The sequence below is a fragment of the Brucella tritici genome, assembly GCF_902825325.1.
Lineage (GTDB): Bacteria > Pseudomonadota > Alphaproteobacteria > Rhizobiales > Rhizobiaceae > Brucella.
In genome coordinates this window covers 1-230,686 of sequence record NZ_CADEAR010000002.1, presented here as the reverse complement: position 1 = coordinate 230,686, position 230,686 = coordinate 1, and the positions used below count along the sequence as shown (strand labels likewise).

Genomic DNA, 230,686 nt, shown 5'->3' with positions numbered 1-230,686 from the left:
TTCGCATTCGTCCCAATCGTGCCATCGATAACCGCGAAACGCACGAGATCAATGCAGCCCGCGCGCTCAAATTCTGGCCGGAACTGCGAGTTCAGGACTGGGACACGCCGCAATGAGCCTGGATTTTTGCTTTGAATAAAAGAGGGAACAGCATGTTTCGTTGGGGTATCCTTTCAACAGCCAAGATCGGCGTCACGCAGGTGATTCCAGCGCTTTGCGCATCCGAAAATGGCGTTGTTCATGCCATTGCAAGCCGCGACCTGTCGCGTGCGCGCTCCGTCGCCGACCGCTTCGGCGCGCCGCTGGCATTCGGCTCCTATGAAGAGCTTCTAGCAAGCGATGTCATTGATGGCGTCTATATACCGCTGCCGACCTCGCAGCACATAGAATGGAGCCTTAAGGCGGCTGAAGCGGGCAAGCATGTCTTGTGCGAAAAGCCGATTGCACTCAAGGCCGACGATATCGACCAACTCATTGCCGCACGTGACAAGCATAAGGTCACTATCGCTGAAGCCTTCATGGTCTATTACCATCCGCAGTGGATCAAGCTGCAGGAACTTCTGGCCGAAGGCGCTATCGGCAGGCTCCGCCATGTGCAGGGTGCTTTTTCCTATTTCAATGTCGATCCCGGCAATATGCGCAACCAGCCGGAACTGGGCGGCGGCGCCCTGCCGGATATTGGCGTCTATCCGACCGTGGTAACCCGCATGGTGACCGGTCTGGAGCCAGTATCGGTTCAAGCATCGGTGGAATACGATCCGGCTTTCGGTACCGACCGTTATGCCAATGTTTCGGCCCGCTTCGACGGATTTGACCTGACCTTTTATGTCGCGACTCAGCTTGGCGCTCGGCAGACGATGGTTTTCCATGGCGACAAGGGCTTCATTGAAGTCTACGCGCCATTCAATACCGGCAAATATGGTCATGGCAGCATCTCACTTTTCGACGCCGGCCACACCAAGGCAACGGAATGGTCGTTCGGTGACGCCAATCATTATCAGCTTCAGGCGGAAAGCTTTGTGCGTGCCACTCACGGCAGCAGGGATACACGACTTTTCTCGCTTGAAAACTCGAAGGCGAACCAGAAATTCATCGATGCGATCTACCGTGCGGCAAAAGACGGCTCGGCTATGGTATGATGGTCCGCGCGCACTATCTTGTGCAGCTGCGGCCCCTATTTCGTACGTCGATAGGTCCCTGTCAGTGTTTCCGGGTGCTGAATCTGCCCCAGCTTGGCTGTTGTGACTTGCAGTAAAAAACCGCGTTTCTTATATACGCCTCGCACAGGGCATTGATGTGCGTCTGGAAACCGGTCCGGTTTTTGGACAAGCATCGTGAAAAGCGCATTGTGAAACCGATAGGAACCGCCCACGGAACGCTCGGTAGAGGTCTTGGCGGTTTGCTGAATGGAGAGAAATATGGCTAAAGTTATTGGTATCGATCTGGGAACGACCAACTCCTGCGTATCCGTCATGGACGGCAAAAGCGCGAAGGTCATCGAAAATGCCGAAGGTGCGCGTACAACCCCTTCGATCGTTGCGTTCTCCGATAGTGACGAACGTCTCATCGGTCAGCCTGCAAAGCGTCAGGCCGTCACCAATCCGGAAGGTACCATTTTTGCGGTTAAGCGCCTGATCGGCCGCCGCTTTGACGACCCGATGGTTACCAAGGACAAGGACCTGGTTCCGTACCAGATTGTCAAGGGCGACAATGGCGACGCCTGGGTTGAAGTCCACGGCAAGAAATATTCCCCGTCGCAGGTTTCTGCGATGATCCTTCAGAAGATGAAGGAAACCGCTGAGTCTTACCTCGGCGAAACAGTCACGCAGGCGGTTATCACCGTTCCGGCCTACTTCAACGACGCTCAGCGCCAGGCAACCAAGGATGCCGGCAAGATCGCCGGTCTCGAAGTGCTGCGTATCATCAACGAGCCGACTGCTGCTGCGCTCGCTTACGGTCTGGACAAGAACGATGGCAAGACCATTGCTGTTTATGACCTTGGCGGCGGCACTTTCGACGTCTCGGTTCTCGAAATCGGTGACGGCGTCTTTGAGGTGAAGTCGACCAACGGCGACACCTTCCTCGGCGGTGAAGACTTTGACATGCGTCTGGTCGAATACCTCGTCTCCGAGTTCAAGAAGGAAAGCGGCATCGACCTCAAGAACGACAAGCTCGCTCTGCAGCGCCTCAAGGAAGCTGCCGAAAAGGCCAAGATCGAACTGTCGTCCTCGCAACAGACCGAAGTCAACCTGCCGTTCATCACGGCTGACCAGACCGGTCCGAAGCACCTTGCCATCAAGCTATCGCGTGCCAAGTTCGAAAGCCTGGTCGACGATCTCGTCCAGCGCACCATCGAGCCCTGCAAGGCAGCGCTGAAGGATGCCGGCCTCAAGGCTGGCGAAATCGACGAAGTGATTCTGGTCGGCGGCATGACCCGCATGCCGAAGATTCAGGAAGTCGTGAAAGCCTTCTTCGGCAAGGAGCCGCACAAGGGCGTCAATCCGGATGAAGTCGTCGCCATGGGCGCGGCAATTCAGGCAGGCGTTCTGCAGGGCGACGTCAAGGACGTTCTGCTGCTCGACGTGACCCCGCTTTCGCTGGGTATCGAAACGCTGGGCGGCGTGTTCACGCGTCTGATCGAACGCAACACCACGATCCCGACCAAGAAGTCGCAGACCTTCTCCACCGCCGAAGACAATCAGTCGGCAGTGACGATCCGCGTCTTCCAGGGCGAGCGTGAAATGGCTGCCGACAACAAGATGCTCGGCCAGTTCGACCTCGTCGGCATTCCGCCCGCACCGCGTGGCGTGCCGCAGATCGAAGTGACTTTCGACATCGACGCCAACGGTATCGTCAACGTGACAGCCAAGGACAAGGGCACCGGCAAGGAACACCAGATCCGCATTCAGGCATCCGGTGGTCTGAGCGATGCCGACATCGAAAAAATGGTCAAGGACGCCGAGGCCAACGCCGAAGCCGACAAGAAGCGTCGCGATGCCGTTGAAGCCAAGAACCAGGGCGAAAGCCTCGTTCATTCGACCGAAAAGTCGCTCAGCGAATATGGCGACAAGGTTTCGGCTGATGACAAGAAGGCCATTGAGGATGCTCTTGCAAGCCTCAAGACCTCGCTTGAAGGCGATGATGCCGAGGATATCAAGGCCAAGACGCAGACGCTCGCCGAAGCTTCCATGAAGCTCGGTCAAGCCATGTACGAAGCCGCTCAGGCTGCTGAAACGGGTGCCGCCGGTGCTAGCGAAGAGGCTGCTGCTTCGAACGACGATGTTGTCGACGCCGATTACGAAGAAATCGACGACGACAAGAAGAAGTCGTAATTCTAGGCTCAATACGCTCAAGCCCGGGGCTCTGCCCCGGGCTTTTGCCAATTTTTGAGATGTTCATATTCGCAGGTTTTGTATAAGCCTGCATATTGGCCGGTGTCGGTGGCAAATGCCGAGAAAATCAGCCTCTGTTTGAAAAATCGCTCTGGCCTGCATACATCTTGAAAAGCATGAGACGGTTTCGGGCAAAGTGGGTATTGATGCTGAAACCCGGAGTGCCGCTCTGACGCATGGGTCGGAAGGCGCTTCGATAGATGAACAATTGGAAACGCTGGCCCCTGACAAGTGTTGAACGCTTTGGGGCGTGTCGCACGAATCTGGGGACCGGTTTCGGGATACGATGTCCGTGAAAGCAAAAGGCGCGTTCCTGTCGCCGGGATAACGAACTGATGAAGATCGACTACTACGAAGCTCTGGGTGTTGAAAGAACAGCAGACGACAAGACGCTGAAAACAGCCTTTCGCAAACTCGCCATGGAATATCATCCGGATCGCAATCCGGATAATCCGGAAGCTGAGCGCAAGTTCAAGGAAATCGGCGAGGCTTACGAAACGCTGAAGGACCCGCAGAAGCGCGCCGCCTACGACCGGTTCGGCCACGCAGCCTTTGAAAATGGCGGCATGGGTGGCGGTTTCGGTAACGGCTTTGGCGGTGCCGGTGGTTTCGCCGATATCTTCGAAGACATTTTTGGCGAGATGATGGGCGGCGGTCGGCGCCGCTCCAGTGGCGGACGCGAACGCGGCGCCGATCTTCGCTACAATATGGAAGTGACGCTGGAAGAAGCCTATGCGGGCAAGACCGCGCAAATCCGCGTTCCGACGTCCATCACCTGCGACGAATGCTCCGGCTCCGGCGCAAAGGCCGGTTCTCAGCCGACCACCTGTACCATGTGTTCGGGTTCGGGCCGTGTTCGCGCTGCCCAGGGCTTTTTCTCGGTGGAGCGCACCTGCCCGACCTGTAACGGTCGTGGCCAGATCATCAAGGACCCTTGCGGCAAGTGCCATGGTCAGGGCCGTGTCACGCAGGAGCGTTCGCTGTCGGTCAATATTCCGGCAGGCATCGAGGATGGCACCCGTATCCGTCTCGCCGGTGAAGGCGAAGCCGGTATGCGCGGCGGCCCGGCAGGCGACCTCTACATTTTCCTTTCGGTCAAGCCGCACGAGTTCTTCCAGCGCGACGGCTCCGACCTTTATTGCAAGGTACCGATCTCGATGACGACGGCAGCCCTTGGTGGCCAGTTCGAAGTCTCCACGCTCGATGGCACACAGACACGGGTCAAGGTTCCGGACGGCACGCAGAATGGCAAGCAGTTCCGCCTCAAGGGCAAGGGCATGCCGGTTCTGCGTCAGGCTGCGGTAGGCGATCTTTATATCCAGATCGACATTGAGACACCGCAGAACCTGTCCAAACGCCAGCGTGAACTGCTGGAAGAGTTCGAAAAACTTTCCTCGCAGGAGAATAGCCCGAAATCAGCGGGGTTCTTCTCAAGGATGAAAGAATTCTTCGAAGGTATCGGAGAATAATAAAGGGAGCCGAAAGGCTCCCTTTTTTGTTCTTTTCCTTATTCACGCCTTGCTTAGGGAATTCAAAGCGGCATAAACTTGTCCAATAACGACAATGGGAGCAGCGAGAATGGCAGGACAGCTCGGCAGGAAACTGGCCGCTAAGTTCGATGAGGAGATCCGTTTTTTCAAGGGATGGATAGACGGGCCGAAAGCGGTCGGGGCTATTTTGCCGACGAGTTCTATTACAGCGCGCCGTATGGCCAGCGTCATCGATACCGGCTCCGGCCTTCCCGTTCTTGAACTTGGACCAGGCACGGGCGTCATCACCAAGGCGATCCTGAAACAGGGCGTAAAACCTGCCGACCTCTATTCCATCGAATATTCGCAGGATTTCGTGGATCACCTGAACACGATCTTTCCAGAGGTCAATATTATTCAGGGCGATGCATTCGACCTCGACAGCGCGTTGGGTGAGAAGAAAGACCAGAAATTCGATTGTATCATCTCTGCCGTGCCGATGCTCAATTTCCCGATGGACGGGCGCATCCAGCTCGTGGAAAGCCTGCTTTCCCGCATTCCACGCGGACGGCCTTTGATGCAGATCACCTATGGTCCCTTGCCACCGGTTCCCGCTGGCCGCGGCAACTATACGGTTCAGCACTATGATTTCGTGGTGCGCAATGTGCCGCCAGCGCAGCTTTGGGTTTATCGCAGCCCTTTGGTCTAGTGGTCTGATTCCGACATTTGCGTCCCTCTGATACAGGCGCCGAGCAAATGTCGGAATCGCAAAGACCACTAGTAATTTTATGTATCTAGTGGATTTTTCGAATTTGACGTTTGAAACAGCATCTCATTCAGTCGGGATTCAAACGTCAAATTCAATCCACTAGTTTCGAGCGAGGCTTTTCATGACTGCACGTATTCTCGTCTTCGCGGGTTCGGTTCGTATCGGTGCTTTTTCCGGCCACATGGCGGATGCCGCGGAAAAGGAGTTGCGGGCGCAGGGGGCCGATGTCACGCGCATCACGCTTGCCGACTATCCTTTGCCGATCATGGACCAGAATCTGGAAAACGAGCATGGCGTTCCGGAAAACGCTATGAAGCTTGGTCGCCTGTTCGCCGAACAGGATGGCCTGATGATCTGCTCGCCGGAATATAATGCATCGATCCCGCCGCTTCTGAAAAACACCATCGATTGGGTCAGTCGCATATCAAAGGATGGGGACAAGCCGTTCAGACCCTATGCCGGTCTGACTGTCGGCCTCTGTTCCAGCTCCGACGGCATGTTCGCCGGTATGCGCGGACTTTATCATTTGCGTGCTGTGCTGATGAATGTCGGCGTGCAGATCGTGACCGAGCAATGCTCGGTCGGTCATGCATCGGTAGCGTTCAATGATGATGGAACGCTGAAAGAAGAACGCAGCGCCAGAATGCTCTCCGCCGTCTGCCGCAGCCTCATCGCGCGGGTGGAAGAAGCAAAAAGCTGATTCCGTCTCTTTCGCAACGGGTTCCGTTATGCGAAGAGAGTAAAAATCACCACGGAGACTCTCATGACGACGACAGATTTGCGCGATCAAGCGCCCGGGAAAGCATCTGGGCGCTTGATCGTGGGCCTCGACGTGCCGACCATTGCCGAAGCGGAAAAGGTGGTCGAAGAGCTGGGCGATGCCGTTTCCTTCTACAAGATCGGCTATCAGCTGGTTTTTGCAGGTGGACTCGACTTCGCAAAAAGCCTCGTGGCGGCGAAGAAGAAAGTCTTCCTCGACATGAAGTTGCTCGATATCGACAACACCATCGCAAAGGGTGTCGAGAATGTCGCGAAGATGGGTGTGTCCATGCTCACCCTGCATGCTTATCCGAAAGCGATGCGGGCAGCGGTGGAAGCTGCCAGAGGATCGGACCTCTGCCTTCTGGGCGTAACGGTTCTGACCTCAATGGACAATGCCGACCTGCAGGAAGCCGGTTATTCCGACGATGCGGAAACGCTGGTGCTGAAACGCGCCCGGCAGGCGCGCGAGGCCGGCATGGGCGGCATTGTGGCTTCCGCCGTCGAAGCGGCAGCCATCCGTCAGGCAGTGGGTCCGGATATGGCCATTGTCACACCAGGCATTCGCCCCGCCGGTTCGGAAAAGGGCGACCAGAAACGGGTCATGACCCCTGCGGATGCCTTGGAGGCCGGAGCCAGCCATCTGGTCGTCGCCCGCCCGATTGTCGGCGCAGTTGATCGTAAGGCAGCAGCCCTTGCCATTCTCGATGAAATGCGTTCCGTTCTATCAAATAGCTAGTGGAGGAAACAGCATGACCAAAGCCTACTGGATTGCCCGCGTGGATGTTCGTGATCCCGAGCGATACAAGGATTATGTTTCGACCGCAAAACCGGCGTTCGAGCGTTATGGTGCAAATTTCATTGCGCGTGGCGGTAAGACAGACGCAGTCGAGGGACAGGGTCGTGCCCGCAACGTAATCATTGAGTTCGAAACCATGCAGCACGCGCTCGATTGCTACAATTCACCCGAATATCAGGCCGCGAAGGCAATCCGCCAGACGGTTGCGGATGGTGAAATAGTCATCGTTGAAGGTATCTAAAATCAAAGGGCCCACAAGGGCCCTTTTAAAATTTTACCCTAAAGCCGAACGGGTGGATCATGCCGTCCGGCAAGCGTCAAATCGAGCAGCAGCACCTTTCCAGCGTGAGCATCAGAACGACGGGCCTCTTCGTCTAGGCCCTCATAGGCGCTGGTCACGATCATCACGGTTGCATCCGGCCCGACGAAAGCGGGACATGATGGCTGGCGGACCGGCAGCGAAATCGAGCGGATCAGGCGGCCTTGCGGGGAATAGGCATTGATCGAGCTGCCCCCCCAGCAGGCATTCCACAGCGTACCTTCCGCATCGACAACCGAGCCATCGACACCGCCATCTTCGACGCGGTGATGGAATACGCTTTTGTCGGATATCGGCAATCCGGTTTCTGGATCAGTGTCGACCCGCCAGATGATATTGCGATCCGTATCGGCGAAATAGGCGATTTTTCCGTCGGGAGAAAAGCAGATCGAATTGGTGATCGTAATGCCGGAGAAAAGCTTTTTCACCTGGCCTTCGCGATACCACCAGATCGAACCTGCATCGGTTTCGGCTTTTTTGCCCATCGTGCCGATCCAGAACGATCCCGAAGGATGCACGCGCGCATCATTGGAACGGGTGACTTCATTCTCGGCTTCAAGCGGATGATGAAGGGTCAATCGCCCATTTGCCCGCTCGCGAATGAACAGCCCATGTTCGCTGACGATCAACTGCCGATCACGATCGATAACGGCCAGGGCGCTGGCCTTCATGCCGAGTGCATGAACATGTATCTCGCCGTTTTCCCAGTTTTTCTCGATCAGTTTTTGGCCGAGAATATCGAACCACCAGACATTTCCGCTCAGAGGATCGTAGCCGGGGCCCTCGCCCAGTTGCGCTATATGATCAGCAAACAAAGTGGTTTTAACGACGGTCACTTTTTCCCTCCCGAAACGGCCGAACCGATTACAACCAGCATAGACAACCGATGAAAGCCGATCCAGTTTAACTTTGCACATTGGAATAGCGTACCGAGCCGGATTGAGAGAAAGGGCTATGTTGCCTGATCATTCCGTTTTAGATTTCCCGCAACTTCGAATCGCGAGGAAATCATGGCTCTCAAAGTCGCGGTCCAGATGGACCATATCAGCACGGTGAACATTGCAGGCGATACCACATTCGCCCTTTCGCTCGAGGCGCAGAAGCGCGGTCATGAGCTTTACCATTATACGCCGGACCGGCTTTCGATGCGTGACGGCGTCGTTTCCGCCCGCTTGGAAAAAATGGAAGTGCGCGACGTCAAGGGCGATCACTATTCGCTGGGCGAGCCGACCCGCCGTGACCTTTCGGAAATGGATGTGGTGCTTCTGCGTCAGGACCCGCCCTTCGACATGAACTACATTACCACAACCCATCTTCTGGAGCGGATTCACCCGAAGACACTGGTGGTCAATGATCCGGCCTGGGTGCGCAATAGTCCCGAAAAAATCTTCGTGACAGAGTTTCCTGACCTGATGCCGGAAACACTCATCACCAAGGACCCGCAGGAAGTCATGGATTTCCGTCGCGAGTTCGGCGACATTATTTTGAAGCCGCTTTACGGCAATGGCGGTGCGGGCGTCTTCCATCTGGCCGATGGTGACCGCAACCTGACCTCGCTTCTGGAAATGTTCGGCCAGCTCTTCACGGAGCCGTTCATCGCGCAGCGCTATCTGAAAGACGTGCGCGCTGGTGACAAGCGCATCATTCTGATCGACGGCGAACCCGTCGGCGCGATTAATCGTGTGCCGTCGGAAACCGATGCCCGTTCCAACATGCATGTTGGTGGGCGTGCGGAACAGAGCAAGCTGACGCCGCGGGAACGCGAGATTTGCGAACGCATTGGACCATCGTTGAGGGAGCGTGGCTTCATCCTGGTTGGCATCGATGTGATCGGCGATTACATGACCGAAATCAACGTTACCTCTCCAACTGGTATCCGCGAAATCCAGCGTTTCGACGGGACCAACATTGCGGCCCTGTTCTGGGATGCGGTCGAAGCCAGGCGGTAGGAGCCGACCCAAATTTGTTCTCTTAACGTTCTTGAACTTGCCGCTCGTCCGTGCTTAACTCTCTAAGTTGTATTTGAGTTTTTACTCACTTAAGAGATGTATTGCGTGGCGAGCGGGGGCACATGGTCGCGCGGGTTGGAACAGTTGCTTTTCAAGGCATAGAAGCTGTGCCTGTCGACGTGCAGGTGATGGTTGCACCGGGCAAGATGGGCATGTCCATTGTCGGCTTGCCGGACAAGGCCGTGGCAGAAAGCCGGGAGCGGGTGCAGGCGGCGTTGCACGCCTCTGGCCTTTCCATGCCAACCAAACGGGTGACAGTCAATCTGGCACCTGCCGATCTGCCGAAAGAAGGGTCGCATTATGATTTGCCCATTGCTGTCGGGCTTATGGCGGCAATCGGCGCCATTCCAGCGGATGCGATCCAGTCCTATCTCGTTCTGGGTGAACTATCGCTCGATGGTTCGATAACACCAGTGGCAGGCGTCCTGCCTGCTGCAATCGGTGCGAACCGGGACGAGAAGGGGCTCATCTGCCCTTATGCTTGTGGGCCGGAGGCAGCCTGGGCGGGTGCCGACATCGATATCCTTGCTCCGCGCAGTCTGATCGCCCTTGCCAATCATTTTCGCGGCACACAGGTTCTGACCCGGCCGGAACCATCTATGCGGATTTCTGGTGAAACGGAACTCGATCTTGCCGACATAAAGGGACAGGAAACCGCCAAGCGTGCGCTTGAGATCGCCGCTGCAGGCAATCACAATCTGCTGCTCGTCGGACCGCCGGGATCAGGCAAATCCATGCTTGCTCAGCGATTGCCGTCCATTCTGCCTCGCCTTTCTCCGCGCGAGTTACTGGACGTATCGATGATTGCCTCGATTGCGGGTGAGCTTTCGGGTGGAAAACTGTCAGATCGCCGTCCGTTCCGGGCGCCGCATCATTCAGCCTCAATGGCGGCAATGGTTGGCGGCGGGCTGCGTGCAAAGCCCGGCGAGGTATCGCTTGCGCATAACGGCGTACTGTTTCTGGACGAGTTTCCGGAATTCTCACCACAGGTACTGGATTCTCTGCGCCAGCCGCTCGAAACCGGCGAATGTCTCATTGCGCGCGTCAATCACCGAACCAGCTATCCGGCGCGCTTTCAGTTGATTGCTGCCATGAATCCTTGCCGTTGCGGCATGGCGGGTGAACCCGGCCATGTCTGCGCACGCGGGCCGCGTTGTCAGTCCGACTATCAGGCGCGCATTTCAGGCCCACTTCTCGACCGTATCGATTTGCGTGTGGACATGCCTGCTGTCTCCGCCTTCGATCTCATCAAGCCATCCCGATCGGAATCGAGCGAGACGGTCGCGCAACGCGTCGCCCGTGCCCGCGCAATCCAAACCGCGCGCTATTCCGCGCGTGGTCTGGAACCGTCCATGACCAACGCTTATTGTTCGGCGAAGCTGATAGAGGAAGTCGCCCAGCCGGATGCAGCCGGTCTCAAGCTTTTGCGCGACGCAAGCGAGCAGATGCGTTTTTCCGCCCGCGCCTATCATCGCATTCTGAAGGTCGCCCGCACGCTTGCCGATCTGGACGCCAGCGACAAGGTCGGTCGCATACATCTGGCCAGCGCCATATCCTATCGCATGGGCGCAGAAAGGCTGGTTTCCGCAGCATAAGCTACCGCGCAAGCCATTAACGCGGTGCTATCGGCTTCCAGTGATAGAGGACAGCATCGGCGTCGCTTGAGTAGCACCAGTAATGCCCCTGATAGGGCTGATCATACTGGCGGCTGATCGGAAGTCCGGCCAAGAAGCAGAGAAGCAGCGTAGCTGCGCCACCATGGCCGACGATGGCGATATCGCCAGAAGTTCCAAGCCGCTTCACTGCTTCGTAGCCTTCCACAATGCGCTGCTGTACGTCAACGGCCCGCTCCCACCCGCAAATGCTTGTTTCGGGTGCTGAAAAGAATCGATTGGTGACAATCTCGTGTTGTTCGGCGGGCAGAAAGCCGGTGGCGTTTCGGTCGATCTCATTAAAACGGCGATCTGTTGAGGGAACAATTCCCAGAACACCAGCCAGAATTTCAGCAGCTTCCATTGCCTTTGTTTCCGTGCTGGACCAGATCGTCGTGATGGATTGCAGTTCCGGCTGGCTAGCAAAGAAACGCATCCGTTCAATGCCACGCTCTGACAGGTTCCACGACGGAACAGGTTTTGCTGGATCGATCACGACTTCCGGATGGGAGATGAAGTAGATTTTTGTCATGCGGTCCCCAATAGTCGCATCTTTATAAACCACAGGGCGCGAAACGCGCCCTGTGGTCATCTCATCGGGTTCATATTCCGAATGTTACCAAGCCATTCTCGTCGATGGCCCAGGCCGGGTTCCAGGCAATTTCCCAGGCATGATCGTCGGGATCGGCGACATAGCCGCGAAAGCCTCCGTGGACTGGTGCATCAGCAGACCGCAACAGTTTGCCACCGGCTGCAACCAGCCGGTCCATGAGTGGCGCAACATCAACTTTCTGTTCCACATTGTGCGCTAGGGAAAATGCGCCGGGCTGTAGAAGACCGCCGCGATTCATATCGACTTCGAGGGAGGCTTTCAGAAAGGTTCCGAGAATGAAACCGTTCATCTGGTAGAAGATGATTTCTTCATTTTCAAAAACGGGCACCCAGCCGAAACCCTCGGCGTAGAAGCGACGCGAGCGCTCAAGATCGGCGATACCAAGTGTAATGACGGAGATTTGCTGTTTCATGACCAAGACCTTTGTTCTCCAATGCACCATTGCATCGGAGTGGAAGGTCAAGGGACTCGACGCATATACCGAAAAGAAAGCAATTGCGAAGGCCAGGACCCGCTTTGCAACGGGGGTCGGGCTAACCGCACCGACCTCTCCTTTTTAGACCCGGAATGAATAACACATTCCGGGACCATCTTCAAAATCAATCGGGACGTTTCGATATCAGTGCACTGCGCCGACGAGAAGATTGTCCGGGCCTTCGATCGTGACCCAGCGACCGGTATCACTGGCGGCCTGACGTTTCAGATAGGTATAATCCGTCTCGTTCCAGCGCATGACTTCGTCGGTCAGATTGTCGAGAACGAAGTCGCCACGATCCGTGCGAACGGTGAGGACCGCATGGCCTTCGCCGTCCGGCTTGCGAACGACAGTGATCAGAAGATCGGTAATCGGGATGCCCGCCTTCTGCAATTCACGCTGCTTCAGCAATACGTAATCTTCGCAGTCACCAACGGTTGTCGGGTAAGCCCAGTATTCCTCAACGCCGTAGATTTCCATGTCGGTCATCGGCTTGATGCTTTCATTGACCGCAAGATTGATCTCGACGATGCGCTGCCAATTCGAATGGTTGAGCTGCAGTGCGCGGGTGTCACGGCTGGTGATGCCGCATTCCTTGGCTTCGCGCTTGCAGAATTCATAATGTCCGATCGGCTGCGAGGTCAACTTGCCGGTCTGCATGAAGTCGCCGGAGGCGGCTTGTGCACCAAAGCTTGCCATCAGCAGCGAAGCGGCGAAACCGGCGGCTGCCATAATCTTTGTGGTCGAGCGAACAACGCAAAACATACTCAACGCCCTTTGGTTTTCGCCAGTTACTCATTTATTAACGAAACGTTAATGGCTGAAATACTCCGGAGTCAATTCAGTTCGCCTCGGGGTCGCTCGACTTCTTAATTAATGGTTAATGAGGGTATTCTTAAAAAATGCAATTAGTGATTGAATTTGTAAGCTTTTCGAAGCGGATCGGGCGGTGAAAATCACTCATAATTTTGCCACGGTCCGGGCGCTTGTCTTTTGCCTCGAATAAGCCAATTGTTGTTGTTCGACCGGATCATAACGATCCATTTGCAAAGGCCAAAAGATGACAGGCGCAACGACGCGCAAGGCCACGGCAGACGACATAGATGCGCTCATGCGCATCGAAGAGCGCTGTTTCGAGACAGACCGAATTTCCCGCCGTTCATTTCGCGCCCTCATCGCGCGACCGACCGCAGAAACCATCGTTGCAACAATGGAAGGGACCGTCATCGGCTATGCGATGATCCTGTTTCGTCATGGCACTGCACTTGCACGGCTTTACTCGATTGCTGTCGACCCGGAGGCCAAGGTCAAAGGCATCGGCTCTCTCCTGTTGCAGGCGGCGGAAACGGCAGCTTACGACCACGACCGTCCGTTGCTGCGGCTGGAGGTGCGCGAGGACAACGAACGCGCCATCGCACTCTACAAGCGGCACGGTTATCGCCCCATCGGACGCTATCTCGACTATTATGCTGATCATTCGGATGCGCTACGTTTCGAAAAGACGGTTCGCGGGGAGATTTCACCGGTCACAGCTTTCCCTTACTACGAGCAGACGACCGATTTTACCTGCGGTGCGGCTTGCCTGATGATGGTGCTTGCCCGACACAATTGGGAGACGCGGCTCGATCCCGTGCTGGAAGTCCGCCTTTGGCGCGATGCGACGACGATCTATATGATGTCGGGGCCGGGCGGCTGCGAGCCTTTCGGACTTGCGGTCGCTGCGCATGAGCGCGGTCTGAAAGCGTCGATCATCGTATCCATTGAGGACATGCTTTTCCTGCAATCGGTGCGCTCGGAAGAAAAGCGCAAGGTAATGCAACTGGCGCAAACCGATTTTCGCCAGCGCACGGAAGCCTATGCCATTCCGGTGGACTATCGTGGTTTCACCCTGCACGACATTCTGGCTGCCTTGCGCCGTGGGGCGGCTGTGATCGTCTTGGTCAGCGGTTATCATATGTTCGGCAAGAAAGTGCCGCACTGGGTGCTGGCCCATGGTGAAGACGGGCGGCACATTCTCATTCACGACCCCTGGGTGGAGGAAGAGCTTGGCGAAACCATCGCCGATGCTGCAAACGTCCCTGTTCCCTTCCATATTTTCGACCGCATCGCACGGTTCGGCAGTGATGGGCTCAGGGCAGCCGTTATTCTGGAAAAAAGGACGGACTGATGACGATCTGCGTCATTCTGGTAGGGCGCCTCTCGGATATCGATAACGGGGCGACGCCACACAAGGTCATGACCACGCGCGACTATCTCGCGCATCCCGCGCTCTTCAACGGACAGTTGCGCCCGCGCATCATCAACTTGTCGCGCTCCTACGCATATCAAAGCCGTGGATATTACGCTTCGCTTCTGGCTGAAGCGCGGGGGCATCGCATCATCCCCTCCGTGGAAACGATGATCGACCTGTCGGAACGGCGACTTTATGAAAACGCCATTCCCGAGCTGGAAGACATGCTGAACAAGGCGCTCGGCAAGCATCCGGAAAAAGCACCGGAAACGATCCATGTGCATTTTGGCCTTGCCGATAATCCCGAGTTTGAGCGGTTTGGACGGTTGCTCTTCGACTGGTTTCGCGCGCCGTCGCTGGAAGTCACGGTCAAATCCGGTGAATGGGCGCGGATCCAGAAGATCGGCTTTGCGAATATCACCAAGTTTACCAAAACGCAGAAGGAACGCTTCGAGGACGCACTTGATCGCTATACCCAGCGTGAGTGGCGCGCAGCACGCCCAAAGGTTCCAGCCCGCTACTCCTTCGCAACTCTGTGCGATCCGAAGGAGGCTATGCCGCCGTCTACCGTCTCGACGCTGAAGCACTGGGCGAGGATAGCGGCCCGGCTCGGGGTGGAAGTCGAGCCTATCGGCAAGCGCGATCTGCCGCGGCTTGCCAATTTTGACGCACTATTCATCCGCGAGACGACGTCGATCTCCAATCATACTTACCGGTTTGCCCGGCGGGCGCAGCAGGAAAACATGCCGGTGATCGATGATCCGATTTCCATGATCCGCTGCACGAACAAGGTCTATCTGCACGAACTGATGCAGGCGAACGACGTGGCGGTTCCGCCGACGGTGATGATTGCAGGCGAGGAGGATCTGGAGCGCGCTGCCGATGTGCTCAACTTTCCGATGGTGATCAAGATACCGGATTCGTCATTTTCGCGCGGTGTGAAGAAGGTGAAGGATTTTGCCGAATTGAAAGCGCTCGCCACTTTATGGCTGGAGGACAGCGATCTCCTGCTGGCGCAGAAATACATGCCGACGAAGTTCGACTGGCGCGTCGGCGTTCTCGACGGCAAGCCACTTTTCATCTGCCAGTATATGATGGCAAAAAATCACTGGCAGATCGTCAAGCACGATACGGGCGGCAAGCCCCTGGAAGGCGGGTTTCGTTCCTATGCGCTGGGCGATGCGCCGCCGTCGGTTCTGGAAACCGGGCTGCGCGCGGCACGCTGCATCGGTGACGGACTTTATGGCGTCGATCTCAAGGAAACGGACGACGGCGTGGTGGTGATTGAGGTCAACGACAATCCCAATCTTGAACATGGGATCGAGGATGCTGCCGAAAAGGATGAGGTCTGGATCAAGCTGACCCGCTGGTTCACCCACCGGCTGGATCGAAAATAAATCCAGCCGTCGAGCGAAGCTTCGCCGAAATCAAAGCGGCGTAAAGCAGACCTTGGTGTGTCCTGCGCCGATGAAACCGAGCCGACCTGCGGCACCCTTTGACAGGTCCAAAACGCGTCCCTTGATGAATGGGCCGCGATCATTGATGCGAACGACGAGCGACTTGCCGTTTCGTTGATTGGTAACCTTGACCTTGCTGCCAAGCGGCAGGGTGCGGTGCGCTGCGGTCAGACCGGATGGGTTCATACGTTCACCCGAAGCCGTGCGGGAAGTGAGGGCGTACCAGGAGGCACCGCCGCATTGCTGTGCTGAAGCCTCGATTGCGGTGGCCGCGAGAAGACCGGTTGCCGCAACGGCAAGCATAGCCATACGGGTCTTGAAAGTCATGCCAGATCCACTAGTTGTTAACGGGATGTCTCACAGTTGTTGCTGAGAAAGACAATTGCGAACTGGAATCTAAATGTGGCGCTGACGTGGTTCGAATGAGAACATTGTACGATAACTGAATCTATATCGTGTCGGGAAAATCATCCTATACTGAACGTTGTTTACTTAAAGGCATAAACATAACCAAGGAATAATAGGAAAGATTTGGCGTTGTTTCTGTAAAGCTGTTTACGATTCGTTAGGAATCTGCGGCAGGCCTTTGCTATGCCTTGTTTTCGCGTGCCGATTGCAAGAAAATCTGCTTGCCCGGTTCCCGATGGGACGAGCCCGGTTTACAATTTTTATTTGTAAGGCAAGTTTTCAGCTTCAGCTGCAAAGTTGATGAAATAAGGCGTTTCGGGGGCAAAATTGCAATTTATGACTGTGTTTCACAATTCCTTACCGACCTCAAAAAGTTATCCACAGGGGCGGAAAGGTCGTGGGATGACGTTTCTTTGACCGGCAAGAGCCTGCACGAGGACGCTAGAATCCTGCTATAAGCATCCGGATCAGACGATGGAAAACCATGCAGGACCACCCAGACAAAGACAGAACCGAGGCCGTGTCGCCAGCAATTTCAGCGAGTAAGCGGATATTCTATCTTTGCCTCGGCTTTCTCATGCTTGGACTTGGCATTATTGGTGCTTTCCTGCCGGTCATGCCGACTACGATCTTCATCATTTTTGCCGCGTGGTTCTTTGCACGGTCATCGCCAAAGCTCGAAGCGCGTTTGCTTGCCAATCAGCGTTTCGGTCCACTTGTCATCAAATGGCGCGAGCGCGGAGCCATCCCGCCGCGCGCGAAGCTTTATGCCTGTATCGGCATGACGGTCGGCTATGGCTTATTCTGGTGGGGGGCGAAACCTAACTGGCTGCTGGCAACGTCAGTAACGATCTTCATGCTCGGTTCCGCAGCTTACGTGCTTTCGCGTCCGAGCGAATAACAGCTTCAACCATGCCAGCGATCACGGTAAGAGTGGCTGATTAGAGCATTTCCAGCAAAAGTGCGAAGCGGTTTTGCGTAGGATAATGCGTAAAAACAAAGAGATAGAGCGGCTCCACGATTCCACTTTAACTGGAACCGCTCTAAAATGGGGAGTCGCCAATGTCCTTGCCTGCCGTCAATCCACTGATCAATCTCCTTTCCGCACCGCCCATCCCGGCGGTTCAGGCCTGGGCGCGGGACTATGACGGGTCGCATGGCGCGCTTATTGACCTCTCGCAGGCAGTTCCCGGTTACCCTCCGCATCCCGATATGCTGCGCTTTCTGGGTGAGGCGGCGGGATCGCTGGCTTCCGCCGGTTACGGTCCGATTGAGGGTGAAAAGGTTTTGCGCGGGGCTTATGCGGCGCATGTCGGTCAGCTTTATCGCGCGCAGATCGATGCCGCCAACGTCCATATCACATCCGGTTGTAATCAGGCCTTCATCGCCGCCATCATGTGTGTGGCGCAAAGTGGCGATACGGTGCTGACCACCGATCCGTTCTATTTCAATCATCGTTCATCGCTGGACATGCTCGGTATCGCTTCTGGCTCAGTGCCCTGCAATGCCCGGAATGGTTTCATCCCTAGCGTGGAGGGCGTTCGCGCTGCGCTTCGTCCGGGTATCACGGCGCTGGCACTTGTTTCCCCGAACAACCCAACCGGGGCGATTTATCCGGCGGGGCTGTTGTCGGAAATCTATGCTTTGTGCCGCGACAATGGGACATGGCTCATTCTGGATGAGACCTATCGAGATTTTCTGGCCGATGCCAACGAACCGCCGCACCGGCTGTTTGACGAGACGGATTGGCCGTCGCATCTGATCCAGCTTTACAGCTTTTCAAAATCGTTCTGCATTCCGGGACACCGGCTTGGTGCAATTGTTGCGGGCCAGGCGATGGTCGAGAACGTCGCAAAAGTCATGGACAATCTGCAGATATGCGCAAGCCGTGCGCCGCAGATTGCTGTCGCACGCGCTATCGAACCTTTGACCGGCTGGCGTGACGATAATCGCGGCGAGATTGCAAGGCGCGCCTCTGCATTGCGGTCAGTCATGGCCAATATCGAAGGCTGGCATGTGGAGGCGGTCGGAGCCTATTTCGCTTTTGTGCGTCATCCTTATTCGGATGTCTCATCGGTTGAGATTGCCGAGCGCCTTGCGAAGTCGCTCGGCATCATCACTTTGCCAGGCCGGTTCTTCGGTGAAGGACAGGAAGCCTTCCTGCGCTTTGCCTTCGCCAATGTCGATGTTTCCGGCATCAAAGCTCTTGGTGCTCGTTTGCCACATTTTTAGAGCCCAAAATATTTGCCGGTTCAAGGCGCGGCAAAACCCCACAAAATCAATGGCAAGCGGCTCTGATACAAACCTGTAACAATAGTGTCATATGAATGTAATATAGAGCGCGTAGAGGGCTAACGACGCCACATCGTCATATGTCTTTTACAACAGGAGCCGCAGCTCATGAACAAGATGATTTCCTCGACCGCAGCGCTTGCCATCGCTGCCGTTATGTCGGTTTCCGCCGCTCAGGCGCGCGATCAGATTCAGGTTGCCGGTTCCTCGACCGTTCTGCCTTATGCAAAAATCGTTGCCGAGACCTTCGGTGAAACCTTTCCGAATTTCAAGACGCCGGTTGTTGAATCGGGCGGCTCGGGCGCAGGCATCAAGGAATTCTGCAAGGGCGTCGGCGAAAACACCATCGACATCGCCAATGCATCGCGCGCCATGAAGGAATCGGAACTGAAATCGTGCATCGACGCTGGCGTCAAGGACGTTCAGGAAGTTCGTTTCGGCTATGACGGCATCGTTTTCGCAACCGACGCAAAGGGTCCGGATTGGAAGCTGAAGCCGGAAGATGTCTACAAGGCTCTGGCCGCCAAGCTGGTCGTAGACGGCAAACTTGTCGACAATCCAAACACCAAGTGGAACCAGGTCAATCCGAACCTTCCAGATTGGGACATCGCTGCGTATATTCCGGGCGAAAAGCACGGTACCCGTGAAGTTTTCGAAGAAAAGGTTCTTGCCGACGGCTGCAAGCACTCCGGCGCTCTGGATGAAATCAAAAAGGCCGGTCTCGATGACAAAGCTGCCGCTTCCGCCTGTATCGCAGTGCGCAAGGACGGCAAGGCTGTCGACATCGACGGCGACTATGCCGAAACTCTGGCCCGCATCGACTCCAACAAGACCGGCGTTGGCATTTTCGGCCTCTACTTCTTCGAAAACAATGCCGACAAGCTGAAGGTCGCCACCGTCAACGACATCACTCCTTCGGCTGCAACCGTCGCCTCGGGCGAGTATCCGGTGTCGCGCCCGCTGTTCTTCTACGTGAAGAAGGCTCACCTCGGCGTTATCCCCGGTCTCAAGGAATATGTTGAGTTCTTCCTGAACGACCAGATGATCGGTCCTGACGGCCCGCTTGCCGAATACGGTCTGGTTCCGGCTCCGGATGCAGAACGTGAAGCGCAGCGTGCTGCCTTCTCCGAAGGCAAGACGATGGCCGCGAAGTAAGTTTTGATCTGTGGAACGCGGGGATGACAAATCTCCGCGTTCTTCTCCTTTCGCGCCTTTGCACTAAGACAGGCGCATTCGCGTGGAACGGCATAAGGGTGGAAGCTGCACCTGCTGGTCCAAATCATCAGGGCAACCGGGGAAATTGAATGTCCTTCTTTCTGGTTCTCGTCAGTATCGTTGCAATCGGGCTGATTGGATTCTTCATAGGCCGGCAGCGTGCCGTTGCACTGGACAAGATCCAGTCTGCTTCCGCGCAAGCCTCGCGGACCGAGAAAATGCATTCCCGCCCGCATTATCATGGCTGGTGGGTTTTCCTCGTTTCTGCGTTGCCTGCAGTTCTGTTCCTCGCTGTTTGGGCCGTTGGAACGTCGGTTTATCTCGATCACAGTGCGACCGCGCGTCTGCCGGACGCCATTGAGGACGGTTCTTTCACCAATCGCAGCCTGCAGCTTGGCATGGTGCGTGGTCTGGCCAACGGTCTTGACCGGCTGACGCCTGCCGAACTGGAAAGCTTTCCATCGAATTATCAGGATGCTCGCACGCTTCTGGCTTCCAAGGGCGTAGCGCTCGCGACCGAAGGCCAGGATTACATGGTGCCGATCGCGCTCTACCTGAAAAAGGCAACCGCGCTGACGCATACCATCGGTTCCGCCGTTTCTCTGGTGATCGCCGTCGCTGGCCTGATCTTCGGCCTTTCCACGATCAGCCGCCGTATGCGCGCGCGCAACAATGTCGAGCGTATCGTTCTCTGGGGGCTGATCGCCGCATCCGGTATAGCCATTCTGACAACGGTCGGCATCATCTGTTCGATGTTGTTCCAGACCATCAGCTTCTTCCAGTCCGTTTCGCCATGGGATTTCTTCTTCGGCACTGTCTGGGACCCGCGCTTTGCCGCAGCCGGCTCGGGTGGTGAAACAGGCCAGTTCGGTCTCATCCCGCTTCTGGCGGGTACGCTCTATATCGCGCTTGTGGCCATGCTGTTCGCCGTTCCGGTGGGGCTGTTCTCGGCCATCTATATGGCTGAATATGCTTCGCCCCGAGTGCGCACGGTTGTAAAACCGGTCCTTGAGCTTCTGGCAGGTATTCCCAGCATCGTTTACGGCTTCTTCGCCCTAGTGACTGTCGGACCTTTCTTGCGCGATCTCTCGATTGCCATTGCAGGCGGGCAGGGTTTCATCATGGCACAGAGCGTTCTGACCGCCGGTCTTGTCATGGGCGTGATGCTCATCCCCTTCGTGTCCTCGCTTTCGGACGACATCATCACTGCCGTGCCGCGGACCTTGCGCGACGGTTCGCTCGGTCTTGGAGCAACCCGTTCTGAAACCATCAAGCGCGTGGTCCTTCCAGCTGCTCTGCCGGGCATCGTCGGGGCGCTTTTGATGACCGCGTCGCGCGCCATCGGCGAAACCATGATCGTGGTTCTGGCAGCAGGTGTTGCGGCACGCATCAATATCAATCCATTCGAGGCGATGACCACCATCACGGTGAAGATCGTCAACCAGCTCACCGGTGACCTTGAATTCAACTCGCCGCAGACGCTGGTGGCCTTTGCACTCGGCATCACGCTTTTCGTCCTGACGCTGATCATGAACATCTTTGCGCTGCACATTGTGCGCAAGTACCGGGAGCAGTACGAATAATGACCGATACGACTTTCAACGCCAGCGGCACGACGGCACAGCCAACACGCCGCGATATCGGGATCAAGCGTCGCTACGCCGCAGAACGTCGCTTCCGCTATTACGGTATTGCCGCGATTGCAATCGGCGTATTCTTCCTGTGCGCGCTCCTGTTTTCGGTCTTTTCCAAGGGCTATACAGCCTTCTGGCAGACGACGCTTTATCTGCCGGTCAAGCTCGAAGAAAAGGTGATCGACCCAAGCAATAAGCGCGCGACTGATCCGAACGTGCTAATCACGGCCAACTATCCGCTGCTGGTGCGCAATGCGCTGGCCGAAAAGCTGGGTGTTGCCACGACAGACCGTTCGGCAATGCGCGATCTTGGCCGCTTCTATTCGGACGGCGTGCGCATTCAGCTGCGCAAGATGGTGTTGGACAATCCATCGCTCATCGGTACGACGCAGACTGTTCCGGTTCTGGCGGGCGCCGACATCGATTCCGCCTTCAAAGGGCAGATCGACCTTTCCGTGCCGGAGACGAGCCGCAAGGTTTCTGACCGTCAGGTTGCCTGGATGAAAACGCTTTCGGAAGAGGGCGTCATGAAGGAGGCCTTCAATACCGGTCTCTTCACCTTCGGCGCTTCCAGCCGCCCGGAAACATCCGGTCTTGGTGTTGCGCTGGTCGGCTCACTCTACATGATGCTGATTGTTCTCGGCCTGTCGCTGCCGATCGGCGTCGCCGCTTCGATCTATCTGGAAGAGTTCGCCAAGAAGAACCGGTTCACCGACATGATTGAGGTGAACATCAATAATCTGGCGGCCGTGCCATCCATTGTGTTCGGTCTGCTCGGGCTTGCAGTCTTCATCAACTTCTTCGGCCTGCCGCGTTCTGCGTCATTGGTCGGCGGTCTGGTGCTGACGCTGATGACGCTTCCCACTATCATCATTGCAACGCGCGCCGCTCTTCGTGCAGTGCCGCCTTCCATCCGCGCCGCAGCTCTTGGTCTCGGCGCATCGAAAACGCAGATGGTGTTTCACCATGTCCTGCCGCTTGCCGCACCCGGCATCCTGACCGGCACGATCATCGGACTCGCCCATGCGCTTGGTGAAACTGCTCCGCTTCTGTTGATTGGCATGGTGGCCTTCGTTGCCGACGTACCGTCGACACCGATGGACCCGTCGACGGCTCTTCCGGTGCAGATCTATATGTGGGCAAATGAAGCAGAGCGCGCCTTTGTGGAACGCACGTCAGGCGCTATCATTGTCCTGCTTCTGTTCCTTGCCGTGATGAATATTGCAGCAATCATTCTGCGCCGCCGCTTCGAGCGCCGCTGGTAAAACGGGAGTCGAAAGCTATGAATCTGATGACTGAACGATCTCTCGAAAAAGCCGTAGGAGAAAAAATGAACGCCAACGCCAATTCCATAAAGATGCGCGGCGATAAGGTCTGCGTATTTTATGGCGAGAAGCAGGCGCTGTTCGACGTCGATCTGGATATCCAGGAAAAGATGGTCACGGCGCTGATCGGACCTTCCGGTTGCGGCAAGTCCACTTTCCTGCGTTCGCTCAATCGCATGAACGACACGATTGAAGGCTGCAAGGTTGGCGGCAAGATCACGCTCGACAATGAAGACATCTACGATCCGAAGATCGATGTCGTCGAACTGCGCGCCCGCGTTGGCATGGTTTTCCAGAAGCCGAATCCGTTTCCGAAGTCGATCTATGAAAATGTCGCCTATGGCCCGCGCATTCATGGTCTCGCCCGTACCAAGGCAGATCTGGAAGAAATCGTTGTGACGAGCCTCCAGAAGGCGAGTTTGTTCGAGGAAGTGAAGGACCGCTTGCACGATGCGGGCACTGGCCTTTCTGGTGGCCAGCAGCAGCGCCTCTGCATTGCACGTGCGATTGCCGTGAGCCCGGAAGTGATCCTCATGGATGAACCGTGCTCGGCACTCGATCCGATTGCAACCGCAAAGGTGGAAGAGCTGATCGACGAACTGCGTCAGAACTATACGATCGTCATCGTTACGCACTCCATGCAGCAGGCCGCCCGCGTTTCGCAGCGTACCGCCATGTTCCACCTCGGCAATCTGGTCGAAGTGGGTGACACGGAAACCATGTTCACCGCGCCGACCGAAAAGCGCACGCAGGACTACATCACCGGACGCTTCGGCTAATCCGGAACTGCGCTCAAACAGATAGACAGTGCGGCTTCCCCGCAATTTATATTACGAGGTCTACTATGCCGTCTCAGCATACCGTTCGCTCCTACGATGAGGAATTGAAGTTTCTCACCCATAAGATCGCCGAAATGGGCGGACATGCGGAACGTATGGTCGAGCAGTCGGTCGCCGCTATCGTCAATGCGGACAATGCGCTTGCACAGCGCGTTATCTCCGACGATCTCATCCTCGATGCCAGTGAGCGCGAGATTGACGACAAGGCCGTGATGATTATCGCCAAGCGTCAGCCTATGGCCGTAGACCTGCGCGAGATCATCGGATCGATCCGCATCTCCGCCGATCTGGAGCGCGTCGGCGATCTGGGCAAGAATATTGCCAAGCGTGTTGCCGCCGTTTCGGAATCGCGTCAGCCGGTAAAGCTCTATCGCGGGCTTGAAACACTGGCCGAGCTGGCGCTAACCCAGCTCAAGGATGTTCTCGACGCCTACGCGTCGCGCTCGGTGCAGCAGATCAATGTCGTTCGCGACCGCGATGACGAGATCGATGCCATGTACACGTCGCTGTTTCGTGAATTGCTGACTTACATGATGGAAGATCCGCGCAACATTTCTGCCTGCACGCATCTTCTGTTCTGCGCGAAGAACATCGAGCGCATTGGCGATCATGCAACCAATATTGCGGAGACCGTCTATTACATTGTGACCGGCCTGCAAATGCCGGCCGAACGACCGAAAGAAGACCTGAGCCACGGTATTGTCGTGGATGAGGCACGTAAACCCTGAACTACAGCCAGCCGGACCTTGCTCCGACGGGTGGGAATGAGTGAATAGCGCGGCGGCACGCGGTCGATTGGGGGGATTTTATCCACCGCCCGCCGAATTTGGATAGGGAAATACTGGATGTCACAGGCACCCAAAATCGCTGTGGTAGAAGACGAAGAGGCGCTGAGCGTGCTGCTTCGCTACAATCTTGAGGCAGAGGGCTATCAGGTCGATACGATGCTGCGCGGCGACGAGGCCGAAATCGCCTTGCGCGAGAACGTGCCGGATCTACTCATCCTGGACTGGATGCTACCGGGCGTATCGGGCATTGAGCTTTGCCGTCGTTTGCGCCAATGGCAGGAAACGGAGCGTCTGCCAATTATCATGCTGACGGCGCGTGGCGAAGAAAGCGAACGCGTGCGCGGCTTAAGCGTCGGTGCGGACGATTATGTCGTGAAGCCATTTTCGACGCCAGAGCTTCTGGCTCGCGTCAAAGCGATGCTGCGCCGGTCTAACCCGAGCATTCTTTCGCACGTGCTGAAAGTGGGCGATCTTGTTCTCGACCGCCAGCAGCATCGTGTCTACCGCAAGGAGAAGGAAGTCCGTCTCGGGCCGACGGAATTCCGCCTGCTCGAGTATTTCATGATGTCGCCCGGGCGCGTGTTCTCGCGCAGCCAGCTTCTGGATGGCGTCTGGGGGCCGGACATCTACGTCGATGATCGCACGGTGGATGTTCATGTCGGGCGGCTGCGCAAGGCGATCAATGTCGGTCGCGCGCTTGATCCTATCCGCACCGTTCGGGGTGCCGGTTATTCTTTCGGATGACCGATGCCGTTATCTGCGGCTTCGAGCACTGAACTTGTCTGACCCGTTACGGTTTCTGTGGCGGGTCGCCTTTTGTTTAAGGGCGAGCTTTGCAAGGTGCGAGATCGTACTCGTCCGATTCGCATTGCAACAACCCAAAACGAGTGTGAGAAGCCTCATCTCACGCGATATTACAAGTGTGTTGCCAAAGTTGACGGATAGCAACGGAACCGGCCTGAAAACAGAAATTCTGCAGAACATTTGAACCACCACGAATGTGTATGCAAAAAATGTACAAGCAAAAGCGAATTAAGGCAGGGGTATGGCGTGTATTGTGAGAATTTGAATCTCGTTAAATCAATATCTTACCTGAATTCCCAGTTCTCGTTAAGAAATTATTAATATATTTAAAGGGCTTGTAGGCACATTCGCGATCTCGATTCGGAATTGTTTTAGGACTTTTCAGCGGTCTCCAGCATTGTTGGGATTTGACCTGTCGCCTTTTTTTGGCCTAAAAATTCCAAAACCTTGAATTCGATTGAGCGACAGTAGGGCGAGTAATTTTGATCTTCGTCCTCTTTGACTTGCACCGCAGTCAGACGTTCGCGCGCATCGTTCCAGATGTGTTCGCCTGAATGGATGACTGGATCAGTTAAGGGTCCTAACATGAGACTGAGCCATTGACGCGCGCCGCGAAGTGGAAATTGCCCGTTCTTATCGGGCTGGTGGTTGCGCCTTTCGTGGTGACCGGTTGCACGACGACCGGAACCTCGGGAAAAGCCAATTCGGAAAAGACGGCGGCAAGCCACGTCAAGTCCGTCAATGGCGTAAAGACCTACACCTACACCGCACGGGACAAGAATTGTCTTGAACGTGCGATGTTCTTCGAATCCAACCGTTCAAGTTCCGACGGTCTTCTGGCTGTCGGCACGGTTGTTATGAATCGACTCGCTTCGGGTCGTTATCCGGATACGATTTGTGGTGTCGTCGGTCAGAAGAACCAGTTTGCACCTGGTGTTCTTTCACGCCAAATGAATTCCAAAGCGCTGCCGGATGTTCAGGCCGCCGCCGCCGCAGTCCTCAAAGGAGAACGGCATCCAAAGTTGAAGAATGCCATGTTCTTCCACACGGCGGGTCTGAAATTCCCTTACAACAACATGCATTACGTGCTCGTAGCCGGTGGAAATTCCTTCTACGAGAAGCGCAATCGAGACGGCTCGCTGCAAAACCCTGTCCCGCAGGAACCATACAATCTCGCAATGGCCTATTCACCGCAATCACCATCCCTTCCGCAGGACCCGTCTTATGACGTGACACTGCCGCAGACGGGCCCGATTCCGGGAACGGAGCCAACCGTTCAGGTGGCGCTCGCGGAAGCTGTGAAGGCTCAAAGTGTAGAGCAGAATGTCGGTGCCGGTCCGCAGGCTCGTGGCGACCGCTTGGCGCGTCATCGCGGCGTAGCGGCACCTCAGCAGGAACCGCATATGCAGGTGGCCTCCTACCAGCCGCAATTCGATACGACGGCTCCGCAACCGACATCGCTCGGCTATGCTCCTGCAAGCCAGAAGCAGGCTGACGCCATCGGCGCACTTCTTCTGTCCCAGGACCGTCCCGAAGCGCCACTATAAGAAACGCTCTTACAGTCGGACAATCTGAAACGCCGGTCTGGTTCAATCCGACCGGCGTTTTGATTTCCTGATTGACTGTTGTCGCTTTCCAGTGAGGGGCTCAGCGGTAGATCGGTCGATAGATCACCATCGGGGTGTCGTAGAAATCGACCTGATTCTGCCAGGCACGCCTGTCAGCTCTGCGATCGAGGTCCAGTCGCATCAGGCAGTTGGCAAAAGCGTCGGTATTGGCCTTGAAGCCATAGCTGCGGCAGGTCTGTTCGTCAGCGGCACGGCGTTGTTCCGGCGTCATGCTCACGCACCCTGCCAGAAGGCCGGTAACGCCCAGCAAGATAAGCACTTTCTTATTCATTACTGTCTGCTTTCTTCTGCACTGACCGCAGATTTACTATAACGCAAAGGCAGGAAAAAAGGTGGTGAAATTATGCCGTCTGATAAACTGCCGGTGATTCCACATCCAAAGAGGTCTTCCACCCATGGCTCATGAACAGTTGAACCCAATCATCGATCCGGTGAAACTCGAACGTCTTGCGGAAGTCGCCGTTCGCGTTGGTCTGCAGTTGCGCGAGGGGCAAGATCTTGTCATTACCGCGCCAGTCGTGGCCTTGCCGCTGGTTCGCCTTATCGCCAAGCACGCCTACAAGGCCGGGGCCGGACTGGTAACGCCGTTCTTCGCGGATGACGAAATGGCGCTTGCTCGTTACGAGAACGCATCCGATGCGAGTTTCGACCGCGCGGCAAGCTGGCTTTATGAGGGTATGGCGAAGGCCTATTCGGATGGCGCTGCGCGTCTCGCCATCGCCGCCGACAATCCGATGCTTCTTTCCAGCCAGGACCCTGCCAAGGTTTCACGCGCCAACCGGGCCAATTCGAAGGCCTATCAGCCGGCTCTCGAGAAGATCGCCGGTTTCGACATCAACTGGAACATCGTCTCCTATCCCAATCCGGCATGGGCAAAGCTCATGTTTCCGAACGAGCCGGCGGACATCGCGACCCGCAAGCTGGCCGATGCGATCTTCGCGGCTTCGCGCGTCGATGTGGACGATCCGATTGGCGCCTGGTCGGTGCACAATGCAGCGCTTCGTACCCGCACCCGTTTCCTGAATGGCAAGGCATATAGTGCCCTGCATTTCAAGGGCCCGAGCACCGATCTGACGGTCGGGCTTGCCGACGGTCATGAATGGCACGGCGGCGCGTCTACGGCGAAGAATGGTATCACCTGCAATCCGAACATTCCGACGGAAGAAGTGTTCACTACACCTCATGCGCTGCGTGTCGAAGGCTATGTGACGAGCACCAAGCCTCTGTCGCATCAAGGCACGTTGATCGAGAATATTGCGGTTCGCTTTGAAGGCGGACGAATTGTCGAGGCGAAGGCAAGCCGCGGTGAAGAAGTGCTCAACAAGGTGCTGGATACGGATGAAGGTGCCCGTCATCTGGGTGAAGTGGCGCTGGTTCCGCATTCATCGCCGATCTCGCAGAGTGGGCTTTTGTTCTACAACACCCTGTTTGACGAGAATGCCGCAAGCCACATTGCACTCGGCCAGTGCTATTCCAAGTGCTTTATCGACGGTGCAAAACTGACGCCGGAACAAATCAAGGCGCAGGGCGGCAATTCGAGCCTTATCCATATCGACTGGATGATCGGCTCTGGCCAGATCGACGTCGATGGCATCAACGCGGACGGAACCCGCGAGCCGGTGATGCGCAGTGGTGAATGGGCCAACTGATTGTCGCGAAATAGAAAAGGCCGAGAATTTCCCGGCTTTTTCATTGCATCTGTAAGGTCAGTTCTTTTCCTGAACATGGGCCTCAAGGAACCACAATGCCTTGTCGAGACTGCGGGACGCGGCTGTAAAAATATCCGCCGTATCGTCGTCACCTGCGTCATCTGCATCCTTGATCGACTTGCGCACAAGATTGGCGACGTCGCCATAACGCTCGATCAGTGCAAGCAGATGATCGTGAACGGCATAGATGTCGGTCGGATAAGGCTTGAGCTTGCTTTCCTTGGCCACGACCTGCGTGGTGCCATAGGCCGTCCCGCCGATCTGTACAGCGCGCTCGGCAATCGTGTCGACATGTTCGTCAAGATCATCGCGGAAACCATCGAGCATTTCATGAACGGCTATGAATTGAGGCCCCTTGAGGTTCCAGTGTGCCTGTTTGGTGATGAGGGCAAGATCGATCGTCGCGGCGAGGTTCTCATTCAGCAGCGCGATCATTGTCGTCTTCGTATTGGAAGGAAGATCGTTGCGGGTTGCATGCATCGACTTCTTGGACATTGTATCCTCATATCCTTTTGTTCGATCCGGCTTGGAGCGACTGGGGGAGTATCGCTCATAGTCACGGGCAGCTATTCCAAACGCAAACGAACCCGCCAGATCCTTATGAGGTTCGATTGCCGGATGGGCCTTTGTCGCCGTCAGGACAACACAAAAATATTCCCGCACCCGATGACGAAATGCATATCGCCGGCTTTTGTTCCACGAGAACGGCTAAAAACGAACACGATCCGGCCTTTGGGCAAGACTTGGCTTGTCGCGACGCAAAATCTGATTTACCCGGTTGCACATGAAGATACTTGCGCTTGATACTGCCGCTTCGTGGTGTTCCGTTGCCGTCTACGATTATGACGGTGATATCATGCTTGCCGATGTAAGCGAAAACATCGGCAAGGGACATGCGGAAGTCTTGATGGACTATATCGAACGTGCTGTGAGAGAGACGAAACTATCGCTTCGCGATATGGATAGAGTGGCGGTCAATATTGGGCCGGGATCGTTTACCGGTGTCCGTATCGGTGTCTCGGCGGCACGTGGTTTTGCACTGGCGCTGGGTGTTCCCGCCATCGGCATTACAGCTTTCGAGGCGCTGGCTGCGGAAACACAGTCTCTGTCGCCGGAAAAGCCAGTTCTGGTTCTTCTCGATGCGCATCGCGGCGAAATTTATGCGCAATCATTCGATGCAAAGGGTTTACCGAACGCGAAGCCGCTGGTTCTGTCACGAGAGGAAGCGGAGACTCTTGCCGATTCCCAGGCAGAAAATACGGTTCTTGCAGGTTCTGCGGCCACTGCGATCAATGAAGTGATCGGCAGTCGTTTCACACTTGGCCCGGTTGAGCCGACCGCGAAAATCGGCATCTATGCGCGTCTGGCAAGCTTGCGCCAGCCTGGCGATGCGCCGAAGCCGCTTTACATGCGTGGGCCGGATGCGAAGCCACAAGTCGGGTTTGCGCTGCCGCGCAAGTCCGCCGGAGAATAGCCGATGATGGGCTTGCCGTTTGGGCGTTTCGGTCGCAGACAAATCTCGGTGGAGCCGCTTGGCGTACAGGACAGTCATGCGATCCAGCGCATTCATGCCGTCGCTTTCCATCACGCTTGGAGTTCCGACGATTTCAGGTCGCTGATTGCGCAGGATACGGTTTTCGGTTTTGTTGCCCGTGCGGAAGGTAAGCCGAACGATGCCTGTGGTTTCGTGCTGGCACGTCTGGTGGCTGGTGAGGCGGAAATCCTGACCATCGCCGTCGCGCGTGATGTACAGCGCCAAGGCGTCGGGCGCGCGCTGATGGATGCCGTGTTGCGCAATCTCTATCAGGAGCGCGCTGAAACGCTTTTTCTGGAAGTGGATGAGGCCAATGTTGCCGCACAGGCACTTTATCGCCGTCTCGGTTTCCAGAAGGTTGGTGACCGTCCCGCTTACTATGAAACCGCGAATGGGCGTTCGGCTGCGCTGATATTGCGTCGCGACTTGAGCCGTGCACCGGCTAGGCCACGATGATCGGAGCAATCCGCATCTTTCTCGTCGTTGCGGCGATGGTCGCATTGAGTCTGTCGCTTATTCCAGTTCAGTATCTGTTGCTTAAGCTGAAGAACAACTGGAAGCGTCGCCTGCCGACCTTTTTCCATCGTATTGCCGCACGCCTGTTCGGCTTTCGCATCAAGATAGTCGGCCAGATGCAGGAGGGTCGGCCTCTGCTACTTGTCGCCAACCATACCTCGTGGAGCGATGTCATCGTTCTGTCGACGGTCGGTCAGGTCTCCTTCATCGCCAAGTCGGAAGTCAGAAAATGGCCTGTTTTCGGCATGTTCGCCGTTTTGCAACGGACCGTTTTCGTGGAACGGGAACGGCGGGGCAAGACGGCTGAACAGACATCGGAAATCGCAAGGCGTCTGGCAACGGACGATGCTATGGTGCTGTTCGCTGAAGGCACGACATCGGATGGCAATCGCGTTCTGCCGTTCAAGACGGCGCTTTTCGGTGCCGCGCACGCTGCGATCAAGGAAGCCAATGTACCCGAAGTCGTGGTTCAACCGGTTGCGATCGCCTATATAGGGGTTCATGGCATGGCAATGGGCCGTTATTTCCGCCCGATTGCCTCCTGGCCGGGCGACGTCGAGCTGATGCCGCACCTGAAAGGTATTTTGCGCGAGGGCGCCATCGATGTCGAGGTGCGTTTCGGTGAACCAGTCGCCGTGACCGCCAAGACCGACCGCAAGGCGCTGGCCCGTACGATGGAAAACCGGGTGCGCGCACTTTTGCAAAGTGCGTTGCTGGGGCGCGAAATTCCGGAAGAGTAACAGCCGCTCGATCAGGCGGTCAGCCGATTGGCTAGAATGTCACCTTTCAAAATGACGACAAAAGCTGTAGATAGCCGCGCATGAGCGACAATATCACCGATCTTGAACCAACGGCAGAGCGCCCCAATGTGCGCAAGGTTTTCGTAAAAACCTATGGCTGCCAGATGAACGTCTACGATAGCCAGCGCATGGCCGACAGCCTTGCAGCGGAAGGCTATGTCGCAACCGATACGCCGGACGATGCCGATCTGGTTCTGCTCAATACTTGCCATATTCGCGAGAAGGCGTCGGAAAAGCTCTATTCCGCGCTTGGTCGACTACGCAAGATGAAGGACGCGCGCGAAGCGAATGGCAAGGAACTGACCATTGGCGTTGCAGGATGCGTGGCGCAGGCCGAAGGACAGGAAATCCTTCGCCGTGCGCCAAATGTCGATCTCGTCATTGGCCCACAGACCTATCATCGCCTACCCAATGCACTGGCGCGGGTTCGCGGTGGCGAAAAGGTGGTCGAGACGGAATATGCTCTCGAAGATAAATTCGAACATTTGCCGTCGCCCAGGCGCGAGGAAACCCGCAAGCGTGGTGTTTCTGCCTTCCTCACCGTGCAGGAAGGCTGCGACAAATTCTGTACCTTCTGCGTGGTTCCCTATACGCGCGGCTCGGAAGTTTCGCGCAGCGTGAAGCAGATCGTGGCAGAGGCCGAGCGCCTCGCCGATAGCGGCGTGCGTGAACTGACCTTGCTAGGACAGAACGTCAATGCCTGGCACGGGGCTGGTGACGATGGTCGCGAATGGGGCTTGGGTGAACTTCTGTTTCGGCTGGCGCGCATTCCGGGCATTGCCCGTCTTCGTTATACGACCAGCCATCCGCGCGACATGGACGACAGCCTGATTGCCGCCCACCGTGACCTGCGCCAGCTTATGCCTTATCTGCATCTGCCGGTACAATCCGGTTCGGACCGTATTCTCAAGGCAATGAACCGTCGTCACAAGGCGGATGAATATGTGCGTCTGATCGAGCGTATTCGCGAAGTGAGGCCCGATCTGGCGCTGTCGGGTGATTTCATCGTTGGCTTTCCCGGTGAGACCGATCAGGACTTCGAAGACACGATGCAGCTGGTACGCACGGTCAATTACGCGCAGGCCTATTCGTTCAAATATTCGCCACGTCCCGGCACACCGGGTGCCGATCTGCCTGATCACGTGGAAGAAGGGGTGAAGGATGAGCGTCTCCAGCGTCTCCAGGCGCTTCTGTCAGAACAGCAATATGCGTTTCAGGATTCCATGATCGGTCGCGAGATGGATGTGCTGCTCGAAAAGCCGGGCCGTATTGCTGGCCAGATGGTTGGCCGCTCGCCTTGGCTCCTGCCTGTCATCATCGATGACAACAATGACCAGGTCGGCGACATCATTCATGTGAAAATCACATCCACAGGGACCAATAGCCTTATTGCGCAAAAACTGGCCTGAAGGCATGATGATGTCGAGGCAGAAAATTTCGGCACTTTGAGTCGCTTGCCGGTAATCCTGTCGAGACTGTGATTGCAATGCGTGAACGGTTTGCGTTCACGCATAATCTGGTCTGAAAAGCCTGCAACTTTTCAGGATTGTGCTTTAAGGAGATACGGTTGAGCGCCACGGAAAAGCTGAAGTCTGCCAAGCCAACCAATCAAACGCAAAAAAGCCCGACGACCGGGGCCTCGGATATGGCCCACATCGTGCTCACCTTCGACAATAACCGTCTTGCCATCGCGCTTTACGGTCAGTTCGATGAAAATCTGGCCCGTATCGAACAGAAGCTTGGCGTGGATGTCCGCTCCAAGGGGAACCAGCTTTCGATCCGGGGTGAACCGACCGCGACCGAGCAGGCGCGGCGTGCGCTGGATCATCTTTATGAAACCTTGCAGAAGGGTCATGAACTGACGACGTCGGATGTCGACGGCGCCTTGCGCATGGCAATCGCGGCCGATGACCAGCTGACGCTACCGACCATGGAAAACAAGGGCAAGCTTTCGGCGGCCCAGATTTCCACGCGCAAGAAGACCATCTTTGCCCGCACACCGACGCAGGATGCCTATATGCGCGCGCTCGACCGGTCGGAACTGGTGTTCGGCGTCGGCCCTGCCGGGACCGGCAAGACCTATCTTGCCGTCGCCCATGCGGCGATGCTGCTGGAACGCGGTCTGGTGGAGCGCATCATCCTGTCGCGTCCGGCTGTCGAGGCGGGCGAACGACTGGGTTTTCTGCCGGGCGATATGAAGGAAAAGGTCGACCCTTATCTACGCCCGCTTTACGATGCGCTTTACGATATGATGCCAGCGGAAAAGGTCGAACGCGCCATTGCGGCAGGCGTGATCGAGATCGCGCCGCTCGCCTTCATGCGCGGACGCACACTGGCGCATTCTGCTGTCATTCTCGATGAGGCGCAGAACACGACATCCATGCAGATGAAGATGTTCCTGACCCGTCTTGGTGAGGGATCACGCATGATTGTGACTGGTGATCCGAGCCAGATCGACCTGCCGCCCGGCCAGAAATCCGGGCTGGTAGAGGCGCTTCGCGTGCTGGACGATGTCGAGGGCGTTATCAAGGTACGCTTTACGGAGAAAGACGTCGTTCGTCATCCGCTGGTAGCGGCAATCGTCGGCGCTTACGACCGCGATGGCAAACAGCACGCGCGTTCGGAATAGAGCGAACAGGCTGAGTGCTCTTGCAATTGCCTGTCGGAATCACGATTTAAAAAATGCTGTCTGCCCTTTGGGTAGGCAGCTTTCTTGTAACTGAAAGGATGATGCGGCTAGCCGGCATGGAGAGCCGCCGCAGAACGTGTCAAATAACGCGATCCATATCGATATCATGGTTGAAGCTGGCAACTGGCCGGATGAGACCGCCCTTGAAGGGCTCGTCAGGAAGTCGGTCGAGGCCGCCTGGGCCAATTTGAACCTTAAGGACGCTGAAAGCGAACTGAGTGTGGTTTTCACCGACGATGCCTCGATCCAGACACTGAATGCGGAATGGCGTGGCAAGGACAAGCCAACCAATGTGCTGTCATTTCCGGCGTTTCCGGTCAAGGCAGGGGCGCAGCCGGGGCCGATGCTGGGCGACATCATCATCGCGCGGGAGACTGTCGAGCGCGAGGCCCGTGAGGAGGACAAGCCGCTCGAAAACCATCTCACGCATCTCGTCGTCCATGGCTTTTTGCACCTTTTGGGTTACGATCACGAAACCGATGCGGAAGCTGATGTGATGGAGGGGCGCGAGCGTGAAATCCTTCATGCTCTTGCCATCCCTGACCCTTATGCTGTATCCGAATAAGACCCTAACAACGATTGACCATGGCTGATCAAACATCGCACCCCCCGTCCGCTGGCGAGAATCGCAGCGAGACTCAAGACGCCGAAGGGCAAAGTACGCAACGGCCCGTAATGGCCGAGAAGCGTTCCCTTTTGTCTAATATTTTCCCGTTCATGCGCTCGCGCCAGTCATCTTCTCTGCGTGAAGATTTGGCCGATGCCCTTTCCAGCACGGCAAGCGAGCAGGATTCCGCATTCTCGCCTGAAGAAAAGGCGATGCTGCACAACATCCTTCGCTTGCGCGAAATCCGCGTCGAAGATGTGATGATCCCGCGCGCCGATGTCGAGGCAGTGGAAGTTTCCACGCCACTCTGGGAGGTGCTGGAGCTTTTCGAAAAGTCTGGCCATTCGCGTATGCCGGTCTATGCCGAAACGCTGGATGATCCGCGCGGCATGATCCATATCCGTGATGTTCTCAATTACATCACCAAGCAGGCCCGCCAGAAAACCACGCGCCGTAGCAGTGCACGCAGCAAGGCGACGGCCGAAGACAAAGCCGCCAAATTCGACATGGGCCGCATTGATCTCACCAAGACGATCGGTGAACTCAATCTCATGCGCAAGGTCCTGTTCGTGCCGCCGTCCATGATGGCGAGCGGCTTGATGGCGCGCATGCAGGCGACCCATATCCAGATGGCGCTGGTCATCGACGAATATGGCGGTACCGACGGTTTGGTTTCGCTGGAAGACATCGTCGAAATGGTTGTCGGCGATATCGAAGATGAGCACGACGACGAAGAAATCATGATCGCCGAAGAGGCCGACGGAGTTTTCGTTGTCGATGCGCGTGCCGATCTGGAAGAACTGGCTGCAAAAATCGGCCCGTCTTTCGAAGTGGGCGAGCATGGCGAGGATGTCGACACGGTTGGCGGTCTCATCTTCTCGGTTCTCGGGCGTATTCCAGTTCGCGGCGAAGTCGTGCAGGCAATTCCGGGCTATGAATTCCATGTGCTGGAAGTCGATCCGCGTCGGGTGAAGAAAGTGCGCATTGTGCCGCTTTCCGCGGCTGATCGCCGCCGCCAGCAGCGTGCTGTCGTGTCTCCTAAGCCGGGAGAACAACCCGCAGAGGTCGAAGCCGCAACTGACGACCCCCAAGAGTCCTGATGATCGAAAAGCTCGCGGGGAAAATCATTCTTTCGAGCGGCTGGCGTCGTGCGCTGGCCGCTTTTCTGAGCGGCGCCTTCGCCACGCTGACCCAGTCGCCATTTGATGTTTTCGTCGCGGGTTTCGTTTCCTTCCCCATTTTGGTCTGGCTGATTGACGGAGCCATTGCGAAAGCGAATGCCGGGCCTGTGCGCCGTCTCCTCCCAGCCGCCATGGTTGGCTGGTGGTTCGGTTTCGGCTATTTCGCTTCCGGACTATGGTGGATCGGCACGGCGCTGTTGGTTGATGCAGACCAGTTTGCATGGGCCCTGCCACTTGCAGTTCTCGGCCTGCCTGCGTTTTTGGCGCTGTTTTATGCACTTGCAACCATGGTTGCACGCATCTTGTGGTCGGATGGTTTGGGGCGCATCTTCGCGCTTGCATTCGGTTTTGCACTGGCAGAATGGCTGCGCCTTTTCCTGTTCACCGGTTTTCCGTGGAACGCCATCGGCTATGCCATTATGCCGACCCCGCTGCTGATGCAATCGGTTGCCGTGCTCGGCCTGATCGGAATGAGCGTATTGGCCGTCTTTGTCTTTGCTGCACCGGCTCTTCTGATCGGTGGGCGGTTTGCGAAGACGGGCATTGTCTTCGCCCTGATGCTTATAGCTGGTCACGTTGGTTTCGGTGCCTGGACGCTTTCAAAGGCACCAGCAATCGGTGAGGAAAAAGGCTCGCTTGCGGTTCGAATCGTGCAGCCTTCTATTGCCCAAACCATGAAATGGGACAATGCCGAACGTCGGTCGATATTCGACAAGCTGGCGGCGTTGACTGGCGAAGCGCCTGCCGAAGGCAAGCCGAAACCCGATGTGGTCATCTGGCCGGAAACAGCGGTTCCTTATATTCTCACATCAACGCCCGAGGCTCTGTTACGTATTGGCGAGGTTTTGCAGGATGGGCAGATGCTGCTCACCGGTGCCGTTCGCGAAGAGAAGGCAGCTGGTGGCGGTGAACCGCGCTACTATAATTCAATTTACACAATTGATGATCGCGGCGTCATTGTTGACGCTGCCGACAAGGTGCACCTCGTTCCCTTCGGCGAATATCTTCCCTATGAGAATTTCCTGCGCAGGCTCGGACTTCAGGAAGTGGTGGAAATGCCGGGCGGATTTACGGCTGGTACCTCACGTCGGGCATTGAACGTGAAAGACGGCCAGACCTTTCTGCCGCTGATCTGCTACGAAGCCATTTTTCCAGATGAGCTTGGATATTCGGGTCAAAGAGCCAGCGCCATCATCAATGTGACAAACGATGCGTGGTATGGTGATACACCCGGCCCATACCAGCATTTCAGACAGGCGCAGGTTCGCGCAGTGGAACAGGGGCTTCCCCTCATTCGTGCAGCTAATAATGGTCTTTCAGCTGTTGTTGATGCTTATGGTCGAATCACTGAGGGCCTTGCGCATGACGCTGTAGGGGTAATCGACGCTTACCTACCGTCATCTCGTGCACCATTTTGGGGCACGGCACCCGGCTCGCGACAATCTCTGGTAGCGCTATTAACCTTACTCGTGTTGAGCGTGGCTTTCCGACTGCCAATCGGCAGGCGTTTTCATTGACAGACTAATATTGTTACGATGTTATGGCGCGGCGGCGACGGTTTTTGCGGAAAAATCGTCAGACTACCTCCCAAAACTTATTGTTATCGCTGTTCAGATGAACAGAGCATGAATGAAAGCTCGCAGCTGCGAGGAGTGACAGTTGTATGATTGAGAATAAAAAGAAGCCCAACCCAATTGACGTGCATGTCGGCAGCCGCATCCGTCTCCGCCGTAACATGCTGGGCCTCAGTCAGGAAAAGCTTGGCGAAAGCCTCGGAATTACATTTCAGCAGATCCAGAAATACGAAAAAGGCACCAACCGCGTCGGAGCAAGCCGCCTTCAGGCGATCTCGGCAATTCTCAGTGTCCCGGTTTCCTTCTTTTTTGAAGATGCACCGGGTTCCTCGAACCAGGCCGGTTTTGCAGAAGATAATGAGGCGACCTATGTGGTCGATTTCCTGAATTCCAATGAAGGTGTTCAACTGACCCGCGCCTTCACGAAAATTTCAGATCCGAAAGTGCGCCGCAAGATCATCGACCTCGTTAAGTCGCTCGCTGCGGACGCTGACTGATTTCATATCCCGGAAAAGCTGCAAGTGCGGGACATGATCGTGTCCCGCCGGATTTTTGCGAATTTCAGCGTTCAAGCCGATAGGAAAAGCCGTCTGGAACGAAATTTCCCGTCGAGGCGCTGTCGCAACAAGAATATGCATTGACGGTTTAATCCTAACTTCGCTAACACATTACCGTGCCCGGAACGCTGGAACCTGTTCCGGGCGCTACTGTGTTTCCATGGCGGAGATATTCTCCGTTGGATTTTCAAGAGGGGTTACCCGTGTCGCGCAGTTCTTATCTCTTCACCAGCGAATCTGTGTCCGAAGGCCATCCGGACAAGGTTTGCGACCGCATCTCCGATGAAATCGTGGACATGATCTACAAGGAAGCGCGCCGTACTGGTGTTGATCCATGGTCTGTCCGTGTTGCCTGCGAAACGCTTGCCACCACCAATCGTGTGGTCATTGCCGGCGAAGTGCGTGTGCCGGATACGTTCCTGAAGAAGAATAAGGACGGCACTGTCGCCCATGATGCTGCCGGGCATCCGCTGATCAATCCTTCGCGTTTCCGTTCGGCGGCCCGCAAGGCAATCCGGGAGATCGGTTACGAACAGAACGGCTTCAACTGGAAGACCGTAAAGATCGACGTTCTTCTGCATCCACAGTCTGCCGATATCGCACAGGGCGTGGACAACGCCGCTGACCGTCAGGGCGAAGAAGGTGCAGGCGATCAGGGTATCATGTTCGGTTATGCCTGCCGCGAAACCCCGGACCTGATGCCGGCGCCGATCTATTATTCGCACAAGATTCTCGAAAAGCTCTCTGAAGCCCGGCACAAGGGCGAGGGTGACGCAGGCAAGCTCGGGCCTGATGCCAAGAGCCAGGTCACGGTGCGCTACGAGAACGGCAAGGCCGCCGAGGTCACGCAGATCGTTCTTTCCACGCAACATCTGGATGCAAGTTGGGATTCGAAAAAGGTTCGTTCGGTTGTCGAACCCTATATCCGGGAAGCGCTCGGCGAGCTGCCGATTGCAGCTACCTGCAACTGGTACATCAACCCGACCGGCAAGTTCGTCATTGGCGGGCCGGACGGCGACGCCGGACTGACTGGCCGTAAAATCATCGTAGACACCTATGGCGGAGCCGCTCCGCACGGTGGTGGCGCATTCTCGGGCAAAGATACGACCAAGGTTGATCGTTCTGCCGCTTATGCAGCGCGCTATCTCGCCAAGAATGTTGTTGCTGCCGGTCTTGCCGACCGTTGTACGATCCAGCTCTCCTACGCCATCGGTGTGGCACAGCCGCTTTCGGTTTATGTCGATCTTCATGGTACGGGCAAGGTAGCCGAATCCGCGGTCGAAGAAGCACTCCGCGAGGTCATGGACCTCTCGCCGACCGGTATCCGCAAGCATCTCGACCTCAACAAGCCGATCTATGCCAAGACCTCGTCTTATGGTCATTTCGGGCGCAAGCCGGGCCGTGACGGCTCCTTCTCCTGGGAGAAAACGGACCTGACCAAGGCGCTGAAGGCCGCAGTGGCGTAACTTTCCTGTCGGAAAGTTGCATCGCAAGCGGCTTGGCGTTATGTCTCCCGCAAATTTCGAAGAGCGCGGTCTTTGATCGCGCTCTTCTGCTATTTGAACTCACTATGATGCCGACGGATAAAATATGACCGAAGAATCTCATCCTCTGCGCGGTGCCGGAAATTTTTTCGGACGTCGCCACGGCAAACCTTTGCGCAACCATCAGAAGAACCTGTTCGAGGATCTTCTGCCGCGCCTGAAGATTGATGTCGAAAAGTCCGCGCCGCAGGATTTGCGCACGCTCTTTGAAGCAAAGGTCGATGCTGTGCGTCTGGAAATCGGTTTTGGCGGCGGTGAGCATCTGCATCATGAGACGGGTCGCTATCCGCAAACGGGTTTCATTGGCGTTGAGCCCTTCGTCAACGGCATGGCCAAGATGCTGGCTGCATTGGATAGCGAACCGCGACAAAATCTGTGTCTCTACGACGAAGATGCAACGGCGGTTTTGGACTGGTTGCCGGACGCCTCCTTGGCGGGTATTGATCTCTTCTATCCCGATCCATGGCACAAGCGTCGCCACTGGAAACGCCGTTTCGTCAGCGATGCCAATCTCGACCGCTTTGCCCGGGTCTTGAAGCCCGGTGCAAAATTCCGGTTTGCTTCTGACATCGAGCATTATGTTAACTGGACACTCCAGCATTGTCGCCGTCATTCTGCATTCGACTGGCAGGCAGAAGGTCCCTCCGACTGGAACGACGCTTATGAAGGCTGGCCGGGCACGCGCTATGAGGCAAAGGCTTTTCGCGAAGGTCGGCGCGCCGCCTATCTGACCTTCATACGCCGTTAAAGTTGCCAGCAGCGACGGCGTGTCATCGAACGTCAGAAGCGGTCTTGAAAAAATCCGCTTCCGCTGGTATATAAGTCTCAAATTCTTGGTCGTTTGAACAAGAGTGGGTCCACCCGGTCCCGCTCTTTTTTGTTACTTGCGGCTAACTTGAAGAGGCTTTCCAGCCTTTTGAAAGGTTTTTAGGTTGACGGAACAGGTTCAGGCAAACGAAGCAGAAACGCTCGCAACAGGCGCGGATGAGCGCATCATTCGCGAGACGGGTATCGATGCGAAAGTGGCTTCCATCATCGAGCCCGTCATCAATACGCTGGGCTTCCGGCTGGTGCGCGTGCGTCTCTCGGGATTGAACGGCCAGACCCTGCAGATCATGGCTGAACGTCCCGATGGCACGATGACCGTCGATGATTGCGAAATCGTCAGCCGCACAGTCGCGCCGGTGCTCGATGTGGAAGATCCGGTTAGCGGAAAATATCATCTGGAGATTTCCTCTCCTGGTATCGATCGCCCACTGGTCCGCAAATCGGATTTTGCCGATTGGGCCGGTCATATCGCGAAGGTGGAAACCTCCATCGTGCACGAAGGTCGCAAGAAATTCCGCGGTCGCATTATTCTGGGCGATACGGAATCCGTTGTGATTGAAAGCGACCAGATTTCCTACGGCAGCGAACCTGTCGTGCGCATTCCATTCGACCTGATTTCGGATGCACGCCTCGTGCTGACCGATGACCTGATCCGTGATGCGTTGCGCAAGGACAAGGCCCTGCGCGAAGGCCGCATTCCCGGTGACGACCTCGGTAGCGAAGAAGCGGGCGAGCCGTCCGGTGAAGCCGCATCGGGCGAAGCTGAAAATAAAGAATAAGTTTCTGGCGTCCGGCATCTAGAGGAGCCGGGTGCGACACCAAGGAGAGTCCAATGGCAGTCAGTGCTAACAGGCTGGAGCTTCTGCAGATCGCCGATGCGGTCGCACGCGAGAAGTCGATCGACCGCGAGATCGTTCTTGCGGCCATGGCCGATGCGATCCAGAAGGCGGCGCGTTCGCGTTACGGCCAGGAAAGCAACATCCGCGCGGACATCAATGCGAAGTCCGGCGAGATCAAGCTGCAGCGCCTGCTCGAAGTCGTCGAGCATGTAGAGGATTACGCGACGCAGATTTCGCTTTTCACCGCGCGCGATCGCAATCCGGATGCACAGGTTGGCGACTTCATCGCCGATCAGCTGCCGCCAATGGATTTCGGCCGTATTGCCGCCCAGTCTGCAAAGCAGGTTATTGTGCAAAAAGTGCGCGAAGCCGAGCGTGATCGCCAGTATGACGAATACAAGGATCGCGTTGGTGAAATCGTCAACGGCACCGTCAAGCGCGTCGAATACGGCAATGTGATTGTCGATCTCGGTCGTGGCGAAGCCATCGTACGCCGCGACGAACTGATCCCGCGTGAAGCATTCCGTTATGGCGACCGTATCCGCGCCTATGTTTACGACGTGCGCCGCGAACAGCGCGGTCCGCAGATTTTCCTCTCGCGCACCCATCCATCCTTCATGGCGAAGCTCTTCACCATGGAAGTGCCGGAAATTTACGACGGCATCATCGAAATCAAATCGGTTGCCCGCGATCCGGGTTCCCGTGCCAAGATTGCGGTCGTGTCACGTGACGCTTCCATCGATCCGGTCGGCGCCTGCGTCGGTATGCGCGGCTCACGCGTTCAGGCCGTTGTCGGCGAACTGCAGGGTGAAAAGATCGATATCATTCCGTGGTCGCCGGACGCCGCTTCCTTCATCGTCAACGCGCTTCAGCCCGCTGAAGTTGCCAAGGTTGTTCTCGATGAAGATGCCGAACGTATTGAAGTTGTCGTCCCGAATGACCAACTATCACTTGCAATCGGTCGTCGCGGTCAGAACGTGCGTCTGGCTTCCCAGCTCACCGGCTGGGATATCGACATCCTGACGGAAGACGAAGAATCCGAACGTCGCCAGAAGGAATTCACCGAGCGTTCGACGCTCTTCATGGATGCCCTTAACGTGGACGAGATGGTTGGTCAGGTTCTGGCCTCCGAAGGTTTCGCATCCGTTGAAGAACTGGCCTATGTCGAGCCGGGAGAAATTGCGTCCATCGATGGTTTCGATGAGGATACGGCTGGCGAAATCCAGGAACGTGCCCGCGAGTATCTGGATCGCATCGAAAGCGAACAGGATGATCGCCGCAAGGAACTGGGCGTCGAAGACGAATTGCGCGAGCTGCCGGGCATCACCACGGCGATGCTGGTGGCAGTCGGGGAGGACGGCGTGAAGACGATCGAGGACTTTGCCGGATATGCCGTTGACGATCTGGTCGGTTGGCGTGAACGCAAGGACGGCGAAACCGTTGCTCATAGCGGTATCTTCTCTTCCTTCGATGTTTCGCGCGTCGATGCGGAACAGATGGTTCTGACTGCTCGTTTGAAGGCAGGATGGATCACGGAAGAAGAACTGGCATCAGCTCAGGAAGAACAAGCCGAAGCAGAAGCCGGTGAAGAGGAAGCTGCTTCTTAAGGAGCTGCTGGAATAAAAAGAGCCGCATGGCTTCTTACGTCTGAGGCAATTCAGGCGTAAGCTGTGCGGCTCTCGCAATTGATCCCGGAAAAATGGTCGTCGTTCATTCGAATTGATTGGCCGGTTCGGGTTTCGAGCGGGTTCCGGCCATCTTACGGGTTGTGGTGGGGCTTTTGCTCTGGTACAGCGCCCGCGTTACGTCCGATGTGCGGGCAGACCGCAATATGGCAAGACTGGAGTTCGCGTGGAGCAGGATATGAATGACAGAACCTGTATCGTCACGCGCGAAAGCGGTTCTGCCGATGATCTGATCCGTTTTGTGGCCGGTCCCGACGGTTCTGTGGTGCCGGACTTGAAAAGGAATCTGCCGGGCAGGGGATGCTGGGTCAAGGCTGAGCGTCGTCTGGTGGATGAAGCGGTCAAGCGCAAGCTTTTTGCGCGGGCGCTGAAAGAAGGTGTGACGCCGCAGGCGGATCTTGGCGCGCTGGTGGACCAGCTGCTGACGAAATCTGCTCTCGGTAGCCTCGCTCTGGCTCGCAAGGCCGGGGCTGTGGTGTCGGGCTCGACCAAGGTGGATCAGGCGATCCGCACTGGGACAGCCGCCATGGTGTTGCACGCAAAGGAAGCCGCCGCCGACGGCGTACGCAAGCTCGATCAGGCTCGCCGTGCTGTGGTGCATCTGGATGGTCCGGAAATCCCTTCTTTCACTCTTTTTACAGGGGAAGAAATGGATTTGGCATTTGGGGGCGGAAATGTGATACATGCAGCCGTACTTGAAGGAAAGGCGGCGGCCGGGTTCGTAAAGCGGGCGCTTATGTTGCATCGCTATCGCGGTGAAAGCGCATCGAACCCGGATTAGAGCGCAAATCTGGAAGGGCTTGGCAGGCCCCGGATTGGATTGCGCGTTGAGGCGGATGACTGGAGCTTTATCCAACCTGACCCAGTCGCGTTGGATAATGCTCGAGTAGAGCGGCCGGAGCCGCGAAGGAAACGGAAACGTAATGAGCGATAAAACGAACGACGACAAGACGCTGAGCGTTAATACGAAGAAGACGCTGACCATGAAGCGGCCAGGCGTCGAGCAGAGCACCGTGCGCCAGAATTTCAGCCACGGCCGCACGAAGGCTGTCGTCGTTGAAACGAAGAAGCGCAAGTTCTCGCGGCCTGACGAAAAGCCGGAAGTCGAGGCAGCGGCCCCAAGGCCAGCAGCTCCGGCACCCGCCGCGCCTACGCCTGCTGCATCTGCCCCTGCCGCACCCGCGCCAGTCGCCGCGCAGCCTGCACAGGCCGCTCCGGTAGTGCGCGCGCCCGCTCCTGCTGCCCCGGCACCGAAGCCAGCAGCACCTGCCGCTCCGGTAACAAGGCCGCATGTTGCACAGCAACGACCGGCACAGCAGCGCCCTGGCGGCCAGCAGGCACAGCGTCCGCGCCCGTCCGACCGTTCCGGCATGGTGCTGAACACGTTGTCGCGTTCCGAAATGGATGCACGTCGCCGCGCGCTCGAAGAAGCTCAGGTTCGTGAAGTTGAAGAACGCGCTCGCGCTGTCGAGGAAGCCAAGCGCCGCGCTGAGGAAGATGCTCGCCGGGCCAAGGAACGTGAAGAATCTGCCCGTCGTCAGGCGGAAGAGGAAGCCCGTCTCAAGGCCGAGGCCGATGCTCGCCGCAAAGCTGAGGAAGAAGCTGCCAAGCGTATGCCGCAGCCGGAAGCCCGTGCCGAGCGGCGCGATGATGCCCGCCCGGCACCGCAGGGCAATCGCCCGCAGCAGGCCGGTCGTCCTCAGGGCAATCGTCCGCCGCAAGGTGGCCGCCCGCAGCAGGGTGGTCCGCGCCCGGCTCCGTCGCTTGCCGAAACCGCGCCGGGACCAGGCAAGCCTCTTCCACAGAGCCAGCTTCGCAAGACTGTGGCATCCGACGATGATGACCGTCGTGGTGGTGGGCAAACCACTGCCCGTCGTGGTGCACCGGCCAAGCCGGAAGTTCGTGCGCCAAAGGTGGTCAAGACGGAAGATGATCGCCGTCGTGGCAAGCTGACGATCTCCAGCAATCTGGAAGACGAAGGCCGTTCGCGTTCGTTGTCGGCGATGCGCCGCCGTCAGGAAAAGTTCAAGCGTTCGCAGATGCAGGAAACCCGCGAAAAGATTTCGCGTGAGGTGACCATTCCTGAAACCATCACTCTTCAGGAACTTGCGCAGCGTATGACCGAACGTTCGGTTGATATCATCAAGTACCTGATGAAGCAGGGCCAGATGATGAAGCCGGGCGACGTGATCGATGCCGATATGGCACAGTTGATCGCTGAAGAGTTCGGCCACACTGTCAAGCGCGTTGCAGAATCGGACGTTGAAGAAGGTATCTTCGGTGTAGCCGATAACGAAGCCGCGCTGGTTTCCCGGCCTCCGGTCGTGACCATCATGGGTCACGTCGATCACGGCAAGACCTCGCTGCTCGATGCGATCCGTCATGCGAATGTCGTGTCGGGCGAAGCCGGCGGCATCACCCAGCATATCGGTGCCTATCAGGTCGAACAGAACGGCCAGAAGATCACCTTCATCGATACGCCAGGCCACGCTGCCTTTACCGCAATGCGTGCCCGTGGTGCGCAGGCGACCGATATTGCCATCCTCGTGGTGGCTGCGGACGACAGCGTCATGCCGCAGACGATTGAATCGATCAATCATGCCAAGGCGGCAGGCGTTCCGATCATCGTGGCGATCAACAAGATCGACAAGCCGGCTGCGGATCCGCAGAAGGTTCGTACTGCCCTGTTGCAGCACGATGTCTTTGTGGAATCGATGGGTGGTGAAGTTCTCGACGTCGAAGTGTCGGCCAAGAACAAGCTCAACCTCGACAAATTGCTTGAGGCAATTCTGTTGCAGGCTGAAATTCTTGATCTCAAGTCAGATCCGACGCGTACGGCTGAAGGCGTTGTCGTCGAAGCCCAGCTTGATCGTGGCCGTGGTTCGGTTGCAACCGTTCTGGTTCAGACCGGTACGTTGCATCCGGGTGACATTCTGGTCGCCGGTAGCGAATGGGGCCGTGTGCGCGCCCTGGTCAACGACCGTGGCGAGCATGTCAAGGAGGCCGGTCCGGCAATGCCGGTCGAAATCCTCGGCCTCCAGGGAACGCCGCAGGCGGGTGACCGTTTCGCAGTGGTTGCCAACGAAGCCAAGGCACGTGAAATCGCCGAATACCGCCAGCGTTTGGCACGCGACAAGGCTGTCGCTCGCCAGTCGGGTGCACGCGGTTCGCTCGAGCAGATGATGAACCAGCTTCAGGTGTCGGGCACGAAGGAATTCCCGCTCGTCATCAAGGGCGACGTGCAGGGCTCTATCGAAGCCATCACCAATGCACTGGACAAGCTTGGCACCGACGAAGTTCGTGCCCGCATCGTTCATTCGGGTGCAGGTGGTATCACGGAAAGCGACGTTTCGCTGGCCGAAGCTTCCAACGCAGCCATCATCGGCTTCAACGTCCGCGCCAACAAGCAGGCACGCGACGCAGCCGATCAGCAGGGCATCGAAATTCGCTACTATAACATCATCTATGATCTGATCGATGACGTTAAGGCAGCGATGTCGGGCCTGTTGTCGCCGGAACGCCGCGAAACCTTCCTCGGCAATGCGGAGATTCTCGAAGTCTTCAACATCACCAAGGTCGGCAAGGTTGCCGGTTGTCGTGTCACCGAAGGCAAGGTCGAGCGCGGCGCAGGCGTTCGCCTCATCCGCGACAACGTGGTTATCCACGAAGGCAAGCTCAAGACGCTCAAGCGCTTCAAGGACGAAGTGTCGGAAGTTCCAGCTGGTCAAGAATGCGGTATGGCGTTCGAAAACTACGACGATATTCGCGCAGGCGATGTCATCGAAGCCTTCCGCGTCGAGCACGTTTCGCGCACGCTTTAATAGCTTTGAGCCGGACCGTCCCGAATTGGGCGGTCCGGCTTTTTATTGCCCGGTTCCGAGGGTCTGACTCCCATCTGAATTGTGGTAAGTTACGCCCATAATTTTCAAGTCATGCGGTCGGACAGCCGAAAGAGCTGAACGCCGTTTTATGGCTGTTTATCGAGGATTTAACTATGGCACGTTCTCCCGACCCCAAGGGCTCAGGTGGTCTTTCCCAGCGCCAGCTTCGCGTCGGCGAGCAGGTGCGTCACGCATTGGCGCAAGTGCTTCAGCGCGGTGAAATTCGCGACGATCTTATCAGTCGCACCGTGATTTCGGTTTCGGAAGTGCGCATGTCTCCTGACCTTAAGATCGCGACCTGCTTCATCACCCCTCTCGGTGATGCCGATACGCAGGCGGTTATCAAGGCGCTGGCTGCAAACGCTAAGTTCATTCGCGGACGCATGGCGCCGAGCCTAAGCCAGATGAAGTACATGCCGGAATTCCGTTTCCGGGCCGATACGAGCTTTGACAATTTTTCCAAGATCGATGCGCTCCTCCGCTCGCCGGAAGTCGCCCGCGATCTTGCGCATGACGATGAAGAAGACCGGGAGGCAGACAAGGCTTCCCGCAATGGAGACGAATAAAGCATGGCAAGACGAGGCAAGAAAAAAGGTCGTCCGATATCCGGCTGGGTTATTTTCGATAAGCCGAAAGGGATGGGATCGACCGAGGCGGTCTCGAAGATCAAGTGGCTGTTCAACGCCGAAAAAGCCGGTCATGCCGGTACACTTGATCCGCTTGCTTCCGGCATGTTGCCCATAGCGCTGGGTGAAGCCACAAAGACCGTGCCTTATGTCATGGATGGAACCAAGATTTATCGTTTCACGGTAAGCTGGGGCGAGGAACGCTCCACGGACGATCTGGAAGGCCAGCCGACCAAGACCTCGGACAAGCGGCCGTCGCGCGCTGATGTCGAGGCATTGCTGCCGAATTATACCGGTGTCATTTCCCAGGTCCCGCCGCAGTTCTCCGCCATCAAGATCGACGGTGAGCGCGCTTACGATCTTGCGCGCGAAGGCGAGACGGTGGAGATTCCATCCCGCGAAGTCGAGATCGACCGCCTGGAGATCGTTGGTATTCCGGATGCCGATCGCACCGAATTCGAGGTCGAGTGTTCCAAGGGCACTTATGTGCGCTCGCTTGCGCGCGATATGGGCCGGGACCTCGGCTGCTACGGCCATATTTCGGAACTACGCCGCATTGAAGTTGCGCCATTTACGGAAGAAGACGCCGTAACCCTGGCTGAACTCGAACAGGCTTGGCCTCCACTTCCGCCGAAGGATGAGGACGGCAATATTGTCGAGCCCGCTCCACGTCGCGACTTTTCGGCAATCGACGCATTGGTCATCGATACGGGGGCAGCACTTGACTGCCTGCCGCAGGTATCGCTTACCGACGATCAGGCGCAACGCGTGCGTCTTGGCAATCCGGTGATCTTGCGCGGACGTGATGCTCCTCTGGAAGCGGACGAAGCCTGTGTCACAGCACGCGGAAAACTGCTTGCCATCGGGTATATCGAGCACGGACAATTCAAACCGAAGCGCGTTTTCACAACGGGCTGACGTTTCGTCAGAAGATCGCGATAAGGCGGCAAATTGAATTGAGACTGGCGTTCCCGCCAATTTTGCACTATATGCCCCTCATCGATCATGCGTAAAAGCATGTCAGATCGTGTAAATGGCCCGCGCTGGACGACATCCCGGCCCGGGCGTCTGGTTTTCCTCTCATCTAGAAAGGGTGTTACGATGTCGATTACTGCTGAGCGCAAGCAAGCACTTATCAAGGAATACGCCACCAAGGAAGGCGATACCGGTTCTCCTGAAGTACAGGTTGCCGTTCTTTCCGAGCGTATTGCCAACCTCACCGAACACTTCAAGGGTCACAAGAATGACAATCATTCGCGTCGCGGCCTCTTGAAGCTGGTTTCGCAGCGTCGTCGCCTTCTTGACTATGTCAAGGGCATTAACGAAGCGCGTTATCAGGCGCTGATCGGCCGTCTCGGCCTGCGCCGTTAAGGTTGAAATCGGGCGACGCCTCAAAACGTCGCCCGTTTGATTTATTCAGTATTTTGTCGTGCGGATAGCCGCTAATAGATAAAATGCGACAGTACCGGGCGAATGCCCGCTGGCATGAAACGGCGCACCGGGTGCATTCCGTCATGTCGATGAAGAGCCACAAGGCTCATGACCTGGACCAGTCATGGGGCAGGATTGCAGGCAGTTCGTGTCAGAGGATGTTCGGGAATGAATATTCTGACACATAACGAACTTCCCGTTGTCTTGCCCGTGGCCCGTCCGCCAACCGGGCGATGCCTTCAGGCGCTTTTGCGCGGCATCACCACATGAGGACAAGATATGTTCAATACCCATAAAGTAGAAATCGAATGGGGCGGCCGTCCGCTTACGCTCGAAACTGGCAAGATCGCCCGTCAGGCTGACGGTGCAGTTCTCGCAACCTACGGCGAAACCGTCGTTCTGGCGACTGTCGTTTCTGCCAAGGAGCCGAAGCCGGGCCAGGATTTCTTCCCGTTGACCGTCAATTATCAGGAAAAGACCTACGCCGCAGGCAAGATACCTGGTGGCTACTTCAAGCGTGAGGGTCGTCCGAGCGAAAACGAAACGCTGGTTTCGCGCCTGATCGACCGTCCGATCCGCCCGCTCTTCGTCGACGGCTACAAGAACGACACGCAGGTTGTCATCACCGTTGTTCAGCATGATCTGGAAAACGATCCGGACGTCCTGTCGATGGTTGCCGCTTCCGCAGCGCTTACCATTTCGGGCGTGCCATTCATGGGCCCGATTGGCGGCGCACGCGTCGGCTACATCAATGGCGAATACGTCCTGAACCCGAATATCGACGAAATGCCGGAATCGAAGCTCGATCTGGTTGTCGCTGGTACGTCGGAAGCCGTGCTGATGGTCGAATCCGAAGCACAGGAACTCTCCGAAGAAGTCATGCTTGGTGCGGTCGTGTTCGGCCAGAAGGGCTTCCAGCCTGTGATCGACGCGATCATCAAGCTTGCTGAAGTTGCCGCCAAGGAACCGCGCGACTTCCAGCCGGAAGACCTGTCGGCCCTCGAAGCCAAGATGCTCGCCGTTGTAGAAAGCGACCTGCGCGACGCCTACAAGATCACCGAAAAGCAAGCTCGTTATGCCGCCGTCGATGCCGCCAAGGCAAAGGCGAAGGAACATTTCTTCCCTGAAGGCGTGGAAGAAACGGAAATGTCGCCGGAACAGTTCGCGACCATTTTCAAGCATCTGCAGGCCAAGATCGTTCGCTGGAACATTCTTGATACCGGCAGCCGCATCGACGGTCGCGATCTTTCGACCGTTCGTCCGATCGTCTCAGAGGTTGGCCTTCTGCCACGCACTCACGGCTCGGCTCTGTTCACCCGCGGCGAAACGCAGGCTATCGTTGTTGCCACGCTCGGCACCGGCGAAGACGAACAGATGATCGACGCGCTGACGGGCACCTACAAGCAGCCTTTCATGCTGCACTACAACTTCCCGCCTTATTCCGTCGGCGAAACCGGCCGCATGGGGTCGCCGGGTCGTCGTGAAATCGGTCATGGCAAGCTCGCATGGCGCGCTATCCATCCGATGCTGCCTGCCGCTGAGCAGTTCCCGTACACGATCCGCGCGGTCTCCGAGATCACGGAATCAAACGGTTCGTCCTCGATGGCTACCGTTTGCGGTACCTCACTCGCTCTCATGGATGCAGGCGTTCCGCTTGCACGTCCGGTCGCGGGTATCGCCATGGGCCTGATCAAGGAAGGCGAGCGTTTCGCCGTTCTCTCCGACATTCTCGGCGATGAAGATCATCTCGGCGACATGGACTTCAAGGTAGCCGGTACTGAAAACGGCATCACCTCGCTGCAAATGGACATCAAGATCGACGGGATCACCGAAGAGATTATGAAGGTCGCTCTGGAGCAGGCCAAGGGTGGTCGCGTTCACATTCTCGGCGAAATGGCGAAGGCCCTCTCGACCTCGCGTGAAGAACTCGGCGAATTCGCTCCGCGCATCGAAGTGATGAACATCCCGACCGACAAGATCCGTGATGTTATCGGTTCTGGCGGCAAGGTCATCCGCGAAATCGTGGAAAAGACCGGCGCCAAGATCAACATCGAAGACGACGGCACGGTGAAGATTGCATCGTCCAACGGCAAGGAAATCGAAGCCGCGAAGAAGTGGATTCACTCGATTGTTGCCGAGCCGGAAGTCGGTGAAATCTATGAAGGTACGGTCGTCAAGACCGCTGACTTCGGCGCTTTCGTGAACTTCTTCGGTCCGCGCGATGGTCTGGTTCACATTTCGCAGCTGGCTAGCGACCGCGTTGCCAAGACCACCGATGTGGTCAAGGAAGGCCAGAAGGTCTGGGTGAAGCTTATGGGCTTCGACGAACGTGGCAAGGTTCGCCTGTCGATGAAGGTCGTCGATCAGGAAACCGGCAAGGAAATTGTTCAGGAAAAGAAAAAGGAAGAAGCTGACGCTGAGTAAGCGTTGATTTCTTCGATTTCAAAGGAAGCGCGCCTTGATGGCGCGCTTTTTTGTTGTTGCATGTGAATCATTGAGGCTTTGCGGACTTTTCGGATGCGATCCCGCAGAGTAAAGAACGGTTATGATTACACCGGCACAACAAACACTCTTTCTTCCCTTCGATCAGGGCATTCTGGATATGCCCGAAGAGGGCCAGTCGTTCCTGGCCTGCGGTCTTTCTGCGGATAGGCATCTTGAAGATGAATGGAAACAGGCGCTGATCTTCCTGCAACCCTGGCGCCCCGACTGGCTGGCGCTGGAAAAGGAAGGCTTCAAGGCAGTTCCGAGATTAGCGTCTGACGTGGGCGAGGAACAGCGTTTTTCCGGCGGGCTACTTCTGCTCGGAAAACATCGCGGACGCAACGAGGCGTGGTTTGCGGAGCTTTTGGCGCGTGTTGAGCCAGGTGGATGGATTGCGGTATCCGGCGACAAGAAGCTCGGCATCGACAGCTTTCGAAAATGGGCCGGCAACATTGCCGAGATTAGCGACCGCATGTCGAAAAACCATGCGGTGGTTTTCTGGCTCAGGCGTCCTGCCGATCTTGCTGATGACTTCATTGCAGCGCTGAAACCGCTTGCGACCGATATTGACGAGGTGTTCCGGACCGAACCCGGCATGTTCTCGCACGGCGTGATCGATAAAGGTTCGGCGCTGCTCGTCCCGCATATGGAGAAGATCGTTTTCGGCAACGTGGCCGATCTTGGCGCTGGCTGGGGCTATCTTGCAGCGCAATGCCTGAAGTTTGCGGATCGCATCAAATCCATCGATCTTTACGAAGCGGATTATGAAGCACTGGAGGCTGCTCGTGGCAATCTGGAGCGGCTTGGAGCGTCGATACCGATCAGCTTCAATTGGTTTGATGTGACGAGTGAAAAGATGGCAGGCATCTACGACACCGTTATCATGAATCCACCGTTCCACGAGGGAAGGGTGACAGATGTGTCGCTTGGTCAGACGTTCATTGCTGCTGCCGCGTCGCGCCTTAAACCGGGCGGGCGTCTGCTAATGGTGGCAAATCGTCAACTGCCTTATGAGACAACGCTCAAAGGGTTGTTCAAGAACGTGACGCTCCTCGAAGAGGCAAATGGCTTCAAGATATTTGATGCAAAGAAGTAAACAAAAAGGCCGCCTTTAGGCGGCCTTATTGTTTATGAGAGGCGAGCTTACTCGCCGCGTTCCGCATCGGAGCTTTTCAGCTCTTCGAGCGTGGGCATGGAGACGATATTATAGCCCGAATCCACATAATGGATTTCACCGGTGACGCCGCTGGAAAGATCGGACAGCAGATAGACCGCTGATTTGCCCACGTCATCAATATCGACGGTGCGGCGTAGCGGCGAGTTGCGACGCTGATAGCTGAAGATCGCGCGCGCATCACCGATGCCGGCGCCGGCCAGCGTGCGCACCGGCCCCGCCGAAATGGCGTTAACGCGGATGCCCTGCGGACCGTAGTCGGCGGCAAGATAACGAACCATGGCTTCAAGCGCAGCTTTGGCAACGCCCATGACGTTGTAGTTCGGAATCGTACGGGTCGAGCCGCCATAGGTCAGCGTCAGGATTGAGCCGCCGTCTTTCATGAGCTTTTCGGCGCGCTGCGCCATTTCCGTGAAGGAGTAGGCGGAAATCACCATGGTGCGGCTGAAATTTTCGCGCGTGGTGACGTCTGCGTAGCGACCCTTCAGTTCGGTCTTGTCGGAGAAGCCGATGGCGTGAACGATGAAATCGAGCTTGCCCCACTTCTTTTCGATTTCGGCAAAGACCGCATCGACCGACTCGATATTTTCCACATCGCAAGGCAGCACGAAATCAGAGCCAACCTGTTCGGCCAGCGGCTTTACGCGCTTGCCGAGCGCATCGCCCTGATAGGTAAAGGCCAGTTCGGCGCCTTGTGCTGCGAGTTGCTTTGAAATTCCCCAAGCGAGTGAGTGATTATTCGCGACCCCCATAATGAGGCCGCGTTTGCCTTTCATCAAACCTTCCATATTTTCCCTCTCCCTCAGCCCTGGTAGCGCTGGAAAACCAGCGTCGCATTGGTGCCGCCAAATCCGAAGGAGTTGGAGAGCACGGTGTTGAGCTGAGCGTTGTCAATGCGCTTGCGAACGATAGGCATATCCGCGAAGGCAGGGTCCAGTTCTTCGATATGAGCGCTTTCGCAAATGAAATTGTTGTGCATCATCAAAAGTGAATAGATCGCTTCCTGCACACCGGTTGCACCGAGCGAGTGACCGGTCAGCGATTTGGTCGCAGCGATCGGCGGGCAGGCGTCGCCCGAGCCGAAAACCTGGCGGATAGCTTCGATTTCCGGCGCATCGCCAGCAGGCGTCGAGGTTGCGTGCGGGTTGATGTAGTCGATCTTGCCCTTGACGGTCGACAGCGCCATCTTCATGCAGCGGATCGCGCCCTCACCGGACGGAGCGACCATGTCGTAGCCGTCGGAGGTTGCGCCATAGCCAACGATTTCGCCGTAAATCTTGGCGCCGCGGGCCAGCGCGGTTTCGAGGTCTTCCAGGACCAGAACGCCTGCACCGCCTGCAATGACGAAGCCGTCGCGGTTCTTGTCATAGGCGCGCGAGGCGGTGGATGGTGTGTCATTATATTTCGACGACATGGCACCCATGGCGTCGAACAGAACCGAAAGCGTCCAGTCGAGATCTTCGCAGCCGCCCGCAAACATGCGGTCCTGCTTGCCATACTGGATCATTTCGAACGCATTGCCGATGCAATGGTTGGACGTCGCACAAGCCGAGGAGATCGAATAGTTGATGCCCTTGATCTTGAAGAAGGTTGCCAGCGTCGCGGAAGCCGTCGAGCTCATGGCTTTTGGCACGGCAAATGGGCCGACGCGCTTCGGGCCTTTTTCGCGGGTGATGTCGGCAGAATCGACAATGGTGCGGGTAGAAGGGCCGCCGGAGCCCATGATGATGCCGGTGCGGTCGTTGGAGACTTCCTCGTCGGAAAGTCCCGCATCCGCAATGGCCTGATCCATCGCAATATGGTTCCAGGCCGTGCCACGTCCATGGAAGCGCATCGCGCGACGATCAACCAGTGCTTCGACGTCGATATTCGGAGCGCCGTGCACCTGACAACGGAAGCCAAGCTCGGCATATTCCTCAGCGCGGGAGATGCCGGACTTAGCTTCACGCAGCGAAGCCGTGACCTCTTCGGTGTTGTTACCAATCGAGGATACGATCCCCATACCCGTTACGACCACACGCCGCATCGCGTTCTCCTTTACACCTGATCCGTGAGCGACGTGTCCGTCATGCGGACTGCCGCCTGTTCGCGGTTACATAGGTGCGATCTTCGCATGTTTTGAGCGCGGCCGCATGAAAACTGTTCACTTTTTTGCAGTCGCGCTCGTGGATGATGATGATTGAGGTGCCTTACTGGCCCTCGCTGTCCTTCGACAGGCCGACGCGCAGGTCAGACGCCCGGTAGATGGTTTCGCCATCGGCTTTCAGCCAGCCGTCAGCCGTGCCGAGCACGAGGCGGCCACGCATGACGCGCTTGAAATCGATGCCATATTCGAGAAGCTTGGTATGCGGACGCACCATGCCCTTGAACTTCACTTCACCGGTGGAGAGAGCCATGCCGCGACCCGGCTCGCCGAGCCAACCGAGAAAGAAACCGGTCAGCTGCCACATGCCGTCGAGGCCGAGGCAGCCCGGCATGATTGGATTGCCCATGAAATGGCACGGAAAATACCAATCGTCGGGGCGCACGTCATACTCGGCGCGGATATAGCCCTTGTCGAACTCGCCGCCGGTTTCGGAAATATCGGTGATGCGATGGACCATCAGCATCGGTGGCAGGGGAAGCTGAGCATTGCCGGGGCCGAACATCTCGCCGCGTGCGCAGGCCAGGAGCTCTTCATACCCATAGCTTGATTTCTGTTCTGCCATTACGCCTCCCTTGAGGTTCATTCTGTATCGACCGGCAATCCGGCCCGGTTGTGGGTTTCACCGGAACATCCCTACCACAGACTGTTTCCGGCAGTAAAATCATGCAATGGGTTTATTCGGGGGTTTATCCGAAAAAGCGGGCAATTCCCAAAGCTATTGATAGTTATTTCGCAACGGCATATATCAATGTCAGTATGCAATGGGCAACAGCCCGTTTGACGATTGATGATTTTGCAACAAGCTTGTGACGGAACCAACGGTGAATATGCAGTCTTCACATACCCACTCGACGGTCTCGATGGAAGAGCAGCTCCGCCGCGCGGGCCTGCGTCCGACGCGGCAGCGCGTTGCGCTTGCGAGCCTGATCTTCGCCCAGGGCGATCGCCATCTGTCTGCGGAAGACCTGCACGAAGAGGCCGTCATGGCCGATGTACCGGTGTCTCTGGCGACGGTTTACAATACGCTCCACCAGTTCACGGAAGCCGGTATGCTGCGTATTATCGCAGTTGAGGGCTCGAAGACCTATTTCGATACGAATATCTCGGACCACCAGCATTTCTTCCTCGAAGGGGAAAATGTTGTGTTCGATATTCCACATGGCGAAAAGGGCCAGCCTACGGTTGCCAACATGCCGGATGCTCCGCATGGCATGGAAATCGTCAATGTGGATATTATCGTTCGCCTGCGCCGTAAGGGCCAATAAAGGTCTCCTTTCAGTCAGGGATAAAAGAGAGCGGCCATGGCCGCTTTTTTTGTTGCCTATTGGACCATATGGGCTGAAAAGCGACGAAGTTCTGCAATCTCGGCTGAATAGCCTCCCAAGCTCAGCTGGACACATTCCAAGGAGATATCATGCGTAAGCTACTCGTCGCCGCGACCATTCTTGCCCTGTTTACCGCTGGCAGCGCCTTTGCAAAAACCATCCGGATCGGAGTAACTCCGGGGCCGCATGCCCAGATCATGGAAAAGGTGAAGGAAGTCGCCGAGAAGAACGGTCTTGAAATCGATATTCAGGAATTCTCGGATTATGTCATCCCGAACATGGCGCTTGCGGATGGCGCACTGGAAGCCAACTCCTTCCAGCACAAGCCCTATCTCGACAATCAGGTCGCCGATCGCGGCTTCGATATTGTGAGCGTTGCGGAGACCGTCAACTTTCCGATGGGGCTGTACTCGAAGAAGCTGAAGAATATTTCGGAGCTGGCCGACGGCGCGACGATTGCGATCCCCAATGATCCGACCAATGGCGGTCGCGCGTTGCTGGTACTTGCCGAAAACGGGATTATTAAAATCGACCCGACCAAGGGGTTGAAGGTCAGCGCGCTGGATATCGTCGAAAATCCGAAGAACCTAAAATTCGTTGAACTCGATGCGGCACAGCTTCCGCGTTCGATGGAAGACGTCGATGCTGCCGTCATCAACACCAATTATGCCATGGAAGCTGGCTTGAACCCTGCGACCGATCCGCTGGTGCGGGAAGGCGAGAAAGCGCCTTACGTTAATATTCTCGTCGTTCGCACCGCCGACAAGGATGCCGATTGGGTGAAAACTCTGATTTCATCCTACCACAGCGACGAAGTGAAGGAGTTCATCGCCACGACGTTCAAGGGATCGGTGGCGCCTGCCTGGTAACATTCCGAAGTAAAAGCGGGGCGATTTTCGCTCCGCTTGGACGAAGTCAGTCGAAGGTTTCGCCCGGATATACGCCCCACAGGTCCGATTGCTTGATCCAGCCTCGGACGCCGCCCATGTCCACCCGACACCATTGGCCGGTACATTCGCGCACCGTTCCAACCACGCCTGGTTCGATCTCGGCGGCAAGCCCGGATGTGTCAGCGGCATCCCGGCGCATATTGACCATCGAACCCTGATTGTTCTTGAGCCAGGGTGCCGTGATTGCGGTTCGCTTGCCGGATAGAAGCGACTGATAAACCCAGCCTTCAGTTCCGTCCGCGTCGCGGATACGGCGCCAGTTGTCATATTCCTGGATGATTTCGACCGGCAGTCCGGCTTTCATGAAAAGCCAGGAAACTGCGTAGTCACGTCCCGGTCCGATGCGCAGATTGACGCGAGCGGGCTTAAGGCTGACGAAACGCGGCACGGGAAGTCCGCTTGCGCCGACAGTGGTACCCGCAGGCTCTGCTGCCTGCGCGCCATGCCTGTGCGAAGCGCCAAGCGGTGCCAGAAAGAAAAAAAATGCCAGAAAGCCAAGCGTGGCTATCAAAAAGCGTTGCGAAAGTACTCTGTACAAACTGCGACCTCTCGCCGTCCTGTCACGACAGAACGGTAGTAGCTTCGGCAGTTTAAGGGGGCTGCGAGGCGACGTTGCCGTCCTGTTTTCAGATCGTGCATCCATTTGTGTACAACAGATGGAGATGCGACTTAATTGTTTGATTTTAAATGCATCTTTTCAGAAAATCGTTGCGGACTTTCCAAGAGGCACCTGAAGTTTCCGGTTTTTCTTTGTCTTTGCCGCTTCGCCTTGATAGAGATGTTCAGCCGAAGCAATATCCCATATTGCACCGCCTTGGTTAAGGAGGTCTCAACATGAAGCTTCGGTTAACGCATTTTCGGGAAAAGTGGGAGTCGGTTTTCCGCTGAAAATGTGCAGGAAATTTCTTGGAGCGTGCCCTGCCATTTGGTTACAACAGGGGCTGTTCCAGGGGCTTTGCTTAACGATGGGGTGGAGATGTCGAACAAGAAGAAACCGCTGGTCGTTCTGACACGAAAATTGCCCGACCCAGTGGAAACCCGAATGCGGGAACTGTTTGATGCGCGTCTGAACATAGATGACCATCGCATGAATCAGCCTGAAATCATCGCTGCGATGAAGGAAGCGGACGTTCTGGTGCCCTGCATCACGGATGTCATCGATGCAGCAGCAATCGAACAGGCTGGCCCCAATCTCAAGCTGATAGCAAATTTCGGCAATGGCGTGGACAACATCGATGTCGCCGCAGCCGCAAAGCGTGGAATCACCGTCACCAATACGCCGAATGTCCTGACCGAGGACACTGCCGATATGACACTGGCGCTGCTGCTGTCGGTGCCAAGACGTCTGGTGGAAGGTGCCAATGTGTTGGGCGAGCGTCATGGGCAATGGCCCGGCTGGTCGCCGACCTGGATGCTCGGGCGGCGCATCTGGGGCAAGCGTCTCGGCATTGTGGGCATGGGACGCATCGGTACGGCTGTCGCCCGCCGCGCCAAGGCTTTCGGACTTTCCATTCACTATCACAACCGCAAGCGCGTCAATCCGCAGGTCGAGGAAGAGCTGGAAGCGACCTATTGGGATAGTCTCGACCAGATGCTGGCCCGGATGGATATCATCTCGGTCAACTGCCCTTCGACGCCTGCCACATTTCATCTGCTGTCCGCGCGCCGCATCGCGCTGATGCAGCCGACCGCCTATATGGTCAACACGGCGCGCGGACAGATCATCGACGAGAATGCGCTGATCGAGCTAATTGAGCAGGGTAAACTTGCCGGGGCAGGGCTGGACGTTTTCGAGAACGAGCCAGCCGTCAACCCACGCCTGCTGGCCCTCGCCGAAAAGGGCAAGATCGTCCTGCTACCGCATATGGGGTCGGCGACGATGGAAGGTCGCATTGATATGGGCGACAAGGTCATCATCAATATCAAGGCATTTGTCGACGGGCATCGCCCGCCCGACCGCGTATTGCCGAACCGGGTTTAAGAGCATTTTCTAGCCAAAAGTGTGAAGCGCCTACGCAGAGAAATCAGTCCACTGGACTGATTTCTGATCCCGCTTCGATGCGTAGGATAATGTGACGAAACAAATAGTTAGAGCGGTTTCAGCGACTCCGTTCTAACTGGAACCGCTCTAGCTTTTCCCGCTCGCGGTCTTCGTTTCTTCGGCGTTCTTGCCGTCGATGAAACGCAGGACCGTATGCGCATAGAGGCGCGGATTTTCGACCGGGACGCCATGCCCGGCATCGGGCAGAATGATCAACTCAGCACCTGGTATCTGGCTGGCGATGAATTCCGTATGTTCGCGCGTGATGGCCGTATCGCGGTCGCCGATGACAATCGCCGTGCGCACCCGGATATTGGACAAGTCCTCGTCGGTATAGTTCGGCTCATTTGCCCAAAGCGCGTGAATTTCCTTGTCGATGCTCTCATAGTGGCGCAGTTCCGGTATCGGCTTTCCTTCGGCTCGGGCCTCGACATAACCGGTATTGCCGTCGGGCGTGACATTGGCCGCCTGCGCAAACAGGCTTTTTAGCCGTTCGGGATAGCGCATGGCGATGTCGAGGCCGATAATGCCGCCATCGCTCCAGCCGACGAGGTCGACCTTGCCGATGTGTAGAAAGTCAAGCAGCGCCACATAATCATCGGCCATCAATCCATAGGTGATTGGATCATCGGTGCGGGTGGAGCGCCCCTGTCCGCGGCTATCGGCAACGATTACCGTGTGGTGGCGCGCAAGGATCGGAAGCTGCGCATCCCACACATGCTGGTCGGACAAGCCGCCGGGAATGAGCAGGATCGGCGGTCCTTTGCCGACAGTCCGGTAGTACATTTCAATGCCGTTGACTTCGGCAAAGGCGGCAGGGGACGCGGGAATGGTCATGCGCGCAATTCTCTCAGTCGAAATGGGGGAAGGAAAAGACAAAGCAAAGCCGACCAACAAAGCGGCTATCGTCAATGTCGTCTTTCCCTTCATAAGTCCCGCTCTCTTTTGGAGCATTCACAAGTCAGGGTCTGCGGATGAGTGTCGGCAGATCATAGAGGTAGGCAATTCGCTTGATGGCATCCTGTAGCGGCTCCAGCGTGACCGTCATCGTATGACCGCTCGCATGGATCAGCATGTCGGGGGAAGCGCAGATGGCGACATGGCCCTTCCAGAAGACGAGATCGCCGCGCTTCAGGTTCGAATAAGTCGCATCGGGCTCGATGATTTCGCCAAGCGTATTCTGCTGCATGTCGGAATCGCGCAGAACCTTGCGGCCTGCTACCCACATGCACAATTGCACGATGCCGGAGCAATCGATGCCGAAGCCTGACGTGCCGCCCCACAGATAGGGCGTGTGAAGAAGGGTTTCTGCGACCGCCACATAGTCCGCAGCATGTTCGCCAATCGGTGCAAGGTGGCTTGCGATCAGCGCCTCGCCGCTTTCCAGAAGTGCATACTTCGTACCGCGCGTCTCGGCCGCGCCGACGATACGCACGCGTGAACCGAGCGATAGCGCCTTGGTATGGGGAAAGCGAAGATCAGCGCCGGGATAAACGAAGGTGCGTGGCACGATGACCAGATGTGTTTCGATTCCAGCGGGCTGTTCCAGCGCGGCAGAGGAGACGTAACCCGTATAGCCGTCGCGTTCTGCCTGCACCCACGACCAACCGTCCATTTCCTCAAAGACGCGGACGTGATCGCCGAAAATCATCTGGGTCTGCGGACCGCTATCCATACGTGGTTCGGCGCGCAGATCGACAACAGATGCGGAAACCTGCATCGGCGTTCCGGCGGTAAAACGCGCCGCTTCCACCTGACCGGATAGCCGTTCATCGGCGAGGTCAGGGCGATAGGCGTTGAGGCGGCGGTCAAGCATGGTCAAAGTGGTAACTCCCTGGCTTTGGCGATCACCAGATCACCCAGTCTTTCAACATAAAGTGCACCGGCGACCGTCCTCTTTACTAGCACATTTCGCCGGTCTTTTTCATCACGATGCCGGGAGACGAACTCAAGCGCACCCATCGTGTCGAGCGCGCGGGTAATGACCGGCTTGGTGACGTTCAGTTTTGCTGCAAGTCCCCGCACAGTATGCGGCGGGGGCTCCAGATAGATGGTGAGGAGAATGGCTGCCTGTCGCGTGGTGAGATCGGGCATCTCGTCACGCACCTGTTCCAGCGACAGGGTTCTCAGCAATGTCAGCGCCTGCAACGGCTTCAGCTCAATCGGCATCCGGTTCCACCAAAACGGGGATTGTTTCGGAACCGTTTTATTCAATCTGCTTTTGACGTTTCAGGCAAGTGGATTCATCGTGCCGGATAACGCTTCTTCAAAAGCTGGTAAAGAGCGCGAATGGCTTGCGCCTCTCCACCGATCGGCGAAGCGGGCTTTTCGACTGGTACCCAGCCGAAAATGTCGAAATGCGCCCAGCTTTGAGCCTTTTCGACAAATTTGCTGAGGAAGAGCGCTGCCGTCACCGAGCCAGCAAAGCCGTCGGTGGTGACATTGTTGATGTCGGCGATCCGTGAGGACAGTTTTTGCGCATAGGGCTTCCAGAGCGGCATGCGCCATAGCGGGTCTGCGGTGGCATCCGCGCTTTGCGCAATCGAAGCGGCAAGTCCGTCATCATGCGTGTAGAATGGTGGCAGGTCGGGGCCGAGCGCGACACGCGCGGCCCCCGTCAGCGTCGCCATATCGATCAGAAGTGCAGGTTCTTCTTCATCGGCAAGTGCAAGCGCGTCGGCAAGAACCAACCGGCCTTCCGCATCGGTATTGCCGATCTCGACGGTCAGCCCCTTGCGGCTTTGCAGCACGTCACCCGGCCGGAAGGCATTACCGGCAATCGAATTCTCCACTGCGGGGATCAGCACGCGCAGCCGCACCGGCAATTGCGCATCCATAATCATGGAGGCGAGACCCAGCACATTGGCGGCTCCGCCCATATCCTTCTTCATCAGGAGCATGCCGCTTGCCGGTTTGATGTCGAGACCGCCGGTGTCGAAGCAGACGCCTTTGCCAACCAGCGTGATTTTCGGGTCGCTTGCCTTGCCCCAACTAAGATCGATCAGGCGTGGCGCAATAGCACCAGCTCGACCGACCGCATGGATCATCGGGAAATTCTTCTCCAGAAGCGCATCGCCTTCGGTGACGGCAATGTCGGCCTTGTATCTCTTCGCCAGTTCGCGAGCGGCATTTTCGAGAGCATCCGGCCCCATATCGTTGGTCGGTGTGTTGATGAGATCGCGCACCAGTGTAACCGCATCGGCGATGCGGCGGATTTCCGCTTCGTCCACGCCATCCGGCAAGGCAAGGCGGATCGCCTTGCCATTCGCCTTGCGATAACGCGTAAAGCTATAGCCACCCATCAAGAAGCCCAGAACTGCAAGCGCTGCGTCATCGATCGCACCGTCAAAATGCCAGTCTCCGTCCGGAAGACCGCGCGCAAGCTTTCCGGCCAAAAGCTGCGACTGGCCACCCTTTTTCTCATCGCCTGTTCCAAAAAACGCACCCGATACCGATCCACTTGCACCCGGAACAACGAGTACGCGACCGGCTTCGCCGTCAAAGCCATTGGCCTTGGCCCAGACAATTGCATCGGCGGGAAGGCGGGAGGTTTCCAGCCCGCCTTTCGACGTAAACCAGATCGGGCGGCTTTGTTCGGATTTTCGGGAAAGAAGTTCGACAGACATGATGCTCTTTCTGACCAGTAAGCGATATCCGGCAAAAGCGCTGGGATTTTGTCGGAAGTTCATAAAAACAAACAGATAGCGCGATTATTGCCGTGCGGAAACAGAAACCGCAATCGCTTTATTAACCAATCATTAGGGTTAACAGATTATTGATTTAGCAGGAATTGGGCTTGAGGGTGACTAAAGCATGTTGGATGGGCGACACGCTTTAGCAGGAGAGGCGGGATGCTGAACATCGTTCGAAAAGACGCTATCGCAACACGTCTCGGCTTTGCCTGCATTCTTTCGGCACTTATACTTTCCGGCTGCACATCGGTTGACCGGACCACCACCGGTTCAGTGCGGCGCGCGGCAACCGTCGCCACTTTCGATCACATGAACGACGCCCAGCTTGCAGCCATGGCCGGACGGCTCGGCGCGCAATATGAACGCAATCCGAAGGATCGCCAGACAGCGCTCAACTATGCCAACGTGCTGGCGCGCCTTGGCCGCAACGATCAGGCGCTGGCTGTGATGCGGGCGCTCGCTATCGTCTATCCGAAGGATCAGACCGTTCTTGCGGCTTACGGCAAGGCGCTTGCCGGTGCTGGCCAATTCGACGGCGCGCTTGATGCCATTCGCCGTGCACAAAATCCGGCCTATCCCGACTGGAAACTGGTTTCTGCAGAAGGTGCCATTCTCGACCAGATGGGCCGGAAGGAAGAAGCCCGCGCGACCTATCAGAAAGCGCTGCAGCTTCAGCCGAATGAACCGTCCATCATCTCCAATATGGGGATGTCTTATCTTCTGGCCGGTGATGCGCGAACAGCGGAAACCTATTTCAAGCAGGCTGCAGCCGCGCCCGGTGCGGACAGTCGTGTGCGTCAGAACCTGGCCCTTTCAGTCGGCCTGCAGGGGCGTTTTCAGGAAGCCGAAGCGATTGCCGCACGCGAGATTTCTCCGCAACAGGCCAAGGCCAATACGGATTATCTTCGCTCCATGCTGGCGCAGCAGAATTCCTGGAACATGCTCAAGGACAAGCCGAAGGGCTGATTTCTTCGATCAGATCGCGCTTAGTTGCCGCCGAACAATCCGCCCTGCGCCGAAATCTGGATGAAGGCCGGGCCGAGGATAACGATAAAGAGCACGGGCAGGAAGAACACGATCATCGGCACGGTGAGTTTCGGCGGCAAGGCCGCAGCCTTCTTTTCGGCTTCCAGCAAACGCAGATCGCGGCTTTCCTGAGAAAGCGTGCGCAGCGCCTGTGCGACCGGTGTGCCGTAACGCTCCGCTTGAATAAGCGCCTGCGTTACGGATTTCACCGGCTCCAGACCCGTGCGATTGGCGAGATTGTCATAAGCCTGACGGCGTTCCGGCAGGAATGAAAGCTCGGCATTGGTCAGCATCAGTTCTTCGGCAAGCTCCACGGACTGAATGCCGATTTCATCGGCCACCCGGCGAAAGGCAGCTTCGGTGGACATGCCCGATTCGACGCAGATCAACATCAGATCGAGCGCATCCGGCCATGCGCGGCGGATGGATTGCTTCCGCTTGGTCGCCCTGTTCGAAACATAGAGATTGGGTGCATAGAAGCCGGCATAGCCTGCGAAAATGCAGACAAGCAGGCGAACGAAGAAGGTTTGATCGGCAAGGACACCGAGCACGAAAATGTAGATGGCGGCGACTATCATCGTGCCGAAAGGCAACACAAAGCGCAGGAACAGAAAGATGTTGAGCGGGTTTTGCCCCCGAAAGCCTGCCTGCCTGAGCGAAGCAATCGTCTTTTCATCGGCAAGAGCACGCTTGAGATCAAGCTTTTCGACGAATTCGCGGATACCCTGCTTCTGCTGATGACGCAGGCTGTTGCGACGGTCGCTCTCCGCTGCAAGCCGGGCGCGTTCGCGCGAGCGAATGGCTTCGCGTTCGGTGGCAACCGATTTCATGCGCGACTTCAGCGCGCTGCCACTGAGAACTGGCATGAGGATCGTTACCACGGTCGCAAAAACCGCAACCGTGATCAAAGCACCGATCAGAAACTGTGGGTCGGTCAGTTTTTGTGTGAGGAGAGAAAACATGTCCGGTGCCTCACATATCGAAGTTGATCATGTTCTTCATAATGAAGATGCCGGTCAGCATCAAAACGGCTGCAATGCCCAGAAGCATATGTCCGGTCGAAGACGTGAAAAGCAGCGTCATATATTGCGGGCTCGTCAGATAGACGAGAATCGTAACGATGAAGGGCAGGGCACCGATGATTGCTGCGGATGCTTTGGCTTCCATGGAAAGAGCGTTGACCTTGGCTTTCATCTTCTTCCGGTCGCGCAGAACCTTCGAAAGATTGTTCAAAGCTTCTGAAAGGTTGCCACCTGCCTGGGCCTGTATCTGAATGACAATGGCAAAGAAGTTGGTTTCCGGGCATGGCATGGAATCGGGCATCTTGCCAACCGCCTCAGGGATCGAAAGCCCGATCTGCTGCGCCTCGACAACCTTCTTGAACTCGCTTTTGACCGGTTCCACAGCTTCGCTCGCAATGAGCCGCAAGCCATCGTTGAGCGGGAGTCCCGCTCGGGTCGCACGTACGATGACATCGAGTGCGTTGGGAAACTCTTCGAGAAATTTCTTCAGTCGCCGCTTGCGCTTTTGCAGCACGAACCAGCGTGGCAGGCCGAAGAAGCTGGCAATCGCGATACCTGGCAGGAAAAGCAACGGTGCGCCGAAGATCAGCGCGATGAATGTTGCGAGAAACGCGGCCACACCGGAATAGATATAGAATTTCCGCAAAGTGAGATTTAGCCCGGCCTGCGTCAGCAGAATGCGTAGAGGTGGATATTTCTGGTTCTTCTCGCGTTGCTTCTGTCGCGCTTCCAGATCCTTGATGTTGTCCTGCAACTGTTTTCGGCGCTTGAGTATGTCGGCATTTCTGTCGCGTTCGCTGCGCGTTATCGCCCGTTCCGAGCCGCTGTTGCGCACAGTTTCAAAACGACGCGCTGCATGATCTTTCTTGCCGAGCTTTTCATAAAAAAGCGCATAGAACAGAGCCGCACAGGCAATCACGGCAAGCACGACGAACATCATGATGCTGGCGCCGGAACCGGTCATGCGTTTGTCCTTTCCATGCTGTCGAGCACGGAAGCAAGGCGGCTGTCCTCATTGTAATAGCGGGCGCGTTCCCAGAAGGCAGGACGTCCGATTCCGGTCGAGCTATGACTGCCGAGAATGCGGCCGGAAGCATCTTCACCCTTGATATCGTAGAGAACGAGATCCTGGGTGGTGATGACGTCGCCTTCAAGCCCCACCACTTCGGTGATGTGGGTGATGCGGCGTGAGCCGTCACGCAAGCGAGCGGCCTGAATGATGATATCGACCGAGCCCACGATAATTTCGCGTACTGTCTTTTGCGGCAGCACGTAGCCGCCCATGGCGATCATGGCTTCCATACGATTGAGGCATTCACGTGGGCTGTTGGCATGGATCGTGCCCATCGAACCGTCGTGACCGGTGTTCATGGCCTGCAGGAGGTCGAAAACCTCCGGGCCGCGCACTTCGCCGACGATGATGCGTTCGGGACGCATGCGCAGGCAGTTTTTCACCAGATCGCGCATGGTGACTTCGCCTTCGCCTTCCAGATTGGGCGGGCGGGTTTCCAGACGCACCACATGCGGCTGCTGCAATTGCAGTTCAGCCGAGTCTTCGCAGGTGATGATGCGTTCGTGCGTGTCGATATAACGTGTCAGGCAGTTGAGAAGCGTCGTCTTGCCTGAACCGGTACCGCCCGAAATGATCACATTGCAGCGCACACGGCTGATGATCTGCAGCAGCTCTGCTCCGGCATTCGATATAGCGCCGAATCGCACCAACTGGTCGAGCGTCAGCTTGTCCTTGCGGAATTTACGGATGGTCAGGGTTGGGCCGTCGAGCGACAGCGGCGGCGCGATGACGTTGACGCGAGAGCCGTCTGGCAGGCGCGCATCGCAGATCGGGCTCGATTCGTCGACACGACGTCCGACCTGACTCACGATACGCTGGCAGATGTTGAGGAGCTGCTGGTTATCGCGGAAACGGATGCCGGTTTCCTGCAACAAACCGTCCACCTCGATATAGGTCCGGCGCGAACCGTTGACCATGATATCGGCGATGTCGTCACGGGAAAGAAGCGGTTCCAGCGGGCCGTAGCCCAATACGTCGTTGCAGATGTCATCAAGCAGCTCTTCCTGCTCGGCAATCGACATGACGAAATTCTTGATGGCGATGATGTCGTTGACGATGTCGCGGATTTCCTCACGCGCGGCGTCCGGTGCCATGCGGGAGAGTTGCGACAGATCGATCGTATCGATCAACGCCGAGAAGACCTGCGATTTGGTGTCGTAGTAACTTTCGGTCTTTTCGCGGCCCTGTGTACCTGGCTGGGCGGGAGATCGGGCCTGTGTCGTCGGGACGGCTGCCTGCATACGGGATGGTTGGACTGCCGACTGGGCCGGAGTGGATATTGCAGCCGAAATGGCAGGTTTCGGCGCAGCCGGTCGTATTCCGCTTTCCGGCTTGTTTCCCGTATCGTTGCCTCTTCTGCCGAACATGATTTCCTGCCGTTATTTGGTCTTGCGTGCAAACTTGCCGAGAAAGCTCGAAATGCCGGTTTTCTTGCGCGGCTGCACATCGGCCCTGCCGGTCACTGCATGCGCAATATGGCTGATGGCTTCGGCAATCGGGCTTTCCGGATTGGTTTCTGCGATCATCCGGCCATTATTGGCTGCATTGCCGAAAAGCTGTGGATCGAAGTCGATGGTTGCGACTGGATCAATGCCGAGCGGCTCGGAAAAATCGGCGAGCGCGATTTCCGGTCGTTTGGGAATGCCCATCTGGTTCAGGACGAGATGTGGCTTCACATCGTTCGGGCGCAGTTGCGCCAGCGTGTCGAGCAGGTTCTTGGTATTGCGGAGGTTGGCAAGATCGGGTGTTGCAACGATCACGACTTCGTCGGCGCGCATCAATGTGGTCCGCGTCCAGCCGCTCCAGCCATGTGCCACATCCAGCACAATCAGCGGAGAATTGCGCTGGGCAACATCAATCAATTCGGCGAAGGCATCTTCACCGAAATCGAACGTGCGCTCGAGGCTAGAGGGAGCGGCGAGGATCGAAAGATGGTCGCCATATTGAACCAGCAATCGATCGAGATAAACCTCATCAATGCGCTCTGGTGAGAAGACGGCATCGGCAATGCCAAGCGTCGGATCCTGATCGAAATTGATATTGGCTGTGCCAAAGGGCAGATCCATATCCGCCAGAACGACGTCGTGCCGGAACAGGTCGGAGATCGACCAGGCGACATTGTGTGCGATTGTTGAAGCACCAACGCCTCCCTTCGCACCGATGAAAGCAATAGATCGACCGAGCGGTTCCGCACCGGGATCGAGAAAAATCGAGGAGACGATGGCCAGAATATCTGCGAGCGAAACAGGCGCGACGATATATTCTGAAACGCCGCGGCGAAGTAGTTCGCGATAAAGCCAGACTTCGTTCGAGTGGCCGATGACCATGACTTTCGAGCCGGGATCACAGACCTCCGACAATTGCTGCAGTTCTCCAAGCAGCACATTGGGCTCGGAGGCTGATTCGACGATGATCAGATTGGGCGTGGAGGCGGTCTGATAGAACTCGATTGCAGCCGCGATACCGCCCATCATGACCTTGAGATGGGTTTTGGCCATACGGCGGTCACCGCCCGCGCGCTCAATCGGAATGGCGACGCTTTCGTTCACACAAAAGGCCTGGATTGAAATGCGTGGAATGGGGCGCACATTTTCAAGCATGATCGGCGCGCGGCCCGTCTCGACGCCCTGTTCTTCTTCCGCCGGTTCGAACGCGAAGTTGCTCATGGCGCCCTCTTAATACTCGGCCTGCTGGCTGCGGGTTTCCTGCCAGTTGTCCGTCTGTGCAGGCGACATTTTCACATAGCCCTGATCGCCGTTGAGGCGCTCCGTCGTGCGGTCCGAATCGATTGGCGACATGACGCGCGGTCCCAGAAGGTCGGCCGGATTGGCGACCTGAGCGGCAAGATTGTTCTGCGACGCGCAGCCAAAATTGGCGTAGTGCTTGTTTTCAGGCGTGCTGGCGAGATCGTCCGGCCAGCGACCGCACGGTGTCGTGCCAGCTGTCATCGCATAATAGCTGATACGGATGGGGGCCGCTGCTTCCGGGTTGTCTACGGGATAGTTTTCGATGGCGATATTGTTCGCCTTGATGCCGCTGCGCCGCAGTGTTGCCGACACCTCTGTGCTCAGCCGATAGGCTGCGGCCTGATTGGATGCACCCGACGGCACCAGAACATAGAGCATGCCGGAACCACTGCGTCGATAATTGGTAATGGCTCCCTGAATGATGCCGCGCTGCATCGGGCTGAGCTTCTGGGAGGCTTGCGCGACCGGAATATCTGTGACCTGTTCCCGCTCGGCAATCGTGATGGGATGGTTTGTGCGGTAATCGTCCGGCAGCGCCCCCACAGTGACATGCTGGCGGTTCGCGCAACCTGCGAGAAGGGCCAGCGACAGGGCGACAAGCGCTGGTCGGGCGGAAATCCTGCAAAAGCCTCTGACTGAATAGGTCATGATCTATCCCCGCTCACTTGTAGATATAACCGACGACGCCGTTGTAGCGACCGGGCGGCAATTTGGTTTCCATCGTGCCGTAAACGCGATTGACCTTGCCAAGAATGTATCCCGCGCCATCGCTGGCCGGGTTGAGATTGTCGTCAGGCCGCGCAAGCTGCTGGCGGGCAACAGGGCGCGCCAGATAAGGCGTCACGATCACCACCAGTTCGGATTCATTGCGGATGAAATCCTTGCTGCGGAACAGCGCGCCGAGGACCGGAATCTTGGTAAGGCCCGGAAAGCCTGAAACCGACTGGCGCACTTCGTCACGGATCAGACCGCCGATCATCATGGAGCCGCCGGATGGAAGCTCGACCGTCGTGTCGGCCACACGCTTGCGCAGCGACAGAATACTTGCGCCGACGCCATCCATCTTGTTGGTCGTGCCTGCGCCTTCCGTCGTCGGTTCGGAGACGGAGGTTCTGATTTTCAGACTGATGCGTCCCGGTCCCAGCACGGTCGGCATGAATTCGAGGCCGATCCCGTAGTTAATCTTGGCCAGTTCATTGGTTCGCTTCCCGTCATCATCATATTTCACGCTGTTGATGACGTTATATTCGCCGCCGACATTGAAAGCCGCTTTTTCGCCTGAGATCGCGGTCAGCGTCGGCTCGGCGAGCGTCTTCATCACGCCAGCCGTTTCCATCGCCCGCAGATAGGCCGAAAAATTGCTCGTCGCGAGGCCGAACCCGGTATCGGACAGGTTGTTGCCTATGGCTCCGGCAATACTCTCGGAAATTCCGCCATAGGAGATACCATTCGAAACACCGCCGCCGCTCATGTTGACGCCAAGCTGCTTCATGACCGAACGGCTGACCTCGGCGACGGTGACTTTCAGCGTCACCTGATCTTCGCCAACGATAGTCAGCATATTGACGATGGCGCTCTCGCGGCGGTTTCGGTCAGGATTGTTGATGGCAACACCGCCGCCATCCGTTGGCGCGGATGCAGTCGTGGTGAACTGGCCGGTTGTAGCCTCGCCACCAGAAACGAAAAGACCGGCAAGTTTTGCGGCCTTCGCGGAATCCTGTGGGGTCTGCACCGTTCCGGTCAGCACCACATTATCGTTGATCAATTCGACGCGAATATCGGAACCAGGAATGAGACGCTTCAGCTGGGACGAAATCCCGCTCACATCGCGCTCGATTTCGACATCGATGGATGCGACCTGCTCGCCATTCGGACCGAAAACGAAAATATTGGTCTGCCCGATCTGTTTGCCGAAAAGATAGATGCGCCGCGACGTGCGCGTCACTGCATCGGCGATTGTCGGGTTGGAGACGAGAACGTCATAGGCATCCTGCGGAAGATCGAGAACGACAGACTTGTTGAGGCCAAGCTTGATCGTCTGCGAACGCTGCTGGCTGCCGACCTTGACGACGCCAGCTGCCGCCATGGCGGACATATCGGTGAGTGGCAGTGAAAAGGCGGCAAGCGCGCTGGCAAAAAGCGCGATCTTTTTGGAGTACGGGCGCACGCGTTTTATCTTTCTCATGAGCGCGGTCCTATTTCTGTAACGCTGCCGGACTTGATGATCTTGACCGTCCCGCTACGGGTCGGCGAGGAAACCAGATAGTCGGCCTGCTTGATATCCTTGTCCTCGACATCCTGTGTCGAGCGCAGTGCCAGCGTCAGGCGATCCGCCATCTGCTGGGCGACGGTGATGATTTCGGCCTGTTCCGGCGTGACTTCGAGCGTGGCTGTCTGGCCGACCATAACCTTGCGGCCCTGCTCGTCTTCCTGAATGGCCTGATCAATGGCCAGAACACGTACGTTCTGCAACACGGTTTCGGTGGTGAAGGGTGTCAGCGATTTATCGCCATTGTCCGGCTTGCGGCGGGTCATGATGACATCGACGAAATCATTGGGGAGAATGAAACCACCGGCCGAGCTTTCGGCATTGATCTGTGTCGCGACGGCGCGCATGCCGGGCGGTAGGATCGACGACATGAAGCTCTGTCCCGGACCGATGAGCTTGGTCTTGCGGATCGGTTCACCCGTGAAGAACTGCAACCGCACGGTCGCGCCGCTCAATTGATTGATGGCATCGGGTTCGCTCGCACGGGTGATATAGCCATCGCTGACTGCTTCCGCGGGCCAGGGCTGCCAACGCATTTGCGATGTCAGTTCTGCGCCGACCCCGAGATTCTCAGTGGCAACCAGCACATCTTCCAATTTCATCTGCGGTGTTTCGGGCGCGACGACGATGGGGGCAGGCGGCGGTGCGGAGAGGTTCATGGCAATATAGCCCGCTCCACCAGCCGCAAGAACGGCCACTCCTAAAATGAGCAGTCGAGCTGATTTCATGATGTGCCCCACGCAAATCCCCACGTCTCGATGACGTGTTCCAAAATTGCACTGGCAATCGTGTAATTATGGTTAATATAATCTTATTCGAATAAAGAAAGATTGGGATTACACGCTGGCGTTGCGCATGAAGGTGCTCAAAAAGCTCCTGCTATATAAGCCATCATCGAAATTCCGACCGGCGACAGTGGAAATGTCCAGAGTCCGGCAGCACCAAGCGCAATCCCGTAGGGAATGCCTATATCCTTACGAGCAAGCGTTCCCATGAAGGCATAGCGATCCGCCAGAAGCGGGCGGGGGATCGTCCTGTAGAGAATGATCGTGAGTGTCAGCACGCCGCCCAGGATCGAAACCATCACAAGATAATCCATGAGGCTGGTGTTGGGGCCGAACCACAGGGCCGTCGCCGCAATGAGCTTGGCGTCACCGCCCCCCATGGCGCGAAGGCAGAAGAGCGAAAAAGTGACAATGAGCGCGATCCCACCGACAGCCAGATGCCAGCCATAATCGGAAAGAGAGATGCCGCAAAGCGGTGCGAGCAGGATGAAACCGAGTGTCAGGCTGATGGAAACGCGGTTGCGAATGGTCATCGACATCAGGTCGGTGATCATGGCCGTCACCATTGCCAGAGCGAAGATTGCCGTCATGGCTGCTGCTGTCATTGCCGATGCCCCCGCGTCGCCTGTCATCCCACCATTTGGCACCGTTTGCACGGAATTACGCTATAGTGATCAGCGGTTCGTCGCTTGTTCGAACTGGGTGGCGGTGTCGTTGAATTTTTCGCCGACATTGCCGGCCACGAGCGCGACGCCGCTGATAATCATTATAGAAACCAGCGTGCCGATCAGCGCATATTCGATTGCTGTCGAACCGGCCCTGTTCTTCATGAAACGCGTCATCAATGTCGGCATCACATGCTCCTCGCTGTTCCGATCGCGCGGGTTTTTGGAATGCGCTTTAAATTCGGATGCGCTCAAGCATAGGAGAGAGGAATTGTGGCCCTCTTAACAATCAGGGTTAATGAAGTGTTTCGGCGCTCTCCGGGGTGCGGCAACCGCGCGATTGGTTAATCTTTGGCGAATTGCGGGCATGGTGTGCAAGGAGGGGTAGCGACTTAATTCTTCCTTCACCAATCCTGTTCATTCTTTGCTCATTATATTGATGGGGCTTCATGAGCTTGGCCATTATATCAGCGGGGGAATGTCGCGTGGCGCGTCGTTTGTTTTCTTTGGGTGGCTTCGCCACAGTGCCCGCCATGGGCGTCGCGTTCATGGCAGTTTTTGTCGCCGCACCGGCGTCTGCGGAAGACTATATTGCCCTTGAAACAAGTCAGGCACGCATCCTGCGGCTGGCGCGTCCTGCCGACAGCGTAGTGATCGGGAACCCGTCGATTGCCGATGCGGTTGTTCAGGATGCGCAGACCATCGTTCTGACCGGCAAGGATTTCGGCGTCACCAATATTGTCGTGATGGATAAGCAGGGCGAACCGATTCTCGACCGAGAACTGGTTGTTTCCCGCAATACACGCGGAACGACGCGGATTTACCGTCAGGCAGAAGTACAAACGCTTTCCTGCACGCCCTATTGCGAAAAAGCCTCGACGAAGAGCGGTTTTGACGACAAATAGCGATAATCACGCATGAGCTACCGCTGCCGTTAATACTCTTTCAGGTTGTCCTGTTGTAACGATACGCCCCATCGAATTCAGAAAGAGTTGGGTGGGGTATGACATTGGGGCTTTTGGCGCGTCACCTTGCGCGAGTGGGTGTAAGCCTGCGCCGTTTCGTCCGTGCGCAAAATGGCGTGGCGGCGGTTGAGTTCGCGCTGCTCATCTTTCCATTCCTGCTCATCGTCTTTGCGACGATCGAGGTCGGCATGAGTTTTGCTGCGCGTCAGGTCATATCTAACGCGACGGAGACGGTGGCGCGTAGATTGCAAACGGGCCAGATCAGAGGGACTGCGATAAGCGAAGAAGCCCTGCGCAAGGAACTCTGCCAGCAGATGCAGTTCATGGTCGCTTCGGGCTGTCCCAATCTTTCACTCAATCTTGGAACCTATGAAGGCTTCGACAAAGTTCCGACTGACAAGATTCTCGATGAGAAAGGCAAGCTCACGCAGACAGGCATTACCGGGACGAGCGGGACATCAACGATCAACCAGCTCAATGTGGTGTATGCTTGGCCGGTGCTGACGAACATCCTCTATATGATGGAAAGCCCTTACAAAGCGGACGGCACGATGCCGCTTTTTGCGACGCTTACCTGGCAGAATGAACCCTTCCCGAACTAGAACAACCGACGTGCACCCCGAAAAGCGTTTCTAACTTTTCGAGATGCACTCCAGAGCGATCGATTGTCATGCGTAACTATCTTCGGAAATTTCTGAGTGACCGGGGCGGCTTGGGAGCGGTTGAGTTCGCCCTGATCGCTCCCGTACTGCTTTTGATTTATCTGGGCTCCGCCGATCTTGCCGACGGGTTCGACACAAACAAGAAAGTGTCGCGATCGGCGAGCAGTCTCGCCGATCTGGTTGCTCGCCAATTGTCGATCACGAAGAATGATCTGGACGACATGTTCAATATCGGCCGCGCTTCGCTTCTGCCCTATGGCCGGAGCGACCCGAAGATAAGGATCACCGCAATCAGGATCGACGGAACCACGAGTGCCAAGAACCTGACGCCGAAGGTGGACTGGTCCTATGCCAATATCGCGAATTTTGCAGCCAAGAAGGGGGGCAACGGCGATCTTCCGGCAGGCCTCGTTGGTGAAGGATCATATTTCATCAAGGTCGATGTCGAACTCGACTACAAGCCGCTCAATGCATGGATTTCTACCAGCATTCCGATGCGCGAAACCTATTATCTGGCGCCGCGCTATACGAACACGATCCCCTGTACCAATTGCTGAGCTCTTGGCATTGCGGACAAAACTGAACATATAAGGGCAAAGCCAATGTAAGGCTCTTGTTCAGGATCAGTTTTCAATGCCCGAATTACCAGAGGTCGAGACGGTTCGCCGTGGTCTGCAGCCCGTCATGGAGGGCGCGACCGTCAGCCAAGTCGAGCAGCGACGCCCGGACCTGCGCTTTCCCTTTCCCGAACGTTTTGTCGAACGGCTTTCCGGCCGGCGCATTTCGGCGCTTGGACGTCGCGCGAAATATCTCACGATCCATCTTGATGATGGCCTTTCCGTCATCAGCCATCTTGGCATGTCGGGTTCGTTTCGCATTGAAACCAATGACGGCGGCGACACGCCGGGCGAATTCCACCATGAGCGCTCCAAGCTGAGCGCACATGACCATGTCGTGTTTCACCTCCTGGGCGCCGACGGCGCTCCTGCCCGCATCGTCTACAACGATCCGCGTCGCTTCGGCTTCATGCTCTTTGCGGAAGAAGGCACGCTCGACAGCCATCCGCTGCTGGCAAGCCTCGGCATAGAACCGACAGGCAATCTGCTCTCGGGCGCCATTCTGGCAGAACTCTTCAAGGGACGTCGAACTCCGCTCAAGGCGGCGCTGCTCGATCAGCGGTTGATAGCCGGTCTCGGTAATATCTATGTTTGCGAGGCGCTCTGGCGCAGTCATCTGTCGCCCATGCGTTCTGCGGGGTCCATTGCAGAGAACGCCGCAATCATGGAGCGGCTCGCTTCCGATATCCGCATGGTGATTGCAGAAGCCATTGTTGCGGGCGGGTCAACTCTCAAGGACTATATTCAGGCAGACGGTGCGCTCGGCTATTTCCAGCATTCATTTTCTGTCTATGGACGCGAGGGGGAACCATGCAGAAATCCCGCTTGCAACGGCATTGTTGAACGGGCGGTACAGTCGGGACGTTCGACTTTTTTCTGTGCTTCCTGCCAGCAATGAGGCCTTGAAAAAGAAGCCCCGCCGGTCCACCTTGCCGGCCAATCAGCGAAAGCGCATCCCGAAAAGTGTGAAACGGTTTTCGGAAAAGATGCGGATTCAAACCAAAAAGATAGAGCATTTTCCGTGATTCAGGAAAAACAGGAAATGCTTGATCTGTCTGAAGGAGGAGTTCAAATCCATGGCCTATGAAACGATCATCGTCGAGACACGTGGCGGCGTCGGCCTCATCCGCCTCAACCGCCCGCAGGCGCTGAATGCGCTGAACCGCAAGATTCTCGACGAATTGACCGAAGCTCTCGGAGCTTTCGATACGGACGGCAAGATCGGCGCTATCGTGTTGACCGGTTCCGAAAAGGCTTTCGCTGCCGGTGCCGACATCAAGGAAATGCAGCCGATTGATTTCGTGGACGCCTATCTTCAGGACATGTTCGCCGACTGGCAGAAAGTGGACCGTGTCCGCAAGCCAATCATCGCGGCGGTGTCAGGCTACGCGCTCGGCGGCGGCTGCGAACTGGCCATGATGTGCGATTTTATCATTGCGGGCAGCAATGCGAAATTCGGCCAGCCGGAGATCACGCTGGGCGTCATGCCCGGCATGGGCGGCTCGCAGCGCCTCACGCGCTATGTCGGCAAGTCCAAGGCAATGGATATGTGCCTGACCGGGCGGATGATGGACGCCGCAGAAGCCGAACGCAGCGGCCTCGTCTCGCGCGTCGTTGCGCCGGAAGAGCTCCTGGAAGAAGCGCTGAAGGCTGCCGAACGTATTGCATCCTTCTCACGTCCTTCCGTGCTGATGGTCAAGGAAGCGGTCAATCGTACTTATGAAATGACGCTGAGCGAGGGGCTTCGCTTTGAGCGGCGTCAGTTCCATTCCCTGTTTGCGACGGAAGACCAGAAGGAAGGCATGGCAGCCTTCATCGACAAGCGGACACCATCGTTCAAGAATCGCTGATTGATCGGCTGGCGGTCCAATGGCCGCCCCGACAACAGCTTGCCGGAAGCCTTCCCGCCACGTTTGAAGGGCTTCCGGGCCGGGTTTGCGGCTTTTTGATCAAGCTTTGGGGCAGAATCCACGTTGACGCCGCGCCAAAGCTGATCTATAAGCCCGCCCACGGATCGGTGGCCCCAGGGAACCTCAAGGGATTTTCTCGGCTGCCCTAGAGGTTTTGTGCCCGGCGGTTTTTGCCCCTGGCTAGCTGACAGAAAAAAGAGAGGCATTTATGGCCAATACTCCTTCGGCCAAGAAGGCAGTGCGCAAGATCGCTGCCCGCACCGAAATCAACAAGTCCCGCCGTTCGCGCGTTCGCACCTTCGTGCGCAAGCTGGAAGACGCTCTGTTGAGCGGCGACAAGCAGGCTGCAGAAGTCGCGTTCAAGGCTGCTGAGCCTGAACTGATGCGCGCAGCGTCCAAGGGCGTAATGCATAAGAATACCGCTTCGCGTAAGGTATCTCGCCTCGCTCAGCGCGTTAAGGCTCTGAACGCCTAATCATTCATCCATTCTTATGGATCGCTTTCGAAACCCGGCTCATTGTTAGCCGGGTTTTCTTTTTTGAACGCTTTTCAGAAAGCCGACGTTCTCTCGCTCCACCTTGAATTGTAGAGATTTTTCAATGCCTAGTTGGAATATTTTGCAGGGCGGCTAATTTCACATCTGGTGATTTAATTAGTATTTTCAAATGGTTGCATATTTTTATCCACTGTTATCCACAGGCTGGTTTAGGGACTCGGAAGGCGTTTTGAGTCAAGGAATATTTTTAAATTTATTTTCAGGCAGAACATATCAGGATCACCTAAAAATTGCTCAGTGAAAACGCATTGAATCCAAAGGTGTTATTTCGCTGGCATTCGATTCCCTACTTTTGTCGAGTCCCTCTGCAAGGGCTTTCAGCAAAAAAATGTGGCTTTCTGAGGCTTGCCCTTTGCAGCAGGGCTTCGCTAAAGTCAGGGCATAAGAGGGGTGGGCCACCGGCCCGGAGTTAGCATCAAATAGTGGATTTGTTGGCGTGGGCATCACAGCCCGCGGGTGTTACATTCTGGTCGTAAGGTCCTGTTCCTCATGGTTGTTTGCTTACCGTTCATTAACCGGAATGCCGTTTTAGGCATGTCCCCGACAATTGAATGGTTGTGGCGGATTTCTTTCCGGGCAATCAGCCTCCGGTAAAGTGTTGTGAGTCGTAAAAAGGTCGCCGGGAAGGAGTATCCGGGTGTGGGTCCTGATGGGACCGTTTGAGTTTGTGTTTGGCCCAGAGCTATAGAGCCGGGCTTTGTGAGTGAGTACCTGCCGCGCCAGACGGATGATAAGTCTGCGGTCCGGACAGGAAAAAATGACAAGCGCCAGAAAACGGCGCGTACGAATGTGAAGGCAGGCGAGACGATGGCAATGATGACCGGTAAATCGACGGCAACGATGGGTGATGATGCACATGCGAACCGTATCCACGGATCTTCTGCTACCGGAAATGACAAGAGCCTGGTCGAGTTGAGCGGCAATGCCGGTGACGAGGTTTTCGAGCGCCTTACGGCAAAGCTGAAAGCCCGCGTCGGCACCGAGATTTATTCCAGCTGGTTCGGTCGTCTGAAGCTCGACGACATCTCCAAGAGCATTGTCCGCCTGTCGGTTCCGACGGCGTTTCTGCGCTCCTGGATCAACAACCATTATTCCGAACTTCTGACCGAGCTGTGGCAGGAAGAGAATCCGCAAATTCTGAAAGTCGAAGTCGTGGTTCGCGGTGTAAGCCGTGTGGTGCGCAGTGCCGCTCCCGTGGAAGCCTGCGAAGCCGCTGAAACCAAGCCCGCCGTCGCTCCGCGCGAAAAGATGGTGTTCCCGCTCGGACAGTCGTTTGGCGGTCAGTCGCTGGGTGATAAGCGCGGTTCCGCAGTGGTCGCAGAATCGGCAGCGGCTTCGGGCTCGGTTTTGGGTTCTCCGCTTGATCCGCGCTATACGTTCGATAGCTTTGTCGACGGCGCATCGAATCGCGTGGCGCTTGCCGCAGCCCGCACCATAGCGGAAGCCGGTTCCAGCGCCGTGCGTTTCAATCCGCTTTTCATCCATGCTTCCGTCGGTCTCGGTAAGACACACCTTTTACAGGCAATTGCTGCTGCCGCGCTCCAGCGTCAGGAAAAGGCCCGTGTTGTCTATCTGACGGCTGAATATTTCATGTGGCGCTTCGCCACTGCTATCCGCGATAACAATGCGCTGTCCTTCAAGGAACAGCTGCGTGATATCGACCTTCTCGTGATCGACGATATGCAGTTCCTGCAGGGTAAATCTATCCAGCACGAATTCTGCCATCTCCTGAACACGCTGCTCGATAGCGCCAAGCAGGTTGTGGTTGCTGCCGACCGTGCGCCTTCCGAACTGGAATCGCTCGATGTGCGCGTTCGTTCGCGTCTTCAAGGCGGTGTTGCGCTCGAAGTTGCGGCTCCTGATTACGACATGCGTGTCGAGATGCTGCGTCGCCGTCTGGCCGTCGCACAGGCAGAAGATTCGAGCCTCAATATTGGCGAAGAAATTCTCTCTCACGTTGCCCGCACGGTTACCGGATCGGGTCGCGAACTGGAAGGCGCTTTCAACCAGCTTCTGTTCCGCCAGTCTTTCGAGCCGAACATCTCCATCGACCGCGTCGATGAGTTGCTCGGTCATCTGACCCGCGTTGGCGAACCGAAGCGTATCCGCATCGAGGAAATCCAGCGCATAGTGGCGCGTCACTATAATGTCTCGAAGCAGGACCTGCTGTCGAACCGCCGCACGCGCACCATCGTCAAGCCGCGTCAGGTGGCAATGTATCTTGCCAAGATGATGACACCACGTTCTCTGCCGGAAATCGGTCGCCGCTTCGGCGGTCGCGATCACACAACGGTTCTTCATGCCGTGCGCAAGATCGAGGATCTGGTTGGAGCCGACACCAAACTGGCGCAGGAACTCGAGCTTCTGAAGCGCCTTATCAACGATCAGGCTGCCTGATCGGTAAACCATCCCCGCTATCAACGGCGGTTATCAACAAAAAGCCCGGGCCCTGTCGCTTTCCGACACGGCGCGGGCTTGCTTTTCTCCTTAAAAATCTGCCACTTTAACGGACCTTCTGGCGCCCCGGCGCCTTATCGACAGGGGCCGCCTGCCTGCCCGTCAGATGCAGTTGCCCTGTCCCAGCGAGCGAGTGCGTTTGAACATGCGTGTTACCCTAGAGCGATCGAACCTTCTCAAATCTCTCAACCACGTCCATCGCGTCGTGGAGCGCCGCAACACGATACCGATTCTGTCGAACGTGCTTTTGCAGGCGGAGGGGGCAAGCCTCGCACTCAAGGCGACCGACCTTGATCTTGAGGTCAACGAAGCGACGGCCGCCATGGTGGAACAGGCAGGCGCCACGACGGTTCCAGCGCATCTTCTCTATGATATTGTCCGCAAGCTGCCTGATGGCGCTGAAGTCATGCTGTCCACCAATCCGGATGGCGGTTCCATGTCGGTCATTTCCGGCAAGTCGTCCTTCCGCCTGCAATGCCTGCCGCAGTCCGATTTTCCGGAATTGACCGCCGGTGCCTTCACTCATTCGTTCCGGATCGAGGCGCAGGCGCTGAAGCGTCTCATCGACCGCACGCAATTTGCGATTTCGACGGAAGAAACCCGTTATTACCTCAATGGCATTTTCTTCCACGCTATCGAAAGCGATGGCGCCTTGAAGCTGCGCGCTGTCGCGACCGACGGTCACCGTCTGGCGCGCGCCGAGCTGGAAGCGCCGTCCGGCACGGAAGGCATGCCGGGTATCATCATCCCGCGGAAGACAGTTGCTGAACTGCAGAAGCTGGTCGATGTGCCGGATGTGGTCGTTACAGTCGAACTGTCGGACGCCAAGATTCGATTCACCGTTGGATCGGTCGTCCTCACCTCGAAGCTGATTGACGGCACCTTCCCGGATTACCAGCGCGTCATTCCGTCTGGCAATGACAAGAAGCTCACCATCGGTCGCCAGGAGTTTGCGGCCTCCGTGGATCGCGTCTCGACCATTTCGAGCGAACGTGGCCGCGCGGTAAAACTTTCGATTGCCGATGGCCAACTGACGCTCACCGTCAACAACCCTGATTCCGGCAGCGCAACCGATGAGCTTGCGGCGGACTATGACGCCGACCCGCTCGATATCGGGTTCAATTCGAAATATCTGCTCGACATTACGAGCCAGCTTTCCGGTTCGGATGCGGTCTTCATGCTCGCCGACGCCGGTTCGCCGACACTGGTGCGCGACACTGGCGATGAAGATGTGTTGTACGTCCTGATGCCGATGCGTGTTTAAAGAACAGAAAAGTGAATACGCCTGAGCCTAATCAAAGCCGCACGGAACGAGTTTCGATCCGGCGGCTCAAGCTTTTGAATTTCCGCAATTATGCGGAACTGTCACTGCCGCTTGGCCCCGGCCATGTCGTGCTGACAGGTGAGAATGGCTCCGGCAAGACCAATCTGATCGAAGCAATTTCCTTCCTGTCACCGGGACGCGGCCTGCGCCGTGCCGCCTATGACGATGTTGCCCGCACCAACTCGCTGGACGGCTTTGCCATTCATGCGGCGCTCGACTGTATGATCTATGGTGAGGCTGAAGTCGGCACCGGAACCGCTGGTGGTGGCGAGGGTGGCCGCAAGGTTCGTATCAACGGTATTGCGGCCTCCGGCGATGATATGCTCGACTATGCGCGCATCCTCTGGGTAGTGCCATCGATGGATGGACTTTTCACCGGAGGCGCTTCTGATCGCCGGCGTTTTCTTGATCGCATGGTGCTTGCCATCGATACTGCCCACGGCAAACGCGTGCTCGATTATGAGAAAGCGATGCGCAGTCGCAATCGCTTGCTGAACGATGGCAACAATGACGATCAATGGCTGGATGCGATTGAAAGCCAGATGGCGGAGCTGGGCACGGCCATTGCCGCTGCGCGCGCCGAAGCCATGCGCCTGATTGCGGCGATGATCGAACGGCTTCCTGCCGAAGGACCGTTTCCAAAGGCCGATTGCTTTCTGGAGGGGGCGCTGGAGCAGCGAATCAATGTCGAGGCAGCGCTCGATCTTGAAGAGGATTTCCGCCGTACCCTACGCGATGGCCGCACGCGGGACCGGGCGGCAGGCCGCACGCTCGATGGCCCGCATCGCACCGATCTGATCGTCCAGCATCGCCCCAAGGCCATGCCCGCCGCGCTCTGTTCCACGGGTGAGCAAAAGGCGCTTTTGATCGGTCTCGTGCTTGCCCATGCACGACTGACGGCAGAGCTTTCCGGTATGGCTCCGATACTCCTGCTCGATGAAATCGCCGCGCATCTCGATACGGGACGCCGCGCCGCGCTCTTCGGCATCCTTGATGAACTGGGTGGGCAGGCTTTCATGACCGGTACGGATCGCGCCCTTTTCGAAGCGCTCGAAGGGGAAGCGCAATTCTTCAACGTCTCTGCCGGTCATCTCACCAGACTGTCCGACGCCTGATCCGAAAACCGGTTCCATTTTGGCATCGTGCCGTGAGGCAAAATATCCGCTGACAGCGCCTTGGGAGAGGCATATGTTTGAGGCATGAATGCACCATCCAGACCATTTTCGTCCGAAGAACTTGAACGCTATGCGCGCCATATCGTGCTGCCGGAAATTGGCGGTCCGGGCCAGCAGAAGCTGAAGGCCGCGCGTGTGCTGATCGTAGGCGCAGGCGGGCTTGGCGCGCCTGTGCTGCAATATCTGGCGGCTGCCGGTGTCGGCACGCTCGGCATTGTCGATGACGACACTGTTTCACTATCGAACCTGCAACGACAGGTCATTCACGATACGGAAAGTGTGGGCCAGCCAAAGGTGGAAAGCGCGCTTGCCACTATTGCCCGCATCAACCCGCATGTGAAGGTGGAAGGACACCAGCTTCGCCTCGATGCGGACAACGTCGAAGCCTTGATCGGCAATTATGACGTCTTGGTGGATGGTTCGGACAATTTCACGACGCGCTATATTCTGGCCGATGCTGCTGCCGGAGTGGGAAGACCGCTCGTGACGGGTGCCATGGGCCGTTTTGATGGCACGGTCACCGTGCTGATGCCCTATACGACCGGGCCGGATGGCACACAGAACCCATCTTATCGCGATCTTTTCCCGGAGGCGCCGCCACCTGGAACGGTGCCAACCTGCGCTGAGGCCGGTGTGCTTGGCGTCCTGCCGGGTGTGATCGGCAGCCTGCAGGCGATGGAAGTCATCAAGCTCATTACTGGCATCGGCGAGCCGCTGGTCGGTCGTCTGCTGCTCTATAATGCCCTGAATGTCCGTTTTGAGACCATTCGTTACAAGGCACGCAAAAAGGCTGAGCATGGCACTGACATTAACCCATGAAGAGCGGTCGACAGCCGCAGGCGATCAGGGAGAAGGCGCTGCGATGGCCATGCGCATCGTGGCCGATACTGCAAGATTGATGGGTGCGCCGCGTCTGATCCCTGTTGCATCCGCTCATATTGACGGCGCGCTTTATCACGGCGACAGCGGAACGCTTTTTGCAGAAAAGCTGGTTGAGGGCGGTGCAAAGGTAAAGGTGCGTTCTACGCTCAATGTCGGCTCTATCGATCTGACAGGCTGTTCGCGTAATCTGTTGCCGGCTCACGAGGCCGATATGGCCAAGCGTATGATGCGAGCTTATATCAAGCTCGGCTGCGAGCCGACCTGGACCTGCGCTCCCTATCAGGCCGGGCACAGGCCTGCAAAGGGCACTGATGTCGCCTGGGGTGAATCCAATGCAGTCGTATTCTGCAATTCGGTCCTCGGCGCGCGCACCAATCGCTACGGCGACTTTCTCGATATTGCGTGCGCGATTGCTGGCCGTGCGCCCGATTATGGTTTGCATCAAAGCCAAAACCGTCGCGCCACGGTGGTGATCGATATTTCGGCACTCGATCCGGCTTTCCTGTCCTCAGAAGTGGCCTGGCCCATTCTCGGCAATCTGTTCGGTCGCAGCGTGGGCACGAATATCGGTGTCGTTGCTGGTCATCCTGTCCATCCCGATGAAGACGATCTAAAGGCTTTTGGCGCGGCATCGGCATCGGTTGGCGCAGTCGGTCTGTTCCATATTGCAGGCGTGACGCCCGAGGCTCCCGATCTTGAAACGGCTTTGCAGCACCAGAAGCCGGAGGGCGTCATCAACGTCACGCGAGAAATGATCGAGGCGACGCACAAGCGGCTTTCGACGGTCGAGCGGGTGGATCATATCGACGCTGTTGCCATTGGCAGTCCGCATCTTTCGATAACCGAATTCGACCGCCTGGAGCGCACGATAGCGGAACGCAAGCTCGCAGTGCCGCTTTATGCCTGCACGGGCCGTCATGCGCTGGTCGAACTGGAGAAAGACGGACGCAGGCAGGCGCTTGAAAAAGCAGGCGTCGTCATTGTCGCCGATACATGCGTGGTCGTTACACCCATTTTGCCGCTCAAGGATGATGCCGTCCTGATGACCAATTCAGGAAAGTTCGCCCATTATGCACCCGGCAATACCGGCTATGGCGTGCTTTACGGCTCGCTGGAAGAATGCGTGGAAAGTGCTGTCGCGGGCAGGCCGGTTTTCGGGAGACAGGCGGCATGAGCACAGGGGAAAGTTCCATACTCGTTGCAGGCAAAGGGGCCGATGCTGAGGCGCTGGTTCTCTCTGCGCCGATCAGTTTCTGGGGCGGTGTCGATCCGAAGAGCGGGCGGATTGCCGACGTGCGCCATCCGGAACATGGGCAGAGCATTGCCGGCCGTGTGTTGTGCCTGCCTGGGACCATCGGGTCTTCATCGGCTGCAGCCGTTCTTCTGGAACTGGTCCATAGCGGTCATGCGCCTGCGGCCATTGTCCTGCACGAACCGGATGCGATCCTGCTCCTTGGCCTCATCGTGGCGCGTGAAATGGGGCATGACGTGCCTATCGCCATTGAACTCGACCGCGAAGCGCAAAAGCAATTCGCCGGCCATCGGGTGACGGTCGGCGAGGATGGGGCAATCGGGATCGCTGCTTAATACTGCGTGTTGCGGTCGACGATGTGTTCCAGCGTTCCGTCGCGCTCAAAAGCTTCGATCTGCCGGATGATCTGCGGCACAAGGGCGGTAGCAGATGAGCTTGCCGCCGCATGCGGTGTGATCGTCACACGCGGATGATCCCAGAGCGGGCTGCTGGTTGGCAACGGTTCCTGCGTGAACACATCAAGCGAAGCTGCCGAAAGAAGCCCGCGATCGAGCGCGGCCAGAATATCCGCCTCATTCTGAAGACCGCCGCGTCCGGCATTGATCAGCACCGGAGCACCGAGCGGCCCGTCGCTCTTCAGTTGCGCAAACATCGACATGGAGAGGATACCCTTTGTGTCAGGCGTCAGCGGCAGCAGGCAGACGAATATGTCGGCCGTCTTGAGGAATTTCCCAAAACCGTCCTTGCCATGATAGGTCTGCACGCCATCGATCTCTTGCTGGCGGCGGCTCCAGCCGGTGACATTGAAGCCGAGCAACTTCAGCTTTTCAGCAGCATCGCGCCCGAGCACACCGAGGCCCATGATGCCGACCGTCACCTCGTGCGCGGCTGGCTGGCGGCGATCCTCGTGCCAGACATGATTCTGCTGCTGCTTGCGATAGCGCTGTCCGAGACGGTGATGGTCCAGCACCTGCCAGACGACATATTCCGTCATGCGCATGGTAAGATCGTCGGAGATGATGCGCACCAGCGGCACATCGGGAATCCGGTCATCGCGGAAGACGTGATCGACGCCTGCGCCCAGCGAGAAGATAACCTTCAGATTGGGCAGGTTCTCAAGCGAGCCGGGCTTCTGCTTCCATACGAGCGCATATTTGATGGAAGGATCGTTTTCCGTGCGATCCGTCACCACCGGGCGGTCCGGCGCGTGATCCCGAAACGTCTTCAGCCAGATTTCCGGGTCCCAGTCGGTGATCGCCAGAAGGATATTGCCCTTATCATTGTTTGTCATTGCTTCGTTCCTCCCTCTGTTGCTTCCATGCGGAAGGCTGCCGCCATCAACGCCTTGGTATAATCGGTCTGCGGGTGGGCGAAGACATCCTTCGCCGCGCCATATTCGACTGCCTTGCCGTTACGCATCACCAGCACGTCATTGGCCAGCGCCCGCACCACTTTCAGGTCGTGGCTTATGAAAAGATAAGCGAGATCATGCTTCTTCTGCAATGCGCGTAACAGATCGACCACCTGTGCCTGCACGCTCATATCGAGCGCGGATGTCGGTTCGTCCAGCATGACGAATTTCGGGTTCAACACCATGGCACGTGCAATGGCGACGCGCTGGCGCTGGCCACCGGAAAATTCGTGCGGATAGCGGAAGCGGGTTTCCGGATCGAGATTGACCTCGTTGAGCGCGGCAACGACACGCGCATCGCGTTCGTCTGCCGACAGTTTAGGCTCATGCACCAGAAGCCCTTCGGCGATGATATCCGCGATGGTCATGCGCGGGGAAAGCGAGCCGAACGGGTCCTGAAACACGATCTGCATCTCGCGGCGAAGCGGGCGCATATCCTTGAAGCTGAACTTGGCAATATCGCGCCCGTCGAACCTGATCTCGCCCCTGGATGAAATCATGCGCGACAATGCGAGGCCAAGCGTCGTCTTGCCGGAACCTGATTCGCCGACGACGCCGAGCGTCTGTCCGGCGCGTAAGTTTACGTCGATCCCGTCCACCGCCTTCACATGGTCGACGGTCTTGCGCATGAAGCCCTTCTTGATCGGGAACCAGACGCGGATATCCTTGCCTTCCATTACCGTTTTTGCTGCCGGATCAGCAGCAGGCGGCTCGCCCTTCGGTTCGGCGGCAAGCAGGTGCTTGGTGTAAGGATGCTGCGGGTTTTCGAAAATCTCCTTGGTCGGCCCGGCCTCGACGATCTTGCCCTTGCTCATCACGCAGACCTTGTCGGCGATCTTGCGCACGATACCGAGGTCGTGGGTGATGAAGAGCATCGACATGCCCTGTGCGGCTTTCAACTCGGCGAGCAGCTTCAAGATTTGCGCCTGCACGGTGACATCGAGTGCCGTGGTCGGCTCGTCGGCAATCAGCAGTTTCGGCTTGTTGGCAAGCGCCATGGCGATCATGACGCGCTGGCGCTGCCCGCCGGAAAGCTGGTGCGGGAAGGCCGACAGGCGCTTTTCCGGTTCGCGAATGCCGACTTCGTTCAGAAGTTCCAGCGTCCGCGCCCGTGCGGCCTGCTCCCCCATGCCTTGATGCATTTTCAGGATTTCACCGATCTGCCGCTCCACACTGTGCAGCGGATTGAGCGAGGTCATCGGCTCCTGAAAGATCATGGTGATGTCGTTGCCGCGCACACGGCGCAGTTCCGGCTCCGAAGCCTTCATCAAATCCTTGCCGTTGAAAAGAATTTCTCCGGAAGGATGGCTGGCAGATGGATAGGGCAGCAGCTTGAGGATCGACAAGGCCGAAACGGATTTGCCTGATCCCGATTCGCCGACAAGGGCTACCGTTTCACCTTCGGTAATGTCGAAGGATACACGATCCACGGAAATGCGTTCCTCGCCATTCTGGCGGAAGGCTACAGATAGATCGCGGACGGACAGCAGGATTTTGTTCCCTGATTCGTTCATTGACCCGCTCATTGGCCCACTCATTGAAATGCCTTTCGCGGATCGAAGGCGTCGCGTGTTGCCTCACCGATGAAGATCAGAAGCGACAGCATCAGCGAGATGACCACAAAGCCTGTAATGCCGAGCCAGGGTGCCTGCAGGTTATTCTTGCCTTGTGCGAGCAGTTCGCCCAGCGAAGCTGAACCGGGCGGCAGGCCGAAACCGAGGAAGTCGAGCGAGGTCAGCGTGGTGATAGAACCGTTCAGAATGAAAGGCAGGAAGGTCAGTGTCGCGACCATGGCGTTGGGCAGGAGATGCCGCCACATGATGGTACCGTTCTTCACGCCGAGCGCACGCGCGGCATTCACATATTCGAAGTTTCGGGCCCGCAAAAATTCCGCGCGCACAACACCGACGAAAGCCACCCATGAGAACAGAAGCATGATGCCCAGAAGCACCCAGAAGCCGGGCGGCAATATCGCCGCGATAATCAGCAACAGGTAGAGAACCGGGATCGAGGACCAGATTTCAATGAAGCGCTGGAACAAAAGATCGACCCAGCCACCGAAATAGCCCTGAACTGCACCAGCCGTCACGCCGATGATGGCGGAGAAGAAGGTGAGAATCAGGCCGAACAACACCGAAATGCGAAAGCCGTAGAGTGCGCGTGCGAAGACATCGCGCGCCTGATCGTCGGTGCCGAGCAGATTGAAATTGCCAAAGCGGCAATTGGGATCGCTCACGCCCTGTGGATAGCGCTGGCAGCGTTCTTCCGCCGAATAGAGCCAGAACGGCTTCGACGGCGCTGCTTCCGGTATCTCGTTGTTCACGGTGTTGTAGGAATAGCGGATCGGCGGCCAGATAGCCCAGCCATTATTGTTGATCTCGTCCTGTATCACCGGGTCGCGATAATCGGTAACGGCATAAAAGCCGCCGAATTTCTCTTCCGGATAATCGACGAAAACCGGCATCAGCAGCTCGCCCTTGTAGGAAACGAGGATAGGCCGGTCATTCGCGATGAACTCGGAACAAAGCGCTGCGATGAGCAGGAACAGGAAAATCCACAGCGACCAGTAACCGCGCTTGTTGGCCTTGAAGTTCTGCCAGCGGCGCTTGTTGAGTGGCGACAGAAACGGACGTTTTACCGGCTTTGTGGTTGGGGTGAGGGTGGTGTCGGTCATCACACGTCCCTCCGGTCAAAGTCGATACGCGGATCGATCCACGTATAGGTGAGGTCGGACAGGAGGCCGACCAGAAGGCCGATCAGCGAGAAGATGAAGAGATTGGCGAAGACCACCGGATAATCGCGGTTGATGACCGACTGGTAGCCCAACAGGCCAAGCCCGTCGAGCGAGAAGATGGTCTCGATCAGAAGCGAACCGGTGAAGAAGGCCGATATGAAGGCGCCCGGAAATCCGGCAATCACGATCAGCATCGCATTGCGGAAGACGTGACGATAGAGAACCTGATTCTCGGTCAGCCCCTTGGCGCGGGCCGTGGTCACATATTGCTTGCGGATTTCTTCCAGAAACGAATTCTTGGTGAGAAGCGTCGTGGTGGCAAAGGCGGAGAGCACGAGTGCGGTTACCGGCAGCACCATATGCCACAGATAGTCGCCGATCTTGCCCCAGAACGACATTTGCGCGAAATCGGGTGAGGTGAGGCCGCGCAGCGGGAACCAGTCGAAGAACGAGCCGCCTGCAAACAGCACGATCAGCAGAATCGCGAACAGGAAGCTTGGAATGGCGTAACCGACGATGATGACGGCGCTGGTCCAGGTGTCGAAGCGCGAACCGTCCTTGATAGCCTTGCGAATGCCGAGCGGTATAGAGATCATGTAGGACAGAAAAGTCAGCCACAGGCCGAGCGAAATCGAAACCGGCATCTTTTCCTTGATGAGGTCGATCACGCTGATATCGCGGAAGTAGCTGCGTCCGAAATCGAAACGCAGATAGTTCCACAGCATTTGGCCGAATCGTTCCAGCGGTGGCTTGTCGAAGCCGAACTGCTTTTCCAGATCGGCGATGAATTGCGGGTCCAACCCTTGCGCGCCGCGATATTTGGAATTGATCGAGCCGCTGTCGACGGCACTTTGCCCGAAATCACCACCACCGCCCGAAAGGCGGTCGAGAGCATCGCCGCCTTGGCCGGAAAGCTGCGCGATCACGCGCTCGACTGGACCACCGGGAGCGAACTGAACCACAGCGAAGGAAATAGCCATGATGCCGAAAATCGTCGGGATCATCAGAAGCAGACGGCGGAGAATGTAAGCGCCCATCAGCTCGGTTTTCTCCGCAGGTTCAGGTTTGTCTTATGGCTTGCCAACAGCTTGTGCCTTTTCATTATCTATCCACCACAGCGTCTCGACAGGAAAGCCGTAATCGGGCTTGGGCTCCTTGAAGCCGAACCGGTCCCAATAGGCCGCGAGATGATTCGCTGTCGTCCAATTTGGAATCCAGTCGCGACGGATACGCAAGTACCGATCAAGCGCCCGCATCGTGGCGACGAGTTCTTCACGGCTCGAAACCTTGCCGATATCCGCAATCAGCGCATCGATCAACGGATCTTCCGTGCCAGGAAGATTGTAGCTGCCCGGCACCTTGGCCGATTCGGAGCCGAACATGCCGGCAAGCGATTCCTGTGTCGGCGTGGGGCTGAACTGCAGCGCTATACCCACCATGTCGAACTGGAAATCCTGCATTCGCGCCTGATACTGGCTTGCATCCACCAGACGCTGGCTCGCATCAATGCCAATGGCCCGCAATTTCTGAATGAACGGATTATAGACACGGGTGAAGCCTTCGGAGTTACTCAGAATCTCCAGCGTGAACTTCGATCCGTCCTTGTCGTGGAACTGGCCGTTCTTGCGTTCGAAACCGACCGCCTCCAGCAGTTTGATGGCCTGCGCAAACTGCGCTCGGTCGCGGCCAGTCCCATCCGATACAGGCATGAGTATAGCCTCGCTGAAGACAGCGTCCGGAAGCTTGCCGCGATAGCGTTCAAGGACTTTCAGCTCATCAGGTGTCGGCAGGCCGCTTGCCTGAAAATCTGATCCGTTGAAGCAGGATTGCGAGCGGGCATAAACTTTGTAGAAAAGATGCTCGTTGGTCCATTCGAAGTCGAAGCAGAGCGCAATTGCTTCACGCACGCGCGGATCGCGGAACCGTTCGCGGCGCTGGTTCAGCGCCCATGCCTGCATCAGCGGGCGCTTTTCTCGCGGAAAGGTGCGCTTGATGACCTTTCCCTGCTGTGTGGCCGGGAAATCATAGCCCGTCGCCCAGTTTTTGGAGACGCTCTCCTCGCGGTAATCGATACTGCCTTTCTTGAAGGCTTCGAATTGCGGCTGGCGGTCACGGAAAAACTCGATACGAATGCGGTCGAAATGGTTGAAGCCCTTCTGTGTCGGAAGGTCTTTCGCCCAATAATCCTCGACGCGGTCATATTCGATGAACTGACCGGCGGCGAAGTTCCCGACCTTGTAAGCGCCGGAGCCGAGCACCGGCTGCATGGTTGTCGCTTCGAAATCGCGGTTCTTGAACCAGCTTTCCGACAGGATCGGCACGGTAACGGCATCGAGAATGGCGTTCGGCCCGCGCCCTTCGACGAAGCGCATGCGCACTTCTCGTCTGCCGGTTGCCTCCACCTTTTCCACTCCAGCCAGCGACTGGCGCAGGATCGGATGGCCCTTCTGCTTGATGGTTGTATAGGTGAACAGCACGTCTTTCGCCTCGATCGGCGAGCCGTCGTGAAAGCGCGCTTCCTTGCGAAGCTTGAAGGTGCAGCTGCGGCGGTCTTTCGAAAGCGTCGCATTTTCCGCGATCAGGCCATAGACAGAATCGGGCTCATCCAGCGCCGAAGCCATCAGCGTATCGAATGTCAGTTCCATGCGCGGCGGCGCATCACCCTTGAAGGTGAAGGTATTCAGCGTGTTGAACGTATCGGTATTCTGGTTCCAGACCCAGCTCGACGGCGCGAAATTGAACGTGCCGCCCTTCGGTGCTTCGGGGCTGGCATAGTCGAAATGCGGAAAATCGGGACCGTATTTCAGGTCACCGAAAGCCGAAAGTCCGTGCAGTGCCTTGCCCGTCGGTATGTCGGCAAAGGCCCTTGGCGGCAGGAGGGCCGCAATGGCTGCAGTTCCCGAAAGCCCCAGAAAATGGCGGCGATTCATGCGAAGGATCGTCATTGTCGTCCGGCCCTCATTCACTGCCGGTCTTGAGCTTGGCTTCCTTCGCAGGGTCTATCCACCAGGAGAACGGGTCAATGCCACTGTAATCGGGCTGCTTTTCAGGCATTCCAAATTTATTCCAGTAAGCCACGTTGATTTTGTCATCATACCATTGCGGGATGACGTAGTAGTTCCACAACAAAGCCCGATCGAGCGCGTGGGTCGAGGCGACAAGCTCGTCCCGGTCCTTGGCATAAATCACACGGTCGATCAGCTTGTCGATGGCCGGGTTCTTGATACCGGCATAGTTGCGACTGCCTTTGAAATCGGCGGCTTTGGAGCCCCACATGTCACGCTGCTCATTGCCGGGCGAACTGCTTTGCTGAATGATGGAGGTCACCACATCATAGTCGAAATCGTTGACACGGGCCTGATACTGCGCCGCATCAACGATGCGTACAGTTGCATTGATGCCGATCTTGCGCAGGCTTGCGGCGAATGGATTGTAAATGCGCTCGTCCGTCGGGTCCTTGCCGAGAAATTCGATGGTGAACGGATTGCCCTTGGCATCGACCAGCTTGTTGCCCTGCAATGTCCAGCCTGCTTCCGAGAAGAGTTTCAGCGAAGTACGCAGGTTTTCGCGGGTGGCCTGCGGCGTGTCATAGACCGGCAGCTTGAATTCCTTGGTCAATGCGTCGGCAGGAAGCGCATACTTCACCGTTTCGAGTATCGCCTGTTCCGCTGGTGTCGGTGGGCCGCTCAGTTCCAGTTCATTGCCTGCGAAATAGCTGTTGATGCGCTTGTACTGGTTGAAGAACAGTAGGCGATTCATCGATTCGAAGTCGAAGGCGTAAGTCAGTGCCTGACGCACTTTCGGATCCTTGAACTTGTCGCGGCGCGTGTTCAGAAAATAGCCCTGCATACGTCCGACGGCGTGATAGGGGAACGAGGCCTTTACGACATCGCCACGCTGCACGGCCGGGAAATTATACTGTTCGGCCCAGCGCTGGGCGCGATTCTCGTTACGGTAATCGTACTGTCCGCCTTTCTTGAAGGCTTCCCAGGTCGCATCCTCATTGAAATAATATTCGTAAGCGATGCGGTCGAAGTTGTTGCGCCCGACATTGACGCCCAGATCCTTGCCCCAATAGTCATCGACGCGCGCCCAGGTGATGGAGCGTCCGGGCGTCATGCTGTCGATCTTGTAGGCGGCAGAGCCGAGCGGGATTTCAAGCGTCGGGCGGGTGATGTCGCGCTGCCTGCCCTGTGCATCCTTGCCTTCCCACCAGTGCTTGGGAAGAACGGCAAGCTGCCCCAGAATCTGCGGCAGTTCGCGGTTGCCCTTTTGGCTAAAGGTGAATTTCACCTCATGTTCGCCAGTCTTTTCCGCCTTCTCCACGTCGCCATAGTATTTGTTGTACATCGGCGACTGCTTCTTCAGCACGTCAAATGACCAGATCACGTCATCGACGGTGATCGGTTGGCCGTCATGCCATTTCGCTTTGGGATTGAGCTTGAATTTCACCCAGGAGAAATCGTCAGGATATTGCAGGGCCTCGGCGATCACAGGATATTGGGTGGAGGGCTGATCGACCGAATCCGTCATCAGCGTGTCGTAGAGCATCCCACCGCCGAAGTCGGACAGGCCAGCGGCAGGAACGCCCTGCACCACGAATGGATTGAGACTGTCGAAGGTGCCGACGGCGACCATGTTCAGCGTGCCGCCTTTCGGCGCATCGGGGTTCACATAGTCATAATGTTTGAAATCGGCTGGATATTTGGGCTCGCCAAGCAGGCTGGAGGAATATCGCCATTGGGGTTGCGCGTCATTTGTGCGCCCCATTGAAACCGTGCTCGCAAGCATGGCCACTGCGAACGCACCCGCCCAAAAAGCTCTCATCCAGCCTCTCCGTTCCTGTTTCGGATATATTGGGATGAAGTCTTATGGGTTTTTGCGGAGGAAGAAAGGCATTGGGGCAAGAAATTTGACGCCGGCAAGAAAAAAGCCCGGAGAACCGGGCTTTGATCGTGTTTCTATCTTGTCGGCTTAATTAGCGGGTGCCGGTTCCGCAGGCTTCTGTTCGCCGCCAGCCGGTGCGCTTGACGGTGCGCCTTCTGCGGGCTTTTCGCCTTCGGCAGGCTTTGCATCGCCACCTTCAGCAGGTGCCGCATCAGCGGTCGGCAGTGGAGCCGGATTGTCGGACAGCGTACGCAGATAAGCGATCAGATCGGCGCGTTCATTGTCCTTCTTGTCGCCGGCAAAGCCCATGGCCGTACCCTTGATGAAGCCTTTCGGCGAGGTCAGGAACTTGTTGAGATGTTCAAAATCCCACTTGTTGCCGCCAGCACCGAATTCCTTCATGGCAGCCGAATAGCCGAAACCTTCAACGGAGGCAGCCGGACGGTTCACGACATCCCACAGATGCGGACCAACCTTGTTGGCGCCACCCTTTTCACCGGTATGGCATGCAGCGCAACGCTTGAAGACGGTTTCACCGCGTGCCGGATCGGCAGACTGCAGCAACGTCGCAATGGAAACTTCTTCCTTGGCCGGCGCAGCGCCCCCTTCACCGGTCGAGGCTTCCGCCGCTTCGATGGCAAAGCCCGGCTTTTCAGGCGCAGGCGAGTGAAACAGCGAATCGGACAGGATGCCTGTCGTCATGACAACGAACACCGTTGCCAGAAAAGCCATGATAAACTTGTTAGTCCGGGTTGAATTCATCGCCGGTCAGCGCTCCCTCTACCAAAACGCTCTCCCCGAGAACGCTCTCCTAGCCGGCATGCAAACCTTTAATAAAGGTCGCAATTCTCTCCCCGGCATCGGGCGGAAACTAGGTCTTTTACCAGGGCGATGCAACACCTATAAGGGTGACTAGACCCGTGACTTTTTGACACTTTTGATGCATTTCCAGCATTGGCAAAGCGGGTTACAAGACGTCCGCGACCTATCGATCTCAAGAGGCGATGATGCTTCAGACATTAAAGACACTCACTCTTATCCCGGCGCGCATGGCGTCTACGCGGCTGCCAAACAAGCCGCTCGCCGATATTTGCGGCAAGCCGATGATCGTTCATGTGGCCGATCGTGCAGCGGCTGCAAAGCTGGGCCGGACCGTGGTCGCAACCGACAGCGAAGAGATTTTCTCAGTTGTTACCGCGCATGGCCACGAAGCCATCATGACGCGTGAGGATCATGAATCCGGCTCCGACCGCATCTATGAAGCATCGATGAAAGTCGATCCGGCGGGCGAGTTTGATGCCGTCGTGAATGTTCAGGGCGATCTGCCGACCATCGATCCCGATATTATCCGCCGCGCGCTTCTGCCGCTCGAAGACGGACCCGCCGACATTGCGACGCTTGGCGTCGAAATCGAGGAGGAATCGGAAAAGACCAATCCGAGCGTGGTAAAGATCGTCGGTTCCCCGCTTGCCGGTAACAGCCGCTTGCGCGCGCTTTATTTCACCCGTGCAACTGCGCCCTATGGCGAAGGCCCGCTTTATCACCATATCGGCCTTTACGCCTATCGCCGCGCAGCACTTGAACACTTCGTCAAGCTCGGTCAGTCACCGTTGGAAAAGCGCGAAAAACTCGAACAGTTGCGGGCGCTCGAAGCCGGAATGCGCATCGATGTGGAACTTGTGAGAACGGTGCCGCTCGGCGTCGACACGCAGGCCGATCTTGACCGGGCCCGTCGTCTTGTAGCACAGGGTATCTAATACCAAAACTCGATGAGTTGACTCATCGAGTTTTGGTTAAGCCTGTGCGGCGATTGAGCATTTTCAGGGCGTGATGCGTTAGCATCCCAGCGCCCTGGTATAACGGCCACAATGAGTGGCATTTAAGAAAGCATGGTACGATGAAAACCAACAGGATTTCCTTTCAGGGTGAAGCGGGCGCAAATTCCGATACGGCGTGCCGCAACATGTTTCCCGATATGGAGCCTTTGCCGTGCCCGACTTTTGAGGATGCCTTCAACGCGGTTGAAACTGGCGCTGCCGATCTCGCCATGATCCCGATCGAGAACACGCTGGCCGGTCGCGTCGCCGATATTCATTATCTGCTGCCGCTCGCCGACATGCACATCATTGGCGAATATTTCTTGCCGATCCATTTCCAGCTGATGGTGCTTCCGGGCGTCAAGCGCGAAGAAATCAAGACCGTTCACAGCCATGTCCATGCACTCGGCCAGTGCCGCAACGTCATTCGCCAGAACGGCTGGAAGGGCGTCATCGCGAGTGATACGGCGGGAGCCGCCCGTCTCGTCGCCGATATGAAGGATCGCTCCATGGCGGCATTGGCGCCAAGCCTTGCTGCCGAGCTCTATGGTCTCGATATTCTGGAAGAAAATGTCGAGGATGCGGAAGACAATGTGACTCGCTTCGTTGTTCTGTCCAAGAGCAAGCAGTGGGCGCCGCGTCCCGAAAATGGCGAACGCATCGTGACGACTTTTGTCTTCCGCGTGCGCAACGTCCCGGCTGCGCTCTACAAGGCGCTGGGCGGCTTTGCCACCAATGGCATCAACATGACGAAGCTCGAAAGCTATCAGATCGGCGGGCGTTTCATCGCCACGCAGTTCTATGCCGATGTCGAAGGACATCCGGAGGACCACAATCTCCAGCTCGCGCTGGAAGAACTGCGCTTCTTCACCAAGGAAGTGCGCATTCTCGGCGTTTATCAGGGCAGCGATATTCGCGGCACGCAGTTGCTCGCTGCAGAGTAATTTAGAGAATATCGGGCGGAATCAGTTTTCCGCCCAGGCCTTTATCAGATGGGTTGCGATGGCACCGGATGGCGGCACCCGCAACCCATTTTCATGTGTGCCTTCCAGCATTGTCCGCACTTCGGCCTTTGAGAACCAGCGACCGTCTTCCAGCTCCGAGCGGTCGATAGTGAAGTCGTCGCTCAAAACCTCGGCATGACAGCCGATCATCAGCGAATAGGGAAACGGCCAGGGCTGGCTCGCATGATAGGCGACGCGACCGATTGCCAGTTTCATTTCCTCAAAGCTTTCGCGGCGCACGGCAGCCTCGATCGTTTCGCCATGCTCGATGAAGCCTGCGAGACAGGAATAGGAGCCGGGCGCGAAATGCGGGCTGCGGGCCAGAATGCATTTTTCGCCACGCACCGGCAGCATGATCGCCACCGGATCGGTTCGCGGGAAATGTTCGGCACCGCAGTTCGGGCATTGCCGCTTGGCACCGCCGGCACGCATGTCGGTTTTCGTGCCACAACGTCCACAGAAACGGTGATTGGCATGCCATGCGGTCAGCGCTGCGGCTTGCGCCAGCGCGCCGAGCAGGTCGGCGGATACCAGCCCTTCCGTATAGATGCTGCGATAATCCTGCAGGCGGAAAGGGGCTTCCATCGTCTCGGGGTCGAGCGGTGTCGTCAACGCGACAAGCGGCACGCCGTCCTGAAGTCCGAGCAGAACGGGTTCATTGAGATCGGGCGCAAACTCCTTCGCCTCACCAAGGCGAAACAAGGCGCGCGGCGCTTTTTCATCGGTATAGTCGAGAAGAAGCCTGTTGCCGCCCAGCAGCATGATTCGCGTTTCGGGAAGTTCCAGAGCCGTAAAGGCAGAATCATCCTGTCGCTTTTCGGATTGGCGGTCGATCCGGTTGCCGGAAAATCCGACAGATCGGCTCGGTTCGATTTCCGGCAGGTCATAGAGACGGAAAGTCATATCGATCTCGGAATTGTTGGGGGATTAAAGCGCATCCCGAAAAGTGTGAAACGGTTTTCGGAAAAGATGCGTGTGAAAATAAACTAAAGCGCCGTGCGAATGTCGGCGATCAGTTGGTGGGCATCTTTTTCGTCATAGGTCTCGCGGGTTCCGAAGCCCCAGACCGGGCCGGGCCAGCCTGCATCGCCCTCGTTGCGGGCGATGACATGCAGATGCAGCTGCCGAACGATATTGCCGAGCACACCCGTATTGATCTTCTCACAGCCCGTCACGGCCTTGAGCGCCTGCGCAACGATACCGGTCTCGAAGGTCAGCATGGTCTGGTCGAGCGGGGTCATATCGTGGATTTCAGCAAGGCCGGGACGGCGCGGCACCAGGATCAGCCATGGCCAGCGCCGGTCGTTCATCAGCCGAAGCTCGCATAGGCCGAGCTTGGCGACAGAAAAAGTGTCGGCTTGAAGCCGTTTATCGAGTTCGAACTGTTCCATAGGCCGACATTTACCAGTTTTTTTCGTCCCGCGCTTGCTTTTTGCGTGGCGCCCACCTTGCTTTTTGCTTCACAATTGACGATATGCAGCGTGGGAGGTTGGTGGTGGACGAGCCACTCGCCAACCGGGTCAGGTCCGGAAGGAAGCAGCCCTAACGAGCCACGGCACGGGTCATCGTGCCAGCCTCCCACCCTTTCTCACGACGCCGACGACTGTTGATGGGTTGCCTCTTTGGTTGACGCCGCTCATGCGTCCGGTCCAAACTGGCGACTGAGAAAAAAGCGGAACAGGAAGAACGGAAGGGTCGCTATGGACACAAAATCCGCCGATGGCGCCTATCGCGTTCTCGCCCGCAAATATCGCCCCCAGAATTTCAACGACCTTATCGGCCAGGAGCCGATGGTTCGCACGCTCAAGAACGCGTTCGAGACGGGCCGCATCGCGCAGGCCTGGATGCTCACCGGCGTTCGCGGGGTCGGCAAGACGACCACGGCGCGCATTCTGGCGCGCGCGCTCAATTACAAGACAGATACGATCGACCAGCCGACTATCGATCTTTCCGCGCAGGGCGAAAACTGCCAGGCGATCATGGAAGGCCGTCATGTCGATGTGATCGAGATGGACGCCGCCTCGCATACGGGCATCGATGACATCCGCGAGATCATCGAGCAGGTGCGCTACCGCCCGGTTTCTGCGCGTTATAAAGTCTATATCATCGACGAAGTGCACATGCTCTCCAATCAGGCTTTCAACGGCCTGTTGAAGACGCTGGAAGAGCCGCCGCCGCACGTCAAATTCATCTTTGCCACCACCGAAATCCGAAAAGTTCCGATCACGGTCCTGTCGCGCTGCCAGCGCTTCGACCTGCGCCGCATCGAATCGGGCACGCTGGCGCAACATCTGCGTCGCATCGCGGAAGCGGAACAGATCGCGGTGGATGACACATCGCTCGCCATGATCGCACGCGCAGGCGAAGGCTCGGCACGCGATTCGCTGTCGATCTTCGATCAGGCCATCGCGCATGGCGCAGGCACTGTTACAGCCGAAGCCGTGCGCTCCATGCTCGGCCTTGCCGATCGTGCCCGTATCATCGACCTCTTCGAGATGCTGATGCGCGGCGATGTGGCTGGCGCACTGACGGAATTTCGCGCGCAATATGATGTCGGTGCCGACCCGTCGGTCGTGCTGACCGATCTTGCCGATTTCAACCATCTCGTGACACGCCTGCGTTTCACGCCGGATGTGGCAGAAGACGTGTCCCTGTCGGAAGATGAGCGCGTGCGCGGTCGGGAATTCGCGCAGAAACTTTCTGTCCGTGTGCTGTCACGCACCTGGCAGATGCTGCTCAAGGGCATTGCGGAAGTCGATACGGCGACGAGACCGGTTCAGGCCGCAGAAATGCTTTTGATCCGGCTAGCTCATGCAGCCGATCTGCCGACACTGGATGAAGCGATTCGCGGCCTCGACAATGGCTCCGTTTCGGCGCCGCGTCCGCAGCCGGGCAATCCGCGGCCGAATGGCGGCGGCGGTCAGCCTGAAGCGCGCTTTGTCACAGATACGGTTGGATCGTCCTCGATGGCTCCCGTCTCCGGTGGACCGGCAACGGCCATGCGTATCGTGGAAACACCACCGCAGCCGGTTCAGCCGTCTGTCGCGCCGCAGCCATTCGTCGAGAATACGCCGCAGCCTTCGGTGCCGGTCAACAGCCTGCATGATGTCGTCGCACTCGCCGACAAGCATCGCGACATGCAGTTCAAGATTCTGGTCAAGAGCTGTGTGCGGCTTGCATCCATTGCACCCGGACGGCTCGAAATCGGCCTGACCGACGATGCGCCGAAATCTTTGCCGAGCGACATTTCGCAACGCCTCCTGAACTGGACCGGCATTCGCTGGGTGGTGACCGTCGCGCGTGATGTGGCGGGGCAGACCATTTCGGAGGCAGAAACCGAGCGACGCGACAATCTGGTGACCGACGCCCGTGCCGATCCCGATGTCGCCGCTATTCTCGCGGCCTTTCCAGGCGCAAAAATCACCGATGTGCGCATTGCCGTACCGGAACAGAATGACGACGAGGACATTGACCTCGATGCCGTGGCGGAAATCCCTGGCGGACCGTCTGAAGACGACTGATTTACGGAATGATGGAGTGAACCCATGCGTGACATGATGGGCATGATGAAGCAGGCGAAGGAATTGCAGGCCAAGATGAAGGCCATGCAGGACGAGATCGCCAATCTTGAAGCCTCGGCCTCTTCGGGCGGCGGGCTGGTGACGATCACGCTTTCCGGCAAGGGCACCTTGTCGGCACTGAAGATCGACCCGTCGCTGATGAAGGAAGAAGAGGTTGAAATCCTCGAAGATCTGATTATCGCGGCGCATAACGACGCCAAGGCCAAGCTCGAAGCGGCCATGGCCGAAAAGACGCAGTCGCTCACCGCCGGTCTGCCGATCCCTCCGGGGTTTAAGTTGCCGTTTTAATTCTCAGGGGAGTAGGGGAATAAGGGAATAGGTGAGTATGTTTGCCTGGCGGTCTGTCGCAACGGTGCAAACTCCCTTGATCCTTTTTCCTACTCCCTTATTCCCCTACTCCCTTACTCCCCTAAGACAATGTCCAAACGAATAGCCGGTCCTGAAATCGAACGTCTCATCCAGCTTCTGGCCCGTGTGCCGGGGCTTGGGCCGCGTTCGGCCCGTCGTGCGGCTCTGCACCTTATCAAGAAGAAGGAAGCGCTTCTGGTGCCGCTTGGCGGCGCCATGCAAGAGGCTGCCGAAAAGGTGCGCATCTGTTCGTGCTGCGGCAATGTCGATACGTCCGATCCATGCACGATCTGCACCGATGAGCGGCGCGATCCCGCCACCCTCATCGTGGTGGAAGATGTTTCCGATCTATGGGCACTGGAACGGGCTGGCACGATGAATGTGCGCTATCACGTTCTCGGCGGTCGCCTGTCGCCGCTCGATGGCATCGGCCCGGACGATCTCAACATCAAGGGACTGGTGGAACGGGTTTCCACCGGTGAGATCAAGGAAGTGATTCTCGCGGTCAACGCCACCGTCGAAGGCCAGACCACGGCGCATTACATCACCGACCAGCTATCGAGCTTCGACATACGCGTCACGAGGCTTGCCCATGGGGTTCCGGTCGGCGGCGAACTCGACTATCTGGATGAAGGCACGCTTGCTGCTGCGTTACGGGCAAGAACAACCCTTTAGGTTTGGAGACATGCATGGCAGCGGGAAATTGGAAGCATAGCCTGAAGATTGGTCTCGCACTGCTTGCCAGTCTTGCCATTTCTCCCGCCGTTGCCGCACCGTCCAAGGCGCAGGTTGAAAGTCAGTATCGCAACTGGCTCGAAAAGGACCTCTGGCCGGAAGCGAAGGCAGCCGGCGTGTCCCGCGCCGTGTTCGATCAGGCTTTTGCCGGTGTCTCGATCAACTGGAAGCTGCCCGATCTCGTCATTCCCGGCGAAAAGCCTTCGACGCCGAAAGAGCAGAAACAGGCGGAATTCGGTGCGCCCGGTAAGTATTTCAATGCAAAGACTATTGCGTCGGTCACAAGCGGCGGCAAGGCGCGCTATGGCCAATATGCCAGTCTCTTGAAACGCATCGAACAGAAATACGGTGTTCCGGGGCCGATCCTGCTTGCCGTATGGGGCCGCGAATCCGGTTTCGGCACGGTGAAGATTCCCTATAATGCCTATGAAGTTCTCGGCACCAAGGCCTTTATGGCCACCCGCAAGGACATGTTTCGCAAGGAACTGATTGCTGCGCTCGAAATCGCTTCCAAGGGCTATATCGACGAAGCCGCGATGAAAAGCTCATGGGCGGGCGCGCTCGGCCAGCCGCAATTCATGCCGACTTCCTATCTGAAACACGCCGTCGATTTCGACGGTGACGGCAAGCGCGATATCTGGAATTCGGTGCCCGATACACTGGCCTCCATCGCCAATTATCTAAAACTGCATGGCTGGCAGAAGGGGCGCGACTGGGGCTTTGAAGTAAACGTTCCGCAGAACGTCTCCTGTTCGCTGGAAGGGCCGGATCAGGGCAAGACGATTGCCGAATGGGCAAAGCTCGGCATAACGCGGGTGAATGGCAAGCCATTTCCGGCCAATGAAATAAAGGCGACAAGCTTTCTGCTCATGCCCGCCGGCTGCTATGGTCCGGCCTTTGTCGTGAGCCCGAATTTCTACGTGCTCAAGGACTATAATATGAGCGATCTCTATGCGCTCTTCATCGGCCATGTCGGCGACCGTATCGCCTATGGTGCGGGCGATTTCAGTCGCGCATGGGGCGACGTCGGCTCCATGTATCGCTCCGATATCGGCGCAATGCAGAAACGCATGCAGGCGCTGGGTTATGATGTCGGCAAGCCCGACGGTCTGCCCGGCTTCAAGACACGCCGCTCGATTGGCCTGTGGCAGGCCAGGAACGGCGCTCCGGAAACTTGTTTTCCGCAGCCGGAATTGTTGCGTCAGATTCGCTGATCCCCGCCGCTCAGCAAACCGGCAAAAGCCTGCAGAGCTTTCGTCCTGTAACGGTCATTGTGCTGCAGCATGAGAAACTGACGTTGCGGGAGAGCGAAGTCCGCCTTCACCAGTGTTCCGGCAGCAAGATGTGGAGCGGCGACAAGTTCCGATATGGCTGTCACATAGTCACCAGAACGCACCGCTGAGCAGATAGCCTCGTTCGAGGGCAGTTCAAGCGCCACATGCAGCCGCGCCGGATTGTAGCCGGAGGCGCGCATGGCATCCTCGAAAACGCTGCGCGTTCCCGATCCCTGCTCGCGCAGTATCCATTTTCCCTCGAAAAGCCGATCCCAGGTGAGCTTGCTGCCCGTACCCCAATCATGATCGGGACGTGCCACCAGAATAAGCTGGTCGCTTGCAACCTTGCTGATCGATAGGGATGGTGCCTGCACGGCGCCTTCCACAAGACCGATATCGGCAACACCTTCCTGTGTCGCCTCGGTAACGCTTTCGGTATTGCCGAGCGTCAACCGCACATCAATCAACGGAAAGTCCGCGTGAAACCGTGCCAGAAAGGATGGCAGCCAATAGCTGGCGATGGTCTGGCTGGCATGAATGGCGAGGATGCCGCGCTTGCCGCCACCAAGTTCCGATAGCATCCGTTCGGCGGAACGGGCGCGTGCAAGTGTGGCGCGCGCCTCGTCCAGAAACATGCGCCCATCACCGGTCAGCTCGATCCGCCGCCCGATACGATTGAAGAGCGTGGCCCCGTAGCGATTTTCCATCGTGCGGATAGCCGAACTGACCGCCGAAGGCGTCAGATGCAGGGCTTCCGAGGCTCGCGTAAGGTGCTCACGCTCGGCGACTTCAATGAAAATTCGCAGCTGTTCCAGTGTCATAGCATCTATCGTTCGATTTTATCGAATGAAATATGCCATATAATGAAATGGAATGAACAGGGAAAATCAGGCATTGGATGAGAAAATAATTCTCATACGAGCATTTCCAGCAAAAGTGTGAAGCGGTTTTGCGTTGGACAATGCGAAAAAGCAAACAGACAGATTTGAAATGCCGACAATGACCTACTCCAAAATCCAGAACATCCTCCCAGGACTTGGCTTGAGCGTTGCCGTCGCAATAGCGGCGATTGGACTTGAAAGAGTCGAGGAACATTATGCAGGGCGCGCCTGGCTCGAAGCGCTGGTGATTGCCATTCTCCTCGGCACGGTCGTGCGGACGTTCATGCGTCCGGGCAAGCAATTCAACAAGGGCATCGGCTTTTCCGCCAAGCTTCTTCTGGAAATTGCAGTGGTGCTGCTCGGCGCATCGATCAGCGCCAGCGCGGTCGTGGCCGCAGGTTCCGGGCTCATCTTCGGCATTGCAGGCGTCGTGGTGGTCGCTATCACGCTCAGTTATGGGATCGGACGCCTGTTGAAACTGCCGCATCGCATGGCGGTGCTGGTGGCCTGCGGTAACTCCATTTGCGGCAATTCCGCCATCGCTGCCACCGCCCCGGTTATCGGCGCGGGAAGCGAGGACGTGGCGGCTTCCATTGCCTTCACTGCTATTCTCGGCGTGGTCGTCGTGCTGCTTCTGCCGTTGCTGGTGCCGCTTCTGGGGCTGTCGCACACGCAATATGGCGTACTGGCGGGCCTGACCGTCTATGCGGTGCCACAGGTTCTGGCAGCCACTGCTCCGGTCGCGACGATCAGTGTCCAGCTTGGCACGCTGGTGAAGCTCGTACGCGTGCTGATGCTCGGACCGGTCATTCTCGCGCTGGCGCTTCTTGCCGGAAACAAGGACGCAAACGCCAAGCCTGGCTTCTTCCAGCTCGTGCCATGGTTCATTCTCGGCTTCCTTGGCATGATGGCGCTGCATTCGCTGCACCTGATACCGGAATCGATCTTGCCCGGCATTCAGTATGCCTCGACCATCCTCACGATCATTTCGATGGCGGCTCTTGGCCTCGGCGTCGATATCCGCTCCGTAGCATCGGCAGGCGGTCGGGTGACGCTGACTGCGGTGCTTTCGCTCGTGGCTCTCGGCACCATCAGCCTTGGCCTGATTCATATGCTCAGCGTTGCATAGAGCATAATCCGACCGGAGTGAAACGAGGATCGATAAGATTAGGCTTAAAATAGGAACAGCTTAGAGCGCCGATCTGATTCAATCAGATCGAAACGCGCTTTAAAGAAGCCGGGATGGTTCACATCCCGGCCTTTATTCTCACAAGCGATGGTCAGCTCTTCTTGGCCGCATCAGTCGGCTTTGCGTCGGCTGGTGCATTGGCTGTGCTGGCGTCCTTCTTGTCATCAACGGACATGTTGGAGCGAATCGTCACCATATGTTCCGCCTTGATGAGGGTCAGGTTGGCATCGTAATATTTGCCGTTGCCGAGCTGTTCCAGTGCCAGATCGACATCCTTGTCGATGGCAGGCAGATTGGCCGTCGTTTCGGTTATCACCAGATCGACATCTGCGAGTTTCAGCTCATCCTGGGCCTCTTTCTTGCGGCCATGCTGGATATTTTCATTGGCCTTTTTCAAGTGGGCAGCCTTTTCAGGCGTCAGCTTGTAATCATCGACTACACCGACTTCCATATCGACCGGTAATGTGCCCGACTGAACTTCGGCGACTTCGTCGGCTGGAGCGCCAGCCGCTTTCATCTTGTCGAGCAGGGATGGAGTGTCTTTCTGCGCCTTGTCCAGATCATCCTTGACCGTCGACAGGATGACCTTGGCCTGGTCGGGTGTTCCCTGAAAAATGGCCAGTCGCGCCAGTGTAACGCCCCGCACCGCTGCGAGGCCATCGCCGGAAATGGCATCCAGCTTCTTGATGGCGTCCTGCTGTGCAGCTTTCGTGCTCTCTGCCGCCGGGGCATTCGGCTTTGCTGCACTTTCGGCGAAGCTTGGCACGGCAAAGGAAGCGCTGAGCAGCGCAGTTGAAAGCAACATTGCGGTCAGGGTGGTCGTTCTGGAAATCATCTTATGCAATCCGTTCAAAAGTAATTTTGTATAGATATTTTGCTATGAATAGGCGGCCTGGAAGCTTTTATCCTCCACGATTAATGCAGAGAAAGCTTTATTAGTTGCTCATCTGCCGAATTGGAAAAGAAGATAATGAAACAATATTGGTCGAGCACGTAAAATTGTGCCGGTTCGTGACCATTTCGTGGCAGAGGAATCACCATAAATTTATTTGATAAAGAAAAAGCCCGCCGAGAGGCGGGCTTTTCCATGTTCAGTCGAAGAGGGAAAGATTAGTTCTTTTCCTGCTTCTTCAGAGCGGCACCGAGGATGTCGCCGAGCGAAGCGCCGGAGTCGGACGAACCGTACTGAGCAACAGCTTCCTTTTCTTCGGCGATTTCGAGCGCCTTGATCGAGACCTGCAGCTTGCGGGTCTTCTTGTCGAAAGCGATGACGCGAGCGTCAACCTTCTGACCGACCGTGAAGCGTTCCGGACGCTGTTCGTCGCGATCACGCGACAGATCCGAGCGCTTGATGAAGCTGTCGAGGTCGTGATCGACCAGACGAACTTCAAGGCCGCCATCGGTTACTGCGGTGACTTCAACCGTTACAACGGCGTTCTTGCGCAGGTCGCCGGAAGCTGCTGCTTCACCGACCTTGTCGCCGGAAAGCTGCTTGATGCCGAGCGAGATGCGTTCCTTCTCGATGTCAACGTCGAGAACGACAGCCTTAACGACTTCACCCTTGTTGTACTCTTCGATGACCTGTTCGCCCGGACGGTTCCAGTCGAGGTCGGAGAGGTGAACCATGCCGTCAACGTCGCCGTCGAGGCCAATGAACAGGCCGAATTCGGTCTTGTTCTTGACTTCGCCTTCAACAACGGTACCGACAGGGTACTTCTGGGCAAAGGTCGTCCACGGATTGTCGAGGGTCTGCTTGAGGCCGAGCGAGATGCGGCGCTTGACCGGATCAACTTCGAGCACAACGACTTCGACTTCCTGCGTGGTGGACAGAATCTTGCCCGGATGGACATTCTTCTTGGTCCACGACATTTCGGAAACGTGGATGAGGCCTTCGATGCCCGGCTCGATTTCGACGAACGCACCGTAGTCGGTGATGTTCGTGACGGTGCCGGTGATCTTTTTGCCGATCGGGTACTTCGCGCCGATGCCATCCCAAGGATCGCTCTCGAGCTGCTTCATGCCGAGCGAGATACGATGGGTTTCCTGGTTGATGCGGATGATCTGCACCTTGACCGTCTGGCCGATGGTGAGGATTTCCGACGGATGGTTGACGCGGCGCCATGCCATGTCGGTCACGTGCAGGAGACCGTCGATGCCGCCGAGGTCAACGAACGCACCGTAATCGGTGATGTTCTTGACGACGCCTTCAACGACCTGACCTTCTTCAAGGTTCTGGACGATTTCCGAACGCTGTTCCGCACGGCTTTCTTCAAGAACGGTACGACGCGAGACAACGATGTTGCCGCGACGCTTGTCCATCTTGAGGATTTCGAACGGTTGCGGGACGTGCATGAGCGGGGTGACGTCGCGGATCGGACGGATGTCGACCTGCGAACGCGGCAGGAAGGCAACAGCGCCGTCGAGGTCGACGGTGAAACCACCCTTGACCTGATTGAAGATGACGCCATCGACGCGCTCGCCATTGGCGAACTTCTGCTCGAGCTTGACCCAGCTTTCTTCACGGCGTGCTTTTTCGCGCGACAGGACAGCTTCGCCCAGAGCGTTTTCGATACGCTCGACGTAAACTTCCACTTCGTCGCCCGGCTTCAGCGTGCCGTCTTTGCCCTTTGCGCCGAATTCCTTCAGCGGCACGCGGCCTTCGACCTTCAGACCGGCGTCGATGATCGCCATGTCCTTTTCAATGGCTACGATGCGGCCCTTGACGACATAACCTTCAGCAAGGTCGTTCGTTGCAAAGGATTCCGCCAGCAGCGACTCGAAGTCTGCGAGGGTTGGATTGAATTCTGACATGAATACTCCTGGTGCATCCGGAAAGTTCATCGGATGCGGCGCCGGGGGTTAGTGTTGCGTTATGCCAGACTTCGGCCCCGTCTTTGCAGACAACCGGCGCGTGGAACGCGAAGTCAGGCTTTTCAGTATGAGTGCAGCCTATATAGGTCCGAACTCACGATAATCCAGCTTTTCGAGGCGTAATGAGATCCGAAAAGCATAAAACTTGCCGGATTCATCCCCGATGCTGCGCCAAAGCGTGATCGATCAGCTTTTTTGCGGCCAGAAATGCCGCTTCTATACTCATTTCGCTCGTATCAAGCAAGTGCGCGTCTTCAGCAGGCTTGAGCGGAGAATCGACGCGGTTCGTGTCGCGTTCGTCGCGCTTCCTGAGGTCAGCGAGGATTTCCGCGAAATCTGCCTTTTCGCCGCGCGCCACGATCTCTTCAAAGCGACGCTCGGCGCGTACTTCCGGCGAAGCGGTGACGAAAAGCTTTATGGCCGCAGCGGGACAGACGACGGTGCCAATATCGCGCCCGTCAAGCACGCTCGAGGGCAGGGCATTGGCGAAATTGCGTTGTGCTTCGACGAGCGCCCGCCGGACCTTCGGCATGACCGCAACCTTCGACGCAGCCTCGCCGATTGCATGAGCGGAAAGCACCGCCTTGTCCATCTCGCGCAGATCGAGGTTCAGCGCGACGTCAGCCGCCACGGCCTCATCGTCGAGCGGCAGTCCCTTGTCGATCAGCGCCTTGGCGACGGCGCGATAGGTCAGCCCTGTATCCAGATGCGGCATGCCGTAGTGAATGGCGATGCGCCGGGCAAGGGTTCCCTTGCCCGAGGCGGCCGGTCCGTCGATGGCGACGATGAATGGCGTCATCGCGCGTCGCTCAGCTCGATCTTCGCGCCCAATCCCGGCATCATGTCCATGAATTCGGGGAAGGACGTGGCGATCATGGTGCTGTCGTCAACCGTCACCGGCTTTTCCGATGCAAGGCCCATGACGAGGAAGCTCATCGCGATGCGGTGATCGAGATGGGTTGCGACCGTACCGCCCCCCAGTCCCTTGCCGTCGGGGCGGCCGCGGACCGTCAGCGACATCTCGCCTTCGGTGCAATCGACGCCATTGGCTTCAAGGCCACGTGCAACGGCTGCCAGACGATCCGATTCCTTGACGCGCAGCTCGTCCAGGCCGTCCATCACGGTTTCGCCTTCCGCAAAGGAGGCGGCAATCGCCAAAACCGGATATTCGTCGATCATCGACGGGGCGCGTTCCGGCGGAACGACAACGCCCTTGAGCTTCGATGCCTTCACGCGAAGATCGGCGACATCCTCGCCGCCAGCAAGACGGGCATTGAGCACTTCGATATCGGCGCCCATTTCCTGTAGCGTCAGGATCAGGCCGGTACGGGTCGGATTCATCAGCACGTTGTGGATGGTAACGTCCGAACCTTCGACCAGAAGGGCGGCGACCAGCGGGAAGGCCGTCGAGGACGGATCCCCCGGCACGTCGATGGTCTGGCCGGTAAGCTTGCCCTGGCCGGTGATGCGGATATGGCGCACGCCATCCTTGTCGGTTTCAACCGAAAGATCGGCGCCAAAGCCCTGCAGCATCTTTTCCGTATGGTCGCGGGTCATGACCGGCTCGATGACGGTGGTGACGCCCGGCGTGTTGAGACCGGCGAGCAGCACGGCGGACTTCACCTGCGCGGACGCCATCGGCACGCGATAGGTGATTGGATTGGCCGTCCTGGGGCCGATCAGCGTCAGCGGCATGCGGTCGCCTTCGGCTGCTTCCACCTGAACGCCCATTTCGCGCAGCGGATTGAGTACGCGGCCCATGGGGCGCGAGGTCAGCGAGGCGTCGCCGATAAAGGAGGTTTTCATGTCATAGGTGCCGACAAGGCCCATGGTGAGGCGCGCACCTGTTCCGGCATTGCCGAAATCGAGCGCTGCTTCGGGCTGCAACAGGCAGCCATTGCCGACGCCATTGATGATCCAGACATCGCCATCCTTGCGGATTTTCGCGCCCATGGCCTGCATGGCGCGACCGGTATTGATGACGTCTTCACCTTCCAGAAGGCCGGTGATGCGGGTTTCACCCGATGCAAGACCGCCGAACATGAAGGAGCGATGCGAGATGGACTTGTCGCCCGGAATGCGGATTTCGCCCGTGAGTGCCTCCGAGCGGCGGGCGGTTGCTGGTTTCGGGGATGCAGAATGGGACATGGATTTTTCACAGTCACATTTTTGGCGCGGACACGCGCCGGGATTGAGAGATAAGCGGGGCTTCCCTAGCATAGTAATATTGCGCGGTCATCCGCGAATACGCGGCGCGGGCGACACCCATAACCAGGAGGGAGAGCCAAGAGTCTGCTTATCCCTTTGCGTTTGGCTTTGACAAACGCGCCAAATTGCGTTTATGCACCGGACAACAATATAAACGCGCTTAAGACTTGCCCCTTGCCATATGGCTCAGTGAACAGCATGGTGATGGGCTATATGCTTCAAAGCAGGCATTCTGGCGCGATTTTATGAATTTGTGTCCCCGTGTAAATTAACGAGGCTAGACGTGGCAAAAGCTGAACTTGGTACCAAGCGTATCGACCCGGAAACGGGCAAGAAATTTTACGATCTCAATCGCGATCCGATCGTTTCGCCTTACACCGGCATTTCCTATCCGCGCTCCTATTTCGATTCCACGCTTGAAAGCCGTGTTGTCGAAGAGGAAACCGAAGAGGAAGAACTGGATACGGCACTCGAAAAGCCGGAATTCGTCTCGCTCGAGGATGCCGACGACGAAACCAAGGGCGGTGGCGACGACCTGCCGGATATGGACGACGACGATGTCGATCTCGGCGACGACGATGAAGACACCTTCCTCGAAGAAGAGGAAGACGAAGACGACGACATGTCGGGCATTCTCGGCGGCGGTGTCGGCGGTGAAGACGAAGAAGGCTGATCTGTTACGCAGATCAAGACCTGATGCTTTTTGCGAGGCGACCTTCGGGTCGCCTCGTTGCGTTTGGAGCGCACCCCAGATGGGACTTCGGTACGATCTGTGAATTATTTTTGGCAGATGTGAAAAGAGTTGCGATTTAGCTCTTGATCTTCTGACGAACGCCATTTAATAAGCCGCCACACCGGGCAGCAAGTCTTGCCTGATGTGCCTCGAAAGAGGTCTGATGGGGCCATAGCTCAGCTGGGAGAGCGCCTGCATGGCATGCAGGAGGTCAGCGGTTCGATCCCGCTTGGCTCCACCAAATTTTCCTTCCCAATAAAGCCTGAATATACAGCACGTCGGTTGGCGCAATAATCGTCGTTGGACAAAGCCTGCATGCGCGCTATGTCGTTTCCCATGACAGAAATGATATTGGCGACATTCGACTGGGTTCCCAAAATGCCGCGCGGCTTCGTCCGCGATCTTCGCGTGCGCTGGGCGCTGGAAGAAGCCGGGCTACCCTATCGCGTCGAAGGTGTGCCGTTCAAGACCCGCGGGCCCGAGCATTTCACCCATCAGCCGTTCGGGCAGGTGCCATGGCTGATCGACGGCGATATGTCGATTTTCGAAAGCGGTGCCATCCTGCTGCATATCGCCGAAAAGAGCGACGTGCTGTTGCCGCCTGATCCGAGGGTGCGAAACGAGGTCATACAATGGCTCTTTGCCGCACTGAATTCGGTAGAAATGGCCGCCTTGCCGCTCGCCCTTTATAAATTCACGGGCGATGAAGAGCAGACACCGGGGCGCCAGCTCATGGACAGTTTTCTGGCCGGTCGGCTGGGGCATATGGAACAGGCGCTATCAGGCCGCGAATGGCTGACGGAGCAATTTTCGGTTGCCGATATTCTGATGGCCGACGTGTTGCGTCTCGTTGATCATTTTGACGGTCTGACCCAGCATCCGGTCTGCCGGGCCTATGTCGAACGCGCCATGGCGCGGCCTGCATTCCAGAAAGCCTATAACGACCAGATGGAACATTTCGCTGCCGCAGACTGATGCAAACATCGGAATTCTCGCGTTCGGCGGACTTCACGCCAAAGTTGCGCTCGACAACTCCCCCAAAATTGATAAATAGAATTTAATCGAAGTAATTTATCAGCGCTATTTTGAATGAACAGGCTGTCTGATTTCGACGGATTACGGTTTTTATTATGTGTAGGAATCGCCGTCTTTCATTTTTCTTTCCGTATTCCGGTGAACAATGAGATACTGAATGATTTTATATTAAGTTTTGCTTATTTTACCGATGTCTTTTTTATTGTCTCAGGATTGTTTCTGGCACGACGACAAAATTATCTCTGGAATTGGCCCCGTTACGCGGCTTTCGTCGGAAAGCGGTTGGCACGGATTTACCCGCTGCACCTGGTGGCCTTCTCTTGTTTTGCGCTCCTGTCGGCGCTGACGGTAGCTGGAGTCCTGCATCCTCTGGTCCCTCCCAGCACAAGTTGGCGCGATGGGCTGACACAATTGCTGCTGGTCCATAACTGGGGGTTGGGCAGCACGGCCTCCTACAATTATGTCAGTTGGTCTCTGAGTGCCCTTTTCGCCATGTACCTGGCTTTTCCGCTGTTCGACATCCTGTGCCGTCGTTTCGGGAGTTGGGTTCTTGTCGGCGTAATCGTCGCTACCATCGGCGGCGAATATTTGGCACAAAAGCTTGGTGTATTGTCGCTTACCCGCATTCAAATATCCAATGTCGGTGTTTTCAGGGTGCTGCCATCCTTTCTCTTCGGCATGTGGCTTGCAAGGCGAACACACCCTGCGATGCCGGCCACTGCAATCAGGATATTGCTTGCCGTTTGCCTGACCGTCTTTCTGTCCTATCATCCGGGAAACGGCCCGGATGAACCCAATACGCTCGAGGGTCCCTGGCGGCTGGCATTCGTCTATGCTGGCATCTATGTGTTCTATCTCGCGTCCAGTCAGGGCATTTATACGCCGCTACAGTGGCGCGCGCTGGCAAAACTTTCCCGTTACAGCTTCGGTATCTTCATTCTTCATCCGCTGGTCGGGATGATGTTTTTCAGAATTGTCCCGGAGCGATGGGGCGAGACGACGACGGGCGCGGTCCTGATCATAGGCGGAGCTGCCCTTGCCAGCGTGGTGACGGCGGTTGCCGCCTATCACCTGTTCGAGAATCCCGTGCACCGCTGGCTGGTGTTGCGGATCGATCTCTGGGCCGGCAGGTTCGAAAGCCCAGGTGAATTTTCTGAGGCTGCGAGAGACAGCCTGCACGTCTCCCGATAGGCAGGTATCCTCACCGGCTTGATCAGGCGGTGCGCGTCGTGCCGCTATCCTGACGCATCAGATAGAGCGATGCACCAACGATCAGGACAACTCCCGGCCAGAAATTGATGCTTGGCGTGGCAGCAAACACGATCCAGCCGAAAATCACGTTGATCGGCAGCCTCAGATCGTCGAACGGCTGCAGGTAGACAGCGTCCGCCACCGCATAGGCTGCCGTCTGGAAATATTGTGCCAGAGCCGTGAAAGCGCCGATGATGACCAATATGGACCAGATTTCGATGGTCGGTGCGGTGATTGCGGACATGCCCAAGCCGGACGCCAGCCAAAGGGCGGCGTTGATGGGCGTGAGAAGCACCAGCATATATGCCGAAATGCTGGCAGGCTTTTCGAAACGGGTCAGATATTTGGTCATCACCGAATATCCCGCCCAAAGTGCCGCGGCGAGGACGGGCAGCAGTGAATAGACCGTATAGGAATCCGACCAGGGTGCGATGATGATCAAGGCTCCGACAAATCCGGTGAATGTGGTCATCAGGCGTGTTGGCGTGACCTTTTCCCGCAGAAACAGTCGTGCACACAGGATGACGAAGAAGGGTGAGGTCATGGACAGGGCGACCACCTGCCAGATCGGCACATGGGTCAGAGCGTAAATCCAGACCTGTACGCCAGCGGCAGCCAGCGCGACGCGAATGACGTGAAGACCGAAATGGCTGGTGCGTAAGGTTCTCGCGCCATCGCGAACGAGCAGGGGCAAGGTCAGCACCAGCGCGATCACATATTGCCAGAAGGCGATGATGACGGATGGAATGCCGGTGCGTGTTCCGGCCCATTGGGTGGCGACATTGACGGCGGCATAGGCCGAACAGGCCGCAACCATCAGTGCTGCTCCGCGCACGGTGGGTTTCAAAGTTGGGGTAGAGGCAAGTTGGCTCAACGGTTTCGTCCCTTTTTTAAGCCTGTTACCTCAGGGTACGGGAAGAAAAACTGCAGGACGAAGACGGCAAGCCGCTCAGCCGAGCATGATTCCAACCTCGTTCTCTCTCATCCGGACTATGACCGTCGGCTTCGGATTTGCACCGAATCTGCTGACCCTGTCACGTTTGCCGTGTCAGGCGCTCGCGGGCTTCGGGTGTTTCACCCCTTACCGCCGGTGGGGAGTTTCGCCCCGCCCTGAGAACTGGATATTTCTTTGCGTCGAGAGGCATCAGGATGCTTCCGGCGCGGGCTGTAGTTAGGTTACGCTTTCCCATAAAGCAAGATGCACAGGAGGTTCAGCCTGTTTGTCCGGCAATCACAATTGGGTGCGGGCAATACGGTTCCTTTGATGGGCCATCCATGGGAAAAGCATGGACGTATCGGAAACTCTCTTTTAGAAACTCGTGACGGAGTTGATCGGGAGAGGGTCTGGCTCCGCATGGTTCTGGGAGGAATGATGAGCACCAACGCAGTCCCCACGCAGTTTTCGCATGACCATCCGCTGTGGCAACCGGATGCGGGACGCATTGCCGCCAGCAATCTGGAACAATTCCGCATTCGTGCAGAACAGCGCACGGGCTTGAGCTTGCCGGATTATGCCGCGCTGCATCGCTGGTCTGTCGAGGATCGCGCCGGGTTCTGGCAGCTGGTATGGGATTTCTGCGAGGTTATCGGTGAGCGTGGCAACGTGGCCCTCATCGATAAAGGCCATATGCGCGAGGCGAAATTCTTCCCCGAGGCGCGGCTCAACTTTGCCGAAAACCTGTTGCGTCATCACGGCGGAGAGGAAGCCATCGTCTTTCGCGGTGAGGACAAGGTCGAGCGCCGCCTGACATGGGACGATCTTCATGCGCTGGTCTCGAAGCTGCAGCAATTCATGCTGGCGGAGGGTGTTCAGCCGGGCGACCGTGTGGCGGGCATGATGCCCAATATGCCCGAGGCGGTGGCCCTGATGCTGGCCGCTTCGTCCATCGGCGCGGTATGGTCTTCCTGTTCGCCGGACTTTGGTGCGCAGGGTGTACTGGATCGTTTCGGCCAGATCGAACCGAAGCTCTTTTTCGCCTGCGATGGCTACTGGTATAATGGCAAGCGCATCGACGTTGCCGACAAGGTTGCTGAAGTGACGGCAAAACTGCCGGGGCTGAAGCGTGCGGTTATCGTTACCTATCTTGGTGAAGCGGAAGCCGTCGCCGACAAGGCGGAAAAGGGCATTGCGCTTTACGCGGCTCTGGAACCGTTCAACGCCAGGGACGTGGAATTCACGCGGCTCCCCTTCGATCATCCGCTTTATATCCTGTTTTCTTCCGGCACGACGGGCATACCGAAATGCATCGTGCACCGGGCTGGCGGCGTGCTGCTGCAGCACCTGAAGGAACACCGTTTGCACGCCGATATTCGCGACGGCGACCGTTTCTTCTATTTCACCACATGCGGCTGGATGATGTGGAACTGGCTTGCGTCGGGCATCGCCTCCGGTGCCACATTGCTGCTTTATGACGGCTCGCCCTTCTATCCTGATGGCAATGTGCTGTTCGATTATGCCGCCGCCGAAGGCATGACCTATTTCGGTACGTCGGCGAAATTCATCGACGCCGTTTTGAAAGCCGGATTGAAACCCGGCGAAACGCATGATCTGTCGGCACTGCGTACCGTCTCCTCGACCGGCTCGCCGCTATCGCCGGAAGGCTTTGCCTTCGTCTATGAGGCGATCAAACCCGATGTGCATCTTGCGTCCATTTCCGGCGGTACGGATATTGTGTCCTGCTTTGTGCTGGGCGTTCCGACCGAACCGGTCTGGCTGGGTGAAATTCAGGGCGCTGGCCTTGGCATGGCCGTCGATGTCTGGAACGACGATGGCAAGCCGGTGCGCCGTGAAAAAGGCGAACTGGTCTGCACCAGGGCATTCCCCTGCATGCCGCTGCAATTCTGGAACGATCCCGAGGGTGCTAAATATCAGGCCGCCTATTTCGAGCGTTTCGACAATATCTGGTGCCACGGCGATTTTGCCGAATGGACCAAGCATGATGGCATCGTCATCCATGGTCGTTCGGATGCGACGCTCAATCCCGGCGGCGTGCGTATCGGTACGGCGGAGATTTATAATCAGGTCGAGCAGATGCCGGAGATCGCCGAGGCGCTCTGCATCGGGCAGGATTGGGACAAGGATGTGCGGGTGGTGCTGTTCGTGCGGCTCGCGGAAGGTGTGGCGCTGGACGACGACCTCAAGGCGCGGATCAAGATCAAAATCCGCACCGGGGCGACACCGCGTCACGTTCCGGCGAAGATCGTTGCGGTTGCGGATATTCCGCGCACCAAATCGGGAAAGATCGTTGAACTTGCTGTGCGCGATATCGTGCACGGGCGCGACGTGAAGAACCGCGAGGCACTGGCCAACCCGGAAGCGCTGGAGCTTTATCGGGATATTGTAGAGCTTCAAGGAGATTGATTTGGTTGCCGGATAACGAGCGCAACAAAATTTCGTTATCCGGTAATAAATAGCCACAGAACGCCACGCAAAGCCATTGCCTATTTGAAATTCACGGGACACTCTGGCCTGAACATAGCCCATCGCGAAAGCGGTGGTTGCCGGGCAGAACTTGTGGAGGACGAGTATGTTTGCATCGGGCATCAATTTCGGTCTTGGCGAGGAGATCGAAGCCCTTCGCGATACGGTGCGCCGTTTTGCGGAAAGCCGCATTGCGCCGCTGGCCGCTGAAACCGATCGCAACAATGCATTTCCCATGCATCTTTGGCGTGAACTGGGTGAGCTTGGCGTACTCGGCATTACGGCGCCCGAAGACTATGGCGGCGCCGGCATGGGCTATCTCGCCCATTGCGTGGCGATGGAAGAAATCAGCCGCGCTTCCGCTTCTATCGGCCTCAGCTATGGCGCCCATTCCAATCTCTGTGTCAACCAGATCAAGCGAAACGGTTCTCCCGAGCAGCGCGCAAAATATCTGCCCAAGCTCATTTCCGGCGAGCATGTCGGCGCGCTCGCCATGTCCGAGCCGGGCGCTGGTTCCGATGTTGTTTCGATGAAACTTGCCGCTGAAAGGCGGGGCGACCGTTACGTTCTCAACGGCAACAAGATGTGGATCACCAACGGCCCGGATGCCGATGTGCTGGTAGTCTATGCCAAGACCGATCCGGCAGCAGGCGCGCGCGGCATCAGCGCCTTCATCGTTGAAAAAGGTTTCAAGGGATTTTCGACGGCGCAGAAGCTCGACAAGCTCGGCATGCGCGGCTCGAACACCTGCGAACTGGTGTTCGAGGATTGTGAAGTGCCAGCGGAAAATCTGCTGGGGGCAGAAGGCAAGGGCGTCAATGTGCTGATGTCCGGTCTTGATTATGAGCGTGTGGTGCTGGCGGGTGGGCCGCTCGGCATCATGGCAGCGTGCCTTGATGTCGTGGTGCCCTATGTGCATGAACGCAAGCAGTTCGACCAGCCGATTGGCGAGTTCCAGTTGATGCAGGGCAAGCTTGCCGATATGTATGTGACCTTCAATGCCTCGCGCGCCTACACTTATGCGGTGGCAGCAGCCTGCGACCGGGGCGAGACATCGCGCAAGGACGCGGCGGGCTGCATTCTTTATACGGCTGAAAATGCCACGCAGATGGCCTTGCAGGCGATACAGGCGCTGGGCGGCAATGGCTATATCAATGATTATCCGACCGGGCGTCTGCTGCGTGACGCAAAGCTTTACGAAATCGGTGCGGGCACTTCGGAAATCCGGCGCATGCTGATCGGACGGGAACTCTTTCAGGAGACCCGCTGATGCCGGTCCTGAAATCTGAAATCTCGACGCGCAGTGCCAGTTTCGAGGCCAACCGCAAGGCGATGCTGGCGGCGATCGACGTGGTGGCGGAAGCCTCGCGCATCGCCATCGATGGCGGCGGCGAGAAAGCGCGCGAACGCCATGTTTCGCGCGGAAAACTGCTCCCGCGCGAGCGCGTGGCGCAATTGCTCGATCCGGGTTCGCCTTTTCTCGAAGTGGGGCTGACGGCAGCGCATGGCATGTATGGCGGCGCGGCTCCCTCGGGCGGGATCATCACCGGCATCGGGCGCGTATCGGGCCGCGACTGCATGATCGTCTGCAACGATGCGACGGTGAAGGGCGGCACCTATTACCCGGTCACGGTAAAGAAGCATCTGCGCGCGCAGGAGATTGCGGGCGAAAACCGTCTGCCCTGCATTTATCTGGTCGATTCCGGCGGCGCGAACCTGCCCAATCAGGACGAGGTTTTCCCGGATCGCGACCATTTCGGACGCATCTTTTACAATCAGGCGCAGATGTCGGCGGCGGGCATTCCGCAGGTCGCCGTGGTCATGGGCTCGTGCACGGCAGGCGGCGCCTATGTTCCGGCCATGAGCGACGAGACGGTCATCGTGCGGGGTCAGGGCACCATTTTTCTGGCCGGTCCGCCGCTGGTGAAGGCCGCGACCGGCGAAGTGGTGACGGCGGAAGACCTTGGCGGCGGCGATGTGCATACAAGGCTGTCCGGCGTGGTCGATCATTTGGCCAATGACGATGCCCATGCCTTGCAGATCGCCCGCGCCATTGCCGCCAATCTCAACAGCGAGAAACGGTCGTTCATTCCAAGGGGCGACGGCGCTGCCCCGCTTTACGATCCGGAGGAAATTCTGGGCGTCGTTTCCGCCGATACGCGCATTCCTTATGACGTGCGCGAAGTGATCGCACGGCTGGTCGACGGTTCGGATTTCGATGAGTTCAAGGCGCGCTACGGCACCACGCTTGTGTGCGGTTTTGCCAGTGTCTACGGCATGCCGGTTGGCGTCATCGCCAATAATGGCGTGCTGTTTTCGGAAGCCGCCACCAAGGGCGCTCATTTCATCGAGCTTTGCTGCCAGCGCAATATTCCGCTGGTGTTTCTGCAGAACATCACCGGCTTCATGGTCGGGCGCAAATATGAGGCCGAAGGCATCGCCAAGCACGGCGCCAAGCTGGTGACGGCGGTGGCGACGGCCAATGTGCCGAAGATCACCATGCTGATCGGTGCCTCCTATGGCGCGGGCAATTACGGCATGGCCGGGCGGGCCTATTCGCCGCGCTTCCTTTGGACCTGGCCGAACAGCCGCATCGCGGTCATGGGCGGGGAGCAGGCGGCTGGCGTGCTGGCAACCGTCAAGCGCGACGGGATCGAGCGAACCGGCGGCACATGGTCGGCGGATGAGGAAGCGGAGTTCAAGCGCCCGACGCTGGAGATGTTTGAGCGCCAGAGCCATCCGCTCTATGCCTCGGCGCGGCTTTGGGACGATGGCATCGTCGATCCGCGCAAGAGCCGCGAAGTGCTGGGACTATCGCTTTCCGCCACGCTGAATGCGCCGGTCGAGCCGACGCGTTTTGGCATCTTCAGAATGTAGGAAGACAATCAGATGTTCAAAAAGATACTGATTGCCAATCGTGGAGAAATTGCCTGCCGGGTCATTCGCACGGCGCGCAAGCTTGGCATTGCCACCGTCGCGATCTATTCCGATGCCGACGCCCAAGCGCTGCATGTGGAGATGGCCGACGAGGCGGTGCGTGTCGGCCCTGCCATTTCTGCGCAAAGCTATCTGAACGTCGAGGCTATCATCAAGGCTGCGAAGGAAACCGGCGCGGAGGCAATCCATCCGGGCTATGGGTTTCTCTCCGAAAATGCCGGTTTCGTGGATGCGGTCGTAGCCGCCGGGCTTGTCTTCATAGGCCCATCGGCCAAGGCCATTCGCGCCATGGGGCTGAAGGATGCCGCCAAGGCGCTGATGGAAAAGGCGAGCGTGCCTGTCGTTCCGGGGTATCACGGCGATAATCAGGATGGAGCATTCCTTAAAAGCGAGGCCGACCGAATCACCTATCCCGTGCTCATCAAGGCGCGGGCGGGTGGCGGCGGCAAGGGCATGCGCCGCGTCGATCAGGCAGCGGATTTCTCAGCGGCGCTGGACAGTGCGCGCCGCGAGGCGGAAGCCTCTTTTGGTGATAGCGCCGTTCTGGTGGAAAAATACATGGCCAAGCCGCGCCATATCGAGGTGCAGGTTTTTGGCGATAATCACGGCAATGCGGTGCATCTTTTCGAGCGCGATTGCTCGCTGCAACGCCGCCACCAGAAGGTTATCGAGGAAGCGCCTGCGCCCGGCATGACGCCGGATATGCGTGCGGCCATGGGGGAGGCTGCGGTGAAGGCGGCATTGGCCATTGGCTATTCCGGCGCTGGCACGGTGGAGTTCATCGCCGATGTTTCGGAAGGGCTGCGGCCTGACCGCTTCTTCTTCATGGAAATGAATACGCGGCTACAGGTCGAACATCCGGTGACGGAAGCGATCACCGGGCTTGATCTGGTCGAATGGCAATTGCGCGTGGCTGCCGGCCAGGCGCTGCCGAAGCGTCAGGACGAACTGTCCATCAACGGCTGGGCATTCGAGGCTCGGCTTTATGCGGAAGACCCGGCGCGGGATTTCCTGCCTGCAACCGGCAAGCTTGCTCTGTTCGCGCCGCCTGAAAATGCGCGTGTCGATTCCGGTGTTCGAACCGGCGACACGATCATGCCGTTCTACGATCCGATGATCGCCAAGATCATCGCCCATGGCGCAACGCGTGATGAAGCGCTGAACCGGCTTGATGCGGCATTAAACAAGACCCGTATTGCGGGCCTCGTTACCAATCGCCAGCTCCTGTCGGCCCTTTGCAAGCTTGAAGCTTTCCGCACCGGCGATGTCGATACCGGCCTGATTGCACGCGAGACGTCGGCGCTTTTCACGGATGAGCAGCCTTCCGATATCGCCATTGCGCTGGCCGCACTCGGCGCGCTCGACTTGCTGGATGCGCCACAAGAAGGCGACCCATGGTCGAGCCTGCGCGGCTTCCGTCTGTGGGGTAATGCATCGCGCTCGGTTCTGATCGATCATCATGGCGAGCGTCACACGGTCAGCTTCACGACCAGGGGCGACAGGCATTTCGGCTTTGCTTTCGGCACCATCGAAATTCGTGAGTATAAGAACGGGCTGGTTCGCTTTGCTGTCGATGGCCGTGTGTCGGAGGCGTCCGTCATGCGCATCGGGCATGATGTGACGGTGCAACTCGAAGGTCGCGACACCATATTTCATCATGTGCAGTCTGTTGGCGCGGAAGAGGACGCCTCAAGCGAAAGCCGTATCCTGTCACCGATGCCGGGATTGGTGCGACTGGTTTCGGTCGTGGAAGGCGCCAATGTCGCCAAGGGCGATTCGCTGGTGACGATGGAGGCGATGAAGATGGAACTGTCACTGACCGCGCCGCGCGACGGCAAGGTTGCGTCCGTAAGCGTTGTAGCGGGCGATCAGGTCAATGAAGGTATCCTTCTTGTAGAATTGGAGGAAGAACATGGCTGAACACGTAGAAATCGTTGAAATGGCTGCGCGTGATGGCCTGCAGAATGAAAAGCGTTTTGTGCCGACAGCCGACAAGATCGCGCTGATCGACCGCCTGTCAGGCTGCGGCTATGCCCGCATAGAGGCGACGAGTTTCGTCAGCCCCAAATGGGTGCCGCAGCTGGCCGATGCCGCGCAAGTCATGGCCGGAATCCGCCGCGCCGATGGTGTGCGTTATTCGGTCCTCGTGCCCAATATGAAGGGCTATCAAGCTGCCGCTGCCGCAAATGTCGATGAAATCGCGGTTTTCATTTCTGCTTCGGAAGGCTTTTCGAAAGCCAATATCAATTGCTCAATCGCCGAAAGTATCGAGCGGCTGTCTCCTGTCATCGGTGCCGCCATCAATGACGGCCTTGCCATTCGCGGCTATGTGAGCTGTGTGGTCGAATGCCCCTATGACGGGCCGGTGGCCCCGCAAGCGGTAGCCGATGTGACTGAGCAACTCTTCTCGCTCGGCTGTCATGAGGTAAGCCTCGGCGATACGATCGGGCGCGGCACGCCGGACAAGGTTGCAGCCATGCTCGATGCGGTGCTGGCCATTGCGCCCGCGCACAGCCTTGCCGGCCATTATCACGACACGGGTGGGCGGGCGCTCGACAATATCCGCATTAGTCTCGAAAAAGGCTTGCGGGTGTTTGATGCTTCGGTCGGCGGGCTCGGCGGCTGTCCATTCGCACCGGGCGCCAAGGGCAATGTCGATACGGTTTCCGTTGTCGAAATGCTGCATGGATTGGGTTTTGAAACCGGCCTTGATCTGGACAAGCTAAAGTCGGCGGCCTTGTTCGCCCAGGCTCTTCGTCAGGATAAGGCCGCATGAACGACTTCAAGACGATCCGAATTTCCATTGATGAGCGCGGCGTCGCGATGCTGACGCTTGACCGGCCCGAACAGCACAATGCGCTGTCCGGCCGGATGATTGACGAGCTTCTGACGGCGACGCTGCATCTGGCGGATAATGACGCCGTGCGCCTCGTGGTCCTGACCGGCGATGGCACAAGTTTTTGTGCGGGCGGTGACCTTGGATGGATGCAGGAACAGGTGAAAGCCACGCGCGCGCAGCGCATCGAGGAAGCGCGCAAGCTTGCCCTCATGCTGAAAGCACTGCGTGATTTGCCAAAACCGCTGATCGGGCGCATCAATGGGCAGGCCTATGGTGGCGGTGTCGGCCTCATCAGCGTGTGCGATGCGGCCATTGCTGCATCCGGCGCACGCTTCGGCCTGACGGAGACGAAGCTCGGCCTGATACCGGCCACCATCAGCCCCTATGTGGTGGCGCGCATCGGGCAGGCAAATGCGCTGCGCACATTCACCTCGGCGCGGCTCTTCGATGCCGAGGAAGCGCGGCGGATCGGGCTGGTGCACGACGTGGTCGAGGCGGAGCGTCTTGATGCAGCGGTGGAGACGGAGATCAAACCCTATTTTGCCACCGCGCCCGCAGCGGTTGCCGCCTCCAAGAGGCTGGTTCATGCGCTGGGCGCGCCGATAGACGAGGCCGTCATCGAAATGACGCTGACCCGTCTTGCCGATACATGGGAAACGCCAGAGGCCGCGGAGGGAATCGCGGCCTTTTTTGCGAAGAAATCACCATCATGGAAGGGAGGGAACTAAGACTTTGGGAGGAGCCGATTTTCGTTGTAGTTGCGGGTACTTGGCGCTTGCAATCGAAAGCCGGAAATGCATTCTTATTACATCATGAAAGCGCGCTCCCGGTCTGGAGCATGATTCCGAAAGGGCGGATGCAATTTCGGATAATATTATGGCTCCAGCCTCTTCAACGAGTGGGACAGCGTGCTTTTGGATTGACCCTTTGAGATCATGCGATGAACAAAAGGGAGGGCCCGGCAATTCGGCAGCGCGGATGCGCTGAGATTTGACCGGCAAGGGTTGTCTCGGGGCCGTCGGAGGACGCTGCCCCACCAAAGGAGAAAAAGAATGAACCTGAAACTTCTGTCCAGCGTGGCTTTCGCAGCTACACTCGGCTTTGCCAGCGCCGCTTATGCAGACATCACCATCGGCGTCGTTGCACCGCTGACAGGTCCTGTTGCCGCTTTCGGTGACCAGGTGAAGAAGGGCGCGGAAACCGCCGTTGAAGTCATCAACAAGGCAGGCGGCATCAAGGGCGAGAAAGTCGTTCTGAAGTTTGCCGACGATGCCGGTGAACCGAAGCAGGGTGTTTCCGCCGCCAACCAGATCGTCGGTGACGGCATCAAGTTCGTCGTCGGCCCGGTCACGACCGGCGTTGCCATCCCTGTTTCCGACGTGTTCTCGGAAAATGGCGTCCTGATGGTCACCCCGACCGCCACCGGCCCGGATCTGACCGCCCGCAATCTGGAAAACGTGTTCCGCACCTGCGGTCGCGATGACCAGCAGGCGGAAGTCATGGCCGACTATGTCCTGAAGAACATGAAGGACAAGAAGGTCGCCGTGATCCACGACAAGGGCGCCTATGGCAAGGGTCTGGCCGACGCTTTCAAGGCGGCGATCAACAAGGGCGGCATCACCGAAGTCCATTATGATTCGGTCACGCCGGGCGACAAGGATTTCAGCGCGCTCGTCACCAAGCTGAAGTCGGCTGGCACTGACGTCGTCTATTTCGGTGGCTACCATGCCGAAGGCGGCCTCCTGTCGCGTCAGCTTCATGATGCTGGCATGCAGGCACTGGTACTCGGCGGCGAAGGCTTGTCCAACACTGAATATTGGGCAATCGGCGGCACCAATGCACAGGGCACGCTCTTCACCAATGCCAAGGATGCCACCAAGAACCCGGCTTCCAAGGATGCTATCGAAGCGCTCAAGGCCAAGGGCATCCCGGCTGAAGCCTTCACCATGAATGCTTATGCTGCTGTGGAAGTCATCAAGGCTGGTATCGAGAGCGCCGGTTCGGCTGACGATTCCGCTGCGGTTGCCAAGGCGCTGCATGACGGCAAGCCGATCGAAACCGCTATCGGCACGCTGACCTATGGCGCAAACGGCGACCTTAGCTCGCCGAGCTTCGACATCTTCAAGTGGGATGACGGCAAGATCGTCGGCCTCGAATAAGATCGTCGTGGTTTTAGAATAGAAGAACGCCGGGGATTATCCCCGGCGTTTTGCATTTGTGAAGCTGAAGCCACGTTAGGGCGGTTCCGGTTGACACGGAATCACCGGAACCGCTCTAACTATTTGTTATGTCGGATTATCCCACGCAAAACCGCTTCGCACTTTTGCTGGAAATGCTCTAGGAACCTGTATAGCCGAGTTCCGCCTCAATGGCCTCGAATGTCTTTTCCATCGCGTAGGTGGGGCTGAGGGGAAAGCCGAAATGCCCGTAGGCAATGGACATTTGTCGTTCGGCCTTGCTCTCGCTGCCCTTCGCGACTGCCGCCACGTAGAGCGCCGCAGCCAGGCCGGTGCGGTCAGAGCCGGATTTGCAATGAATGAGCACCGGCTTTTCCGCATTCTGCATCAGCGCGATCAGCTGTCTGGTTTGCGCGTGGGTCAGTTCCCGTCTCGATGACATCTCGAAATCCACGTGCTTGATGCCGAGCGTTTTTGTAGCTGCAATTTCTTCGTCATACCATTTCGAGCCCGGCTCGGGGCCGCGCAGATTGATGATGGTCTTGATACCGTAAAGCTTTTGCAGGGAGACGATGCGCGCCGGGTCGGGCTGGTTGGAACGATAGGCCTGGCCGTCGATGATGGTGTGAATGTTGCCTTTATATTGCAGCGTATAAAGATATCCCCCCATGACGCTCAAGCCGATGAGCAGCCCAAGCCCGGCCAGGCGAGCGTAGGTGAAGGACCAATCGACATATTTCCGAAAGAACGACATAGGGACCTCATCCAAACGAAAGCAAATAATAAAATAAACCTGATTGAAAATTTCTTCTTGGTTTCCGGAGGAAATATACTAAGATTTGGACTTAATCTTGTTCGAAAGAAGAAGATATTTCATTTGTTCTGTTTGAGTTATTTGTAAAATTTCCCAGGGATGTGTGCGGGAACAATGTTGGGGGGCAGCATCTGTGTCAGTTCGTGGTGTCGGTAAATTGCGTTGGTTTTTCGTGGCTTAAGCTTCGGTTAACCATGACTGTTTAATCTACGATCATGTGCTGGGGCAGTTAGCGGAGCAGGTTTATGCAGCGCTATAGATTTGACGATAAACGAATTCTGATCGAGGCGATTGTTGAGCTACTCAACAGGGGCGTAGAGCCCGACGAGCTCGATCTCGTGCTGAGCCGGATCGGTCCGGTTGATCTTGATTTGATGCGGCAATGCCTGATCGAGGTTTGGAACTACAACCATCCTGACGTGGCAGAAACGCCGATGGCGGCCTGACGACAGTCGAGGCGGCCGAGACGGGAATGCAAGCGGAAATCTGCGTAGGCAGTTTGGCGCAGATGGATTGGGCGTGGATGATGCCCAGACAAGAATACGGCAGCTTCAGGCAACGGCTTGCGTGTCGAAACTGTCGGGGCAGGGCCGGGTTGAACCGGTTTTGGAGCAATCTGGCTACTGCCCGCAATGTCATATTCCTGAAACGCAGACGGGTTATATCCATATGCGTATCGGGAATTCACTTGGGATCGTGACCACGGATGTACTGGCACAAACTCAGGTGAAAGCGGAAGGTCGGGTTCAACCCGGCCTTTTTCGTTTTGGGATCTCCCTGGAAGGCGCGAGACAGCTGCGCCGAGGCGAGGTCCCGTCAGGCAGGTGAATGCACATCAGAAAGCTGCTCCAGCTTGAACGGCAGACGAGTTCCTGTCGAATAGGCAAGGAACCGAGAAATGGCTTTCGATGCAGATCCTGATGTTGTTCCGTTCCACCGGATGTAGCGGAAGCATTTTCTCTGCCTGATAAATACCCTATGAGAGAGGTTGCATGCCGCCATTTCCAGAGGCGGTACGATCCTGTTTTCAATCACGGAAGCAATTCATGATACGCCATATCGTTCTCGTCAAATTCAAACCGGAACTTGAAGCCGCGCAGATCGAAGAAAAACTGCAGGCCGTCGTGGCCCTCAAGGACAAGATCGGCGGCATCCTGTCCATTACCTCTGGCGAAAACAACAGTCCGGAAAATCTCGAAAAGGGTTTCCGGCACGGCTTTGTGGTCGATTTCACGGATAGCGCGGCGCGCGACGCCTATCTTCCGCATCCCGAACACGCGAAGGTCGGCCAAAGCCTCGTTGAAGCGGCCGAAGGTGGCATCGCGGGCATACTGGTTTTCGATTACGCGATCTGAGATTGACTGTAGCCGTACAGCGCGCCGGTGCCAGTTAAAGCACCAGCCCACCGACGCCTAAGCGGGAAAGATCGTCGGCGGAAAGGGCAATCCCCGCCATCAGGCGATCCAGCACCCAGTCGAGGCTGTTTTCACGGGCGCTGCGGGCCGAGCCGGGAGCGGCGACAATATATTTGCCGTCGTGCCGGCCCAGAACCAGCAGATTACCGGGATCGACCGGCATGCCGATGCGCAGGATTTCGCCGCCCGACATGCGGATCGATTGCGGAACGATATCCGCCTCGTCGGCAACTGCCGAAGCGCTAAAAATCACGACGATGTCGCAGGCCGGGCTGACTTCCATGATCGCTGCTGCCAGTGCTGACTGATCGTGCGCAACACGTTTTTCGCAAACAAGCGCCCCGCCATTTCTGGTAGCCCGCTTTTCCATCAGTTCGCGGGTCTTCTCAAGGACCGTCTCGCGTATCGACGGGAGGCGCGACTGGATCAGCCCGATCCGCGCGCCATTGAAGGGATAGACGTGCAGCGCAGGCCGCGCATCAAGCCCGATCTCCTGCAACAGGGTCTCCGGCACGGCAAAAGGAATGATCTTGACGGTCGCGATCATCTGCCCGGCTTCCACGCGCGCATGATTACGCAATGTGGCCACCGAAATGCGAGGATCATGTGCATTGATTGCATCGATACATGCGACATTTGCAGAAAATACGCCGTTCTTCCGGGCATGCAGGTTGACCCGCCCGGTTGTGGCATTGCCGATCTCTGCTTCGGCAGAAGCAAGCATGCGCCCAACGACGAGTGCGGCCTCATCCTCGCCGATGTCCCCATTTTCCAGGCGAGCCGCCAGAACTGAGCTGACACCCGCCTCCCGCAACATGGCGAGATTGAGTGCATCGAGAACCGTGCCTTTGCGTAAAGTGAGCGCACCTGCCGTCGTCGCATAGCCGAGAATTGCACCTTCGGCCTCATCGAGCGGCATTTCGGCAAATATCATTTTTCCCCCCAATTCCCTCGCGCATTTTCAATAAGCATACATAGCGGGGAAGATAAACATTGTCTGTACGCCCGGCTATTTTGGGAGGGAAGCGTCAGGCTCGGTACGCTTTTCGAAAACCGTTTCACACTTTTGGGAATGCGCGTAATCTGCGGTGAATTCGGTAAATTCCCATCACGATCCCGTTTATTCATGGGATAAGCGGCAGTTTTCATCTTGCAAACCCCATGCTTTGGGCCTAATCGCTCCGCCGCATCCGACGGTTAGCGATATTTTCGAAACGATCTGTCAGGCGCCGGCCTTTTCCATTGGAGGTCGATGAATTTACCGCATTTATGCATTGCCCAGGATATGGCTTGGGAGACGGCCGAAGACATCGCCGCATCTGCGATCAGGTCGAACTATTTAGACAAAATGCCCAGTTTTAGGCGCGACATTACGATCCAGCACAATTTTCGTCAGACACGTGACAAACGGGATTATTCGTTATAACGGTACTTTTGGAAATTTCAGAATTTACCGAAAACTAGGAAATGACGCATGCGCCGGAGATGACACTCTGCGCGCAGGATGGAAAGACAAATGAAACACGGCACCCCCCGGACGATCGTTTCGTTCGCCGTCTTGGCCCTCACGGCGTTTCTCGCCGGCTGCGAGAACCAGGTCCTGCTCTCCCCGAAAGGGGAAGTCGGCATGGCAGAACGCGATCTCATCCTTTTTGCGACCGGCATCATGCTGCTCGTCGTGCTTCCCGTCATCTTCATGACGCTTTACTTCGCATGGAAGTACCGCGCCTCGAATGAGAAGGCGGATTACCAGCCGGACTGGCACCACTCGACCAAGATCGAGCTTGCCGTCTGGCTCATCCCGATGGCGATCATTGTCGTTCTCGGCACGGTCACCTGGATCAGCACGCACAAGCTCGATCCGTATCGCCCGCTGGAATCGAACGCGAAGCCGATCAATGTCGAAGTCGTCGCGCTCGACTGGAAATGGCTTTTCATCTATCCGGATCAGGGCATCGCCACCGTCAACGAGATGGCAATGCCGGTCGATGTGCCGGTCAACTTCAAGCTGACCTCCAGCAACATCATGAATTCCTTCTTCATCCCGCAGCTCGGCAGTCAGGTCTACACCATGCCAAGCATGCAGACGAAGCTGCATCTGGTTGCCAATCATGCAGGCGAATTCGACGGTATCTCCGCCAACTATAGCGGTCAGGGCTTTGCCCAGATGCGCTTCAAGGCACATGCCTACAATCAGGCCGACTTCGACAAGTGGGTGGCTGATGTGAAGGCAAAGGCCAATGGCGAAGAGCTGAGCCGCGACCGTTATGCCTCGCTGGTCCAGCCGAGCGAGAAGGTTCCGCCGCAGTTCTTCACCTATAGTGACCAGGCGTTGTTCCACAATATCGTGAACCGCTGCTGGGACGGCAAGTCCGTCTGCCTCGACGATGAGATGCATCGTCAACAGATGATCCGCGAAGCGCGCGCCAACCTGCGCAAGTCTTCGCCTGTCGATTTCAGCCAATGGGCAAGCGACATCATCTGCGCAGTCCAGCCGCAGCGCCTTTCGCAGCTCGAAAACTGATGTGCCGATAGGTCCGTGATCTCGAAAGAGGTCACGGCCATCCGCATTCACCCCTTGTTTCACGCGGTTCCGGAAAGATGGCGCTCTTGCGCCGCCCCGGAATTGCTAAAATCGAAGCGTGATAAAAATGTTCGGAAAACTTACGCTCGAAGCGATACCCTATCACGAACCAATCATCATGGTCACTTTGGCCGCGGTGGCTGGCGGGGCGCTCGCTATTCTGGCAGCCATTACTTACTATCGCAAATGGGCTCCGCTCTGGAACGACTGGCTAACGTCGGTCGACCACAAGCGCATTGGCGTGATGTATATCATTCTGGCACTCGTGATGCTGTTCCGCGGCTTTTCGGATGCCGTCATGATGCGCGCTCAGCAGGCCATGGCCTCAGGTGCCAATGAAGGCTTCCTGCCGCCGCACCACTATGACCAGATCTTCACCGCCCATGGCGTGATCATGATCTTCTTCGTGGCGATGCCCTTCATCGTCGGCCTGATGAACTTCGCCGTGCCGCTTCAGATCGGCGCGCGCGACGTGGCTTTCCCCTATCTCAACTCGCTCAGCTTCTGGCTGACGGTTGCCGGTGCGATCCTCATCAACATCTCGCTCGGTGTCGGCGAATTCGCCAAGACCGGCTGGCTGGCCTATCCGCCGCTTTCCGGCAAGGAATTCAGCCCGGATGTCGGGGTGGATTATTATATATGGGCCTTGCAGATTTCCGGTATGGGAACGCTGCTCTCGGGCGTGAACCTCATCACCACCATCATCAAGATGCGCGCGCCCGGCATGGGCATGATGCAGGTTCCGGTCTTCACCTGGACCGCGCTCTGCTCCAACGTGCTGATCGTCGCAGCCTTCCCGATCCTCACCGTCACGCTGGCCCTGCTTTCGCTGGACCGCTATCTGGATTTCCACTTCTTCACCAATGATGCTGGTGGCAATCCGATGATGTATGTGAACCTCATCTGGATCTGGGGGCACCCGGAAGTCTATATTCTGGTTCTGCCGTGCTTCGGCATCTTCTCGGAAATCGTGGCGACCTTCTCCGGCAAGCGCCTGTTCGGCTACAAGTCGATGGTTTATGCCACCGTGGCCATCACTATCCTGTCGTTCCTGGTCTGGGTCCACCACTTCTTCACCATGGGTGGCGGCGCCAACGTCAACGCTTTCTTCGGCGTGGCGACCATGATCATCTCGATTCCGACAGGGGCGAAGGTCTTCAACTGGCTCTTCACCATGTATAAGGGCCGCGTTCGCATGGAAACGCCGGTCATGTGGACCATCGGCTTCATGTGCACCTTCGTCGTTGGCGGCATGACGGGCGTTCTGCTCGCAGTTCCGCCGGCAGACTTCGTGCTGCACAACTCGGTGTTCCTGATTGCCCACTTCCACAATGTGATTATCTCGGGCGTTCTGTTCGGCTGCTTTGCCGGTCTCGTCTACTGGTGGCCGAAGGCTTTCGGCTTCAAGCTGAATGAACGTCTGGGCAAGAATGCATTCTGGTGCTGGCTCGTCGGCTTCATCCTGGCCTTCATGCCGCTCTACGTGCTCGGCCTGATGGGCATGACCCGTCGTCTGAACCACACCGAAAACCCGGCATGGCACATCTACCTCATCATTGCCGCCATCGGCGTTGCGATCATCCTTTGCGGTATCGTGTTCCAGGTTCTGCAGATCGCGGTTTCGATCCGCGACCGCGAAAAGCTGCGCGACAACAACGGCGACAGCTGGGGTACGGGCCGTACTCTGGAATGGTCGCTGGCTTCGCCGCCTGCATTCTACAACTTCGCCGAAGTTCCGCATGTGCGCGATCACGACGGCTGGTGGGATATGAAGCAGAACGGCTATGTGCGCCGCACCGAAAAGTTCGCGCGCATCCATATGCCGAAGAACACCGGCACCGGCTTCATCATCGGCATTCTGAACATTCCGCTCGGCTTTGCTCTGGTGTGGCACATCTGGTGGCTGGCAATCGCCTCGGCCCTGGCTGTGCTGGCCGTTGCCATCGCTCACTCCTTCAATAATGACAGAGACTTTTACGTCTCGGCCGAAGAGGTGCAGGAAGTCGAAGACCTCCGTACCCGGCAACTGACTGCTCAGGAGGCCTGATTCCGATGAGCGCAAGCATTTCAACCGCCGCTCCGTTCACGGGTGGAAACGAGCACCCCGCTCACGAAGACCATCACGATGCAGGGTCGACCACACTGGTCGGCTTCTGGATCTACCTGATGAGCGACTGCGTCCTCTTCTCGGGGCTGTTTGCAACCTATGCCGTTCTGGCGCATCAGTTCGCGGGCGGCCCGACCGGCCGTGAACTGTTCGATCTGAACTTTGTTCTGATCGAAACCATGCTCCTGCTGGTGTCGTCACTGACCTATGGTCTGGCCACGCTGTCGATGTTCAAGAAGAACCGCGCAGGCGTTCTGTTCTGGCTGGGCGTCACCTTCCTGCTGGGCGCTGCCTTCCTCGTGATGGAAATCTATGAATTCAATCACCTGATCCATGAAGGCGCAGGTCCGGGCCGCAGTGCGTTCCTCTCGGCCTTCTTTGCGCTGGTGGGAACCCACGGTCTTCATATCACGTCCGGCCTGATCTGGATTCTGGTGCTTTCCGCCCAGCTTCTGCGTGACGGTCTGACGGAAAAGAACCAGACGCGCGTGATGTGCCTCAGCCTTTTCTGGCACTTCCTGGATATTATCTGGATCGGCGTCTTTACCCTTGTCTATCTGTTGGGTGTACTGTGATGAGCTCTGCACACGAAACACATGACCACGGCGCAAGCCACGGCAGCCTGAAGTCCTATCTGATCGGCTTTGTGCTGGCGGTCGTCCTCACCGTCGTTCCGTTCATGATGGCCATGAATGGCTACTTCACGCCGGGAACCACCGCTGCCATCGTGCTCGGTATCGCCGTCGTCCAGATCCTGGTGCATCTGGTTTACTTCCTGCACCTTGATCCGAAGTCGGAAGGCGGCTGGAACATTCTGGCGCTCATCTTCACGGTCATCATTCTGGCTATCGTGCTTGCCGGCTCCATCTGGGTCATGCATCACCTCGATACCAATATGATGCCGATGTACATGTCGCCGGAAGACGTGCGCAATCTGCCGTAACAAGGTTTGTCAAAGCTTTCCCTGCATCACAACGCTGCGGGGAATGCATGTGTGAGCCTCGCAAAACAACTGGCCTGACGGCCCGTGATCGCGGCTTTATCCTCCCTCTCTCCCCCCAAAGCCGCGTGGCGTCCCGGTTCCCTCCGGGGCGCCTTTCTTTTTGGGTGAGTTGCAGCGGCACGAGGGTAAAATAAATTCCGTATAATTTTAATCAATTTGATGTAAATTCAAGGTCAATGAGTGTAAACAAAAGGTTATTACTTTTAGTATCAAGATGTAGAAAATAATAATATACGCCATAAATTTACCATTATAATGATGGTTGTTTGCGTTACTTCTAGTATTGTCGTATATGAACTCATGTTGGATATTTAATGCGTCTCTATTTTGTCGCTAATCTGGAGAAGATGCGATGCCTTTATTTAAGAGAGTGCTTACTAATAATCATATACTGGGTGCGGCTATCGTTGCGGCGACACTGATCACGCCCGCTATCGCTTCTGCTGCGACGGCCTATGTCTCTGCTTCTGTCAATGTCCGCTCGGGGCCGGGCTCCAATTACGCACGGTTGGCTGCGCTCCCTGCCGGCACAACCGTCAATGCCGGTTCCTGTCGCAATGGCTGGTGCCAGATCTACAACGGCAACCGCGTCGGCTTCGTATCGGCGCGCTATGTCCGGTTCGGCTCCTATAGCGGCCCCGCCTATGCAGCACCGTCCAACACGACGGTAATCGTCAATAATGACGGCTACGGTGACGGCTTTGGCCTCGGACTTGGGCTTGGCTGGGCGACCGGCGGCTACTGGGGTTCCGGTTGGGGCGGTGGTTGGGGACCGGGCTGGCGCGGCGGACCGAACTATGTCAACGGCTGCATCGGGCGTAACTGCCAGTCCAATCGCGGTGGCTGGAATAACCGTTGGGGCCATGGCCCGCAGTGGAATGGCCGTGGCGGATGGGGCGGACACGGATGGCCCAATGGCCAGATACGTCGCAACTGGGGCCCTGGTCCGGTGATCCGTCAGGGTGGCTTTGGTGGCTTCAACCGTCCGGCATTTGCCAATCACGGCTTCGGCGGTTTTAGAGGCGGAATGGGCGGTGGCGGCATGCATTTCGGCAATATGCGTCCGATGCATGCCGGGCGCTGACAGGTCATCGCCAGTCGTTCGATATAATGTTCGTCTTGATCAGGTCGTTCCTCCCTCCTCCCAATGACCTGATGAGCGGCTCGTCGGCAGCACCCCCGCCGGCGAGCCGTTATGATTTTCTGTCCACCCTTCCGCAATTAATGCGGAAAGCGATTGCAAGAATTTCAATCAGCGCGGGAAATTGCAAAGGTGTGGTAACGTTAATACTCCATTGACTGAAATGGTCCATATCTAGCGTTGTTGCTTGGACTTCCGTTCTCCCTATGGTAATCCCTGAATCGTCCTGGGCTGGGGGTGATGAACGGGACGCCGCCAGGCGACCGCATAGACAGGAACCGGACAGTAGCGCGTATGACTTGGAGTAACAGGACGATACAGGGAAGGGGCATCGCCGTGCTTTTGCTGGCGGCGCATTTTTCCTCCTTCGCGGTATCGCCTGCATTGGCGTTCGAGATCTTTGGTGTTCGTCTGTGGGGCGAGGACAAGAAGGAAGATCCCGATATCATCGATCCCAAGGCCTACACTGTCGAGGTCACGACCACCGGCAACCGCAAGAATGCGGACGGCACGGAAGCCGATCTGAAATCCACCATTGAAGGCGCTTCAGGCCTCGTATCCGACGCAGAAAAACCTGCTTCGGGCTCAGCCGGTCTGCTGGCCAAGGCGCGGGGTGATTATCGCCGCATTTTGGCCGCGCTCTATGGCGAGGGCCGCTATGGCGGCACGATTTCTATTCTCGTCGACGGCCGCGAGGCGAACGACATTCCGCCCGACGCGGAAATCCCCAATGATGCCAAGGTTGCGATCACCGTCGATCCGGGTCCGCAATTTCTGTTTTCGCGCACGGCGATTTCCAATATTGCGCCGCCACCGGTCGACAAACGCGATAAGGTGCAGTCCCCTGAAGATGCTGGTTTCGCGCCCGGACAGGTGGCGCGATCCGGAACGGTCATCAAGGCCGAACGCCTTGCCGTCGAGGCATGGCGCCAGCAGGGCTATGCGAAAGCGCGGGTGACTGGCGAGGACATCGTCGCCGACCATGCAGATAATCGCGTTTCCGCCGATGTTTCGCTCGACCCCGGCCAGAAGGCGCATTACGGCCCGGTCAGCGTCGTCGGAACGGCGCGCATGGACCCGCAATTCGTGGCCTGGATGACCGGGCTGAAAGAGGGTCAGGAATTCGATCCGGACGATATCGAGAAAGCCAAGAAGCGTCTCGGTCGCATGGAAGTATTCCGCGCCATGAGTTTCGAGGAAGCCGAAAAGATCGAGCCGGATGGCAGCTTGCCGATGACGCTCAACGTGCAGGAGCGCAAGCCGCGCCGTTTCGGCTTCGGTGCCGAATATTCGACCATCGACGGTTTCGGTCTGACCGGCTACTGGATGCATCGCAACCTTTTCGGGCGCGGCGAACGCCTGCGTTTCGACGCCAAGATCAGCGGCATTGGCGGCACGCAGGACAATTCCTTCGACCCGAAGAACTTTACCTATCTTGTCGGCACAAGCTTCACGAAGCCGGGCGTCTATACGCCGGATACGGATTTTGTCGCCGCACTCGACGCCAAGCGCGAAGTGCTGGATGCCTATACCGAAACCTCGATCAATGCGAAGACTGGCTTCACGCAGATATTCAGCGACGAATTGTCAGGTGCGCTCTATGCCAAGGCGAGCCAGGGCCACTTTGACGACGACGTCTTCGGTTCGCGCAGCTTCACGACGGCGGGACTGGAGGGCAATCTTCTCTATGACAGCCGCAACAACAAGCCGGACCCGAGTTCGGGCTTCTATCTTGAGGGCAATATCCAGCCCTTCTACGAATTTCAGTACGGCAATTTCGCGACCCGTTTCACTGCCGAAGGCCGCACATATTACGGCTTTGGTGAAAAGGATCGCGTGATCCTCGCAGGCCGTCTCAAGGTCGGTTCTATTGTCGGCGCCTCCATCGAGGACCTGCCGCCGAGCCAGCTCTTCCTGGCAGGCGGCGGCGGCTCGGTTCGCGGTTACGGCTATCGCAATATCGGCGTCAGCGCGGGCAATGGCGAAATCATCGGCGGGCGCTCGCTTGTCGAGGCCAATGGCGAAGTGCGCACCCGCATCACCGATTCCATCGGCGCGGTGGCATTTGTCGATGCCGGTTATGTCGGCGAAAAGTCGTTTCCTGATTTCTCGGAACAGATGCGTGTCGGCGCCGGTGGCGGTCTGCGCTATCTGACCGGTCTCGGACCGATTCGCCTCGATGTCGCCGTTCCGCTCAACCGCCGCTCAGGCGATCCGAGCTATGGCTTGTACGTAGGTATAGGACAGGCGTTTTGACCAGATTTCTCGCAATCATCGCCTTCGTCGCTTTCGCCGTCACGGCAATCATCTTCGGCTGGCCGGAGCGGGAAGCTCCGGTCACGGCCCACGCTCAGGAGAATGCTCAGGTAAATACTGGGACACAAGAGCCGGGCAGTTCGGAAGCCCAGCCCGAAGAAGAGAAATCCTATTTCCTGTCCTTCGTGGAAAGCCAGCTTTCCGCGCCGAACCGCCGTATTTCGATTTCCGGCATCAGCGGGGTTCTGTCTTCAGAAGCAACAGTCGGCTCGATCACCATTGCCGACCGCGAAGGCGTCTGGCTGCGCATCGAGAATGCCAAGCTGAACTGGAGCCGCACCGCGCTTCTCGTCGGTCGCCTCAGCATCCAGTCGCTGGCCGCCGAGCGCATCGACATCATCCGCAAGCCGTTGCCTGACAATAGCCTGCCGTCGCCGGAATCGTCGACGTTCAGCCTGCCGGACCTGCCGATTTCGATCAATCTCGACCAGCTTGCCATTGCGCGCCTGCATTTCGGGCCGGACATTTTCGGCCTTGAATCGGAAGTGTCGGCCAATGGCAGCCTGTCGCTTGCCGATGGTTCGCTGGATTCGAACTTCGACATCAAGCGTCTCGACGGTCCGGGCGGAAATTTTGCTCTTCGTGCGGCCTATGCCAATGCCGACCAGAAGGTCGATCTCGACCTGAAAGTCTCGGAACCGGCCAACGGCATCGTCGCCAACCTGTTGAACATCGATGGCCGTCCGCCGGTCGATCTCACCTTGAAAGGCGCCGGTCCGCTTGACGAGTTGAAGGTTGATCTTGCACTCGACACCAATGGCAGCCGCACGCTGACAGGCGAATTCGCACTCAACCGGCAAGGTCAGGCACCCGATGGCGGGCGTGTTTTCTCTGCCCGTTTCAATGGTCCGATTGCGGTTCTGGTGCCGGCAGCGTTCCGCGATTTCTTCGGTGCCGAAACCGTACTGTCCGCCGACGGCTTCCTCAAGGATGCAGGCGGTTTCCGACTTGACGATCTGGCGCTGAACAGCGCTGCCTTGAAGCTGAAAGCTTCTGCCGAAACTGGCAATGACCGCTTCCTGAACAAGCTGCGTATCGATGCTTCCATTGCCGATGAAAGCAAGGGGCGCGTGCTCCTGCCGGTCAAGGGTGCTGAAACCTATATCGACAATGCAAAATTCCAGGTCGCTTATGGTGATCGCCCGACCAATGACTGGACGGGAACGCTTGCCATCGCCGGTCTCAAGAACGCAACGATTTCTGCCCAGAGCATCGCACTCGATATGGGCGGCGTTGCTGAAAACCTGGAAGATGCCGCCAATCGCCATATCACCTTCAAGGTCAATGGCGGGATGGATGGCATTTCGGCAGAACGTGCGGAAATCGCCGAAGCGCTTGGAAGCAAGATTGCGCTTGCCATTGATGGCGCGTGGCGCGCCGGTTCGCCGGTTGAACTGGCGCAAGCCAATATTGCCGGCAACGGTTTAAGCCTCGACCTCAAGGGCAATATTGACGATTTTGCCTTCAATGGCGATATCGCTGCCAAGATTGCAAGCCTTGCGCCTTTCGGCGCTCTGGCAGAACGGGACCTTGCTGGCAGTATCGATGTCAATGCCAAGGGCATTGTTCGCCCGGTCAGCGGTGCATTCCAGCTCGACCTCAACGGTACGGCGCAGAACATGCGCACCGGCACGGAAGCGGTTGACCGCATTCTCGATGGCGCTGTCAACTTGAGCGGTGCGCTTGGCCGCAGCGCGGAAGGATTTTCGGCGCGTGATTTCCGCATCGGCAATGAGTTGAGCGAGATCACCGCCAATGGTTCCTTTGCATCCGACAAGGCAAGTTTCGATTTTGGCGTCATGCTGTCCGATCTCAAGCTTCTTTCGGATCAGGCATCGGGCCGGATGACCGTCAAGGGCAGCGCGCGCGGCGACGACAAGCTGATCGCACTCGCATTGCGCGCCGATGCGCCGGAAGGCACGCTGGCCGGACGCAAGCTTTCCGAAGGTGGCCTTGATTTCAATGCCATGCTCGATGGCAATGCAAAAACCGGCGCTGCCCTTTCCGGCAAGCTTGCTGGCAGTGCATTCCTCAATGGCCAGCGTGTCGATCTTGGAACGCTGATCGACATCGTTAATGACGAAAAGCGCCTGACCGACCTCGTCTTCAATGCAGGCGGCGCGCATCTTTCGGGCAATGTCACCCAGACTGCGAAAGGTCTCTTGACGGGCGCGCTGAAGCTTGATGCGCCGGATATTTCCACGGCTGCAGCCCTGGCGCTGGCAGAGGCAACCGGCGCGGCCAATGCGGACATCACGCTTGACGCCAATGACGGCCGCCAGAATGCATCGATCACAGCCAATGCCAAGGACATCAAGGTCAATGGCAATCGTATCACCTCGGCTGATATTGCCCTGACGGCAAAGGACCTGTTCGGGGTGCCGGTGGTCGATGGCAATGCTGCGACGCGCGACATCATGGTCGGCACATTCGGCATCGACAGCTTCGATGCCAAGGCCAACGCAACCGGGTCGAAGACCGATTTTACTGCCAACACCCAGCTGAAGATCGGCACGGTCGCCAGTGCTGCCGGGTCGCTCGAGCCGAAGGATGGCGGTTTCGAACTGGGGCTCGCTTCGGCCCATGTGAAACAGGGCACGCTCAGCGCCAATCTGGCCGCACCCGCCACCATTTCCATGAAGGGCGAGGAAATATCCTTCGGGGATATCATTATCAATACAGGCGCGGATGCCAGTGCCGGTCAGGTCAAGGTCAATGGCGTCGTGGATGGTCGTCTCGATCTGTCGGTTGCCCTTTCCAACCTGCCGCTGGCTCTCGCCAATACGTTCAAGCCGGAACTGGGGCTGGGCGGCACGATCAACGGCACGGCCCGCATCACCGGCACGAGAGAAGCGCCCGATGTCGCCTTCGACATGGCGGCGCGTGGTGTTACGGCGGCCGAACTGAAGAAGCAGGGCATTGCAGCTCTCAATGCAGATGCCAAGGGCACCTCTGCCAATAATCGGCTCAATGTCGATGCGCATGTAACCGGAGGCGCCCAAAATGGCAATGGCATCGATGTGCGCGCCAATGGTGGCGTGCCGCTTGGCAAAGGTGATCTTGCCATCGACGTCAATCTCGCCAATCTTCCGCTGACGGCGCTGAACGGTGCGGTCAAGGGACAGGATCTGGCTGGCAATGTGACAGGAACGGCACGTGTTACCGGACCGCTCACCAATCCTGCGGCGACGTTCAATCTGCGCGGCACCGGTCTTGCGGCCAAACCGCTGCGCGATAACGGGCTTGCGCCTCTGACCCTGCAGGCAGCAGGCAGCTACGCCGCCATGGCCATCGACTTCTCGTCGCTGACCGTCGATGGTCCACGCGGCCTCAATGTCACTGCCAATGGCAAGGTGCCTTTCTCGGGGCAGGGGCTTGGCGTCAATGTCAATGGCAGCATTCCGCTGGCGCTTGCCAACCGCTTCCTGGCGGATCGCGGTGCGCAGGCAAACGGTACGCTGACGCTGACGGCCAGCGTTTCGGGCGGCTTCAACCGTCCGCAATTGCGCGGCATGTTCTCCACCAATGGCGCAACCTTTGTCGATCCGGACACCAATGTCCGCCTCAACAATATCAATGTCATGGGCAGTTTGGATGGCGAAACCGTCACGCTGCGCCAGGTCAATGCGGCGCTTGGCAGTGGCGGATCGGTTTCCGCCAGCGGTACGATTTCGACCAATGCCGAAGCGAACTTTCCGGCCAATATAGAGATCAAGCTCAATCGCGCCCGCTATGCCGATGGCAAGCTGGTCGTGGCGACCGTCGACGGCGGGATCACGATCAATGGACCGCTGATGCGCGATCCGCTGATTTCAGGCCGCATCGATGTCGACAGGGCAGAAATCTCGGTGCCTGAAAATCTCGGCGGCGGCGCAGCCTATGTCCCGGTTCGCCACAAGAACACGCCGAAGAATGTTCAGGTGACGCTTGATCGCGCCAAGGTAGAAACGCGCCGCAGCCGGGTGCCGACCCCAACAGCGCGCCCGACTGTGCCGCGCCTCGACGTTCTCATCAACGCACCCAACCAGATTTTCGTGCGCGGTCGCGGCCTCGATACGGAACTGGGCGGACGTCTTCGCCTCACCGGACCTGTGACCGACATCAAGCCGGTCGGCTCCTTCGACATGATCCGCGGTCGCATCGGTATCCTCGGCCAGCGCATTACCTTCGATGAAGGTCATGTCACGCTGGTGGGTGATCTCAATCCGCAGCTCAACTTCGTTGCGCGTTCGGAAGGCAATGAAATCACCGCAATTGTGACGGTGACGGGTACGGTCGATAATCTCGATATCAAGTTCTCGTCGACACCGGAATTGCCGCAGGATGAAGTGCTGGCGCAGTTGATCTTCAAGCGCTCCATCGGCGAATTGTCGGCGTTCCAGATCGCGCAGCTTGCTGCTGCGGCGGCAGAACTGGCGGGCGGTTCCAACAACTCGCTCATGAACAAGCTGCGCGCCGGGACAGGTCTCGACGACCTTGATGTCGTGACGGATGACAAGGGCCAGACGGCAGTTCGTGCCGGCCGTTATATCCGCGACAATATCTATCTGGGCGTGGAAGCAGGATCAGGCGGTTCGACCAAGGGCACCGTCAATCTCGACATCACCCGCAATCTGAAAGCCAAGGGGGCGCTCGGTGCTGAAGGCGATTCCAGCGGCGGTATCTTCTACGAAAAAGATTATTGATTGCCGCAAATTATTGAAGGCAATCCAGGCCGGGTTTGATGACCCGGCCTTTTGCTATCTGAATGCAATCCAGAATAGTGATTTCACGTAAAAGCCGCATTTAAGCCATCAAATAGTCACGCGATACATATGTTCGCCGTATTTGCCTGGATGCTTAAATCGATTGAATTTTCACATTTGCTGCAATTTATGCTTTCAAACAGAATTTTCAGACACGTTTGCGCGAGTTGTTTAACCGTTCTTCAACCATAAGAACGCAAATTGCTGTTGAGTATGGCGGTCGCTTGACGGCTGTGTTTCAACCCTTGTGTCCGGGTAATTTGCATGACCAAGTTCATTGACGATCTGAGCCGCCGCCGCTTCCTTTTCGGCACCGGAGCCATCCTCCTCACTGGTGCTGCCGGTTGTAACCAAACGATGGATATGTCGGCATTCCAGATGAATGTCGATCCGATGTCCACGGGCGGGATTACGCCGATGCGTCCGCAGATCAGCGTCGACCGCGATATCACCACGCCGGATGTCATGTATGCCGCCGTACAGGAAGGGCCGTATTCACTGCCTGCAATTCCTTACGAAAAGGTGCCAAAGCAATTCCGCCGCCAGATCGTGCCGGACCCGACAGGACAGGCGCCGGGAACGATTGTCGTCAGCCTCAAGGACCATCTTCTCTACTACGTCCTGCCGGGCGGAGAAGCGCTGCGTTACGGTATCGGCATCGGCAAGGCGGGTTTTGAATGGTCGGGCACGGCCAATGTTCAGTACAAGAAGCAATGGCCGGTCTGGACGCCGCCGCCGGAAATGATCCAGCGCAAGCCGGAACTGGCGAAATACCGCAACGGCCAGGAACCCGGCCCGCAAAACCCGCTGGGTGCGCGTGCGCTCTACATTTTCCAGAACGGGCGGGACACCGGCTATCGCATCCACGGCTCGCCGGAATGGTGGTCGATCGGCCAGTCCATGTCCTCCGGCTGTATCCGCCTGATGAACCAGGACATCATCGATCTCTATAACCGCGTACAGGGGAAGGCCCCGATCATCGTCGGATAAGCAATTGATTTCTCGCAAAAAAAGGCCGCGCCAGATCTGGCGCGGCCTTTTCTATTTCAGTCTCAGCACGATTATTCGTAGCGCACCGATTTCGGCATGGCTTCGCCGAGATTGATGAAATGGCGGAGCTCGGCGCGCAGATTTTCTGCCGAAGCCATATGGATCTGGCTCTGCGGCGCAACATCGTTCTGCACGATCTGGGTGGATACGCCCGGCATGACAAACGCTCCTGCGGTCAGGACGAGGGCGGCGGCAATGCCGAGGCGTCGTTCGGTTCTGGCCTGCATTTCTATCTCCTTGCGCCGGGTACCGGCGACTTAAAATCTGGAACCACGTTCATTCGCAAAACGCTGGGACTTTTTCCGATCAAGGATCGATCTGGGCCCGATCTTGGACCAATCAGTGAAAAGTCGCGCGCGGCGTAAAATTCAAGGCGCTGTCGATGGCATGGATCGGTATTGGCAACAAAGTCTGGCCGAAATCAGCCAGCGTGTCGGCAAAATTGCGTGCAGCCCCTACCACATCGTCGCAGCGGCGATGACAGGCAATCGCTTCAAGGCAGGTATCGAGCAGCAGTGCGTCCTGATTCTGGATGCCGGAAATCAGCCCCAGCGTCAGGCATTCCTCGCGGCAGACATGGTGCGAGTCGAAAGGGAAAGCGCGCAACTGGCAACTGGCACAATGGCGCAGCACGCGAATGAAATGCGACAGCTCGCCCACCGCGCGTTTTGCTTCCGAAGGCCCAAGCACTTCCGAATAGAGGCCCCAGGTCATTTCCCACGGGATGATCGAGCCCGTCTCGAAGCCCGCGGTCCAGCGGCGATAACCTTCCAGCACCAGTTTTTCCGGCAGGCGATCGAAATAGCCCGCAGTGTTGGCGCCGTTCAGTTGGGATATGCGCATATTCATGTCCGCCTCCCGAAGAAGCTGCGGAGTGAAGACATGCATGCGGGGTGTGAACCCTGCATTCTTGCCGAGGGACGTTCGGTTTCCCCCCGCACATTGCAATATCCGGTCGGCAAGAGACTAAGCTGCCAGGGCAGGCCGTCGACATTTGCGGACCGGCATTCGCCGAGACCAATCATAGGGTCCTCCAATCGAAAGGGTTCAAGGCCCAGACATCAAAGGTTGTCAGTTGCACCATGCATAAAAGCCCGAAAATACATCTGGAGTCAATTACTCAAGTTTAAAATCTTATTGGATTTCAACTGTTTGGAATTATTCTAGACTTTGATACTCATGTTTACAGCATATGATGAAGAACGCAACCGCTGTGGGGGAGCAGCGGTTGCGGCAAACGGGCGCATAATGCGCGAAGGAGAGAGGACGCGGATCATTCGCCCCTTTGCTAAGGGATCGGTCTTCGCGATTGAACTTTCAGGCATTTCCCGAAACCGCACAGATAGCGCGCGGTTTACCGGAAACGGCTGGTTCGCTTAGTGACCCGAATGGTCTCCGCCCTTTTGACCGCTTTGCGCAGTGACGGGGAAATCGATGGTGACCTTGCCAGCCTTTTCGAATTCCAGCGTGACAGGAACGGTCTCGCCTTCCTTGTATGGCTTTTCCGGCTGGATGAACATGAGGTGATACCCGCCGGATTTCAGCTCGACCTTCTCGCCTGCCGGAATATCCAGACCGCCCTCAAGCTGGCGCATCTTCATCACGTCGTTCTGCATCGACATTTCGTGGATTTCGACGCGCTTGACGCCACCGGTGGTGACGGAAACCAGCTTGTCGGCGTCCTTGCCGCCGTTGGCGATGGTCAGAAAGCCGCCTGCAACCTTGGCGCCGGGAACCATGGCACGCACCGATGGGCCTGTGATTTCGAGGTCACCAAGCTTCGTCGGCATTGCTGCCTGCATGGAGGCATGGTCCATCTTGTCCATCTGGCCCATCTTGTCATGTCCACCGTGCCCGCCGTGATCATCGTCGGCACCAGCAGCCTTCACCAGCAGTTGCGGCGCAGGATGTGCAAGATCGTGCGAGTTCTGGCCATCCTTGGGCACTTCCGTCCAGGCAACCGAAGCGTCGCTTCCGCAGACCTGCGTCACGGGGAAGGAGAGAGTCGTATCCTTGTCGAACTTGGCGAGCTGGCCGACGACGGTGAACTCGTCATAGAAATCACCGGGCAGGTTGCCATCGGTGAAGCGGACTTCGCGGACGCCGGAGGTCACATCCTTGCCGTGCACCTTGTAGCTCTGGGCATAGTCGCCCTTGACGGTCTCGATCTTCCAGCCCGCCTTGACCTGCGGCTGAGCCGAGATAAAGCCTTCGGGAAGCTCGACCTTTACTTCGGTCGTGGCTTTTCCATCGCAACCATGCGGTACACGGAAGGTTGCCTTGTAGAAGCTGCCTGCCTTGGCTTCGCTCTGGTCGAGGGAAGAATGGGCATTGGCCATGCCGGCAGAGGCGCACAGTGCGGCAATCGAGATGGCGGAGGCGAAAAGACGATAGTTCTTCATTGTTTCAAACCTGAATATCATTGGAAGGCACACCGGTACAAAGTTCGAGGGAACAGGGTTCGGGCGCGTTTCATTCCTGAATGCGATCCGAAAAACGCATTCGCTCAAACAATATTATTCAGGCGAGAGGCGGCGCTTGCGGCGGTGCCGATGGCGGATAGGTGCTGTGGCGCAGGATCGGTTGCGGCGGCACGATGCCGTCGGCCATGGCGATATGCGGGGCGGCGCCAGTGGAACCGGCAGGGGCCGGGCACAGGAAGGCTGATGAAATCCGACAGGCTTCGCAACTGGTGTTGCTCAGGTGCTTGTTGTGATCTTTCTGGTTCGGATCAGAGCCGTGATCGCCGATGCAGAGTACCGGATAGGTGCCGTCCGGCAATTGATATTGGGCAAGCAGATAGCTGTCGGGCGCATTGAGATCGACGGGCTTGTGCGCAAAGGCGACGAACATCAGGGCGAATACGCTGAGTAGACGCACGATCAACATTCCCCGCAATTGTGTTGCGCCAGCCTTCAATTCCAATTTTCTCCTTTTCGGCCAGCTTTAGTTAATTCATCCTCGGCTTCTTTGCCAAGCGTCAAATAGACAAGTGCGATTTCGCCGCATCTCGCCTGGATGAATACATCATTGGTCCTCGCAGATGAAAATTCAGATCAAAAGCTTATTTTTATGATTGTATCAAACCGCATTGACTTTTATTTTCTATTTTAAGTAGAATAAACATTATCATTATTTTCTAATAATATATATTAATCGAGGATAATATGATTTCTATGAAGCGTTTTGTAGTTCGGTATTTTTTTGTTGGTGTCCTGTCTTTGGTGGCAGGTTTTGCTTGGGCTGATGAGAGTGCGCCGACGTCATCCAATCCGTTAAGTGTTCACGTGCTTGACCTGATGACCGGGGCACCGGCGAAAGATATTACCGTCACGCTTGAAAAAGAAGATGGTAAAAACTGGATGCCGCTTTCGTCGGGAGTCACAGGCGAGGATGGTCGGATATCTGCCTTGTATCCCGGAAACGATCCGACGATCGGACCCGGCGATTATCGCATCACATTCCAGACTGGCGCCTATTTTGAAAAGCAGCAATCTGCAACCATATTCTCGGAAATCCCGGTCGTAATCCATCTTACGCAGGCCGAGCAACACATACATGTGCCGCTTTTGCTAAGCCGATATGGCTATTCGACCTATAAGGGTTCCAAGTAGCACTGGGTACTATATCCAACCTCACTGCCAGTTGCAGTGAGGTTGGAACATTGTGTCATCTATAACGTCCACCGCGTTGTAGAACCTCGATCTTGTAGCCATCCGGGTCTTCCACAAAGAAGAAGCGGGCAAGCTGCACGCCGTTGTTTTTGAAATCGACGAGTTTGCCGACCTTGAAGCCAAGTTCCGAAAAACGGGCATGTTCGGCATCGACATCATCGACCGCCACAGCGAGGTGCCCATAGCCATCGCCCAGATTGTAAGGTTCGGTGCGGCCCTTGTTGACTGTCAACTCGACTTCGAAATCGGCTTCCGTATTGCGCAGATAGATCAGCGTGAAGGTTTCAAAATCGATGCGCTCGGCAATATCGAGACCGAAAGTCTGATTATAGAAGGAAACGGACTTCTCTTCGTCGAGAACGCGGATCATCGTGTGAATGGCTTTGGCCATGGCTTGCTCCGATGTTTGGATTGGAGCATTTCCAGCAAAAGTGCGAAGCGGTTTTGCGCTGGATAATGCGTGAGAAGAAATATTCAGAGTGGTTCTAGCTATTCTTTCGTAAATGGAACCACTCTAAATGGTTTGGCACTCTTGGCGTTTGGTTGGAAAGCTGATTATGTCAGGACTGGATATGAGGCAACAATGAAGGAGTAGAGCGGTAAGGTACGAGGGCAATAAGGCAATGGAGCAATATGTTTTGCTCGATATGGATTTCCTTATTTCGCCGTTTCCTTACCCTCTTGGTGCTGTGAAATGGCAAGCGTAACACGCGAACAGGTTCTGGAGCGGCTGAAGGCCGTGACGGGACCGGACTTCGAAAGCGATGTTGTGTCGCTCGGTCTGGTTTCGGATATATTCATTGCCGACGGCAAGGTCTTTTTCTCCATCACGGTTCCGGCCGAGCGCGCCGATGCGCTGGAGCCGATGCGGTTGGCCGCTGAAAAGGCCGTGAAGGAAATTCCGGGTGTCACCGGCGCACTGGTCACTCTTACCGCCGAAAAGAAGGGCGGACGTACCAGTGACGATGCGCCGCCACCGCCAAAGCCGCAGCAGCGTCCGGCTGCCGCCGCACCTGCACAGCATCGCCATCCCGCGCCAACGCAGCGCGCGGCGACGAAGCCCGGCATTCCGGGCGTTGGCGCGATCATTGCCGTCGCATCGGGCAAGGGCGGCGTCGGCAAGTCCACCACGGCGGTCAATCTGGCGCTCGGTCTTGCCGCCAACGGGCTGAAGGTCGGCATTCTCGATGCCGATATTTACGGGCCGTCCATGCCGCGCCTGCTCGGCCTTTCCGGTCGTCCGGAAACCGTCGAGGGCCGGATCCTGAAGCCGATGGAAAATTTTGGGCTCAAGGTCATGTCGATGGGCTTCATGGTCGATGAGGAAACGCCGATGATCTGGCGCGGGCCGATGGTCATGTCGGCGCTGACGCAGATGTTGCGCGAAGTGGCGTGGGGCGAGCTTGATGTTCTGGTGGTCGATATGCCTCCGGGTACCGGCGACGCACAGCTCACCATGGCGCAGCAGGTGCCGCTGGCGGGCGCGGTCGTCGTTTCGACGCCGCAGGATCTGGCGCTGATCGACGCGCGCAAGGGGCTCAACATGTTCCGCAAGGTGGATGTGCCGCTTCTGGGTATCGTCGAAAACATGAGCTACTTCATCGCTCCCGACACCGGCGCGCGCTACGATATTTTCGGCAATGGTGGCGCGCGCAGGGAAGCGGAACGTCTCGACGTGCCGTTCCTGGGCGAAGTGCCGCTGCATATGGATGTGCGCGCCTATTCGGACGCGGGCACGCCGATCACCGTCCATGAACCGGACAGCGAGCACGCGAAAATCTATCGCGAGATAGCCCGGAAGGTCTGGGAGAACATGAAGGGCGGCAAGGGGGCTGGAAAGCCCGCGCCGGCGATTGTCTTTGACTAGGGGAGTAAGTGAGTAAGGGAGTAGGGGAATAAGTGAAGAAAGGACTTGATAGGCGTTTCCGCGTCAATCAGCCTATTCCCCTATTCCCCTATTCCCCTATTCCCCTATTCCCCTATTCCCCTATTCCCCTATTCCCCTACTGCCCTAATCAAGTAACCACCGACGGCTCCGCCCGCCCGCTACGCTTCTTCACCTCGGCGATCTGTTCTGCCGCTTCGATGAACGGGGCCAGCGTTTCCTGCGTATCGAGATTGTGCTTGGTGGCATCTGCTTCGTAGCGCTCGATATAGATGCGGATGGTTGCGCCCGACGTGCCGGTGCCGGACAGGCGCAGCACCACACGGCCGCCATCCGGGAAATAGATGCGGATGCCCTGATGCTGGCTGATCGAGCCGTCGACCGGATCGTGATAGGCGAAGTCGTCGGCTTTCTCGATCTTGAGGCCGTTGACGGTCGTGCCGGGCAGGGAGGCAAGCTTGCCGCGCAGATCGGCCACCAGCTTGTTGGCGATATCGGAATCGACCGCTTCATAGTCGTGGCGGGTGTAATAGTTGCGTCCGAAACGCGCCCAATGTTCCTCGACGATATCCTTCACGCTTTGCTTGCGCACCGCCAGAATATTGAGCCAGAGCAGCACGGCCCACAAGCCGTCCTTCTCGCGCACATGGTCTGACCCGGTGCCGGAGCTTTCCTCGCCGCAGATCGTGACCTTGCCATTGTCGAGCAGATTGCCGAAGAATTTCCAGCCGGTCGGCGTTTCAAACATGCCGATGCCGAGCTTGTCAGCCACGCGGTCGGCGGCAGCACTGGTCGGCATGGACCGGGCAATGCCCTTGATGCCGTCCTTGTAGCCCGGCGCCAGATGCGCATTGGCGGCCAGCATGGCGAGCGAATCGGAAGGGGTTACGAAAATGCCGCGCCCGATAATGAGGTTGCGATCACCGTCGCCATCGGAAGCCGCGCCGAAATCCGGCGCATGATCAGACATCAGAAGATCGTAGAGATCCTTGGCATAGACGAGATTCGGATCGGGGTGATGACCGCCGAAATCCGGCAACGGAATGAAATTGACGACGCTGCCCTCCGGGGCGCCGAGACGGTGCTCGAAGATTTCCTTGGCGTAAGGCCCGGTCACGGCATGCATGGCATCGAATTTGAGACCGAAACCGCCCTTGATCATGGCGCGGATGGCGTCGAAATCGAACAGATTTTCCATCAGCTCGGCATAATCGGTGACGGGATCGAAGATGACGACTTCGGTATCGCCGATCCGGTTTGTGCCGATCTTGTCGATATCGACATCTGCGACATAGGCAATTTTGTACTGGTCGATCACCTTGGAGCGGGCGAAGATCGCCTCGGTGATCTTTTCCGGTGCCGGTCCGCCGTTGCCGATATTGTACTTGATGCCGAAATCTTCCGTAGGCCCGCCGGGGTTGTGGCTTGCCGAAAGTATCATGCCGCCGAAAGCCTTGTATTTGCGGATCATGTTGGAGGCGGCAGGTGTCGAAAGAATGCCGCCTTGACCCACCATGATGCGCCCGAAGCCATTGGCGGCGGCGATCTTGATGAGCTTCTGGATCACTTCGCGGTTATAATAGCGTCCGTCGCCGCCGACCACGAGCGTCTTGCCGGCAAAACCTTCCAGCACATCGAAAACCGACTGGATGAAGTTTTCAGCGTAATTGGGCTGCTGGAAAACCGGAACCTTCTTGCGCAGGCCCGAAGTGCCCGGCTGCTGGTCCTGGTATGGCGTGGTCGCGATTGTCGTTACGGTCATGTTTTTCCCGGTTGATTCAATCAGTTGGTACGATACACCTTGTCGGCATTTGCGGTCATTGCAAGACAACATAGATCAAACTTATTGATTGAAAATAACAAAGCGTGTGTTTGTCGCTCGCCATGCTACAAATTCGGCCATGATCGACAATGCTTGCCCCATCAATGGCCCGCGCGACGTGATGCGGCTGAAACGCGACGATACCACCGGCCTCGAAGCCGTGGCGGCCCGTTTTCACAGCCACGCCTATGACATGCATTTTCATGATGAATGGCTCGTCGGCGTGACCCATGCGGGCGTGCAGGATTTTTTCTGCCGGGGCAGGCGTCGGCAGAGCACGCCGGGGCGGGTGATTCTCATCGAGCCGGGCGAACGCCATGACGGGCAGGCGGTCGCGGCGGACGGTTTTGCCTATAACATGCTCTATATGCCGCAATCACTGGTCAGAAGCGCAATGGGCGGCAACGATGCCCATATCGGCTTTCGCGAGACGCTGGCCGATGACGGACAGTTGTTTCATGCGGTCGCCCGCGCCTGTGAAGCTATTTTTCTGCAAGCGCCGCAACTGATGATCGAAGATTGCCGCGATCAGGTGACCAACCACCTTGCCCGACATCTTGGGCAGGAGGTGACAGAAAAAGGCTCGGCTCCGCATCCGGTCGCAGCCCGCGCGATGGACTATCTGCGGGCGCGCTTCGACGAGGAGTTCGGCCTTGATGAACTGGCAGAAGCGGTGGGGGCTGCCGACCGTTTCCAGCTTTCACGCGGGTTCCGGCGTGAATACGGCACCTCGCCTCATGCCTGTCTGGTGCAGTTGCGCCTTGCCGAAGCGCGGCGCCTGTTGCGCGAAAAAGTAGCGCCAGCGGAAGCAGCCGCGCTCAGCGGATTTGCCGACCAGAGCCATATGGGGCGCTGGTTCCGCCGCGCCTATGGCATGACGCCCGCCGCTTATGGCAAGGGACGCACAAACGTTCCAGAAATTGCGGTGAAAAGCCGTTAGGTCTTCTTCGAAAAGAGGAAGAACCAATGATTTTCGATACAAAAATAGCCATTCTTGTCCTGCACGATCTGCCTGTCTGGCAGAAGTTGAACGTGACCGCCTTCATCGCAACCGGCATATCCAGCGCTGTGCCGCACGTCATGGGCGAGCCTTATGAGGATGCGGCAGGCCGCAAGCATACGCGTCTGCTCGGCCAGCCGATGCTGATCTTCTCGGCAACGCCGGATGTCCTGCAACGGGCATGGCAGCAATCGATCCAGCGCGATCTCATCCGTGCGCCCTATGTGCGCGCCATGTTCGAGACCGGGCATGACGTTGCCAACCGCGCCGTATTCAAGGCTGAAAATGCCGACGCACCCGATTTGGTCGGCCTTGCGCTTTATGGCCCCAAGAAGGATATCGACAAGGCCATCAAGGGTGTGAAGCTACAGTGACGAATTAGCTTGAGGTTCGGCGTGAGGGTATTTTCCTGCTGAACAGGAGAAGCGACCGCATGGAGTTGTTCCTCCATAAGGGAGTTTCGACGCATTCAGCGGGAAAATACACCATGTCGCTTCGCGATATGACGAAAATGCTCCATCTTGGCGTCGCGAAACCTCGATTGGGGGGAATACCCCACCTTCGGTTCCGCTCCTAAAGCTGAACCATTTTCGTCTATACCGAACCATAAGTTAATTCGTCTCTGTAGCCTAACCTGCATCCTTGAACAGGACGCTCTGGTCGAACAGATAGCGGTTGGAAAGCGGCAGGCTTGCCGCGCCCATCGCCTTGGCATGGACACCAACCTTGCCCTCGATGATCTTCGGCGCGCGCAGGCCCTGCAAGTCGAGGCATGAAAGCTCCACGCGGGTCGCTTCCACGATGCGGTGACGCACATTGCCCGGCAGCCAGCCATCGATGACGGCGGCGGGAAAGTCGATGACGGAGGCGGCCGCCACCGTCGCATGCGCCAGCCCGCGTGCGGCAAGCGCCACCCATTCGTCAAGCGGAGTGCCGAAGTTGCGCCAGTTTTCCGGTGAAAGCCACAGATCGTCGGAGGGCAGATGCCGCTCCTGCAACATGCGTTCGAGGACGAACAGCGAAGCCGTATCGATGAGCTGCAAGGTTTCGCCGCGCTCCCACGTGCCGCGCATCCGCATCGGCATGGAGCCGAGCGCGCCCGCATTGCCCGTGCGTCCGGGATAGAGCGTGTTGTTCAGCACCACACCGCCACCGATGAACGAGCCAATGAAAAAATAGACGAAGTCGGTGAATTCAGGCCCGCGACCGAAGGTCAGTTCCGCGCCGCAAGCCGCCGTTCCGTCATTTTGCACGAAGACCGGAAACGAAAACGCCCTGGCGAAATCGCTGACCAGATCGGCGCCGAGCCATGCATCGAGATCTTCGGCAGGTGCACCGACTTCCTCGACCCAGTTCCACAATTCGAAGGGCAATGCGATGCCGAGCCCCGCAATGCGGTCGCGCTTGGCCGGTTCGAGGGCTGCAGTGAAAGCGTTGACACTATCGAGGGTGAAGCGGCGGATTTCACCCGGCACAGGCCAGCGATAGGTGATGTGCCGCCGTTCGCGGATCGCACCCAGAAAATCCATCAGGATGATTTCCGCGCTGCGCCGCCCGATCTTGAGACCGAAGGAGAAAACCCCGTCGGCGGCAAGGCGCATCGGCATGGAAGGCTGGCCGACACGACCGCGCACCCGTTCGCCCTGCGTAATGAGGCCGTCTTTTTCCAGCGCACGGATGATGACGGAAACCGTCTGCGCCGAAAGCCCGGTCAGGCGGGCAATGTCGGCGCGGGCAAGCTGGCCATGCCTGCGTACAAGCGCCAGAACCAGCCGCTCATTATAGGCACGCACGCCGATCTGGTTTGAACCGCGATTGACGCTCGCGCCCGGCCCGGCAAATTGCAGCATGGCAGGCCCCGGAGTGCCAGAAAGTGTGCCGGAAAGAGTGCCTGACAGCGTGTCGGAAAGCATATCGGCAGACCCGCTGTCTGGTTCGCCTTCAACTTTATGCCTGACCATAGCCTCTCCCAGATTCCGTGCCATGGAATGCAATTTCGAAATGCAGCCATGGAATGCCGGAATTCCTAAACCAACCATCGAAGGAGAAAAAGCCCTCTTTGCAAGGGATATGAAATAAAAACAATCGCTTAAGAGCCTGCTCCAAAAGTCACCATGCCGGTCTGCAAATGGTGCCTTTCTACGTTCCGGTGCTCACGTACCTTTCTCAGGTGCATAGCCTTATCCGAAAAGCCTGCAACTTTCCGGGGCTATGCTTGGAAGTACGCTCCGCTCCGGTACTCGAAAATCACCATTTTCGCCTCGGCCTGCCGCTTTTTGATTCAGTCTCTAAGACCGATCATGCGGCGCGGCAGCGGGCTCGGTGCCTGCCTCTTTCGATCCTCTCTCCTCCGTCTTTCAGAGTGACACAGCATATTAATAAATCAAGTGGATTTATTAATTGACTCTGTTTTGAAGCCGTGTTTTGCTTCTCTTCTGCCGGGGGAAGAGGACCGGTTTCAATCTGGGAGGAGTCCATGAAGAAGACAGTTCTGTCGGCAGCCTTTGCTGCCTTCGCGCTTGGCGCTGCCGCCATTCCATTGAGTTCGGCCAATGCCGCCGATGTCGGCGCGTGCCTCATCACAAAGACCGATACCAACCCGTTCTTCGTCAAGATGAAGGAAGGCGCCATCGCCAAGGCCAAGGAGCTTGGGGTCAATCTCAAGACCTATGCGGGCAAGATCGACGGCGATTCCGAAAGCCAGGTCGCCGCCATCGAAACCTGCATCGCTGATGGCGCGAAGGGCATTCTCATCACCGCTTCCGACACCAAGGGCATCGTGCCGTCGCTCCAGAAGGCGCGCGACGCAGGCGCGCTCATCATCGCGCTCGACACACCATTGGAGCCCGCCGATGCGGCTGACGCAACCTTTGCCACCGACAATTTCCTTGCTGGTGAGCTGGTTGGCAAATGGGCGGCGGCAACGCTTGGCGACAAGGCCAAGGATGCGCATGTGGCCTTCCTCAACCTCACCGCATCGCAGCCGAGCGTCGACGTTCTGCGCGATCAGGGTTTTGCCACCGGCTTCGGCATCGATCCGAAGGACAAGACCAAGCTCGGTGACGAGGATGATCCGCGCATTGCCGGTCGCGACCTGACCGACGGCAATGAAGAAGGCGGACGTCGCGCGATGGAAAACCTTCTCCAGAAGGACCCGAATATCAATGTCGTCCACACCATCAACGAACCTGCCGCTGCCGGTGCCTATGAGGCGCTGAAGGCTGTCGGTCGCGAAAAGGACGTGCTGATCGTTTCCATCGATGGCGGCTGCCCCGGCGTCAAGAATGTCGAGGCCGGTGTGATCGGCGCGACCTCGCAGCAATATCCGCTGCAGATGGCGGCACTCGGTATCGAGGCGATCAAGAAGTTTGCCGATACGGGTGAAAAGCCGAAGCCGACCGAAGGCAAGGACTTTGTCGATACGGGCGTGTCGCTTGTCACCGACAAGCCGGTTGAAGGCGTTCCGTCCATCGACACGAAGACCGCACTCGACAAGTGCTGGGGCTGATCGGCTTTTAAGGTTCTGGCCCGGCAGATCGAAAGATTTGCCGGACCTTTCTGCAGGTGAAGGCAGGAGACAGACATGAGTGAGCCACAGGCGGCTTCCGCTGCACAAAAACCGTCTATGCAGGACTATGAAAAGACGCTGGCGCAAAGCGCGGCTGATGTCGCCTCCTTTGATGCGGGCGACCAGTCGGTGCTTTACCGGATGCGGAATTTTCTGCATCACAATCCCGCTGCCGTGCCGCTGATCGTGCTCGTCCTGTCGCTGCTGGTGTTCGGCATCACGCTTGGCGGCAAGTTCTTCTCCGCCTTTGCTCTCACGCTCATTTTGCAGCAGGTCGCCATCACCGGCATCATCGCCGTGGCACAGACACTCGTAATCCTGACGGCGGGTATCGATCTTTCGGTTGGCGCCATCATGGTGCTGTCATCGGTGGTGATGGGCCAGTTCACTTTCCGCTATGGGCTCCCCGCCGAACTTTCCGTTCTGTGCGGCTTTGCCACCGGCGCGCTGTGCGGCTTCATCAACGGCTTTCTGGTGGCCTATGTCCGCCTGCCGCCTTTCATCGTGACGCTCGGCATGTGGCAGGTGATCCTCGCCACCAACTTCCTCTATTCCGCCAATGAGACGATCCGCGCGCAGGAAATCACGGCTGAGGCACCGATCCTGCAATTCTTTGGCGAGAGCATTCGCATTGGCGGCGCGGTCTTCACCTATGGCGTCATTGCCATGGTGCTTCTGGTCCTGCTGTTCTGGTATGTGCTGAACCACACCGCCTGGGGGCGGCACGTCTATGCCATTGGCGACGATCCCGAAGCGGCACAGCTTTCCGGCGTCTCGGTCAAGCCGATCCTCATGTCGGTCTATGTTCTGGCCGGTATCATCTGCGCCCTTGCGGGCTGGGCGATGATTGGCCGTCTCGGTTCCGTTTCACCCACAGCGGGCCAGTTCGCCAATATCGAATCCATCACCGCCGTGGTGATCGGCGGCATTTCGCTCTTCGGCGGACGCGGCTCCATTCTCGGCACCATGTTCGGCGCGCTGATCGTGGGCGTGTTTTCGCTGGGCCTGCGCCTGTGGGGCACCGATCCGCAATGGACCTATCTCCTGATCGGCGTTCTCATCATTGCCGCCGTCGCCATCGACCAGTGGATCAGAAAGGCTGCCGCATGAAAACGAACACCACGCCTGTTCTTTCTGCCAAGGGGCTCGTCAAGCGCTATGGTCGCGTCACGGCTCTCGACCATGCCGATTTCGACCTCTATCCGGGCGAAATCCTCGCGGTCATCGGCGACAATGGCGCAGGCAAGTCCTCGCTCATCAAGGCACTGTCCGGCGCAATCAAGCCCGACGAGGGGGAAATCCTGCTCGACGGCAAGCCGGTCAGCTTTCATTCGCCGATGGAGGCACGGCAGGCGGGCATCGAGACGGTCTATCAGAACCTTGCTTTGTCGCCTGCGCTTTCCATCGCCGACAATCTGTTTCTGGGGCGTGAAATCCGCCGCAAGGGACCGCTTGGCTCGCTGTTCCGCATGCTGGATCGCGGCGCGATGGAAAAGATCGCGCGCGAAAAACTGTCCGAACTGGGCCTGATGACCATCCAGAACATCGGTCAGGCGGTGGAAACCCTTTCGGGCGGCCAGCGTCAGGGCGTTGCGGTGGCGCGCGCCGCCGCCTTCGGCTCCAAGGTGGTCATCATGGATGAGCCGACGGCGGCGCTGGGCGTCAAGGAATCGCGCCGCGTGCTGGAGCTCATTTTGGACGTGAAGCGGCGCGGCATGCCCATCGTGCTCATCTCGCACAACATGCCGCATGTGTTCGAGGTTGCGGACCGCATCCACATTCACCGGCTCGGACGCCGCCTGACGGTCATCGACCCGAAGGAATATTCCATGTCGGATGCCGTGGCGCTGATGACCGGCGCGATGAGGCCGAAGGAAGCGGCTTAAGCTTCTGATAAGGTGACAGGACGAATCACGGAAACCGCACATGACGCCTATTGAGCGCGAAGCCTTGCCATCGGAAATTCTTGCGCGGCTGGCGGAAACCGACGGGCGCCTGATCGTGGCCATTGCTGGCCCGCCGGGAGCCGGGAAATCCACCATTTCCGATTATCTGCTCCATGCCATCAACAAGGGCGGCGAAACGCCGTCCATCGTCGTGCCCATGGACGGGTTTCATCTTGATGACGGGATTCTCGATCAGCGCGGATTGCTGAGCCGCAAGGGTTCGCCGCCCACCTTCGACTGCGCCGGATTTGCGGTATTGCTTCAGCGTCTGCAGCAGGCAGAGGGCGAGGTCTTCATCCCGGTCTTCGATCGCTCGCTGGAGCTTTCGCGCGCCGCCGCATCCGTGGTTGGCCCCGAGCATCGCGTGCTTCTCGTCGAAGGCAATTATCTGCTGCTCGATCGGCAGCCATGGGCGCAGCTTGCGTCCTTTTTCGACATGACGATCTATCTGGATGTGCCCTTTGCAGAGCTGGAGCGTCGCCTGATCGAACGCTGGCTCGGCTTCGGCTTCGATGCCGAAGCCGCCCGAAACCGCGCCCTTTCCAACGACATTCCCAATGCCGAACTCGTGGTAGCGCAGTCGCGCAAGGCAGATTTTGTCGTCAAAGCCGATGCACGATAACAGGGAATTGCGCCTTTCGAGGGTTGCGGCGATGGACTTGCGTCTGCATGATGGCAAAAATCGCTTCATCAGTTTCCGACCGGAATAGTTCCCCATGACGACTTATGTTTTCGCGCCGCCCCCGCAGCCTTTTTTGCCTGTGAAGGGAACGGACGCGCGCTTTCCCGTGCATCGCATCTATTGTGTCGGCCAGAACTACGCCGATCACGCCATTGAAATGGGCGGTGATCCGACCCGCAATCCGCCTTTCTTCTTCCAGAAGAACCCGGACAGTCTCGTGATTGAAGGCGGTGATTTCCCTTATCCGCCGAAGACCGAAGACGTACATCACGAGATCGAACTGGTGGTGGCGCTGAAGGCCGGCGGCACCGACATTGCTGTCGAAAAGGCGCTGGACCATGTTTATGGCTACGCCGTCGGCATCGACATGACGCGCCGCGACCTGCAGGCCGTGGCCAAGAAGGCCGGCCGTCCGTGGGAAGTCGCAAAGGCGTTCGAGCACTCCGCGCCCTGTTCGGCCATCGTGCCGGTGTCGGAAATCGGCCACCCGGCAAAGGCTGCGATTTCGCTTTCCATCAATGGCGAAACCCGCCAGTCGGGCGACCTCAACCAGATGATCTGGAAGGTGGCGGAAACCATTTCCTACCTGTCTTCGCTCTTTGAGCTGCAGCCCGGCGATCTTATCTTTACAGGTACGCCTGCGGGCGTTGGGCCGGTGAAGCGCGGCGACCGTCTGGAAGGCAAGGTCGACGGCGTGGCAACCCTCACCGTTACCGTGGTCTGATTCTCTTCACGTGGAGGAGCCTGAATGAGCATCTATCTTCCCGATGACGTGCACGACGCTCTGGAGCGCTTCATCGCCGAAAAGCATCCCGGTCTCAACCAGACCGAAGCGATGACGCTGATCCTGCGCAAATGGCTGGTGCGCGAGGGCTATCTGTCGGCGGAGCCCGAACATGGCACTCCGCCGGATGAACTGAACGCGACCAATGACGATTGAACAAGGCAGCAATTGACTATGGCCAAACAGCCGCCGGAAGGAGCGGGTCGCAAGACCGCGCTCGGGCGACGCCTTTTGATTCTGACGATTCTGGCAATTTTGCTCGTGATCGCGCTCGTCTGGATGAGCATTTATCTCTTCGACCCCAATGGCGGTCTGGACCTCGATGATCTTGATATTTTCGCGTTTAATTTCAATGCGGTAGATATGATGCTGCCACGCATTCTGTGAGTGCGTTAATCTTTTTGTTACCATTTGAAATATTCATTTTGGCCAAGCCCCGACGTTTAGCGCTTCCGTTCGCCGTCTTTTGCATGGTACACGATTGTCATCGACCGAAAGAATATTGACTGAAACGGGCGCTTTCCGATGCCTGTAAAGCCAAGAGGATCTGGATGGCATTCGAGGACATCAAGGCAGAAATTGCGCTGCTTTTCGAGCAAATGGTGAATCAGCCGCAGGACGCTCACGAAATCCGTGAAACGGTTCGCGAGAAGCTCAATGCGCTGCGGGCCAGCGGTTTGCCTCTGCCTGAAGATCTGGTCGAGCTTGAAAAACGCATCGAAAAAGATTTCGATTCCTGAGAACGGGTCCGGTCATGCGTTACGCGCTTTCCTCTTCTTCATCCGCCGGTCTGGTCCGCAAGGGCCTCATGCTTCTTGGTTGTGCCGTGGCGCTCAGCGCTTGCAATACAACCAATGACGGCAAGCCTGTGAAAACGGCTTTGATCACGCAGACCGATGCATCCAGCCAGACTGCTTCCGCAGCAGGCAGTGCCACCAGTGCCACGGCCAATGCTGCAGGCACGGCGACTGCCGATGCAGGCGCTGCTGCCGGAACGCAAACCGTCGCAGCCGTGACCGATCCTTCCGATCCGGTTCTGCCTGCCGTTGTTCCCATTCCCGGCATTCGTGGCCAGTCCGAACCGATGATGGCCTATGCGGGTGCGCAGGCTGCCGCTTCGCCGGCATCCGTTGCCGCCAACATGGCGTTTGAGACACCGGATCATGCGCCGGAAGAACTCGATGCGCTGATTACCAAATATTCCGTCGCCTATGACGTCCCTGAACGCCTTGTGCGCCGGGTCGTGCATCGCGAAAGCCGGTTCAATCCGGGCGCCCGCAACGGACCCTATTGGGGCCTGATGCAGATCAGCCATCCGACCGCGCGCGGCATGGGATATACGGGCGCGGCCAAGGGCCTGCTTGATGCGGAAACCAATCTGAAATATGCGGTTCGCTATCTGTCCGGCGCCTATAAGGTCGCAGGCGGTGATGAAAGCCAGGCAGTCCGCTATTATGCGCGCGGCTACTATTACGATGCCAAGCGCAAGGGACTGTTGCAGGAAACCGGCCTCGACGGACGCTGGAAGCGCAGCGGACCGACCCGTGACGCAGCCGCTTCCATCCAACCGGCATCCTTGCCGGAAGGCGGGGCAGCACCGCTCCCCGGCGTAGCTCCCATTCAGGCTTCCTACGTACCGGCAACGCAATAAACTAACTGTCATCTTGACGCTGCAAAGTGATGGCAGTTTCCTGTTGAGAGCGCATCCCGAAAAGTGTGAAACGGTTTTCGGAAAAGATGCGCGTTAAAACAAAGGACTAGAGCGCCGATCTGACCCAATCAGATCGAAACGCGCTCTGGAACCGACGACAGGGAAATTTCATGAATGTAAGACTGCCTCATCCAGTCAAATGGAAATATGACCGGACCGAATTGTGGGCCGATGGTATCATCCATGTTCTGGGTGTGGGGCTGGCGCTTGGCGGTGCCATTGCCATGCTGATCTATTTTCTGCCGAACATGCCTGCGGCGACCTCGATTTCGTCGGGGGTCTATCTCGCGAGCCTTCTGGCAGCGCTCGGCATTTCGGCTGTCTACAATATCTGGCCGGTTTCGCCGACCAAATGGTTCCTGCGCCGTTTTGATCACTCGGCGATTTATCTTCTGATCGCCGGAACCTACACGCCTTTTGCCATGCATATGGGCGACCGCGCACTGCCGCTGCTTCTCTTCGTCTGGAGCGTGGCTTTCGTTGGCATCATGCTGAAACTGTTCATGCCGGGGCGTTTCGACCGGCTGTCGATCCTGCTTTATCTGGCGCTCGGCTGGAGTGGTGTGATGGTCTACGACACCATGGTGCAGTCACTGCCGCCAGCCGTTTTCTGGCTGATTGCAGCCGGTGGCATGGTCTATTCGCTGGGTGTGATCTTCCATGTCTGGGAGCGCCTGCGGTTTCAGAATGCCATCTGGCACGGTTTTGTCGTGGTGGGCGCGGCACTGCATTACTGTGCGGTGTTCTTTGTCGGCGCATGGAATTAGAGCATGTCTCCCGAAAGTGGGAACCGGTTTCGGGATAGAGACATGCGTAAAAACAAACAGATAGAGCAGTTTCAAGATTCCGTTTTAACTGGAACTGCTCTAGTGGAAATCGCGTGAATTCGGCATAATCCTCACATTCCGCGGATGATGCGCCATCTGGGATGGAGCGACGAGGCGCTGCGATTCGCGTCCGCTCATTTCGATCAATGCTGCCGAACGATCCTGCAACTTTGACGCCACCAGATGCACGACCCCTTCGGGGCTGCGCTGGATGCGGCCTTCGATATGGATCAGCCGCGCACCCATCACTTCGCGGCGAAACGCCTTCATGATCTTCGACCAGACGACAATATTGGCGATACCGGTTTCATCCTCGATGGTGAGAAACACCACGCCCTTGGCGCTGCCGGGGCGCTGGCGGACGGTGACGACGCCCGCCACTTTCATGCGGCGTCCGTCGGCGCCTTCCTGCACAGCACGACAGGTTGAAACACCTTCCGCTGCCAGCACCTCGCGCAGATATTGCAGAGGATGCCCTTTCAGCGAAAGCCGGGTCGTCTCGTAATCGGCAATCACATGCTCCGATGCGGCCATTTCAGGAAGCTTTGTGCGCGGTTCCTCCGCCAGTTCGCTGGTTGCGGCGGCGCGGAACAGCGGCAGGGTTTCGTCGTTGGGCAGACGGCGCACGGCCCAAAGTGCTGCGCGGCGGTCGATATCGAGCGAGCCGAAGGCATCGGCATCCGCCAGAAGCGTGAAGGCGCGCCGGTCGAGCCGGAGCCGCCGATGCATGTCTTCAATGGTGCGGTAAGGCTCCTGCCGATCGGCAATCAGAAGTTTTACGTCCTCCTTGGAAAAACCATCGATCTGGCGAAAGCCGAGCCGGAGCGCCAGGTGAACGTCGGGTGTTTCCTCCAGAATATTGTCCCATTGGCTGAAATTCACATCGACGGGCAGCACCGTCACGCCATGCTCGCGGGCATCGCGCACGATCTGGGCGGGGGCGTAAAAACCCATGGGCTGGGAATTGAGAAGCGCTGCGGCGAACACTTCCGGATGGTGGCATTTGATCCACGCGGAAATATAGACCAGATGGGCAAAGCTTGCCGCATGACTTTCGGGAAAGCCATATTCGCCGAAACCCTTGATCTGGTTGAAGCAGTTTTCGGCAAAGGTCCGGTCGTAGCCACGATTGACCATGCCTTCGATCATCTTTGTCTCCATCGTATGGATGGTGCCCATCTTGCGGAAAGTGGCCATGGCGCGGCGCAACTGGTTGGCCTCATCCGGCGTGAATTTTGCAGCCTCCATGGCGATGCGCATCGCCTGTTCCTGAAACAGCGGCACGCCCTTGGTCTTGCCGAGAATCTGCTGCAACTCATCCGCCGGCCCATGTTCCGGCGCTGGCGATGGCAAGGTGCAGGGTTCCTCATTGTTTCGCCGCCTAAGATAAGGATGCACCATGTCACCCTGAATGGGACCGGGGCGCACAATGGCGACCTCGATGACGAGATCATAGAACTCACGCGGGCGCAGGCGCGGCAGCATGTTCATCTGCGCCCGGCTTTCCACCTGAAAAACGCCGAGCGAATCTCCCTTGCACAGCATGTCGTACACGGCTTCGTCTTTTTGCTCCACGGTTGCCAGCGTCAGCTTCTCGCCCTCATAAAGCTGCGGCTTGTGCTGGTGAATGAGGTCGAAAGCCTTGCGGATGCAGGTGAGCATGCCGAGCGACAGCACATCGACCTTCATCAGCCCCACTTCGTCGATATCGTCCTTGTCCCATTCGATGAAGGAGCGGTCTTCCATCGCTGCCGGGCCGATAGGCACGGTCTCGTCCAGTCGATCACGGGTCAGAACGAAACCGCCGACATGCTGGGACAGGTGGCGCGGAAAGCCGATCAGCGTGATGGCCAGTTCCACTGCGCGTCGGATGATGGGATTGTCGGGGTCAAGACCCGCCTGCCTGATATGCTGCTTGTCGATGCCGCCGCCCGATATGCCCCAGACCGTATTGGCAAGCGCCGCAGTCACGTCTTCGGTCAGGCCCAGCGCCTTACCGACATCGCGGATCGCGCTACGCGACCGATAGCTGATGACGGTTGCAACAATGGCTGCGCGATCTCTCGAATAACGGTCATAGACATATTGCATCACCTCTTCGCGCCGCTCATGCTCGAAATCGACGTCGATATCCGGCGGTTCCTGACGCTCGGCGGAGATGAAGCGCTCGAACAGGAGATCCACTTCCGTCGGGTTTACGCCGGTAATGCCGAGGCAGAAACAGACGACGGAATTGGCCGCCGAACCGCGCCCCTGACACAGAATGTTCTCTCTGCGGGCATAGTTCACAATGTCATAGACGGTGAGGAAATAGGCTGCATATTGCAGCTTTTCGATCAGCGCCAGTTCCTTGTGGATCAGCGCCTGCACCTTCGACGGGATGCTGTTAGCGCCGTAATGACGGGCGGCACCTTCCCAGGTGAGAGCATGCAGATGCTGTTGCGGCGTCTTGCCGGGCGGCACCGGCTCGTCGGGATAATCATATTTCAGCTCGTCAAGCCGGAAGGTGATGGGCGCGACGAAATCGGCGGTCGCTTCGACGGCCTCAGTGTAGTCGCGAAACAGCCGCAGCATTTCCTTTGGTGGTTTCAGGTGGCGTTCGGCATTCTTTTCGAGAAGCCGTCCGGCTGCGAAGACGGTTGTGTGATGGCGCGTGGCCGTCAGCACATCCTGAAGCGCGCGGCGGTCGGGGTGATGATAAAGCACGTCATTGGTGGCGAGCAGCGGCACATTGGCTTCGGCTGCAAAACGGGCGATGCGTTCGGCCCGGCGTCCGTCATGGCCCTGATGCGGCATGGCAAGTGCCAGCCAGACCGAGCCGGGTGCGGCCTGTGCAATCTCCGTCAGGCGTGCGGCAAAATCCGGTCTGTCTTCGTCAGGCGGAAAGACTGCGATCTGGAACTGCCGGGCGCGAAATAGCAGGTCGGCCCATAGCAGATGGCATTCGCCCTTGATGGCGGCGCGCTGTTTGCCTTCCGTCAGCAGGCGGCACAATTGCCCATAGGCTGGACGATCACGCGGATAGACGACCATATCCGGCGTGTCGTCGGTGAAGGACAGGCGGCAGCCGATGAAAAGGCGGAAATCGCTCTTGTCGCGAAAATCCTTCCATGCCGCATGGGCCCGTACCACGCCAGCCAGCGTGTTGCGGTCGGCAATGCCGATGCCGGACAGGCCAAGCTCATGCGCACGCTCTACCAGTTCCTGCGGATGCGACGCGCCGCAAAGGAAGGAAAAATTGCTGGCAGCAGCCATTTCAAAGTAACGGGTCATCACGCGAACAGTCCGTGTAAAAACCAGCGCGGGTGATTGGCGCCGTCATAAAGCCCCTCGCGGAAAATCCAGAAGCGCTGGCCGTTCTCGTCTTCCACCCGGTAATAATCGCGCAGTTCCGGAACCGTATGACCGATTGCGAGCCACCATTCCGGTTCGATCCTTTCCGGTCCTTCGGCAAGGCGTACATGATGGCGCACCCGTCGCCACAGGAAGAACGAAGGCGGACTGTCGGGCACTTCCGCCACGCTTTCGATCAACTGCGGCGGGCGAAACAGTTTTATGGGGCGTGCTGGCGGGTCGCCCGGCAGTTCCGCCTGGCTGCGATAATCGGCTTCGGTTTTTCGCGACCCATGCAAGGCAGGGACGAGGCCGAAAGCGCGCTCCGGCATATGCGTGTTGCGCGAAAAGGAAACGAGAACGCGGTTCTGTCCAAGCCGCGCCGAAAGCCGGTCGACAAGCTGGCCAAACCCCGCTTCATCCTCTTCATGCTGGTCGAGCCCCGTCTGGCGCGGGGCGATTGGCGCGCTGCGCAGCGCTGCCAGCCGGATCATGTCGAAGCCGAACCCGGCATCGAGCGGGTCTGTCAGGGCGTTGAGCCTTTCACGCGCAAGGCGCAGGAAAACCTTGTCGTTGCGCAAGGGCTGGCCGGTTTCGATGTGGATATGACGCACTTCGCCATCGACACGGAAGAAGGAAGCCTCAATCAGAAGCGCGCCTTTGCCCCCCGGTTCAAGTTGCGCAAAAAGCTCCTGCGCCAGTTCCTGCAAGATGTGTTCGATCAGTTCCATTGCGGTAACCGGCTCTGACAGGCGGCGCTCGACGGTACTGAGCGGCATGATGCGCAAGGGGGAAATCGGCGCGCGCTCCTGCCGCGCCAGCCGGTCGAGCCTGGTGGCAAGATCGGTGCCGAAACGGGCGGTGAGGGCGGCGCGCGGAAGCCCCATCACATCGCCGATGCGTTTCAATCCGGCGCGCTTGAGGCCGGTTTCGGCGGCTTGCGTCAGTTCAAGCGCGGAGAGCGGCAGGCGGGGGAGCAACCGGTCGGCCTCTGTCCTGCTGAAGACACCGCCCTTCGTTCCCCGTGCCAGAAGCCGCGCGGCAAAACTGTTATCGGCAATCGCCGCCTGTACGCCAAGCCTGGCCCGTTCCAGACGCCGGATTGCATCGGCACGCATGGCGTCGAGCCCGCCAAAAAGATGCGCGCAGCCGGTTATGTCGAGCATCAGCCCATGCGGCTCATCGAAGGCGACAAGCGGCGTGTAGCGTTCGCACCAATGGGCAAGACGCTTGAGCAATGCCGCATCATGGTCCGGTGCTGCCGTTGCCACTTCAAGCCTTTCCACGCGGGCGCGCGCATCCGTCAGCGCCATGCCGGGAAAAAGACCGAACCTTGCCGCTTCGGCATCCACCGCCGTCAGCCGCAGCGCATTGGCCGTGCGCTCGGTCACCACCAAAGGCAGGCGCGGTTTGCCATCAGGCGGAGCGTTGTTGCGAAGCCGGTCGGTCGGCAGAAACGGAAACCAGAGGGCGAGAAACAGACGTTCTGTCATCCCGTTCTCTTGCATCAAATTCAAGGGTTTCATTGTTCCATTCCATGATCCATTGCCCGCATGTGCCGTGGCGATTGCGCTCCAGAACCGCCGAAAAGACAGGCTTGCCGGGTGCGTTTGCTCCGCTTGAACGGGATGGCGCGGGCGCCACTCGCCAGCGGCTGACGGCAGCGCTCTGCACGCCTGTCCGGTGGCTCCTGAGCAGGATGACGGGCAGTTGCGCGGTTTCGGTTGCCAGAAGCAGACGCCGCGAGGCGGTCAGGTCGAGGCATTTCGGCTGGCCTGTCACCGAGGCGACGACGCCGGAAACAAGATGCGAGGCCTTGCCGCCGCTTCCGGCTTCCAGCGCATCGTTTGCTGCCTTCAGGACATCCTGTGCCGTGGGGCAGCGCACGATCAGAAGTCGCGACGGGTCGATCCCGAAGGCATGAAGCCCCGGCGGATAAAGCCCGCCATATTCACTTGCAGCACTTTCTTCCTCGATCCAGATGATCGGGCGGCGAGGTTCTGTAACACCTTCTGCCGCACGGGCGGCAAAAGCGAGCGCAAAGCCGGTCGCGGCCATATGCGCGCCGGGGTTTTCGGCAAAAACCTCATGCAGCGCATCGCCTGCAAGGCCATGCGGAAAGGCGGCATCGGCCCCGGCAAGGCCGAGCGTGAAACTGCGCGCGCGCCCGAAGCCCGTTTGTCCCTGATTTGCAAAACTGCCTTGCGGATCGTTGCCTTCTATGGTCGTAACCATGCGCCGCAGCGCCGCGATGTCGATGCCGCTCACGTCTAGATTCCATCGTTTGTTCTCTATATGTTCTAGTATTGAATCGAGCGAGGCAAGAGTCAAGCGGGATCAGAAATCAGTCCAGTGGACTGATTTCCTTGCATAGGCGTTTCACACTTTTCGGGATACGCTCTATCATCGCGATAGCGGTTTTGGATCAGGCTGCTTCCCTGAAAGGCACGCCTGCCAGTTGCGCCAGATGGCCGGGAAGGTCGGTGCCAGCACCCGCCGCATTGATCGTGTCGAAATAATCATGCCAGCCGGTGGCGGTGATTCCGGCAATCAGCATGTCGAGAGCTGTTTCATCCGGGAAGCGCCAGATGGCGAAGAAACTCTGGTCGGGTGCAAAAGGCTTTGTCGCGTCGACGGGACCTAATGCCAAAGCCTCGATACCGAGCGCCGCAAGACCACCCATACCCGCGCCAACTTTCTCAAAAAAAGCCTGCCTGCCTTCAGCATCAAGCGCGTGCCAGCTCGATTTCGGGGAATAAAGCTCGGCGAGGTAATAGGTCATGTCATATCCCTTAGGGTTTCGTTGATCTTGAAAGAACGACCGGCATCGGTGCGGCTCCAGATGCGACGCAGCAAGGTGCTGAGAAGCTGCTGTTCGCCTGACGAGAGGTCGCTCATCAGGCTTGCAATCCATGCGGTGTGTTGTTCGAAAAGCTGTTGCGCCAGCAACGAACCTTCGGATGTCAGCCGGACAGTCAGCTTGCGGCGGTCCTCGCTATCCGCGCGGCGCTTGAGGAAACCATCGCGCTCCAGCCCGTCCAGCAGGCCGGTGATAGTGGCGCGCGTGACACCTGCGCGCTCTGAAAGCTCGTGCGGCGAGAGGCCGTCGGGCGCATCGTGCAGCAGAAACAGCAGGACGAACTTGCCCTCCGAAAGCTTGTGCGGTGCCAGCCGGTTGGCGCAATCCCGGTCAATGGCCGCAGCAAGCGACAAAACTTCAAAGCAGGCTTTCAGCGCGTCGGTGGACGGGCTGTGCCGGCGTTCCATTTCGCCCAGAAGGGCGTGATGCTTTTGTTCGATTATTTCCATACGGCGGCATATAATATGGCGCCATACTAAATGCAAGCGGGTTTGAATGTTCAAGTGAAAATCGGGGGAGCTTGATCGATGGATATATACGGTTTATATATGATACATATATGAATCGTATGGTCTGGACAAAGCTATGGGTATCGTGAAAATCGGTGACGAATTGCATGAGGAACTGCGCAAGGCGAGTGACGTCATGTGCCGTTCGATCAATGCGCAGGCTGAATACTGGATGAAAATCGGCATGCTGGCGCAGGCCCATCCCGACCTGTCGTTCAACGAGATCGTGCAGATGCAGTTGCGCGCCGCACAGGTCGAGCTGCCGGTTCTGGCGGTGCAATCGTCATGACCAAGACACCTGCCGAAGTGGAGAAAATGGCGGCATCCGGCGCGCTGCTCGCCTCCGTTTTTACCCTTCTCGACCGCACGCCGCTGGCGGGCATGACCACGATGCAGGTCAACGATCTGGTCGAGGATTACATTACCCGCGAGTTGCAGGCGCGGCCTGCCAGCAAGGGGCAATATGACTATCCCTATGTGCTGAATGCTTCAAAGAACGAAGTCGTCTGCCACGGCATGCCGTCGAATGACGAGATCATTGAAAACGGCGAGATCATCAACTTCGATATCACGCTGGAAAAGGACGGCTATATAGCCGATTCCAGCAAGACCTATATGGTCGGTGACGTTGCTCCCTTTGCCTCGCGGCTGGTCCGTGTGACCTATGAGGCCTTGTGGAAGGGGATTGCTGCCGCGCGTCCCGGCGCGACTTTGGGTGATATTGGTCATGCCATCGAGCGCCACGCCAAGCGGCATGATTACAGCATCGTGCGGGAATATTGCGGCCACGGTATCGGTCGCGAGATGCACGAGGAACCGCAGGTCTTGCATTTCGGCAAGCCCGGCACGGGCGTCCGTCTGCGCGAAGGCATGGTGTTCACCATCGAACCGATGCTCAATCAGGGAACGGCCAAGGTGAAGACCGAAAAGGACGGCTGGACGGTGGTGACGCGTGATGGAAAACTGTCAGCGCAGTTCGAGCATACGGTTGCAGTCACATCAAATGGCGTGCGCGTGCTGACCTTGCGTCCCGGTGAGGAAAAGATGCTGGCGGGTGTAGGGTCTGTGGGGAATTAGGTTTTGGGCGTGGCGTGAGACGCATTCAGAGAGAAAATCCGCCACGTCCTAAAGGGATATGGTGAAAATGGCCCAGCTTCGCGTCGCAAAACCTCGATGGAGAACCACTCCACCTTCGGCTTTGCTCCTAAACCTGTGCTATTTTCATCCATACCACGCTTCAAAACTAATTCCCCACAGACCCTAAAAAACGCTGCTTGATCTCATGCGATTCTGCCGGTCATCCAGAGCACAAAGACAATCGTTCCGCCCAGGCTCATTCCAGCGGCAAGAATAGTCCCTGCGATGACAGGCGCGAGTTTCAGGACCGAAATATGGGGCGTTATTTCCAGCCGGAAATTCGCCCTGATCTTTTCAGGGGTCAGGCAGGTGATTTCGTAATCGCCGGGTGTCGTGCAGTCGAAATAACCCAAGGCATGAGAAGCATTGCCGCGCATATCCGTCCGCCGGACGCTCAACAGAAAACGGCTTATGGAATGATAGGCAATCGGGATGCCGGTCGCGCGCGCCTTGATGGCAAATTGCGTTGAGAAATAGGCTGTTCCGGTGAAAACGATAAGCGGCGGAAACACGATGCTGATCGCGTAGCGCCCGACTTTCGGCAAAGGAATGCTATGGGGCCGGTCGTTACCCGCAAACTGGTGCCGGACATCAGGCGCAATCATTTTCCACAGAATGGAAATGCAGCGCACCAGCAGATAAATGCCAAGCAGAATGCAGGCAGGCAGGGCCAGATAGAAAGACAAAATTCACGTCCCGCTATAAAAAAAGCCCGCCGGAAGGCGGGCTTTTGTTTGGATTAGCGATGCTTATTTGCGGTCGCGTGCAGCAAGCGTGCGCAGACGCAATGCATTGAGCTTGATAAAGCCTGCTGCGTCCTTCTGGTCGTAAGCACCCTGATCGTCTTCGAAGGTGACGAGCTTGTCGGAATAGAGCGACTTGTCCGATTCGCGACCGATCACCATCACATTGCCCTTGTAGAGCTTGAGCGTGACTTCGCCTTCGACATGGCGCTGGCTGTGATCGATGGCGGCCTGCAGCATTTCGCGTTCCGGCGAGAACCAGAAGCCGTAATAGATCAGCTCGGCATAGCGCGGCATCAGCTCGTCTTTCAGGTGCGCCGCACCGCGGTCGAGCGTGATCGATTCGATGGCGCGGTGTGCTGCCAGCAGGATCGTGCCGCCCGGCGTTTCGTAGACGCCGCGCGACTTCATGCCCACGAAGCGGTTTTCCACGAGGTCGAGACGACCGATGCCGTTGTCACGGCCATAGTCGTTGAGCTTGGCAAGAAGCGTGGCAGGCGACAGGCGCTCGCCATTGATCGAAACGGCATCGCCCTTTTCAAAGCCGATCTTGATGATCGTTGCCTTGTCGGGAGCGGTTTCCGGCGAAATGGTGCGCATATGCACATATTCAGGCGCCTCGACAGCCGGATCTTCCAGAACCTTGCCCTCGGACGAGGAGTGCAGCAGGTTGGCGTCGACGGAGAACGGCGCTTCGCCCTTCTTGTCCTTGGCAACCGGAATCTGGTGCTGTTCGGCGAATTCGAGCAGATGCGTGCGGCTCTTGAACGACCAGTCGCGCCATGGGGCGATGATCTTGATGTCCGGGTTCAGCGCATAGGCCGAAAGCTCGAAGCGAACCTGGTCGTTGCCCTTGCCGGTCGCGCCATGCGCGATGGCGTCGGCGCCGGTCTTCTTCGCTATTTCGATCAGGTGCTTGGAGATCAGCGGGCGGGCAATCGAGGTGCCGAGCAGATAGACGCCTTCATAGACGGCATTGGCGCGGAACATCGGGAAAACGAAATCGCGCACGAATTCTTCACGCACGTCCTCGATGAAGATTTCCTTGATGCCCAGCATTTCCGCTTTCTTACGGGCTGGCTCAAGTTCTTCGCCCTGACCGAGATCGGCGGTGAAGGTCACAACTTCCGCGCCGAGTTCCGTCTGAAGCCACTTCAGAATGATCGAGGTGTCGAGGCCGCCCGAATAGGCGAGAACGACTTTCTTAACGTCTTTCCACTTGCTCATAATAAACTTCCGTCTCATCAGGCGCTCCAGAGCGGCGCCCAAAATTTGTCCGTAGTTCTTTTATCAGTTGCCAAGCAGCGTGCAAGCCGAAGGGCTGCGACTTATCGCGAAAACTCATGCGTATTATACCAGGGCGCTGAGATGCTAACGCATCACGCCCTGAAAATGCTCAGTCGCCGCATGGGCTTAACCAAAACTCGATGAGTCAAACTCATCGAGTTTTGGTATTACGTGATCTGTGGTTCGCCAACTTCATAAACAACGAGATTGCGGTCGCCGATACCAAGTTCAGGCCAGGCCGCGCGCCATTCGGCAATATGGGCGGAAGCGAAATGCCGGTCGAGCGAAGCGCGGTCGCGCCACATCTCCTTCACATGGATGAGGCCCGGCTCGAGAATGTCTGCGGCATAGAAATAGTCCACGCAGCCATCCTCCTCCCGGCTGGCCGAGATCATGCGCTGCATGGCCTCGTGCGCTTTGGCGAGGTTTTCCGGCGGCAGGCGGACGGTACCTACGATCAGCAGCATTTCTGTCTCCATTCGACTGTTTCATTTGCCGGGAAATTATTCTAGCGTGCGCCATCTCTTGGAGCACATTTCGATGTCTTTTCTGACAAACCTGACCTTCATTCCCGAATGGACGATTTTTGTCCAGTTCGCGATAGCAACCGCAATCCTTTCCATCACACCCGGTCCCGACATGACGCTTTTCGTCGGGCGCGCCCTGTCCGAAGGCAAGGCCGCAGGTTTTGCCTGCATGGCTGGCGCCAGCACCGGCATCGTCATTCACACCACCATGGTGGCGCTCGGCCTTTCGGCGCTCATTCTGGCGTCTCCCGCAGCCTTTACGGCACTGAAAGTGGTGGGGGCTGGCTATCTGGTCTGGCTGGCCGTGCAGGCGATCCGCAAGGGATCGGCCTTCTCGCCGGAAAAGAATGGCGGCAAGAAGCATACGCTGTTCCAGAACTGGCTGACGGGTCTTGGCATCAATCTTCTGAACCCGAAGATCATCCTGTTCAACATGACCTTCCTGCCGCAGTTCGTCTCCGCACATGACCCGCATGCCATGGGCAAATTGTTCTTCCTCGGCCTGTCGTTCATTCCGATGGCGCTCCCCTTCACCATTCCGATGGTGGTGGCGGCAGATCGTTTCGCCGGGCTCCTGAAAAAGAACCCGACCGTAACGCGCATCGTGGACTGGATGTTTGCGGGCGTATTCTCGGCCTTCGCGCTGAAGATCATCACCGCACAGGCAAAATAGAGCATTTCCAGCAAAAGTGCGAAGCGGTTTTGCGGAGGATAATGCGAATGAAAAAGCCATTTCCAGCAAAAGTGCGAAGCGTCTCCGCGGGGAAATCAGTCCACTGGACTGATTTCTGATCCCACTTCGATGCGTAGGACAATGCGAAAAAGAAGATGGATTTTATTCAGTCGGGCGGGTTAAAAGCCGCCCGGCATTGCGCCCGGCCAGCAGCCAGTAGACGAAGCTGCCGACGACGCCGGCGCCTGCAATGGCTGCGATCCAGAGCGAGCTTTCCGGAACGCTTCGACCATCGCTGAACGGAAGCGATGCGCCTGCGGCGGCAAGCCCGATCAGGGCACCCGCAACGCAATAGAACAGCGACGACTTGTAACCGCGCGCTTCAGCCAGAATGATGAGAATGAGGGCAGGCACAAAGCTGAACCCGCCAGCCATGGCTGCAATGGCAAAACCGCCAACGAAGACCGCGCTCCAGAAGCTGGTGGCTGCAAAAAACGAACCGGCATCCGCATCGCTCGCCATCATGACGAAATCGTTCATGAAGGAATCGACCCCAAGGGTGCGGAAAAGGATGGCGGCCAGAAACCAGCCAGCCGCCAATACGCCGCAGCAATAGCCGAATACCACGATGACGAAGCGCGTTATGTAGTCGAAAGTATCGTTCAAGCGCGCGCACCCATCAGTTTACTCGCCCCGTTATTCGCCATGCCCGGCAATCATCATGGCTTCGAGCGCAAGGCGTTCGCTCTTGCGCATGCGCTCCGATTCCGACTTAAGCTGGCCGCAGGCAGCAAGGATATCGCGACCGCGCGGGGTGCGGATCGGCGATGCGTAGCCAGCCGCGTTCACATAATCAGCAAATTTCTCGATCTGCTCCCATTCCGAGCACTGGTAATTGGTGCCGGGCCACGGGTTGAACGGGATCAGATTGATCTTGGCCGGAATGCCCTGCAAAAGCTTCACCAGAAGCTTGGCATCCTCAAGACTGTCATTGATGTCCTTCAGCATCACATATTCAAAGGTGATGCGCTTGGCATTGGACAGGCCCGGATATTCGCGGCAAGCCTTGATGAGCTGTTCCAGCGGATACTTCTTGTTGATCGGCACCAGAATGTCGCGCAATTCATCACGCACGGCGTGCAGCGAAATGGCAAGCATGACGCCGATCTCGTCACCGGTGCGATAGATTTCCGGCACGACGCCGGAGGTCGAAAGCGTGATGCGGCGCTTGGAAAGGGACAGGCCGTCGCCATCGGAGGCGATCAGCAGGGCCTTCTTCACTTCCTCGAAATTATAGAGCGGTTCGCCCATGCCCATCATCACGATATTGGTGATCTTGCGACCTTCGGCGGGAACCATGGCGCCATCGGGCGTGTCCTTGTCCGGGAAATCGCCGAGGCGGTCGCGGGCGGTCAAAAGCTGCGCCAGAATTTCTTCCGACGTGAGGTTGCGCACCAGCTTCTGCGTGCCGGTATGGCAAAACGAGCAGGTCAGCGTGCAGCCGACCTGGCTGGAAACGCACAGCGTGCCGCGACCTTCTTCGGGAATATAGACGCTTTCGATCTCGACCGGACGACCAGCACCCCGCGGTGGAAAGCGGAACAGCCACTTGCGGGTGCCGTCCTGCGAAATCTGTTCTTCGACCACTTCCGGGCGCGCAATGGTGAAATGCTGCGCCAGAAGGCTACGCAGATCCTTGGAAATATTGCGCATGTCGGCGAAATCGGAAACGCCGCGCACATAGAGCCAATGCCAGAGCTGGCTGATGCGCATTTTCGTCTGCCGCTCGGGCACGCCGACCTTTATCAGTGCTTCGGCCATTTCCTCGCGCGACATGCCGATAAGCGACGGCTTTGCCTCCAGGCTGGCGCGCGCATGGCGGGCAAGCTGGTCGCGCGTATCATCAATGGTAAGGTCGAACGAAATGGACATCTGTTTTCAACTGTTGGAAACGACGGCTGAAGCGCGTCGATAAGCTTCGCCAGATAATCTGGCCCGAATGCATGGATAAATAGGGTCCGGCACTTGGCTTTGCGACCCCTGTTGCGCGCGCTCTTAGCACACAATATCGCGTTCGTCATCCCACATGAAATCCGGTCTGCTATGCGTATGTGCAGCACAAAAGAAAAAAGCCGGGTTGTGTACCCGGCTTTAAACGACTTCCAATCGCGTGGATTATTTGCACTTCTGGATGGCTTTCAGCGCATCCGAAATACCCTTCAGCGAATAGGTGTAGTTGGTCTTTGTGCCGCGCTTCGACTGTGCCTGCACCTTCATTTCAGAACCGCCGCGCATGGCTGCGATGAGCTGCGGCTCTTCCGCCGCATTTTCCATCCAGCCTGACTTGCCGTTGACGAACATGTTGAAGTTGCGGTTGCCGATGGAGACGACGACCTTGGCATTGGTGTTGAGGTCGTAACCGGCCATGAATTGCGGTTCGAACGAAATGTTCTGGCCGGGCTTCTGGCTCACGAGGAAGAAGTTGTCACCGTGATCGACATTGGCCGGAGCCTTCTGGGTCGGTACGGAGAGGACATAGCAGACCTTGCCGTTGCCCGACTGATAGCTGTAGGCGCCCCAGGCATTGAACTGGCTGATCTGGCTCGGGGTCTGGGCGAGTGCCGAGCCCGCCATCCCAATCATGAACACAGAAGCCGCGACGATCGATTTTCCAAGCATTGGTTTTTACCGGTTCTCTTTCGTTTGCTTCAAACTTGAATATCGGGATGCCGCCGTTCATCACGCCGTCCCGCTCAGTTACCGATTAAATTGCCTTAATCTGGGTTACCAAACGGTGAAGTTTCGAAAGAAAACTTGAATGAGCAGCTAAGTCGCCCCGCCATCCCTTGGTTCCAGTTGAATTAAAAGAAAGCGGCGAGAGTTTGTTCGTGAGGATAAGGCAATAGGGCAGTAGGAGATTAAGGCAGTATGCTAAAAAGGGAATAAGGGAATAGGGGAGTACGGGAATAGGAAAATAAGGGTGAAAACGGGCGTAAGTGATGCAGGGTTGTCGGAATCAAATAGCTGTGAACAGCCTCCCTTACTCCCTTACTCCCTTACTCCCTTACTCCCTCATCCTCGAGTGCCTGCCGGGCGGCGAGCCGGTGCGCAGGCGTGATGTGGGCACGAACGGCTGTCAGCGCTGCCATCAGCACGGCAACGTCGTCTGTGAAGCCGATACCGGCCAGAATATCGGGAATGGCGTCGAACGGCAGGACGAAATAGGCAAGTGCGGCCATCAGCGTCATGCGCACGCGGGTTGGCGTCTTCTGGTCGAGGGCACAGTAATAGGCTGCCACCACCTCATCCATGAAGGGCACCATGCGACCGGCGCGGCGCGCGGCCTTCCAGAATCCGTTCTTCACCCGTTCACTGCGCTTCTTGAATTCGCTCTCGCTGCCGGGTTCGAGGATTTCACCGATTCTGACGTCATCCATTCTCGTTCAACTCCTGTCGTCCCGCTTCCAATGGTTGAATACGGGTTGTGACCGATAGAAAATGGGGAGTTTGTGCTGTCCTTGCAAGACCATGATGATTCCATCACCCAGGTCACCTGCAAGAAGCATCAGCTACAACGCCCGCATCAAATCCCCAAAATACAGATTCGACCAGATCGCTTCCCCAGATCGCTTCCAAAGCGTTTCGGGCGGGCGATGGTCCATTGCTGAGTGGAGGTTCTGATGCATTTGACCGGCTATGGGGAAAACTTCATCCGCAGCGACCGTTCAACACGGCTGTTTCGTGGCAACCAGCTATTGGCGGCCGGAAGCGAAGACAATTACATCACCGTCGATCTGTCGGAGGCGGGATGCTACGATGCCGCCGTCTATCTGCGGTTTCTCTTCGGTGCCGGAATTTCGCTCAACACGCTACGCGGCACGTCCAGCCAGAACTGGATACCCATCCTGAATTTCAGGGCGGGCGAACAATGGAACGGCTATTCGGCGCTGCCTTTCGGTCAGGCAATCGGATTTTACGACGTTCAGGCCGGGCACATTTTCCATGCCGCCATTTCGCTTGGCGATGTCCATATCCGTGGCATCCATGGCGGTAAGCTTGGGCAGAACTGGCAGGATCGCACCAATCTGACCCGCGTTCTTCCCTATTCCAGCCGCAACCCCGACGGCAGCTTCAATTATGACCGCCGGAAGATTTACGTATACATCTCAAAGCTTTAAACTCAGACCAAGGCGTTCATCTTGCGCGCGAGCTTGATGTCGAGTTCCGTAATGCCGTTCTCGCTATGGGTGGCGAGCGTGACATCGACGCGATTGTAGACATTGAACCATTCGGGGTGATGGTCGAGCTTTTCCGCGTGGAGTGCTGCGCGCGCCATGAAGCCGAAGGCGGCGTTGAAATCCTTGAACTTGAAGCTTTTGGAAATCGCCTCGCGTCCCTTGACCTTCTGCCAGCCATCCAGTTCGGCGAGCGCTTCGTTCAGTTCATTTTCCGTCAGCCGGTTGCGTGCCATCGTCTTTCGCCTATGTTGCGGTTCCTGAGATAACCTACCATAAGCGCGAGAGTTCCGTGATCGTATCCGTAGCCGCACAAGTCCCAGCCAGCATTCTTTTCATCTGTGCAGGAAATATCTGTCGTTCTCCGCTTGCCGAAGGCGTGATGGACCATGTGCTGGAAAAACGCGGCATCCGCGACGTGCGGGTCGATTCTGCCGGAACCAACGGTTACCATACCGGCGAGGAGCCGGATGAACGCTCCATCAGCGTTGCAGCGCGCCACGGTCTCGATATTTCCACGCAGCGCTGCCGACAGTTGATCGCAGCCGATTTCAGCCGTTTCGATCTGATCCTAGGGATGGACCGCTACAATATGCGGATGATCGCTGAGCGGCAGCCTGCAAATGCAAGTGCGCAAATCGGGCTTTTCACCGAGATTGCCGAAGGGTGGGCGGTCGAAATCCCCGATCCCTATTATGGCGGGACCGGGGATTTCGAAAAGGTTTACCGGATGGTTCTGGCAGCTTCCATCGCGCTTGCCGACCAGTTCTGGCCAGAACGGGCAATCAAAGGCCAGGCTTCCTCCACGATGTAGGGTCCGCCGCCCACGGAATCACGTGACGACATCAGCACGAACCGTCCCACCTTGAAGGGCAGCGTCGCGAAGTTGCCGCGTGAAGAGAGATAGCGCACCACATCCTCGATGCGGGGATTTCTCAACCGCGCCAGTGTCACATGGGGCGTGAACTTGCGCGGATCGGCGGGAATGTGAAGCCGCTGGCAGATACGTTCGATTTCCGCCTGCAAAGCGTTGAGGTCAGGCGATGGGGATACACCCGCATAGATGCTGTGCGGCTTTTTGGAACCGAAAGCATTGACACCCGACAGGTTGAGCATGAATTCAGGCCGCCGCACGCGATCAAGCGCATTGGCAACCTCGTCGGCCACGTGGCCTTCCACATCTCCGATAAAACGCAGCGTTATGTGGTAGTTTTCGACATCAATCCAGCGTGCGCCGGGGAGACCGCCTCGCAACAACGAGAGCGAAAGCGCGGCGTCGCGCGGGATTTCGAGGGCAGTGAAAAGACGCGGCATAAGGCATCCTCCTCGAAGCGTTCCATGCCAGAGCGCCGGGCATCCAAAGGATGCATAAAGGACACTCTAGCCTAGAGAGTCAGTGCATCGTACCTGCCGAATTGATTCGGTTAAGTTGATGCAACTGCAGCGAATCAAAGTTTTATACCGGGAGCAAGCTGTTTATGCTCCCGACCGGCGTCAGCCTCCCGATGTCCCCTTGTTTTGCATGTTTGTCAGGCTCTTTTCGATAGTGGGCATAAAGTTAGCCACCATCGTTTCGACGCCCTTTTCATTGGGGTGCATTCCGTCCTCAAGCAGAAAATCCTTCTTGGTTGCTACGCCGTCGAGGAAAAACGGGTAGAGCGGCACGCCATATTTCTGTGCCAGCTTCGGATAGATCGGGTTGAACTTGGCGGCATAGTCCTTACCCATGTTGGGCGGGGCCATCATGCCCGCAAGAATGACCGAAATGCCGCGCTGCTGCAGGCGCGCCAGCATTTCGTCGAGATTCTTTTCAGTAATGTCAGGTTCGATGCCGCGCAGCGCGTCATTCGCACCCAGTTCAAGGATCACGAGATCGGTGCCATCGGGAACGGACCAGTCGATGCGCGAAAGCCCGCCCGTGGTCGTGTCGCCCGATACGCCCGCATTCTCGATCGAAACCTCGACGCCCTTGTCGTTGAGTGCCTTTTCAAGCTGCTGCGGAAAGGCGGCATTGGATGGCAGCATATAGCCCGCCATCAGGCTGTCGCCGAAGCCGACGATCTTGACCTGTGAAAGCTGCTCGGTCGGCAGTGCATCTTCGAGACCGGTCGGTTCTTCCTGCGCGCTTGCTGCAATAATGGGGCTTGCCGCCATAAAAGACGCAATCGCCGCAAAAATCGGAAGCCATGCCGGAATTGAGAGTTTGAAACGCATCGTCGAAAACCCATATTTGAGGGGCTGTGGGCAAATGGCCCGCCGGACTTCTCTTCAATGATTGGCGCAACATAAGTTCAAATTTGTGGCGCGCTGTTTGGTTCTAAAGATTCATATAGGATAAAAACCGCGTGACGGAACAGGTTGTTGGCCCGATTATCGAACTTGAGAACGTTCATCTAACCCTTGGTCACGCCGCCTCATCGGTGCATGTGCTGAAGGGCGTTTCCCTTCATATATCGCAAGGACAGTCGGCTGGCATCGTTGGTCCGTCCGGTTCCGGCAAGTCGACGCTGCTGATGGTTCTGGCCGGTCTCGAGCATGTCGATAACGGAACTGTGAAGATTGCAGGTGAGACGATCAGCCAGATGAGCGAAGATCAGGCCGCTGCTTTCCGCGGTGCCAATATCGGCATCGTGTTCCAGTCCTTTCACCTCATTCCCAATATGACTGCGCTGGAAAATGTCGCGGTGCCGCTGGAACTTGCCGGACGCAGAGATGCGTTCGAGGTGGCGGAGCGCGAATTGCGCGCTGTTGGGCTTGGCGAGCGCCTCACCCATTATCCATCCGAGCTTTCCGGCGGCGAACAGCAGCGCGTTGCGATTGCCCGTGCTCTTGCGCCAAGCCCAAAAATCCTGATCGCCGACGAGCCGACCGGCAATCTCGACACCACGACGGGGCGCCAGATTGCCGATCTTCTGTTCGCCAAGCAGCGTGAAAACGGCCTCACCATGGTGCTCGTCACGCATGACCCGGCGCTTGCGGCGCGCTGCGACATCGAAATCCCGGTGCGCTCGGGCCGGATCGAGGAGCCTGCACAGGGCGGCTCCATTCTCGAATCGCTGGCGGCTGGCGCATGAGTGCAGCAAAGTCGTTCTCGCTTGCTCTCCGCTTTGCGCTGCGTGAAATGCGCGGCGGCCTGTCCGGTTTCTATATTTTCCTCGCCTGTATCGCGCTTGGCGTTGCCGCCATCGGCGGCGTCAATTCGGTGGCGCGGTCGGTCAGCACCGGCATCGCCTCGGAAGGCCAGAGTATTCTGGGCGGCGATGTCAGCTTCGCGCTCAATCAGCGGGAAGCCACAGTGGAAGAGCGCGCCTTCATCGAAAAACAGGGCAGAATGGCGGAGAGCGCTACGATGCGCTCCATGGCGCGCATGCCCGATGGCTCCGACCAGTCGCTGGTCGAGGTGAAGGCTGTCGATGCTGCCTATCCGCTCTATGGCCAGTTGAAGGTCGCACCGGAGCAGTCGCTGGCCGATATGACCGGCGACAAGGATGGCATCTATGGCGCTGCCGTCGCCCAAGACTTTCTCAATCGCATGGGCCTTTCGCTTGGCGCAAAAGTGCTGCTCGGTTCGCAGATGTTTGAATTGCGCGGCCTGATAGAGAGCGAGCCGGACCTGCTTTCGTCGGGCTTCAATTTTGCGCCGCGCTTTCTGGTTTCGCTGGATGGCCTGCGCGCTTCCGGCCTCATCCAGCCGGGTAGCCTTGTCGATCATATCTACAAGGTTGCGCTTCCCGATGGCGCGCCGGATGCAGCAATTGCCGAAGTCAGGCGACAGGCTGCCGCAGATTTCCCCGATGCAGGCTGGAACATTCGCTCCCGCTCCAATGCCGCGCCGGCACTGAGCGCCAATATCGAGCGCTTCTCGCAATTCCTCACGCTGGTGGGGCTGACAGCACTGATCGTCGGCGGTGTAGGCGTTGCCAATGCGGTGCGCGCCTATCTCGACGGCAAGCGCGGCGTGATCGCGACCTTCAAGTCGCTTGGCGCGCCCGCGCGCTTCGCCGTGCTGGTCTATCTCGTGCAGATCATGGTGATCGGCCTGATCGGCATTGTTCTCGGGCTGATACTGGCGGCGATTATCCCCTATGCCGCTGCCATGGCGCTCGCCAATTATCTGCCGGTCGCCGGTGGCGGCGGTTTCTTCCCCGGTGCGCTGGCACTTGCCGCCGTCTTCGGGCTCATTACCACGCTTGCTTTTGCGATCATTCCGCTTGGCAGGGCGCGGGACATTCCGGCAACGGCGCTTTTCCGCGAGCAGGGTTTCGAGCAGCGTGGCCTGCCACCACTGCTATATCTCGGCCTTGCGGTTCTGCTGATTGCTGCACTCGCCGGGCTGGCGCTTTACGTCGCCTATGACCGGCGCATTGCGGCAATCTTCATTGTTTCGGCCATTGCGGCTTTCGGCGTGCTGCGGCTTGTCGCCGATGGCATACGCTGGCTTGCCCGCCGGGTTCGGCGCGTGCGTTCGACAGCGCTTCGGCTGGCAGTGGGTAACATTCATCGTCCCGGCGCGCTCACGCCCTCCGTGGTGCTTTCGCTGGGCCTTGGCCTGACGCTGATGGTGGCAATCGCGCTGATCGATGGCAATCTGCGCCGTCAGGTGACGGAAAACATTCCGGCGCAGGCGCCTGACTTTTTCTTCGTCGATATTCAGAACCGCGACATCGCCGATTTCACCAAGCTGGTCAGCGGTATCGTGCCCGATGGCAAGCTCACCTCCGGTCCGATGCTGCGCGGGCGTATCGTTGCCTTCAACGGCACCAATGTGCGCGACATGACCATCCCGCCGGAAGCAGCCTGGGTGCTGCGCGGCGACCGCGGCATAACCTTTTCCAATACGGTCCCTGAAAACTCGACGCTGACGGAAGGCGAATGGTGGCCAGCCGATTATAGCGGCGAACCGCTGGTGTCCTTCGCGGAGCGTGAAGGCAAGGAACTGGGCCTGAAGCTGGGCGATACGGTGACGGTCAACGTGCTGGGCCGCAACATCAATGCGAAGATCGCAAGTTTCCGGCAGGTTCAGTGGGAAACGCTTGCGATGAACTTCGTGATGGTGTTTTCGCCCAATACCTTTGCCGGTGCGCCAGCGACGTGGCTGGCGACGCTCACCATTCCTGACAGCCAGAAGAACCTTGCGCCTGATGTGCTGCGGCAGGTCACCAAGACATGGCCCGCCGTCACGACCGTCAGTGTGACCGATGCGCTCAATGTCGCGAATGATCTGATCAGCCAGCTTGCAACCGCCATCCGTGCTGCGGCCTCCATCGCGCTGGCTGCCTCTGTTCTGGTGCTGGGCGGAGCGCTCGCAGCCGGTAACCGTGCCCGCGTCCACGACGCAGTGGTGCTGAAGACGCTGGGCGCGACGCGCGGCACGCTGATTTCGGCCTATGTGCTTGAATATATGCTGCTCGGGCTTGCAACGGCGCTCTTCGCACTCGTCGCGGGCAGTGTGGCGGGCTGGTATGTCGTCGTGGAAATCATGAAGCTGAAAGCAAGCTTCCTGCCAGATGTCGCGCTGATGACCGTTGCCATAGCACTGGTACTGACTGTCGGTTTCGGCCTGGCCGGTACATGGCGCGTTCTCGGCCAGAAGCCCGCCCAGGTGCTCAGAACCATATGAACGATTTGTAATAGGGAAGGGTGAGAAAACGTAAGCCGTTGGATATTATGGATAATGCGTTTGCGCTTTCGCATCGCTGCATCACGTTTTTTTACAGGTGGTACTTGTACGCGAAGGCCGAAATCCCCATAATGTCAGGCAGGCATGCTGGGGTCCCGCCAGCGGCGCCTGGAGGCGGCTCGGCCTTTTGAGCGCCCCGACACCGGACGGGACATGGCAAGAGGATTTAAGTCATGGCTGACTTTCGCAATATTCAGGCGCAGCAGAGGCCGGTAGGCGGCGCTCGTGCTGATGCAGGCATCGATCAGGGCCTGCGCAGCTATATGCTCGGCGTCTATAACATGATGGCTATCGGCTTGGCCGTTACCGGCCTTGCCGCATTTGCCGTTGCAGCACTCGCAACGACCACGGACCCGTCCGCAGCCGTCGCGCAGCTCGCCAACGGCAAGATGCTCACCGGTCTCGGTGTGGCGCTCTACACGTCCCCGCTCCGCTGGGTTGTGATGCTTGCGCCGCTCGCGGCAGTGTTCTTCCTGAGCTTCCGCATCGAACGTCTTTCGGTCTCGACCGCTAATGCCGTCTTCTGGGGCTATGCAGCTCTCGTCGGCCTGTCGCTGTCGTCGATCTTCCTGGTCTTTACCGGCCAGAGCATCGTTCGCACCTTCTTCGTGACGGCTGCTTCCTTCGGCGCGCTGTCGCTCTATGGTTACACGACCAAGCGCGACCTGTCCGCCATGGGCTCGTTCCTGATCATGGGCCTGTTCGGCCTGATCCTGGCATCGGTCGTCAACATCTTCCTCGGTTCCACCGCGCTTCAGTTCGCGATCTCGGTGATCGGCGTTCTGATCTTCGCAGGCCTCACCGCCTACGACACGCAGTCGATCAAGGAAATGTACTACGAAGGCGATTCTTCGGATGCGCATGGCCGCAAGGTCGTGATGGGCGCGCTGCGTCTCTACCTCGACTTCATCAACATGTTCACCTTCCTGCTGCAGTTCATGGGCAACCGCGAATAGTCAGCTGAAGAGTGTTTGAAAAAAGGGCAGCGGAAACGCTGCCCTTTTTGCTTTTGTCCATATGATTACTGATGCATGGTGGAAGCCTTATCAAAACACTTTACTCCGGTTCCTCCCATGCCCGTCATTCGTGATTTTCAGCCTGCCGATATCGAAACGATCACCGCAATCTATACGGAGGCCGTTCTGACCGGCGCCGGCTCCTATGAGATCGAGCCGCCGACAATGGACGAAATGGTGAAGCGTTTTGAAGCATTCGTGGAACAGGGCTTTCCGATCCTCGTCGCGGAGGAGGACAGCAGGGTTCTGGGCTATGCCTATGCGAGTTATTTCCGCGTCAGGCCTGCCTATCGCTGGCTTGCGGAGGATTCGATCTATATCGCCCCTGATGCGAAGGGAAAGGGCATAGGCAAGCTCCTTCTGCGCGAACTCATCGAACGTATTGCTGCGTTGGGGTTCCGGCAATTGCTGGCGGTGATCGGCGATGGCGAACACAATATCGGTTCGGTGAAGCTGCATGAGAGCCTTGGCTTCATCCATTGCGGACGTATCGAGGGTTCCGGCTTCAAGCACGGGCGCTGGCTCGATACGGTGCTGATGCAGCTACCGCTCAATGGCGGGCGTTCAATCGAGCCGGGTACGCCGCCGCTTTCATAAGTCATCTTCCTGCTGATTTGCCCGTATGCCTGATTCCTCGACCCTAGATCCTTCGAGACGCCGTTTTCAACGGCTCCTCAGGATGAGGGGGAGTGTAATCTGCAACGTTTAATTCCGCCGTAACGCCCTCACCCTGAGCTTGTCGAAGGGGCGGTTTGAAAAATTGGGTTGTCAAATATCCCTATACGGGGGATCAGCTTTCAACGAGCTTGAGGCTCTTGTCGAACACGCGCAGGACGCGCTCCAGCTCATGGCCACGCTTCATGATAAGCCCGCTTGCGGCGATGACCGAATAGGCCCCCTGTTTATGCGCCAGCTTTGGATTCTTCTCGATGCGGAAAAGCGGTATCTCGCTTGCACGGCGGAAGATGGAGAACACGGCGCGGTCGCTGAGATGGTCGATCGCATAATCGCGCCACGTGCCGGAGGCGACCATGCGGCCATAGATATTCAGGATTTTGCCGAGTTCATGCCGGTTGAAACTGACTGGAGCAGATCGCGTACGGTCGAGAGGAACGACCTTTGGCGAAGCAGACGAGGGGGAAGGGGATGACAAATCCTCATTCGCTGCGCTTGACGTATCCATTTCCTTCCTTTCAGCCTTTTGCAGAGCGCAGACCAAAAACCGGGCAGGCTCAAAAACAAACTGCGCGCGACCGGTTTGGATATTCGGCAATGGCGAAGAAGCGAACCGAACCGGCGCATGACAACAGGGTGATGCTTTTGTGAAGCAATTTCAAGGGGAGGGTTTTGCAGACCGATTCTGGTTGCCGATTATTCACCGGGAAAAGCCCCTATAAATAGGGATTAGAGGCTACATATTAGTTATTCACGAAAAGAGAATGCCTGTTTGCAATGGTGATTGTCGGCCACATTTTCGCCTTGTCAGCTTCGCATTCCAGCCTGATTATGGCTTCAGCATCTACACGTTGCCTGAGACGGTTCGGTTCGGGTATGTCCGACCCCAAGCCCCCCGCCCAAAGGACTGCCCGAGCCGAACCAACCTTTTCCAGCCTCCGCTGAACCAAGTTGCAACACTCGCCCAGAAGCCCAGCACGACATCAGCCCAAATAAAAATCTGTTTGATCCGATCGAAACGCATTTCTCGCTGTAAATTGCAGAAGAGCGACGATGATCGCAGAAAGCTCAGAGGCCGATCGGCTTCTTCTGCTTGAACATGGCCGCGCCATGGATGGGGCCGAGCGAGTTGTCGTCACGGGTCTCCTGTAGCACCACGGCACAGCCCGAAACGTCCTTGCGCTTCAGTTCCGAAGCCGGGATTTCAATCTTCAGCGGCTTGCCATCCCACATGCCAATCGTATTCGTATCGCGAACCGTATTGCGATAGGTGACAGCCTGACCGGCATTTTCACCTTCGGTGATCGGAATGGTCACGGAATCGCGGAAATAGAATAGCACCACATGCACAGGCGCTTCCGGTTTTTTGCCTGCGCCGATTTCAATGGACAGGCGCCCGTCATCGAGCTGTTTGATCGAAACCGGCACATCCAGCTTGTTGGTGGCAATCTGCGCCTGGACGGCTTCACCGTCGCGACCGTTGACTTCCGCCGTGCCATTGATGATGGCCTGCGGCGTATAGATCATACGCGCATTGAAGGAGTTGCGATAAGCGTTCTGCCGGTCGGTGTTTTCCTGGGTGGCAAGCGTGTCGCGCCATCCCATATAATCCCAGTAATTGACGTGGAACGACAGCGCCAGAACATTGGGATCGTCGGCATATTTCGCTAAATTCTGGTCAGCCTGGGGGCAGGACTTGCAGCCTTGGCTGGTGTAGAGCTCCAGAACGGCGGTCTTCTTGTTGCTGTCCTGTGCCTTGGCCTGTCCTTGCATGGAGATGCAGCCCGTGAATGCCAGCCCCAGAACGGCACAGATGCTACGCCAGCCGGGCAGATGCTCGCCGGTGAGCCATGGACCTGTCCCATAGAAGGGGGCGTGGAGTATCACTTCGTTTCATCCTGCAATAATTGTCGCTGACATCTATTATGTAAGAAGTCCTGCAATCAATAGGAATTCACGTTGCGGTGAGATTCGCAGAGGTTGCGAATCTCCTATCAAAATCAGCCACAACAGATTGTGCGGAAACGAGACTGGTTGAACATGAGATCGAGCTTGAGAGAAAAAGCCATCGCAATTTGCGATGAGAAGATAGCGAAAAAGGGCGAGCAGGTCGGTATTTCGTTCTATGCCTTCTTTGCCAACAAGAACACGGAGCCGGAACTGCTCATGGAGGCTGCCGAGTGGTGGATCAAGACCCATACCCTCGATCACTTTGAAAAAGCGGTGAAAGTCAGGGAAATGATCCGTTCAGGCCGATAATGTCCATGTCTGCTCCAAAATAAAAAAGCCGCCGGATTTCTCCGGCGGCTTCTGATTTTTAAACCTGTGCCGATTACGCGGCGAGGTCGCGCAGAACGGTCTGTAGGATGCCGCCGTTCTTCATGTAGTCGAGCTCGTCCAGCGTATCGATGCGGCAGATGAGCGGAACCTTCTTCACCGTGCCATCGGCATAGGTGATGGAAGCTTCGACCTTCTGGCGCGGACGCACATCGGCAAGGCCTTCGATGGTGACGATTTCGTCGCCCTTGAGGCCAAGCGTCTGCCAGCTGGTGCCTTCCTCGAAGACGAAAGGCACAATGCCCATGCCAACGAGGTTGGAGCGGTGGATACGCTCGAAGGACTGTGCGATCACGGCCTTGACGCCGAGCAGGTTGGTGCCCTTGGCAGCCCAGTCACGCGAAGAGCCGTTGCCGTATTCGACACCTGCGAAGACGACGAGCGGCACGCCCTCGGCCTTGTACTGCATGGCAGCATCGTAGATCGAGGTTTCTTCCTTCGACGGATAGTGGATGGTGTAGCCGCCTTCACGTCCGTTTTCGCCCAGCATGTGGTTGCGGATACGGATGTTAGCGAAAGTGCCGCGCATCATCACTTCATGGTTGCCGCGACGCGTACCGTACTGGTTGAAGTCGGCAATGCCGACGCCATGGTCGATGAGGTACTTACCGGCAGGCGACTGTGCCTTGATGGAACCGGCAGGTGAAATGTGGTCGGTCGTGATCTTGTCGCCAAAGAGACCCAGAATGCGGGCACCCTTGACGTCGCCGATCGTGCCAGCCGACTTGCCCATGCCCACGAAGTAAGGCGGGTTCTGCACATAGGTCGAATCATCGTCCCATGCATAGGTCTGGCCTGCAGGAACCTGAACGGCCTGCCAGTTTTCGTCGCCCTTGAACACGTCCGCATATTTCTCCGAGAAAATCTTGCGGGTGACGTTCTTGGCGATGAATTCCTGGATCTCCTGAGAGGAAGGCCAGATGTCGCGGAGGAACACCGGATTTCCGTTCTGGTCTTCGCCGAGCGGCTCCTTGGTCAGGTCCTTGGTGACCGTACCGGCAAGAGCGTGAGCGACGACGAGCGGCGGCGAAGCCAGATAGTTTGCCTGAACGTCCGGCGAAACGCGACCCTCGAAGTTACGGTTACCAGAGAGAACCGCAGCGCCAATCAGACCTTTCTCATTGATGGTCTTGGAGATTGGTGCGGGCAGCGGACCGGAATTGCCGATGCAGGTCGTGCAGCCGAAGCCGACGAGGTTGAAGCCGAGTGCGTCGAGATCCTTCTGGAGGCCAGCGGATTCAAGATAGGCGGCAACGACCTGGGAGCCGGGAGCAAGCGAGGTCTTGACCCAAGGCTTGGTCTTGAGGCCCTTGGCTACTGCATTGCGGGCCAGAAGGCCGGCAGCAATCAGCACGCTCGGGTTCGAGGTGTTGGTGCACGACGTGATGGCGGCAATCACGACGTCGCCGTGGCCGAGATCGTAGTCTTCACCTTCAACTGCATAACGCGTGGTCTGGCCCGTGGTCTTCTTGTACTCGGTTTCGAGCGAGGTTGCGAAACCGGAACCGATACCTTCCAGCGGAATGCGGCCTTCCGGACGCTTCGGACCGGCCATCGACGGAACGACGTCGCCCATGTCGAGTTCGAGAATGTCGGTGAAGACCGGATCGGCTGCACCCTTGTCACGCCACATGCCCTGCGCACGGCAATAAGCTTCGACCAGTTCGATGCGATGCTCGTCGCGGCCGGTGGTGTTCATGTAGTTCAGCGTTTCGCGGTCAACCGGGAAGAAGCCGCAGGTCGCGCCATATTCCGGACCCATATTGGCGATGGTTGCGCGATCGGCGAGCGTCATGTTTTCGAGGCCTTCGCCGAAGAACTCGACGAACTTGCCGACAACGCCCTTCTTGCGCAGCATCTGCGTGACGGTGAGAACGAGGTCGGTCGCGGTCACGCCTTCCTTGATCTTGCCGGTCAGGCGGAAGCCGACGACTTCCGGCAGAAGCATGGAAACCGGCTGGCCGAGCATGGCCGCTTCAGCTTCGATGCCGCCAACACCCCAGCCCAGAACGCCAAGGCCGTTGACCATGGTGGTGTGGCTGTCGGTGCCGACGCAGGTGTCGGGATAGGCAACGGTTTCGCCGTCTTCTTCCTTGGTCCAGACAGCCTGGGCCAGATATTCGAGGTTCACCTGATGGCAGATGCCGGTGCCCGGAGGAACGACGCGGAAGTTCTTGAATGCCTGCTGGCCCCACTTGAGGAAGCGGTAGCGTTCGCCATTGCGCTGATATTCGAGGTCCACATTGGCCTTGAATGCGCTTGGATTGCCGAATTCGTCGACGATGACCGAATGGTCGATGACGAGATCGACGGGAACGAGCGGGTTGATCTTTTCCGGATCGCCGCCGAGCGCCTTGAGGCCGTCGCGCATGGCTGCAAGATCAACGACGGCAGGAACGCCGGTGAAGTCCTGCATCAGCACGCGGGCCGGACGGTAGGCGATTTCCGCGCCTGCGGAACCACGGTCGTTCAGCCACTTGGCAACGGCTTCGATGTCCGACTTCTTGACGGAGCGGTCGTCCTCGAAGCGGAGCAGGTTCTCGAGCAGAACCTTCATGGAGAAGGGAAGCTTGGAAACGCCTTCGAGGCCGTTCTTTTCGGCTTCGGTCAGGCTGTAATAAACATAATCCTTACCGCCCACGGTAAGGGTTTTGCGGCATTTAAAACTGTCGATGTGCGACACTGCGTTCGTCCTTCATGCTACTGGCCGGAAAACCAGGACGAACGCCTCTGCTGCGTTTCAAGGACGCGCCAAGGTGCGGGTGCAGTCATTTCCGCTGTCCGTCCCGATGCCTGCGTCCTTAAGGGCAACAGGTTGAGATCGGCCAAAAATGGTTTCCACGCCGACCGCTGGCGTGGTAGCCCTCATATAGAGAGTTTTCTAAAACGATTCCAGACAGAATATCGTGAATTCGGCCCCTTGCGGCGAAATGTTGCGATGCCTTTCCATAGATCTTCCGGGGTTCCGGTTCTATTGGTCTGGCAATTATCCATCGGGGCTTAGAGGGTATTAAATGCGGCTTGAAGCCGAAAATCTGGCGGGCGAAAGAGGCGGCGAAACGATTTTCGCTGGCCTGTCTTTTGCGCTCAGTGAAGGCGAGGCGCTGGTGGTGACCGGACCCAACGGCTCCGGCAAGTCCACGCTGCTGCGAATCATCTGCGGCCTGCTTCAGCCCGAAGCAGGCAAGGTTGAGCTTCGCGAGGATGGCACAGTTTTGCCGGTGCGCGCCGCCTGCCATTACCTCGGGCACCAGAATGCGATGAAACCGGCGCTCAGCGTGCGTGAAAACCTGTCCTTCTGGCAGAAGTTCAACGGTGCCGCGCAAGCGGAGATCGATGAGGCGCTGGAAGCCGTCGATCTGCCCGGCGTGGAGCATCTGCCGTTCGGTTATCTGTCGACGGGGCAGAAGCGCCGTGTTTCCATCGCCAAGCTTCTGGTCAGCCATCGTCCGCTCTGGATTGTCGACGAGCCGACCGCCGGTCTCGACAAGGCGTCCGAAGCCCGCTTTGCGGAAATAATGCGCGGGCATATGCGGGAAGGCGGCATGATCGTCGCCGCAACGCATATTCCTCTTGGCCTTGAAGGCGTCAGCGCGTTCGACATGGCCGCCTGTTCAGTTGAGGCTGCCTGATGCTGGCGCTTTTCCTGAGAGACATGCGCCTCAGTTTCCGCGCCGGTGGCGGCGCGCTGATCGGCATATTGTTCTTCCTCGCGGTCATTGCCGTCATGCCCTTCGGCGTGGGGCCTGATCTCAATCTTCTGGCGCGCATAGGCCCCGCCATACTGTGGATCGGCGCATTGCTGGCAACGCTTCTGGGGCTCGACCGGCTGTTTCAGGCTGACCGGGAGGACGGCTCGCTCGACCTGCTGCTGATCGGCGCGGACAGCCACGTGCTGGCCTTCACGGTTTTTGTGAAGTGCGTGGCCCATTGGGTGGCGAGCGTGCTGCCGCTGGTGATCGCATCGCCGATGCTGGGCCTGTTCATGAACATGGACGCATCGGCAATCGGCGCAACATCGCTGACGCTTCTGGTGGGAACGCCCGCCATCGCCTTCATTGGCGCTGTGGGTGCAGCCCTTGCCGTGGCGCTGCCGCGTGGCGGGTTGCTGGTGTCGGTGATCGTTCTGCCACTCACCATTCCGGTGCTCATTTTCGGTGTATCAGCTTCGCATGGAGCGACAGTAGACAATGCGCCTTTTCTGGCGCCATTCCTTATTCTTGCAGCACTCACCCTGTTCTTTGCCGTCCTCGGGCCTCTGGCCGCGAGCGCAGCGCTGAAAAGTTCGGCGGATTGACGCAGTTGATTACGGTCAATTGAACGGTACGGGGGCGGAAGGTAAGTATAGGCCATGGAAAAAGACATGACCAAAGACGCCGTTAAAACCACGAGCTGGCTCGATCTGGCCAATCCCACGCGGTTCCTTGCCTTTGCAGGCAAGGTCTTGCCATGGCTGGCCGTGCTTTCGGTGCTGTTTCTGGCAGCAGGCCTCTATATGGTCTTCGTCCAGTCGCCGGAGGACTATCAGCAGGGCATGACGGTACGCATCATGTATATCCATGTGCCTTTCGCATGGCTTTCCATGATGTGCTACTCGATCATGGCCGTTTCGGCGCTGGGCACGCTGGTCTGGCGGCATCCGCTGGCCGATGTCTCGATCCGTGCAGCCGCTCCGCTCGGCGCCGTCTTCACTACGCTTGCGCTGGCCACAGGTTCGCTCTGGGGCAAGCCGATGTGGGGCACATGGTGGGTGTGGGATGCGCGGCTGACTTCGGTTTTCGTGCTATTCCTGATGTATCTTGGCATTATCGCGCTGTCGCGCGCCATGGACGATCCGGCAAAAAGCGCCAGACCTGTGGCTGTGCTCACGCTGGTCGGCTTCATCAATATTCCGATCATCAAATTCTCGGTCGACTGGTGGAACACATTGCACCAGCCCGCGTCCGTTTTCCGCATGGACGGTCCGACCATCGATGCATCCATGCTGCGCCCGCTTTTCGTGATGGCTATCGGCTTCTCGCTTCTGTTTTTCACTCTGCACATGATGGCCATGCGCAATGAAATCTGGCGTCGTCGCGTCGCGTCGATGAAAAAGCTTGCCGCACGGAATGCCGACCGCAATCGCAAGGCACAGGAGGGCGTAATATGAACCATCTCGGCTTTGTTCTCGCCTCGTATGGCATCACGGTCGCGGCACTCGTCGTCACCATTGGCTGGATATTGATCGATCAGCGTATCCAGAAAAACGAACTGAAGCGGCTTGAGGCGCAGGGCGTGCGCCGCCGTTCTGCAAAAGCCCCCGGTAAAGCACAATGACGGAAACGACCGAGAAGCCAGTCGCGCCGAAAAAGCGCTCAACATGGGTTGCCCTGCTGCCGCTGGCGATTTTCGTCGGACTGGCGGCGGTGTTTGCGGTCCAGCTTCTGTCGGGCAAGGACAATACGACGATACCTTCCGCGCTGATCGGCAAGGATGCGCCGCAGACGAACCTGCCGCCCGTTGAGGGGCTGGTGCGTGATGGCGCGCCTGTTCCCGGCCTCAACAGCGACGATTTTAAGGGCAAGCTGACACTGGTGAATGTCTGGGGATCGTGGTGCGTTCCCTGTCGTCAGGAGCACCCGCTCTTGACGGAAATCGCCAAGGACGAACGTATCCGCGTGGTTGGCCTCAATTACAAGGACCAGCCGGAAAATGCGCGCCGTTTCTTAGGCGATCTCGGTAATCCCTTTGCCGCTGTCGGTGCCGACCGCGCCGGGCGCTCAGCCATCGAATGGGGCGTCTACGGGGTGCCGGAAACCTTCCTCGTCGATGAGACAGGCAAGATCGCCTACAAGCATGTCGGCCCGTTTACGCCGGAGTCAGTGAAGAACGATCTGATGCCTGCGGTGGAGAAGGTGCTTCGGAAATAGCGGTTTATTTTAAGTCGTTTCGCAGTTGCTCAAGCATTGCGGGTGTCAGTCCTAAGGATTCATAATCGCAATATTCATCCAGTAAGTTTTTTGAATTTTGTTTGAAATTCGGAATATCAATTCTGTTATTTTTATCGATGCCTTGCGTTTTCGAAAATAGATCGAATCCCGCATATACTGATATGCGACCAATTCTAAACGATATTTCTTCCTCTCGATTTTGTGACGTGATTGATATTGGGTCTAATATAAATCCTGTCGGTAGTGTTCCTATATCGAAATCCAGCGGAGAGATTTTATTGCTATCTAAAGCGTCGTAATACTGTTTGCTAAAATCATAACCTCGTTGAGTGGCCTTTGAAGCTAGAAAGAAACCGACGGATGAGGGGCGTCGCGCCTGTCCAGTATTTTGAATTAGTATAGAGCATTGGAAATACCGAACTGCTTTTGAGGGCAGTTCCATATAATCCTTTTTGGTGAGTTCTTCACCATAGGTCGCTCTCATTGAAAATATACATATTGCTCCAATTGCTAATAATTTTTTTCTGGAATTCATCGATTTCGCACCTATCTACTTCGAAAGAAAAAGGGCTCCGAAGAGCCCTTAGTAAAATACTTTGTTACAAAATCAATCCGGCAGTTTCCGGACCGCACCCTTGGCAGCACTGGTTGCCATTGAGGCATAGGCCTTCAGCGCGGTGGAAACCTTGCGCTTGCGTTCCTCTGCTGGCTTCCAGCCCGCTGCATCCTGCTCGGCGCGGCGTTCTGCCAGCGTTGCGTCGTCCACGGCGAGGTGAATTTTGCGGTTCGGAATGTCGATATCGATGATATCGCCTTCGCGCACCAGACCGATCGTGCCGCCTTCGGCTGCTTCCGGCGATACGTGGCCGATCGAGAGGCCCGAAGAGCCGCCCGAGAAGCGTCCGTCGGTGATGAGCGCGCAAGCCTTGCCGAGACCCTTCGACTTCAGATAGCTGGTCGGATAGAGCATTTCCTGCATGCCAGGGCCGCCGCGCGGGCCTTCATAGCGGATCAGCACAATGTCGCCCGGCTTGATCTTGCCGTTCAGAATGCCGAGTACAGCCGAATCCTGGCTTTCAAAGATGCGGGCAGGGCCGGAGAATTTCAGGATGGAATCGTCCACGCCTGCCGTCTTCACGATGCAGCCGTCTTCGGCCAGATTGCCGTAAAGTACCGCCAGACCGCCATCCTGACTGAATGCATGTTCCTTGGAGCGGATGACGCCCTTTTCACGGTCAGAATCCACGCTGTCAAAGCGGCGCTCCTGAGAGAAGGCAACCTGCGTTGGCACGCCACCGGGGGCAGCCGAATAGAACTTGTGCACCATTTCGCTGTTGGTGCGGGTCACGTCCCAATGATCGAGCGCCTTACCCATTGTTTCACTATGGACGGTCGGCAGATCGGTGTTGATGAGGCCCGCCTTTTCGAGCTGGCCCAGAATACCCATGATGCCGCCAGCGCGATGAACGTCTTCCATATGAACGGAGGCGACGGCAGGCGCGACCTTGCAGAGCACCGGCACGCGGCGCGACAGGCGGTCGATGTCGGCCATGGTGAAGTCAATCTCGGCTTCCTGTGCGGCAGCGAGAAGATGCAGAACCGTATTGGTCGAACCGCCCATGGCGATATCGAGCGTCATGGCGTTTTCAAAAGCCGGGAAGCTCGCAATTGAGCGCGGCAGCACGCTCTCGTCGTTCTGCTCGTAATAACGGCGGGCGAGATCGACAACCAGATGACCGGCTTCCACGAAGAGGCGCTTGCGGTCGGCATGGGTTGCGAGCGTCGAGCCATTGCCCGGCAGCGACAGGCCGAGCGCTTCGGTGAGGCAGTTCATCGAGTTTGCGGTAAACATGCCCGAGCACGAACCGCAGGTCGGGCAGGCGGAGCGCTCGATGGCCTTGACCTGATCATCGGTGTAATGATCGTCGGCAGCGGCAACCATCGCATCCACGAGGTCGAGCTTCTTGACCTGATCGTCCCAGACGACCTTGCCTGCTTCCATCGGACCGCCAGAAACGAACACGACCGGGATATTGAGGCGCAGAGCGGCCATCAGCATGCCGGGGGTGATCTTGTCGCAATTGGAAATGCAGACCATCGCATCGGCGCAATGCGCATTGACCATATATTCGACCGAGTCGGCGATGAGTTCCCGCGACGGCAGCGAATAGAGCATGCCGTCATGGCCCATGGCGATACCGTCATCGACCGCAATGGTGTTGAATTCCTTGGCGACACCGCCAGCGCTTTCGATTTCGCGCGCGACGAGCTGGCCGAGGTCCTTCAGGTGCACGTGGCCGGGCACGAATTGGGTGAACGAGTTCACCACGGCAATAATCGGCTTGCCGAAATCCTCATCCTTCATGCCGGTGGCGCGCCATAGGCCGCGCGCGCCGGCCATGTTGCGACCGTGGGTGGTTGTACGCGAACGATAAGGAGGCATTTTCAAACCTTTTAGGAACTATTCTAATGTGTAACGTCGATATGACAGAACCGTTCCTGTAGAGCAAAGCGCAAATTGCCCCATATCGCCCAATTTTGCCCGGAGTACGGGGAGAGCAGCGGGACCGTTTGCAGGCTTGCAGACAACGGAAAGGGTTCCGGCGTGCGACAGCTTTCGCAGGCACAGACGGGGTAATCTAGCACGTTATTGTTATAAGGCAAAAGATTTTGCGCTGAAAACGTAAGGAAGTTGCTTGGCGTTAAGATGGTGCGCTGGCCATGGCGTTATCGAGCAGGGCATTTGCCGTTTTCATCCGCTGTTCTGCAGCGGGACGAAACTCTTCCGGCAGACGGTCGGGATGATTGCTGGCGGCAAAGCTGCGTCGGCGCCGTTGCAGTTCGGCACGCTTCAAACCCGGCTGTAAATCCAGCTCCTGGCGGATCGCATCCGGGGACTGCTTCTGCATGCGCGCTTCTATTGCCAGCCTTTCCCGGTCAGGTGCGGGCGCAGTCTCGGGCGGGCTTTCAATGTCGAACAGGCGCTGCAGGCCATCGGGCTGGCGTTCGGTTGCGGGCGTATCGCTGAACTCTGCAGAAAAAACGGTCGAAGCAAACCCGAATTGCGGTCCGCGAATATCGTCCGCCTGGCCTGTGTCGGCCTCGACTTCCTTCAGCACTGTTGCGAAATCGGGAAATGTCGGCCGCATCCGGCCTCTCAAGCCATGTGCGAAGCAAGAGCGGAGGCCAGAGCGCGCGTCAGCACGGATGGCGGGATCGGCTTCTGGAAGACAGGCACTTGCGGATAGCGCGCTGCAAGGCGGGCAGGCAGTCCGCCGCCGCTATGGATGACGACGAAGATATGGCGGCTCATCAACCAGTCCAGCACAGCTTCCACATCGCCATCGGCAAGGTTCACATCGAGAATGGCGGCGTCGACCTGATTGCGGTTGATGATATCTATTGCTTGCCGGACGGTTCCGACCGGACCGAGAACGGTTCCGTTCGCGTCCTCGACAGTCGCGGCGACGTCGAGGGCGACGAAAATCTCGTCTTCCACCACTAATACCCGCCGCTGTCCAAGATCATTCATCACTTGTCTCGCTGCCTCCCTTTTTGAGGTAAGCCCTTCACGCAAGAAATGCGCGAGCGCAAGCAGAGGTTCCCTTCGCCGACATGATAATTCGTTAATGGTGAATCAAACCTTTACCGGCTTTCTATCGGCTTGGGGCCGATGTCAGAAGGCAGTAAAGGTCAGCGTCGTCAGCGAGCGGACAATATTGGGAATGTCAAAGACATTCTCGTTCATGAACTTGCCGATATCCTGATCTTCGGCGATGTAGATTTTTGCCAGAAGGTCGAATTCGCCGCTGGTGGAATAAAGCTCGGAGACGATTTCACGCTGAAAGAGCGTATCGGCTACCTCATAGGTTTTACCGGGCGTGCACTGCAGTTGCAGGAAAACGGGCTTCATGTCTCTTCCTTTCGCGACGGGACTGCGTGGCGCATATGATAGCGCATATCACGGCAATGTTTGCAGGTTACAAACACGGACGGCCTGATGAAATCAAGAGCGAAAGCACGGTGAGTTACGGCCTCGCGTCTTGCAGGCCTGCCCGGTACGCATGGCGGGTTCACAGAACGTTTTCAATTTACTCAATTGTAATTTTCTTGAGAGGACGCAATAAGACTTCTCCCAGAAATTGTAATTTGCGCGCCCGATTATATGAAGTTCGTACTCCCCGCCGTTCTGCTGCTGTTCTCGCTTGCCTTTTTTACGGCGTGGTTTTCCGATCGCGGCCGCAAGTTTCTGCTGTCCTGCGGCGCGTGTTTCCTGCTGATCGGTATCGCCATGCTGGTCCAGCTCGGCAATTTTCCTGCGAACGACAATCTGAACACAGTGCTTTCGTCGGCATTTTATGTCGGGGGCACGCTGGTCGGCGGATATGGCATTCTGCAGCGGAGCGGTCTGCGGCTTACATCTGCCTTCTACATATTGAGTTTCGCGCTCATCGTCGGCGGTGTCTGGTATTATTGCTATATCGAGCCAAATCTTCTGTCGCGGGTCTACGTGCTCAATCTGGGCATGGCGACGCTGATCCTTTCTTTTGCCTGGCAGGCACGGTGTCTGTTCAAGGGATCGCTGGTCGACAAGCTTTTGCTGGTCATGCTCGTTCTGGTGGCATTGCAATTCGTGCCGCGCACGCTTCTGACTGCCCGCTCCCTGCTTGGCGATGTCGATGGCGACGATTTCGCGATGACGGTCTTCTGGCAATGGACAGTCTTTTCCACTGCCATCGCCGCCGTTCTCACTGGCTTCGCCTTGCTGGCCGCTGCCGGTTACGACCGTATCGGCGAGCTATCGCGCGAACGCGACAGCGATCCCTTGACGGGACTTCTCAACCGGCGCGGGCTGGAAATGCGCTATAACGCACTTTTGCAAGCGAAAAAGGGCGTTCCGGGCTGGGTCGCCGTTTGCGATATCGATTACTTCAAGGCGCTGAACGACGCTTATGGTCACGCGGCAGGCGACGCGGTTCTGAAGGAGTTCGCAGGAATCCTGCGCAAGCTTATCGGCGAAAGACCGTTGATTGCACGTACAGGCGGCGAGGAATTCGTGATCTGTGTTGATGATATGCATGCCGATAACCTCTTCCAGCTTATGGAAGGCGTACGGCAGAATATCGAGAGACACCGGTTCCAGCGACTCGCAAAGGAAACCAGCGTCACATGCAGCATCGGCTGTGTTCGTCTGCCGGAACAGGGTGATTTCTGGCAGGCCGTCGATAAGGCCGACAAAATCCTCTACGCCGCCAAGAAAGAAGGGCGCAACCGCACCTATGTGGAAGGGCTGAGCGCGAACAGCGACGATTAATTCATACGTAGGGACGAATTTTGGGGATGGCGGTTTTTATGGTTGGCCTTCGATAACTTTCCGGTGATGATCCGTACATTGCCGCAAATCATGCTTATTATCGCCGCTGATAATTTGAGCACCTCGAGGAGTTCCCGAAAGTCCGATGAAATTCATGCCCGTTGTGTTGCCTGCGTCCGCTATTGTCAGTCTCATCTTCCTTTGTCTGGCGGTTTCCCCGTCTTTCGCGATGAACGCCTCTGAAAAGGCCCAGCTTGAGAAGCTCGATCCGGCAACCCGCCTGGAACAGCGTTGCGATGTGGAAGCCATGGAACGCATCACGCGGGAACAGAAGTTTTCGGTCGACAAGGTTCTGGCCTATGCCTTCTCCGATCCGGTGACCAAAAAGAACTCCATCAAGGCCGATGGCGCAGCCTTCCGCAGCCGGGAGCACTGGTACAAGCTGTCCTTCGTCTGCAAGACGGATGAGGAACATATCAATATTGTTTCCTTCCGCTATGACATCGGCGATGAAGTGCCCCAGAACCAGTGGGACAAGCATTACCTCGTACCGTAATGAAATCTTCTATTCTTCCGAATCGTCTGAACGACAGGCTGAAAGTAGCATCACTTCCTTGGCGGTGTGATCGGCTTCGAGGTGACTCAACACGGCCTGACCGTCCTTGTCGTTCCAGCGGTAGCTGTCCTGTTCATCGATGGCGACATATTTCTTGAGATTGTCGTGCCATTGTAGCGCAATCATCTTGCCTTCAGCATCGAGGACGGCAAATCCGGGCGCGCTGCCATTGCGGATATAGGTGACAGGCACGACGACCCCGCGTTCGCAGATATAATCGACCCGCTCTATGGGGTTCACGTCCTGAGCTTGCGCTGAAACGGACGGTGCAAACAGCATCGCCGGACCTGCCGCAATCAAGAAAAGGGTACCGAGGTAACGCTTGCCATATGCCATGTGAAAAATCCTCTGGTCAGCCAATCAATACAGGAAAAATACCCCTTCAGTGATATCGTTCAAGAGCGATTATGGAGCATGATATGGTTGCAATAGGGCTGCGAAAAATAATCATCAGGCTGCCGAGATTTCCTGCAACCGAAACAAGTTTCGCCCGTTGTTAGCCTGCCGGTCGTGAGACTGGCCGAGGCCCGGATGAATACTTGCCCCCCGCAACCCCAGTCCGGGCCTCACCTCCATGGGTAGTTGGTCCTGTCGGGCAGCAATAGTGCACGTTCTAAACTTTGCGTCCAAGGGCGGCTTATGAAGCCAGGCGGAAAAAATATTTCGCAATGGCTGACAGGGGAGAGTAGATTTTTCGAAGTCGTTTCAAATAACGACCGGCTTGTGGCATCCTGTCTTCAAAGAGCTCTGATACTGTCTTGGCCAATGAACCATGGAGGCGGTCATGAAGATATCGAGATTTTCACTCACTTTGGCAGCATTGGTGGCTGCGGCTTCGCTGACTGGAACGGTTCAGGCAAGCTTCGCCGATCAGACGCTTCTGAACGTGTCCTACGATCCGACGCGTGAACTTTACAAGGATTACAACGCCGCTTTTGCTTCCCACTGGAAGGCTGAAACCGGCGAAACCGTCACCATTCGCGTATCCCATGGTGGGTCGGGCAAGCAGGCGCGCTCCGTGATCGACGGCATCAAGGCCGATGTGGTTACACTGGCGCTTGAAAGCGATATCGATGCCATTGCCGAGCTTTCGGGCAAGATCGACAAGGACTGGCGCAAGCGCCTGCCCAACAATTCGGCTCCCTATACGTCAACCATCGTCTTCCTTGTGCGCAAGGGCAATCCCAAGGGCATCAAGGACTGGGGCGATCTGGTGAAGGACGGTGTCGAGGTCATCACGCCGAACCCGAAGACGTCCGGCGGCGCACGCTGGAACTATCTCGCCGCCTGGGCATGGGCCTACAAGCAATACGGTGGCGACGAGCAGAAGATCAAGGATTACATCGGCGAACTGTTCCGCCATGTGCCTGTGCTCGACACCGGCGCGCGTGGCTCGACGACCACTTTCGTGCAGCGCCAGCTCGGCGATGTACTGCTTGCCTGGGAAAACGAAGCCTATCTCTCGGTCGCGGAATTTGGCGAGGATGCATTCGACATCGTCGTTCCGCCGCAGTCCATTCTGGCTGAACCTCCAGTCGCGGTGGTGGACAAGAATGCCGAGGAAAACGGCACCACCAAGCTGGCACAGGCTTATCTCGAATATCTGTACTCGCCGGAAGGACAGGCGCTTGCCGCCAAGCATTTCTACCGTCCGTCGAAGCCTGACATCATCCCCGCCGACAAGCAGCGCAAGTTTCCGGACTTGACGCTGGTGACGATCGATGATCCGATTTTCGGCGGATGGGCCAAGGCACAGCCCTATCATTTTGGCGATGGAGGAACGTTCGACCAGCTCTACAAACCGGGAAAATAATCCGGAATTCGAGAGCGATCAGTAAGATCAAATACTGAAGAGGGAACAAACCAACGCATGTCTTCGCTCCCTGCACGGGCCAGAGCAGGGTCGCACTTCAGAAAGCCGAGCGTCATTCCCGGTTTCGGGCTGACGTTCGGCTTCAGTGTTGCCTATCTGACCCTTCTCATTCTCATTCCGCTTGCGGCATTGGTGCTGCGTTCCACCGAAGTCGGGCTTACCGGTTTCTGGCGCCTCGTCACCGACGAGCGCACATTGAGAGCGCTTGAAACGAGCTTCGGCACCGCCTTCATCGCGGCGCTGGTCAATGTCGTCTTCGGCGTCATCCTTGCCTGGGTTCTGGTGCGTTATCGGTTTCCGGGACGGCGGTTCGTCGATGCCATCGTAGATATTCCGTTTGCTCTGCCAACGGCAGTTGCGGGTATTGCGCTGGCCGCAATTTATGCACCGAATGGCTGGATCGGCAGCCTGCTGGCACCGTTCGGCATTCGCATCGCTTTTTCGCGGGCGGGCATCGTTATTGCGCTGATCTTCATCGGTCTGCCCTTCGTCGTGCGCACCGTCCAGCCGATCATGGAGGAAATCAGCCGCGAGGTCGAAGAGGCGGCGGCAACCCTTGGCGCATCCCGGTTCCAGACGATCTGGCGGGTGCTGCTGCCGAGCCTTCAACCCGCCATCCTCACCGGCTTCGCGCTCGCCTTCGCACGCGGCGTCGGCGAATATGGCTCGGTCATCTTCATTGCGGGCAATACGCCTTATGTCTCGGAAATTGCGCCGCTTCTGATCGTCATCAAGCTGGAGGAATATGATTATGCCGGGGCGACCGCGCTCGCCACGGTGATGCTCGCGCTTTCCTTCGCGATGCTGCTTTTCATCAATCTTATCCAGTCGTGGACACGGAGGAAATATGGTCATGGCGAATGAACCTGTCTCTGCCGCTCCTCGCAACAGCCGAAGCGCTGTCACCGAAAGTCTGCCGACGCGTATCACGCTGATCGCTCTGGCGCTGGCTTTTCTGGCTCTCTTCCTCATCCTGCCGGTCATTGCGGTCTTCGTTGAAGCCTTCCGCAAGGGAGCAGGCGAATATCTGGCAGCACTGGTCGAGCCGGATGCCTGGGCTGCGATAAGGCTCACGCTCATGGTGGCGGCCATTGCCGTGCCGCTCAATCTGGTCTTCGGCATTGCAGCCGCCTGGGCAATCGCGAAGTTCGAATTTAAGGGCAAGGCGCTGCTGACGACGCTGATTGATCTGCCCTTTTCCGTGTCGCCGGTTATTTCCGGTCTTGTTTTCGTGCTGCTTTTCTCAAGTCACAGCCTGCTCGGACCGTGGCTGTCACGGCATGGGATTGAGATATTGTTTGCCGTTCCGGGCATCGTTCTGGCAACGGTGTTCGTCACCTTTCCGTTCGTCGCACGCGAACTGATACCGTTGATGCAGGAGCAGGGAACCGGCGATGAGGAGGCGGCGATTTCGCTCGGCGCCAATGGCTGGCAGACCTTTCGCTATGTGACGCTGCCCAATATCAAATGGGGGCTGCTTTACGGCGTGCTGCTCTGTAATGCCCGTGCAATGGGTGAGTTCGGCGCTGTTTCCGTAGTCTCTGGACATATTCGCGGTCTCACCAATACGATGCCGCTGCATGTGGAAATTCTCTACAACGAATATAACTTCGTCGGTGCATTCGCGGTGGCGTCGCTGCTGGCCTTTCTGGCGCTCCTGACACTCGCCATCAAGACGGCGCTGGAACTGCGTTATGGCGATGAACTGGCCGGCAGCGGAAACGGGCACTGACATCTAAACGAGCAATTGGCCGCGCGGCGGCAAACATAAAGCATAGTCCTGCTATGGCAGACGGAAGGATTGGGAATGGAAGTTCGTGTTGCCGGTGTGCGTAAGGAGTTCGCTCGCTTCCCGGCGTTGCATAATGTCTCGCTGGATATTCGTTCCGGCGAGCTGATCGCTTTGCTGGGGCCTTCCGGTTCGGGCAAGACCACGCTTTTGCGCCTGATTGCCGGGCTGGAAACGCCGACCGAAGGCACCATCTTCTTTGGCGACGAAGACGCGTCGCAGAAGAGCGTTCAGGAGCGCAATGTCGGCTTCGTCTTCCAGCATTATGCGCTGTTCCGCCACATGACGGTGGCAGACAATATCGGTTTTGGTCTGAAGGTGCGCCCAAGCGCGACGCGTCCGTCGAGTGACGATATTCGCAGCCGCGCGCTGGAATTGCTGGATCTCGTCCAGCTGCAGGGACTGGAGAAGCGTTATCCGGCACAGCTATCCGGTGGTCAGCGCCAGCGCGTGGCGCTTGCCCGCGCCATGGCGATTGAACCGAAAGTTCTGCTTCTCGATGAGCCGTTTGGCGCGCTTGATGCGCTGGTGCGCAAGGAACTGCGCCGCTGGCTGCGCGAAATCCACGACAAGACCGGTCACACAACTGTTTTCGTGACTCACGATCAGGATGAGGCGCTGGAGCTCGCCGACCGCGTGGTGGTGATGAGCCAGGGTCGTATCGAGCAGGTTGGCACACCGGACGAAGTCTATGACAATCCGAATTCCCCCGGCGTCTATGGCTTCATCGGTGAGTCCAGCACGCTTCCGGTGCGGGTCGAAAAGGGCGAGATCTGGCTTGTCGACCGCAATATCGGCCTAACGGTCCAGGATGTGGCGGATGGTGATGCGCAGCTCTTCTTCCGCCCGCACGATGTCGAATTGCTGGACGGTTGCGGCGGCTGCATCGCAGGCACGGTGGTGGCCAGCCGTCGTTCGGGCGGCAAGCGGCGCGTCGAACTGGAAGTAGGCGGCGCACGCGAGCGGGTCGAGATCGAAATTCCAGCCGAACATCCGGCGGCGGAGAAAAGCCGCATCGCATTCCGACCGCGTTACTGGAAGCTTTTTCCGGCCAGCGAAACCGGTTCCTGATCGTCACTTTCCGGTGAACCGAAACGCAAGGCCCGGCAGACATGCGGTGATTCCCGAATGTCTGCCGGGCCTTTCCGTATTTCAGGGCATGAGCCTGTCGCGATGAAATTTTCCAGCGCGTTACCTGCGGTAGTATTATTTTTATTTTCAATATGTTAGGGTTGCAGGAAACGGGGTGTTCCATAACGCAACATTAATGGGCGGAAAGAATTGTGCGTTGCTATTCAAACGGTTTGAAGATCAGCACATTGCGCCGTCGCATTTTGGCCAAATGCGGTCGACATTCAGGGAACCGAACACGGATACTGCCGTTTCCTTGAAATGAAAATTCGGAATAATGTCAGTATCCACCCGCCGCAGATAACTCATTTCCTTCGGAAAGGCTGTTAAGGCAGATGCCGGAATTGTCTTCTTCGCTCTCCAAATCAACCTCTACCGAGAATAAATCGCCGATGCCGCAATCTTCGATGGAACCCAAATCCAGCGAGCCCGATGCGTCGGGCCGGATTCCGCCTGAACAACCATCCCCCATCCGGGCCTTGTACAAAACCGAGGAAGAGCTTGGCGCGCTTGCCGCTGCCGTGGCGCGGGGCGAAGACATTCCGCTGCCGGGTTATATTGCCTTCCCGTTCGATCAGCGCCTGTCCGAAAACGGCAAGCTGATCCTGCATGCCTATCGCGCCTCCGATGCGGCGTCGCGTGCGGGCGAAACCATCACGCCAGCCGCCCAATGGCTGCTCGACAATCACTATCAGATCGACAAGAACGTGCAGCAGGCCCGTCGCGACCTGCCGCGCCGCTTCATCCGCCAGCTGCCGCTCTACAAGGCCCCGGTCGAAAAATATGAAGGTATGCCGCGCATTTTCGCGCTGGCCTGGCTTTATGTCGCCCATACGGACAGCAATTTCTCGCTGAAGACGCTGACGGCCATCGTCAAGGGTTTCCAGACTGTGGAGCCGCTGAAGATCGGCGAATTGTGGGCGCTGCCGTCTGCGGTGCGCTATTTCCTGATCGAGAATGCACGCCGTCTGGCGCTGCGCGTCGACCGCGCGCGCATCATGCGCAATCTCGCCAATACGGCTGCCGACCGCATCGTGGTCGCTGCCGACGGAGCCGAACTGGATTCGGTTTTGGCGCAATATGCCGATGCCGCCCGCGACAGCACGTTCGCGACCCATCTTCTTTATCGCCTGCGTTCCTCATCGACCGACACCACGGCTGCAGCAAGCTGGCTGGAACGGATTCTGGAGCAGGAGGGCAGCAATCCGGAAGATGCCATCGTCGAGGAACATGCCCGCCAGTCTACTGGCGGCGTCACGATGGGCAACGTCATCCGCAGTCTGAAATCCATTGACGACGTTGACTGGGAAACCTGGTTCGAAACCGTCAACGAGGTTGATGCGATCCTGCGCGACCACAGCGATTTCGAGCTTCTGGATTTCCGGTCCCGCAACGCCTATCGCGTGACCATCGAAAAGCTCGCCCGCTATTCGAATATGAGCGAGATCGACATCACATGGGCAGCGCTCAAGCTGGCCGAAGATGGACATCGTGCGGAAAAAGCGGGTCATCCCGAAGCCGAAGGCAAGGGCGCAATCGCCTATTACCTGTCCGGTGAAGGCCGCAAGGAGCTTGAAAAAGTCTGCGGCTATCACGCGCCTTTTGGCGTCAAGGCGCTGCGGTTCTATCGCGGCCTTGGCCTCTGGGGCCTGTTTATCCCGACGGCGATCTTCACAATCCTCATTCTGTTGCTCGTCAATTACTGCATGATCCGCGCCGGTCTTTCGACCGATCTGCGCACGCTGTTCACGCTTCTGGCGATCTTCCCGGCAATGGATGCGTCCTATTCGTTGTTCAATGCGCTGGTGCCGTGGTTCGTTCAGCCGACACGGCTCATCGGTTTCGAATATAAGGAAGGCTTGCCGGAGGAGGCGCGCACGCTGGTCGCAGTGCCGACCTTCATTACCTCGCGAGATTCCATCGATGAGCAGATCCGCAATCTCGAAGTCCATTATCTCACCAATCCGCGTGGCGAAATCTACTTTGCGCTGGTCAGCGACTGGACCGATGCGAAGCAGGAAATCACGCCTGCGGACATGGAAATCTATGAATATGCCCGCGAGGAAATCGCCAAGCTCAACGAGCACTATACCGGCGACGACCAGCCGCGCTTCTTCCTTCTGCACCGCCGCCGCCTGTTCAATGAGAAGCAGAATTGCTGGATGGGCTGGGAGCGCAAGCGCGGCAAGCTGCATGAGCTGAACCTGCTTCTGCGCGGTGACCAGGATACAAGCTTCTTCCCCGCCGACGAGCGCCTGCCGAAGGAAATCAAATATGTGATGACGCTGGACGCCGATACGCGTCTGACGCCGGAATCCGTCACACATCTGGCCGGCAAGCTCAGCCATCCGCTGAACCGACCGATCATCGACGAGAAGACCGGCAAGGTCGTGCGTGGCTACGGCATTTTGCAGCCGCGTGTCACGCCTTCGCTCACCACTGGCGACGAGGCGTCGTTCCTGCAGCGCGTCTTCTCGGTCAATCGCGGGATCGACCCTTATGTCTTCGCTGTGTCCGACACCTATCAGGATCTGCTTGGCGAAGGCACCTTCACGGGCAAGGGGCTCTACGACATCGACGCTTTCGAGGCGGCGCTGAAAGGCCGCGTGCCGGAAAACACGTTGCTCAGCCATGACCTTCTCGAAGGCGGCTATGCCCGCGCGGCTCTCGTCAGCGACGTCGAAGTGGTCGAGGATTATCCGACCGGCTACAATGTCGACGTATCGCGTCACCATCGCTGGGCGCGTGGCGATTGGCAACTTCTGCCTTGGCTGTTTTCGACGAGCCGTGGCGTCAGCCACATCACGCGCTGGAAGATGGTCGACAATCTGCGCCGCTCGCTCAATCCGATCCTGTGGCTGGTCGCAGCCGTCGTCGGTTGGAGCGTGCTGCCAATCGGGCCTGCTGCCGTCTGGCAAGGCTTCCTCATTCTCTCCATGTTCGTCGCGCCGACATTCGGTATTGTCACCAATCTTATTCCATCGAACATGGACTATTCGCTGAAAGGCCATGCGCAGTCGGTGCTGACCGATATCGCGCTCGGCACGGCTGATGTGGCGCTGCGCACCACTTTCATCGCGCATTCGGCGTTCCTGATGGCGGATGCCATTGCGCGCACCGTCTATCGCCTGTTCGTTTCGCATCGCAATCTTCTGGAATGGCGCACGGCAGCGCAGGCGAGAACCTCGCCCGATACGCTGCTTTACTATTTCCAGCTCATGTGGCCCGCCATAGCGATTGCGGGTCTGGCGATCTTCTTCCCGCTTGCTGCCCAAAGTCATGCGGCAATGATCGCAGCACCGTTTGCCGTCATCTGGTTTGCCTCGCCGCTGATTGCTTGGCTGGTCAGCCGTTCGGCCAAGCCGCAGGACACGCTGGAAGTGCTTTCTTCCGACAAGTCGGACCTGCGCCGCTATGCACGCCGGACCTGGCGTTACTTCGCCGAGTTCGCAAACGACGAAAACCATCATCTGCCGCCAGATAACTTCCAGGAAGACCCGGCGCCGATTGTCGCGCAGCGCACGTCGCCGACCAATATCGGTGTCTATCTTCTGTCCGTTGTCGCCGCGCGCGATTTCGGCTGGATCGGCTTCGGTGAAACGCTGGATCGCGTTCAAGCCACTGTCGATACACTTGAGAAGATGGAGAAGTATCAGGGCCATCTCTACAACTGGTACGAGACCAATACGCTGACGCCGATGCGCCCGCTTTATGTCTCTGCAGTCGATAGCGGCAATCTTGCCGGCCATCTGGTCACGCTGTCGTCTGCGCTGGAAGAATGGGCGGAAGCACCGTCTGTCTATATGCAAGGCGACCTCGACGGCATTCTTGATGTCAATGACATCCTTGAAGAGTCCATCGCCAAAATCCCGGATGATCGCCGGATTCTGCGTCCGCTGCGCCGCCGTCTGGAAGAGCGGATTGCCAATTTCCGCCGGGCGGTACTGTCCATCAAGGATGAGCCGGAAACGGCGTCCTTCCGCACCATCAACCTGTCGCTGTTCGCAACCGATATCGTTCGCCTGATGGACGAACTCGATGGCGAAATCGAAACACCGGCAAGCGCTGAAGCCGTGGAATGGGCGCGCATTCTCGTCGATACCTGCAAGGCACATACCGAGGATTCCATCGGCGAGCATGACACGGATGCGCTGCGCGAGCGTCTGCGCGATCTCGCAACCCGCTCGCGCCAGCTCGCATTCGACATGCAGTTCGGCTTCCTTGAACGGAAAGAACGTCGCCTTCTCTCCATCGGTTTCCGCGTGCAGGAAAACGAGCTGGACGAAAGCTGCTACGATCTTCTGGCGTCAGAAGCGCGTCTGGCAAGCCTGTTTGCCATCGCCAAGGGCGACGTACCTGTTGAACATTGGTTCAAGCTTGGTCGTCTTCTGGTGCCGGTAGGCTGGAAGGGCGCTCTGCTCTCCTGGTCCGGCTCGATGTTCGAATATCTGATGCCGCCGCTCGTCATGTCCGAGCCGCTCGGTTCGCTTCTCGACCAGACCAACAAGCTCGTGGTGCAGCGCCAGATCGACTATGCAACCTCGCGCGGCCTGCCATGGGGTATTTCGGAAGCGGCGTTCAATGCGCGCGACGCGCATATGAACTACCAGTATTCCAACTTCGGCGTGCCGAACCTCGGCCTGCAGCGTGGCCTGTCGCGCAATGCGGTTATTGCGCCCTATGCGAGCCTGCTTGCCGCGCAGTATCAGCCTGCTGCCGCTGTCGCGAACTTGAAGCGCCTTGCCAAGCTCGGTGCGCTCGGACGCTATGGCTTCCACGATTCGGTGGACTTCACGCCGTCGCGTGTTCGCGAAGGCGAACTCTGTGCTGTGGTGAAGAACTACTACGCCCACCACCACGGCATGGCGATCATCGCAGTCAACAACGTGATCTTTGAAGGCCGGATGCGGGAGCGCTTCCACTCCGATCCGGTGATCGAGGCTGCCGAACTGCTCCTGCAGGAAAAGGCGCCACGCGAAATCCCGATGATCTACGCCAAGACGGAAAATCCGATGCGCGTGGATTCCGGCGGCTTCGACGATGCGCCGATGCGGATTGTCGACAAGCCGTTCAAGGCGCCGCGTACCACGCATATGATGTCGAACGGACAATATGCGCTGATGGTGACGGCAAACGGCTCGGGCTACAGCCGTTGGCACAATTGGGACATCACCCGCTTCCACGCCGATGCGTCGGAAGACCTTCAGGGCACGTTCCTGTTCCTGCGCGACATGGAAAGCGGATACTGGTGGTCGGCGACCGGCGAGCCGGTCCGCAACCCCGAAGAGGAAACCAAGACGGTCTTCACCGAAGACAAGGCGGAATTCTACAAGACCGCCGGTGACATCAAAACCGTCATGGAAGTGATCGTATCGTCGGAATCCGATGGCGAAGGCCGCAGGCTCGACATCATCAACACGTCCGCCCGCGACCGCATGATCGAGGTCACCTCCTATGCGGAACTGGTGCTGAACGATAGCGACAGCGATGCCGCCCATCCGGCCTTTGCCAAGATGTTCGTGGAAACCGAAATCTCCGATAACGGTTCGACCATCTATGCCAAGCGCCGCAAGCGGGCGCCGTCCGATCCGGATATCCACGTTGCGCATTTCGTGACCGATCTTTCCGGCTCGATCCGCGAAACGGAAGTCGAAACCGACCGCCATGCCTTTGTCGGGCGTGGTCGCAGCTTGCGCGATGCGGCCGCCTTCGATCAGGGTGCCAAGTTCACCGGCAGCCAGGGTTGCGTGCTCGACCCGATTGCTTCGGTGCGCACACGGGTTCGCGTTCCGGCGCATAAAAAGGTAAGTCTCGTGTTCTGGACCTTCGCAGGCGGCAGCCGCGATGCGGTGGAACATGCCGTGGCGCTGCATCGCCATCCGGAAACCTTCGCCCGCGAATATTCCCTGTCATGGACCAGTTCGCAGGTGCAACTCTACCATATCGGCATCAAGCCTGCCGAGGCTGCCGATTATCAGAAGGTGGCTGCCTATCTGCTCTATCCGGAGCGGACATTGCGTCAGCCGCCGGAAACTATCGCCAGCGGCCTCGGCAAGCAATCCGACCTGTGGCCGATGTCGATTTCCGGCGACTATCCGATCTTTGCGCTGCGCATCGACAACGAAGCTGATCTCGACGTGTTGCGCGGTGTGCTGCGCGCGCAGGAATACTGGCGCAGCAAAGGCCTCACGGTCGATGTCGTGGCGGTTAACGAGCGTGCCTTCTCCTATGCGCAGGATACACAGCGCGCCATCGACTGGATCGTTGAAGGCTTCCGCGCCCGTGGTGGCGGCCAGCCGCACATCTTTGCGGTTCGCCGCGACCAGATGAGTGACGAAAGCTACAATACGCTGCTCGCCTCGGCGCGCATCGTCATGCATGCGCAGAATGGCTCGCTGGCCGAGCAGCTGCGTCGCAGTGAGGAAATTACCGTCGATCTGGCGGCGCGCGATGCCAAGACCGCAATTGTCGGTCAGACATCCGCCCAGGGTATCGGGGCTGCAGGATTGGCTCCCGTCGCCATCGAACGCGGAACGGAAGAACGCCGACCTGTGGTCAAGCCTGCGGTAAACCGTCCTGCTCCATCCGGTGACGATCTTCGCTTCTGGAACGGCTATGGCGGCTTTGCCGAGGATGGCTCTTATGTGGTGCGCATCAACAATCGCACCAACACGCCGCATCCATGGATCAATGTGATCGCCAATCCGAATTTCGGGTTCCATGTCTCGGCGGAAGGCTCGGCCTTCACCTGGGCAGGCAATAGCCGCGATTATCAGCTCACCCCATGGGCGAACGACCCGGTTACGAACCGTCCGGGCGAGGCGATCTATATCCTCGACCGCGAAACGGGCCGCACCTTTGCGCCGACGGCAAGTGTGCTGCGCGACGAGGCAGTGACCTATGAAGCGCGTCATGGCCACGGCTATTCGAGCTTCGCAGCACAGCATGGCGAACTGGCACTTGATCTCACCCACATCGTGGATGCGGACAAGCCAGTGCGTCTGTCGCGCCTGACCGTCACCAATAACGGGCGTTCCAAGCGCAGGCTGCGCGTCTATGGCTATGTGGAATGGGTGCTGGGCAATGCCCGCTCCAAGAACGTGCCTTTCATCGTACCTTCGCAGGACGAGGAACTGGGCGCGCTCTTTGCAGGCAATCCGTATCATCCGGACAAGTCCGGGCAGATCGCCTTCTTTGCTGCAACCGAAAAGCCGCAATCCGTCACTGCCGACCGCAGCGAGTTCATCGGCACCACCGGCTCGGTGGACAAACCGGAAGTCGTTCTGGCTGGCAAGGCGCTTTCGGGTACGGTTGAAGCAGGTCGTGATCCATGCGCCGCGCTCGCCCTCGATATCGAAGTGGGGCCGGGTGAAGCGCGTGAGATCGTCTTCCTGCTCGGCAATGCTGCCGATCAGAAACAGGCTAAGGCGCTGATCGCCGAGACCCGCAAGGTTTCGTTCGGCGATAAGCTCGCTGCCGCCAAGCAGCAATGGGATGGCCTGTTCGACCGCGTTCAGGTAAAAACGCCAGACCCGGCTTTCGACCTTCTGGTCAATGGCTGGCTGCCCTATCAGGCGATTGCCTGCCGTATCTGGGCGCGCGCTGCCTTCTATCAGGCAAGTGGTGCGTTCGGCTTCCGCGATCAGTTGCAGGACACGCTGTCGCTGCTTCTGATCGATCCGACGCTTGCCCGTGCGCAGATCCTCAATGCCGCATCGCGCCAGTTCCCGGAAGGCGATGTTCAACATTGGTGGTTGCCCGCAACAGGTGCTGGCGTCCGCACACTGATCTCGGACGATGTCGTCTGGCTTGGCTATGGCGCTTCGCTTTATGTCGAGACGACGGGCGACCGTGCGATCCTTGATGAAAAGCTGCCGTTCCTCGAAGGGCGCAAGCTGGAAGAGGGTGAACACGATGCCTTCTATCAGCCGGAAATCTCCAAGGACACAGTAAGCCTTTACGAGCATTGCGCCCTGGCGCTCGATCTTGCTGTCGAGCGAACCGGCAAGCACGGCCTGCCGCTGATCTTGGGCGGTGACTGGAACGACGGCATGAATCTCGTCGGCGTGAAGGGCGAGGGCGAGAGCGTGTGGCTCGGCTGGTTCCTCGCCTATACGCTCGGCAAATTCATCCCGATTGCCGAAGCGCGCAAGGACAAGAAGCGCGTCGATATCTGGAAAGCACATCTGGAAAGCCTGACGAAGGCCCTCGACCGCGATGGTTGGGATGGTCAATGGTATCGTCGCGGTTTCTACGACAACGGCGCGCCGCTTGGCTCGAAGGACAGCGATGAATGCCAGATCGATGCCATCGCCCAGTCCTGGAGCGTGCTGTCGGGCGTTGCCGATCCGAAACGCGCCGAACAGGCCATGGTTTCGCTCGAAAAATATCTGCTGGATGACGAAGGCGAATTGCTGCGTCTCTTCACGCCGCCTTTCGACAGGACCATTCAGGAGCCGGGCTATATCAAGGGCTATCCGCCTGGCGTTCGCGAGAATGGCGGCCAGTACACGCACGGCGCGACCTGGGCCATCATGGCGCTCGCCCGCATGGGCAAGACGGCCGAGGCATGGCGTCTGTTCTCGCTCATCAGTCCAGTCAGCCATGGCCGCAACCCGGATATCTACCGCGTCGAGCCTTATGTGATCGCAGCCGATATCTATTCCGTCGAACCGCGTCGCGGACAGGGCGGCTGGACCTGGTACACCGGTTCCGCTGGCTGGTTCTACCGTGTTGCAACGGAGGGTATCCTCGGCGTCACAAAACGCGGCGATCGCCTGCATCTCGACCCGGCCTTGCCGCCGGAATGGCAAGGCTATGAAGCCGAGCTCCGCTTCGGCGAAGCGCTTTATCGCGTCAAGGTCGTGGCCGGTGCCCCCGGTGCTAAAGACAAGGTGGTCAAGCTCAACGGTCGCAAGGTCGGCAAGCCGGAAGAAGGCGTGCCGATCAAGCCGGACGGCGAACATGAAATCGTCGTAGAGCTTCCCAAACAGAAGTGAACCGATTAAAAAGGCGGGTGAAAACCCGCCTTTCTTTTTGCTGCAATTCCTTTTGGGGGCGGTTGCAGTACATGTTCATGCAATGGAGGCCGTCATGGCCAAGACTGATATTGCGCGCCGCGTCTACAATCACGCATGGAAGCTCGATCCCATCGTCCGCAGCCTTCTGGATACGGACTTCTACAAGCTTCTGATGCTGCAGATGATCTGGGGTCTTTACCCCAAGGTGGACGCAACCTTCTCGCTCATCAATCGCACGACCTCGGTGCGCCTTGCCGATGAGATTGATGAGGGCGAATTGCGTGCGCAGCTCGACCACGCCCGCACGCTGCGCTTTTCCAAGAAGGAAATGATCTGGCTGGCGGGTAACAGTTTCTATGGCCGCAAGCAGATTTTCCAGCCCGAGTTTCTCAACTGGCTGCACGATTTCCAGCTTCCGGAATATGATCTGCGCCGCAAGGACGGCCAGTATGAGCTGCATTTCCATGGACCGTGGTCGCACACGACCATGTGGGAAATTCCGGCCCTTGCCATCATCAACGAACTGCGTTCGCGCGCGGCAATGAAAAACCTCGGCCCGTTTTCGCTCGACGTGCTTTATGCGCGCGCCAAAGCGAAGATGTGGAGCAAGGTCGAGCGCCTGCGCCAGCTTCCCGGCCTGAAGATTTCCGACTTCGGCACGCGCCGACGCCATTCCTTCCTGTGGCAGCGCTGGTGCGTCGAAGCTCTGAAGGAAGGCATCGGCGATGCCTTTACCGGCACCAGCAATGTGCTTCTGGCCATGGATACGGACCTAGAGGCGCTCGGCACCAATGCGCACGAACTGCCGATGGTGCTGGCAGCACTTGCCAAGAATGACGAGGAACTGCGCTCAGCCCCCTATCGCGTGCTGCAGGACTGGAACCGCTACTATGGCGGCAATCTTCTGATCGTTCTGCCTGATGCTTTCGGCACGGCTGCCTTCCTGCGCAATGCGCCGGACTGGGTTGCCGACTGGACCGGCTTTCGTCCCGACAGCGCCCCGCCCATCGAAGGCGGCGAGCGCATCATCGAATGGTGGAAGTCACGCGGCAAGGACCCGCGCGAAAAGCTGCTGATCTTTTCCGACGCGCTTGATGTGGACACGATTGAGGAGACTTACCGTCACTTCGAAGGGCGTGTGCGCATGAGCTTCGGCTGGGGCACCAATCTCACCAATGATTTTGCAGGTTGCGCCCCGAAGGAAATCGAAGGGCTGAATGCGATTTCGCTGGTCTGTAAGGTGACGGATGCCAACGGCCATGCGGCGGTCAAGCTTTCCGACAATCCGCAAAAGGCGACCGGCGACCCCAAGGAAGTGGCGCGTTATCTTAAGTTCTTCGGAAATGAAGAGCGGGTGGAGCAGCTCGTCCGTGTGTGACGAGCTGCAACGAGAGATTAAAGCGCGTTTCGATCTGACTGGATCAGATCGGCGCCCTAATCCTTTGTTTTGACGCGCATCTTTTCTGATCGAAGCAGGATCAGAAATCAGTCCAGTGGACTGATTTCCCTGCGTAGGCGTTTCACACTTTTCGGGATGCGCTCTATTCTATCAACCGTGCGGTGCCGGAAACGCGGATAGAGCCGCCACGCTCATTGCCGATCTGGGCGCGCAAGTGTGACGGGCTGCCCATATCCTCGCCCTGAAAGACTTCGATCTCGCCACCGTGCGGCCAGCCGCTATCACGCAGATAGGCGGCAAAGGCCGCTGTGGCCGCACCAGTTGCCGGGTCCTCATAAACCCCGCCGGATGCAAACGGGTTGCGGCTGTGGAAGCGCTTCGGCGTTTCCGAATAGATGAGCAGGATCGTCGTCCAGCCCTGCCGCTTCATCAGGATGCGCCCGCGCGCCATGTCGTAATGCATCGAAGCCAGCTTTTCGCGTGAACGAAGCGGAAGCACGATATGGTCGGCCCCGGCATGGATCAGAGCCGGTGCAAGGCCGGGCGCCAAGTCTTCTTTCTCGAAACTGAACAGTGCCAGCGCCTGTTCCACTTCCGCGTCATTGGCGGCACGCTGTCGTGTCGGTGGCGATTGCAGGCTGGCTGCAAACAGCTCGCCTTCCTTGCGGCCTTCGACGCTGATATCGTTATTATTGAGCTTGAGTGCGAAACGTCCATCGCCCATCCGCATGGCCAACGCAGCGCCAAGAGCAATAGTGGCATGGCCGCAGAACGGGACTTCCATTTCCGGCGCAAAATAACGAACGCGCCAGCTATCGCCGTCAGGCGCAGCAAAGGCTGTTTCGGAAAAGCCAACTTCCTTTGCGATTTTCTGCATATCTTGCGGGGAGGGCAGTCGGTCGGCGATCAACACTCCAGCGGGATTGCCACCCTGATTGCCTTGCGAAAAGGCTGCAATACGCAACACGTCCAATGGTTTCTCCTCGCCAGTCTGATTCGTGTCCCGCCCACCTCTATAAAAAGCGTGAAATGTGGCTGGTCAAGCAGTCTGTCGGCTAGTGTGGCGAATTCGAAATTCGCATCACTTAGGAGCAGCGCCGTGAACGAATTTCGGATTCAAAGCCACACTAGTAACATATTGAATCTAGTGTGGTTTACGGATTTGAAGTTCCTCAACGCGGATGCCTCGCAAATGACAGGAACTTCAAATCCACCACACTAGCGGAGACTATCAACAGCATAGGTCGCTCCATTTCCTCCGACAGTGCCGGCCATGCTGCGATCTGATCTGGCGACGGGCGCCATTCCTCCAGCCGATTGATGGCAAACCCCGCTTCGATCAGCGCGTTGACTGTCGTGCTAAGGCGGCGGTGATACTTGATGACGCCCTCTGCCAGCCAGTCAGTTTGCCGCTCACCTTCCGCGGCATAATGATCGACCGGCCAGCGTTTCTGGCCATTGCCTTCCTCGATCCAGCCCGGCGTAAGCGGCGCCATGAAGATCGGATGCTCGATCGTGAAAACAAAGCGACCTTCTGGCCGCAAAGCTGCATGGATCGTTTTCAAAAGGCGCGGCAAATCGCGAATATAGTGAAAAGCCAGGGAGCTGTAGACGAGATCGAAGCTTGCTTCCGGCAGTTCCAGCTCTTCCATATCCGCCTGAATATAGCGAACGGCATCGTCCGGCGTGTCGCGGCGCGCGCGTTCGAGCATGTTTTCCGAAAGGTCGTATCCGGAGACGGAATATGCACCCTGTTCGCGGGCGAAGCGGCAAAACCAGCCAAAGCCGCAACCGAGATCGGCAACGTCACAGCCGGTCAGATCGGGCAGGAGCGAGCGTACAAAGGGCCATTCAGGCGCGCCTTCCAGCCCGTGTACCGAGCGCGGCAACTGGCTGTAAGCGGTGAAGAAGTCGTCGCGATCATAAATATTCTGGGCCATGGTCTATCGTTCGGTCAGTGCAAGTTTTGCCCCGAGCGCGACGAAGGCGGCGGCAAAGCTGCGGCGCATCCATGCAAGCACGGCGGGGCGTGAGATGATCTGGTTACGGACGGCAGCCGCGAACACACCGTAGAACGCAAACACCACGAATGTCATGGCCATGAAAACGAGAGACAGTTCCACCATGCGGGCAACCGTCCCGCCCTGCTGCGTATTTACGAATTGCGGCAGGAAGGCAAAGAAGAATATCGACAGTTTGGGATTCAGCAGATTGACGAGGATCGCCGACCAGATGACCTCGCGGTCCGAACGCGGCGCGTTGTCGGTCTCGATCTTCAGTGTGCCGTGTTCCTTGAGTGTCATCCACGCCATATAGAGTAGATAGGCGACGCCTGCATATTTGATGATCTCGAAGGCGAGTGCGCTGGCATGGAGCAGCGCTGCCAGTCCTGTCACGGCAGCCAGCATATGCGGCACGATGCCGAGCGTGCAGCCGAGTGCTGCGATGATCGAGGCCCGTGCACCACGAGACAGTCCTGCCGCAAGTGTCACCAGCACGCCAGTGCCGGGGGAGGCGACAATGATGAAGGATGTCAGCAGAAATTCGATGCTCATGATGTTCTGGACTCCTGTTCGGACCTTGTCGGAAAAGGCCGACGCAGGCCAGACGCATCATGTCACGGCTTCGCCGTGCGTCAATCCTTCATCTCATGCGCCCACGGCGGGTTTGCACCTGCACGCGAGACGGTCACAGCAGCAGCCCGGACCCCGAGCGCGACGGCGGAATGGATCTGATCTTCGGTCAGTTCGGCAAGCGCGTCCTTGTCGAGAAGGCCCTGATTGTGAAGGCTGGCAAGAATGCCGGCATTGACTGTGTCGCCCGCGCCAACGGTGTCGATCACATCCACCTTCACACCGGGCACGCGCACAGTTGCCTTGGCCGTATAGGCGTCGGCGCCATGTGCCCCCTTGGTGATGACCACCAGTTTCGGCCCAAGTTTCAGCCATTCGGCGGCGATTTCGTTGTGGCTGCCCTTTTCGCCAAACCAGGCAAGGTCTTCGTCTGAAAGTTTCACGATATCGGCGAGCGCGATCATGCGCTTCATGCGCGCCAGATGTTTTTCGCGGTCGGTGATGAAGCTTGCACGGATATTCGGGTCGAGAAACATGACCCGCCTTGGTGCCTCGCGGGTCATCAGCGCTTCATAGACGCTGCCGCACGGTTCAGAAATCAGGCTGATACAGCCGAACAGCATGGCATCGATGGCGTCATCGACATAGGGCATGTCACTCTCGGCCAGCATGCGGCCTGCGGTATTTTCATCGTAGAAGGCGTAACGTGCCTGTCCGTCGACCAGACGCACAAAAGCCAGTGTCGTTGGCCGATCCGAGATTGCGGCAAAGGAATAATCGACATTGGATCGCGCCAGATTATCGCGCAGCACTTCCCCAAAAAAATCAGATGAAATACCGGAAAAGAAACCGGTCGGAACATCGAGACGTCCAAGCGCGATGGCCGTGTTGAAGACGGAACCGCCCGCGAAAGGCTGGAACGCAGTTTCGCCCGCTGCGGTTTCGCGTGGCAGCATGTCGATCAGGGATTCACCGCAGCAAAGGATCATGAAGGCACAACTCAGTTGTTAAATCGATTGAAGCAGACATAAGCACAAAAGCGCGGAGAATTTCAATCTCCGCGCTTTGTATGAATGTTAGACGTGCTGGCCGCCATTGATGTGAATTTCCGACCCCGTCACGTAGGATGAAGCTTCGGAGCAGAGGAAGTAAATGGTTTCCGCCACTTCCGATGTCTTGCCGAGGCGGCGCATGGGAAGCTGCTCCACCAGCTTGTCGGTCCCCGGTGAAAGGATCGCTGTATCGATTTCGCCCGGCGCAATGGCATTGACGCGGATGCCATAAGGCCCGAAGTCAGACGCCATCTCACGGGTCAGCGCGGCAAGTGCGGCCTTCGAGGTTGCATAGGCAGTTCCGGCGAAAGGATGCACACGGCTACCGGCGATGGAAGTCACGTTGACGACCGAGCCTTGGGCGGCTTCCAGCTCCTTGAACAGGCCACGAGCCAGCATGATCGGCGCCATGAAGTTGACCTGGAACACGTCCCGCCAGACCGCCATCGGGGTTTCGATGGAGTTCATGCGTCGTCCGCCCTCAGCCTTCGGCGAAATGCCTGCATTGTTGACCAATGCATGTAGTTTGCTGCCGTTGGCTTCGAGACGGCGGCGGATTTCGGCGATTGCCTTGCCGACATCTTCCTGATCGGCCAGATCGACCTTGATGTGATCTTCCGGACCGGCTGGCCACGGGCAATTGTCGGAAAAATCCTGTCGTGAGCAGGTGATGACACGCCACCCGGCACGCGAAAAACGTTTCACTGTCGCGTGGCCGATGCCACGGCTGGCCCCGGTCAGGACCAGAGTTTTACGCTCGGTATCCGTCTTGGGAGTATCGGAATCGGAAACGTTTGTTTGGGTGACTTGGGACATGGAAACCTCGCTCTCCAATCTTGAATAGACCAAGCCGCTCAAGATTTCGAGGGGAATTAGTACGTTCGCATTGAAGCTGCTTCACTTGATCGCGCGTAACGGCCGCCTGTGGTGACGGCCTCCGCTGCTGCTACTGCGAATTACCCATGATGATGTCGAGCAATGTCGTGGATTTTCCCGACTGCTGCCCACCGCCCACATCGCCGGGAGGGACCGGGCGATAGCTATCATTGGCATTGGCCGGGTATGTCGCCGCGCCGGGCTGTTCGGCGAGCGGGCGTCCCGTTTCACTCGATTGCTGGATGCCGTTGCGGGCCGTGGAATCCGGCGCAGGCGGCCAATAGCCGTCATCGCCATTGCCCGCCATTGGCTGATTGCCATAGGGGTCCTGTGGCATCATGCCGGGATCGTAAGGCGCATTCGGATCGATGCCGTCGCTGCCGCCGGGGACAACGTTCTGAATGTCGTAATGGCCGGGAAGCTCGGCGATGGGCACGCCCTTGTGTGCTTCTTTCATGAAGCTTTTCCAGGCAGCAACCGGCAAGGTCGAGCCGAATACGCGCTTCATGCCCTTGCCGTCATCATTGCCGAACCAAACGCCGGTTGTAAGATTGGCTGTATAGCCGACAAACCATGCATCACGGAAATTCTGGCTGGTGCCGGTCTTGCCTGCGGCGGGCCAGCCGAAGGCAGCGCGCTTTGCCGTCCCGTCTTCCACCGTACGCCGCAGCATTGCATTCATCATGCCGACATTGCGCTCGTCAATCACGCGTGGGCCGACGCCGTCTTCCTTCTGGTAAAGAACCTTGCCGTCAGAATCCGTCACCTTCGTAATGAAATAGACCGGCGCGCGATAACCGCCATTGGCAAACGGCACATAGGCGTCGGCCAGTTCCAGCAATGTCACTTCCGACGTGCCAAGCGCCAGCGAGGCATTCGCTTCGAGCTTCGACTGAACACCGAGCCGATGCGCGGTGTCTATGACGGTCTGCGGGCCGACTTCCATCACGAGCTGTGCGGCAACGGAGTTCAGCGAGTGAGAAAGGGCAGTGGCGAGCGTCACCTGTCCCATATATTTTCCGTTATCATTGCTCGGCGTCCATTTGCCGATGCGGACGGGAGCGTCATTGCGCACCGAGTCCGGTGTCCTGCCCTGTTCAAGCGCCGTCAGATAGACAAAAGGCTTGAAGGAGGATGCAGGCTGACGGCGCGCATCGGTGACCCGGTCAAACTGGCTTGTGGCATAATCAACGCCACCGACCATGGCACGAACCGCGCCCGTGCTGTCGATGGAAACGAGCGCGCCCTGGCTGGCGTTCATCTTTTTGCCGTTCTGGGAAATCTGGTCCTTGATCGCCTCTTCGCCAGCGCGCTGCAGGTTGAGGTCGATGGTGGTCTGGACCGTGATGTCTTCCTTCGCCTCACCGATCAGTTCGGGCAGTTCCGCCACAACCTTGTCGGCGACATAGTTTTCCGAACCCTGCCAATAGGATGGCGCGCGTGTCATCGGTTCGCTTTCGGCGATGGCCATCTGGCTGTCGTCGATCATGCCTTCCTGACGCATGGCGCCCAGAACCAGCTTGGCACGTGCTGCTGCGGCTTCCGGATCGCGGGCAGGCGACAGGCGCGACGGCGCCTTCAGAAGACCGGCGAGGGTTGCGGCTTCCATCAGGTTCACGTCCTTGGCCGACTTGTTGAAATAGCGCCGCGAGGCTGCATCGACGCCGAAAGCGCCGGATCCGAGATAGACCCGGTTCAAGTACATCTCCAGAATCTGGTCTTTGGTATATTTGTGCTCGAGCCACAGCGCGAGCATGACTTCCTGTACCTTGCGCTCCAGTGTGCGGTCGGGAGAAAGAAACAGGTTCTTGGCAAGCTGCTGGGTGAGCGTGGAACCGCCCTGAACGGCGCGGCCCGAAACGACATTGGTGACAACCGCACGGGCAAGGCCTATGGGATCGATGCCGAAATGCGAATAGAAGCGGCGGTCTTCAATGGCGATGACGGCCTTCGGGATAAAGGGCGACATTTCATGCAGGCCGACAGCCTCGCCGCCGGTCGTGCCGCGATTGGCGATCAGGTTACCGTTAACATCAACGATGCGAACATTTGGCGGACGATCCGGGATAGTCCAGTCGGTCGTGGGAGGCATCTTGGCGGCAAAATAGACCAGCACGCCCGCAAAGGCGATGCCGCCCCATAATCCCAGCACGAGGCACCAATAGATTGAGCGGCGCAGAAAGCCGAAAAAGCCGCGCGGCTTATTCTTGCCGCGTCGCGAGGAGCGCGGTTCCGGTTCGTCGGATTGTCTGCGCCGGCGCTGCTGCGTGCGAGCCATGCGGTCCTCCTCGTCGACGCGAAAAACCTCGTCATCTTTTTTCTCTTCGCCACCGAAGGAAGGTTCGATGCGTCGGTTTCTGTCGTCACGCGATGCCATGTCAGCCTGGATCCGCCCACCCGTTTGCCAGTCTGATCGTGATGCAGACCGGTCATTTTGAATAATATTTGCGTGCTTTACGGGATTTTGCGCCGCAAAAGCAAATAAGGGCCTAATCCGGTGCAGGGTAAATGCGGCAGTTTAAAGGGACGTAAATCATCCATGCACAAAAAAGGCTCCACCGAAGTAGAGCCTTTTCTCAAATTTGGGCTGTGCATCGTTTAAAGTGTGTCGCATTTTATCGTACTTGTACGACACGCTTTAAGCTTTTGTTTTCATGCATGTCTTTATCCCATCGTAGCGGAAGCAGAAATCAGTCCCGTGAACTGATTTCTCCGCGAAGACGGTTCCCACTTTCGGGAGACATGCATTAGAACTTGTATGCGACGCCGAGGCGGATATCGTTGGTTTTGAACGATCCGCGCGTGTTGATGTCGCCAAGATCAAAATCCTTTTTGCCGAAATCGGTATAACGATATTCGAGGCGAAGCAGGATATTGTCGGTTGCGGCATAGTCGATACCCGCGCCGGCAGTCCAGCCAGTCAGGACCTTGTCATTGCTGAAGCTGCTGCCGCCGATGTTAAGCGAATTCTTGACGCCGCCGAAAGCCACGCCGCCTGCGATGTAAGGCATGAAACGGTCTACAGCATAGCCGGCACGTGCGCGAACGGCCCCAGACCACTGCAGTTTCGTTTCAGCTGAGCTCTGAACGGCGTTATTGCTCGTGATGAAGTCACGCGATTTCTTCAGGTCATTATAGTCGAAGTTGCCTTCGACGCCGAGAATGACATTGCTGCCTGTATCGAAATTGTAACCGGCATAGACGCCGCCAATGAAGCCGTTGGACTTCAGTTCGGTCGAACCACCATTCGTCTTGTTTTCGAGCTTGGAACGGCCCCAGCCCCAGCCAGCCTCGCCACCGATATATGCGCCACCCCAAGAGAAGGCAGGGGCTATCGCGATCGGAGCAGGTTCCTGGGAAACAATAGCGTCGGCTGCGTAGGCGGTGCTGCTTGTCGCAATCGCAATCAGGGAAGCACCAAGTATAATTCTTATCTTCATAGAAAACTCCTATAAAATAATTCCATTATGGGGGATGTTATAATGTTGTTTGATGTTTTTGTATGTATCAAATTTGCAACAATTGAATATAATGTATTCTATTCTAGAAATTGCTAATATTAATTCCATTATACATTAATATTAATTAAGTAACTAAATATTGGATATAGATTTTATTTGTATGAAGCAGAGAATGAACGGCAAGATTTTGGATGCCGCTTGCATGAAAAAAAGGCCCCGCGATGCGGGGCCTTTTTTGATGTGAGTTCAATAAAAATTAGAACTTGTATGCGACGCCGAGGCGGACTTCGTTGGTCTTGAAGTCCTGATTGACATTCAGGCCACCGAAGTCGATGTCCTTGTCGCCGTAATCGGTGTAGCGATATTCAAGACGAACGATCAGGTTGTCGGTTGCTGCGTAGTCGACACCGGCGCCTGCGGTCCAGCCCGTAAGCGTCTTGCTTTCGGAGAAGCTGCCGACACCATCAATGCTGCCGCTGTTCTTGATGTTGCCGAAGGCCACACCACCAGCAAGATAAGGCATGAAGCGATCAACCGCATAGCCGACGCGGGCACGAACGGCACCGGACCAGCGAAGCTTGGTTTCGAAGTCGCCGACTGCGAGGTCACCATTATAAATGTCGATATCCTTGGAGACATCGTTATAAGTCACGTCACCATCGATACCGAGCACGATGCTGTTACCGAGATCGAAGTTATAACCGGCATAGATACCGCCGAGAAAACCATCCGGCTTGACGTTGCCAAAGCTATAGATATCGCCATCGAAGTTCGACTTGCCCCAGCCGTAGCCGATTTGGCCGCCGATATAGGCACCGTTCCAGGTAAAGGACGGAGCAACCACAACCGGAGCTGGCTCCTGTTCAATAACGGCGTCAGCAGCCTTCGCGCCTGTAGCGGCCACGAGGGCGACAGTCGATGCAAGAAGAAGGGCCTTGAGCTTCATGATAAACCTCCTGAAGGAAAGTCTCAGAACCAATATTTGTCCCTAATATAAGCGATTGCTGTCAAAAGTCTGTAGCAAACCGGACACAGCAAGGGGAATGTCGCCTGGATAGTACACGTTCCCGTGAATGCTCTGCGAGGAGTCTTGGTGTCGATCGCGCGCAATATGGCGCAGGCTTGTTCAAGTTCTTCGGGATGTAATTCCGATGCTGATCGCGTTATAGAAATCGCTCGAACTTCCGGGGGAGCCGCAATGCATGACACGAAGGGCGTAAATGGGCGGGTCGACTGGGTCGATATTGCCAAGGGTATCTGCATCATCTTCGTTGTTATGATGCATTCGACGCTCGGCGTGGAAAAAGCAGCCGGTGCGCAAGGCTGGATGCACTATGTGGTCGCCTTCGCGAAACCTTTTCGCATGCCGGATTTCTTCATGATATCAGGCCTCTTTCTCAGTCTCGTTATTGATCGGCCATGGCGACGCTATCTTGATCGCAAGGTCGTGCACTTTCTCTATTTCTATATTTTGTGGCTGACAATCCAGTTCGCCTTCAAGGCACCGGGCATTGCCAGCGAGGGCGGAGTTTCAGGTGTGGTAAACGCCTATCTGATGGCCTTCATCGAGCCGTTCGGAACGCTCTGGTTCATTTATATCTTGCCCGTTTTCTTCATCGTGACGCGGCTTTTGAAGCGTGTGCCGATGGGCGTAGCCTTTACGGTGCTGGCATTTCTGGAAATCCTGCCGGTGCATACAGGCTGGGTCATGGTGGACGAGTTCTGCTCGCGTTTCGTCTATTTCTATGCGGGCTATGCCTTTGCTCCCGCCATTTTCCGGTCCGCAGACTGGCTGCGTCAGCGCCCGCTTGTCGGTATTGTCGGACTGCTCATCTGGGGCCTCGTTGAATATAAGCTCGTCTTTATGCCGGTGCCTGAAAGCCTGGCTGCGTTGATACCGCCCGCAAACGACCTTCTGAACGGGCGCGGGGCCGTCAGCGATCTGCCGGTTGTTTCACTTCTGCTTGGATTGGTGGGCGCGTTGGCGATTATTTCCGTCTCGTCGCTCCTCAGCCTGCTCCCGGTCGGAAACTGGCTGCATCGCGGTTTGAGCTGGCTCGGCGCGCATTCGATTGTCGTTTATCTGGCGTTCTTCCTGCCGATGGCCATTGCCCGCACGGTGCTCTTGAAACTCGGCATCGGCGATATCGGCACCGTCTCGCTCCTGACGACTGCAAGTGGCGTGATTGGCCCTGTCATTCTTTATGGCCTTATCCAGTGGAGCGGTTACGGACAGTTTCTGTTCCGTCGTCCTGGCTGGGCTTATATCGATCAGGTGCCACAAAAGAAAACGGCGGCTACTGCCGCCGTCTAATCTCAGGTCATTATATCATCGTTCAACTATGCGCGAAGATATCGTCCTCCGGCCAACCCATAAGGTCGAGCTCCGAGCGCGTCGGCAGGAATTTGAAGCAGGCTTCAGCCTGTTTCGTGCGGCCATCGCGCTCAAGACGCTGTTCCAGAACAGCCTTCAGGCGATGCAGATAAAGAACGTCCGAGGCGGCGTATTCGAGCTGTGCCTGCGACAGCACTTCGGCCGCCCAGTCCGAAGACTGCTGCTGTTTGGAGATCGAAACCTCCAGAAGCTCACTGCACAATTCCTTCAGACCGTGACGGTCCGTATAGGTGCGGGTGAGCTTCGATGCGATCTTGGTGCAGAACACAGGCTGCGGCATGGTGCCGAAAGCATGCGCCAGCACCGCCAGATCGAACCTGCCGAAATGGAAGATCTTGGTGATCGAGCGATCCTTCAGAAGCTTGACCAGATTGGGCGCCTTCTTCTGACCTGCTTCAATCTGGATCACGTCCGCCGTGCCGTCACCGGGCGAAATCTGCACCACGCAAAGCCGGTCACGATGCGGATTCAGGCCCAGCGTTTCTGTGTCGATGGCGACTGCGTCCACCTGATAATGGTCGAGGTTTGGCAGATCGTTTTTATGAAAACGGATGGTCATTCAGTTGTCCTTGTTTCGCGGCAGTTGCCGCCATAATGCGAGCCCTACTTGGCGGCGATAGCCGCCATAATACGTGCCCATGAGCGTTGTCCCTTATGGAAGGAGTTCAGCTCGTATTTCTCATTGGGCGAATGGATGCGGTCATCTTCGAGGCCAAAGCCCACGAGCAGTGATTCCATGCCGAGGAACTTGTCGAAGTCGCCGACAATCGGGATAGAGCCGCCCATGGCGATCAGCACGGCTGGCTTCGGCCATTCGTCGGAAAGCGCATCCTTGGCCTTGGAAACAAGCGGGGAATCATAGGGCAGCTGGATGGCTGGCGAACCACCATGCGGATGAAATTCGACTGAGCAATCGGCGGGAACACGCTCTTTCACAAAGGCGCGGAAGGCTTCGCGAATCTTGGCCGGGTCCTGCTTGTGCACGAGGCGGAACGAAACCTTGGCGGAAGCTTCCGCTGCAATAACGGTCTTGAAGCCTTCGCCGGTATAGCCGCCGATAATGCCGTTTACTTCTGCGGTCGGGCGTGCCCAGGTCAGTTCCAGTACGCTGCGGCCCTTCTCGCCGGACGGGATGGAAAGGCCAATGGGGCCAAGGAAGTTTTCCGCTGTACGACCCAGACTCTCCCAGGATTTCAGAATCTGGGTCGGGGTTTCCTCCACGCCGTCATAGAAGTCTGGTACGGTGATGCGTCCGGTTTCGTCGTGCAGGTCGGCAAGAATTTTGGTCAGGATATGGATAGGGTTCGCCGCAGCGCCGCCGAAGAAGCCGGAATGCAGATCGCGGTCGGCTGCCTTGATGACAATCTCCTCGCCGACGAGTCCGCGCAGGCCGACACTGATGGCCGGCGTTTCCGTGTCCCACATGGATGTATCGCAGACGAGCGCCACATCAGCCTTCAGCTCTTGCTTGTTGGCGTCGAGGAAAGGCTTCAACGATGGCGAACCGGATTCTTCCTCACCTTCGAACAGGAGCGTTACCTTGACCGGCAGATTGCCGTTGATCGCCTTATAGGCGCGGCAAGCTTCCACAAAGGTCATGAGCTGGCCCTTGTCGTCGGAGGTGCCGCGACCGGTCAGAATCCTGCGGCCATTGCCAAGGTCCTTGATGGCCGGATCGAAGGGATCGTTTTCCCAAAGGTTCAGCGGATCGACGGGCTGCACGTCGTAATGACCGTAGAACAGCACATGCGGCGCATCAGCTGTTGCACCTTCGTGATGGGCAACCACCATCGGGTGGCCGGGTGTGTCGCGCACGCTGGCATCGAAACCGATCGACTTCAGATCTTCTACCAGCCATTCAGCGGCTTTGCGGCAATCGGCCTTGTAGGCCGGATCGGTGGAAATCGATTTGATCCGCAGGAGATCGAACAGGCGGTCGAGGCTCTTGTCGAGATTGGCGTCGAGATGGTCGAGAACTTTGTCGAGCGATGGCGTGGACATGGATGCTTCCTGACGAGTCGTAAAACTGGCGGCACAGTACAACCAGCTTTCCGAAGTTAAAACCCTCATTGAGCCCAAGTTAAAGCGGATTTCAGGGAGCAAGGTCTTCCCGCCTGCCGAGTGCCAGAAGAAAGACGAGAAGTGCGAAGATTGCAGGTTCACGCCAGACGAGCGGCGCAAAGGCCGACCAGAACGTTTCCGCAAAAGCGAGGAGCGCAGCGCCAGCCGCCGAGGCGAGTGGCGAGAAATAGCCTCCGACCGCGCCGATCATCAGGATTTTAAGGCCAAGCAGCAACCCGTCGCCGGAATTCATCGTACCGTAATAGGCGGTCATCAAGATTCCAGCGAGCGCAGCAAGCAGCACGCCGCCGAGATAGGCGATGAGAAGAACCCTCTGTGTGTCGACACCGCAAAGCGCGGCCGCAAAAGCATCGTCTCGCACAGCGCGCCAGTTGCGTCCATGCCGGGTGTGCTGGAGAATGAAACCGCCTGCAAGAACCATGGCTGTCATGAGGGCTGTATTGAGAAGCTGCATGGTCGTGAGGCTGACGGTAGCGTTGCCATTCTGCCAGAAAACGACGGTCTGTTGCAGAAGTGGCGGCAGCCAAAGGCTACGCGAGGCAGCGGCAAGGCGAACGCTTTCCATGAGCACTATGGCAATGCCGAGTGCTGCCACCATGGCCATGTTAGGCGCTATATGCCGTAGAGGGCGCAGCACGAAATGATGTACGGCGATGCCAGCTGAAAGCGTGTAGAACGAGGCTCCTGCAATGCCGACAGCAAGGGCTGCCGGGAAAACGAGCCAGAGCCGGTCCCAACCAAAGCCGGTAAAAAGGATGAGAAGCTGGCCGGAAAAGGCGACGAACGCGCCATAGCTGATGTCGGCACGCCGGATTACAGCGAAGCTCACCGCATAGCCGAAGGCAAGCAGGCCATAGAGCGCGGCCAGCGGAACGGCATTGGCGATTTGCTGGAGAATATAAGCCATCGGGCGTTCTCCGACCTTTGCCGATAATTATAACTGCCAAAATGCATTTTACCAGTTATAATAAGCCATGAGCTTTTCATGGACATTGCATCGGTTTTCCGGCGGTGCGCTGGCGCTTGATGTTGCTAACAGCGTGATCCTGCGTGACGAACCGGAACGCAGCGTAGATCGCTTTGCCATACCGGAACAGCTTGCGGCCTTTACCGAGGCTGCGGGAAGATTTTGTGCAGAGAAGGATTTGGGCTGGCCGCTCTTGCCGGTTCAGCCCGAAAGCCGCGCACGTTTTCTGGCGTTGCGCGAAGCAACTGATCGTTATTTTCGTACCTTTGTTCTGGGGGAAGGCGATAACGATCTTCTCGCGGATTTTCTGGAACGTGTGGCGGATGTGTTTCGCCATACCTCCTCATCGCAGGCTCTGGAAACCGCGACAGCGCGATCCGCACTTCGGCTTATGGGCGATTGTCAGGCGGGAACGGATGGTGGCCGCCTCAAAATATGCGGCAATTGCGGCTGGCTTTTCATGGACCGCAGCCGCAATCGCAGCCGTGTTTGGTGCGATATGCGCGTCTGCGGCAATCGTGCCAAGGCAAGCCGTCATTATTACCGCCATAGGGAGGTGGAAGCATGAGGCCTCTTACCGCATCTGTGCTGGTTTTGGCCCTTAGCTTTTCCGCCACTGGTTGCCAGCGCGAAAAGACGGACGGACCTTTCGAGGTTTCGGGGAGACTGGTGGTTTTTAATTATCGCATCGCACGCGCCAGCTTTCTGGTCACGCTGCGCAAGATCGCGCCGGTTGAGACGGGTGCGACGGTGACGGCCTTCTTCGACAACCCGCAAGGCGGCAAGCCTGTAGAAGTGGTGCGCAAGACGTTTCCGAAGCTCGATACTGTCGCGCTGGAAACGGATGCCCTGCACTGTATCGTCAAGGACAGGCCCTATAATGTGGCGATCCGTATTGTGTCGCTCGATGGAAAGCTGCTGCAAAGCCTGACGACGAGTGTTCGTTCCAGCGAAGACCAATCTGTCCTTCCTGCCGAACCGCTGGTGGTGGGGCCGTTCTATGATCCCAACCCCAAGGTTTTTCATCCTGACGGTAGCACGAATTTCTCACCGGAAAAGGGCTGCCCAACGGCGTCCGGGGGATGAAACCGGGAGTGTAAAAAAGATTTGGCCGTTACGGTGAGGGGGTTACCGTAACGGCCATATCACTACACTCAAAGCGGCAGCCCGGAGAGGGGAATGAGGCTGCCGCTAACATCCGGCATCCAACGGGGGACGGGTCAGAAAACCGGCGACCGACGAACTGTCGATGACCAGGATTTGGCCTTTCAACTGTGGCTATTCAAGGGCACGGAAGATTACAAATCTGTAACAAACGTGTTATCGCGGCGTGATGGGTTCTCTTTCACGTGGACGGTTGTTTCTCCTGACACGGGAGCGGTTTCCTTTATGGTTGCTTTCCTCTAATTCTACCTTATGAAAAAAGGCGATCATCTCTTTCTCGTTGACGGCTCGGGCTATATTTTCCGCGCCTATCATGCCCTGCCACCGCTGACCCGCAAGACGGATGGTCTGCCGGTTGGTGCCGTCTCGGGCTTCTGCAACATGCTGTGGAAGCTCCTGAAGGATGCTCGCAATACGGATGTCGGCGTGGTGCCGACCCATTTCGCGGTTATTTTCGACTATTCGTCGAAGACGTTCCGCAACGAAATCTATCCTGAATACAAGGCCAATCGCACCGCGCCGCCGGAAGATCTCATTCCGCAGTTCGGCCTCATCCGTCAGGCAACGCGCGCGTTCAATCTGCCTTGCATCGAGAAGGAGGGTTTCGAGGCCGACGATCTGATCGCGACCTATGCCCGTGTCGCCGAACAGGCAGGTGGTGACGTCACCATCGTTTCGTCCGACAAGGATCTCATGCAGCTCGTGACGCCAAGCGTGTCGATGTATGACAGCATGAAAGACAAGCAGATTTCGATCCCGGAAGTGATCGAGAAATGGGGCGTTCCGCCGGAAAAAATGATCGACCTGCAATCGCTGACCGGCGACAGCACCGACAATGTTCCCGGCATCCCCGGCATCGGTCCCAAGACGGCGGCGCAGTTGCTGGAAGAGTTCGGTGATCTCGACACGCTTCTGGCCCGCGCTTCCGAAATCAAGCAGAACAAGCGTCGCGAAAATATTCTGGCCTTTGCCGACCAGACGAAGATTTCGCGCGAGCTGGTTACGCTCAAGACCGATGTTCCGCTGGATGTCGATCTCGACGGTCTGGTGCTTGAGCCGCAGAACGGCCCGAAGCTGATTGGCTTCCTGAAGGCAATGGAGTTCACTTCACTCACTCGCCGGGTGGCCGAGGCAACTGACACTGACGCTTCTGCCGTCGAACCATGCCATGTGGAGACCGACTGGGGCGCGGATGCGCACGGTCCCGATGTCGATGTTCCCGCCAAGGCTGATAATACGGCGACGCAACCAGTCTCGACATCGACCGTCACGGCCTCGGATCAGGGCTATACGCCGAAGGCGCTCGCAGAAAAGCGGGCGGCGGAAGCAACCGCGCAGACCATCGATACGAGTGCGTATACCTGCATTCGCGACATAGCCACACTGAAACTGTGGCTCGCAGAGGCGGTTGAAATCGGGGTTCTGGCCTTCGATACGGAAACGACGTCGCTCGATCCGATGCAGGCGGAACTGGTCGGCTTTTCGCTGGCACTGGCGCCGGGCAAGGCGGCTTACATCCCGCTTCAGCACAAATCCGGCACAGGTGATCTTCTCGGTGGCGGTATGGTCGAGGGACAAATTCCGCTGGATGAAGCGCTTGCCGCTTTGAAGGCTGTGCTTGAGGACGCTTCCGTTCTCAAGATCGCGCAGAACATGAAATATGACTGGCTGGTCATGCGCCGCCATGGGATCAATGCGGTGTCGTTCGATGATACGATGCTGATTTCCTATGTGCTGGACGCGGGGACGGGCAGCCATGGCATGGACCCGTTGTCCGAGCGCTGGCTCGGCCATACGCCAATTCCCTACAAGGATGTGGCGGGAAGCGGCAAAAGCGCCGTCAGCTTCGACATGGTCGATCTCGATCGTGCTACGGCTTATGCAGGGGAAGACGCCGATGTGACACTGCGTCTGTGGCAGGTGCTGAAGCCGCGCCTGGCAGCCGAGGGTCTCATGTCGGTCTATGAACGTCTGGAACGTCCGCTGGTCGATGTGCTGGCGCGCATGGAAGAACGCGGCATTGCCGTTGACCGACAGGTATTGTCGCGCCTTTCCGGCGATCTGGCGCAGGCTGCTGCAGCCTACGAAGACGAGATTTACGAACTGGCAGGTGAGAAGTTCACCATCGGTTCGCCCAAGCAGCTTGGCGACATTCTTTTCGGCAAGATGGGCCTTCCGGGCGCGTCGAAAACCAAGACCGGCCAATGGTCGACCTCTGCACAAGTGCTGGAAGACCTCGCTGCTGAAGGCCATCCGCTGCCGCGCAAGATCGTCGATTGGCGACAGCTTACCAAGCTCAAATCCACCTATACGGATGCTCTGCCGGGGTTCATTAACCCGGAGACCAAGCGCGTTCATACGTCCTATGCCATGGCGTCCACCTCGACCGGACGTCTCTCGTCATCCGATCCGAACCTGCAAAATATTCCGGTTCGCACAGCCGAAGGCCGCAAGATCAGGACAGCCTTCATCGCCGAACCCGGCAACAAGCTGGTTTCTGCCGATTACAGCCAGATCGAACTGCGTGTCCTGGCGCATGTGGCCGATATCGCGCAATTGAAACAGGCATTTGCCGACGGCATAGACATTCACGCCATGACGGCATCCGAAATGTTCAGCGTGCCGGTCGAAGGCATGCCGTCGGAAGTGCGCCGACGCGCCAAGGCGATCAATTTCGGTATCATCTACGGCATTTCCGCATTCGGTCTGGCGAACCAGTTGTCGATTCCGCGCGAAGAGGCAGGTCAATATATTCGGACCTATTTCGAGCGCTTTCCCGGCATCAAGGACTACATGGAGGCGACCAAGGCTTTCGCGCGCGAGCATGGTTATGTCGAAACGATTTTCGGCCGCCGTGCGCATTATCCCGATATCAGGGCATCCAACCCGCAGGTCCGCGCTTTCAACGAGCGCGCTGCCATCAATGCGCCGATACAGGGTTCTGCGGCCGACATTATCCGCCGCGCCATGATCCGTATGGAAGATGCACTGGCTGAGCAAAACCTTGCCGCGCGCATGTTGTTGCAAGTGCACGACGAACTGATCTTCGAAGTGCCTGATAATGAAGTCGAAAAGACCATTCCAGTCGTTCGTCACATTATGGAAAATGCGGCAATGCCTGCCGTCTCGCTTGCTGTGCCGCTGCATGTCGATGCGCGTGCAGCGCATAACTGGGATGAGGCACACTAGAGCGCATTCCGAAAAGTGTGAAACGGTTTTCGGGCCAAATGCGGGTCCAAAAGGGCCAGAGCGGCGGTACGATTCAATCGGATCGAATTGCGCTCTGAGGTTTGGCCGGTTGACCTGAGCGGCCCAACCCTATAGGGAAGCATCAATTCTGTTGCTTCGGTGGTCGTCAGGGGAGTCGTGGACAAGTGGGTTCACGACCAATGGGTATACGGCTTGAGAAGCTTTTTTCGTGAAAGTGGTTCATGTCTTTGCCCGAAACCATCGCTCCGGCTCTGTCCGGAGCATTAGCCGCTCGCGGTTATAATACACTCACCGCCGTTCAAAATGCCGTTCTGGCACCCGAAACGCTCGATGCCGATCTTCTCGTTTCCGCACAAACCGGATCGGGCAAGACAGTTGCTTTCGGCCTTGCCATGGCCAACACCCTCCTCGAAGACGAACTACGTTTCGGCGATGCCGGTGCGCCGCTTGCAATGATTATCGCGCCGACGCGCGAACTGGCGCTTCAGGTTCGTCGTGAACTGGAATGGCTCTATGCCGATACAGGTGCGCGCATCGCATCCTGCGTTGGCGGTATGGATATCCGCACCGAGCGTCGTGCGCTGGAACGTGGCGCCCACATCGTTGTCGGTACACCGGGACGTCTGCGCGACCATATCACCCGCGATGCTCTCGACATGTCGGAACTGCGTGCCGTCGTTCTCGATGAAGCTGACGAAATGCTCGACATGGGCTTTCGCGAGGACCTCGAATTCATCCTCGGCGAAGCGCCGGATGACCGCCGCACGCTGATGTTCTCGGCAACCGTGCCGAAGCCGATTGCCCAGCTTGCCAAGCGCTTCCAGAACGACGCGCTTCGTCTCACCGTCCAGAGCGAAACCAGCCAGCACGCCGACATCGACTATGTTGCCATGCCGGTGCCGCCGCATGAGCGCGACCACGCGATCATCAATACGCTGCTCTATTACGACAGCCAGAACTCGATCATTTTCTGCTCGACCCGCGAAGCGGTGAAGCATATGGCGAGCCGACTTTCCAATCGCGGTTTCGCTGTGGTTGCACTGTCCGGCGAATTGAGCCAGGCAGAACGCAACAACGCGCTTCAGGCAATGCGTGATGGACGCGCCCGTGTCTGCGTGGCAACCGACGTTGCCGCACGCGGTATCGATCTGCCCAATCTCGATCTCGTTATTCACGCCGATCTTCCGAACAATCCTGAAACGATGCTGCACCGTTCGGGTCGTACGGGTCGCGCAGGTCGCAAGGGCACCTGCGTGCTGGTCGTGCCGTTCTCACGTCGCCGCACTGCAGAGCGCCTTCTGCACATGGCAAAGCTCGATGCACAGACGGTTCCGGCACCAAGCATTGCTGCTGTTCAAGCAAAAACCAATGAGCGCATTTTGAATGCGGAAGTCTTCAATCAGCCGGTTGAAGAAGAGTATCAGGATCTCCTGAAGGCGCTGACCGAGCGTTATACGCCGGAACAGATCGCAAGCGCCTTCCTCAACCGCGAAGTTGCGTCCTACCCCGCAGCGGAAGAAGTCTCCGATGCTCCGGTGCATCCGGTTGGTGGCAAGAAGCCCCGGGATCGTTTTGAAAAAGGCGAGCGCTCTGATCGCGGCGACCGCTTCGAGCGCGGAGAGCGTCGTGAGCGTGGCGAACCGGGCGAACGTTTTGACCGTAATGCACATTTTGACGGCGTCTGGTTCTCGGTTTCTGCTGGTCGCAAGCATCGCGCCGATCCGAAGTGGCTGCTGCCGCTCATCTGCAAGGCGGGCGATGTTTCCAAGCGCGACGTTGGTTCGATCAAGATTTTCGATAATGAAACCCGCTTTGAAATCACGGCCTCGAAGGCTGATGAGTTCCGCCGTTCAGTCGAAGAACGCGGCACTGGTGAAAAGGGTCTTGTGATCCGCACTGCCGTTGCAGGTGCAGGCGGTGACGCTGCCCCGCGTGAAGGCAAGGGTGGCTTCAAGCCGCGCGGTGACAAGTTCAAGGAAGGTGGCTTCCGCGACGGCTACAAGAGCGATGGCTATAAAGGCGACCGCTCGAAGGGCGACAAGTGGGACAAGCCGCGTGATTTTTCCCGCGGAGACGACTTCAAGAAAGACGGCTTCAAGAAGGGCGGCAAAAAGCCCGAAGGCGGCGGTTACAGCAAGAAGCGTCGCGGCGAGTAATAATCAGAAACGAAAAAGCCCCGGATTTCCGGGGCTTTTTTACTGGGTGCGCCGAGCATGGCGCGTGGTGCGCAAGCATCGCTCGACCGGGATGGTATCCGTTCGATGACTTGGAGGTGAAAGTCCTCTACGGGCCCTGGTGATGGGAACCGTTAGCCGAACAGCAAGGGCGTTGTCGTAAGGC

The 230,686-nt window shown here is 57.4% G+C and carries 210 protein-coding genes, 1 tRNA gene, 1 other RNA gene, 1 pseudogene and 1 riboswitch (1 of these 214 cut by a window edge); of the genes and pseudogenes, 129 read left to right on the top strand and 84 right to left on the bottom strand.

The genetic code is table 11. From position 1 onward, the window contains the following. The 8 genes from HWX93_RS03285 to HWX93_RS03250 form a co-directional block, all read left to right on the top strand. On the top strand, window positions 1-116 hold the end of the coding sequence (locus tag HWX93_RS03285; RefSeq protein WP_176036488.1) for a nucleotidyltransferase family protein. Its footprint begins 532 nt before the window's first position; the window shows 116 of its 648 coding nt (coding positions 533-648); the start codon falls outside the window, past its left edge; the stop codon is at window positions 114-116. A 36-nt stretch (window positions 117-152) separates the two neighbouring features. Then, entirely contained in the window at window positions 153-1,139 is a 987-nt protein-coding gene (locus HWX93_RS03280) for a Gfo/Idh/MocA family protein (RefSeq protein WP_176036487.1), read from the top strand. Between the two features lie 279 nt (window positions 1,140-1,418). Next, complete coding sequence (gene dnaK, locus HWX93_RS03275) at window positions 1,419-3,332, top strand: molecular chaperone DnaK (RefSeq protein WP_109987050.1); 1,914 nt, start codon at window positions 1,419-1,421, stop codon at window positions 3,330-3,332. Between the two features lie 395 nt (window positions 3,333-3,727). Then, the gene (gene dnaJ, locus HWX93_RS03270; protein ID WP_176036486.1) at window positions 3,728-4,861 is read left to right on the top strand and encodes a molecular chaperone DnaJ; all 1,134 of its coding nucleotides are present in this window, start codon (window positions 3,728-3,730) and stop codon (window positions 4,859-4,861) included. A 109-nt stretch (window positions 4,862-4,970) separates the two neighbouring features. After that, window positions 4,971-5,570 (top strand): phospholipid N-methyltransferase PmtA, encoded by a 600-nt coding sequence (gene pmtA, locus HWX93_RS03265; RefSeq protein WP_176036485.1) that lies wholly within the window; start codon window positions 4,971-4,973, stop codon window positions 5,568-5,570. A gap of 181 nt (window positions 5,571-5,751) precedes the next feature. Beyond that, entirely contained in the window at window positions 5,752-6,330 is a 579-nt protein-coding gene (locus tag HWX93_RS03260) for an NADPH-dependent FMN reductase (protein WP_176036484.1), read from the top strand. A 63-nt stretch (window positions 6,331-6,393) separates the two neighbouring features. Continuing rightward, a complete protein-coding gene (gene pyrF / locus HWX93_RS03255; protein ID WP_176036483.1) occupies window positions 6,394-7,128 on the top strand; it encodes an orotidine-5'-phosphate decarboxylase in 735 nt (244 codons plus the stop codon). 13 nt (window positions 7,129-7,141) lie between these two features. Next, window positions 7,142-7,429, top strand: a complete 288-nt coding sequence (locus HWX93_RS03250; RefSeq protein ID WP_109987055.1) for a DUF1330 domain-containing protein — start codon at window positions 7,142-7,144, stop codon at window positions 7,427-7,429. A 38-nt stretch (window positions 7,430-7,467) separates the two neighbouring features. On the opposite strand, the gene HWX93_RS03245 is transcribed toward HWX93_RS03250, so the two are convergent. Further along, the gene (locus HWX93_RS03245) at window positions 7,468-8,343 is read right to left on the bottom strand and encodes an SMP-30/gluconolactonase/LRE family protein (protein ID WP_176036482.1); all 876 of its coding nucleotides are present in this window, start codon (window positions 8,341-8,343) and stop codon (window positions 7,468-7,470) included. Window positions 8,344-8,517: 174 nt separating this feature from the next. On the opposite strand from HWX93_RS03245, the gene gshB reads away from it, so the two are divergent. Together gshB and HWX93_RS03235 are read left to right on the top strand one after the other, a co-directional pair. Beyond that, on the top strand, window positions 8,518-9,456 hold the full coding sequence (gshB, locus tag HWX93_RS03240; protein ID WP_109987057.1) for a glutathione synthase: 939 nt from the start codon (window positions 8,518-8,520) through the stop codon (window positions 9,454-9,456). Between the two features lie 122 nt (window positions 9,457-9,578). Continuing rightward, complete coding sequence (locus HWX93_RS03235) at window positions 9,579-11,111, top strand: YifB family Mg chelatase-like AAA ATPase (protein WP_176036481.1); 1,533 nt, start codon at window positions 9,579-9,581, stop codon at window positions 11,109-11,111. A 16-nt stretch (window positions 11,112-11,127) separates the two neighbouring features. Here HWX93_RS03235 and HWX93_RS03230 read toward each other — a convergent pair whose 3' ends face one another. From HWX93_RS03230 to HWX93_RS03220, 3 genes are all read right to left on the bottom strand, one after another. Further along, on the bottom strand, window positions 11,128-11,700 hold the full coding sequence (locus HWX93_RS03230; protein WP_176036480.1) for a histidine phosphatase family protein: 573 nt from the start codon (window positions 11,698-11,700) through the stop codon (window positions 11,128-11,130). A gap of 70 nt (window positions 11,701-11,770) precedes the next feature. Further along, a complete protein-coding gene (locus tag HWX93_RS03225) occupies window positions 11,771-12,193 on the bottom strand; it encodes a VOC family protein (protein ID WP_176036479.1) in 423 nt (140 codons plus the stop codon). A gap of 207 nt (window positions 12,194-12,400) precedes the next feature. After that, a complete protein-coding gene (locus HWX93_RS03220) occupies window positions 12,401-13,021 on the bottom strand; it encodes a transglutaminase-like cysteine peptidase (protein WP_109987061.1) in 621 nt (206 codons plus the stop codon). A 295-nt stretch (window positions 13,022-13,316) separates the two neighbouring features. Here HWX93_RS03220 and HWX93_RS03215 point away from each other — a divergent pair, with 295 nt between their 5' ends. Further along, complete coding sequence (locus tag HWX93_RS03215) at window positions 13,317-14,423, top strand: peptidase C39 family protein (protein WP_176036478.1); 1,107 nt, start codon at window positions 13,317-13,319, stop codon at window positions 14,421-14,423. Further along, window positions 14,423-15,883, top strand: a complete 1,461-nt coding sequence (locus HWX93_RS03210; protein WP_176036477.1) for a RimK family protein — start codon at window positions 14,423-14,425, stop codon at window positions 15,881-15,883. Before HWX93_RS03215 ends, HWX93_RS03210 begins: the two co-directional genes overlap by 1 nt. 30 nt (window positions 15,884-15,913) lie before the next feature. Here the strand turns inward: HWX93_RS03210 and HWX93_RS03205 are convergent, their stop codons facing one another. Next, a complete protein-coding gene (locus HWX93_RS03205; protein WP_006468123.1) occupies window positions 15,914-16,270 on the bottom strand; it encodes a septal ring lytic transglycosylase RlpA family protein in 357 nt (118 codons plus the stop codon). A gap of 565 nt (window positions 16,271-16,835) precedes the next feature. Here HWX93_RS03205 and HWX93_RS03200 point away from each other — a divergent pair. The 9 genes from HWX93_RS03200 to HWX93_RS03160 all read left to right on the top strand — a co-directional run bounded on the left by HWX93_RS03200 (window position 16,836) and on the right by HWX93_RS03160 (window position 26,795). After that, the gene (locus tag HWX93_RS03200) at window positions 16,836-17,252 is read left to right on the top strand and encodes a YbaN family protein (protein WP_176036476.1); all 417 of its coding nucleotides are present in this window, start codon (window positions 16,836-16,838) and stop codon (window positions 17,250-17,252) included. 167 nt (window positions 17,253-17,419) lie between these two features. Beyond that, window positions 17,420-18,583: an aminotransferase gene (locus HWX93_RS03195; protein ID WP_176036625.1), complete on the top strand. Its 1,164-nt coding sequence runs from the start codon at window positions 17,420-17,422 to the stop codon at window positions 18,581-18,583. Window positions 18,584-18,751: 168 nt separating this feature from the next. Beyond that, window positions 18,752-19,798, top strand: a complete 1,047-nt coding sequence (locus HWX93_RS03190; protein WP_176036475.1) for a PstS family phosphate ABC transporter substrate-binding protein — start codon at window positions 18,752-18,754, stop codon at window positions 19,796-19,798. A 149-nt stretch (window positions 19,799-19,947) separates the two neighbouring features. Beyond that, window positions 19,948-21,441 carry a phosphate ABC transporter permease subunit PstC gene (pstC, locus tag HWX93_RS03185; RefSeq protein ID WP_176036474.1) on the top strand — a complete coding sequence of 498 codons (1,494 nt, stop codon included), beginning with the start codon at window positions 19,948-19,950 and terminating at the stop codon, window positions 21,439-21,441. Continuing rightward, on the top strand, window positions 21,441-22,757 hold the full coding sequence (gene pstA, locus HWX93_RS03180; RefSeq protein ID WP_109987068.1) for a phosphate ABC transporter permease PstA: 1,317 nt from the start codon (window positions 21,441-21,443) through the stop codon (window positions 22,755-22,757). The genes pstC and pstA overlap by 1 nt, the downstream gene beginning before the upstream one ends. A 65-nt stretch (window positions 22,758-22,822) precedes the next feature. Then, on the top strand, window positions 22,823-23,596 hold the full coding sequence (pstB, locus tag HWX93_RS03175) for a phosphate ABC transporter ATP-binding protein PstB (RefSeq protein ID WP_235969060.1): 774 nt from the start codon (window positions 22,823-22,825) through the stop codon (window positions 23,594-23,596). 65 nt (window positions 23,597-23,661) lie between these two features. Continuing rightward, window positions 23,662-24,384: a phosphate signaling complex protein PhoU gene (phoU, locus tag HWX93_RS03170; RefSeq protein WP_006468129.1), complete on the top strand. Its 723-nt coding sequence runs from the start codon at window positions 23,662-23,664 to the stop codon at window positions 24,382-24,384. Between the two features lie 117 nt (window positions 24,385-24,501). Next, window positions 24,502-25,188 carry a phosphate regulon transcriptional regulator PhoB gene (gene phoB, locus HWX93_RS03165; protein WP_109987069.1) on the top strand — a complete coding sequence of 229 codons (687 nt, stop codon included), beginning with the start codon at window positions 24,502-24,504 and terminating at the stop codon, window positions 25,186-25,188. Between the two features lie 659 nt (window positions 25,189-25,847). After that, a complete protein-coding gene (locus HWX93_RS03160) occupies window positions 25,848-26,795 on the top strand; it encodes a cell wall hydrolase (RefSeq protein ID WP_176036473.1) in 948 nt (315 codons plus the stop codon). 100 nt (window positions 26,796-26,895) lie between these two features. On the opposite strand, the gene HWX93_RS03155 is transcribed toward HWX93_RS03160, so the two are convergent. Continuing rightward, window positions 26,896-27,147 carry a hypothetical protein gene (locus HWX93_RS03155; RefSeq protein WP_109987072.1) on the bottom strand — a complete coding sequence of 84 codons (252 nt, stop codon included), beginning with the start codon at window positions 27,145-27,147 and terminating at the stop codon, window positions 26,896-26,898. Window positions 27,148-27,271: 124 nt separating this feature from the next. On the opposite strand from HWX93_RS03155, the gene HWX93_RS03150 reads away from it, so the two are divergent. Then, on the top strand, window positions 27,272-28,525 hold the full coding sequence (locus HWX93_RS03150; RefSeq protein ID WP_176036472.1) for an aminopeptidase: 1,254 nt from the start codon (window positions 27,272-27,274) through the stop codon (window positions 28,523-28,525). Between the two features lie 57 nt (window positions 28,526-28,582). Here HWX93_RS03150 and dps read toward each other — a convergent pair whose 3' ends face one another. Continuing rightward, on the bottom strand, window positions 28,583-29,080 hold the full coding sequence (gene dps, locus HWX93_RS03145) for a DNA starvation/stationary phase protection protein Dps (protein WP_061344667.1): 498 nt from the start codon (window positions 29,078-29,080) through the stop codon (window positions 28,583-28,585). Window positions 29,081-29,369: 289 nt separating this feature from the next. Here dps and tsaB point away from each other — a divergent pair, with 289 nt between their 5' ends. From tsaB to HWX93_RS03045, 20 genes are all read left to right on the top strand, one after another. Then, the gene (gene tsaB / locus HWX93_RS03140; RefSeq protein WP_176036471.1) at window positions 29,370-30,059 is read left to right on the top strand and encodes a tRNA (adenosine(37)-N6)-threonylcarbamoyltransferase complex dimerization subunit type 1 TsaB; all 690 of its coding nucleotides are present in this window, start codon (window positions 29,370-29,372) and stop codon (window positions 30,057-30,059) included. Between the two features lie 3 nt (window positions 30,060-30,062). Then, window positions 30,063-30,575 (top strand): ribosomal protein S18-alanine N-acetyltransferase, encoded by a 513-nt coding sequence (rimI, locus tag HWX93_RS03135; RefSeq protein WP_176036470.1) that lies wholly within the window; start codon window positions 30,063-30,065, stop codon window positions 30,573-30,575. Next, a complete protein-coding gene (locus HWX93_RS03130) occupies window positions 30,572-31,375 on the top strand; it encodes a lysophospholipid acyltransferase family protein (protein ID WP_176036469.1) in 804 nt (267 codons plus the stop codon). Before rimI ends, HWX93_RS03130 begins: the two co-directional genes overlap by 4 nt. Window positions 31,376-31,455: 80 nt before the next feature. Beyond that, on the top strand, window positions 31,456-32,844 hold the full coding sequence (gene miaB, locus HWX93_RS03125; RefSeq protein ID WP_176036468.1) for a tRNA (N6-isopentenyl adenosine(37)-C2)-methylthiotransferase MiaB: 1,389 nt from the start codon (window positions 31,456-31,458) through the stop codon (window positions 32,842-32,844). Window positions 32,845-33,002: 158 nt separating this feature from the next. Then, window positions 33,003-34,064, top strand: coding sequence for a PhoH family protein (locus HWX93_RS03120; protein WP_176036467.1), 1,062 nt, complete (start codon window positions 33,003-33,005; stop codon window positions 34,062-34,064). Window positions 34,065-34,200: 136 nt separating this feature from the next. After that, a complete protein-coding gene (gene ybeY, locus HWX93_RS03115) occupies window positions 34,201-34,689 on the top strand; it encodes an rRNA maturation RNase YbeY (RefSeq protein WP_109987078.1) in 489 nt (162 codons plus the stop codon). A gap of 20 nt (window positions 34,690-34,709) precedes the next feature. After that, a complete protein-coding gene (locus HWX93_RS03110) occupies window positions 34,710-35,831 on the top strand; it encodes a hemolysin family protein (protein ID WP_176036466.1) in 1,122 nt (373 codons plus the stop codon). Next, a complete protein-coding gene (gene lnt, locus HWX93_RS03105) occupies window positions 35,831-37,429 on the top strand; it encodes an apolipoprotein N-acyltransferase (protein ID WP_176036465.1) in 1,599 nt (532 codons plus the stop codon). The genes HWX93_RS03110 and lnt overlap by 1 nt, the downstream gene beginning before the upstream one ends. Window positions 37,430-37,575: 146 nt before the next feature. Then, the gene (locus HWX93_RS03100) at window positions 37,576-37,983 is read left to right on the top strand and encodes a helix-turn-helix domain-containing protein (protein ID WP_109987081.1); all 408 of its coding nucleotides are present in this window, start codon (window positions 37,576-37,578) and stop codon (window positions 37,981-37,983) included. Between the two features lie 263 nt (window positions 37,984-38,246). Next, window positions 38,247-39,509, top strand: a complete 1,263-nt coding sequence (metK, locus tag HWX93_RS03095; protein ID WP_061344674.1) for a methionine adenosyltransferase — start codon at window positions 38,247-38,249, stop codon at window positions 39,507-39,509. Between the two features lie 124 nt (window positions 39,510-39,633). Next, window positions 39,634-40,335: a tRNA (guanine(46)-N(7))-methyltransferase TrmB gene (trmB, locus tag HWX93_RS03090; RefSeq protein WP_176036464.1), complete on the top strand. Its 702-nt coding sequence runs from the start codon at window positions 39,634-39,636 to the stop codon at window positions 40,333-40,335. 184 nt (window positions 40,336-40,519) lie between these two features. Further along, window positions 40,520-41,194, top strand: a complete 675-nt coding sequence (rimP, locus tag HWX93_RS03085; protein WP_176036463.1) for a ribosome maturation factor RimP — start codon at window positions 40,520-40,522, stop codon at window positions 41,192-41,194. A 53-nt stretch (window positions 41,195-41,247) separates the two neighbouring features. Next, window positions 41,248-42,861, top strand: coding sequence for a transcription termination factor NusA (nusA, locus tag HWX93_RS03080; RefSeq protein WP_176036462.1), 1,614 nt, complete (start codon window positions 41,248-41,250; stop codon window positions 42,859-42,861). 244 nt (window positions 42,862-43,105) lie between these two features. Then, window positions 43,106-43,720 carry an RNA-binding protein gene (locus tag HWX93_RS03075; protein ID WP_268904571.1) on the top strand — a complete coding sequence of 205 codons (615 nt, stop codon included), beginning with the start codon at window positions 43,106-43,108 and terminating at the stop codon, window positions 43,718-43,720. Between the two features lie 142 nt (window positions 43,721-43,862). Next, a complete protein-coding gene (gene infB / locus HWX93_RS03070) occupies window positions 43,863-46,760 on the top strand; it encodes a translation initiation factor IF-2 (RefSeq protein WP_176036460.1) in 2,898 nt (965 codons plus the stop codon). Window positions 46,761-46,933: 173 nt separating this feature from the next. Then, window positions 46,934-47,386: a 30S ribosome-binding factor RbfA gene (gene rbfA, locus HWX93_RS03065; RefSeq protein ID WP_176036459.1), complete on the top strand. Its 453-nt coding sequence runs from the start codon at window positions 46,934-46,936 to the stop codon at window positions 47,384-47,386. 3 nt (window positions 47,387-47,389) lie between these two features. After that, complete coding sequence (gene truB, locus HWX93_RS03060; RefSeq protein WP_109987089.1) at window positions 47,390-48,364, top strand: tRNA pseudouridine(55) synthase TruB; 975 nt, start codon at window positions 47,390-47,392, stop codon at window positions 48,362-48,364. A 183-nt stretch (window positions 48,365-48,547) separates the two neighbouring features. Continuing rightward, a complete protein-coding gene (gene rpsO, locus HWX93_RS03055) occupies window positions 48,548-48,817 on the top strand; it encodes a 30S ribosomal protein S15 (protein WP_176036624.1) in 270 nt (89 codons plus the stop codon). A gap of 339 nt (window positions 48,818-49,156) precedes the next feature. Continuing rightward, window positions 49,157-51,301 carry a polyribonucleotide nucleotidyltransferase gene (gene pnp, locus HWX93_RS03050; RefSeq protein ID WP_109987090.1) on the top strand — a complete coding sequence of 715 codons (2,145 nt, stop codon included), beginning with the start codon at window positions 49,157-49,159 and terminating at the stop codon, window positions 51,299-51,301. A gap of 121 nt (window positions 51,302-51,422) precedes the next feature. After that, window positions 51,423-52,457 (top strand): class I SAM-dependent methyltransferase, encoded by a 1,035-nt coding sequence (locus HWX93_RS03045; RefSeq protein WP_176036458.1) that lies wholly within the window; start codon window positions 51,423-51,425, stop codon window positions 52,455-52,457. Window positions 52,458-52,504: 47 nt separating this feature from the next. Here HWX93_RS03045 and fabI read toward each other — a convergent pair whose 3' ends face one another. From fabI to fabA, 3 genes are all read right to left on the bottom strand, one after another. Then, on the bottom strand, window positions 52,505-53,323 hold the full coding sequence (gene fabI, locus HWX93_RS03040; protein ID WP_176036457.1) for an enoyl-ACP reductase FabI: 819 nt from the start codon (window positions 53,321-53,323) through the stop codon (window positions 52,505-52,507). Between the two features lie 14 nt (window positions 53,324-53,337). Beyond that, a complete protein-coding gene (gene fabB, locus HWX93_RS03035; protein ID WP_061344685.1) occupies window positions 53,338-54,561 on the bottom strand; it encodes a beta-ketoacyl-ACP synthase I in 1,224 nt (407 codons plus the stop codon). Between the two features lie 163 nt (window positions 54,562-54,724). After that, a complete protein-coding gene (gene fabA / locus HWX93_RS03030) occupies window positions 54,725-55,243 on the bottom strand; it encodes a 3-hydroxyacyl-[acyl-carrier-protein] dehydratase FabA (protein ID WP_010657784.1) in 519 nt (172 codons plus the stop codon). Window positions 55,244-55,508: 265 nt separating this feature from the next. Between fabA and irrA the strand changes: the two genes are divergently transcribed. Beyond that, window positions 55,509-55,946, top strand: coding sequence for an iron response transcriptional regulator IrrA (irrA, locus tag HWX93_RS03025; RefSeq protein WP_109987093.1), 438 nt, complete (start codon window positions 55,509-55,511; stop codon window positions 55,944-55,946). A gap of 149 nt (window positions 55,947-56,095) precedes the next feature. Next, entirely contained in the window at window positions 56,096-56,875 is a 780-nt protein-coding gene (locus tag HWX93_RS03020; protein ID WP_176036456.1) for a MetQ/NlpA family ABC transporter substrate-binding protein, read from the top strand. Window positions 56,876-56,921: 46 nt separating this feature from the next. Here HWX93_RS03020 and HWX93_RS03015 read toward each other — a convergent pair whose 3' ends face one another. After that, window positions 56,922-57,494, bottom strand: coding sequence for an SH3 domain-containing protein (locus HWX93_RS03015; RefSeq protein ID WP_109987095.1), 573 nt, complete (start codon window positions 57,492-57,494; stop codon window positions 56,922-56,924). Window positions 57,495-57,932: 438 nt separating this feature from the next. On the opposite strand from HWX93_RS03015, the gene HWX93_RS03010 reads away from it, so the two are divergent. Further along, entirely contained in the window at window positions 57,933-58,937 is a 1,005-nt protein-coding gene (locus tag HWX93_RS03010) for a 2-hydroxyacid dehydrogenase (protein ID WP_176036455.1), read from the top strand. A gap of 147 nt (window positions 58,938-59,084) precedes the next feature. Here the strand turns inward: HWX93_RS03010 and HWX93_RS03005 are convergent, their stop codons facing one another. The 4 genes from HWX93_RS03005 to HWX93_RS02990 all read right to left on the bottom strand — a co-directional run bounded on the left by HWX93_RS03005 (window position 59,085) and on the right by HWX93_RS02990 (window position 62,623). After that, on the bottom strand, window positions 59,085-59,927 hold the full coding sequence (locus HWX93_RS03005; RefSeq protein ID WP_176036454.1) for an alpha/beta fold hydrolase: 843 nt from the start codon (window positions 59,925-59,927) through the stop codon (window positions 59,085-59,087). A 31-nt stretch (window positions 59,928-59,958) separates the two neighbouring features. After that, the gene (locus HWX93_RS03000) at window positions 59,959-60,813 is read right to left on the bottom strand and encodes an NlpC/P60 family protein (RefSeq protein ID WP_176036623.1); all 855 of its coding nucleotides are present in this window, start codon (window positions 60,811-60,813) and stop codon (window positions 59,959-59,961) included. Between the two features lie 2 nt (window positions 60,814-60,815). Beyond that, a complete protein-coding gene (locus HWX93_RS02995; RefSeq protein ID WP_109987099.1) occupies window positions 60,816-61,166 on the bottom strand; it encodes a MarR family transcriptional regulator in 351 nt (116 codons plus the stop codon). 74 nt (window positions 61,167-61,240) lie between these two features. Next, window positions 61,241-62,623, bottom strand: coding sequence for a leucyl aminopeptidase family protein (locus tag HWX93_RS02990; RefSeq protein WP_176036453.1), 1,383 nt, complete (start codon window positions 62,621-62,623; stop codon window positions 61,241-61,243). A 225-nt stretch (window positions 62,624-62,848) separates the two neighbouring features. On the opposite strand from HWX93_RS02990, the gene HWX93_RS02985 reads away from it, so the two are divergent. Then, on the top strand, window positions 62,849-63,655 hold the full coding sequence (locus HWX93_RS02985) for a tetratricopeptide repeat protein (protein ID WP_109987101.1): 807 nt from the start codon (window positions 62,849-62,851) through the stop codon (window positions 63,653-63,655). 20 nt (window positions 63,656-63,675) lie between these two features. Here HWX93_RS02985 and HWX93_RS02980 read toward each other — a convergent pair whose 3' ends face one another. The 9 genes from HWX93_RS02980 to HWX93_RS02940 all read right to left on the bottom strand — a co-directional run bounded on the left by HWX93_RS02980 (window position 63,676) and on the right by HWX93_RS02940 (window position 72,464). Further along, window positions 63,676-64,677: a type II secretion system F family protein gene (locus HWX93_RS02980; protein ID WP_109987102.1), complete on the bottom strand. Its 1,002-nt coding sequence runs from the start codon at window positions 64,675-64,677 to the stop codon at window positions 63,676-63,678. Between the two features lie 10 nt (window positions 64,678-64,687). Further along, window positions 64,688-65,701, bottom strand: a complete 1,014-nt coding sequence (locus HWX93_RS02975) for a type II secretion system F family protein (RefSeq protein WP_176036452.1) — start codon at window positions 65,699-65,701, stop codon at window positions 64,688-64,690. Continuing rightward, the gene (locus HWX93_RS02970; RefSeq protein WP_109987104.1) at window positions 65,698-67,176 is read right to left on the bottom strand and encodes a CpaF family protein; all 1,479 of its coding nucleotides are present in this window, start codon (window positions 67,174-67,176) and stop codon (window positions 65,698-65,700) included. The genes HWX93_RS02975 and HWX93_RS02970 overlap by 4 nt, the downstream gene beginning before the upstream one ends. 12 nt (window positions 67,177-67,188) lie before the next feature. After that, the gene (locus tag HWX93_RS02965; protein ID WP_109987105.1) at window positions 67,189-68,475 is read right to left on the bottom strand and encodes an AAA family ATPase; all 1,287 of its coding nucleotides are present in this window, start codon (window positions 68,473-68,475) and stop codon (window positions 67,189-67,191) included. Between the two features lie 9 nt (window positions 68,476-68,484). Next, the gene (locus HWX93_RS02960; protein ID WP_176036451.1) at window positions 68,485-69,204 is read right to left on the bottom strand and encodes a CpaD family pilus assembly protein; all 720 of its coding nucleotides are present in this window, start codon (window positions 69,202-69,204) and stop codon (window positions 68,485-68,487) included. 13 nt (window positions 69,205-69,217) lie between these two features. Continuing rightward, window positions 69,218-70,741 (bottom strand): type II and III secretion system protein family protein, encoded by a 1,524-nt coding sequence (locus tag HWX93_RS02955; RefSeq protein ID WP_109987107.1) that lies wholly within the window; start codon window positions 70,739-70,741, stop codon window positions 69,218-69,220. Then, entirely contained in the window at window positions 70,738-71,553 is an 816-nt protein-coding gene (gene cpaB, locus HWX93_RS02950; RefSeq protein ID WP_109987108.1) for a Flp pilus assembly protein CpaB, read from the bottom strand. The genes HWX93_RS02955 and cpaB overlap by 4 nt, the downstream gene beginning before the upstream one ends. A 137-nt stretch (window positions 71,554-71,690) precedes the next feature. Next, window positions 71,691-72,215 (bottom strand): A24 family peptidase, encoded by a 525-nt coding sequence (locus HWX93_RS02945; RefSeq protein WP_235969058.1) that lies wholly within the window; start codon window positions 72,213-72,215, stop codon window positions 71,691-71,693. A gap of 69 nt (window positions 72,216-72,284) precedes the next feature. After that, complete coding sequence (locus HWX93_RS02940) at window positions 72,285-72,464, bottom strand: Flp family type IVb pilin (protein WP_071632059.1); 180 nt, start codon at window positions 72,462-72,464, stop codon at window positions 72,285-72,287. Between the two features lie 296 nt (window positions 72,465-72,760). Here HWX93_RS02940 and HWX93_RS02935 point away from each other — a divergent pair, with 296 nt between their 5' ends. From HWX93_RS02935 to HWX93_RS02880, 12 genes are all read left to right on the top strand, one after another. After that, window positions 72,761-73,180 (top strand): pilus assembly protein N-terminal domain-containing protein, encoded by a 420-nt coding sequence (locus tag HWX93_RS02935; protein WP_109987110.1) that lies wholly within the window; start codon window positions 72,761-72,763, stop codon window positions 73,178-73,180. Between the two features lie 98 nt (window positions 73,181-73,278). Further along, entirely contained in the window at window positions 73,279-73,842 is a 564-nt protein-coding gene (locus tag HWX93_RS02930) for a TadE/TadG family type IV pilus assembly protein (protein ID WP_176036450.1), read from the top strand. Between the two features lie 68 nt (window positions 73,843-73,910). Further along, window positions 73,911-74,459, top strand: coding sequence for a TadE/TadG family type IV pilus assembly protein (locus HWX93_RS02925; protein ID WP_109987112.1), 549 nt, complete (start codon window positions 73,911-73,913; stop codon window positions 74,457-74,459). A 76-nt stretch (window positions 74,460-74,535) separates the two neighbouring features. Beyond that, window positions 74,536-75,417, top strand: coding sequence for a bifunctional DNA-formamidopyrimidine glycosylase/DNA-(apurinic or apyrimidinic site) lyase (mutM, locus tag HWX93_RS02920; RefSeq protein ID WP_176036449.1), 882 nt, complete (start codon window positions 74,536-74,538; stop codon window positions 75,415-75,417). A gap of 178 nt (window positions 75,418-75,595) precedes the next feature. Beyond that, window positions 75,596-76,369, top strand: a complete 774-nt coding sequence (locus tag HWX93_RS02915; protein WP_176036448.1) for an enoyl-CoA hydratase — start codon at window positions 75,596-75,598, stop codon at window positions 76,367-76,369. Between the two features lie 268 nt (window positions 76,370-76,637). After that, entirely contained in the window at window positions 76,638-76,904 is a 267-nt protein-coding gene (gene rpsT / locus HWX93_RS02910; RefSeq protein ID WP_010657809.1) for a 30S ribosomal protein S20, read from the top strand. Window positions 76,905-77,798: 894 nt separating this feature from the next. Then, window positions 77,799-79,382 (top strand): chromosomal replication initiator protein DnaA, encoded by a 1,584-nt coding sequence (gene dnaA / locus HWX93_RS02905; protein ID WP_109987175.1) that lies wholly within the window; start codon window positions 77,799-77,801, stop codon window positions 79,380-79,382. A 205-nt stretch (window positions 79,383-79,587) separates the two neighbouring features. After that, complete coding sequence (dnaN, locus tag HWX93_RS02900; protein WP_061344706.1) at window positions 79,588-80,706, top strand: DNA polymerase III subunit beta; 1,119 nt, start codon at window positions 79,588-79,590, stop codon at window positions 80,704-80,706. Window positions 80,707-80,717: 11 nt separating this feature from the next. Further along, entirely contained in the window at window positions 80,718-81,881 is a 1,164-nt protein-coding gene (recF, locus tag HWX93_RS02895) for a DNA replication/repair protein RecF (protein WP_109987114.1), read from the top strand. Between the two features lie 84 nt (window positions 81,882-81,965). Continuing rightward, on the top strand, window positions 81,966-82,760 hold the full coding sequence (locus HWX93_RS02890) for a molybdopterin-synthase adenylyltransferase MoeB (RefSeq protein WP_176036447.1): 795 nt from the start codon (window positions 81,966-81,968) through the stop codon (window positions 82,758-82,760). After that, window positions 82,738-83,997 (top strand): aconitase X, encoded by a 1,260-nt coding sequence (locus HWX93_RS02885; protein ID WP_176036446.1) that lies wholly within the window; start codon window positions 82,738-82,740, stop codon window positions 83,995-83,997. The genes HWX93_RS02890 and HWX93_RS02885 overlap by 23 nt, the downstream gene beginning before the upstream one ends. Further along, window positions 83,994-84,410, top strand: coding sequence for an aconitase X swivel domain-containing protein (locus HWX93_RS02880; protein ID WP_176036445.1), 417 nt, complete (start codon window positions 83,994-83,996; stop codon window positions 84,408-84,410). The genes HWX93_RS02885 and HWX93_RS02880 overlap by 4 nt, the downstream gene beginning before the upstream one ends. On the opposite strand, the gene HWX93_RS02875 is transcribed toward HWX93_RS02880, so the two are convergent. The 7 genes from HWX93_RS02875 to HWX93_RS02845 form a co-directional block, all read right to left on the bottom strand. Further along, complete coding sequence (locus HWX93_RS02875; protein WP_176036444.1) at window positions 84,407-85,366, bottom strand: 2-hydroxyacid dehydrogenase; 960 nt, start codon at window positions 85,364-85,366, stop codon at window positions 84,407-84,409. The two genes, HWX93_RS02880 and HWX93_RS02875, sit on opposite strands and share 4 nt — an antisense overlap. Then, the gene (locus HWX93_RS02870; RefSeq protein WP_176036443.1) at window positions 85,363-87,024 is read right to left on the bottom strand and encodes an ABC transporter ATP-binding protein; all 1,662 of its coding nucleotides are present in this window, start codon (window positions 87,022-87,024) and stop codon (window positions 85,363-85,365) included. The genes HWX93_RS02875 and HWX93_RS02870 overlap by 4 nt, the downstream gene beginning before the upstream one ends. Further along, the gene (locus HWX93_RS02865) at window positions 87,021-88,160 is read right to left on the bottom strand and encodes an ABC transporter permease (RefSeq protein WP_109987120.1); all 1,140 of its coding nucleotides are present in this window, start codon (window positions 88,158-88,160) and stop codon (window positions 87,021-87,023) included. Before HWX93_RS02865 ends, HWX93_RS02870 begins: the two co-directional genes overlap by 4 nt. After that, the gene (locus HWX93_RS02860) at window positions 88,160-89,257 is read right to left on the bottom strand and encodes a microcin C ABC transporter permease YejB (RefSeq protein WP_109987121.1); all 1,098 of its coding nucleotides are present in this window, start codon (window positions 89,255-89,257) and stop codon (window positions 88,160-88,162) included. The genes HWX93_RS02865 and HWX93_RS02860 overlap by 1 nt, the downstream gene beginning before the upstream one ends. A 33-nt stretch (window positions 89,258-89,290) precedes the next feature. Beyond that, on the bottom strand, window positions 89,291-91,165 hold the full coding sequence (locus HWX93_RS02855; protein WP_176036442.1) for an extracellular solute-binding protein: 1,875 nt from the start codon (window positions 91,163-91,165) through the stop codon (window positions 89,291-89,293). A gap of 13 nt (window positions 91,166-91,178) precedes the next feature. Next, window positions 91,179-93,047, bottom strand: a complete 1,869-nt coding sequence (locus HWX93_RS02850) for an extracellular solute-binding protein (RefSeq protein ID WP_176036441.1) — start codon at window positions 93,045-93,047, stop codon at window positions 91,179-91,181. Window positions 93,048-93,194: 147 nt separating this feature from the next. After that, window positions 93,195-93,869, bottom strand: coding sequence for a c-type cytochrome (locus HWX93_RS02845; protein WP_109987124.1), 675 nt, complete (start codon window positions 93,867-93,869; stop codon window positions 93,195-93,197). A 245-nt stretch (window positions 93,870-94,114) separates the two neighbouring features. Between HWX93_RS02845 and HWX93_RS02840 the strand changes: the two genes are divergently transcribed. Both HWX93_RS02840 and HWX93_RS02835 read left to right on the top strand, forming a co-directional pair. After that, complete coding sequence (locus HWX93_RS02840) at window positions 94,115-94,864, top strand: 3-deoxy-manno-octulosonate cytidylyltransferase (protein WP_176036440.1); 750 nt, start codon at window positions 94,115-94,117, stop codon at window positions 94,862-94,864. A 140-nt stretch (window positions 94,865-95,004) separates the two neighbouring features. Beyond that, on the top strand, window positions 95,005-95,868 hold the full coding sequence (locus HWX93_RS02835) for a prephenate dehydratase (RefSeq protein WP_176036439.1): 864 nt from the start codon (window positions 95,005-95,007) through the stop codon (window positions 95,866-95,868). A gap of 21 nt (window positions 95,869-95,889) precedes the next feature. Here HWX93_RS02835 and nudC read toward each other — a convergent pair whose 3' ends face one another. Continuing rightward, on the bottom strand, window positions 95,890-96,831 hold the full coding sequence (gene nudC, locus HWX93_RS02830) for an NAD(+) diphosphatase (protein WP_176036438.1): 942 nt from the start codon (window positions 96,829-96,831) through the stop codon (window positions 95,890-95,892). An 83-nt stretch (window positions 96,832-96,914) separates the two neighbouring features. After that, the gene (locus HWX93_RS02825; RefSeq protein WP_176036437.1) at window positions 96,915-97,319 is read right to left on the bottom strand and encodes an HIT domain-containing protein; all 405 of its coding nucleotides are present in this window, start codon (window positions 97,317-97,319) and stop codon (window positions 96,915-96,917) included. 93 nt (window positions 97,320-97,412) lie between these two features. On the opposite strand from HWX93_RS02825, the gene ffs reads away from it, so the two are divergent. The 5 genes from ffs to HWX93_RS02800 all read left to right on the top strand — a co-directional run bounded on the left by ffs (window position 97,413) and on the right by HWX93_RS02800 (window position 101,806). After that, window positions 97,413-97,510, top strand: an RNA gene (ffs, locus tag HWX93_RS02820) — signal recognition particle sRNA small type. Window positions 97,511-97,628: 118 nt separating this feature from the next. After that, complete coding sequence (locus HWX93_RS02815; protein ID WP_176036436.1) at window positions 97,629-99,449, top strand: DNA polymerase III subunit gamma/tau; 1,821 nt, start codon at window positions 97,629-97,631, stop codon at window positions 99,447-99,449. Window positions 99,450-99,473: 24 nt separating this feature from the next. Then, window positions 99,474-99,797, top strand: coding sequence for a YbaB/EbfC family nucleoid-associated protein (locus HWX93_RS02810; protein ID WP_109987129.1), 324 nt, complete (start codon window positions 99,474-99,476; stop codon window positions 99,795-99,797). 129 nt (window positions 99,798-99,926) lie between these two features. Further along, window positions 99,927-100,532: a recombination mediator RecR gene (gene recR, locus HWX93_RS02805; RefSeq protein WP_176036435.1), complete on the top strand. Its 606-nt coding sequence runs from the start codon at window positions 99,927-99,929 to the stop codon at window positions 100,530-100,532. A gap of 14 nt (window positions 100,533-100,546) precedes the next feature. Then, the gene (locus HWX93_RS02800; RefSeq protein ID WP_176036434.1) at window positions 100,547-101,806 is read left to right on the top strand and encodes a lytic murein transglycosylase; all 1,260 of its coding nucleotides are present in this window, start codon (window positions 100,547-100,549) and stop codon (window positions 101,804-101,806) included. Here HWX93_RS02800 and HWX93_RS02795 read toward each other — a convergent pair. Beyond that, window positions 101,794-102,687 (bottom strand): LysR family transcriptional regulator, encoded by an 894-nt coding sequence (locus HWX93_RS02795; RefSeq protein WP_176036433.1) that lies wholly within the window; start codon window positions 102,685-102,687, stop codon window positions 101,794-101,796. The two genes, HWX93_RS02800 and HWX93_RS02795, sit on opposite strands and share 13 nt — an antisense overlap. A 169-nt stretch (window positions 102,688-102,856) precedes the next feature. Between HWX93_RS02795 and HWX93_RS02790 the strand changes: the two genes are divergently transcribed. Then, entirely contained in the window at window positions 102,857-103,876 is a 1,020-nt protein-coding gene (locus tag HWX93_RS02790) for a YeiH family protein (protein ID WP_176036432.1), read from the top strand. Window positions 103,877-104,027: 151 nt separating this feature from the next. On the opposite strand, the gene HWX93_RS02785 is transcribed toward HWX93_RS02790, so the two are convergent. From HWX93_RS02785 to aroA, 4 genes are all read right to left on the bottom strand, one after another. Next, the gene (locus HWX93_RS02785; protein ID WP_176036431.1) at window positions 104,028-104,771 is read right to left on the bottom strand and encodes a YfdX family protein; all 744 of its coding nucleotides are present in this window, start codon (window positions 104,769-104,771) and stop codon (window positions 104,028-104,030) included. A 275-nt stretch (window positions 104,772-105,046) separates the two neighbouring features. Beyond that, on the bottom strand, window positions 105,047-106,747 hold the full coding sequence (gene rpsA, locus HWX93_RS02780) for a 30S ribosomal protein S1 (RefSeq protein WP_109987135.1): 1,701 nt from the start codon (window positions 106,745-106,747) through the stop codon (window positions 105,047-105,049). Between the two features lie 214 nt (window positions 106,748-106,961). Then, window positions 106,962-107,606, bottom strand: coding sequence for a (d)CMP kinase (gene cmk / locus HWX93_RS02775; protein WP_176036430.1), 645 nt, complete (start codon window positions 107,604-107,606; stop codon window positions 106,962-106,964). Continuing rightward, a complete protein-coding gene (gene aroA / locus HWX93_RS02770; protein WP_176036429.1) occupies window positions 107,603-108,955 on the bottom strand; it encodes a 3-phosphoshikimate 1-carboxyvinyltransferase in 1,353 nt (450 codons plus the stop codon). Before aroA ends, cmk begins: the two co-directional genes overlap by 4 nt. A 343-nt stretch (window positions 108,956-109,298) precedes the next feature. On the opposite strand from aroA, the gene HWX93_RS02765 reads away from it, so the two are divergent. The 4 genes from HWX93_RS02765 to HWX93_RS02750 all read left to right on the top strand — a co-directional run bounded on the left by HWX93_RS02765 (window position 109,299) and on the right by HWX93_RS02750 (window position 111,974). Continuing rightward, window positions 109,299-109,688, top strand: coding sequence for a TIGR02300 family protein (locus tag HWX93_RS02765; RefSeq protein ID WP_109987138.1), 390 nt, complete (start codon window positions 109,299-109,301; stop codon window positions 109,686-109,688). A 225-nt stretch (window positions 109,689-109,913) separates the two neighbouring features. Continuing rightward, window positions 109,914-109,989, top strand: a tRNA-Ala gene (locus tag HWX93_RS02760). Between the two features lie 95 nt (window positions 109,990-110,084). Next, the gene (locus tag HWX93_RS02755; protein ID WP_109987177.1) at window positions 110,085-110,723 is read left to right on the top strand and encodes a glutathione S-transferase family protein; all 639 of its coding nucleotides are present in this window, start codon (window positions 110,085-110,087) and stop codon (window positions 110,721-110,723) included. Between the two features lie 114 nt (window positions 110,724-110,837). Next, window positions 110,838-111,974 (top strand): acyltransferase family protein, encoded by a 1,137-nt coding sequence (locus tag HWX93_RS02750; RefSeq protein ID WP_176036428.1) that lies wholly within the window; start codon window positions 110,838-110,840, stop codon window positions 111,972-111,974. 22 nt (window positions 111,975-111,996) lie between these two features. Here the strand turns inward: HWX93_RS02750 and HWX93_RS02745 are convergent, their stop codons facing one another. After that, entirely contained in the window at window positions 111,997-112,908 is a 912-nt protein-coding gene (locus HWX93_RS02745) for a DMT family transporter (RefSeq protein WP_268904570.1), read from the bottom strand. 95 nt (window positions 112,909-113,003) lie between these two features. Beyond that, window positions 113,004-113,156: riboswitch (FMN riboswitch) on the bottom strand. A 250-nt stretch (window positions 113,157-113,406) separates the two neighbouring features. Here HWX93_RS02745 and HWX93_RS02740 point away from each other — a divergent pair. The 7 genes from HWX93_RS02740 to HWX93_RS02710 all read left to right on the top strand — a co-directional run bounded on the left by HWX93_RS02740 (window position 113,407) and on the right by HWX93_RS02710 (window position 123,390). Continuing rightward, window positions 113,407-115,395 (top strand): acetoacetate--CoA ligase, encoded by a 1,989-nt coding sequence (locus HWX93_RS02740; protein WP_176036427.1) that lies wholly within the window; start codon window positions 113,407-113,409, stop codon window positions 115,393-115,395. Window positions 115,396-115,561: 166 nt separating this feature from the next. Further along, the gene (locus tag HWX93_RS02735; RefSeq protein ID WP_176036426.1) at window positions 115,562-116,725 is read left to right on the top strand and encodes an isovaleryl-CoA dehydrogenase; all 1,164 of its coding nucleotides are present in this window, start codon (window positions 115,562-115,564) and stop codon (window positions 116,723-116,725) included. Then, complete coding sequence (locus tag HWX93_RS02730; protein ID WP_176036425.1) at window positions 116,725-118,332, top strand: carboxyl transferase domain-containing protein; 1,608 nt, start codon at window positions 116,725-116,727, stop codon at window positions 118,330-118,332. The genes HWX93_RS02735 and HWX93_RS02730 overlap by 1 nt, the downstream gene beginning before the upstream one ends. A 12-nt stretch (window positions 118,333-118,344) precedes the next feature. Then, complete coding sequence (locus tag HWX93_RS02725; protein WP_176036424.1) at window positions 118,345-120,312, top strand: acetyl/propionyl/methylcrotonyl-CoA carboxylase subunit alpha; 1,968 nt, start codon at window positions 118,345-118,347, stop codon at window positions 120,310-120,312. After that, the gene (locus HWX93_RS02720; protein WP_176036423.1) at window positions 120,305-121,168 is read left to right on the top strand and encodes a hydroxymethylglutaryl-CoA lyase; all 864 of its coding nucleotides are present in this window, start codon (window positions 120,305-120,307) and stop codon (window positions 121,166-121,168) included. The genes HWX93_RS02725 and HWX93_RS02720 overlap by 8 nt, the downstream gene beginning before the upstream one ends. Then, window positions 121,165-121,959, top strand: a complete 795-nt coding sequence (locus HWX93_RS02715; protein WP_176036422.1) for a crotonase/enoyl-CoA hydratase family protein — start codon at window positions 121,165-121,167, stop codon at window positions 121,957-121,959. Before HWX93_RS02720 ends, HWX93_RS02715 begins: the two co-directional genes overlap by 4 nt. A gap of 324 nt (window positions 121,960-122,283) precedes the next feature. Continuing rightward, entirely contained in the window at window positions 122,284-123,390 is a 1,107-nt protein-coding gene (locus HWX93_RS02710) for a branched-chain amino acid ABC transporter substrate-binding protein (RefSeq protein WP_109987147.1), read from the top strand. 178 nt (window positions 123,391-123,568) lie between these two features. Here HWX93_RS02710 and HWX93_RS02705 read toward each other — a convergent pair whose 3' ends face one another. Then, window positions 123,569-124,162 carry a tyrosine-protein phosphatase gene (locus HWX93_RS02705; RefSeq protein ID WP_176036421.1) on the bottom strand — a complete coding sequence of 198 codons (594 nt, stop codon included), beginning with the start codon at window positions 124,160-124,162 and terminating at the stop codon, window positions 123,569-123,571. A 305-nt stretch (window positions 124,163-124,467) separates the two neighbouring features. On the opposite strand from HWX93_RS02705, the gene HWX93_RS02700 reads away from it, so the two are divergent. Both HWX93_RS02700 and HWX93_RS02695 read left to right on the top strand, forming a co-directional pair. Continuing rightward, window positions 124,468-124,668, top strand: a complete 201-nt coding sequence (locus HWX93_RS02700) for a hypothetical protein (RefSeq protein ID WP_010657850.1) — start codon at window positions 124,468-124,470, stop codon at window positions 124,666-124,668. Window positions 124,669-125,268: 600 nt separating this feature from the next. Then, window positions 125,269-125,577, top strand: a complete 309-nt coding sequence (locus HWX93_RS02695; RefSeq protein ID WP_176036420.1) for a Dabb family protein — start codon at window positions 125,269-125,271, stop codon at window positions 125,575-125,577. Window positions 125,578-125,611: 34 nt separating this feature from the next. Here HWX93_RS02695 and HWX93_RS02690 read toward each other — a convergent pair whose 3' ends face one another. Next, window positions 125,612-126,571, bottom strand: a complete 960-nt coding sequence (locus HWX93_RS02690; protein WP_176036419.1) for a molybdopterin-binding protein — start codon at window positions 126,569-126,571, stop codon at window positions 125,612-125,614. Window positions 126,572-127,153: 582 nt separating this feature from the next. Between HWX93_RS02690 and cyoA the strand changes: the two genes are divergently transcribed. The 8 genes from cyoA to HWX93_RS02650 all read left to right on the top strand — a co-directional run bounded on the left by cyoA (window position 127,154) and on the right by HWX93_RS02650 (window position 140,523). Then, window positions 127,154-128,161, top strand: a complete 1,008-nt coding sequence (gene cyoA, locus HWX93_RS02685; protein WP_109987151.1) for a ubiquinol oxidase subunit II — start codon at window positions 127,154-127,156, stop codon at window positions 128,159-128,161. 127 nt (window positions 128,162-128,288) lie between these two features. Then, window positions 128,289-130,268, top strand: a complete 1,980-nt coding sequence (gene cyoB, locus HWX93_RS02680) for a cytochrome o ubiquinol oxidase subunit I (RefSeq protein WP_109987152.1) — start codon at window positions 128,289-128,291, stop codon at window positions 130,266-130,268. 5 nt (window positions 130,269-130,273) lie between these two features. Next, a complete protein-coding gene (cyoC, locus tag HWX93_RS02675) occupies window positions 130,274-130,903 on the top strand; it encodes a cytochrome o ubiquinol oxidase subunit III (RefSeq protein ID WP_109987153.1) in 630 nt (209 codons plus the stop codon). Beyond that, window positions 130,903-131,271 carry a cytochrome o ubiquinol oxidase subunit IV gene (locus HWX93_RS02670; RefSeq protein WP_109987154.1) on the top strand — a complete coding sequence of 123 codons (369 nt, stop codon included), beginning with the start codon at window positions 130,903-130,905 and terminating at the stop codon, window positions 131,269-131,271. The genes cyoC and HWX93_RS02670 overlap by 1 nt, the downstream gene beginning before the upstream one ends. 412 nt (window positions 131,272-131,683) lie before the next feature. Continuing rightward, on the top strand, window positions 131,684-132,415 hold the full coding sequence (locus HWX93_RS02665; RefSeq protein ID WP_176036418.1) for an SH3 domain-containing protein: 732 nt from the start codon (window positions 131,684-131,686) through the stop codon (window positions 132,413-132,415). 393 nt (window positions 132,416-132,808) lie between these two features. Next, complete coding sequence (locus HWX93_RS02660; protein WP_176036622.1) at window positions 132,809-134,728, top strand: autotransporter assembly complex protein TamA; 1,920 nt, start codon at window positions 132,809-132,811, stop codon at window positions 134,726-134,728. 185 nt (window positions 134,729-134,913) lie between these two features. Then, the gene (locus HWX93_RS02655; RefSeq protein ID WP_419190675.1) at window positions 134,914-139,473 is read left to right on the top strand and encodes a translocation/assembly module TamB domain-containing protein; all 4,560 of its coding nucleotides are present in this window, start codon (window positions 134,914-134,916) and stop codon (window positions 139,471-139,473) included. A gap of 324 nt (window positions 139,474-139,797) precedes the next feature. Beyond that, complete coding sequence (locus tag HWX93_RS02650) at window positions 139,798-140,523, top strand: L,D-transpeptidase (RefSeq protein WP_176036416.1); 726 nt, start codon at window positions 139,798-139,800, stop codon at window positions 140,521-140,523. A gap of 71 nt (window positions 140,524-140,594) precedes the next feature. On the opposite strand, the gene HWX93_RS02645 is transcribed toward HWX93_RS02650, so the two are convergent. The 4 genes from HWX93_RS02645 to HWX93_RS02630 form a co-directional block, all read right to left on the bottom strand. Beyond that, complete coding sequence (locus tag HWX93_RS02645; RefSeq protein WP_109987159.1) at window positions 140,595-140,810, bottom strand: hypothetical protein; 216 nt, start codon at window positions 140,808-140,810, stop codon at window positions 140,595-140,597. A 112-nt stretch (window positions 140,811-140,922) separates the two neighbouring features. Continuing rightward, on the bottom strand, window positions 140,923-141,432 hold the full coding sequence (locus tag HWX93_RS02640) for a hypothetical protein (RefSeq protein WP_176036415.1): 510 nt from the start codon (window positions 141,430-141,432) through the stop codon (window positions 140,923-140,925). A 527-nt stretch (window positions 141,433-141,959) separates the two neighbouring features. Then, entirely contained in the window at window positions 141,960-142,985 is a 1,026-nt protein-coding gene (locus HWX93_RS02635; RefSeq protein ID WP_176036414.1) for a DUF1775 domain-containing protein, read from the bottom strand. Window positions 142,986-143,103: 118 nt separating this feature from the next. Further along, window positions 143,104-143,502, bottom strand: a complete 399-nt coding sequence (locus HWX93_RS02630) for a hypothetical protein (protein ID WP_176036413.1) — start codon at window positions 143,500-143,502, stop codon at window positions 143,104-143,106. 248 nt (window positions 143,503-143,750) lie between these two features. On the opposite strand from HWX93_RS02630, the gene uraH reads away from it, so the two are divergent. Next, window positions 143,751-144,197, top strand: a complete 447-nt coding sequence (gene uraH / locus HWX93_RS02625; RefSeq protein ID WP_210267193.1) for a hydroxyisourate hydrolase — start codon at window positions 143,751-143,753, stop codon at window positions 144,195-144,197. Window positions 144,198-144,252: 55 nt separating this feature from the next. Here the strand turns inward: uraH and HWX93_RS02620 are convergent, their stop codons facing one another. After that, entirely contained in the window at window positions 144,253-144,648 is a 396-nt protein-coding gene (locus HWX93_RS02620; protein ID WP_176036412.1) for a VOC family protein, read from the bottom strand. A gap of 303 nt (window positions 144,649-144,951) precedes the next feature. On the opposite strand from HWX93_RS02620, the gene apbC reads away from it, so the two are divergent. Then, a complete protein-coding gene (gene apbC / locus HWX93_RS02615) occupies window positions 144,952-146,124 on the top strand; it encodes an iron-sulfur cluster carrier protein ApbC (protein ID WP_176036411.1) in 1,173 nt (390 codons plus the stop codon). Window positions 146,125-146,272: 148 nt separating this feature from the next. Here the strand turns inward: apbC and HWX93_RS02610 are convergent, their stop codons facing one another. Then, window positions 146,273-147,904: an alpha-D-glucose phosphate-specific phosphoglucomutase gene (locus HWX93_RS02610; RefSeq protein WP_176036410.1), complete on the bottom strand. Its 1,632-nt coding sequence runs from the start codon at window positions 147,902-147,904 to the stop codon at window positions 146,273-146,275. A 139-nt stretch (window positions 147,905-148,043) separates the two neighbouring features. Here HWX93_RS02610 and HWX93_RS02605 point away from each other — a divergent pair, with 139 nt between their 5' ends. After that, window positions 148,044-148,904: an AraC family transcriptional regulator gene (locus HWX93_RS02605; RefSeq protein ID WP_176036409.1), complete on the top strand. Its 861-nt coding sequence runs from the start codon at window positions 148,044-148,046 to the stop codon at window positions 148,902-148,904. 26 nt (window positions 148,905-148,930) lie between these two features. After that, the gene (locus HWX93_RS02600) at window positions 148,931-149,338 is read left to right on the top strand and encodes a DUF2000 domain-containing protein (RefSeq protein WP_176036408.1); all 408 of its coding nucleotides are present in this window, start codon (window positions 148,931-148,933) and stop codon (window positions 149,336-149,338) included. Here the strand turns inward: HWX93_RS02600 and HWX93_RS02595 are convergent. Together HWX93_RS02595 and HWX93_RS02590 are read right to left on the bottom strand one after the other, a co-directional pair. Then, window positions 149,329-149,433, bottom strand: a pseudogene (locus HWX93_RS02595) (PaaI family thioesterase); the annotation flags it as partial. The gene HWX93_RS02600 and the pseudogene HWX93_RS02595 sit on opposite strands and share 10 nt — an antisense overlap. A gap of 160 nt (window positions 149,434-149,593) precedes the next feature. Then, complete coding sequence (locus HWX93_RS02590; protein WP_419190673.1) at window positions 149,594-150,877, bottom strand: ROK family transcriptional regulator; 1,284 nt, start codon at window positions 150,875-150,877, stop codon at window positions 149,594-149,596. Window positions 150,878-151,440: 563 nt separating this feature from the next. On the opposite strand from HWX93_RS02590, the gene HWX93_RS02585 reads away from it, so the two are divergent. The 10 genes from HWX93_RS02585 to trhA all read left to right on the top strand — a co-directional run bounded on the left by HWX93_RS02585 (window position 151,441) and on the right by trhA (window position 158,422). Continuing rightward, entirely contained in the window at window positions 151,441-152,472 is a 1,032-nt protein-coding gene (locus HWX93_RS02585; protein ID WP_061344752.1) for a sugar ABC transporter substrate-binding protein, read from the top strand. Window positions 152,473-152,547: 75 nt separating this feature from the next. Beyond that, complete coding sequence (locus HWX93_RS02580) at window positions 152,548-153,642, top strand: ABC transporter permease (RefSeq protein WP_151556604.1); 1,095 nt, start codon at window positions 152,548-152,550, stop codon at window positions 153,640-153,642. After that, a complete protein-coding gene (locus HWX93_RS02575) occupies window positions 153,639-154,418 on the top strand; it encodes an ATP-binding cassette domain-containing protein (protein ID WP_109989196.1) in 780 nt (259 codons plus the stop codon). Before HWX93_RS02580 ends, HWX93_RS02575 begins: the two co-directional genes overlap by 4 nt. 40 nt (window positions 154,419-154,458) lie before the next feature. Beyond that, on the top strand, window positions 154,459-155,100 hold the full coding sequence (locus HWX93_RS02570; RefSeq protein ID WP_176036406.1) for a nucleoside/nucleotide kinase family protein: 642 nt from the start codon (window positions 154,459-154,461) through the stop codon (window positions 155,098-155,100). A gap of 94 nt (window positions 155,101-155,194) precedes the next feature. Beyond that, on the top strand, window positions 155,195-155,884 hold the full coding sequence (locus HWX93_RS02565) for a fumarylacetoacetate hydrolase family protein (RefSeq protein WP_176036405.1): 690 nt from the start codon (window positions 155,195-155,197) through the stop codon (window positions 155,882-155,884). Between the two features lie 24 nt (window positions 155,885-155,908). Next, the gene (locus HWX93_RS02560) at window positions 155,909-156,100 is read left to right on the top strand and encodes a hypothetical protein (protein WP_010657878.1); all 192 of its coding nucleotides are present in this window, start codon (window positions 155,909-155,911) and stop codon (window positions 156,098-156,100) included. Between the two features lie 18 nt (window positions 156,101-156,118). Next, window positions 156,119-156,331, top strand: a complete 213-nt coding sequence (locus HWX93_RS02555; protein WP_176036404.1) for a hypothetical protein — start codon at window positions 156,119-156,121, stop codon at window positions 156,329-156,331. A gap of 164 nt (window positions 156,332-156,495) precedes the next feature. Beyond that, window positions 156,496-156,684, top strand: a complete 189-nt coding sequence (locus tag HWX93_RS02550) for a hypothetical protein (RefSeq protein WP_061344759.1) — start codon at window positions 156,496-156,498, stop codon at window positions 156,682-156,684. 14 nt (window positions 156,685-156,698) lie between these two features. Next, a complete protein-coding gene (locus HWX93_RS02545; RefSeq protein ID WP_109989200.1) occupies window positions 156,699-157,595 on the top strand; it encodes a lytic transglycosylase domain-containing protein in 897 nt (298 codons plus the stop codon). 170 nt (window positions 157,596-157,765) lie between these two features. Continuing rightward, window positions 157,766-158,422, top strand: coding sequence for a PAQR family membrane homeostasis protein TrhA (trhA, locus tag HWX93_RS02540; RefSeq protein WP_176036403.1), 657 nt, complete (start codon window positions 157,766-157,768; stop codon window positions 158,420-158,422). A 99-nt stretch (window positions 158,423-158,521) separates the two neighbouring features. On the opposite strand, the gene HWX93_RS02535 is transcribed toward trhA, so the two are convergent. The 5 genes from HWX93_RS02535 to HWX93_RS02515 all read right to left on the bottom strand — a co-directional run bounded on the left by HWX93_RS02535 (window position 158,522) and on the right by HWX93_RS02515 (window position 165,124). Beyond that, complete coding sequence (locus HWX93_RS02535) at window positions 158,522-161,755, bottom strand: error-prone DNA polymerase (protein ID WP_176036402.1); 3,234 nt, start codon at window positions 161,753-161,755, stop codon at window positions 158,522-158,524. Then, window positions 161,755-163,206 (bottom strand): Y-family DNA polymerase, encoded by a 1,452-nt coding sequence (locus tag HWX93_RS02530; protein WP_176036620.1) that lies wholly within the window; start codon window positions 163,204-163,206, stop codon window positions 161,755-161,757. Before HWX93_RS02530 ends, HWX93_RS02535 begins: the two co-directional genes overlap by 1 nt. A 25-nt stretch (window positions 163,207-163,231) precedes the next feature. After that, on the bottom strand, window positions 163,232-164,083 hold the full coding sequence (locus HWX93_RS02525; RefSeq protein ID WP_176036401.1) for an ImuA family protein: 852 nt from the start codon (window positions 164,081-164,083) through the stop codon (window positions 163,232-163,234). Between the two features lie 157 nt (window positions 164,084-164,240). Then, window positions 164,241-164,597, bottom strand: coding sequence for a DUF6616 family protein (locus tag HWX93_RS02520; protein ID WP_176036400.1), 357 nt, complete (start codon window positions 164,595-164,597; stop codon window positions 164,241-164,243). Further along, on the bottom strand, window positions 164,594-165,124 hold the full coding sequence (locus HWX93_RS02515; RefSeq protein WP_176036399.1) for a MarR family winged helix-turn-helix transcriptional regulator: 531 nt from the start codon (window positions 165,122-165,124) through the stop codon (window positions 164,594-164,596). Before HWX93_RS02515 ends, HWX93_RS02520 begins: the two co-directional genes overlap by 4 nt. Before the next feature lie 136 nt (window positions 165,125-165,260). Between HWX93_RS02515 and HWX93_RS02510 the strand changes: the two genes are divergently transcribed. Then, complete coding sequence (locus HWX93_RS02510; protein ID WP_140020711.1) at window positions 165,261-165,473, top strand: ParD-like family protein; 213 nt, start codon at window positions 165,261-165,263, stop codon at window positions 165,471-165,473. Then, window positions 165,470-166,261, top strand: coding sequence for a type I methionyl aminopeptidase (map, locus tag HWX93_RS02505; protein WP_176036398.1), 792 nt, complete (start codon window positions 165,470-165,472; stop codon window positions 166,259-166,261). The genes HWX93_RS02510 and map overlap by 4 nt, the downstream gene beginning before the upstream one ends. Before the next feature lie 203 nt (window positions 166,262-166,464). Here the strand turns inward: map and HWX93_RS02500 are convergent, their stop codons facing one another. From HWX93_RS02500 to HWX93_RS02490, 3 genes are all read right to left on the bottom strand, one after another. Beyond that, window positions 166,465-167,007, bottom strand: a complete 543-nt coding sequence (locus HWX93_RS02500; protein WP_235969057.1) for a hypothetical protein — start codon at window positions 167,005-167,007, stop codon at window positions 166,465-166,467. Between the two features lie 63 nt (window positions 167,008-167,070). After that, on the bottom strand, window positions 167,071-168,291 hold the full coding sequence (locus HWX93_RS02495; protein ID WP_109989208.1) for an argininosuccinate synthase: 1,221 nt from the start codon (window positions 168,289-168,291) through the stop codon (window positions 167,071-167,073). A 227-nt stretch (window positions 168,292-168,518) separates the two neighbouring features. After that, a complete protein-coding gene (locus HWX93_RS02490; RefSeq protein ID WP_109989255.1) occupies window positions 168,519-168,818 on the bottom strand; it encodes a putative quinol monooxygenase in 300 nt (99 codons plus the stop codon). A gap of 73 nt (window positions 168,819-168,891) precedes the next feature. On the opposite strand from HWX93_RS02490, the gene HWX93_RS02485 reads away from it, so the two are divergent. Beyond that, window positions 168,892-169,551, top strand: coding sequence for a LysE family translocator (locus HWX93_RS02485; RefSeq protein WP_010657892.1), 660 nt, complete (start codon window positions 168,892-168,894; stop codon window positions 169,549-169,551). Between the two features lie 162 nt (window positions 169,552-169,713). Here HWX93_RS02485 and HWX93_RS02480 read toward each other — a convergent pair whose 3' ends face one another. The 4 genes from HWX93_RS02480 to HWX93_RS02465 all read right to left on the bottom strand — a co-directional run bounded on the left by HWX93_RS02480 (window position 169,714) and on the right by HWX93_RS02465 (window position 172,988). After that, a complete protein-coding gene (locus HWX93_RS02480; protein WP_176036397.1) occupies window positions 169,714-170,217 on the bottom strand; it encodes a hypothetical protein in 504 nt (167 codons plus the stop codon). Window positions 170,218-170,247: 30 nt separating this feature from the next. Then, window positions 170,248-171,483 (bottom strand): 23S rRNA (adenine(2503)-C(2))-methyltransferase RlmN, encoded by a 1,236-nt coding sequence (gene rlmN, locus HWX93_RS02475; RefSeq protein WP_109989210.1) that lies wholly within the window; start codon window positions 171,481-171,483, stop codon window positions 170,248-170,250. Window positions 171,484-171,726: 243 nt separating this feature from the next. Then, a complete protein-coding gene (locus HWX93_RS02470) occupies window positions 171,727-172,230 on the bottom strand; it encodes an invasion associated locus B family protein (protein ID WP_010657895.1) in 504 nt (167 codons plus the stop codon). 377 nt (window positions 172,231-172,607) lie between these two features. Further along, window positions 172,608-172,988 carry a YkvA family protein gene (locus tag HWX93_RS02465; RefSeq protein WP_109989211.1) on the bottom strand — a complete coding sequence of 127 codons (381 nt, stop codon included), beginning with the start codon at window positions 172,986-172,988 and terminating at the stop codon, window positions 172,608-172,610. 243 nt (window positions 172,989-173,231) lie between these two features. On the opposite strand from HWX93_RS02465, the gene HWX93_RS02460 reads away from it, so the two are divergent. Beyond that, a complete protein-coding gene (locus HWX93_RS02460) occupies window positions 173,232-173,729 on the top strand; it encodes a hypothetical protein (protein ID WP_235969056.1) in 498 nt (165 codons plus the stop codon). A 2-nt stretch (window positions 173,730-173,731) separates the two neighbouring features. Here the strand turns inward: HWX93_RS02460 and HWX93_RS02455 are convergent, their stop codons facing one another. Continuing rightward, window positions 173,732-174,022, bottom strand: coding sequence for a 4a-hydroxytetrahydrobiopterin dehydratase (locus HWX93_RS02455; RefSeq protein ID WP_176036396.1), 291 nt, complete (start codon window positions 174,020-174,022; stop codon window positions 173,732-173,734). A 56-nt stretch (window positions 174,023-174,078) separates the two neighbouring features. On the opposite strand from HWX93_RS02455, the gene HWX93_RS02450 reads away from it, so the two are divergent. Further along, window positions 174,079-174,600 (top strand): low molecular weight protein-tyrosine-phosphatase, encoded by a 522-nt coding sequence (locus HWX93_RS02450; RefSeq protein WP_176036395.1) that lies wholly within the window; start codon window positions 174,079-174,081, stop codon window positions 174,598-174,600. Here HWX93_RS02450 and thpR read toward each other — a convergent pair. Together thpR and HWX93_RS02440 are read right to left on the bottom strand one after the other, a co-directional pair. After that, window positions 174,510-175,100, bottom strand: a complete 591-nt coding sequence (gene thpR / locus HWX93_RS02445; protein ID WP_176036394.1) for an RNA 2',3'-cyclic phosphodiesterase — start codon at window positions 175,098-175,100, stop codon at window positions 174,510-174,512. The two genes, HWX93_RS02450 and thpR, sit on opposite strands and share 91 nt — an antisense overlap. 180 nt (window positions 175,101-175,280) lie before the next feature. After that, window positions 175,281-176,000, bottom strand: coding sequence for an arylesterase (locus HWX93_RS02440; protein ID WP_176036393.1), 720 nt, complete (start codon window positions 175,998-176,000; stop codon window positions 175,281-175,283). Between the two features lie 131 nt (window positions 176,001-176,131). On the opposite strand from HWX93_RS02440, the gene HWX93_RS02435 reads away from it, so the two are divergent. The 4 genes from HWX93_RS02435 to HWX93_RS02420 all read left to right on the top strand — a co-directional run bounded on the left by HWX93_RS02435 (window position 176,132) and on the right by HWX93_RS02420 (window position 181,079). After that, complete coding sequence (locus HWX93_RS02435) at window positions 176,132-176,860, top strand: ABC transporter ATP-binding protein (RefSeq protein ID WP_109989217.1); 729 nt, start codon at window positions 176,132-176,134, stop codon at window positions 176,858-176,860. Next, the gene (locus HWX93_RS02430; protein ID WP_176036392.1) at window positions 176,857-179,406 is read left to right on the top strand and encodes an ABC transporter permease; all 2,550 of its coding nucleotides are present in this window, start codon (window positions 176,857-176,859) and stop codon (window positions 179,404-179,406) included. The genes HWX93_RS02435 and HWX93_RS02430 overlap by 4 nt, the downstream gene beginning before the upstream one ends. Window positions 179,407-179,639: 233 nt before the next feature. After that, on the top strand, window positions 179,640-180,422 hold the full coding sequence (locus HWX93_RS02425) for a Bax inhibitor-1/YccA family protein (RefSeq protein ID WP_011982324.1): 783 nt from the start codon (window positions 179,640-179,642) through the stop codon (window positions 180,420-180,422). Window positions 180,423-180,539: 117 nt separating this feature from the next. Next, window positions 180,540-181,079 (top strand): GNAT family N-acetyltransferase, encoded by a 540-nt coding sequence (locus HWX93_RS02420; protein WP_176036391.1) that lies wholly within the window; start codon window positions 180,540-180,542, stop codon window positions 181,077-181,079. A gap of 193 nt (window positions 181,080-181,272) precedes the next feature. On the opposite strand, the gene HWX93_RS02415 is transcribed toward HWX93_RS02420, so the two are convergent. Further along, entirely contained in the window at window positions 181,273-181,665 is a 393-nt protein-coding gene (locus HWX93_RS02415) for a DUF2794 domain-containing protein (protein WP_109989220.1), read from the bottom strand. Between the two features lie 560 nt (window positions 181,666-182,225). Beyond that, on the bottom strand, window positions 182,226-182,960 hold the full coding sequence (locus tag HWX93_RS02410) for a DUF1223 domain-containing protein (RefSeq protein WP_176036619.1): 735 nt from the start codon (window positions 182,958-182,960) through the stop codon (window positions 182,226-182,228). Window positions 182,961-183,197: 237 nt separating this feature from the next. Between HWX93_RS02410 and HWX93_RS02405 the strand changes: the two genes are divergently transcribed. Further along, window positions 183,198-183,416, top strand: a complete 219-nt coding sequence (locus HWX93_RS02405) for a DUF6500 family protein (protein ID WP_061344782.1) — start codon at window positions 183,198-183,200, stop codon at window positions 183,414-183,416. Window positions 183,417-183,489: 73 nt separating this feature from the next. On the opposite strand, the gene acnA is transcribed toward HWX93_RS02405, so the two are convergent. Beyond that, entirely contained in the window at window positions 183,490-186,177 is a 2,688-nt protein-coding gene (gene acnA, locus HWX93_RS02400) for an aconitate hydratase AcnA (protein WP_176036390.1), read from the bottom strand. A 331-nt stretch (window positions 186,178-186,508) separates the two neighbouring features. On the opposite strand from acnA, the gene ccmA reads away from it, so the two are divergent. From ccmA to HWX93_RS02375, 5 genes are all read left to right on the top strand, one after another. Beyond that, window positions 186,509-187,126: a heme ABC exporter ATP-binding protein CcmA gene (ccmA, locus tag HWX93_RS02395; protein ID WP_176036389.1), complete on the top strand. Its 618-nt coding sequence runs from the start codon at window positions 186,509-186,511 to the stop codon at window positions 187,124-187,126. Continuing rightward, the gene (ccmB, locus tag HWX93_RS02390) at window positions 187,126-187,791 is read left to right on the top strand and encodes a heme exporter protein CcmB (RefSeq protein WP_176036388.1); all 666 of its coding nucleotides are present in this window, start codon (window positions 187,126-187,128) and stop codon (window positions 187,789-187,791) included. Before ccmA ends, ccmB begins: the two co-directional genes overlap by 1 nt. A gap of 66 nt (window positions 187,792-187,857) precedes the next feature. Further along, window positions 187,858-188,643 (top strand): heme ABC transporter permease, encoded by a 786-nt coding sequence (locus HWX93_RS02385; RefSeq protein ID WP_176036387.1) that lies wholly within the window; start codon window positions 187,858-187,860, stop codon window positions 188,641-188,643. Next, window positions 188,640-188,810 (top strand): heme exporter protein CcmD, encoded by a 171-nt coding sequence (ccmD, locus tag HWX93_RS02380; protein WP_061344787.1) that lies wholly within the window; start codon window positions 188,640-188,642, stop codon window positions 188,808-188,810. The genes HWX93_RS02385 and ccmD overlap by 4 nt, the downstream gene beginning before the upstream one ends. Beyond that, window positions 188,807-189,403 carry a DsbE family thiol:disulfide interchange protein gene (locus HWX93_RS02375; RefSeq protein ID WP_176036386.1) on the top strand — a complete coding sequence of 199 codons (597 nt, stop codon included), beginning with the start codon at window positions 188,807-188,809 and terminating at the stop codon, window positions 189,401-189,403. Before ccmD ends, HWX93_RS02375 begins: the two co-directional genes overlap by 4 nt. Window positions 189,404-189,407: 4 nt before the next feature. On the opposite strand, the gene HWX93_RS02370 is transcribed toward HWX93_RS02375, so the two are convergent. The 5 genes from HWX93_RS02370 to HWX93_RS02350 form a co-directional block, all read right to left on the bottom strand. Next, on the bottom strand, window positions 189,408-189,959 hold the full coding sequence (locus tag HWX93_RS02370; protein WP_176036385.1) for a hypothetical protein: 552 nt from the start codon (window positions 189,957-189,959) through the stop codon (window positions 189,408-189,410). A gap of 72 nt (window positions 189,960-190,031) precedes the next feature. Next, the gene (ilvD, locus tag HWX93_RS02365; protein WP_176036384.1) at window positions 190,032-191,867 is read right to left on the bottom strand and encodes a dihydroxy-acid dehydratase; all 1,836 of its coding nucleotides are present in this window, start codon (window positions 191,865-191,867) and stop codon (window positions 190,032-190,034) included. Window positions 191,868-192,126: 259 nt separating this feature from the next. Continuing rightward, window positions 192,127-192,573 (bottom strand): hypothetical protein, encoded by a 447-nt coding sequence (locus HWX93_RS02360; RefSeq protein WP_176036383.1) that lies wholly within the window; start codon window positions 192,571-192,573, stop codon window positions 192,127-192,129. 8 nt (window positions 192,574-192,581) lie between these two features. After that, complete coding sequence (locus tag HWX93_RS02355) at window positions 192,582-192,956, bottom strand: response regulator (protein WP_176036382.1); 375 nt, start codon at window positions 192,954-192,956, stop codon at window positions 192,582-192,584. A 144-nt stretch (window positions 192,957-193,100) separates the two neighbouring features. Next, on the bottom strand, window positions 193,101-193,337 hold the full coding sequence (locus tag HWX93_RS02350; protein WP_109989229.1) for an Lrp/AsnC ligand binding domain-containing protein: 237 nt from the start codon (window positions 193,335-193,337) through the stop codon (window positions 193,101-193,103). A 252-nt stretch (window positions 193,338-193,589) separates the two neighbouring features. Between HWX93_RS02350 and HWX93_RS02345 the strand changes: the two genes are divergently transcribed. After that, a complete protein-coding gene (locus tag HWX93_RS02345; protein WP_109989230.1) occupies window positions 193,590-194,738 on the top strand; it encodes a GGDEF domain-containing protein in 1,149 nt (382 codons plus the stop codon). 145 nt (window positions 194,739-194,883) lie between these two features. Then, window positions 194,884-195,294: a DUF930 domain-containing protein gene (locus tag HWX93_RS02340; protein WP_176036381.1), complete on the top strand. Its 411-nt coding sequence runs from the start codon at window positions 194,884-194,886 to the stop codon at window positions 195,292-195,294. Between the two features lie 9 nt (window positions 195,295-195,303). On the opposite strand, the gene HWX93_RS02335 is transcribed toward HWX93_RS02340, so the two are convergent. Then, window positions 195,304-195,690, bottom strand: a complete 387-nt coding sequence (locus HWX93_RS02335) for a hypothetical protein (protein ID WP_109989232.1) — start codon at window positions 195,688-195,690, stop codon at window positions 195,304-195,306. 448 nt (window positions 195,691-196,138) lie between these two features. Between HWX93_RS02335 and HWX93_RS02330 the strand changes: the two genes are divergently transcribed. The 6 genes from HWX93_RS02330 to pncB all read left to right on the top strand — a co-directional run bounded on the left by HWX93_RS02330 (window position 196,139) and on the right by pncB (window position 210,545). Continuing rightward, window positions 196,139-197,167: a sulfate ABC transporter substrate-binding protein gene (locus HWX93_RS02330; RefSeq protein ID WP_109989233.1), complete on the top strand. Its 1,029-nt coding sequence runs from the start codon at window positions 196,139-196,141 to the stop codon at window positions 197,165-197,167. 57 nt (window positions 197,168-197,224) lie between these two features. Continuing rightward, window positions 197,225-198,091, top strand: a complete 867-nt coding sequence (cysT, locus tag HWX93_RS02325) for a sulfate ABC transporter permease subunit CysT (protein ID WP_176036380.1) — start codon at window positions 197,225-197,227, stop codon at window positions 198,089-198,091. After that, window positions 198,075-198,959: a sulfate ABC transporter permease subunit CysW gene (gene cysW, locus HWX93_RS02320; protein ID WP_151645859.1), complete on the top strand. Its 885-nt coding sequence runs from the start codon at window positions 198,075-198,077 to the stop codon at window positions 198,957-198,959. The genes cysT and cysW overlap by 17 nt, the downstream gene beginning before the upstream one ends. A gap of 75 nt (window positions 198,960-199,034) precedes the next feature. Further along, entirely contained in the window at window positions 199,035-200,087 is a 1,053-nt protein-coding gene (locus HWX93_RS02315) for a sulfate/molybdate ABC transporter ATP-binding protein (protein WP_176036379.1), read from the top strand. A 395-nt stretch (window positions 200,088-200,482) separates the two neighbouring features. After that, entirely contained in the window at window positions 200,483-209,146 is an 8,664-nt protein-coding gene (locus HWX93_RS02310) for a GH36-type glycosyl hydrolase domain-containing protein (RefSeq protein WP_176036378.1), read from the top strand. 94 nt (window positions 209,147-209,240) lie between these two features. Beyond that, entirely contained in the window at window positions 209,241-210,545 is a 1,305-nt protein-coding gene (gene pncB, locus HWX93_RS02305) for a nicotinate phosphoribosyltransferase (RefSeq protein WP_109989257.1), read from the top strand. A gap of 163 nt (window positions 210,546-210,708) precedes the next feature. Here the strand turns inward: pncB and HWX93_RS02300 are convergent, their stop codons facing one another. The 8 genes from HWX93_RS02300 to HWX93_RS02265 form a co-directional block, all read right to left on the bottom strand. After that, window positions 210,709-211,539 (bottom strand): PhzF family phenazine biosynthesis protein, encoded by an 831-nt coding sequence (locus tag HWX93_RS02300; RefSeq protein ID WP_176036377.1) that lies wholly within the window; start codon window positions 211,537-211,539, stop codon window positions 210,709-210,711. A 199-nt stretch (window positions 211,540-211,738) separates the two neighbouring features. After that, window positions 211,739-212,506 (bottom strand): class I SAM-dependent methyltransferase, encoded by a 768-nt coding sequence (locus tag HWX93_RS02295; protein ID WP_176036376.1) that lies wholly within the window; start codon window positions 212,504-212,506, stop codon window positions 211,739-211,741. 3 nt (window positions 212,507-212,509) lie between these two features. After that, complete coding sequence (locus HWX93_RS02290) at window positions 212,510-213,121, bottom strand: LysE family translocator (protein WP_176036375.1); 612 nt, start codon at window positions 213,119-213,121, stop codon at window positions 212,510-212,512. A gap of 80 nt (window positions 213,122-213,201) precedes the next feature. Then, window positions 213,202-214,128 (bottom strand): carbohydrate kinase family protein, encoded by a 927-nt coding sequence (locus HWX93_RS02285; protein ID WP_176036374.1) that lies wholly within the window; start codon window positions 214,126-214,128, stop codon window positions 213,202-213,204. 87 nt (window positions 214,129-214,215) lie between these two features. Then, on the bottom strand, window positions 214,216-215,007 hold the full coding sequence (locus tag HWX93_RS02280; RefSeq protein ID WP_109989242.1) for an SDR family NAD(P)-dependent oxidoreductase: 792 nt from the start codon (window positions 215,005-215,007) through the stop codon (window positions 214,216-214,218). A 130-nt stretch (window positions 215,008-215,137) separates the two neighbouring features. After that, complete coding sequence (locus HWX93_RS02275) at window positions 215,138-217,444, bottom strand: transglycosylase domain-containing protein (RefSeq protein WP_176036373.1); 2,307 nt, start codon at window positions 217,442-217,444, stop codon at window positions 215,138-215,140. Between the two features lie 370 nt (window positions 217,445-217,814). Beyond that, the gene (locus HWX93_RS02270) at window positions 217,815-218,507 is read right to left on the bottom strand and encodes an outer membrane protein (RefSeq protein ID WP_109989244.1); all 693 of its coding nucleotides are present in this window, start codon (window positions 218,505-218,507) and stop codon (window positions 217,815-217,817) included. 277 nt (window positions 218,508-218,784) lie between these two features. Then, window positions 218,785-219,474 (bottom strand): outer membrane protein, encoded by a 690-nt coding sequence (locus HWX93_RS02265; protein WP_109989245.1) that lies wholly within the window; start codon window positions 219,472-219,474, stop codon window positions 218,785-218,787. 252 nt (window positions 219,475-219,726) lie between these two features. Between HWX93_RS02265 and HWX93_RS02260 the strand changes: the two genes are divergently transcribed. Then, window positions 219,727-220,842, top strand: a complete 1,116-nt coding sequence (locus tag HWX93_RS02260; protein WP_176036372.1) for an acyltransferase family protein — start codon at window positions 219,727-219,729, stop codon at window positions 220,840-220,842. 22 nt (window positions 220,843-220,864) lie between these two features. Here HWX93_RS02260 and HWX93_RS02255 read toward each other — a convergent pair whose 3' ends face one another. The 3 genes from HWX93_RS02255 to HWX93_RS02245 all read right to left on the bottom strand — a co-directional run bounded on the left by HWX93_RS02255 (window position 220,865) and on the right by HWX93_RS02245 (window position 223,912). Continuing rightward, a complete protein-coding gene (locus tag HWX93_RS02255) occupies window positions 220,865-221,482 on the bottom strand; it encodes a ribonuclease D (protein WP_109989247.1) in 618 nt (205 codons plus the stop codon). Window positions 221,483-221,526: 44 nt separating this feature from the next. Next, window positions 221,527-222,924: a dipeptidase gene (locus HWX93_RS02250; protein WP_176036371.1), complete on the bottom strand. Its 1,398-nt coding sequence runs from the start codon at window positions 222,922-222,924 to the stop codon at window positions 221,527-221,529. 91 nt (window positions 222,925-223,015) lie between these two features. Next, the gene (locus tag HWX93_RS02245; RefSeq protein WP_176036370.1) at window positions 223,016-223,912 is read right to left on the bottom strand and encodes a branched-chain amino acid ABC transporter permease; all 897 of its coding nucleotides are present in this window, start codon (window positions 223,910-223,912) and stop codon (window positions 223,016-223,018) included. A 67-nt stretch (window positions 223,913-223,979) separates the two neighbouring features. Here HWX93_RS02245 and HWX93_RS02240 point away from each other — a divergent pair, with 67 nt between their 5' ends. From HWX93_RS02240 to HWX93_RS02225, 4 genes are all read left to right on the top strand, one after another. Then, window positions 223,980-224,540 carry a CGNR zinc finger domain-containing protein gene (locus HWX93_RS02240; RefSeq protein WP_176036369.1) on the top strand — a complete coding sequence of 187 codons (561 nt, stop codon included), beginning with the start codon at window positions 223,980-223,982 and terminating at the stop codon, window positions 224,538-224,540. Further along, window positions 224,537-225,058 (top strand): hypothetical protein, encoded by a 522-nt coding sequence (locus HWX93_RS02235; protein WP_176036368.1) that lies wholly within the window; start codon window positions 224,537-224,539, stop codon window positions 225,056-225,058. The genes HWX93_RS02240 and HWX93_RS02235 overlap by 4 nt, the downstream gene beginning before the upstream one ends. Before the next feature lie 330 nt (window positions 225,059-225,388). Next, a complete protein-coding gene (polA, locus tag HWX93_RS02230) occupies window positions 225,389-228,325 on the top strand; it encodes a DNA polymerase I (protein WP_176036367.1) in 2,937 nt (978 codons plus the stop codon). 242 nt (window positions 228,326-228,567) lie between these two features. After that, window positions 228,568-230,502 (top strand): DEAD/DEAH box helicase, encoded by a 1,935-nt coding sequence (locus HWX93_RS02225; protein ID WP_176036366.1) that lies wholly within the window; start codon window positions 228,568-228,570, stop codon window positions 230,500-230,502. The last annotated feature ends 184 nt before the right edge of the window (window positions 230,503-230,686 follow it).

Excerpts from the sequence above, each read along its gene's own strand:
- HWX93_RS03280 (WP_176036487.1), top strand. The coding sequence starts at position 153 with ATGTTTCGTTGGGGTATCCTTTCAACAGCCAAGATCGGCGTCACGCAG.
- dnaK (WP_109987050.1), top strand. The coding sequence starts at position 1,419 with ATGGCTAAAGTTATTGGTATCGATCTGGGAACGACCAACTCCTGCGTA.
- dnaJ (WP_176036486.1), top strand. The coding sequence starts at position 3,728 with ATGAAGATCGACTACTACGAAGCTCTGGGTGTTGAAAGAACAGCAGAC.
- pmtA (WP_176036485.1), top strand. The coding sequence starts at position 4,971 with ATGGCAGGACAGCTCGGCAGGAAACTGGCCGCTAAGTTCGATGAGGAG.
- HWX93_RS03260 (WP_176036484.1), top strand. The coding sequence starts at position 5,752 with ATGACTGCACGTATTCTCGTCTTCGCGGGTTCGGTTCGTATCGGTGCT.
- pyrF (WP_176036483.1), top strand. The coding sequence starts at position 6,394 with ATGACGACGACAGATTTGCGCGATCAAGCGCCCGGGAAAGCATCTGGG.
- HWX93_RS03250 (WP_109987055.1), top strand. The coding sequence starts at position 7,142 with ATGACCAAAGCCTACTGGATTGCCCGCGTGGATGTTCGTGATCCCGAG.
- gshB (WP_109987057.1), top strand. The coding sequence starts at position 8,518 with ATGGCTCTCAAAGTCGCGGTCCAGATGGACCATATCAGCACGGTGAAC.
- HWX93_RS03235 (WP_176036481.1), top strand. The coding sequence starts at position 9,579 with ATGGTCGCGCGGGTTGGAACAGTTGCTTTTCAAGGCATAGAAGCTGTG.
- HWX93_RS03230 (WP_176036480.1), bottom strand. The coding sequence starts at position 11,700 with ATGACAAAAATCTACTTCATCTCCCATCCGGAAGTCGTGATCGATCCA.
- HWX93_RS03225 (WP_176036479.1), bottom strand. The coding sequence starts at position 12,193 with ATGAAACAGCAAATCTCCGTCATTACACTTGGTATCGCCGATCTTGAG.
- HWX93_RS03220 (WP_109987061.1), bottom strand. The coding sequence starts at position 13,021 with ATGTTTTGCGTTGTTCGCTCGACCACAAAGATTATGGCAGCCGCCGGT.
- HWX93_RS03215 (WP_176036478.1), top strand. The coding sequence starts at position 13,317 with ATGACAGGCGCAACGACGCGCAAGGCCACGGCAGACGACATAGATGCG.
- HWX93_RS03210 (WP_176036477.1), top strand. The coding sequence starts at position 14,423 with ATGACGATCTGCGTCATTCTGGTAGGGCGCCTCTCGGATATCGATAAC.
- HWX93_RS03205 (WP_006468123.1), bottom strand. The coding sequence starts at position 16,270 with ATGACTTTCAAGACCCGTATGGCTATGCTTGCCGTTGCGGCAACCGGT.
- HWX93_RS03200 (WP_176036476.1), top strand. The coding sequence starts at position 16,836 with ATGCAGGACCACCCAGACAAAGACAGAACCGAGGCCGTGTCGCCAGCA.
- HWX93_RS03190 (WP_176036475.1), top strand. The coding sequence starts at position 18,752 with ATGAACAAGATGATTTCCTCGACCGCAGCGCTTGCCATCGCTGCCGTT.
- pstC (WP_176036474.1), top strand. The coding sequence starts at position 19,948 with ATGTCCTTCTTTCTGGTTCTCGTCAGTATCGTTGCAATCGGGCTGATT.
- pstA (WP_109987068.1), top strand. The coding sequence starts at position 21,441 with ATGACCGATACGACTTTCAACGCCAGCGGCACGACGGCACAGCCAACA.
- pstB (WP_235969060.1), top strand. The coding sequence starts at position 22,823 with ATGAACGCCAACGCCAATTCCATAAAGATGCGCGGCGATAAGGTCTGC.
- phoU (WP_006468129.1), top strand. The coding sequence starts at position 23,662 with ATGCCGTCTCAGCATACCGTTCGCTCCTACGATGAGGAATTGAAGTTT.
- phoB (WP_109987069.1), top strand. The coding sequence starts at position 24,502 with ATGTCACAGGCACCCAAAATCGCTGTGGTAGAAGACGAAGAGGCGCTG.
- HWX93_RS03155 (WP_109987072.1), bottom strand. The coding sequence starts at position 27,147 with ATGAATAAGAAAGTGCTTATCTTGCTGGGCGTTACCGGCCTTCTGGCA.
- HWX93_RS03150 (WP_176036472.1), top strand. The coding sequence starts at position 27,272 with ATGGCTCATGAACAGTTGAACCCAATCATCGATCCGGTGAAACTCGAA.
- dps (WP_061344667.1), bottom strand. The coding sequence starts at position 29,080 with ATGTCCAAGAAGTCGATGCATGCAACCCGCAACGATCTTCCTTCCAAT.
- tsaB (WP_176036471.1), top strand. The coding sequence starts at position 29,370 with ATGAAGATACTTGCGCTTGATACTGCCGCTTCGTGGTGTTCCGTTGCC.
- rimI (WP_176036470.1), top strand. The coding sequence starts at position 30,063 with ATGATGGGCTTGCCGTTTGGGCGTTTCGGTCGCAGACAAATCTCGGTG.
- HWX93_RS03130 (WP_176036469.1), top strand. The coding sequence starts at position 30,572 with ATGATCGGAGCAATCCGCATCTTTCTCGTCGTTGCGGCGATGGTCGCA.
- miaB (WP_176036468.1), top strand. The coding sequence starts at position 31,456 with ATGAGCGACAATATCACCGATCTTGAACCAACGGCAGAGCGCCCCAAT.
- HWX93_RS03110 (WP_176036466.1), top strand. The coding sequence starts at position 34,710 with ATGGCTGATCAAACATCGCACCCCCCGTCCGCTGGCGAGAATCGCAGC.
- lnt (WP_176036465.1), top strand. The coding sequence starts at position 35,831 with ATGATCGAAAAGCTCGCGGGGAAAATCATTCTTTCGAGCGGCTGGCGT.
- HWX93_RS03100 (WP_109987081.1), top strand. The coding sequence starts at position 37,576 with ATGATTGAGAATAAAAAGAAGCCCAACCCAATTGACGTGCATGTCGGC.
- trmB (WP_176036464.1), top strand. The coding sequence starts at position 39,634 with ATGACCGAAGAATCTCATCCTCTGCGCGGTGCCGGAAATTTTTTCGGA.
- nusA (WP_176036462.1), top strand. The coding sequence starts at position 41,248 with ATGGCAGTCAGTGCTAACAGGCTGGAGCTTCTGCAGATCGCCGATGCG.
- infB (WP_176036460.1), top strand. The coding sequence starts at position 43,863 with ATGAGCGATAAAACGAACGACGACAAGACGCTGAGCGTTAATACGAAG.
- rbfA (WP_176036459.1), top strand. The coding sequence starts at position 46,934 with ATGGCACGTTCTCCCGACCCCAAGGGCTCAGGTGGTCTTTCCCAGCGC.
- truB (WP_109987089.1), top strand. The coding sequence starts at position 47,390 with ATGGCAAGACGAGGCAAGAAAAAAGGTCGTCCGATATCCGGCTGGGTT.
- rpsO (WP_176036624.1), top strand. The coding sequence starts at position 48,548 with ATGTCGATTACTGCTGAGCGCAAGCAAGCACTTATCAAGGAATACGCC.
- pnp (WP_109987090.1), top strand. The coding sequence starts at position 49,157 with ATGTTCAATACCCATAAAGTAGAAATCGAATGGGGCGGCCGTCCGCTT.
- HWX93_RS03045 (WP_176036458.1), top strand. The coding sequence starts at position 51,423 with ATGATTACACCGGCACAACAAACACTCTTTCTTCCCTTCGATCAGGGC.
- fabI (WP_176036457.1), bottom strand. The coding sequence starts at position 53,323 with ATGGAAGGTTTGATGAAAGGCAAACGCGGCCTCATTATGGGGGTCGCG.
- fabB (WP_061344685.1), bottom strand. The coding sequence starts at position 54,561 with ATGCGGCGTGTGGTCGTAACGGGTATGGGGATCGTATCCTCGATTGGT.
- fabA (WP_010657784.1), bottom strand. The coding sequence starts at position 55,243 with ATGGCAGAACAGAAATCAAGCTATGGGTATGAAGAGCTCCTGGCCTGC.
- irrA (WP_109987093.1), top strand. The coding sequence starts at position 55,509 with ATGCAGTCTTCACATACCCACTCGACGGTCTCGATGGAAGAGCAGCTC.
- HWX93_RS03020 (WP_176036456.1), top strand. The coding sequence starts at position 56,096 with ATGCGTAAGCTACTCGTCGCCGCGACCATTCTTGCCCTGTTTACCGCT.
- HWX93_RS03010 (WP_176036455.1), top strand. The coding sequence starts at position 57,933 with ATGTCGAACAAGAAGAAACCGCTGGTCGTTCTGACACGAAAATTGCCC.
- HWX93_RS03005 (WP_176036454.1), bottom strand. The coding sequence starts at position 59,927 with ATGAAGGGAAAGACGACATTGACGATAGCCGCTTTGTTGGTCGGCTTT.
- HWX93_RS03000 (WP_176036623.1), bottom strand. The coding sequence starts at position 60,813 with ATGCTTGACCGCCGCCTCAACGCCTATCGCCCTGACCTCGCCGATGAA.
- HWX93_RS02995 (WP_109987099.1), bottom strand. The coding sequence starts at position 61,166 with ATGCCGATTGAGCTGAAGCCGTTGCAGGCGCTGACATTGCTGAGAACC.
- HWX93_RS02990 (WP_176036453.1), bottom strand. The coding sequence starts at position 62,623 with ATGTCTGTCGAACTTCTTTCCCGAAAATCCGAACAAAGCCGCCCGATC.
- HWX93_RS02985 (WP_109987101.1), top strand. The coding sequence starts at position 62,849 with ATGCTGAACATCGTTCGAAAAGACGCTATCGCAACACGTCTCGGCTTT.
- HWX93_RS02980 (WP_109987102.1), bottom strand. The coding sequence starts at position 64,677 with ATGTTTTCTCTCCTCACACAAAAACTGACCGACCCACAGTTTCTGATC.
- HWX93_RS02975 (WP_176036452.1), bottom strand. The coding sequence starts at position 65,701 with ATGACCGGTTCCGGCGCCAGCATCATGATGTTCGTCGTGCTTGCCGTG.
- HWX93_RS02970 (WP_109987104.1), bottom strand. The coding sequence starts at position 67,176 with ATGTTCGGCAGAAGAGGCAACGATACGGGAAACAAGCCGGAAAGCGGA.
- HWX93_RS02965 (WP_109987105.1), bottom strand. The coding sequence starts at position 68,475 with ATGAGCAACTTCGCGTTCGAACCGGCGGAAGAAGAACAGGGCGTCGAG.
- HWX93_RS02960 (WP_176036451.1), bottom strand. The coding sequence starts at position 69,204 with ATGACCTATTCAGTCAGAGGCTTTTGCAGGATTTCCGCCCGACCAGCG.
- HWX93_RS02955 (WP_109987107.1), bottom strand. The coding sequence starts at position 70,741 with ATGAGAAAGATAAAACGCGTGCGCCCGTACTCCAAAAAGATCGCGCTT.
- cpaB (WP_109987108.1), bottom strand. The coding sequence starts at position 71,553 with ATGAAATCAGCTCGACTGCTCATTTTAGGAGTGGCCGTTCTTGCGGCT.
- HWX93_RS02945 (WP_235969058.1), bottom strand. The coding sequence starts at position 72,215 with ATGACAGCAGCAGCCATGACGGCAATCTTCGCTCTGGCAATGGTGACG.
- HWX93_RS02940 (WP_071632059.1), bottom strand. The coding sequence starts at position 72,464 with ATGCCGACATTGATGACGCGTTTCATGAAGAACAGGGCCGGTTCGACA.
- HWX93_RS02930 (WP_176036450.1), top strand. The coding sequence starts at position 73,279 with ATGACATTGGGGCTTTTGGCGCGTCACCTTGCGCGAGTGGGTGTAAGC.
- HWX93_RS02925 (WP_109987112.1), top strand. The coding sequence starts at position 73,911 with ATGCGTAACTATCTTCGGAAATTTCTGAGTGACCGGGGCGGCTTGGGA.
- mutM (WP_176036449.1), top strand. The coding sequence starts at position 74,536 with ATGCCCGAATTACCAGAGGTCGAGACGGTTCGCCGTGGTCTGCAGCCC.
- HWX93_RS02915 (WP_176036448.1), top strand. The coding sequence starts at position 75,596 with ATGGCCTATGAAACGATCATCGTCGAGACACGTGGCGGCGTCGGCCTC.
- rpsT (WP_010657809.1), top strand. The coding sequence starts at position 76,638 with ATGGCCAATACTCCTTCGGCCAAGAAGGCAGTGCGCAAGATCGCTGCC.
- dnaA (WP_109987175.1), top strand. The coding sequence starts at position 77,799 with ATGATGACCGGTAAATCGACGGCAACGATGGGTGATGATGCACATGCG.
- dnaN (WP_061344706.1), top strand. The coding sequence starts at position 79,588 with ATGCGTGTTACCCTAGAGCGATCGAACCTTCTCAAATCTCTCAACCAC.
- HWX93_RS02890 (WP_176036447.1), top strand. The coding sequence starts at position 81,966 with ATGAATGCACCATCCAGACCATTTTCGTCCGAAGAACTTGAACGCTAT.
- HWX93_RS02885 (WP_176036446.1), top strand. The coding sequence starts at position 82,738 with ATGGCACTGACATTAACCCATGAAGAGCGGTCGACAGCCGCAGGCGAT.
- HWX93_RS02880 (WP_176036445.1), top strand. The coding sequence starts at position 83,994 with ATGAGCACAGGGGAAAGTTCCATACTCGTTGCAGGCAAAGGGGCCGAT.
- HWX93_RS02875 (WP_176036444.1), bottom strand. The coding sequence starts at position 85,366 with ATGACAAACAATGATAAGGGCAATATCCTTCTGGCGATCACCGACTGG.
- HWX93_RS02870 (WP_176036443.1), bottom strand. The coding sequence starts at position 87,024 with ATGAGTGGGCCAATGAGCGGGTCAATGAACGAATCAGGGAACAAAATC.
- HWX93_RS02865 (WP_109987120.1), bottom strand. The coding sequence starts at position 88,160 with ATGACCGACACCACCCTCACCCCAACCACAAAGCCGGTAAAACGTCCG.
- HWX93_RS02860 (WP_109987121.1), bottom strand. The coding sequence starts at position 89,257 with ATGGGCGCTTACATTCTCCGCCGTCTGCTTCTGATGATCCCGACGATT.
- HWX93_RS02855 (WP_176036442.1), bottom strand. The coding sequence starts at position 91,165 with ATGACGATCCTTCGCATGAATCGCCGCCATTTTCTGGGGCTTTCGGGA.
- HWX93_RS02850 (WP_176036441.1), bottom strand. The coding sequence starts at position 93,047 with ATGAGAGCTTTTTGGGCGGGTGCGTTCGCAGTGGCCATGCTTGCGAGC.
- HWX93_RS02845 (WP_109987124.1), bottom strand. The coding sequence starts at position 93,869 with ATGAATTCAACCCGGACTAACAAGTTTATCATGGCTTTTCTGGCAACG.
- HWX93_RS02840 (WP_176036440.1), top strand. The coding sequence starts at position 94,115 with ATGCTTCAGACATTAAAGACACTCACTCTTATCCCGGCGCGCATGGCG.
- HWX93_RS02835 (WP_176036439.1), top strand. The coding sequence starts at position 95,005 with ATGAAAACCAACAGGATTTCCTTTCAGGGTGAAGCGGGCGCAAATTCC.
- nudC (WP_176036438.1), bottom strand. The coding sequence starts at position 96,831 with ATGACTTTCCGTCTCTATGACCTGCCGGAAATCGAACCGAGCCGATCT.
- HWX93_RS02825 (WP_176036437.1), bottom strand. The coding sequence starts at position 97,319 with ATGGAACAGTTCGAACTCGATAAACGGCTTCAAGCCGACACTTTTTCT.
- HWX93_RS02815 (WP_176036436.1), top strand. The coding sequence starts at position 97,629 with ATGGACACAAAATCCGCCGATGGCGCCTATCGCGTTCTCGCCCGCAAA.
- HWX93_RS02810 (WP_109987129.1), top strand. The coding sequence starts at position 99,474 with ATGCGTGACATGATGGGCATGATGAAGCAGGCGAAGGAATTGCAGGCC.
- recR (WP_176036435.1), top strand. The coding sequence starts at position 99,927 with ATGTCCAAACGAATAGCCGGTCCTGAAATCGAACGTCTCATCCAGCTT.
- HWX93_RS02800 (WP_176036434.1), top strand. The coding sequence starts at position 100,547 with ATGGCAGCGGGAAATTGGAAGCATAGCCTGAAGATTGGTCTCGCACTG.
- HWX93_RS02795 (WP_176036433.1), bottom strand. The coding sequence starts at position 102,687 with ATGACACTGGAACAGCTGCGAATTTTCATTGAAGTCGCCGAGCGTGAG.
- HWX93_RS02790 (WP_176036432.1), top strand. The coding sequence starts at position 102,857 with ATGCCGACAATGACCTACTCCAAAATCCAGAACATCCTCCCAGGACTT.
- HWX93_RS02785 (WP_176036431.1), bottom strand. The coding sequence starts at position 104,771 with ATGATTTCCAGAACGACCACCCTGACCGCAATGTTGCTTTCAACTGCG.
- rpsA (WP_109987135.1), bottom strand. The coding sequence starts at position 106,747 with ATGTCAGAATTCAATCCAACCCTCGCAGACTTCGAGTCGCTGCTGGCG.
- cmk (WP_176036430.1), bottom strand. The coding sequence starts at position 107,606 with ATGACGCCATTCATCGTCGCCATCGACGGACCGGCCGCCTCGGGCAAG.
- aroA (WP_176036429.1), bottom strand. The coding sequence starts at position 108,955 with ATGTCCCATTCTGCATCCCCGAAACCAGCAACCGCCCGCCGCTCGGAG.
- HWX93_RS02755 (WP_109987177.1), top strand. The coding sequence starts at position 110,085 with ATGACAGAAATGATATTGGCGACATTCGACTGGGTTCCCAAAATGCCG.
- HWX93_RS02750 (WP_176036428.1), top strand. The coding sequence starts at position 110,838 with ATGAACAGGCTGTCTGATTTCGACGGATTACGGTTTTTATTATGTGTA.
- HWX93_RS02740 (WP_176036427.1), top strand. The coding sequence starts at position 113,407 with ATGAGCACCAACGCAGTCCCCACGCAGTTTTCGCATGACCATCCGCTG.
- HWX93_RS02735 (WP_176036426.1), top strand. The coding sequence starts at position 115,562 with ATGTTTGCATCGGGCATCAATTTCGGTCTTGGCGAGGAGATCGAAGCC.
- HWX93_RS02730 (WP_176036425.1), top strand. The coding sequence starts at position 116,725 with ATGCCGGTCCTGAAATCTGAAATCTCGACGCGCAGTGCCAGTTTCGAG.
- HWX93_RS02725 (WP_176036424.1), top strand. The coding sequence starts at position 118,345 with ATGTTCAAAAAGATACTGATTGCCAATCGTGGAGAAATTGCCTGCCGG.
- HWX93_RS02720 (WP_176036423.1), top strand. The coding sequence starts at position 120,305 with ATGGCTGAACACGTAGAAATCGTTGAAATGGCTGCGCGTGATGGCCTG.
- HWX93_RS02715 (WP_176036422.1), top strand. The coding sequence starts at position 121,165 with ATGAACGACTTCAAGACGATCCGAATTTCCATTGATGAGCGCGGCGTC.
- HWX93_RS02710 (WP_109987147.1), top strand. The coding sequence starts at position 122,284 with ATGAACCTGAAACTTCTGTCCAGCGTGGCTTTCGCAGCTACACTCGGC.
- HWX93_RS02705 (WP_176036421.1), bottom strand. The coding sequence starts at position 124,162 with ATGTCGTTCTTTCGGAAATATGTCGATTGGTCCTTCACCTACGCTCGC.
- HWX93_RS02700 (WP_010657850.1), top strand. The coding sequence starts at position 124,468 with ATGCAGCGCTATAGATTTGACGATAAACGAATTCTGATCGAGGCGATT.
- HWX93_RS02695 (WP_176036420.1), top strand. The coding sequence starts at position 125,269 with ATGATACGCCATATCGTTCTCGTCAAATTCAAACCGGAACTTGAAGCC.
- HWX93_RS02690 (WP_176036419.1), bottom strand. The coding sequence starts at position 126,571 with ATGATATTTGCCGAAATGCCGCTCGATGAGGCCGAAGGTGCAATTCTC.
- cyoA (WP_109987151.1), top strand. The coding sequence starts at position 127,154 with ATGAAACACGGCACCCCCCGGACGATCGTTTCGTTCGCCGTCTTGGCC.
- cyoB (WP_109987152.1), top strand. The coding sequence starts at position 128,289 with ATGTTCGGAAAACTTACGCTCGAAGCGATACCCTATCACGAACCAATC.
- cyoC (WP_109987153.1), top strand. The coding sequence starts at position 130,274 with ATGAGCGCAAGCATTTCAACCGCCGCTCCGTTCACGGGTGGAAACGAG.
- HWX93_RS02670 (WP_109987154.1), top strand. The coding sequence starts at position 130,903 with ATGAGCTCTGCACACGAAACACATGACCACGGCGCAAGCCACGGCAGC.
- HWX93_RS02665 (WP_176036418.1), top strand. The coding sequence starts at position 131,684 with ATGCCTTTATTTAAGAGAGTGCTTACTAATAATCATATACTGGGTGCG.
- HWX93_RS02650 (WP_176036416.1), top strand. The coding sequence starts at position 139,798 with ATGACCAAGTTCATTGACGATCTGAGCCGCCGCCGCTTCCTTTTCGGC.
- HWX93_RS02645 (WP_109987159.1), bottom strand. The coding sequence starts at position 140,810 with ATGCAGGCCAGAACCGAACGACGCCTCGGCATTGCCGCCGCCCTCGTC.
- HWX93_RS02640 (WP_176036415.1), bottom strand. The coding sequence starts at position 141,432 with ATGAATATGCGCATATCCCAACTGAACGGCGCCAACACTGCGGGCTAT.
- HWX93_RS02635 (WP_176036414.1), bottom strand. The coding sequence starts at position 142,985 with ATGAAGAACTATCGTCTTTTCGCCTCCGCCATCTCGATTGCCGCACTG.
- uraH (WP_210267193.1), top strand. The coding sequence starts at position 143,751 with ATGATTTCTATGAAGCGTTTTGTAGTTCGGTATTTTTTTGTTGGTGTC.
- HWX93_RS02620 (WP_176036412.1), bottom strand. The coding sequence starts at position 144,648 with ATGGCCAAAGCCATTCACACGATGATCCGCGTTCTCGACGAAGAGAAG.
- apbC (WP_176036411.1), top strand. The coding sequence starts at position 144,952 with ATGGCAAGCGTAACACGCGAACAGGTTCTGGAGCGGCTGAAGGCCGTG.
- HWX93_RS02610 (WP_176036410.1), bottom strand. The coding sequence starts at position 147,904 with ATGACCGTAACGACAATCGCGACCACGCCATACCAGGACCAGCAGCCG.
- HWX93_RS02605 (WP_176036409.1), top strand. The coding sequence starts at position 148,044 with ATGATCGACAATGCTTGCCCCATCAATGGCCCGCGCGACGTGATGCGG.
- HWX93_RS02600 (WP_176036408.1), top strand. The coding sequence starts at position 148,931 with ATGATTTTCGATACAAAAATAGCCATTCTTGTCCTGCACGATCTGCCT.
- HWX93_RS02590 (WP_419190673.1), bottom strand. The coding sequence starts at position 150,877 with ATGCTTTCCGACACGCTGTCAGGCACTCTTTCCGGCACACTTTCTGGC.
- HWX93_RS02585 (WP_061344752.1), top strand. The coding sequence starts at position 151,441 with ATGAAGAAGACAGTTCTGTCGGCAGCCTTTGCTGCCTTCGCGCTTGGC.
- HWX93_RS02580 (WP_151556604.1), top strand. The coding sequence starts at position 152,548 with ATGAGTGAGCCACAGGCGGCTTCCGCTGCACAAAAACCGTCTATGCAG.
- HWX93_RS02575 (WP_109989196.1), top strand. The coding sequence starts at position 153,639 with ATGAAAACGAACACCACGCCTGTTCTTTCTGCCAAGGGGCTCGTCAAG.
- HWX93_RS02570 (WP_176036406.1), top strand. The coding sequence starts at position 154,459 with ATGACGCCTATTGAGCGCGAAGCCTTGCCATCGGAAATTCTTGCGCGG.
- HWX93_RS02565 (WP_176036405.1), top strand. The coding sequence starts at position 155,195 with ATGACGACTTATGTTTTCGCGCCGCCCCCGCAGCCTTTTTTGCCTGTG.
- HWX93_RS02560 (WP_010657878.1), top strand. The coding sequence starts at position 155,909 with ATGAGCATCTATCTTCCCGATGACGTGCACGACGCTCTGGAGCGCTTC.
- HWX93_RS02555 (WP_176036404.1), top strand. The coding sequence starts at position 156,119 with ATGGCCAAACAGCCGCCGGAAGGAGCGGGTCGCAAGACCGCGCTCGGG.
- HWX93_RS02550 (WP_061344759.1), top strand. The coding sequence starts at position 156,496 with ATGGCATTCGAGGACATCAAGGCAGAAATTGCGCTGCTTTTCGAGCAA.
- HWX93_RS02545 (WP_109989200.1), top strand. The coding sequence starts at position 156,699 with ATGCGTTACGCGCTTTCCTCTTCTTCATCCGCCGGTCTGGTCCGCAAG.
- trhA (WP_176036403.1), top strand. The coding sequence starts at position 157,766 with ATGAATGTAAGACTGCCTCATCCAGTCAAATGGAAATATGACCGGACC.
- HWX93_RS02535 (WP_176036402.1), bottom strand. The coding sequence starts at position 161,755 with ATGACCCGTTACTTTGAAATGGCTGCTGCCAGCAATTTTTCCTTCCTT.
- HWX93_RS02520 (WP_176036400.1), bottom strand. The coding sequence starts at position 164,597 with ATGACCTATTACCTCGCCGAGCTTTATTCCCCGAAATCGAGCTGGCAC.
- HWX93_RS02515 (WP_176036399.1), bottom strand. The coding sequence starts at position 165,124 with ATGGAAATAATCGAACAAAAGCATCACGCCCTTCTGGGCGAAATGGAA.
- HWX93_RS02510 (WP_140020711.1), top strand. The coding sequence starts at position 165,261 with ATGGGTATCGTGAAAATCGGTGACGAATTGCATGAGGAACTGCGCAAG.
- map (WP_176036398.1), top strand. The coding sequence starts at position 165,470 with ATGACCAAGACACCTGCCGAAGTGGAGAAAATGGCGGCATCCGGCGCG.
- HWX93_RS02495 (WP_109989208.1), bottom strand. The coding sequence starts at position 168,291 with ATGAGCAAGTGGAAAGACGTTAAGAAAGTCGTTCTCGCCTATTCGGGC.
- HWX93_RS02490 (WP_109989255.1), bottom strand. The coding sequence starts at position 168,818 with ATGCTGCTGATCGTAGGTACCGTCCGCCTGCCGCCGGAAAACCTCGCC.
- HWX93_RS02485 (WP_010657892.1), top strand. The coding sequence starts at position 168,892 with ATGTCTTTTCTGACAAACCTGACCTTCATTCCCGAATGGACGATTTTT.
- rlmN (WP_109989210.1), bottom strand. The coding sequence starts at position 171,483 with ATGTCCATTTCGTTCGACCTTACCATTGATGATACGCGCGACCAGCTT.
- HWX93_RS02470 (WP_010657895.1), bottom strand. The coding sequence starts at position 172,230 with ATGCTTGGAAAATCGATCGTCGCGGCTTCTGTGTTCATGATTGGGATG.
- HWX93_RS02465 (WP_109989211.1), bottom strand. The coding sequence starts at position 172,988 with ATGGATGACGTCAGAATCGGTGAAATCCTCGAACCCGGCAGCGAGAGC.
- HWX93_RS02460 (WP_235969056.1), top strand. The coding sequence starts at position 173,232 with ATGCATTTGACCGGCTATGGGGAAAACTTCATCCGCAGCGACCGTTCA.
- HWX93_RS02455 (WP_176036396.1), bottom strand. The coding sequence starts at position 174,022 with ATGGCACGCAACCGGCTGACGGAAAATGAACTGAACGAAGCGCTCGCC.
- thpR (WP_176036394.1), bottom strand. The coding sequence starts at position 175,100 with ATGCCGCGTCTTTTCACTGCCCTCGAAATCCCGCGCGACGCCGCGCTT.
- HWX93_RS02440 (WP_176036393.1), bottom strand. The coding sequence starts at position 176,000 with ATGCGTTTCAAACTCTCAATTCCGGCATGGCTTCCGATTTTTGCGGCG.
- HWX93_RS02430 (WP_176036392.1), top strand. The coding sequence starts at position 176,857 with ATGAGTGCAGCAAAGTCGTTCTCGCTTGCTCTCCGCTTTGCGCTGCGT.
- HWX93_RS02425 (WP_011982324.1), top strand. The coding sequence starts at position 179,640 with ATGGCTGACTTTCGCAATATTCAGGCGCAGCAGAGGCCGGTAGGCGGC.
- HWX93_RS02420 (WP_176036391.1), top strand. The coding sequence starts at position 180,540 with ATGCCCGTCATTCGTGATTTTCAGCCTGCCGATATCGAAACGATCACC.
- HWX93_RS02415 (WP_109989220.1), bottom strand. The coding sequence starts at position 181,665 with ATGGATACGTCAAGCGCAGCGAATGAGGATTTGTCATCCCCTTCCCCC.
- HWX93_RS02405 (WP_061344782.1), top strand. The coding sequence starts at position 183,198 with ATGAGATCGAGCTTGAGAGAAAAAGCCATCGCAATTTGCGATGAGAAG.
- ccmA (WP_176036389.1), top strand. The coding sequence starts at position 186,509 with ATGCGGCTTGAAGCCGAAAATCTGGCGGGCGAAAGAGGCGGCGAAACG.
- ccmB (WP_176036388.1), top strand. The coding sequence starts at position 187,126 with ATGCTGGCGCTTTTCCTGAGAGACATGCGCCTCAGTTTCCGCGCCGGT.
- HWX93_RS02385 (WP_176036387.1), top strand. The coding sequence starts at position 187,858 with ATGACCAAAGACGCCGTTAAAACCACGAGCTGGCTCGATCTGGCCAAT.
- ccmD (WP_061344787.1), top strand. The coding sequence starts at position 188,640 with ATGAACCATCTCGGCTTTGTTCTCGCCTCGTATGGCATCACGGTCGCG.
- HWX93_RS02375 (WP_176036386.1), top strand. The coding sequence starts at position 188,807 with ATGACGGAAACGACCGAGAAGCCAGTCGCGCCGAAAAAGCGCTCAACA.
- HWX93_RS02370 (WP_176036385.1), bottom strand. The coding sequence starts at position 189,959 with ATGAATTCCAGAAAAAAATTATTAGCAATTGGAGCAATATGTATATTT.
- ilvD (WP_176036384.1), bottom strand. The coding sequence starts at position 191,867 with ATGCCTCCTTATCGTTCGCGTACAACCACCCACGGTCGCAACATGGCC.
- HWX93_RS02360 (WP_176036383.1), bottom strand. The coding sequence starts at position 192,573 with ATGCGGCCGACATTTCCCGATTTCGCAACAGTGCTGAAGGAAGTCGAG.
- HWX93_RS02355 (WP_176036382.1), bottom strand. The coding sequence starts at position 192,956 with ATGAATGATCTTGGACAGCGGCGGGTATTAGTGGTGGAAGACGAGATT.
- HWX93_RS02350 (WP_109989229.1), bottom strand. The coding sequence starts at position 193,337 with ATGAAGCCCGTTTTCCTGCAACTGCAGTGCACGCCCGGTAAAACCTAT.
- HWX93_RS02345 (WP_109989230.1), top strand. The coding sequence starts at position 193,590 with ATGAAGTTCGTACTCCCCGCCGTTCTGCTGCTGTTCTCGCTTGCCTTT.
- HWX93_RS02340 (WP_176036381.1), top strand. The coding sequence starts at position 194,884 with ATGAAATTCATGCCCGTTGTGTTGCCTGCGTCCGCTATTGTCAGTCTC.
- HWX93_RS02335 (WP_109989232.1), bottom strand. The coding sequence starts at position 195,690 with ATGGCATATGGCAAGCGTTACCTCGGTACCCTTTTCTTGATTGCGGCA.
- HWX93_RS02330 (WP_109989233.1), top strand. The coding sequence starts at position 196,139 with ATGAAGATATCGAGATTTTCACTCACTTTGGCAGCATTGGTGGCTGCG.
- cysT (WP_176036380.1), top strand. The coding sequence starts at position 197,225 with ATGTCTTCGCTCCCTGCACGGGCCAGAGCAGGGTCGCACTTCAGAAAG.
- cysW (WP_151645859.1), top strand. The coding sequence starts at position 198,075 with ATGGTCATGGCGAATGAACCTGTCTCTGCCGCTCCTCGCAACAGCCGA.
- HWX93_RS02315 (WP_176036379.1), top strand. The coding sequence starts at position 199,035 with ATGGAAGTTCGTGTTGCCGGTGTGCGTAAGGAGTTCGCTCGCTTCCCG.
- HWX93_RS02310 (WP_176036378.1), top strand. The coding sequence starts at position 200,483 with ATGCCGGAATTGTCTTCTTCGCTCTCCAAATCAACCTCTACCGAGAAT.
- pncB (WP_109989257.1), top strand. The coding sequence starts at position 209,241 with ATGGCCAAGACTGATATTGCGCGCCGCGTCTACAATCACGCATGGAAG.
- HWX93_RS02295 (WP_176036376.1), bottom strand. The coding sequence starts at position 212,506 with ATGGCCCAGAATATTTATGATCGCGACGACTTCTTCACCGCTTACAGC.
- HWX93_RS02290 (WP_176036375.1), bottom strand. The coding sequence starts at position 213,121 with ATGAGCATCGAATTTCTGCTGACATCCTTCATCATTGTCGCCTCCCCC.
- HWX93_RS02285 (WP_176036374.1), bottom strand. The coding sequence starts at position 214,128 with ATGATCCTTTGCTGCGGTGAATCCCTGATCGACATGCTGCCACGCGAA.
- HWX93_RS02280 (WP_109989242.1), bottom strand. The coding sequence starts at position 215,007 with ATGTCCCAAGTCACCCAAACAAACGTTTCCGATTCCGATACTCCCAAG.
- HWX93_RS02275 (WP_176036373.1), bottom strand. The coding sequence starts at position 217,444 with ATGGCATCGCGTGACGACAGAAACCGACGCATCGAACCTTCCTTCGGT.
- HWX93_RS02270 (WP_109989244.1), bottom strand. The coding sequence starts at position 218,507 with ATGAAGATAAGAATTATACTTGGTGCTTCCCTGATTGCGATTGCGACA.
- HWX93_RS02265 (WP_109989245.1), bottom strand. The coding sequence starts at position 219,474 with ATGAAGCTCAAGGCCCTTCTTCTTGCATCGACTGTCGCCCTCGTGGCC.
- HWX93_RS02260 (WP_176036372.1), top strand. The coding sequence starts at position 219,727 with ATGCATGACACGAAGGGCGTAAATGGGCGGGTCGACTGGGTCGATATT.
- HWX93_RS02255 (WP_109989247.1), bottom strand. The coding sequence starts at position 221,482 with ATGACCATCCGTTTTCATAAAAACGATCTGCCAAACCTCGACCATTAT.
- HWX93_RS02250 (WP_176036371.1), bottom strand. The coding sequence starts at position 222,924 with ATGTCCACGCCATCGCTCGACAAAGTTCTCGACCATCTCGACGCCAAT.
- HWX93_RS02245 (WP_176036370.1), bottom strand. The coding sequence starts at position 223,912 with ATGGCTTATATTCTCCAGCAAATCGCCAATGCCGTTCCGCTGGCCGCG.
- HWX93_RS02240 (WP_176036369.1), top strand. The coding sequence starts at position 223,980 with ATGAGCTTTTCATGGACATTGCATCGGTTTTCCGGCGGTGCGCTGGCG.
- HWX93_RS02235 (WP_176036368.1), top strand. The coding sequence starts at position 224,537 with ATGAGGCCTCTTACCGCATCTGTGCTGGTTTTGGCCCTTAGCTTTTCC.
- polA (WP_176036367.1), top strand. The coding sequence starts at position 225,389 with ATGAAAAAAGGCGATCATCTCTTTCTCGTTGACGGCTCGGGCTATATT.
- HWX93_RS02225 (WP_176036366.1), top strand. The coding sequence starts at position 228,568 with ATGTCTTTGCCCGAAACCATCGCTCCGGCTCTGTCCGGAGCATTAGCC.